Annotated in this window: 210 protein-coding genes, 7 tRNA genes and 1 pseudogene (1 of these 218 running past the window's edge); 126 read left to right on the top strand and 92 right to left on the bottom strand. The window is 66.1% G+C overall.

What is annotated here, in order from left to right:
* Together ACW17U_RS11940 and ACW17U_RS11935 are read right to left on the bottom strand one after the other, a co-directional pair.
* Positions 1-318, bottom strand: the 5' portion of a protein-coding gene (locus ACW17U_RS11940) for a response regulator (RefSeq protein WP_492052653.1). 276 nt of this gene lie to the left of the window's left edge; only the first 318 of its 594 coding nucleotides appear in the window; its start codon is at positions 316-318; the stop codon falls past the left edge of the window.
* Between the two features lie 153 nt (positions 319-471).
* The gene (locus tag ACW17U_RS11935) at positions 472-753 is read right to left on the bottom strand and encodes a hypothetical protein (protein ID WP_492052651.1); all 282 of its coding nucleotides are present in this window, start codon (positions 751-753) and stop codon (positions 472-474) included.
* A gap of 121 nt (positions 754-874) precedes the next feature.
* On the opposite strand from ACW17U_RS11935, the gene ccoN reads away from it, so the two are divergent.
* The 11 genes from ccoN (at position 875) to ACW17U_RS11880 (ending at position 11,432) form a co-directional block, all read left to right on the top strand.
* Positions 875-2,524, top strand: a complete 1,650-nt coding sequence (ccoN, locus tag ACW17U_RS11930) for a cytochrome-c oxidase, cbb3-type subunit I (protein ID WP_062145084.1) — start codon at positions 875-877, stop codon at positions 2,522-2,524.
* Between the two features lie 8 nt (positions 2,525-2,532).
* On the top strand, positions 2,533-3,276 hold the full coding sequence (gene ccoO / locus ACW17U_RS11925) for a cytochrome-c oxidase, cbb3-type subunit II (protein WP_492052649.1): 744 nt from the start codon (positions 2,533-2,535) through the stop codon (positions 3,274-3,276).
* A complete protein-coding gene (locus ACW17U_RS11920) occupies positions 3,273-3,440 on the top strand; it encodes a cbb3-type cytochrome c oxidase subunit 3 (protein WP_062145088.1) in 168 nt (55 codons plus the stop codon). Before ccoO ends, ACW17U_RS11920 begins: the two co-directional genes overlap by 4 nt.
* On the top strand, positions 3,440-4,309 hold the full coding sequence (ccoP, locus tag ACW17U_RS11915; protein WP_062145090.1) for a cytochrome-c oxidase, cbb3-type subunit III: 870 nt from the start codon (positions 3,440-3,442) through the stop codon (positions 4,307-4,309). Before ACW17U_RS11920 ends, ccoP begins: the two co-directional genes overlap by 1 nt.
* A gap of 5 nt (positions 4,310-4,314) precedes the next feature.
* Entirely contained in the window at positions 4,315-5,811 is a 1,497-nt protein-coding gene (gene ccoG / locus ACW17U_RS11910; RefSeq protein WP_492052647.1) for a cytochrome c oxidase accessory protein CcoG, read from the top strand.
* On the top strand, positions 5,808-6,302 hold the full coding sequence (locus tag ACW17U_RS11905; RefSeq protein WP_492052645.1) for a FixH family protein: 495 nt from the start codon (positions 5,808-5,810) through the stop codon (positions 6,300-6,302). The genes ccoG and ACW17U_RS11905 overlap by 4 nt, the downstream gene beginning before the upstream one ends.
* A complete protein-coding gene (locus tag ACW17U_RS11900) occupies positions 6,299-8,479 on the top strand; it encodes a heavy metal translocating P-type ATPase (RefSeq protein WP_492052643.1) in 2,181 nt (726 codons plus the stop codon). Before ACW17U_RS11905 ends, ACW17U_RS11900 begins: the two co-directional genes overlap by 4 nt.
* Positions 8,476-8,643 carry a cbb3-type cytochrome oxidase assembly protein CcoS gene (gene ccoS / locus ACW17U_RS11895; protein ID WP_492052641.1) on the top strand — a complete coding sequence of 56 codons (168 nt, stop codon included), beginning with the start codon at positions 8,476-8,478 and terminating at the stop codon, positions 8,641-8,643. The genes ACW17U_RS11900 and ccoS overlap by 4 nt, the downstream gene beginning before the upstream one ends.
* Before the next feature lie 65 nt (positions 8,644-8,708).
* Complete coding sequence (gene hemN / locus ACW17U_RS11890) at positions 8,709-10,106, top strand: oxygen-independent coproporphyrinogen III oxidase (protein ID WP_492052639.1); 1,398 nt, start codon at positions 8,709-8,711, stop codon at positions 10,104-10,106.
* A gap of 112 nt (positions 10,107-10,218) precedes the next feature.
* A complete protein-coding gene (locus ACW17U_RS11885) occupies positions 10,219-10,683 on the top strand; it encodes a hypothetical protein (protein ID WP_062145102.1) in 465 nt (154 codons plus the stop codon).
* Positions 10,680-11,432 (top strand): helix-turn-helix domain-containing protein, encoded by a 753-nt coding sequence (locus ACW17U_RS11880; protein WP_492052637.1) that lies wholly within the window; start codon positions 10,680-10,682, stop codon positions 11,430-11,432. Before ACW17U_RS11885 ends, ACW17U_RS11880 begins: the two co-directional genes overlap by 4 nt.
* A 199-nt stretch (positions 11,433-11,631) precedes the next feature.
* Here the strand turns inward: ACW17U_RS11880 and ACW17U_RS11875 are convergent.
* A tRNA-Lys gene (locus ACW17U_RS11875) sits at positions 11,632-11,707 on the bottom strand.
* Positions 11,708-11,788: 81 nt separating this feature from the next.
* On the opposite strand from ACW17U_RS11875, the gene ACW17U_RS11870 reads away from it, so the two are divergent.
* Both ACW17U_RS11870 and ACW17U_RS11865 read left to right on the top strand, forming a co-directional pair.
* Complete coding sequence (locus ACW17U_RS11870; protein WP_062145106.1) at positions 11,789-12,127, top strand: Hpt domain-containing protein; 339 nt, start codon at positions 11,789-11,791, stop codon at positions 12,125-12,127.
* A 90-nt stretch (positions 12,128-12,217) separates the two neighbouring features.
* Positions 12,218-13,048, top strand: a complete 831-nt coding sequence (locus ACW17U_RS11865; protein ID WP_062145108.1) for a TIGR00266 family protein — start codon at positions 12,218-12,220, stop codon at positions 13,046-13,048.
* A gap of 26 nt (positions 13,049-13,074) precedes the next feature.
* Here the strand turns inward: ACW17U_RS11865 and ACW17U_RS11860 are convergent, their stop codons facing one another.
* The gene (locus tag ACW17U_RS11860; protein WP_492052634.1) at positions 13,075-13,404 is read right to left on the bottom strand and encodes a chorismate mutase; all 330 of its coding nucleotides are present in this window, start codon (positions 13,402-13,404) and stop codon (positions 13,075-13,077) included.
* Between the two features lie 6 nt (positions 13,405-13,410).
* Positions 13,411-14,367 carry a transcriptional regulator GcvA gene (gcvA, locus tag ACW17U_RS11855; RefSeq protein WP_492052632.1) on the bottom strand — a complete coding sequence of 319 codons (957 nt, stop codon included), beginning with the start codon at positions 14,365-14,367 and terminating at the stop codon, positions 13,411-13,413.
* 187 nt (positions 14,368-14,554) lie between these two features.
* Here gcvA and cobA point away from each other — a divergent pair, with 187 nt between their 5' ends.
* The 6 genes from cobA (at position 14,555) to ACW17U_RS11825 (ending at position 19,880) form a co-directional block, all read left to right on the top strand.
* On the top strand, positions 14,555-15,397 hold the full coding sequence (gene cobA, locus ACW17U_RS11850; protein ID WP_492052630.1) for a uroporphyrinogen-III C-methyltransferase: 843 nt from the start codon (positions 14,555-14,557) through the stop codon (positions 15,395-15,397).
* Positions 15,394-15,756, top strand: a complete 363-nt coding sequence (locus tag ACW17U_RS11845; protein ID WP_492052628.1) for a DUF2849 domain-containing protein — start codon at positions 15,394-15,396, stop codon at positions 15,754-15,756. The genes cobA and ACW17U_RS11845 overlap by 4 nt, the downstream gene beginning before the upstream one ends.
* A 2-nt stretch (positions 15,757-15,758) precedes the next feature.
* The gene (locus ACW17U_RS11840) at positions 15,759-17,417 is read left to right on the top strand and encodes a nitrite/sulfite reductase (RefSeq protein ID WP_492052626.1); all 1,659 of its coding nucleotides are present in this window, start codon (positions 15,759-15,761) and stop codon (positions 17,415-17,417) included.
* A complete protein-coding gene (locus ACW17U_RS11835) occupies positions 17,401-17,907 on the top strand; it encodes a DUF934 domain-containing protein (protein ID WP_492052625.1) in 507 nt (168 codons plus the stop codon). Before ACW17U_RS11840 ends, ACW17U_RS11835 begins: the two co-directional genes overlap by 17 nt.
* On the top strand, positions 17,907-18,647 hold the full coding sequence (locus ACW17U_RS11830; protein ID WP_492055728.1) for a phosphoadenylyl-sulfate reductase: 741 nt from the start codon (positions 17,907-17,909) through the stop codon (positions 18,645-18,647). Before ACW17U_RS11835 ends, ACW17U_RS11830 begins: the two co-directional genes overlap by 1 nt.
* 141 nt (positions 18,648-18,788) lie before the next feature.
* Positions 18,789-19,880 carry a branched-chain amino acid aminotransferase gene (locus ACW17U_RS11825; protein WP_492052623.1) on the top strand — a complete coding sequence of 364 codons (1,092 nt, stop codon included), beginning with the start codon at positions 18,789-18,791 and terminating at the stop codon, positions 19,878-19,880.
* Here the strand turns inward: ACW17U_RS11825 and ACW17U_RS11820 are convergent.
* Positions 19,877-20,404, bottom strand: coding sequence for a GNAT family N-acetyltransferase (locus tag ACW17U_RS11820; protein ID WP_492052621.1), 528 nt, complete (start codon positions 20,402-20,404; stop codon positions 19,877-19,879). The genes ACW17U_RS11825 and ACW17U_RS11820 overlap by 4 nt on opposite strands.
* Positions 20,405-20,473: 69 nt before the next feature.
* Between ACW17U_RS11820 and ACW17U_RS11815 the strand changes: the two genes are divergently transcribed.
* Both ACW17U_RS11815 and ACW17U_RS11810 read left to right on the top strand, forming a co-directional pair.
* Complete coding sequence (locus ACW17U_RS11815; RefSeq protein WP_492052619.1) at positions 20,474-20,860, top strand: nuclear transport factor 2 family protein; 387 nt, start codon at positions 20,474-20,476, stop codon at positions 20,858-20,860.
* Positions 20,861-20,991: 131 nt separating this feature from the next.
* Positions 20,992-22,803, top strand: coding sequence for a DUF885 domain-containing protein (locus ACW17U_RS11810; protein ID WP_062145128.1), 1,812 nt, complete (start codon positions 20,992-20,994; stop codon positions 22,801-22,803).
* A 135-nt stretch (positions 22,804-22,938) separates the two neighbouring features.
* Here the strand turns inward: ACW17U_RS11810 and ACW17U_RS11805 are convergent, their stop codons facing one another.
* Entirely contained in the window at positions 22,939-24,546 is a 1,608-nt protein-coding gene (locus tag ACW17U_RS11805; protein WP_492052617.1) for a sensor domain-containing phosphodiesterase, read from the bottom strand.
* A 254-nt stretch (positions 24,547-24,800) separates the two neighbouring features.
* Here ACW17U_RS11805 and recA point away from each other — a divergent pair, with 254 nt between their 5' ends.
* Together recA and alaS are read left to right on the top strand one after the other, a co-directional pair.
* Positions 24,801-25,865 carry a recombinase RecA gene (gene recA, locus ACW17U_RS11800; protein ID WP_062145132.1) on the top strand — a complete coding sequence of 355 codons (1,065 nt, stop codon included), beginning with the start codon at positions 24,801-24,803 and terminating at the stop codon, positions 25,863-25,865.
* 305 nt (positions 25,866-26,170) lie between these two features.
* Complete coding sequence (gene alaS / locus ACW17U_RS11795; RefSeq protein ID WP_492052616.1) at positions 26,171-28,819, top strand: alanine--tRNA ligase; 2,649 nt, start codon at positions 26,171-26,173, stop codon at positions 28,817-28,819.
* A gap of 66 nt (positions 28,820-28,885) precedes the next feature.
* Here the strand turns inward: alaS and ACW17U_RS11790 are convergent, their stop codons facing one another.
* From ACW17U_RS11790 to ACW17U_RS11745, 10 genes are all read right to left on the bottom strand, one after another.
* Positions 28,886-29,263 (bottom strand): VOC family protein, encoded by a 378-nt coding sequence (locus ACW17U_RS11790; RefSeq protein WP_492052615.1) that lies wholly within the window; start codon positions 29,261-29,263, stop codon positions 28,886-28,888.
* Positions 29,264-29,331: 68 nt separating this feature from the next.
* The gene (locus ACW17U_RS11785) at positions 29,332-30,276 is read right to left on the bottom strand and encodes an AEC family transporter (RefSeq protein WP_492052614.1); all 945 of its coding nucleotides are present in this window, start codon (positions 30,274-30,276) and stop codon (positions 29,332-29,334) included.
* A gap of 37 nt (positions 30,277-30,313) precedes the next feature.
* Positions 30,314-31,819 (bottom strand): esterase-like activity of phytase family protein, encoded by a 1,506-nt coding sequence (locus ACW17U_RS11780; protein WP_492052612.1) that lies wholly within the window; start codon positions 31,817-31,819, stop codon positions 30,314-30,316.
* Between the two features lie 79 nt (positions 31,820-31,898).
* On the bottom strand, positions 31,899-32,471 hold the full coding sequence (locus ACW17U_RS11775) for a DUF2939 domain-containing protein (protein WP_062145142.1): 573 nt from the start codon (positions 32,469-32,471) through the stop codon (positions 31,899-31,901).
* A gap of 25 nt (positions 32,472-32,496) precedes the next feature.
* Positions 32,497-32,745 carry a hypothetical protein gene (locus ACW17U_RS11770; RefSeq protein WP_062145144.1) on the bottom strand — a complete coding sequence of 83 codons (249 nt, stop codon included), beginning with the start codon at positions 32,743-32,745 and terminating at the stop codon, positions 32,497-32,499.
* Between the two features lie 584 nt (positions 32,746-33,329).
* Entirely contained in the window at positions 33,330-34,031 is a 702-nt protein-coding gene (locus ACW17U_RS11765; RefSeq protein ID WP_492052610.1) for an ABC transporter ATP-binding protein, read from the bottom strand.
* Positions 34,028-35,233, bottom strand: coding sequence for an ABC transporter permease (locus ACW17U_RS11760; RefSeq protein ID WP_062145148.1), 1,206 nt, complete (start codon positions 35,231-35,233; stop codon positions 34,028-34,030). Before ACW17U_RS11760 ends, ACW17U_RS11765 begins: the two co-directional genes overlap by 4 nt.
* 4 nt (positions 35,234-35,237) lie before the next feature.
* Positions 35,238-36,311: an efflux RND transporter periplasmic adaptor subunit gene (locus tag ACW17U_RS11755; RefSeq protein WP_492052609.1), complete on the bottom strand. Its 1,074-nt coding sequence runs from the start codon at positions 36,309-36,311 to the stop codon at positions 35,238-35,240.
* Positions 36,312-36,452: 141 nt separating this feature from the next.
* Entirely contained in the window at positions 36,453-39,734 is a 3,282-nt protein-coding gene (locus tag ACW17U_RS11750; protein WP_492052608.1) for an amidohydrolase family protein, read from the bottom strand.
* Positions 39,735-39,943: 209 nt separating this feature from the next.
* The gene (locus ACW17U_RS11745) at positions 39,944-41,155 is read right to left on the bottom strand and encodes an NADP-dependent isocitrate dehydrogenase (RefSeq protein WP_492052607.1); all 1,212 of its coding nucleotides are present in this window, start codon (positions 41,153-41,155) and stop codon (positions 39,944-39,946) included.
* A 206-nt stretch (positions 41,156-41,361) separates the two neighbouring features.
* Between ACW17U_RS11745 and ACW17U_RS11740 the strand changes: the two genes are divergently transcribed.
* Complete coding sequence (locus ACW17U_RS11740) at positions 41,362-43,896, top strand: ATP-binding protein (protein ID WP_492052605.1); 2,535 nt, start codon at positions 41,362-41,364, stop codon at positions 43,894-43,896.
* A gap of 54 nt (positions 43,897-43,950) precedes the next feature.
* Here the strand turns inward: ACW17U_RS11740 and ACW17U_RS11735 are convergent, their stop codons facing one another.
* The 5 genes from ACW17U_RS11735 to hutI all read right to left on the bottom strand — a co-directional run bounded on the left by ACW17U_RS11735 (position 43,951) and on the right by hutI (position 49,458).
* Positions 43,951-44,133: a hypothetical protein gene (locus ACW17U_RS11735; protein ID WP_062145154.1), complete on the bottom strand. Its 183-nt coding sequence runs from the start codon at positions 44,131-44,133 to the stop codon at positions 43,951-43,953.
* Positions 44,134-44,241: 108 nt separating this feature from the next.
* A complete protein-coding gene (gene hutU, locus ACW17U_RS11730; protein WP_492052603.1) occupies positions 44,242-45,906 on the bottom strand; it encodes a urocanate hydratase in 1,665 nt (554 codons plus the stop codon).
* Positions 45,903-46,721, bottom strand: coding sequence for an N-formylglutamate deformylase (gene hutG / locus ACW17U_RS11725; protein WP_492052601.1), 819 nt, complete (start codon positions 46,719-46,721; stop codon positions 45,903-45,905). Before hutG ends, hutU begins: the two co-directional genes overlap by 4 nt.
* Entirely contained in the window at positions 46,721-48,271 is a 1,551-nt protein-coding gene (gene hutH / locus ACW17U_RS11720; protein ID WP_492055727.1) for a histidine ammonia-lyase, read from the bottom strand. Before hutH ends, hutG begins: the two co-directional genes overlap by 1 nt.
* Positions 48,256-49,458, bottom strand: a complete 1,203-nt coding sequence (hutI, locus tag ACW17U_RS11715; RefSeq protein ID WP_492052599.1) for an imidazolonepropionase — start codon at positions 49,456-49,458, stop codon at positions 48,256-48,258. The genes hutH and hutI overlap by 16 nt, the downstream gene beginning before the upstream one ends.
* 84 nt (positions 49,459-49,542) lie before the next feature.
* Between hutI and ACW17U_RS11710 the strand changes: the two genes are divergently transcribed.
* Both ACW17U_RS11710 and hutC read left to right on the top strand, forming a co-directional pair.
* The gene (locus ACW17U_RS11710) at positions 49,543-50,931 is read left to right on the top strand and encodes a formimidoylglutamate deiminase (RefSeq protein WP_492052597.1); all 1,389 of its coding nucleotides are present in this window, start codon (positions 49,543-49,545) and stop codon (positions 50,929-50,931) included.
* Positions 50,928-51,638: a histidine utilization transcriptional repressor HutC gene (gene hutC / locus ACW17U_RS11705; RefSeq protein ID WP_492052596.1), complete on the top strand. Its 711-nt coding sequence runs from the start codon at positions 50,928-50,930 to the stop codon at positions 51,636-51,638. The genes ACW17U_RS11710 and hutC overlap by 4 nt, the downstream gene beginning before the upstream one ends.
* A gap of 346 nt (positions 51,639-51,984) precedes the next feature.
* Here hutC and ACW17U_RS11700 read toward each other — a convergent pair.
* A tRNA-Met gene (locus ACW17U_RS11700) sits at positions 51,985-52,061 on the bottom strand.
* Between the two features lie 107 nt (positions 52,062-52,168).
* Entirely contained in the window at positions 52,169-52,642 is a 474-nt protein-coding gene (gene ybaK / locus ACW17U_RS11695; RefSeq protein ID WP_492052594.1) for a Cys-tRNA(Pro) deacylase, read from the bottom strand.
* Positions 52,643-52,723: 81 nt separating this feature from the next.
* Here ybaK and ACW17U_RS11690 point away from each other — a divergent pair, with 81 nt between their 5' ends.
* The 3 genes from ACW17U_RS11690 (at position 52,724) to ACW17U_RS11680 (ending at position 57,005) form a co-directional block, all read left to right on the top strand.
* On the top strand, positions 52,724-54,409 hold the full coding sequence (locus ACW17U_RS11690; RefSeq protein WP_492052592.1) for a copper resistance system multicopper oxidase: 1,686 nt from the start codon (positions 52,724-52,726) through the stop codon (positions 54,407-54,409).
* Positions 54,406-55,287, top strand: a complete 882-nt coding sequence (locus ACW17U_RS11685; protein ID WP_492052590.1) for a copper resistance protein B — start codon at positions 54,406-54,408, stop codon at positions 55,285-55,287. The genes ACW17U_RS11690 and ACW17U_RS11685 overlap by 4 nt, the downstream gene beginning before the upstream one ends.
* Positions 55,288-55,415: 128 nt before the next feature.
* Positions 55,416-57,005 carry a fatty acid--CoA ligase gene (locus tag ACW17U_RS11680; RefSeq protein WP_492052588.1) on the top strand — a complete coding sequence of 530 codons (1,590 nt, stop codon included), beginning with the start codon at positions 55,416-55,418 and terminating at the stop codon, positions 57,003-57,005.
* A gap of 92 nt (positions 57,006-57,097) precedes the next feature.
* On the opposite strand, the gene ACW17U_RS11675 is transcribed toward ACW17U_RS11680, so the two are convergent.
* Entirely contained in the window at positions 57,098-58,018 is a 921-nt protein-coding gene (locus tag ACW17U_RS11675) for a Gfo/Idh/MocA family protein (RefSeq protein ID WP_492055726.1), read from the bottom strand.
* 310 nt (positions 58,019-58,328) lie between these two features.
* Between ACW17U_RS11675 and lldD the strand changes: the two genes are divergently transcribed.
* Complete coding sequence (gene lldD, locus ACW17U_RS11670) at positions 58,329-59,459, top strand: FMN-dependent L-lactate dehydrogenase LldD (RefSeq protein ID WP_492055725.1); 1,131 nt, start codon at positions 58,329-58,331, stop codon at positions 59,457-59,459.
* Between the two features lie 22 nt (positions 59,460-59,481).
* Here the strand turns inward: lldD and bla are convergent, their stop codons facing one another.
* A complete protein-coding gene (bla, locus tag ACW17U_RS11665) occupies positions 59,482-60,498 on the bottom strand; it encodes a class A beta-lactamase (protein ID WP_492052586.1) in 1,017 nt (338 codons plus the stop codon).
* A gap of 93 nt (positions 60,499-60,591) precedes the next feature.
* On the opposite strand from bla, the gene ACW17U_RS11660 reads away from it, so the two are divergent.
* The 12 genes from ACW17U_RS11660 (at position 60,592) to ACW17U_RS11605 (ending at position 70,151) form a co-directional block, all read left to right on the top strand.
* The gene (locus ACW17U_RS11660; protein ID WP_492052584.1) at positions 60,592-61,380 is read left to right on the top strand and encodes an RNA methyltransferase; all 789 of its coding nucleotides are present in this window, start codon (positions 60,592-60,594) and stop codon (positions 61,378-61,380) included.
* 84 nt (positions 61,381-61,464) lie between these two features.
* Entirely contained in the window at positions 61,465-62,742 is a 1,278-nt protein-coding gene (locus tag ACW17U_RS11655; protein ID WP_492052582.1) for a DUF1254 domain-containing protein, read from the top strand.
* A 3-nt stretch (positions 62,743-62,745) separates the two neighbouring features.
* On the top strand, positions 62,746-63,990 hold the full coding sequence (locus ACW17U_RS11650; protein ID WP_492052580.1) for a DUF1254 domain-containing protein: 1,245 nt from the start codon (positions 62,746-62,748) through the stop codon (positions 63,988-63,990).
* A 3-nt stretch (positions 63,991-63,993) separates the two neighbouring features.
* A complete protein-coding gene (locus ACW17U_RS11645) occupies positions 63,994-65,103 on the top strand; it encodes an S-(hydroxymethyl)glutathione dehydrogenase/class III alcohol dehydrogenase (RefSeq protein WP_062145178.1) in 1,110 nt (369 codons plus the stop codon).
* Between the two features lie 138 nt (positions 65,104-65,241).
* Positions 65,242-66,075 (top strand): S-formylglutathione hydrolase, encoded by an 834-nt coding sequence (gene fghA / locus ACW17U_RS11640; RefSeq protein WP_492052578.1) that lies wholly within the window; start codon positions 65,242-65,244, stop codon positions 66,073-66,075.
* A 50-nt stretch (positions 66,076-66,125) separates the two neighbouring features.
* Positions 66,126-66,305, top strand: coding sequence for an antitoxin (locus ACW17U_RS11635; protein WP_492052576.1), 180 nt, complete (start codon positions 66,126-66,128; stop codon positions 66,303-66,305).
* Positions 66,293-66,559, top strand: coding sequence for a type II toxin-antitoxin system RelE/ParE family toxin (locus ACW17U_RS11630; RefSeq protein ID WP_492052574.1), 267 nt, complete (start codon positions 66,293-66,295; stop codon positions 66,557-66,559). The genes ACW17U_RS11635 and ACW17U_RS11630 overlap by 13 nt, the downstream gene beginning before the upstream one ends.
* Before the next feature lie 76 nt (positions 66,560-66,635).
* Positions 66,636-67,010, top strand: coding sequence for a hypothetical protein (locus tag ACW17U_RS11625; protein ID WP_492052572.1), 375 nt, complete (start codon positions 66,636-66,638; stop codon positions 67,008-67,010).
* A 179-nt stretch (positions 67,011-67,189) separates the two neighbouring features.
* Positions 67,190-67,807 carry a 30S ribosomal protein S4 gene (rpsD, locus tag ACW17U_RS11620; RefSeq protein ID WP_062145186.1) on the top strand — a complete coding sequence of 206 codons (618 nt, stop codon included), beginning with the start codon at positions 67,190-67,192 and terminating at the stop codon, positions 67,805-67,807.
* Positions 67,808-68,316: 509 nt separating this feature from the next.
* The gene (locus ACW17U_RS11615; RefSeq protein WP_492055724.1) at positions 68,317-68,664 is read left to right on the top strand and encodes a TFIIB-type zinc ribbon-containing protein; all 348 of its coding nucleotides are present in this window, start codon (positions 68,317-68,319) and stop codon (positions 68,662-68,664) included.
* Positions 68,665-68,674: 10 nt separating this feature from the next.
* Positions 68,675-69,604 carry a zinc metalloprotease HtpX gene (gene htpX, locus ACW17U_RS11610; RefSeq protein WP_492052570.1) on the top strand — a complete coding sequence of 310 codons (930 nt, stop codon included), beginning with the start codon at positions 68,675-68,677 and terminating at the stop codon, positions 69,602-69,604.
* Positions 69,605-69,794: 190 nt separating this feature from the next.
* On the top strand, positions 69,795-70,151 hold the full coding sequence (locus ACW17U_RS11605) for a hypothetical protein (RefSeq protein ID WP_492052569.1): 357 nt from the start codon (positions 69,795-69,797) through the stop codon (positions 70,149-70,151).
* A gap of 12 nt (positions 70,152-70,163) precedes the next feature.
* Here the strand turns inward: ACW17U_RS11605 and ACW17U_RS11600 are convergent, their stop codons facing one another.
* The 4 genes from ACW17U_RS11600 to ACW17U_RS11585 all read right to left on the bottom strand — a co-directional run bounded on the left by ACW17U_RS11600 (position 70,164) and on the right by ACW17U_RS11585 (position 72,130).
* Positions 70,164-70,583, bottom strand: coding sequence for an acyl-CoA thioesterase (locus ACW17U_RS11600; protein ID WP_492052567.1), 420 nt, complete (start codon positions 70,581-70,583; stop codon positions 70,164-70,166).
* Positions 70,580-70,921, bottom strand: coding sequence for a Grx4 family monothiol glutaredoxin (gene grxD, locus ACW17U_RS11595; protein WP_062145196.1), 342 nt, complete (start codon positions 70,919-70,921; stop codon positions 70,580-70,582). The genes ACW17U_RS11600 and grxD overlap by 4 nt, the downstream gene beginning before the upstream one ends.
* A gap of 64 nt (positions 70,922-70,985) precedes the next feature.
* Positions 70,986-71,879: an aldo-keto reductase family protein gene (locus ACW17U_RS11590; protein ID WP_492052565.1), complete on the bottom strand. Its 894-nt coding sequence runs from the start codon at positions 71,877-71,879 to the stop codon at positions 70,986-70,988.
* A gap of 2 nt (positions 71,880-71,881) precedes the next feature.
* Complete coding sequence (locus ACW17U_RS11585; RefSeq protein ID WP_492052563.1) at positions 71,882-72,130, bottom strand: BolA/IbaG family iron-sulfur metabolism protein; 249 nt, start codon at positions 72,128-72,130, stop codon at positions 71,882-71,884.
* Positions 72,131-72,279: 149 nt separating this feature from the next.
* Here ACW17U_RS11585 and ACW17U_RS11580 point away from each other — a divergent pair, with 149 nt between their 5' ends.
* The 3 genes from ACW17U_RS11580 to ACW17U_RS11570 all read left to right on the top strand — a co-directional run bounded on the left by ACW17U_RS11580 (position 72,280) and on the right by ACW17U_RS11570 (position 75,862).
* On the top strand, positions 72,280-73,212 hold the full coding sequence (locus tag ACW17U_RS11580) for a M20/M25/M40 family metallo-hydrolase (RefSeq protein ID WP_492052562.1): 933 nt from the start codon (positions 72,280-72,282) through the stop codon (positions 73,210-73,212).
* A gap of 116 nt (positions 73,213-73,328) precedes the next feature.
* Positions 73,329-75,167 carry a PAS domain-containing hybrid sensor histidine kinase/response regulator gene (locus ACW17U_RS11575; protein WP_492052560.1) on the top strand — a complete coding sequence of 613 codons (1,839 nt, stop codon included), beginning with the start codon at positions 73,329-73,331 and terminating at the stop codon, positions 75,165-75,167.
* A gap of 116 nt (positions 75,168-75,283) precedes the next feature.
* Positions 75,284-75,862: a fasciclin domain-containing protein gene (locus ACW17U_RS11570; protein ID WP_492052558.1), complete on the top strand. Its 579-nt coding sequence runs from the start codon at positions 75,284-75,286 to the stop codon at positions 75,860-75,862.
* A gap of 24 nt (positions 75,863-75,886) precedes the next feature.
* Here ACW17U_RS11570 and ACW17U_RS11565 read toward each other — a convergent pair whose 3' ends face one another.
* The 3 genes from ACW17U_RS11565 to ACW17U_RS11555 all read right to left on the bottom strand — a co-directional run bounded on the left by ACW17U_RS11565 (position 75,887) and on the right by ACW17U_RS11555 (position 79,316).
* Entirely contained in the window at positions 75,887-76,690 is an 804-nt protein-coding gene (locus ACW17U_RS11565) for a DUF3313 family protein (protein ID WP_492052556.1), read from the bottom strand.
* A gap of 49 nt (positions 76,691-76,739) precedes the next feature.
* Complete coding sequence (gene purL / locus ACW17U_RS11560) at positions 76,740-78,950, bottom strand: phosphoribosylformylglycinamidine synthase subunit PurL (protein ID WP_492052554.1); 2,211 nt, start codon at positions 78,948-78,950, stop codon at positions 76,740-76,742.
* 63 nt (positions 78,951-79,013) lie between these two features.
* The gene (locus ACW17U_RS11555) at positions 79,014-79,316 is read right to left on the bottom strand and encodes a hypothetical protein (RefSeq protein WP_062145211.1); all 303 of its coding nucleotides are present in this window, start codon (positions 79,314-79,316) and stop codon (positions 79,014-79,016) included.
* 251 nt (positions 79,317-79,567) lie between these two features.
* Here ACW17U_RS11555 and ACW17U_RS11550 point away from each other — a divergent pair, with 251 nt between their 5' ends.
* Together ACW17U_RS11550 and ACW17U_RS11545 are read left to right on the top strand one after the other, a co-directional pair.
* Positions 79,568-80,182, top strand: coding sequence for a peptidylprolyl isomerase (locus tag ACW17U_RS11550; protein WP_492052553.1), 615 nt, complete (start codon positions 79,568-79,570; stop codon positions 80,180-80,182).
* Positions 80,183-80,268: 86 nt separating this feature from the next.
* A complete protein-coding gene (locus ACW17U_RS11545; RefSeq protein WP_492052551.1) occupies positions 80,269-80,463 on the top strand; it encodes a hypothetical protein in 195 nt (64 codons plus the stop codon).
* A 63-nt stretch (positions 80,464-80,526) separates the two neighbouring features.
* Here ACW17U_RS11545 and ACW17U_RS11540 read toward each other — a convergent pair whose 3' ends face one another.
* The 3 genes from ACW17U_RS11540 to ACW17U_RS11530 form a co-directional block, all read right to left on the bottom strand.
* Positions 80,527-82,464, bottom strand: coding sequence for a CocE/NonD family hydrolase (locus ACW17U_RS11540; RefSeq protein ID WP_492052549.1), 1,938 nt, complete (start codon positions 82,462-82,464; stop codon positions 80,527-80,529).
* A gap of 98 nt (positions 82,465-82,562) precedes the next feature.
* Complete coding sequence (gene purQ / locus ACW17U_RS11535) at positions 82,563-83,225, bottom strand: phosphoribosylformylglycinamidine synthase subunit PurQ (RefSeq protein WP_062145217.1); 663 nt, start codon at positions 83,223-83,225, stop codon at positions 82,563-82,565.
* Between the two features lie 55 nt (positions 83,226-83,280).
* Entirely contained in the window at positions 83,281-83,766 is a 486-nt protein-coding gene (locus ACW17U_RS11530) for a DUF3291 domain-containing protein (protein WP_492052547.1), read from the bottom strand.
* Positions 83,767-83,985: 219 nt separating this feature from the next.
* On the opposite strand from ACW17U_RS11530, the pseudogene ACW17U_RS11525 reads away from it, so the two are divergent.
* Positions 83,986-84,111, top strand: a pseudogene (locus ACW17U_RS11525) (histidine kinase dimerization/phospho-acceptor domain-containing protein); the annotation flags it as partial.
* A gap of 77 nt (positions 84,112-84,188) precedes the next feature.
* On the opposite strand, the gene ACW17U_RS11520 reads toward ACW17U_RS11525, so the two are convergent.
* On the bottom strand, positions 84,189-84,581 hold the full coding sequence (locus ACW17U_RS11520) for an MAPEG family protein (protein ID WP_492052545.1): 393 nt from the start codon (positions 84,579-84,581) through the stop codon (positions 84,189-84,191).
* Between the two features lie 72 nt (positions 84,582-84,653).
* On the opposite strand from ACW17U_RS11520, the gene ACW17U_RS11515 reads away from it, so the two are divergent.
* Positions 84,654-85,205 carry a TetR/AcrR family transcriptional regulator gene (locus tag ACW17U_RS11515; RefSeq protein WP_492052544.1) on the top strand — a complete coding sequence of 184 codons (552 nt, stop codon included), beginning with the start codon at positions 84,654-84,656 and terminating at the stop codon, positions 85,203-85,205.
* A 330-nt stretch (positions 85,206-85,535) separates the two neighbouring features.
* Here ACW17U_RS11515 and ACW17U_RS11510 read toward each other — a convergent pair whose 3' ends face one another.
* Both ACW17U_RS11510 and ACW17U_RS11505 read right to left on the bottom strand, forming a co-directional pair.
* Positions 85,536-85,712, bottom strand: a complete 177-nt coding sequence (locus tag ACW17U_RS11510; protein WP_492052543.1) for a rubredoxin — start codon at positions 85,710-85,712, stop codon at positions 85,536-85,538.
* A 7-nt stretch (positions 85,713-85,719) separates the two neighbouring features.
* Entirely contained in the window at positions 85,720-86,994 is a 1,275-nt protein-coding gene (locus tag ACW17U_RS11505) for a cytochrome P450 (RefSeq protein ID WP_492052541.1), read from the bottom strand.
* An 86-nt stretch (positions 86,995-87,080) separates the two neighbouring features.
* Here ACW17U_RS11505 and ACW17U_RS11500 point away from each other — a divergent pair, with 86 nt between their 5' ends.
* A complete protein-coding gene (locus tag ACW17U_RS11500) occupies positions 87,081-87,707 on the top strand; it encodes a TetR/AcrR family transcriptional regulator (RefSeq protein ID WP_492052539.1) in 627 nt (208 codons plus the stop codon).
* 5 nt (positions 87,708-87,712) lie between these two features.
* Here ACW17U_RS11500 and purS read toward each other — a convergent pair whose 3' ends face one another.
* Positions 87,713-87,952: a phosphoribosylformylglycinamidine synthase subunit PurS gene (gene purS / locus ACW17U_RS11495; RefSeq protein ID WP_062145227.1), complete on the bottom strand. Its 240-nt coding sequence runs from the start codon at positions 87,950-87,952 to the stop codon at positions 87,713-87,715.
* Between the two features lie 180 nt (positions 87,953-88,132).
* Entirely contained in the window at positions 88,133-88,891 is a 759-nt protein-coding gene (gene purC, locus ACW17U_RS11490; protein WP_062145229.1) for a phosphoribosylaminoimidazolesuccinocarboxamide synthase, read from the bottom strand.
* A 270-nt stretch (positions 88,892-89,161) separates the two neighbouring features.
* On the opposite strand from purC, the gene ACW17U_RS11485 reads away from it, so the two are divergent.
* On the top strand, positions 89,162-89,479 hold the full coding sequence (locus ACW17U_RS11485) for a DUF1476 domain-containing protein (RefSeq protein ID WP_062145232.1): 318 nt from the start codon (positions 89,162-89,164) through the stop codon (positions 89,477-89,479).
* A 78-nt stretch (positions 89,480-89,557) separates the two neighbouring features.
* On the opposite strand, the gene ACW17U_RS11480 is transcribed toward ACW17U_RS11485, so the two are convergent.
* The 7 genes from ACW17U_RS11480 to ACW17U_RS11450 form a co-directional block, all read right to left on the bottom strand.
* Positions 89,558-91,564 carry a M13 family metallopeptidase gene (locus tag ACW17U_RS11480; protein ID WP_492052537.1) on the bottom strand — a complete coding sequence of 669 codons (2,007 nt, stop codon included), beginning with the start codon at positions 91,562-91,564 and terminating at the stop codon, positions 89,558-89,560.
* Positions 91,565-91,648: 84 nt separating this feature from the next.
* A complete protein-coding gene (locus ACW17U_RS11475; protein WP_492052535.1) occupies positions 91,649-92,152 on the bottom strand; it encodes a DNA-deoxyinosine glycosylase in 504 nt (167 codons plus the stop codon).
* A complete protein-coding gene (locus ACW17U_RS11470; protein ID WP_062145238.1) occupies positions 92,142-92,882 on the bottom strand; it encodes a 2OG-Fe(II) oxygenase family protein in 741 nt (246 codons plus the stop codon). Before ACW17U_RS11470 ends, ACW17U_RS11475 begins: the two co-directional genes overlap by 11 nt.
* Before the next feature lie 2 nt (positions 92,883-92,884).
* A complete protein-coding gene (purB, locus tag ACW17U_RS11465; protein ID WP_492052533.1) occupies positions 92,885-94,195 on the bottom strand; it encodes an adenylosuccinate lyase in 1,311 nt (436 codons plus the stop codon).
* Positions 94,196-94,492: 297 nt separating this feature from the next.
* A complete protein-coding gene (locus tag ACW17U_RS11460; RefSeq protein WP_062145242.1) occupies positions 94,493-94,990 on the bottom strand; it encodes a RidA family protein in 498 nt (165 codons plus the stop codon).
* 24 nt (positions 94,991-95,014) lie between these two features.
* Positions 95,015-95,413: a c-type cytochrome gene (locus ACW17U_RS11455; RefSeq protein ID WP_492052531.1), complete on the bottom strand. Its 399-nt coding sequence runs from the start codon at positions 95,411-95,413 to the stop codon at positions 95,015-95,017.
* A 23-nt stretch (positions 95,414-95,436) separates the two neighbouring features.
* Positions 95,437-97,041, bottom strand: coding sequence for a flavin monoamine oxidase family protein (locus tag ACW17U_RS11450; RefSeq protein ID WP_492052529.1), 1,605 nt, complete (start codon positions 97,039-97,041; stop codon positions 95,437-95,439).
* Positions 97,042-97,364: 323 nt separating this feature from the next.
* Between ACW17U_RS11450 and ACW17U_RS11445 the strand changes: the two genes are divergently transcribed.
* Positions 97,365-97,943, top strand: a complete 579-nt coding sequence (locus ACW17U_RS11445) for a GNAT family N-acetyltransferase (RefSeq protein WP_492052527.1) — start codon at positions 97,365-97,367, stop codon at positions 97,941-97,943.
* A 57-nt stretch (positions 97,944-98,000) separates the two neighbouring features.
* Here the strand turns inward: ACW17U_RS11445 and ACW17U_RS11440 are convergent, their stop codons facing one another.
* Together ACW17U_RS11440 and ACW17U_RS11435 are read right to left on the bottom strand one after the other, a co-directional pair.
* On the bottom strand, positions 98,001-100,652 hold the full coding sequence (locus tag ACW17U_RS11440; RefSeq protein ID WP_492052525.1) for a TonB-dependent receptor plug domain-containing protein: 2,652 nt from the start codon (positions 100,650-100,652) through the stop codon (positions 98,001-98,003).
* A gap of 284 nt (positions 100,653-100,936) precedes the next feature.
* A complete protein-coding gene (locus ACW17U_RS11435; protein WP_062145250.1) occupies positions 100,937-101,281 on the bottom strand; it encodes a hypothetical protein in 345 nt (114 codons plus the stop codon).
* Positions 101,282-101,352: 71 nt separating this feature from the next.
* Here ACW17U_RS11435 and ACW17U_RS11430 point away from each other — a divergent pair, with 71 nt between their 5' ends.
* From ACW17U_RS11430 to phaH, 4 genes are all read left to right on the top strand, one after another.
* Positions 101,353-102,366: a helix-turn-helix transcriptional regulator gene (locus ACW17U_RS11430; RefSeq protein WP_492052523.1), complete on the top strand. Its 1,014-nt coding sequence runs from the start codon at positions 101,353-101,355 to the stop codon at positions 102,364-102,366.
* Positions 102,363-103,190 (top strand): 23S rRNA (adenine(2030)-N(6))-methyltransferase RlmJ, encoded by an 828-nt coding sequence (gene rlmJ / locus ACW17U_RS11425; RefSeq protein WP_492052521.1) that lies wholly within the window; start codon positions 102,363-102,365, stop codon positions 103,188-103,190. Before ACW17U_RS11430 ends, rlmJ begins: the two co-directional genes overlap by 4 nt.
* Positions 103,187-104,470, top strand: a complete 1,284-nt coding sequence (chrA, locus tag ACW17U_RS11420; protein ID WP_492052520.1) for a chromate efflux transporter — start codon at positions 103,187-103,189, stop codon at positions 104,468-104,470. Before rlmJ ends, chrA begins: the two co-directional genes overlap by 4 nt.
* Before the next feature lie 97 nt (positions 104,471-104,567).
* Positions 104,568-105,248, top strand: a complete 681-nt coding sequence (gene phaH / locus ACW17U_RS11415; protein ID WP_492052518.1) for a phasin PhaH — start codon at positions 104,568-104,570, stop codon at positions 105,246-105,248.
* A 61-nt stretch (positions 105,249-105,309) separates the two neighbouring features.
* Here phaH and ACW17U_RS11410 read toward each other — a convergent pair whose 3' ends face one another.
* Positions 105,310-107,352: an alpha/beta hydrolase family protein gene (locus ACW17U_RS11410; RefSeq protein ID WP_492052516.1), complete on the bottom strand. Its 2,043-nt coding sequence runs from the start codon at positions 107,350-107,352 to the stop codon at positions 105,310-105,312.
* Positions 107,353-107,648: 296 nt separating this feature from the next.
* Here ACW17U_RS11410 and ACW17U_RS11405 point away from each other — a divergent pair, with 296 nt between their 5' ends.
* Both ACW17U_RS11405 and ACW17U_RS11400 read left to right on the top strand, forming a co-directional pair.
* Positions 107,649-110,609, top strand: coding sequence for a TonB-dependent receptor domain-containing protein (locus tag ACW17U_RS11405; protein ID WP_492052514.1), 2,961 nt, complete (start codon positions 107,649-107,651; stop codon positions 110,607-110,609).
* Positions 110,610-110,693: 84 nt separating this feature from the next.
* Positions 110,694-111,482, top strand: a complete 789-nt coding sequence (locus ACW17U_RS11400; RefSeq protein WP_492052512.1) for a hypothetical protein — start codon at positions 110,694-110,696, stop codon at positions 111,480-111,482.
* A gap of 46 nt (positions 111,483-111,528) precedes the next feature.
* Here the strand turns inward: ACW17U_RS11400 and ACW17U_RS11395 are convergent, their stop codons facing one another.
* Positions 111,529-111,846 (bottom strand): heavy metal-binding domain-containing protein, encoded by a 318-nt coding sequence (locus tag ACW17U_RS11395; protein ID WP_062145269.1) that lies wholly within the window; start codon positions 111,844-111,846, stop codon positions 111,529-111,531.
* 192 nt (positions 111,847-112,038) lie between these two features.
* On the opposite strand from ACW17U_RS11395, the gene ACW17U_RS11390 reads away from it, so the two are divergent.
* Together ACW17U_RS11390 and ACW17U_RS11385 are read left to right on the top strand one after the other, a co-directional pair.
* Positions 112,039-112,503 carry a DUF4112 domain-containing protein gene (locus ACW17U_RS11390; protein WP_166504322.1) on the top strand — a complete coding sequence of 155 codons (465 nt, stop codon included), beginning with the start codon at positions 112,039-112,041 and terminating at the stop codon, positions 112,501-112,503.
* 42 nt (positions 112,504-112,545) lie between these two features.
* The gene (locus tag ACW17U_RS11385) at positions 112,546-112,983 is read left to right on the top strand and encodes a DUF4112 domain-containing protein (protein WP_492052510.1); all 438 of its coding nucleotides are present in this window, start codon (positions 112,546-112,548) and stop codon (positions 112,981-112,983) included.
* A 9-nt stretch (positions 112,984-112,992) separates the two neighbouring features.
* Here ACW17U_RS11385 and scpA read toward each other — a convergent pair whose 3' ends face one another.
* Both scpA and ACW17U_RS11375 read right to left on the bottom strand, forming a co-directional pair.
* Entirely contained in the window at positions 112,993-115,149 is a 2,157-nt protein-coding gene (scpA, locus tag ACW17U_RS11380) for a methylmalonyl-CoA mutase (protein WP_492052509.1), read from the bottom strand.
* 3 nt (positions 115,150-115,152) lie between these two features.
* A complete protein-coding gene (locus ACW17U_RS11375; RefSeq protein WP_492052507.1) occupies positions 115,153-116,616 on the bottom strand; it encodes a methylmalonyl-CoA mutase family protein in 1,464 nt (487 codons plus the stop codon).
* Between the two features lie 161 nt (positions 116,617-116,777).
* On the opposite strand from ACW17U_RS11375, the gene ACW17U_RS11370 reads away from it, so the two are divergent.
* The 5 genes from ACW17U_RS11370 (at position 116,778) to ACW17U_RS11350 (ending at position 123,662) form a co-directional block, all read left to right on the top strand.
* On the top strand, positions 116,778-117,785 hold the full coding sequence (locus tag ACW17U_RS11370; RefSeq protein WP_492052505.1) for an NAD(P)H-dependent flavin oxidoreductase: 1,008 nt from the start codon (positions 116,778-116,780) through the stop codon (positions 117,783-117,785).
* A gap of 106 nt (positions 117,786-117,891) precedes the next feature.
* Positions 117,892-118,629 carry a DUF2793 domain-containing protein gene (locus ACW17U_RS11365; RefSeq protein ID WP_492052503.1) on the top strand — a complete coding sequence of 246 codons (738 nt, stop codon included), beginning with the start codon at positions 117,892-117,894 and terminating at the stop codon, positions 118,627-118,629.
* Positions 118,630-118,968: 339 nt separating this feature from the next.
* Positions 118,969-119,544: a TMEM165/GDT1 family protein gene (locus ACW17U_RS11360; protein WP_062145284.1), complete on the top strand. Its 576-nt coding sequence runs from the start codon at positions 118,969-118,971 to the stop codon at positions 119,542-119,544.
* A 48-nt stretch (positions 119,545-119,592) separates the two neighbouring features.
* Positions 119,593-123,192, top strand: coding sequence for a hydantoinase B/oxoprolinase family protein (locus tag ACW17U_RS11355; RefSeq protein ID WP_492052501.1), 3,600 nt, complete (start codon positions 119,593-119,595; stop codon positions 123,190-123,192).
* Positions 123,192-123,662, top strand: coding sequence for a low molecular weight protein-tyrosine-phosphatase (locus ACW17U_RS11350; protein WP_492052499.1), 471 nt, complete (start codon positions 123,192-123,194; stop codon positions 123,660-123,662). The genes ACW17U_RS11355 and ACW17U_RS11350 overlap by 1 nt, the downstream gene beginning before the upstream one ends.
* A 144-nt stretch (positions 123,663-123,806) precedes the next feature.
* On the opposite strand, the gene modB is transcribed toward ACW17U_RS11350, so the two are convergent.
* Together modB and modA are read right to left on the bottom strand one after the other, a co-directional pair.
* A complete protein-coding gene (gene modB, locus ACW17U_RS11345) occupies positions 123,807-124,469 on the bottom strand; it encodes a molybdate ABC transporter permease subunit (RefSeq protein WP_492052497.1) in 663 nt (220 codons plus the stop codon).
* A gap of 2 nt (positions 124,470-124,471) precedes the next feature.
* Positions 124,472-125,218 (bottom strand): molybdate ABC transporter substrate-binding protein, encoded by a 747-nt coding sequence (gene modA, locus ACW17U_RS11340; protein WP_492052495.1) that lies wholly within the window; start codon positions 125,216-125,218, stop codon positions 124,472-124,474.
* Positions 125,219-125,319: 101 nt separating this feature from the next.
* Here modA and ACW17U_RS11335 point away from each other — a divergent pair, with 101 nt between their 5' ends.
* The gene (locus ACW17U_RS11335) at positions 125,320-126,114 is read left to right on the top strand and encodes a TOBE domain-containing protein (RefSeq protein ID WP_492052494.1); all 795 of its coding nucleotides are present in this window, start codon (positions 125,320-125,322) and stop codon (positions 126,112-126,114) included.
* 42 nt (positions 126,115-126,156) lie between these two features.
* On the opposite strand, the gene ACW17U_RS11330 is transcribed toward ACW17U_RS11335, so the two are convergent.
* Both ACW17U_RS11330 and ACW17U_RS11325 read right to left on the bottom strand, forming a co-directional pair.
* Positions 126,157-127,866, bottom strand: a complete 1,710-nt coding sequence (locus tag ACW17U_RS11330) for a methyltransferase domain-containing protein (protein WP_492052492.1) — start codon at positions 127,864-127,866, stop codon at positions 126,157-126,159.
* A 230-nt stretch (positions 127,867-128,096) separates the two neighbouring features.
* Entirely contained in the window at positions 128,097-129,410 is a 1,314-nt protein-coding gene (locus ACW17U_RS11325) for a glycosyltransferase family 4 protein (RefSeq protein WP_492052490.1), read from the bottom strand.
* A 255-nt stretch (positions 129,411-129,665) separates the two neighbouring features.
* Between ACW17U_RS11325 and ACW17U_RS11320 the strand changes: the two genes are divergently transcribed.
* Both ACW17U_RS11320 and ACW17U_RS11315 read left to right on the top strand, forming a co-directional pair.
* Complete coding sequence (locus ACW17U_RS11320; RefSeq protein WP_492052488.1) at positions 129,666-131,396, top strand: DUF1800 domain-containing protein; 1,731 nt, start codon at positions 129,666-129,668, stop codon at positions 131,394-131,396.
* Positions 131,397-131,406: 10 nt separating this feature from the next.
* The gene (locus ACW17U_RS11315; RefSeq protein WP_492052486.1) at positions 131,407-132,957 is read left to right on the top strand and encodes a DUF1501 domain-containing protein; all 1,551 of its coding nucleotides are present in this window, start codon (positions 131,407-131,409) and stop codon (positions 132,955-132,957) included.
* Here ACW17U_RS11315 and virB11 read toward each other — a convergent pair.
* Genes virB11 through ACW17U_RS11275 form a run of 8 tightly spaced genes read right to left on the bottom strand, consistent with a single transcriptional unit; the run spans position 132,929 to position 140,592 of the window.
* The gene (gene virB11 / locus ACW17U_RS11310; protein ID WP_492052484.1) at positions 132,929-133,945 is read right to left on the bottom strand and encodes a P-type DNA transfer ATPase VirB11; all 1,017 of its coding nucleotides are present in this window, start codon (positions 133,943-133,945) and stop codon (positions 132,929-132,931) included. The genes ACW17U_RS11315 and virB11 overlap by 29 nt on opposite strands.
* Complete coding sequence (virB10, locus tag ACW17U_RS11305; RefSeq protein ID WP_492052483.1) at positions 133,942-135,087, bottom strand: type IV secretion system protein VirB10; 1,146 nt, start codon at positions 135,085-135,087, stop codon at positions 133,942-133,944. The genes virB11 and virB10 overlap by 4 nt, the downstream gene beginning before the upstream one ends.
* Positions 135,084-135,878 carry a TrbG/VirB9 family P-type conjugative transfer protein gene (locus ACW17U_RS11300; RefSeq protein WP_084745777.1) on the bottom strand — a complete coding sequence of 265 codons (795 nt, stop codon included), beginning with the start codon at positions 135,876-135,878 and terminating at the stop codon, positions 135,084-135,086. The genes virB10 and ACW17U_RS11300 overlap by 4 nt, the downstream gene beginning before the upstream one ends.
* Complete coding sequence (locus ACW17U_RS11295) at positions 135,875-137,023, bottom strand: TrbL/VirB6 family protein (protein ID WP_492052481.1); 1,149 nt, start codon at positions 137,021-137,023, stop codon at positions 135,875-135,877. The genes ACW17U_RS11300 and ACW17U_RS11295 overlap by 4 nt, the downstream gene beginning before the upstream one ends.
* Complete coding sequence (locus ACW17U_RS11290) at positions 137,020-139,407, bottom strand: VirB4 family type IV secretion/conjugal transfer ATPase (protein ID WP_492052479.1); 2,388 nt, start codon at positions 139,405-139,407, stop codon at positions 137,020-137,022. The genes ACW17U_RS11295 and ACW17U_RS11290 overlap by 4 nt, the downstream gene beginning before the upstream one ends.
* On the bottom strand, positions 139,404-139,688 hold the full coding sequence (locus tag ACW17U_RS11285) for a VirB3 family type IV secretion system protein (protein ID WP_062145311.1): 285 nt from the start codon (positions 139,686-139,688) through the stop codon (positions 139,404-139,406). Before ACW17U_RS11285 ends, ACW17U_RS11290 begins: the two co-directional genes overlap by 4 nt.
* A 6-nt stretch (positions 139,689-139,694) precedes the next feature.
* The gene (locus tag ACW17U_RS11280) at positions 139,695-140,012 is read right to left on the bottom strand and encodes a TrbC/VirB2 family protein (protein WP_062151310.1); all 318 of its coding nucleotides are present in this window, start codon (positions 140,010-140,012) and stop codon (positions 139,695-139,697) included.
* 7 nt (positions 140,013-140,019) lie between these two features.
* Positions 140,020-140,592, bottom strand: a complete 573-nt coding sequence (locus tag ACW17U_RS11275) for a lytic transglycosylase domain-containing protein (protein ID WP_062145313.1) — start codon at positions 140,590-140,592, stop codon at positions 140,020-140,022.
* Between the two features lie 386 nt (positions 140,593-140,978).
* Between ACW17U_RS11275 and ACW17U_RS11270 the strand changes: the two genes are divergently transcribed.
* The 5 genes from ACW17U_RS11270 to ACW17U_RS11250 all read left to right on the top strand — a co-directional run bounded on the left by ACW17U_RS11270 (position 140,979) and on the right by ACW17U_RS11250 (position 146,491).
* Positions 140,979-142,007 (top strand): Ldh family oxidoreductase, encoded by a 1,029-nt coding sequence (locus tag ACW17U_RS11270; protein ID WP_492052476.1) that lies wholly within the window; start codon positions 140,979-140,981, stop codon positions 142,005-142,007.
* A 40-nt stretch (positions 142,008-142,047) separates the two neighbouring features.
* Complete coding sequence (locus ACW17U_RS11265) at positions 142,048-143,487, top strand: aldehyde dehydrogenase family protein (RefSeq protein WP_492052474.1); 1,440 nt, start codon at positions 142,048-142,050, stop codon at positions 143,485-143,487.
* A gap of 278 nt (positions 143,488-143,765) precedes the next feature.
* Entirely contained in the window at positions 143,766-144,695 is a 930-nt protein-coding gene (locus tag ACW17U_RS11260) for a dihydrodipicolinate synthase family protein (RefSeq protein WP_062145321.1), read from the top strand.
* Positions 144,696-144,707: 12 nt separating this feature from the next.
* Positions 144,708-145,706 carry a 4-hydroxyproline epimerase gene (locus tag ACW17U_RS11255; protein WP_492052473.1) on the top strand — a complete coding sequence of 333 codons (999 nt, stop codon included), beginning with the start codon at positions 144,708-144,710 and terminating at the stop codon, positions 145,704-145,706.
* Between the two features lie 83 nt (positions 145,707-145,789).
* Positions 145,790-146,491: a GntR family transcriptional regulator gene (locus tag ACW17U_RS11250; RefSeq protein ID WP_062145325.1), complete on the top strand. Its 702-nt coding sequence runs from the start codon at positions 145,790-145,792 to the stop codon at positions 146,489-146,491.
* A gap of 26 nt (positions 146,492-146,517) precedes the next feature.
* On the opposite strand, the gene ACW17U_RS11245 is transcribed toward ACW17U_RS11250, so the two are convergent.
* On the bottom strand, positions 146,518-147,402 hold the full coding sequence (locus tag ACW17U_RS11245; protein WP_492052471.1) for a TSUP family transporter: 885 nt from the start codon (positions 147,400-147,402) through the stop codon (positions 146,518-146,520).
* Positions 147,403-147,498: 96 nt separating this feature from the next.
* Here ACW17U_RS11245 and ACW17U_RS11240 point away from each other — a divergent pair, with 96 nt between their 5' ends.
* Together ACW17U_RS11240 and ACW17U_RS11235 are read left to right on the top strand one after the other, a co-directional pair.
* Positions 147,499-148,674: a M24 family metallopeptidase gene (locus tag ACW17U_RS11240; protein WP_492052469.1), complete on the top strand. Its 1,176-nt coding sequence runs from the start codon at positions 147,499-147,501 to the stop codon at positions 148,672-148,674.
* The gene (locus ACW17U_RS11235) at positions 148,671-149,921 is read left to right on the top strand and encodes an NAD(P)/FAD-dependent oxidoreductase (protein WP_492052468.1); all 1,251 of its coding nucleotides are present in this window, start codon (positions 148,671-148,673) and stop codon (positions 149,919-149,921) included. Before ACW17U_RS11240 ends, ACW17U_RS11235 begins: the two co-directional genes overlap by 4 nt.
* 573 nt (positions 149,922-150,494) lie before the next feature.
* Here ACW17U_RS11235 and ACW17U_RS11230 read toward each other — a convergent pair.
* Positions 150,495-150,569 (bottom strand) — tRNA-Thr (locus ACW17U_RS11230).
* A gap of 89 nt (positions 150,570-150,658) precedes the next feature.
* Between ACW17U_RS11230 and ACW17U_RS11225 the strand changes: the two genes are divergently transcribed.
* From ACW17U_RS11225 to ACW17U_RS11205, 5 genes are all read left to right on the top strand, one after another.
* Positions 150,659-151,108: a hypothetical protein gene (locus tag ACW17U_RS11225; protein ID WP_492052466.1), complete on the top strand. Its 450-nt coding sequence runs from the start codon at positions 150,659-150,661 to the stop codon at positions 151,106-151,108.
* 99 nt (positions 151,109-151,207) lie between these two features.
* A complete protein-coding gene (gene murA, locus ACW17U_RS11220) occupies positions 151,208-152,497 on the top strand; it encodes a UDP-N-acetylglucosamine 1-carboxyvinyltransferase (protein ID WP_062145335.1) in 1,290 nt (429 codons plus the stop codon).
* Positions 152,498-152,953 carry a DUF2948 family protein gene (locus ACW17U_RS11215; RefSeq protein ID WP_492052465.1) on the top strand — a complete coding sequence of 152 codons (456 nt, stop codon included), beginning with the start codon at positions 152,498-152,500 and terminating at the stop codon, positions 152,951-152,953.
* A gap of 174 nt (positions 152,954-153,127) precedes the next feature.
* Entirely contained in the window at positions 153,128-153,319 is a 192-nt protein-coding gene (locus tag ACW17U_RS11210; protein ID WP_492052463.1) for a hypothetical protein, read from the top strand.
* A 498-nt stretch (positions 153,320-153,817) separates the two neighbouring features.
* On the top strand, positions 153,818-155,278 hold the full coding sequence (locus tag ACW17U_RS11205; protein WP_492052461.1) for an NCS1 family nucleobase:cation symporter-1: 1,461 nt from the start codon (positions 153,818-153,820) through the stop codon (positions 155,276-155,278).
* A gap of 915 nt (positions 155,279-156,193) precedes the next feature.
* Here ACW17U_RS11205 and ACW17U_RS11200 read toward each other — a convergent pair.
* Positions 156,194-156,565 carry a VOC family protein gene (locus ACW17U_RS11200; RefSeq protein ID WP_492052459.1) on the bottom strand — a complete coding sequence of 124 codons (372 nt, stop codon included), beginning with the start codon at positions 156,563-156,565 and terminating at the stop codon, positions 156,194-156,196.
* Between the two features lie 996 nt (positions 156,566-157,561).
* Between ACW17U_RS11200 and hisD the strand changes: the two genes are divergently transcribed.
* The 12 genes from hisD to ACW17U_RS11140 all read left to right on the top strand — a co-directional run bounded on the left by hisD (position 157,562) and on the right by ACW17U_RS11140 (position 165,037).
* Complete coding sequence (gene hisD, locus ACW17U_RS11195; protein WP_492052457.1) at positions 157,562-158,857, top strand: histidinol dehydrogenase; 1,296 nt, start codon at positions 157,562-157,564, stop codon at positions 158,855-158,857.
* A gap of 21 nt (positions 158,858-158,878) precedes the next feature.
* Positions 158,879-159,355, top strand: coding sequence for a UPF0262 family protein (locus ACW17U_RS11190; protein WP_062145345.1), 477 nt, complete (start codon positions 158,879-158,881; stop codon positions 159,353-159,355).
* A 66-nt stretch (positions 159,356-159,421) separates the two neighbouring features.
* Positions 159,422-159,817, top strand: a complete 396-nt coding sequence (locus ACW17U_RS11185; RefSeq protein ID WP_062151313.1) for an arsenate reductase/protein-tyrosine-phosphatase family protein — start codon at positions 159,422-159,424, stop codon at positions 159,815-159,817.
* A 97-nt stretch (positions 159,818-159,914) separates the two neighbouring features.
* Positions 159,915-160,133: a translation initiation factor IF-1 gene (gene infA / locus ACW17U_RS11180; RefSeq protein ID WP_035044427.1), complete on the top strand. Its 219-nt coding sequence runs from the start codon at positions 159,915-159,917 to the stop codon at positions 160,131-160,133.
* Positions 160,134-160,138: 5 nt separating this feature from the next.
* Entirely contained in the window at positions 160,139-160,735 is a 597-nt protein-coding gene (locus ACW17U_RS11175; RefSeq protein ID WP_062145347.1) for a Maf family nucleotide pyrophosphatase, read from the top strand.
* Positions 160,732-161,775 (top strand): ribonuclease E/G, encoded by a 1,044-nt coding sequence (locus tag ACW17U_RS11170; RefSeq protein WP_492052454.1) that lies wholly within the window; start codon positions 160,732-160,734, stop codon positions 161,773-161,775. The genes ACW17U_RS11175 and ACW17U_RS11170 overlap by 4 nt, the downstream gene beginning before the upstream one ends.
* Positions 161,772-161,951, top strand: coding sequence for a DNA gyrase inhibitor YacG (locus tag ACW17U_RS11165; RefSeq protein ID WP_492052453.1), 180 nt, complete (start codon positions 161,772-161,774; stop codon positions 161,949-161,951). The genes ACW17U_RS11170 and ACW17U_RS11165 overlap by 4 nt, the downstream gene beginning before the upstream one ends.
* A 92-nt stretch (positions 161,952-162,043) precedes the next feature.
* Positions 162,044-162,119 (top strand) — tRNA-Phe (locus ACW17U_RS11160).
* A 644-nt stretch (positions 162,120-162,763) separates the two neighbouring features.
* The gene (locus tag ACW17U_RS11155; RefSeq protein WP_062145354.1) at positions 162,764-163,657 is read left to right on the top strand and encodes a MotA/TolQ/ExbB proton channel family protein; all 894 of its coding nucleotides are present in this window, start codon (positions 162,764-162,766) and stop codon (positions 163,655-163,657) included.
* Positions 163,658-163,662: 5 nt separating this feature from the next.
* Positions 163,663-164,094: a biopolymer transporter ExbD gene (locus tag ACW17U_RS11150; protein ID WP_492052452.1), complete on the top strand. Its 432-nt coding sequence runs from the start codon at positions 163,663-163,665 to the stop codon at positions 164,092-164,094.
* A gap of 9 nt (positions 164,095-164,103) precedes the next feature.
* Positions 164,104-164,832: an energy transducer TonB gene (locus ACW17U_RS11145; protein WP_492052451.1), complete on the top strand. Its 729-nt coding sequence runs from the start codon at positions 164,104-164,106 to the stop codon at positions 164,830-164,832.
* A 128-nt stretch (positions 164,833-164,960) separates the two neighbouring features.
* Positions 164,961-165,037 (top strand) — tRNA-His (locus ACW17U_RS11140).
* Between the two features lie 71 nt (positions 165,038-165,108).
* Here ACW17U_RS11140 and ACW17U_RS11135 read toward each other — a convergent pair.
* A complete protein-coding gene (locus ACW17U_RS11135; protein ID WP_492052450.1) occupies positions 165,109-166,347 on the bottom strand; it encodes an acetyl-CoA C-acetyltransferase in 1,239 nt (412 codons plus the stop codon).
* Positions 166,348-166,684: 337 nt separating this feature from the next.
* Here ACW17U_RS11135 and ACW17U_RS11130 point away from each other — a divergent pair, with 337 nt between their 5' ends.
* Complete coding sequence (locus ACW17U_RS11130; protein ID WP_492052449.1) at positions 166,685-168,691, top strand: TonB-dependent receptor; 2,007 nt, start codon at positions 166,685-166,687, stop codon at positions 168,689-168,691.
* Here ACW17U_RS11130 and ACW17U_RS11125 read toward each other — a convergent pair.
* Both ACW17U_RS11125 and ACW17U_RS11120 read right to left on the bottom strand, forming a co-directional pair.
* Positions 168,688-170,028, bottom strand: coding sequence for an FAD/NAD(P)-binding protein (locus ACW17U_RS11125; RefSeq protein WP_492052448.1), 1,341 nt, complete (start codon positions 170,026-170,028; stop codon positions 168,688-168,690). The genes ACW17U_RS11130 and ACW17U_RS11125 overlap by 4 nt on opposite strands.
* A gap of 153 nt (positions 170,029-170,181) precedes the next feature.
* Entirely contained in the window at positions 170,182-170,586 is a 405-nt protein-coding gene (locus tag ACW17U_RS11120; RefSeq protein ID WP_492052447.1) for a helix-turn-helix domain-containing protein, read from the bottom strand.
* A gap of 214 nt (positions 170,587-170,800) precedes the next feature.
* Between ACW17U_RS11120 and ACW17U_RS11115 the strand changes: the two genes are divergently transcribed.
* Together ACW17U_RS11115 and ACW17U_RS11110 are read left to right on the top strand one after the other, a co-directional pair.
* The gene (locus tag ACW17U_RS11115; protein WP_492052446.1) at positions 170,801-171,835 is read left to right on the top strand and encodes an NAD(P)/FAD-dependent oxidoreductase; all 1,035 of its coding nucleotides are present in this window, start codon (positions 170,801-170,803) and stop codon (positions 171,833-171,835) included.
* 16 nt (positions 171,836-171,851) lie between these two features.
* On the top strand, positions 171,852-173,015 hold the full coding sequence (locus ACW17U_RS11110) for an acyl-CoA dehydrogenase family protein (RefSeq protein ID WP_062145368.1): 1,164 nt from the start codon (positions 171,852-171,854) through the stop codon (positions 173,013-173,015).
* 65 nt (positions 173,016-173,080) lie between these two features.
* Here the strand turns inward: ACW17U_RS11110 and ACW17U_RS11105 are convergent, their stop codons facing one another.
* Positions 173,081-173,785, bottom strand: a complete 705-nt coding sequence (locus ACW17U_RS11105; protein ID WP_492052445.1) for an energy transducer TonB family protein — start codon at positions 173,783-173,785, stop codon at positions 173,081-173,083.
* A 204-nt stretch (positions 173,786-173,989) separates the two neighbouring features.
* On the opposite strand from ACW17U_RS11105, the gene ACW17U_RS11100 reads away from it, so the two are divergent.
* A complete protein-coding gene (locus ACW17U_RS11100; RefSeq protein ID WP_492052444.1) occupies positions 173,990-174,856 on the top strand; it encodes a lytic transglycosylase domain-containing protein in 867 nt (288 codons plus the stop codon).
* Here the strand turns inward: ACW17U_RS11100 and ACW17U_RS11095 are convergent.
* Both ACW17U_RS11095 and ACW17U_RS11090 read right to left on the bottom strand, forming a co-directional pair.
* The gene (locus ACW17U_RS11095) at positions 174,846-176,033 is read right to left on the bottom strand and encodes a CaiB/BaiF CoA transferase family protein (protein ID WP_492052443.1); all 1,188 of its coding nucleotides are present in this window, start codon (positions 176,031-176,033) and stop codon (positions 174,846-174,848) included. The two genes, ACW17U_RS11100 and ACW17U_RS11095, sit on opposite strands and share 11 nt — an antisense overlap.
* Before the next feature lie 93 nt (positions 176,034-176,126).
* The gene (locus tag ACW17U_RS11090; protein ID WP_492055723.1) at positions 176,127-177,926 is read right to left on the bottom strand and encodes a hybrid sensor histidine kinase/response regulator; all 1,800 of its coding nucleotides are present in this window, start codon (positions 177,924-177,926) and stop codon (positions 176,127-176,129) included.
* Positions 177,927-178,086: 160 nt separating this feature from the next.
* Here ACW17U_RS11090 and spbR point away from each other — a divergent pair, with 160 nt between their 5' ends.
* Positions 178,087-179,220 (top strand): pole-localized protein SpbR, encoded by a 1,134-nt coding sequence (gene spbR / locus ACW17U_RS11085; protein WP_492052442.1) that lies wholly within the window; start codon positions 178,087-178,089, stop codon positions 179,218-179,220.
* Between the two features lie 76 nt (positions 179,221-179,296).
* The gene (locus tag ACW17U_RS11080; RefSeq protein WP_492052441.1) at positions 179,297-180,061 is read left to right on the top strand and encodes an NUDIX hydrolase; all 765 of its coding nucleotides are present in this window, start codon (positions 179,297-179,299) and stop codon (positions 180,059-180,061) included.
* 46 nt (positions 180,062-180,107) lie between these two features.
* Here ACW17U_RS11080 and ACW17U_RS11075 read toward each other — a convergent pair whose 3' ends face one another.
* Genes ACW17U_RS11075 through ACW17U_RS11060 form a run of 4 tightly spaced genes read right to left on the bottom strand, consistent with a single transcriptional unit; the run spans position 180,108 to position 183,632 of the window.
* Positions 180,108-180,740, bottom strand: coding sequence for an ABC-type transport auxiliary lipoprotein family protein (locus ACW17U_RS11075; protein WP_062145379.1), 633 nt, complete (start codon positions 180,738-180,740; stop codon positions 180,108-180,110).
* The gene (locus ACW17U_RS11070) at positions 180,737-181,675 is read right to left on the bottom strand and encodes an MlaD family protein (RefSeq protein ID WP_062145380.1); all 939 of its coding nucleotides are present in this window, start codon (positions 181,673-181,675) and stop codon (positions 180,737-180,739) included. Before ACW17U_RS11070 ends, ACW17U_RS11075 begins: the two co-directional genes overlap by 4 nt.
* On the bottom strand, positions 181,675-182,520 hold the full coding sequence (locus ACW17U_RS11065) for an ABC transporter ATP-binding protein (RefSeq protein ID WP_492052440.1): 846 nt from the start codon (positions 182,518-182,520) through the stop codon (positions 181,675-181,677). The genes ACW17U_RS11070 and ACW17U_RS11065 overlap by 1 nt, the downstream gene beginning before the upstream one ends.
* Entirely contained in the window at positions 182,517-183,632 is a 1,116-nt protein-coding gene (locus ACW17U_RS11060) for an ABC transporter permease (protein WP_492052439.1), read from the bottom strand. Before ACW17U_RS11060 ends, ACW17U_RS11065 begins: the two co-directional genes overlap by 4 nt.
* 223 nt (positions 183,633-183,855) lie before the next feature.
* On the opposite strand from ACW17U_RS11060, the gene ACW17U_RS11055 reads away from it, so the two are divergent.
* Positions 183,856-185,394, top strand: coding sequence for a globin-coupled sensor protein (locus tag ACW17U_RS11055; RefSeq protein WP_062145386.1), 1,539 nt, complete (start codon positions 183,856-183,858; stop codon positions 185,392-185,394).
* A gap of 130 nt (positions 185,395-185,524) precedes the next feature.
* On the opposite strand, the gene ACW17U_RS11050 is transcribed toward ACW17U_RS11055, so the two are convergent.
* A complete protein-coding gene (locus ACW17U_RS11050; RefSeq protein WP_062145387.1) occupies positions 185,525-186,583 on the bottom strand; it encodes a LacI family DNA-binding transcriptional regulator in 1,059 nt (352 codons plus the stop codon).
* Positions 186,584-186,787: 204 nt separating this feature from the next.
* Between ACW17U_RS11050 and ACW17U_RS11045 the strand changes: the two genes are divergently transcribed.
* The 3 genes from ACW17U_RS11045 to ACW17U_RS11035 all read left to right on the top strand — a co-directional run bounded on the left by ACW17U_RS11045 (position 186,788) and on the right by ACW17U_RS11035 (position 189,922).
* Positions 186,788-188,044 carry an MFS transporter gene (locus ACW17U_RS11045; protein WP_492052438.1) on the top strand — a complete coding sequence of 419 codons (1,257 nt, stop codon included), beginning with the start codon at positions 186,788-186,790 and terminating at the stop codon, positions 188,042-188,044.
* Positions 188,045-188,064: 20 nt separating this feature from the next.
* Positions 188,065-188,871, top strand: a complete 807-nt coding sequence (locus ACW17U_RS11040; protein WP_492052437.1) for a TrmH family RNA methyltransferase — start codon at positions 188,065-188,067, stop codon at positions 188,869-188,871.
* A gap of 79 nt (positions 188,872-188,950) precedes the next feature.
* Complete coding sequence (locus tag ACW17U_RS11035) at positions 188,951-189,922, top strand: alpha/beta hydrolase (protein ID WP_492052436.1); 972 nt, start codon at positions 188,951-188,953, stop codon at positions 189,920-189,922.
* Here ACW17U_RS11035 and ACW17U_RS11030 read toward each other — a convergent pair.
* The 5 genes from ACW17U_RS11030 to ACW17U_RS11010 form a co-directional block, all read right to left on the bottom strand.
* Entirely contained in the window at positions 189,919-190,632 is a 714-nt protein-coding gene (locus ACW17U_RS11030; RefSeq protein WP_492052435.1) for a helix-turn-helix transcriptional regulator, read from the bottom strand. The genes ACW17U_RS11035 and ACW17U_RS11030 overlap by 4 nt on opposite strands.
* Positions 190,633-190,698: 66 nt before the next feature.
* Positions 190,699-191,640 carry a formylglycine-generating enzyme family protein gene (locus ACW17U_RS11025; protein WP_492052434.1) on the bottom strand — a complete coding sequence of 314 codons (942 nt, stop codon included), beginning with the start codon at positions 191,638-191,640 and terminating at the stop codon, positions 190,699-190,701.
* 98 nt (positions 191,641-191,738) lie between these two features.
* Positions 191,739-192,602: a dienelactone hydrolase family protein gene (locus ACW17U_RS11020; RefSeq protein WP_062145397.1), complete on the bottom strand. Its 864-nt coding sequence runs from the start codon at positions 192,600-192,602 to the stop codon at positions 191,739-191,741.
* 112 nt (positions 192,603-192,714) lie between these two features.
* Positions 192,715-192,789: transfer RNA gene (locus ACW17U_RS11015), tRNA-Val, on the bottom strand.
* Between the two features lie 70 nt (positions 192,790-192,859).
* On the bottom strand, positions 192,860-193,573 hold the full coding sequence (locus tag ACW17U_RS11010) for an HAD-IA family hydrolase (protein WP_492052433.1): 714 nt from the start codon (positions 193,571-193,573) through the stop codon (positions 192,860-192,862).
* Between the two features lie 69 nt (positions 193,574-193,642).
* Between ACW17U_RS11010 and glmU the strand changes: the two genes are divergently transcribed.
* The 12 genes from glmU to ACW17U_RS10950 all read left to right on the top strand — a co-directional run bounded on the left by glmU (position 193,643) and on the right by ACW17U_RS10950 (position 205,924).
* Entirely contained in the window at positions 193,643-195,028 is a 1,386-nt protein-coding gene (gene glmU / locus ACW17U_RS11005; protein ID WP_492052432.1) for a bifunctional UDP-N-acetylglucosamine diphosphorylase/glucosamine-1-phosphate N-acetyltransferase GlmU, read from the top strand.
* Complete coding sequence (gene rpiA / locus ACW17U_RS11000) at positions 195,025-195,705, top strand: ribose-5-phosphate isomerase RpiA (RefSeq protein ID WP_492052431.1); 681 nt, start codon at positions 195,025-195,027, stop codon at positions 195,703-195,705. The genes glmU and rpiA overlap by 4 nt, the downstream gene beginning before the upstream one ends.
* 46 nt (positions 195,706-195,751) lie before the next feature.
* Complete coding sequence (gor, locus tag ACW17U_RS10995; RefSeq protein WP_492052430.1) at positions 195,752-197,146, top strand: glutathione-disulfide reductase; 1,395 nt, start codon at positions 195,752-195,754, stop codon at positions 197,144-197,146.
* Positions 197,143-198,342: an O-antigen ligase family protein gene (locus ACW17U_RS10990; RefSeq protein ID WP_492052429.1), complete on the top strand. Its 1,200-nt coding sequence runs from the start codon at positions 197,143-197,145 to the stop codon at positions 198,340-198,342. The genes gor and ACW17U_RS10990 overlap by 4 nt, the downstream gene beginning before the upstream one ends.
* A 128-nt stretch (positions 198,343-198,470) precedes the next feature.
* Positions 198,471-199,850, top strand: coding sequence for a class II 3-deoxy-7-phosphoheptulonate synthase (locus tag ACW17U_RS10985; RefSeq protein WP_062145411.1), 1,380 nt, complete (start codon positions 198,471-198,473; stop codon positions 199,848-199,850).
* 74 nt (positions 199,851-199,924) lie between these two features.
* Positions 199,925-200,839: an aspartyl protease family protein gene (locus tag ACW17U_RS10980; RefSeq protein WP_492052428.1), complete on the top strand. Its 915-nt coding sequence runs from the start codon at positions 199,925-199,927 to the stop codon at positions 200,837-200,839.
* A 103-nt stretch (positions 200,840-200,942) separates the two neighbouring features.
* The gene (locus tag ACW17U_RS10975; protein WP_062145416.1) at positions 200,943-202,733 is read left to right on the top strand and encodes a long-chain-acyl-CoA synthetase; all 1,791 of its coding nucleotides are present in this window, start codon (positions 200,943-200,945) and stop codon (positions 202,731-202,733) included.
* 69 nt (positions 202,734-202,802) lie between these two features.
* Positions 202,803-203,426: a hypothetical protein gene (locus ACW17U_RS10970; RefSeq protein WP_492052427.1), complete on the top strand. Its 624-nt coding sequence runs from the start codon at positions 202,803-202,805 to the stop codon at positions 203,424-203,426.
* A gap of 9 nt (positions 203,427-203,435) precedes the next feature.
* A complete protein-coding gene (locus tag ACW17U_RS10965) occupies positions 203,436-203,735 on the top strand; it encodes a winged helix-turn-helix domain-containing protein (protein ID WP_492052426.1) in 300 nt (99 codons plus the stop codon).
* Positions 203,736-203,811: 76 nt separating this feature from the next.
* Complete coding sequence (locus tag ACW17U_RS10960; RefSeq protein ID WP_492052425.1) at positions 203,812-204,666, top strand: alpha/beta hydrolase; 855 nt, start codon at positions 203,812-203,814, stop codon at positions 204,664-204,666.
* A 435-nt stretch (positions 204,667-205,101) separates the two neighbouring features.
* A complete protein-coding gene (panD, locus tag ACW17U_RS10955; RefSeq protein WP_062145424.1) occupies positions 205,102-205,458 on the top strand; it encodes an aspartate 1-decarboxylase in 357 nt (118 codons plus the stop codon).
* A gap of 1 nt (position 205,459) precedes the next feature.
* A complete protein-coding gene (locus ACW17U_RS10950) occupies positions 205,460-205,924 on the top strand; it encodes a hypothetical protein (RefSeq protein WP_492052424.1) in 465 nt (154 codons plus the stop codon).
* Between the two features lie 20 nt (positions 205,925-205,944).
* Here ACW17U_RS10950 and ACW17U_RS10945 read toward each other — a convergent pair whose 3' ends face one another.
* A complete protein-coding gene (locus ACW17U_RS10945) occupies positions 205,945-206,673 on the bottom strand; it encodes an SIMPL domain-containing protein (RefSeq protein ID WP_492052423.1) in 729 nt (242 codons plus the stop codon).
* A gap of 144 nt (positions 206,674-206,817) precedes the next feature.
* On the opposite strand from ACW17U_RS10945, the gene ACW17U_RS10940 reads away from it, so the two are divergent.
* A tRNA-Ile gene (locus tag ACW17U_RS10940) sits at positions 206,818-206,893 on the top strand.
* A 70-nt stretch (positions 206,894-206,963) separates the two neighbouring features.
* On the opposite strand, the gene ACW17U_RS10935 is transcribed toward ACW17U_RS10940, so the two are convergent.
* The 6 genes from ACW17U_RS10935 to ACW17U_RS10910 form a co-directional block, all read right to left on the bottom strand.
* A complete protein-coding gene (locus tag ACW17U_RS10935) occupies positions 206,964-207,989 on the bottom strand; it encodes a tyrosine-type recombinase/integrase (protein WP_492052422.1) in 1,026 nt (341 codons plus the stop codon).
* 198 nt (positions 207,990-208,187) lie between these two features.
* The gene (locus tag ACW17U_RS10930; protein ID WP_492052421.1) at positions 208,188-209,870 is read right to left on the bottom strand and encodes a ParB/RepB/Spo0J family partition protein; all 1,683 of its coding nucleotides are present in this window, start codon (positions 209,868-209,870) and stop codon (positions 208,188-208,190) included.
* Positions 209,867-210,334, bottom strand: a complete 468-nt coding sequence (locus ACW17U_RS10925; protein WP_492052420.1) for a hypothetical protein — start codon at positions 210,332-210,334, stop codon at positions 209,867-209,869. The genes ACW17U_RS10930 and ACW17U_RS10925 overlap by 4 nt, the downstream gene beginning before the upstream one ends.
* Complete coding sequence (locus ACW17U_RS10920; RefSeq protein ID WP_492052419.1) at positions 210,331-210,711, bottom strand: hypothetical protein; 381 nt, start codon at positions 210,709-210,711, stop codon at positions 210,331-210,333. Before ACW17U_RS10920 ends, ACW17U_RS10925 begins: the two co-directional genes overlap by 4 nt.
* A gap of 158 nt (positions 210,712-210,869) precedes the next feature.
* The gene (locus ACW17U_RS10915; protein WP_492052418.1) at positions 210,870-211,775 is read right to left on the bottom strand and encodes an HNH endonuclease; all 906 of its coding nucleotides are present in this window, start codon (positions 211,773-211,775) and stop codon (positions 210,870-210,872) included.
* An 18-nt stretch (positions 211,776-211,793) separates the two neighbouring features.
* On the bottom strand, positions 211,794-212,423 hold the full coding sequence (locus ACW17U_RS10910) for a S24 family peptidase (RefSeq protein WP_492052417.1): 630 nt from the start codon (positions 212,421-212,423) through the stop codon (positions 211,794-211,796).
* A 37-nt stretch (positions 212,424-212,460) separates the two neighbouring features.
* Here ACW17U_RS10910 and ACW17U_RS10905 point away from each other — a divergent pair, with 37 nt between their 5' ends.
* The 11 genes from ACW17U_RS10905 to ACW17U_RS10855 all read left to right on the top strand — a co-directional run bounded on the left by ACW17U_RS10905 (position 212,461) and on the right by ACW17U_RS10855 (position 224,177).
* Positions 212,461-212,727, top strand: coding sequence for a hypothetical protein (locus ACW17U_RS10905; protein ID WP_492052416.1), 267 nt, complete (start codon positions 212,461-212,463; stop codon positions 212,725-212,727).
* The gene (locus ACW17U_RS10900; RefSeq protein ID WP_492052415.1) at positions 212,724-213,101 is read left to right on the top strand and encodes a hypothetical protein; all 378 of its coding nucleotides are present in this window, start codon (positions 212,724-212,726) and stop codon (positions 213,099-213,101) included. The genes ACW17U_RS10905 and ACW17U_RS10900 overlap by 4 nt, the downstream gene beginning before the upstream one ends.
* Positions 213,102-213,128: 27 nt before the next feature.
* Positions 213,129-213,815, top strand: a complete 687-nt coding sequence (locus tag ACW17U_RS10895; RefSeq protein WP_492052414.1) for a hypothetical protein — start codon at positions 213,129-213,131, stop codon at positions 213,813-213,815.
* Positions 213,816-214,024: 209 nt separating this feature from the next.
* Positions 214,025-214,987 (top strand): DUF7146 domain-containing protein, encoded by a 963-nt coding sequence (locus tag ACW17U_RS10890; RefSeq protein ID WP_492052413.1) that lies wholly within the window; start codon positions 214,025-214,027, stop codon positions 214,985-214,987.
* Positions 214,984-216,573, top strand: a complete 1,590-nt coding sequence (locus tag ACW17U_RS10885; protein WP_492052412.1) for a DNA primase family protein — start codon at positions 214,984-214,986, stop codon at positions 216,571-216,573. The genes ACW17U_RS10890 and ACW17U_RS10885 overlap by 4 nt, the downstream gene beginning before the upstream one ends.
* 563 nt (positions 216,574-217,136) lie before the next feature.
* Positions 217,137-217,505, top strand: coding sequence for a hypothetical protein (locus tag ACW17U_RS10880; protein ID WP_492052411.1), 369 nt, complete (start codon positions 217,137-217,139; stop codon positions 217,503-217,505).
* A gap of 194 nt (positions 217,506-217,699) precedes the next feature.
* Positions 217,700-218,314 (top strand): hypothetical protein, encoded by a 615-nt coding sequence (locus tag ACW17U_RS10875; protein ID WP_492052410.1) that lies wholly within the window; start codon positions 217,700-217,702, stop codon positions 218,312-218,314.
* A complete protein-coding gene (locus ACW17U_RS10870; RefSeq protein ID WP_492052409.1) occupies positions 218,311-220,479 on the top strand; it encodes a phage terminase large subunit family protein in 2,169 nt (722 codons plus the stop codon). The genes ACW17U_RS10875 and ACW17U_RS10870 overlap by 4 nt, the downstream gene beginning before the upstream one ends.
* The gene (locus tag ACW17U_RS10865) at positions 220,479-220,700 is read left to right on the top strand and encodes a phage head-tail joining protein (RefSeq protein ID WP_492052408.1); all 222 of its coding nucleotides are present in this window, start codon (positions 220,479-220,481) and stop codon (positions 220,698-220,700) included. Before ACW17U_RS10870 ends, ACW17U_RS10865 begins: the two co-directional genes overlap by 1 nt.
* 4 nt (positions 220,701-220,704) lie before the next feature.
* A complete protein-coding gene (locus ACW17U_RS10860) occupies positions 220,705-222,213 on the top strand; it encodes a phage portal protein (RefSeq protein ID WP_492052407.1) in 1,509 nt (502 codons plus the stop codon).
* 11 nt (positions 222,214-222,224) lie between these two features.
* Positions 222,225-224,177 (top strand): prohead protease/major capsid protein fusion protein, encoded by a 1,953-nt coding sequence (locus ACW17U_RS10855; RefSeq protein ID WP_492052406.1) that lies wholly within the window; start codon positions 222,225-222,227, stop codon positions 224,175-224,177.
* The last annotated feature ends 28 nt before the right edge of the window (positions 224,178-224,205 follow it).

Genomic DNA, 224,205 nt, shown 5'->3' with positions numbered 1-224,205 from the left:
GGCGCGAACTACGTCTCGCATGGGAGTGTGGGCCGAAACCAGGATGACGGGTGTCTGGCGCAGGGTGTCGTTGGCCTGCCGCCTGAGCCAGTGAATCAGCTCGTAGCCATCGACATCCTTGATCTGGGCATCGGTGAAGATCAGATCGACGGGGCGCGCCTTGAGCTCGTCCTGGGCCTCGCGGCCGGTCTGAACACGGACAACATTGCGAAGGCCGAAACCTGCCAGGACCGAAGCCAGGATGTCTTGCGCCTGACTGCTGCTGTCCGCGATCAGGGCGCGGGCCTTCTCCAGATTGATCATGGTTGAAGGCAGCATGGCGGGCCCCGGGCGTCTCGGCAATTAGGCCCAACCCGGCTTAAGATATCCCCCAAAATCTGGGTAAATGATTGATAAGGATGCTCATCCTGGGTAGCGCCCGCCAGGAAAGGGCGAGGTCGGCCACTTACACGGCCTCCGCTTAAGGCTTGTCTAGCCTGCGCCTGGTGGGCTCTGGGATGCCAGGGCTGCCGGACGGCGCAGGTCGCGCCAGCGCAGGGCGAGGCTCGTCATCAGCGCCAGACTGGCCAAGACGGCCGCCGGGCAGGCCGGGCAATGACCCGCCAGCACTGATAGATCCTGGGCACTGCTGCAGATCGGTCCCGCCAGCAGGCGCGGCGCTGCCTGCCACAGGGCAACGCCCCAGCTGAACACGGCGACTGCAGCCAGGGCGGTCTGGGTCTTGCCCCAGATCTGGGCGGAGAGGTCGGGCATCGGAGACTCCGGAAGACTGGTTGCCATCTCATTCAGGTCCCCAAGCTCTGCTTTGATCCGGATCAAAGTGGGACTGAACAGATCGTGGGAGGCAGGGCCAAGTTCGCTGAACGGAGTCCGAATGTCCGCCCCGTCTCTCCCTGATACAGGCCCGCCCGCAGGGTCGGCCGCGTTACTCGCCTTCGCGATCGTCGGTGCCTTTCTCGCCATCATGGGGACGGGGCTCAGTCATGATCCGATCTTTCAGCTGCAGGCCGGCACCTTTGCCCTGGCTGCGGTTCTGACGGCCTTCATGCTCAATGCCGGACTGGCGTCGGGCAGTCTGCGGGACGAGCCGGACCGCTACAGCGACAATGTGATCAAGGCCGGGGTCATCGCCACCATGTTCTGGTGTGCGGCCGGCCTCGCCGTCGGGGTACTGATTGCTGCCCAGCTGTCCTGGCCGCGGATCTTCTATTTTCCTGAGCTCGGCTTCCTGAACTTCGGACGCCTGCGGCCCCTGCACACCTCGGCAGTGATCTTTGCCTTTGGCGGCAACGCCCTGATCGCCACCTCGTTCTGGGTCGTGCAGCGTACCTGCAAGGCCCGGCTGGCCGGGGGCATCGCGCCCTGGTTCGTGTTCTGGGGCTATCAGCTGTTCATCGTCATGGCCGCCACCGGCTATCTGATGGGCGCGACCCAGGGCAAGGAATACGCCGAGCCCGAATGGTACGTGGACATCTGGCTGACCATTGTCTGGGTGGCCTATCTGCTGGTCTTCCTGGGCACGCTCTGGAAGCGCAAGGAGCCGCACATCTATGTGGCCAACTGGTTCTATCTGGCCTTCATCGTCACCATCGCCCTGCTGCACCTGGTCAACAATGCCGGGGTTCCGGTCGGTCTGCTGAACCACAAGTCCTACGGGGTCTTCTCGGGCGTCCAGGATGCCCTGACCCAGTGGTGGTACGGGCACAATGCCGTCGGCTTCTTCCTGACCGCCGGCTTCCTGGCCATGATGTACTATTTCGTGCCCAAGCGCGTTCAGCGTCCGGTCTACAGCTATCGCCTGTCGATCGTGCACTTCTGGGCCCTGATCTTCATCTACATCTGGGCTGGCCCGCACCACCTCCACTACACGGCCCTGCCGCAGTGGGCCCAAACCCTGGGCATGACCTTCTCGATCATGCTGTGGATGCCCTCCTGGGGCGGCATGATCAACGGTCTGATGACCCTGTCGGGGGCCTGGGACAAGCTGCGCACCGATCCCGTAGTGCGGATGATGGTCGTCTCGATCGCCTTCTACGGCATGAGCACCTTCGAAGGTCCGGTGATGTCGATCCGCGCAGTCAATGCGCTGAGCCACTACACCGACTGGACCATTGGTCACGTGCACTCCGGGGCCCTGGGCTGGGTCGGCTTCATCAGCTTCGGCGCGATCTACTGCCTGGTGCCCTGGCTGTGGAAAAAGAAGGAGATGTACTCGAACAAGCTGATCGAGTGGCACTTCTGGATCGCGACCACCGGGATCCTGCTCTACATCGCCGCGATGTGGGTGTCGGGCATCATGGAAGGCCTGATGTGGCGCGAATACACGCCCCAGGGCTTCCTGGCCTACAGCTTCATCGAGACGGTCTCCGCCAAACACGTCGAGAACATCATCCGCACGCTTGGCGGCGCGATGTACCTCGCCGGTGCCGTAATCATGATCGTCAACATCTGGCGCACGATCCTGATGCCTTCCCAAGCCACGTCTGAAGAGACGCCGGCCGCCCTCGCTCCTGCGATCGCCTGAGGTCCCTGATGTCTGTCTGGAAACACCACGCCAAGTTCGAGCGGCATTCGCTGCTGCTCATCGTCGGCATCCTCGTGGTCGTCTCGATCGGCGGCCTCGTGGAAATCGCCCCGCTGTTCTGGCTTCAGAGCACGATCGAGAAGGTCAACGGCATGCGTCCCTACACGCCGCTCGAACTGGCCGGCCGGGACATCTATGTCCGCGAGGGCTGCTATCTCTGCCACTCGCAGATGATCCGCCCCCTGCGTGACGAGGTCGAGCGCTATGGCCATTACAGCCTTGCGGCCGAGAGCATGTATGACCACCCGTTCCAGTGGGGGTCCAAGCGAACGGGTCCCGATCTGGCCCGCGTCGGCGGCAAGTACTCCGACTCCTGGCACCGCGATCACATGACCGATCCCCGGTCGGTGGTGCCGGAATCGGTCATGCCGCCCTACAAGTTCCTGGCCGAGAAGGAGCTGGATTACAGCGATATCGCCGACAAGATGCAGACCCTGCACACGGTCGGCGTCCCCTATACGAAGGACCAGATCGCCAGCGCCAAGAAGGATCTCGAGGCCCAGGCCGATCCCTTCTCGACCGATGCGGTCGGGCTGCGCGGACGCTACGGCGCCAAGGTGGTCAACCGCGACTTCGACGGTAATCCCGACAAGATCACCGAGATGGATGCCGCCATCGCCTATCTCCAGATGCTCGGCACCCTGGTCGATTTCAAATCCTACAAGGCCCAGGCTCCGGAGAACCAGAGATGAGCGGGCTCACCTACGAAACCGTGGCGCGGTTCGCCCAGCAGGCGGGGCTGATCTATTTCGGCCTGATCTTCCTGGCGGGCGTCGTCTACGCCCTGTGGCCTTCCAAGAAGGCGGAATTCCAGCATGCCGCGCGCATGCCGCTGGATGACGAGGAAATGCTCTGATGGCGTCCGAACGCGAAACCGATGACGTCTCGGGCGTCGAAACCACCGGTCACGAGTGGGACGGCATCCGTGAACTCGACAATCCGCTGCCGCGCTGGTGGCTATGGACCTGGTACGGCACCATTGCCTTCGCAGTGGTCTACATGATCCTGATGCCCGCCTGGCCGGGCCTGCATGGTTACACCAAGGGCCTGTTGGGTCAGTCCGATCGGGCCAAAGTGACCAGCGATCTCGCGGCTCTCGATGTCCACCGGGGTGCCGGCGCGGCGATGATCCGAAAGGCCAGCCTCGCCCAGATCGAGAGCGATCCCCAGCTGCAGGCCTATGCCCAGCAGGTCGGTCAGTCCGTGTTCGGTGACAACTGCGCCACCTGTCACGGCATCGGCGGCACGGGCGGCAAGGGCTATCCCAATCTGCGCGACGATGTCTGGCTCTGGGGTGGTACGCTGGAGGATATCCAGCACACCATCACGGTCGGCATTCGCGCCGATCACCCCCAGACCCGGACCTCGCAGATGCCGGCCTTCGGTCGGGATCAGTTGCTGGAACCGGCGGCGATCAGCGACCTGACGGAATATGTGGTCAAGCTGTCGGGCCGACCTGCTGATGCCGGAGCCGTAGCACGCGCCGCACCGGTCTATGCCAGCCAGTGCGTCGCCTGCCACGGTGCTGACGGTCGCGGCATGCCGTCGGTCGGTGCCCCGAACCTGACGGACAGCGAATGGCTCTACGGATCCGACCGTGTTGCCATCCGGGGGCAGATCTTTGCCGGCACCGGCGGGGTCATGCCCACCTGGGGCAACCGCCTCAGCCCTGAGACCATCAAGGCCCTGTCGGTCTATGTCCATGCCAATGCGGGCGGTCAGTAGGGCCCATGCCCACCCTCATCGACAACACCCACCCAAAGCCTGAAGCCCGAACGACGGTCTCGGCCGCCGCTCGGGCCAAGGGCAAGGGCGACGCCAGGGGCGGACTCTACAAGCCGCGCGAGCCGATCTACCCCAAGCTGGTTTCTGGCCGCTGGCGTACGATCAAGTGGGCGCTGCTGATCGTCACCCTGGCGATCTATTACATCACGCCGTGGATCCGCTGGGCCCGTCCTGGCGATCTGCCGCAGCAGGCGGTGCTCGTCGATTTCGCCGGACGCCGCTTCTACTTCTTTGACATCCAGCTTTGGCCACAGGAAGTCTATATCTTCACGGGCCTGCTGGTGATCGCCGCCCTCGCCCTGTTCCTGGTCACCGCCCTGTTTGGCCGGCTGTGGTGTGGCTATGCCTGCCCCCAGACGGTCTGGACGGATCTCTTCATCGTGGTCGAGCGGTTGTTCGAGGGCGACCGCAATGCCCGCATGCGCCTCGACGCCCAGCCCCTGTCGTTCGACAAGGCCTGGCGCAAGACCGGCAAGCACCTGACCTGGCTGGGCATTGCCTTCGGCACCGGCGGGGCCTGGATCTTCTATTTCCATGACGCGCCGACCCTGATCCGCACCTTCTGGATCGGGCAGGGGGCCATGACCGCCTATGTCTCCTGCGCCCTGCTGACCGCCACCACCTATGTCTTTGCCGGCTGGATGCGCGAGCAGGTCTGCACCTATATGTGCCCCTGGCCGCGGATCCAGGGGGCCATGCTCGACGAGCACTCCCTGCAGGTGGCCTATCTGCGCGACCGCGGTGAACCCCGCGGTGCCCACAAGAAGGGCCAGTCCTGGGAGGGCCGGGGCGACTGCATTGACTGTCAGCAGTGTGTCGTCGTCTGTCCGATGGGCATCGATATCCGTGACGGCAGCCAGCTAGAATGCATCAATTGCGGCCTCTGCGTCGACGCCTGCGACGATATCCTCGGCCGACTGGGGCGTCCCACAGGCCTCATTGCCTATGACACCGACTCTGCCGTCGCGGCCCGTGCCTGCGGTCAGAAGGCGGTCTACAGGCCGATCCGGCCCCGGACCATCTATTATGCCCTGGCCCTGGTCCTGGTGTCGGGCCTGACCCTGTGGGGCCTGATCACAAGGCCCTTGGCCGATGTCCATGTGATCCGCGACCGCAACCCGATCTTCGTGCGCATGCACGACGGGGCGGTGCGCGATGGCTATACCCTGAAGATCGCCAACCGGACCTTCGAGGATCGTCAGTTCGAGGTCGCCTTCGCCGGCCTCGACGGCGCGCGCCTCAGCCAGCCGGGGCGGCCGGCGGGGTCCAGCGTTTCCATCCTGGTGCCTGCTGACGAGGTCGTCGCTGCACGCGTCTTCGTGACCGTGCCGCCCGATGCCGACCGCCCGTACAGCCTTCCTGGTCGCTTTATCGTGCGCTCGGGCGAGATCCAGTCCGACGCCAAGACCGTCTTTCTTTCCGGAGCCGCGAATCCGAAATGACCCATCTCGCATCCTCGCTGCCCCCGGCTGAAAAGGGACGCATCACCGGCTGGCATGTTCTGGCAGGCATGGTGCTGTTTTTCGCCCTGATCATTGCCGTGGACACCCTGTTCATCGTCCAGGCCTATCGCAGCTTTTCGGGAGAGGTGGCTTCAAACCCCTATGAGGCCGGACTGGCCTTCAACCGCACCCTGGCCCAGCGCCAGCGCGAGGAAGCGCTTGGCTGGGCCGCCGTGATCGAGCGCCCCGAGCCCGGCGTTGTCGCCCTGCGGATGTCGGACAAGGCCGGGCGGCCGCTCTCAAACCTGTCTCTGACAGGGGTGCTGGAGCGTCCGGCGACCGAAACCGGCCGGCAAACCCTGAACTTCAAGCCGACGGGCGAGGGTTGGTACCGGGCCGAGGCGCGACTGGACGGGGCCTGGGATCTGCACGCCACCGCCCGCAATGCGAGCGAAAAGTTCGAGATCGAAAGCCGTCTGGTGGCACCATGACCGCGTCCCTTACCGTTCCTCGCGATCTCGAGGCCTTCGTCCGGCGTGATGCCTCGGGCAGGGGGCGGCTGGAGTTGCTGGTCAATGGGGCCCGCTGCGCCGGCTGTATCGGCAAGATCGAAAAGGCCGTCGCCGCCTTGCCCGGCGTGGACGGCGCGCGCCTCAACCTGACGACCGGCAAGCTGGCGGTCGATCTCAGGGCCGTATCGGCCAATCCTGATCGGGTCGTCGAAGCCGTCGAAGGTCTGGGCTACCGAGCCTGCCTGTTTGACCCGAGCGAGGCCGCCGCCGCCCAGGACCGGGAGGGCCGGGAGCTGGCCGTGGCCCTCGGCGTCGCGGGCTTTGGCGCGGGCAATGTGATGATGTTCACCGTCCCCGCCTGGGCAGGCCTGTTCGGCCAGGAGCTGAACGCCTCGACCCTAACGGTAATGTACTGGATGGCGGCCATTGTCGCGACGCCATGCGCCCTGTTCGCCGGCAGGCCCTTTTTCAGGTCGGCCTGGGCCTCCTTGCGGCGCGGCAAGGCCAATATGGATGTGCCGATCTCGATCGGCGTGATTCTGACCCTGATCGTCAGCTTCTCCGAGACCATTCTGGGCGGGCCACACGCCTATTTCGACGCGGCGGTCACCCTGCTGTTTCTGCTGCTGATCGGCCGCTACCTGGATCACCGCCTGCGCAGTACGGCCCGGTCGGCGGCCCGCGACCTCCTGGCCCTGCAGACACCGTTCGCCGTGCGGCTGGTCGGGCCCCTGGAGCAGGGGGTTCCGATCGCCGAGGTTCGGGTGGGCGACCGCCTGGTTGTGGCACCGGGCGACCGCATTCCCGTCGATGGGCGCGTGGAAAACGGGCAGTCGACCCTCGACAATGCGCTGATCACCGGTGAGACCGCCGTGGCCGCTGTTGCTCCCGGCTCGCCCGTCCATGCCGGCGCGCTCAATCTCAGCGGCCGTCTGGTGATGGAGGCCACGGCGCGCAGCGAGGATTCCACCCTGGCGGCGATCGGTCGCTTGATGGAGGCCGGGGCCCAGAGCCGTTCCAACTATGTGCGCCTGGCGGACAAGGCGGCCGCTCTCTATGTCCCCGTGGTCCATAGCCTGGCGGCCCTGACCTTCGTCGGCGGCTGGGCCCTGGGCCTGGGGCCGCGCGAAGCCCTGCTGCGGGCCGCTGCAGTTCTGATCGTCACCTGTCCCTGCGCGCTGGGCCTGGCGGTGCCCGCCGTCCAGATCGCCGCCAGCAGCCGGCTCTTCCGTCGCGGGGTGCTGGTCAAGTCCGGGGCCGCGCTGGAGCGCCTGGCCGAGATTGACCATGTGGTCTTCGACAAGACAGGTGTCCTGACAGAGGGTCAGCCCCGACTGCTTGATGCGCCCTTTCATCTGGTCGCCATGGCCGCGCCACTGGCCCGGGCGTCACGTCATCCCCTGGCGCGGGCCCTGGCGGCCGAGGCCGGTGCTGGACCCGTTGCCGAGGCCTGTGTGGAAACCGCCGGCCAGGGCGTCGAAGGCCTGATCGACGGCCGCCGCGCGCGCCTTGGCCGAGCAGCCTTTGTGGGCCTGCAGAGCGCGGGCGCGCTCGAAACCGAACTTTGGTTCGGGTTCGAGGATGATGTGAAGATCCGCTTCGCATTCGAGGACCAGCCGCGCGCCGACGCCGCCGCGACCATTTCAGGCCTCAAGGCCATGGGGCTGAGCGTGGAGATCCTGTCCGGCGATCTGGCCGGGCCGGTGGAACGGGTGGCTAAGGCTGTGGGACTGGACGCCACCGCTTGGCGCGCCGGTCTGACACCCCTCGAGAAGTCTGCGGCCATCGATGCGTTGAAGGCCTCCGGGCGGCGGGTCCTGATGGTGGGAGACGGCCTCAATGACGCCGCTGCCCTGGCCCGGGCCCATGCCTCCATGGCCCCGTCTGCGGCGGTGGATGCAGCACAGAGCGCGGCCGATCTGGTGTTCACCGGCGAGCGCCTGTCGGTGGTCATTGAGGCCATTGTAACGGCCCGCACGGCCAGGCGGCGCGCCCTGGAGAATTTCGCCTTCTCTGCCCTCTACAATGTTGTCGCGGCTCCGGCGGCCATGGCCGGTCTGCTCAATCCGTTCATTGCCGCCCTGGCGATGTCGGGCTCATCGATGGTCGTGCTGCTCAATGCCCTGCGGCCCGGCTCGGTCAGGATGCCCAAATGACGATCCTGCTGTTTCTGGCCCCGGCTTCGGTAGCTCTTGGGGCCCTCGGTCTGGCGGCTTTCCTGTGGACCATGCGGTCGGGTCAGTATGACGACCCCAAGGGCGATGCCGAGCGTATCCTGTATGATCATCTGGAGGACCTTCCGCCGCCGCGCGCCGATTGATCCAGATCACGGTTGCGGGGGGTACGGCATGGAAAAGTCGCGGGCGAGCTTGAGGAGCCTCGACCATGACGACCGCCACGCTGACCAAAATCGCCGTCGCAGACCCAGTGGTGACGCGCCGTCCGTCGGCGTTTGACGTCCGAGACAGTCGCGCGCCGCGCTACACCAGCTATCCGACGGCCCTGCAGTTCACGGGCGCGGTAGACAGCGAGGTCTATGGCCAGTGGTTGGCCGCTCTGGACCCGGCTGAGCGCGTGTCGCTCTATGTCCATGTGCCGTTCTGCTCCCGGCTTTGCTGGTACTGCGGTTGCCATACCCGCGTGGTCAACAAGGCCAGCCTGATCAGTGACTATGTCGAGAACCTGGTCGAAGAGCTGGCCCTGGTCGAGGCCCGGCTGCCAGGCCGACTGGGTGCCGGAGCCCTGCACCTCGGCGGTGGCACACCCAACATGCTGTCGCGCGACGACCTGGTCCGGCTGTTCGGCGCGCTCAGGCATGTCTTTCGCTTTGCGCCGGGAATCGAAATTTCGGCGGAGCTTGATCCCGCCACCCTGACCGAAGCCTGGGTCAAGGCCGCCGCCTATCATGGCCTCACCCGCGCCAGCCTGGGGGTGCAGGATCTCGCACCCCATGTCCAGGAAGCGGTCAATCGCATCGAGCCGTTCGAGACTGTGCAGCGTGCGGTGGGCTGGTTGCGGGCGGCCGGCGTCGCCTCGATCAATCTCGATCTGATGTATGGCCTGCCGCGTCAGACCATCGCCGATGTCCGCTCAACCCTTGATGCCGTCCTGACCCTCCGGCCCGAGCGCATCGCCCTTTTCGGCTATGCCCACGTGCCATGGGCCAAGCCGCATCAGAGGCTGCTGCCTGAGGCCGAACTGCCGGGGGCGGAAGCCCGCTTCGAGCAGAGCCAGGCCGCCGCCGAGCGCCTGGTGGCGGCCGGCTATGTCGCGATCGGCATCGACCATTTCGCCCTGCCGGAAGATGGCCTGGCGGTGACCAAGGCCGCCGGCCGGCTGAGGCGCAACTTCCAGGGCTATACGGCTGACACCTGCCAGACCCTGCTGGGTTTTGGGGCCTCTTCGATCGGCCGCCTGCCACAGGGTTATGTCCAGAACCTTCCGGCCGAAGTCGCCTGGCGCGACGCGATCGCCTCCGGCCGCCTTCCGGTCGCCCGCGGCCTGCAGATGACGGAGGACGATCGCCTGCGTGGCGAGGTGATCGAGCGCCTGATGTGCGATTTCAGCGTCGACCTGTCCCGGGTCGCGCTCGGCCACGGGTTTGGTGTCTCGGTGTTTGCTGAAGATCTGGCGGCCTTGCAGGCCCTGGTCCACGAAGGTCTGGCCGTAGTCCGGGACAACAGGGTCGAGGTGACGACCCGTGGCCGCCCCTATGTTCGTCTGATCGCTCAGGTGTTTGACCGCCGTTCAACCGGCGGCGACGGCTTTTCCAAGGTCATCTAGCGCCTGCGCCCCCCGCCGTCTGGCGGCGGATTGGGACGATCATGGGTCTGTCTTGACACCAATCAATTCGCGCCGGCGCGGAAAGGGCAAGCTTGTAGCAGGGAGACTATCGATGCCGGCCACTTCGCCATCCTTGCTCGAGCGCCAGTACCTCGATCTGGGCACGGACTACCTTTTGCAGACGGTCGCGCTTTTGGGTCGGCTGTTTGACGGGGATGTTTCGCGCGGCCTCGTCTATCTGACGGCCTTGAAGGCCTCGTCCCTGGCCCTGAGCAAAGTACACCTGCCCGCTGAAGGCGAGCTTGACGGTGATGATCCGCGCCGTCCGGTGAGCCTGTCGTCGATCGCCCGGGCCCTGTCCATGCCGGTAGAGACCACGCGCCGGCAGGTCGTGCGCCTTGAGCAGGATGGACTGGTTGACCGGACGGCCAATGGCGGCGTGAAGGTTCGGTTCGCCACACTCGACTGCCAGGAGCTGACGGAGGCGCTCGCCGCCAATCGGCTCAATGTTCAGAAGCTGGGCAGCGCGGTTCAGTGTCTTCTGGCCGATACCGTGTCTCGCCGGAAAAGTGCATGACCATCCACGCAGAGCGGTTTGACCCGATCGAGCGCACCGGGGCGCGGCGGCCGCCCGCCGGCCGTCGCGCGGATGGCCTGGCCGGACTTGGCCTTTTCGCCGATCTGACCCTGGCGGATCGCGCGGCCCTGCTCGATGCAGCCGGAAGCCTGACCTTTGACAAGGGGGATGCGATCCGGGCCGACGGTCAGGGGGACGACCTGATCGTGCTGCAGGAGGGGATCGCGGCGCTGGGAATTGATGACGATGGTCGCCGTGCGGTGCTGGCCGTCGTCTCAGCGCCCCAGGTGTTGAACCTGGCCTGCGTCATGGCCGGTACCAGCCCGCTGGCGACCTGGCGGGCGGCGGAACGGTGCCGGGTGCTGTTCGTTCCTCACTCCCTCTTTCTCGGCATGGTCTCGCGGGATCCGTGCCTTGCAGCCAAGGCGGCTGCGACCCTGGCGAACGACTATCAGGACCTGGTTGCCACGGCTGCGGCGCAGCGACTGCGCTGTGCCCAGGAACGGCTGGCCGATTTCCTGCTGTCCTTGTCGGCGGGGGCCTCTGGCTGCGCCGAGATACGCCTGCCTTACTCGAAGCATCTGTTGGCGTCGCTGCTCGGGATGACGCCGGAAAACCTGTCGCGAACCATGGCTGCCCTCGGTCCCTTCGGGGTATCGGTGCAGGGGGCCGACATCCGGATCGCCGATCGTCAGAGTTTGCGTGCTGCTGTGGGCCGGCTCGGCGCCAGCGTTCGATCAGGCCCCTGATCACGCTCCCCCTTCAAGCCAGAGCATGGCTGGCCTTTCGGGCGTCGGCGGCGTAGGCGAAGGGCCAAGCTAGGCGTCAGTGCGCCTGGCGCGGAGGTCAGCGTGTTTCATCCATGCCCGCCAAGGTCGCCCGTTGCGGCGCAGGTCTTCGGCCTGCCCCCAAGGGGAAGGTTCAACATCTTGAAGTTTAAGCGGAAAATGGTGGGCGCAGTAGGATTCGAACCTACGACCCGCTGATTAAGAGTCAGCTGCTCTACCAACTGAGCTATGCGCCCGCTCGGTCCGAAGCTCTTGACTGCCCCGGCGGCGAGGCGCGGAACATACGCAAAGATTCCTGGAACGCAAGGGACTATTTCGTGGCTAGACGAGACATCAGCGGCGCGGTCGATTTCGCCTATCTCGAGGGGTTCGCGGCCGGCGATGCCGGGGTGGTCGATGAGGTGCTGGCGCTGTTTCGCGAACAGGCCGCAATGTGGACCCCCATGCTCGATCCGGCCCATGCCGGATGGCGTGATGCGGTGCATACGGTCAAGGGCGCGGCGCGGGGGGTCGGGGCCTTTGCACTGGGCGAGGTCTGCGAACGGGCCGAGGCCGGCCAGGAGAGCCTGGAGGGTGTCAAGACCGCGCTCGACGCCGCCTTGCTGGACATTGCCGCCTATGCCCACGAACAGATGCTGAGGTCGCTGAAGGGCTGAGCCGCCAGGGCGCGTCAAATAAAGGATGTGTAATTGGAGGCTTGCGCGCCGCCCGGCTAAGCTCGTGCGTCAATCAACGGAGCCCCATCCATGCCCCCCAGCCCCTGGCATCATCAGCGCAACGCCAATGTCGCCGACGACATCGACTTCGACATCAAGGGGCAGGAGCTCCAGTTCGTCGAGATCGAACTGGATCCGGGCGAGAGCGCCATAGCCGAGGCCGGTGCCTTTGTCTGGAAGGACGCCAGTGTCGAGATGACCACGGTGTTCGGCGACGGCTCGGGCGAACAGGGCGGTGGCTTCATGGGCAAGCTGCTGGGCGCCGGAAAGCGGCTGATCACCGGCGAAAGCCTGTTCACTACCGTCTTCACAAACACCGGCCAGGGCAAGGCGCGGGTCGCCTTCGCCTCGCCGACTCCGGGTTCGATCCTGCCGTTGAACCTGGGCCAACTGGGTGGCCAGCTGATCTGCCAGAAGGACAGCTTCCTGGCTGCAGCGCGCGGGGTGTCCATCGGCATTCACTTCCAGAAGCGGATGATGACCGGCCTGTTCGGCGGTGAGGGCTTCATCATGCAGAAGCTGGAGGGTGACGGCTGGGTGTTCGTCCAGATGGGCGGAACCCTGGTCGAGCGCGAGCTTCAGCCGGGCGAGGAACTGCACATCGATACCGGCTGTTTGGCCGCCTACACCCCCGATGTTGACTTCGACCTGGTCATGGCCGGCGGGGTCAAGAGCGTGCTGTTTGGTGGCGAAGGCCTGTTCTTTGCCCGCTTGCGCGGCCCGGGCAAGGTCTGGATCCAGTCCCTGCCGTTCTCGCGTCTGGCGGGCCGGATGATGCAGGCCGCCGCAGGCCAGGGCGGCAACCAGGGCGAAGGCTCGCTTCTGGGCGGCCTGGGTGACCTTATCGGCGGCAATCGCTAGATGAGGCGCGGGCTGGGGCTGATGCCTCAGCCCTTGGTCTTGTCCCAGCTGTCGTATTCATAGGCAATGCAGCGGTCGATCAGGGTGCGCCAGACGGGCTCGGCGATCGATTCTGACAGACCCGACTCGCGCGCGGCGGCCTTGACCTTGGTGACGACGTCCTCAATCCGGGGCCGGTCAAAGACCTTGGTGCGGTCGGCCTTGATGCGAGCAGCTGCCGCCATATAGCCCTGCCGCTCGGTCAGTAAGGCCACCAGGGCGCGGTCCAGGGCGTCAACGCCCTGACGCACGTCGAGCATGGTCTGGCAGTCGTCGGGAACCAGCCGTTCGCCGACCTCGATCTTTGTCTTGACCATGTAGCTCTAGATACCTGCGCCGTTGTCCATTGTGAGCAGCGCCGCCTCGTGGGCAGCGGCCTCGTCCTTGAGCCAGGTGACGAAGGCCTTCACCTGAGGCAGTCGTCCCTTGGCCTTGGGATGGACGACGTAATAGGCAAAGTCGACCGCCGTGGCCATCTCGAAGGGAATTACCAGGCGTCCGGCATCCAGATCGGCCTGGGCCAGGGTGCGTTTGGCCAGGGCGACGCCGCGGCCATTGGCGGCGGCTTCGATCACCATGCTGGACTGGTTGAAGCGGGGGCCGCGTGATCCGTCGATGCTGCGCAGGCCGCGCGCCGCCAGCCACATGGCCCAGTCAGGGCAGCTGTCGTCGGCGTCGGGCGAGCCGTCATGCAGCAGGATGTGGTGTGAGAGGTCCTCGGGTGCCACCAGGGGGTTTTCGGCCAGCAGAGCGGGGCTGACGACTGGCACCACGGTCTCGTTGAGCAGGCGGATGACCTCAAGGCCCGGATAGCGGCCGGAACCGTAGCGAATCGCCAGGTCGACCTCGCCGGCCGCGAAATCGACCACTTCCATGCCTGCCGACAGCCAGACATCGACCTGGGGCTGGGCCTGCTCGAACTTGCCGAGGCGTGGCACCAGCCACTTGGCGGCAAAGGATGGGGCGGCGGTCAGGGTCAGGCGACGGCCGTCGACGGCGGCCGTCAGAAGCGAAGCGGCCTCGGCCAGACGGTCGAAAGCCTCACGCAGGGCGGGCAGGGCGGTTTGTGCGGCATCAGTCAGCAGCAGCCCCTTGGGCGTGCGCTTGAACAGGGCCGCGCCGACATAGTCTTCCAGGTTCTGGATCTGCTGGCTGACCGCGCCAGGCGTCACGGAAAGCTCGTCGGCAGCCCGGCTGAAGTTCAGGTGGCGTGCAGCCGCCTCGAACGCGCGAAGGGCGTTCAGCGGCGGCAGGCGACGGCGCTCGGTCTGTCTTTCCATGAGTTTTACTGAACGCCTCGGCAGAAGTCCTTGTTTGCGAATTGGACCGCCGGGAACCAGTTTGCAAGGGCTTGCTGATGGATCGGCCCTTTTCATCGGCTTGTGCGCGCGGGGTCGTCCTTCGGGGCGGCCCCGTCTTGCATTGCAAGGTTTTATCCCGACTGCATCGATAGAGGTTCTATAAATCATGTCCCGCGTTCCGGCCCGAAATCGCAAGCCCGGGCTCGTCGTTCTCGGCGGCAGCGAGGCCCCGCGCGCGCCAGGCATCGTCCATCTTGTCGGCGCGGGTCCGGGCGATCCCGACCTGCTGACGATCAGGGCCCTGAAGGTCCTGCAGGCCGCTGACGTCATTGTGCATGACGGCCTGGTGTCGGCAGATATCCTCGATCTGGCACCGGCCAATGCCCAGCGGATCGATGTGGCCAAGCGCAAGTCGCGCCACACCCTGCCGCAGGATGACATCAACCAGCTGCTGGTCGCGCTCGCCCTGGAAGGTCTGACCGTCGTGCGGCTGAAAGGCGGCGACCCGTTCTTGTTCGGGCGGGGCGGCGAGGAACTGGCCGCCTGCCGAGCGGCGGGCGTCGAGTGCCACACCGTTCCTGGTGTCACTGCTGCCCTGGCTGCGTCAGCGAGCGCCGGCGCGCCCCTGACCCATCGTGGCTCTGCGCAAGCCGTGACTTTCGTGACCGGTCATGCCGCTCATGGCGAGCCAGACCTGGACTGGGCCTCTTTGGCCCGGCCCAACCAGACCGTCGTTGTCTATATGGGCGTCTCGACCGCGGGTCTGATCGCCGGTCGCCTGATGGGCGCCGGCCGCATGGCCTCGACACCGGCCCTGATCGTCGAGAATGCCAGTCGCGCCGACGAGCGCCGTATCCTGACCACCCTGGCCGGCCTTGCCGGCGCCGCCGAGGGCCTGAAGGGCCCTGCGCTGCTGATGGTCGGCGAGGCCATGGCCATGGCCGACGTCGCGCCGGTCGCTGACGCCCATTCCTCCTATCAACCGCTCGAGCGGAGCCTGCGCTCATGAAAGCCATCACCGCCAACCGCCTGGTCGACGGCGAGGTCGTGTTCTGGAAGACCGGCCAGTGGGTCGAGGCCTTTGGCGACGCCCAGCTGTTCGACAATGACGATGCCGCCGTCGAGACGGCTGTTGCCACGGGCAAGGGTCAGCCGACGATCGTCGTCGACGTCTATCCGATCGATTTGACGCCGTCCGAGGGCCACTGGGCTCCGGTCAGCTATCGCGAACGTATCCGGGCCCTTGGCCCCACCAACGAACCCACCCACGGCAAGCAGGCCGAAGGCGGCGAGGCCGTCGACGCCCTGCGCCATGCCGCTGGTGCCGCCCGATCGACCGGCCGGGTCGACCTGATCCGCAGGAAGTAACGATGTACCAGTACGATGTCATCGATCGCGAGTTCCTGATCGACCGCTCCAATGAGTTTCGCGGTCAGGTCCAGCGTCGCCTCGCAGGCGAGCTGACCGAGGACCAGTTCAAGCCCCTGAGGCTGATGAACGGCCTCTATCTGCAGCTGCACGCCTACATGCTGCGGGTTGCCATACCCTATGGCTCGCTGAACGCAGCCCAGATGCGTCGTTTGGCCTGGATCGCCCGGACCTATGACAAGGGCTATGGTCACATGACCACGCGTCAGAACATCCAGTTTAACTGGGTGAAGCTCAAGGACGCGCCGGACATTCTTGATGCCCTGGCCGAGGTCGATCTCCACGCGATCCAGACGAGCGGCAATTGCATCCGCAACACGACCGCCGACCCCTATGCCGGGGCCACGGCCGAGGAGATCGACGATCCGCGCGTCTGGGCCGAGGTGATCCGCCAGTGGTCGACCCTGCACCCCGAGTTCAGCTATCTGCCGCGCAAGTTCAAGATTGCCATTACCGGCGCGCTCAAGGACCGCACGGCGGCCAAGGTGCACGACATCGGCCTGATGCTGCGCCGGGCGCGTGATGGCTCACTGGGCTTCGAGGTGATCGTCGGCGGCGGCCAGGGGCGCACGCCCCATGTGGGCCCGACCATCAAGGAGCACCTGCCGGTCGGCCGTCTGCTCAGCTATCTGGAAGCCGTCCTGCGGGTCTATAACCGCCACGGCCGCCGCGACAACATCTACAAGGCCCGGATCAAGATCCTGGTCGCCGCCCTGGGGGCCGAAGAGTTTGGCCGTCAGGTCGAGGAAGAGTGGGCCAAGATCGACGCCGCTCGCGCCGACCTGCCGGATCACGAGCTGGCCCGCATCCGCGGTGCCTTCGCCCAGACGCCGTTTGAGGCCCTGCCGGCCGTGTCGGAGACCTTCGAAGTCGCCCGTGCCGCCAGCCCGGCCCTGCAGCGGTTCGCCCGCAACAATATCAAGCCGCACAAGAAGCCCGGCTACGCCATTGTCGAGATCTCGCTCAAGGCCCAGGGCCAGACTCCTGGCGACGCGACGGCCGATCAGCTGGATCTGGTCGCCGATCTTGCTGAAAAGTACGGCCTCAACGACGTGCGGGTGACCCACGCCCAGAACCTCGTCCTGCCGCACGTCAAGCTGGACGACGTTCCGGCTGTGCATGCGGCCCTGGCCTCGGCGGGTCTCGCCACGGCCAATATCGATCTGGCCAGTGACATCATTGCCTGCCCGGGCCTGGACTACTGCGCCCTGGCCAATGCCCGTGCCATCGGCATTGCCCAGGACATCGCGGCGAAGTTCGCCGATGAGGATCGAGCGGAAGATGTCGGCGAGCTGAAGATCAAGATCAGCGGCTGCATCAATGCCTGCGGTCACCACCACGTGGCCCACATCGGCATTCTCGGCGTCGATAAGAAGGGCGAGGAATTCTACCAGTTGTCGTTGGGCGGATCGGGCGCGGAAGACGCCTCAATCGGCAAGATCCTCGGCCCCGCCCTCCCGGCCGACAAGGTCGCCGGGGCCATCGACACCCTGGTGGAGGCCTATCTGGGGCTCCGCAACAGCGAGGAGCGGTTCCTCGATACCTATCGTCGCGTCGGGCTCGAGCCCTTCAAGGAGGCGGTCTATGTCCAGGCTGATTAAGCTGACCAACGGCGTCGCGGCCTTCGTCGACAATAGCTTCGTCAATGTCACCGACGAGGAGGCGATCCCGGAAACCGGCGACGTCATCCTGTCGTTGAACCGCTTTCAGGCTGAGGGCGACGCGCTGCTTTCGTCCAACAGCCGCAAGGTCGGCGTGCGGATCGAGTCCAACGAAGAGGTCGAGGGCCTTGCCTATGACCTGCCGCGTCTGGCGGTGGTGGCGGTGGTCTTCCCGAAGTTCCGCGATGGCCGCGCCTATACGTCGGCCCGGCTCCTGCGCGAGCGATTGAACTATGTCGGCGAGGTCCGCGCGGTTGGCGACGTGCTGCAGGAGCAGGCCGGCTTCATGGTCCGCTGCGGGTTTGACGCCTTCGAGCCCGCCGACGGCGCGGGTCCCGAGGCCTGGGCCAAGGCCGTCGGGCGTTTCCGCCATGTCTACCAGCGCGCTGCCGACGCTCGTCCAACAGCCCTTGAGGAAAGAACGGCGTGATGGCCTACGACCAGACGGATGCCGTGCCGAGCCTGGCCGCCCGGCTGGACGCCGAGTTGCGCGATGCCCACCCGCTGGCGGTCCTGACCCGGGCCTATGAGACCTTTGGCGACAGCCTGGCACTGGTGTCGTCCTTCGGGGCGGAATCGGCCGTGCTGCTGCATCTGGCCGCCCGGGTGTCGCCGGATATCAGCGTGCTCTTTCTTGATACCGGCATGCTGTTTGGCCAGACCCTGGACTATCGCAGGCAATTGGCGACTCGCCTGGGCCTGACCGATGTGCGGGACCTGCGTCCGGCCTTTGCTGACTTGGCGGTTCAGGATCCCAGGTCCGACCTCTGGCGGACGGATATCGACGGCTGCTGCCATATCCGCAAGGTCCTGCCCCTTGACCGCGCGCTGACGGGCTTTGAGGGCTGGATCACCGGCCGCAAGCGCTTCCATGGCGGTGATCGTCTGACCCTGCCGGTGGTCGAGGAGGCCGAGGGCAAGATCAAGTTCAACCCCTTGGCCAACTGGTCCAAGGCCGAGCTTGACGCCTATGTCATCGAGCATGACCTGCCGGCCCATCCGCTGGTCGCTCAAGGCTTTCCTTCAGTGGGATGCTGGCCGTGCACCAAGCCGGCCGAAGACGGCGACGACGTGCGGGCCGGTCGCTGGGCCGGTCAGGAAAAGACCGAGTGCGGCATTCACGTGGCCCGGGCACCCGGACTTGCGCCCAACGTTGGCGGGGACATCTAGGCGATTTTCGGCGTCACAGAGGGCAGTCTGATCCGGTCTTCAACGCCTCGGGTCTTGACGGCGGGCGTCTGGCATATCCATTCCATCGCTGTGGCGTGTTCGCGCCGCGACCGAACTTCTTGAGCGAGAGCCAAGCGCCCCATGACCACAGCCGCCACCGTCTCGTTCGCCCATGTGCCGCATCCCGCGCCAACGTCTGCGGAGCGCCGCGCCGAGCTGCTGGCGGATCCCGGTTTTGGTCGGGTGTTCTCCGACCACATGGTGACCATTCGCTACACGGCGGCCAAGGGCTGGCATGATGCCCGGGTCGAACCCCGCGGCCCGATCCCGATGGATCCGGCCTCCTCGGTGCTGCACTATGCCCAGGAAATCTTTGAGGGCATGAAGGCCTACCGGACGGCGGACGGCGGCGCAGCCCTTTTCCGGCCGGAACAGAATGCCCGCCGGTTCCAGGAGTCGGCGCGCCGGATGGCCATGGCCGAACTGCCGGAAGACCTGTTTGTCGAAGCCGTGGAACAGCTGGTCACCATCGACCGCGACTGGATCCCCGACGGCGAGGGCAGCCTCTATCTGCGGCCCTTCATGTTCGCGACAGAGGTGTTCCTGGGGGTCAAGCCGGCCTCGGAGTATCTGTTCGTGGTCCTGGCCTCACCGGTCGGGGCCTATTTCAAGAACAAGGCTTCGGCGATCTCGGTCTGGGTCTCGGAGACCTATACCCGTGCGGCCCTGGGCGGCACGGGCGCGGCCAAGTGCGGGGGCAACTATGCGGCCAGCCTGCTGGCCCAGTCTGAGGCGATCGCCCATGGCTGCGACCAGGTCGTGTTCCTCGACGCGGTCGAGCGCCGCTGGATCGAGGAACTGGGCGGCATGAACGTCTTCTTCCGCATGGACGACGGCAGCCTGCAGACGCCCCCCCTGGGCGGCACTATCCTGCCGGGCATCACCCGCGACGCCATCATCACCCTGGCGCGCGAACAGGGGATCACGGTGCGCGAGGAGCCCTATTCCCTGGAGCAGTGGCGCGCTGACGCCGCCAGCGGACGGTTGCGGGAAGTCTTCGCCTGCGGCACGGCTGCGGTGCTGACGGGTATCGGCACAGTTCGAACGGTGACTGGGGACTTCGCGATCGGCAATGGTGCCGAGGGCGAGATGACCGAGCGACTGCGTAGCGCCCTGATCGGTATCCAGCGCGGTCGCGCGGCCGATCCCCACGGCTGGGTCCACCCTGTTTAGGGCTTGCGTTCCAGCAACAGGATCGGAGCGTCCTTGTAGGCCGTCTCCGTCACCAGCTTGAAGCCGGTCTTGCGGGCCAGCGCCAATGAAGGGGCGTTGCCCGGATCGATGATGCAGGGCACCCGCGGCGGGGCCAGGGTCTGGTCGATCCAGGCGAGGCCTGCCGTCACGGCTTCTGTTCCGTAGCCCTGGCCATGTGACCAGGACGCCAGAACCCAGCCCATTTCCGGCTGGCCAAAGAAGCTGGGCGTGATTTCGCGATGAAAGTCGGCAAAACCGACCTCGCCGACATAGCGCCCCGTCGCAGTTTCGCGCACTGCCCAGTAGCCGAAGCCAAGCAGGGGCCACAGGCCGCGCGAGCGCAGCAGGCGGGCCCAGCTCTCCTCCGGCGTCGAAGGCCGGCCGCCGACAAAGCGGGTGACCTGGGGATCGGACCACATGGCGACGCTGTCGTCGAAGTCACTGAGCTCGGAGGCTTTCAGGGTCAGGCGTTCGGTGACGATCACGGGGGGGAGGAGGGTCATGGCGACTCTGTTTGCGGCGCGGTGATCCGGCAGGCTACACCGCCGCAACCGCTTTGCGAGACCTGGCCCATGACCACGCCTGAAAATGCCATCGCCGCCCGCCGCAAGCTGACCAACAAACTGATCGCCGCCAAGACGGCAGCGCGGCTCTCGCCGTTCTTCGATCCCCAAGTCAGGCTGATCGCGGGCGACGGCTCCCTGCTGATGGGGGCGGGCGAGGTGATCGCCGCCTTTGAGGCCCAGTTCCGCGACCTGGCCTTCATCGCCTATGTCCGAACCAGCGAGACGGTCGAACTCGACAGTGCCGGATTGCGGGCCGCCGAGCGCGGCCGCTGGGTCGGATCCTGGAAGGGCGTGCCCGAACAGTCCGGGACCTATCTGGCAGTCTGGAAGAAGGTCACCGGCCAGTGGGTGATCGAGAGTGAGCTCTACGTGACCCTCGACCGGGGCGACTGACCCCTTCGACCTTAGCAGCCACGCCCTGCTCCGGATTAAGAGAAATTAATTTACGGTCATCCGGCTCTGGGCCTACGCATTCGCCCAACAAAACGTTCTTTAGGGGTCTCGCCTTGCAAACTCGCCGTCAGATGCTGTTCTCCACTGCGGCCGCCGGCCTCGCCGCCTCGGCTCCGTCGCTCGCCTTCGCCCAGGCCGCCGCACCCGCCAACGGCGAAGTGGCCAAGATGAATGCCCTGTTCGACGACGCCATGGCCAAGTTGCTGCGGCAAGCCCCAGAACTGGCCACGGGGCTGGGTCTGGACAAGGGCGACCTGGCCTGGACCAAGGGCCTGCTCAGCGATCGATCCTTTGAGGCTCTCGCCGCAGGCGCGGTCCAGACCCGCGAGCAGTTGAAGGCCCTGCGCGCCATCGACCGCAAGTCAATGTCGGGCATGGACGCTGTCAATTACGACACCGTTGAGTTCACCCTGGCGGTGCAGGACGAGGGTAGCAAGTTCACCTATGCCGGTGGCGGCTCTGGTGCGCCCTATGTGCTGAGCCAGCTGACAGGCAGCTACCAGTCGATGCCTGACTTCCTCGACACCCAGCACGCAATCGAAACCCGGGCCGACGCGGATGCCTACCTGCAGCGGATGGAGGGCTTTGCCCGCCTGATGGACCAGGAAACCATCATCGCCAAGCGCGACTACGCCGACGGCGTGATCCCCCCCGACTTTGTGATCGACAAGACCCTGATCCAGATGAAGGCCTTTGCCGACACGCCGACGGCCGAGGCTCCGCTGATCAAGTCGATCGTGCGCCGTACTGCCGAAAAGAAGATCGAGGGTGACTGGGCCGGCGAGGCGACCAAGGTCTACCTCAATTCGGTCCTGCCTGCCCTGAAGCGCCAGATCGTCCTGCTTGAAAGCGTGCGGCCCAAGGCCACCCATGACGCTGGCGTTTGGCGCCTGAAGGACGGCGGCGACTACTACGCCACCTCGCTGAAGAACTATACGACCGCCAATCTGACGCCTGACGAGATCCACCAGCTGGGTCTGGACACGGTCAAGTCGATCGAGGCCCAGGCCGACAAGCTCTTCAAATCCATCGGCATGACCAAGGGTACGGTCGGCCAGCGCATGGCCGAGCTGGGCAAGGACATCTACGAGAACACCGACGCGGCCAAGGAACAGCTGATCGCTGACCTCAACGTCAAGGCAAAGTGGATTGAGAAGCAACTGCCGGCCTATTTCGGGCAGCTGCCCAAGGCCCCGCTGGAAATCCGCCGGGTACCCAAGGCCATCGAGGCCGGCGCGCCGGGCGGCTACTACAATTCGCCCTCGCTCGACGGCAAGCGTCCGGGGATCTACTGGATCAACCTTCGCGACACCAAGGAACAGGCCAAGTACACCCTGACGACCCTGACTGTGCACGAAGGCGTACCCGGCCACCATCTACAGCTCACGCTCTCCAACGAGGCCAAGGGTTTGCCGCTGATCCGCAAGGTGATCGGCTTCTCGGGCTATGCTGAGGGCTGGGCGCTCTATTCGGAAGAGCTGGCCGTCGAGATGGGCATCTACAAGACCGATCCCCGTGGCCAGATCGGCATGCTGCATGACGCCCTGTTCCGCGCCGTTCGTCTGGTGGTCGACAGCGGCATGCACCACAAGAAGTGGAGCCGCGAGCAGGCGATCAAGTACATGGCCGAAACCATGGGCGACGAGGAAAGCGGCGCGATCACCGAGATCGAGCGCTACTGCGTCTGGCCGGGTCAGGCCTGCAGCTACATGATCGGCAAGATCGTCTGGCTGCGTGCCCGCGACAAGGCCCGCAAGGCCCTGGGCAAGAAGTTCGACATCCGGGAGTTCCACGACGCGGGCCTGCTGTCGGGCATGACGCCCCTGACCGTCCTGGAAAGCGTGATCGACAACTACATCGCCGCCAAGAAGGCCGGCAAATAGCGGCGACAGGACAGCTGGGGCCTGGATCGTTTTCCGATGGGTGTGAAACGGCTATCGGATCGAAAACGCTCTAAGATTTTGATTTATAGACCTTTTCTTCTGACCCTGATGAAGTCATCAGGGTCAGAAGGGGTTCTAACCCCAGCTCTCCGAAGCCCCGGCCCGGCGGGCAATGGTTTTGACGGCCGAGGGCGGCTTCAGGGCCGGCTTGGGCATGTCTGCCGGCTTGCCGTAAAGCCAGCCCTGACCGAAATCGACGCCGGCGTCGCGCACGACATCCTCGACCTCGGCCGACTCGATCATTTCGGCGACCGTGCGGATCTTCAGATCGCGGCACATTTCCACCAGGCGCCGCACCATGGCCCCCTCGCGCCCGTTGGCGGCCAGTTCCCGAACATAGCGTCCGTCGATCTTGACGATGTCCAGGCTGAGTTCCTGCAGATAGGCAAAGGAGGCGGCACCCGATCCGAAATCGTCAAGACAGACCAGCGATCCCATGCCGCGCAGGGACTGGATATGGCGATTGGCCCGCGGCAGGTCGTCGATGGCGGCGCTCTCGGTGATCTCGAAGATCAGGCGGCCTTTGGCCTGGTCGAACTTGGCCAGCAAACGCGAGACGTGGTCGACGAAGCCCTCGGTGACGATCGTTCGGCCGGAGACATTGACGGCCAGTTTCAGGTCGCCCGACCGGTCCTGGGCCAGGCGGCGGGTGGCCTGTTCGACAATGGCGTGGTCCAGTTCCTCGATCAGGTCGAACTCTTCGGCCATCCGGATCAGGGCGAAAGGACTTGCGCCCTCCTCGAAACGGACCAGCACCTCATGGTGGTGGGCCTCGCCCGTCGCCAGATTGACGACCGGCTGATAGGCGAGATTGAAGCGGCGCTGGCTGACGGCAACGCCCAGGGCGCCCGCACGAGCCAGGGTGCGCTTGACCGAGCGGTTCATCGCTTCAGCCAGGCTCATCGGCGGCGTGTCTTTCAGGCCCTCGCTCAGGAAATCGTCGAGGGCGTAGCGCAGGGCTCGCATGGAACGCGCCGAGGCGTTTCCGGGCTCCAGCGACACCACGTGGGCGCTGGCGTCCAGTTCGAGCATGTGGCTGAGCCGGCGCGTCAGATTGTCGGTATTCTCGTCCTTGGCCCGCACCACGGCGTAGCGGTCGTCCGACAGTCGCGTGGCCGCGGCACCGCCGTGGGATTCCGCGCGAACCGCGCCGGCGACATGGGCGTCCAGCACCTCGGCTTCCGATTGCGGCAGGGCCGCACGGCGCTCGCCTAGCCCGGCGAACTCGATCATGGCCAGTTCCAGCTCGATCCCGGTCACGCGCGCAGCTTCGAACAAGCCCTTGGCGATGTCCTCGAAGGACTCCCTTGGATGCAGGCCATCGGCGCCGACGGCGGGGCTGGGGGCCTGACTGGTGGTGAGGGCGCAGGACAGGCGGCCGCCGTTTTCGGGCAAGGCGCGCATGACGACGCTGACATGACGTTCTGTCGGCCCCGCCAGGCGGACGATCACCGGACCCCGGCGTGCGCCGTCATCGGCGCAGGCGATGATCGCATCCATCAGGGCCTGATCGGACGGGCAAAACAGGTCGCGCCAGACCTTTCCGGTCAGGGCGGCCTCATTCAGCCCAACAATGCGCTGGGCGGCCCCCAGGGCCATGTCGATCGTGCCGTCGCGAATCTCGACCAGCAGGTCGGCGCTGGCAAAGGCCAGCCCCAGTAGGCGACGTGGATCTATCGACAAGGTTCGGCTCCCCTTACGACCGCAAACGTCGCACGCGGGCCTTAAGGACGTGTTTCCCGATCCGGAAATAGACCTGCGACAAAGAGCCGCAAATACCGGATCCGGGTAGAGGAAAGTGGGCTCATGATGAAAAGAACATCTTGCGAACACGGAACAAAGGCGGTACGACTTTGAGTGTTCCACCGATCAATGGGCGCGCGAAACGCGAAGCCCGGCTCGGCCGGGCGGAATCATGGAATAAGGGCGCATCTCCAATGAACCAGGCGGCTTTGAAACTCGTGGGTAAGGAAGACGGCGACAAGCAGCGCGCGCTCGAGGCGGCGCTTGCCCAGATTGATCGGGCCTTTGGCAAGGGCTCGGTGATGAAGCTGGGCGAGAAGGGCAAGGTCGAGATGGAGTCTGTCTCCACCGGCTCGCTCGGCCTCGATATCGCCCTCGGCATCGGCGGCCTGCCCAAGGGGCGGGTGATCGAGATCTACGGTCCGGAAAGCTCGGGCAAGACCACCCTGGCCCTGCACGCGGTGGCCGAGGTGCAGAAGGCCGGCGGCACGGCTGCCTTCGTGGACGCCGAACACGCCCTGGATCCGGGCTATGCTTTCAAGCTGGGCGTCAATCTGGACAACCTGCTGGTCTCTCAGCCCGACAATGGCGAGCAGGCCCTGGAGATCACTGACACCCTGGTGCGGTCGGGGGCCGTCGACATCGTGGTCGTCGACTCCGTGGCGGCCCTGACGCCCAAGGCGGAAATCGAAGGCGAGATGGGCGACAGCCTGCCCGGCCTTCAGGCCCGCCTGATGAGCCAGGCGCTCCGCAAGCTGACCGGCTCGATCAACAAGACCAATACCATCGTCATTTTCATCAACCAGATCCGCCACAAGATCGGTGTGATGTATGGCAGCCCCGAGACCACCACGGGCGGCAACGCCCTGAAGTTCTACGCCTCGGTGCGCCTGGACATTCGCCGCACCGGCTCGGTCAAGAACCGCGACGAGATCATCGGCAACAATGTCCGGGTCAAGGTCGTGAAGAACAAGGTGGCCCCGCCGTTCCGTGAGGTCGAGTTCGACATCATGTATGGCGAGGGCATCTCCAAGCTTGGCGAGATCATTGACCTGGGCGTCAAGGCCGGGGTGATCGACAAGGCCGGCTCCTGGTTCTCCTACAACAGCCAGCGCATCGGTCAGGGCCGCGACAATGTCCGCGAGTTCCTGAAGGCCAACAAGGATCTCGCCAACGAGATCGAGGCGGCTGTGCGCAAGTCGTCCCAGAAGATTGAGGAAGAGCTGTTGGTTGGCGGTCCCGAGGACGGCGACGAATAGGGCCGGACGGCTCCAAAGGTTTCGCGACCTTCGCTCGCTTCGGGCGAAACCCGCCACTCAGACGCCCGCAGCACCCCCGCCGCGAAGGCCGCGATCCCCGGACGCCTGGACCCCAAACCAGGCGTCCGATTTCGTTTGCGGGCTGCGCGTCACCTGCGCAAAGGGGTCCATGGGTCAGCCAATCTGGCCGTTGAAGCGGTGACACTCGGCTCGCGCCGCCGACTCGGTTTCCACTCCACAGAAAACCGCGCTATGCAGCCCCAACCTCCGGACAGCCGGACTCTATCGAGATCCTAGAGACGCCCATGCCCAGCCTGAACGAGATCCGCGGAACCTTCCTCGACTATTTCGGCAAGGCCGACCACGCGATCACGCCATCGGCACCGCTGGTGCCGCAGAACGATCCGACCCTGCTGTTCGTCAATGCGGGCATGGTGCCGTTCAAGAACGCCTTCACCGGGGCCGAGACGCCGGCCTATCCGCGGGCGGTCAGCTCGCAAAAGTGCGTCCGCGCCGGCGGCAAGCACAATGACCTCGACAATGTCGGCTACACCGCCCGGCATCACACCTTCTTCGAGATGCTCGGCAATTTCTCGTTCGGTGACTATTTCAAGGAACAGGCGATCAGCCATGCCTGGACCCTGCTGACCCGCGACTTCGCCCTGCCCAAGGACAAGCTGCTGGTCACGGTCTATCACACCGATGAAGAGGCTGCGGATCTCTGGAAGAAGATCGCCGGACTGACGGATGACCGCATCATCCGCATCGCGACCAACGACAATTTCTGGTCGATGGGCGACACGGGTCCATGCGGTCCTTGCTCCGAGATCTTCTTTGACCATGGCCCGCACATCCCTGGTGGCCCGCCCGGCAGCCCGGATGAGGACGGCGACCGGTTCATCGAGATCTGGAACCTGGTCTTCATGCAGTTCGAGCAGCTGGCCGGCGGTGAGCGCCTGTCCCTGCCCAAGCCGTCGATCGATACCGGCATGGGCCTGGAGCGGGTCGCCGCCGTCCTGCAGGGCGTGCACGACAACTATGACATCGACCTGTTCAAGGCCCTGATCGCCGCCAGTGTCGACCTGACCGGCGTCAAGGCAGAAGGGGCACAGGCCCCGTCGCACCGGGTGATCGCAGACCACCTGCGTTCATCCTCGTTCCTGCTGGCCGATGGCGTCACACCGTCCAATGAAGGCCGCGGTTACGTCCTGCGCCGGATCATGCGCCGCGCCATGCGCCATGCCTATCTGCTGGGCGCCAATGAGCCCCTGATGCACCGTCTGGCCCCGACCCTGGTCGCCGAGATGGGTCAAGCCTATCCGGAACTGCGCCGCGCCGAGGCCTCGATCGTCGAAACCCTGCGCCAGGAAGAGGAGCGGTTCCGCGTTACCCTCGGCCGCGGCATGGGTCTGCTGGATGACGCCACGGCCAACCTGACGTCCGGCGGCGTGCTGGATGGCGAGGTGGCCTTCAAGCTCTATGACACCTATGGCTTCCCACTGGACCTGACCCAGGATGCCGTGCGCGCCAGGGGCATTACGGTCGACACCGACGGCTTCGATGTGGCCATGGAGCGCCAGCGCACCATGGCGCGCGCCAACTGGGCCGGTTCGGGCCAAACCGGTGCTGCTGCCGCCTGGTTCGGAATCAAGGAACGCACGGGTCCGACCGACTTCGTCGGCTACGACAACACCGAGACCACAGGCGTGGTGAAGGCCCTTCTGGTCGACGGTGCCGAGGCGCAGGCCGCAGCGGCTGGCCAGACCGTCGAGGTCCTGCTGGACCGCACCAGCTTCTATGCCGAGAGCGGCGGCCAGGCCGGCGATACCGGCGTGATCGAGGCCAATGGCCGAGAGAGCCGGGTGCTCGACACCCAGAAGCAGGCCGGCGAGCTCTATGTGCACCGCGTTGAACTGGCCGGCGACCTGAAGGTCGGCGACAGCGTCGTGGCGTCCGTGGACGCTGCCCGCCGTACCACCACGCGCTCTAACCACTCAGCCGCCCACCTCGTGCATGCCGCCCTGCACCATGTGCTGGGTCCTCACGTTGCCCAGAAGGGCCAGATGGTCGATGGCGAGCGCATGCGCTTCGACTTCAGTCATGGCGGTCCGCTGTCGCCGGACGAGATCGAGCGCATCGAGACCGAGGTCAACGAAGTCATCCGTCAGAACGTGCCGGCCGAAACTCAGGAAATGGCCCCGCAGGAGGCCATCGAGGCCGGCGCCGTGGCGCTGTTCGGCGAAAAGTACGGCGATAGCGTCCGGGTTCTGACCCTCGGCAAGTCTCTGACCGAAGCCGGCAAGGCCTATTCGGTCGAGCTGTGCGGTGGCACTCACGTGGCCCGGACCGGCGACATCGCTTTGTTCAAGATCGTGTCCGAGCAGGGTGTCGCGGCCGGCATCCGCCGCATCGAAGCCCTGACCGGCGAGGCGGCCCGCCGCTTCCTGCTGGACCAGGCCGGCGTCGCCAAGGCCCTGGCCGACCAGTTCAAGACCCCGGTCCTGGAGGTCGGCGCCCGCGTCGAGGCCCTGATCGCCGAGCGCAAGTCGCTGGAAAAGCAGCTGGCCGAGGCCCGCAAGCAGTTGGCCCTGGGCGGCGGCGGTGGCGCGGCCTCCGGTCCGGAAGACGTGGGCGGCACGGCCCTGATCGCCAAGATTCTGGACGGCGTCGGCGGCAAGGAGCTGCGCGGGGTGGCCGAGGAGTTCAAGAAGCAGCTGATGGGCGGCGGAATCGTGGCCCTCGTCGGGACCAGCGACGGCAAGGCTGCCGTGACCGTGGCCGTCACCGCTGATCTGGTCGGCCGGTTCAGCGCCGCCGAACTTGCCAAGGCCGCTGTTCTGGCCATGGGCGGGCAAGGGGCCGGCGGCAAGGCCGATTTCGCTCAGGGCGGTGCGCCTGACGCCACCAAGGCCCAGGACGGCCTGGATGCCATCAAGGCCGTCCTCGCCGGCTAAGGCCTCTTGAGCCCTTGAAAGCGAAAGCCCGCCGTCTCGCAGGAGGCGGCGGGCTTTTCCTTGCGATCAGCTGCTCAGGAAGGCAGAGAGCTTGTTGCCGTCCGGGTCCCGGACATAGGCCCCGTAGTAGCCATCGCCATAAGCGGGCCGGGGGCCGGGCGGTCCTTCACAGGTGCCGCCATTGGCCAGGGCCGCCGCATGAAAGGCGTCGATCTGGGCGGTGTTCTCGGCCTGCAGTCCAACCATGATGCCGTTGCCGGCGCGCGCCGCCTCACCGTCATGGGGTTTGCAGATGAACACCTTGGCATCGCCGCCTTCCGGCCCATAGCCTATCCAGTCGCCCTGCCGCCACAGGCGCCGCTGGCCCAGTACAGCGGCAATGGCGTCGTAGAAGGTCTGGGCGCGGTCCAGGTCGTTGGCGCCTATGGTAACGTAGCGGATCATGGTTGGTGTCCTCCTTGGTGCCCCAGACTAGCCGCGATGTGGCGCCTGAATCCAGAACGAAGGGGGAACTAGCTGACACCTTGTGTCAGCAACATCGCCACGATGGACAGACTCACGACCGCCAGGGCTGTGGTCACGGCGACGGTCCGCGCCGCGCCCCGGGCAAAGACGTTCAGGGCCCGGGTCTGGATGAAGACATTGACCGCCGTCGGTGTCGCGGCCAGCAGGGTAGCTCCCAGCCGGAAGGCGGCTGGAGCGTCGGTCAGGCCCACGGCCAGCCAGGTCAGTACTGGCAGGGCCAGCAGCTTGGCGAGGGCGGCGGCGAGTACCGGCCCCGACTGCGGAGCCAGCTTCGGCTCGGCTGAGGGCAGGGCCAGGGCCGCGCCCAGGGCGACCAGGGCCACCGGGCTGCCCGACACTGCCGCTGCGGCCAGGGCGCGATCCAGAACGGCGGGTAGGGTGAGGCCCGTGATGGCCAGGCCCACTCCGATCAGCGATGCGACGACGATCGGATTGGACAGGGCGCGCCATGCGGATCCCGGGATCGAGCGGCCAGCGGCCCAGCCCAGCAGGGCGATGCCTGTCGCGGCGATGACCACGAAGTCGACGGCCACGACGCCGGCGGCCAGGCGGGCGGCTTCAGGACCGAGGATGGCGACGGCGACGGGCAGGCCGAGAAAGGCGCTGTTGCCAAGGCCGCCGGCCAGGGCCGCCCCGGCGCGCTCCTCCCGTGTCCAGCCCAGTGCCAGACCGAGGACCAGCAGGCCGGCCATGACCAGCAGGGCCGCCCCGGCATAGGCCGCCAGTCCCCAGGCGAGCGCGGCTCCGGGCGTTCCGATCCGCGACAGCGACTGGATCAGCAGGGCCGGAAAGCCGATCCAGAAGACATAGGCCGACAGGCCGTTGACCATGGGCTGGTCCAGCAGGCGCAGCCGGACCAGGGCCACGCCGGCTGCGACCAGCAGGAAGAACGGCAGAACCCGCGACAGGACGCCGAAAGCAAGCTCGATCACGGGGCGGCGGCTCCGGTTGGGAGGACGCCCCGCTCTATCACTTGCCGACGGGTGCCGACCAGCCCGGCAGGGTCAGACGATAGACCAGGACCAGATTGTCATTGTCGCCCGCCGCGCTGCCGTCGGCGCCCTTGATCCCGGCGTCGAAAGCGATGCCGCCGACCATGCCATTGGCGGTCTGGAAGTCGTTGTCCGAGCCGATGAACAGGAAGGCATCGTTCGGGGCCTTGGGATCCAGGGCCGGAACCAGGGCCAGGGCCTCGAACTTCTCGGGCAGGGTGAAGGTGTTGGTCGCGGCGTTGTCGAGGTTGAAGCCGAAGCGGGCCATCTGGGCCGGGTGGATCAGATTGATCAGCTCAACCTGCTGGACCGGGACGATACCGGCCTCGAGCACGCCATTGGGGGCCACCGGCTTGGTCGAGGTTTCATAGGCCGTGCCGGCGATATTGGTCGCGCCGGTCGTGTCGACCAGCAGCACGCTGCGATAGACGGCCGGACGGGTCGCGCCGCCGCCGCGGCCATTGCCGTCGCGGGCCAGGACCAGGAACTGGTGATCGTTCAGGGCCAGAATCTCGGACTGGGCGGCGGTCTTGTCCGGCGCGGCCCCGTCGCCCTTGTTGCGGAACACCGGCAGCTGCATGACATACTCCGCCACCGGCGCGGCCGGGGTGGCGGACTTGCTGATGTCATAGAGGAACAGGCGGGTATTGGCCCTTGTGTGGTCGGTGTCCTTGCCCGAGGCCGAGTCCTGCACCGTGGCGCTCTGCAGCAGGGCGGCGAGGCGCTTGCCGCCCGGAACCAGGCTGACGCCCTCGATGCCCTGGTTGTTGCGACGGCCGGTCTCGGGGGCCTTGGCACCGGTCAGGTAGGGCGCGCCGCCGCTCGTCGGGGCCACGGCGGCGACCGGGGCGATCACGCCCTTCAGGGCGCCGGACTTGTCGAAGCGGTAGATGTTGGCGGCATATTCGTCGGAGACGTAGAAGCCGCCGTCGGCGGTCACGGCCAGGCCTTCGCTGTCCAGGCTGGTGCGGCCGGCGGCCTTGGGTTCGGACGGGTCGAGGCCGGTAAAGGTCTGGCCTTTGGCGTCCTTCAGCAGCAAGCCGCCGTTCGGGGTCAGTTTCACCTGCTCGGGGGCCACAGCCTCGGCTCCGGCATAGGGCGCGAAGGTGAAGCTGAAGCGGTGCAGGCGGTTGGCATAGTCCGAGGTGCCGACGATCGTGCCGACGCCGTTGGGACCGCGATCGGGCAGGGTGGTCAGGGTGCCGGCATAGGTCCCGTCGGCCTGACGCCGCCAGTCGCTGATCGCCATGGCCGAGAACGAGCCCAGGGTGTCGCCGTTGAAGTCACGCAGGGCGGCCGAAAGCCGGCCGGCCCCGACCAGGCCCTGATTGACCAGCTTGACGCCGCCGAGCTCGACCGTCACCGCGCCCTCGGCGGTGGCGACATTGGGACGGGACCAGGCGGTCGGCTCCGCCAGGGCAGCCGTGGACAGGGCCAGAAGGGAGGCGGCGGCGAGCAGGGGCAGGCGGACGAGGCGGGTCATGGCGCGTGGTTTCCAGCAGGGATGTCCAGCGCGGTTAGCAGCCTAGATTGACGCTTGAGTGACAGCCGCCCCTGAAGACCTAACGTTCTTCGCGCGGCAGCCGGATATGGACCAGCTTCCAGGTAAACAGGGCTGTCCGCTGGAAGCTGAACACCGTCACCCGGCCCGGTTGACCCGGCCGCTTCATCGCCACCCGCACGCGGTTGGGATCCCAGTAGACGATGGTCGGATAGGGGCCGCGGACGACAGCCCTGATCTTGCCGCCCACGGTTTCAGGCCGGGCCGGACCGGCGGGGGCCGCGCCGGGGGCGTAGCCCCGGGTCAGGGCCGAGATGCCGGCAATGGTCAGATAACGGTCGACCTTGGGTTCTGGCGGGGCGATGGGCTCAATGGCCCGGCGCATGGCTCCCAGGGGGTCACGCCAGATCGAGGGGGGCTCGGCGGCCGCCACCGGCGCGGCTTCCTTGAGCTGGCCGGTCAGGCTGCGCCGAACGGCCGGGAAATCGACCAGTTCGGATATGGCCTGCACGTCTTCATACTGGGCCGCTGCCTTCAGGGCGCGGAAAGCAAACCAGGGCGCCGAGGCGAAGGTGGCCGCGAACACGAAAATGCCCAGGACGATCAGGTCCCAGATCCGCTTCTGCAAACTCATCGACGGCCCCCGGACCCTGTGAAGGTTAACGCGGCATAGAAGGGGTATTCGGTTCTGCATCGCAAGGGGCTTCGCGCGAGGAGGGACCTGGGGGGACTCGGCCGCCCTGAAAGATCGAGGCCATGTCGACGTCGCACTCGGCACGCTTGAGTTCGATCATGTCGGCGAGCGCACTGATCTTCTTGACCAGCGCCGCCGTCAGCCAGGCATGGCGGTGCGGTCGTGACGGACCCTTGCTGGCGCGGCGAGGACGCGGCGAGCGATGACGGGGCATGGAGAGGCTCCTTTCCGGCCGCATGACGGCCCTTTGATGCAAAATCCAGACGCAGGTTTTCGGCCTCGCGCCAGGGCTGCGAAGTTTGGGGAGGGATGCGAGGCACCGGGCTGCGCCCGGATGAAAACTTGATGTACCGTTTCGACGAAACCCGGGGGCCCCGCGCGGTCGTTTTCCGCCAGCGTTCCGGCAGGTGGCGCTGTTGACGCCTTACCGAAACCCGCGCCGCACGGTTTCCCGGGCGCCGCGACGAACGAGGCACGAGGGCCGAAGGCATCTCCCGTGTGTTTCCTCATTCACGCCGACGGCGGGCAGGCCTGGCCAGCAACCAGGTCCCCGGACCGTCCGGGTATCCCCCCCGGACCTGGCCCCGCTCGACCACCCCCCGGGGACGCAAAGGTCGCTGGCCGCGCGCCCTCCCTATCGCCCCGAGGTAAGGCCAGTATACGGCGGTGTGGATCGCCGTGGCGTTGGCGCGTTCCAGGCGTGGAATATCAAGGGCTTAGGTTCAGATAGCAGGGCGGATGAACGGGTTTTGAAGCCCCCGGCCCCGGCCGTTCGAGCCTCGCCTTTGGCAGAGCGGTTCAGGCGTCGATGGTGCGGCTGACATTGGAGACCAGCTTGCCGTCCCTCAGGGTCAGCTGACGGCTGCAGCGTGCTGCGACGCCTTCATCATGGGTGCAGATCAGGAAGGTGGCTCCGTCTTCCCGGTTCACTTCCCGCATCAGGGCCAGCACCCGTTCCGCCGACTCGCGATCCAGATTGCCGGTCGGTTCATCGGCAATGATCAGGTCGGGACGGTTCATCAGGGCCCGTGCGATGGCGACGCGCTGCTTCTGACCGCCGGACAGCCGGGTGGCGGGAAAGTCGATGCGGTCTTCCAGCCCGACCCGAGTCAGGAGGTCCCGTGCGCGCGCGCGCATCTCTCGCGAGATACCGCCGGCCGGGGCCGCAGCGGGAAAGGCGACATTTTCCAGGGCCGTAAAGTCGGGCAGCAGATGGTGGAACTGGAAGACAAAACCCAGTCGCCGGTTGCGAAACTGGGCCCGCTGCCGTTCGGAGAAATCGTCGATCCGCTCGCCGCTGAGGGTCAGGCTTCCGGCCGTTGGGCGCAGAAGCAGGCCGATGATCGACAGCAGGGTCGACTTGCCTGACCCCGAGGCCCCGAGCAGGGCCACGAGCTCCCCCTTGTCGAGGGTCAGGTCGATGCCGTTCAGGACGCGGGTTTCTTCGTCCCCGTTCCTGAACACCTTCTCGATGCCCTGGGCTTCCAACACGCGGGTCATTGCTGGATCGCCTCCAGCGGATCGACCTTGGAGGCCGCACGCGCGGGGAGGATCGAGGCGATCACGGCCCCCAGGGTGGTCAGCACCAGGGCCGCCGCATAGCCGCCCCGCTCGGGCGCGATCGGCAGGACCGAGTCGCCGGCGGCATTGGTGATCCCCTGCAGCCAGATGCAGAGCCCATAGCCGGTGGCGCAGCCCAGCAAGGCGCCAACCAGGCCGATCAGCAGTCCCTGGAGCAGGAAGACCCACAGGATGAAGCTGCCCGGCACACCGAAGGCGCGCATGATTCCGACCTCGCTGCGACGACGATAGGCGGACAGCACAAGGGCGCTGGCTATGCCGATGATGATCGAGATCAGCGAAAAGACCTGGATCATGGAGCCGGTTCGGCCCTGGGCGACCAGGGCCCCCTCCAGGCTGACGTTCTTCTCCTGCCAGGGCGTTGCGCGCAGGCTCGTGGCATCGGCCAGGAACCGCGCCATGGCGCGCGCCTGATTGGGGTCCTTCAGCTTGACCTCGATATTGGTCACCCCGTCGGGCAGGACGAACAGGGGCCGGGCCGTCTGCAGCGACAGGAAGGCCACGCGCTCGTCCAGGCTTTGCAGGCCCGTCCGGAAGACGCCCTTGATGGTGAGCTGCCGTTCGACGCCACGCTCTGTCCGCAACAGAATGGATTGGCCGGCACTGAGGCCCAGGTCTTCGGCCAGGCGTGCGCCGATCAGCAGACCATCGGCCCCCAGGTCGCCATTGCCGTCGATGATGCTGGGCGAGATCGGCGAGATCGCGTCGATCCCCTGCGGGTCAACGCCGACGATCGAGACGGTCCGGACCGCCTCGCTTTTCACGAGGACGGCGCTGCCCGTGATCTGGGGACTGATCGCCGACACTCGCGGGTCGGCCCGCAGGAGCTCCAGCACCATGGGCCAGTTGCGGATCTGCTGGCGCTGGAAGGTGGAGACCAGGGCCACGGATTCCACCGGCAGGTCCGGCCCTGCCAGGACCCGGGCAATGCGGGTCGGCGGTTCCAGGCTGACATGGGCGCTTTTGCCGGTCACCTGCTCGGTCAGCAGGATCGCCAGTCCGGCGATCAGGGCCGTGATGAACACGAAGACGGTCACCCCGATCGCGACGCCCGCCACCAGCAGCAGGGTCTGGGAGGGGTTTGACAGCAGATAGCGTCGGGCGACTTTCAGGGCGAACATGGCCTTAGCCGCCCGCCTTGGCCGCCACAGGCTCGATGTGCGCGCCGGGCTTGGTCGAGGTCGGTTCCAGGACGACGCGGTCCCCGGCCTTCAAGCCGCTTTCGACGATGGCCTGAACGGAAGGCCACCGCGCCACGGTGATCTTTCTGATCTCGACCAGATTGGCGGCGCTGACGACATAGACCTTGGGCGCAGCCGTGGCATCCACGACGGCGCTGCGTGGCACGACAATCGCGGCCTGGCGCTGGTCAATGACAATGGTGACGTCGATTGAGCGACCGGGGGTCAGGGTCTGGCTGCCTTCGGCCGCCAGGCGAACCGTCCGGCCGCCGGTGCTGGAATCGACCCGGGGCGAGACCTCGGTCACACGGGCGGCAAAGATGCCGGGCGATCCTGACAGGGCCGCGCGGGCCGTCTGGCCGGCCGCCAGGCGATCGGCATAGGCTTCCTCGACCTCGGCGCGGATCTCGACGCCCTGGGCCGAGCCCAGTTGAAACAGCGGGGTCCCCGCCGCCACGACCTGGCCATTGTCGATCGGACGCACCAGCACCACGCCGGCCATGGGCGCGCGGATGGTGAATTCCCGCGAGCGCTCGGTCGAGGCCCGCAGGCCGGCATCTGCTGCGGCGACATTGGCCTGGGCCGTCTCAAGGCTCGCCTTTGCGGCATCCAGAGCCGCCTTGGCGGCAAAGCCGCGCTCATGCAGGGTCCGGGTGCGCTGATAGACCAACTGGGCTTCCCTGGCCTGGGCCCGCGCGGCGCGGGCACGGGCGGCATCGGCCTGCGTCTGGGCTTGCTCGACGGTCGCCAGGATCACCGCCATCGGGTCACCCGCCTGGACCTGGTCGCCCTCGTCATGCAGCAGGCTGATGACCTGGCCTGGATTGGGCGAGGAGACCTGGATGAGCTCGGCCGGGCGGGCGCGACCGACCACCGACAGGGCCTGTTCGATCGTGCGGGGCTCGATCACAAGGACCGCAACCTCTTGCGGGCGTCGCGAGGCCAGCACCCAGGCCGTCACAGCGACCACCAGGGCCGCTGCAATGACGAAGAACCAGGGTCTTGGGATGGCGCGCATGATCAGGACACTCGCGGAGGCAGGACGAGTCCTGCTCCTGCGCGTCCGGTCCCCGCATGGCAAGGTCCCAAATGACCCGGCCGGCTCTGGCGGCGCAGGCCTGCCCTGTACCGAGCGGCCCAGGCGGCCATCGCGCGCTCCCTAGTCGCGATCGTGGCTGTGCGACTCCGTTGCCGTCGCCTCCACGCTCAGGGCTTCGCCGTCGCCGCTCTGGAACCAGAACGGCGGCCGCTCCGGCTTGCCGGCCTCGTTCATCTTGCTGTCGAATACCCGGCCATTGGCGATGGTGTAGGCAATGGTCGCGGTATTGCGGATGTCGGTCAGGGGGTTGGCGTCGAAGACCACCAGGTCGGCCAGCTTGCCGGGCTCCAGCGAGCCGAGGTCCTTGTCCATGCCGAGAGCCCGGGCCCCGTTCAAGCTGCCGGCCCGCAGGGCTTCCAGCGGGGTCATGCCGCCCTGGACGAAGCTCCACATTTCCCAGTGGGCCCCCAGGCCCTCGCGCTGGCCATGGGCCCCGATCTGCACCGAGACGCCGAGGCGGTTGAGGCGGGTGGCCTCGCGGGCGACGGCGATGTGGTTCAGTTCGTTATCGGGGGTCAGGACCGGGCGGCGGGCCCGGTTGTCGAGCAGGCGACGGGGCACATATTGCTGCAGGCGCGGATCATCCCAGACCTTGGTGGCCTGGTACCAGTAATTGTCGCCGGCATTGCCGCCGAAGGCGACCACCAGGGTCGGGGTATAGGCGACCTTGGTCTGGGGCCAGAGCTGAAGAACATCAGCATACAGACGGTCCAACGGGATCGAGTGCTCGATGGTCGTATGGCCGTCGATGATCATCGACATGTTGTGCTGATACAGCGACCCGCCCTCGGGCACGACCATCAGGCCCAGCTGGTTGGCGGCCTCGATGATCTGCTGGCGCTGTTCCCGGCGGGGCTGGTTGTAGCTCTTCACGCTCCAGGCCCCGACCGCCTTCATGCGGCGCAGGTTGGAGAGGGCGTCATCAAGGCTGTCGACCTTGGCGGTGAACGGGGTGGTGGCCCCATAGAGGATCGCACCGGTCGAGAAGATCCGCGGGCCGACCACCTCGCCAGCCTTCTGCAGCTCGGAATGGGCGAAGATCTCGCTGGTGTCGTTGGACGGGTCGTGAAGCGTGGTGACCCCGAAGGCCAGGGCCGCATAATTGACCCAGCTGCGCTGCGGGATGATCTCGTCCGAGCCCATCGAGCCGTGCCAGTGGGCATCGATCAGGCCCGGGGTGATGGTCTTGCCGGTCAGGTCCATGACCTTGGCATCCGCCGGGATGGTGACCGAGCCCCTTGGGCCGATGGCGGCGATGCGGGCGCCGTCCAGCACCACGACGCCGTCCTCGATGACCTCGTCGCCCTTCAGGGTGACCAGGCGGGCACCGGTCAGGGCCAGCTTGCCGGCCGGCTTGAAGGCGGCCTGCTTGAAGCCGAGATTGATGCCGCTCTCCGCGGGCTTGGGCAGTTCGGCCGGGGCCCCCTCAATGAAGCTGAAACTGTCCTTCAGGCCACGGCTGTAGAGTTGCGGACCCAGGGCCCAGTTCAGCGTGCGGCTGTCGCCCGACCAGTGGATCCAGTCACCGGCGTCGCGGGTCACCCGGGTCTGGGGCAGGGCCTTGCCGTCGGGCGCAACGCTGACGGCGCGTCCGGTCCTGGGGAAGGGGGCGACATAGGCATTGAAGCGCTCGGTCCAGGCCACCCAGGCCTCGTCGGGCGAGACGGCGAACTCCGCGGCAAATTCCGAGGTCAGGTGGGTGCGCGGCTCGTGGCCATTCAGATCGACCGATTTCAGGGCGGCCAGCTTGTCCTGGCGGCCGCTGAAATAGACGCGGTCATTGCTCGCCCCGAACTGCGGCATGCTGCCCTTGTCGGTGATCAGGGTCGGCTCGCCCCCGGCCGTCGGGACCCGGTAGATGCCCGGATCGCGGGTCCAAAGCGTGCTGAGCAGGACGCCGTCGGTCGAGGTGCGATAGACGATGGTCTTGCCGTCCGGTGAGAACACGGGCTCGACGAAGCGGCCGGGGTTCTTGTTGACCTTGCGGCCCTCGCCGCCGGTGGCCGGGATCACCCGGATCGAGCCCAGGTCCTCATCGTTCCAGGTGGTGTAGACGATCGATTTGCCGTCGCGCGACCAGGCCGGATAGAGCTCGAAGTGGTCCGACTGCTTGGTCAGGCGGCGCGGGGTGCCGCCGGGCAGGTCGCGGATCCACAGATGGCCCAGGGCCTCGAACACCACCGTCTTGCCGTTGGGCGCGGTGCGGGCCCAGCGGATCATCTTGACGTCGAAACTGTCGGGGGCGACCTCGACCGGGAAGCGCACGGCCTCGCGGGCCTTGCGGGTGTCAGCCACGTGGAAGGGGATGTCGCTGACGGCCTTGCTGGCCACCGCGATGCGCCGGATCTTGCCGCCGGCCCACAGCACGATCGACTGGCCATCGGGCGTCCAGCTGATCGCCGGATAGACCCCGTGGATCGCCCAGGTCTCCTGCATGTCGCGGTCGAGATGGTCATAGACCTTGGTTTCGCGCCCCGAGGCGATGTCCATCACATAGAGGGTCGACTGGAAGCGCACACGGCGGATGAAGGCCAGCGACTTGCCGTCGGGCGAGGGGGTGGGGCGGATTGCGCCGCCGGGCCCGCCGAGGAACTTCTTCACCTCACCGGTCTCGCGGTCCAGGCGCTGGATGGCGTAGATCTCGGTATTGGGGTCCTTGCTGTATTCGAAGACCCCGCCCTCGGTGACGTCGTCGCTGAAATAGAGATAGCGGCCGTCGGGCGAGAAGGCCGGCTCGCCGGAATCCTTCTGCTGGGTGCGGCGTTCGGTCAGCTGCACGCCATTGCCGCCCGCGCGGTGATAGAGCCACATCTCGCCGGCCCCCAGCGAGCGGCCCGAGGTGAAGTGCTTGCGGCCGACGATGTACTGGCCGTCGGGCGTCCAGTCGGGCTGGGACAGCAGGCGGAAGCTCTCGCTGGATACGGCCTTGGGATTGCTCCCGTCGCGATTCATGACCCACAGATTGTCGCCGCCACCCCGGTCAGAGGTGAAGGCGATCGACTTGCCGTCGGGCGAGTATTTGGGCTGCATGTCCCACGAAATGCCGCTGGCGATGTTCCTGGCCTCGCCGCCGCCGATGGGCAGGACATAGAGGTCGCCCATCAGGTCAAAGACGATCTCCTGGCCGTCGGGGCTGACGTCCAGCGACATCCACGAGCCTTCGGTGACGTCCAGCTTCAGGTCTTGGGTGTAGCCGGCCGGCGGGTTGCGCACGTCCCATTTGGGCTTGTCCGGCTTGGTCTCGGCCTTGGGGGCCGCTTCCGGTGCAGTGGCCGGGGTCTGGGCCAGGGCCGGGGCGCAGAGAACCAGAAAGGCCGCAGTGGCAAGCAGGACGCGCTTCATGTCGTGATTCTCCATCGATCGCGGTGGAGCTTAGCGAAGCGCAGATCAAAGAAAACGCCCCTCGGTTTCCCGAGGGGCGCTGATCGTCTTGATCCTCCCCTTTCGGGGGAGGTGGCCCAGAGGGCCGGAGGGGGCTAGCGGGGCGTTGGCCGGGATGGCCCCCTCAGTCACTCCGTGACAGCTCCTCCGGAGGGGGAGCTGCTCGGGGTCTAGGCCATGGCCTTCTTCAGGTTCTCGTCGATCTTGTCGAGGAAGCCTTCGGTGGTCAGCCACGACTGCTGATCGCCGACCAGCAGGGCCAGGTCCTTGGTCATGAAGCCGCTTTCGACGGTGTCGATGCAGACCTTTTCGAGGGTGAGGGCGAAGTTTGCCAGATCCTGGTTGTCGTCCAGCTTGGCCCGGTGGGCCAGGCCGCGGGTCCAGGCAAAGATCGACGCGATCGAATTGGTCGAGGTGCTCTGACCCTTCTGGTGCTGGCGATAGTGGCGGGTCACGGTGCCGTGGGCCGCTTCGGCTTCGACCGTCTTGCCGTCCGGAGTCATCAGCACCGAGGTCATCAGACCCAGCGAGCCGAAGCCCTGGGCGACGATGTCGGACTGCACGTCGCCGTCATAGTTCTTGCAGGCCCAGACATAGCCGCCCGACCACTTGAGGGCCGAGGCCACCATGTCGTCGATCAGGCGGTGCTCGTAATGGATGCCCTTGGCCTTGAAGGCTTCGGCGTATTCGGCGTCGTAGATCTCCTGGAAGATGTCCTTGAAGCGGCCGTCATAGGCTTTCAGGATGGTGTTCTTCGTGGAGAGATAGACCGGATAGCCACGGCCCAGGCCGTAGGCGAACGAGGCGTGGGCGAAGTCGCGGATCGACTCGTCGAGATTGTACATGCCCATGGCGACGCCGGCGCTCGGAGCCTTGTAGATCTCGTGCTCGATGACTGCGCCGTCCTCGCCGACGAACTTCATCGTCAGGGTGCCCTTGCCCGGGAACAGGAAGTCGGTGGCCTTGTACTGGTCGCCGAAGGCATGGCGGCCGACGATGATCGGCTGGGTCCAGCCGGGCACCAGGCGCGGTACGTTCTGGCAGATGATCGGCTCGCGGAAGATCACACCGCCCAGGATGTTGCGGATCGTGCCGTTCGGCGATTTCCACATCTTCTTGAGCTTAAACTCCTCGACGCGTTGCTCGTCGGGGGTGATGGTGGCGCACTTGACGGCCACGCCGTGCTTCTTCGTCGCCTCGGCGGCGTCGATCGTCACCTGGTCGTCGGTGGCGTCGCGATTCTCGACGCTGAGGTCGTAATAGTCGAGCTCCAGGTCCAGATAGGGGAAGATCAGCTTATCCTTGATGAGCTTCCAGATGATCCGGGTCATTTCGTCGCCGTCCATATCGACAACGGGATTGGCGACTTTGATCTTGGCCATTGCGGGGTCTTTCCTCTCGCGGTGGCGCGCCTGGGGCAATCTGGCGCACAGGACCAGTTCGCGGCGCGGACGGGGTGGCTATAGACTGTTGCGGCCGATGGGAAAAGCCGATCGGTAGAATGCGTAAATTCAGGGGCTGTTAGGGGACATTGGCCTTTATGGCTAACAAGGGTCTTCTGGTGGAGATCAGGGGAGACTGACAAGGCGTGCGCAGCCTTCTGCCCAACACGGAAATGACCTCGCCCCTGGCGCGGCGCCTGCTGGCGATCGTCGCGGTGCTGTCGATTGCCGTCACCGGCGTGGCGACGGCTGTGGCCTTCGTGTTCGTGCAGAAAAGCGCCGCCGATACCCAGATGCGGCACCTGGTCGAATATGTCGGCGAGCGGGTGAAGACCGAGGACCGGCTATTTTCGGATCTCGTCAAGGTTCACCAAGCAGCAAGCCTGGCCCTGACGCGCCGACTGGAAAGCCGGGACGCTGCTGATGCCTTAAGCGAGTTCAATACCCTCTATCTGCCTCACGGCGATGGTACCCGGCGTACGGCCCCGGAGCTCTATGACGGGGGGCGGAAAGGGCCGCACTTTGTCTATGGAATTGGCGGCTACCTGAGAGGTGCCGAGCAGATGGGCGACGAGGAAAAGGCTCTTTTTGTGTCGGCCCTGGAGGTGGTGGCCAATACCGGCGAGACCGAAGTCCATCACTATGACAATTTCTATTTCTTTACGCCCCAGACCCGGCTGGTGATGTTCGGCCCCAAGCGCGCGGACAAGCTGCTGTACTATCGTCGTGATGCGCCTCCGACCATGGACGTTGGCGGCGAGGAGATGACCCAGATCAGTCTGCCGGAAGCCAATCGCGGGCGCGTCATGAAATGCACCAAGCTCCGCCGGCTGATTTCCGATCCCACGGGCCGCGGTCTGACCGCAGGGTGCATGACGCCGTTCTATTTCAAGAACCAGTTCATGGGGATATGGGGCACAAGCCTGTCGCTGGATTCCTATCTGCAGCGCGCGGTGGGTGAGTCCCTACCTGACGGCACGAACATGATCGTTACGGACGAAGGCGAGTTGATTGCCGCTCCGGGGCTTGCGCGTAAGGGCGTTATCGAGATCGCCCGTTTGAGGGAGTTGGAGGAGCAGACAAAGGTCGCCGACCTGATACGCCAGATCAAGGTGACTGGACTTGAGGTCGGAGCCATACGGGACGCGAGGGGGGATCAGGTCATTGCATTTGGTCGCCTCAAGGAGCCCAACTGGTGGTTCCTGATGACCTTCCCGTCCAATGACGTGGTGCTGTCGTCAATCCGGACCGCATCCTGGGTGCTGCTGTTTGGCGTCCTGGGCGTGATGCTGCAGGTGATGCTGCTCTATCGGGTGATCAGCCGCGAGCTGGCCTGGCCGCTCAACCTTCTGGCCCAGGCCGAGCGCGGGGGCGATCATGCGCAGGCTCTGAGCGTCGAGGGACGCCTGGACGAAATCGGCGACCTGGCGCGGACCCTGCGCCAGCAGCGCGAGGGCAATGAAGAGCTGCTCCGAAGCCTTGAGGTGCGGGTCGCCGAGCGGACGGTCGAACTCGAACGGGCCAACCAGGCCAAGTCGGTGTTCCTGGCCAATATGAGTCATGAGCTGCGGACGCCGCTGAACGGGGTCATCGCCATCGGGGACCGTCTGGTGGACGAGGACAATCCCCAGACCCGACGTGACCTTGCCGGTCTGGTAGCCTCATCGGGCCGGCTGCTGGAGCAGGTGCTGGGAGACATTCTGGATGTCTCGAAGATCGAGGCCGGCCAGTTCCACCTCAACCCCGCCCCCTTCGATCTGGAGCGACTGGTTCGCGACATGGCCGAACTGCACGCTGCGGTCGCCGAGGCCAAGGGGCTGGATTTCGCATGGTCCTTCGCGCCGGATGTGGCGGGCGGCTATCTGGGCGACGCCGGGCGGATCAGCCAGATCCTGTCCAATCTCCTGGCCAATGCGGTCAAGTTCACCGTCAAGGGCTCGGTCAATCTGACGGTCGAGTCGCGGGACGATCGCGTGGTCTTCACGGTGGCCGACACCGGGGTCGGCTTTGACGACACGGTGCGCGAGCGGCTGTTCAAGCGGTTTGTCCAGGCCGACCAGTCGATCACCCGGCAGTTTGGCGGCACCGGGCTGGGCCTGTCGATCTCGGCGGCGCTTGTCGAGATGATGGGGGGGCGCATCGACGCGCGGGCGGTTGTCGGCGCGGGCGCGACCTTCGAAGTCGAACTGCCCCTGCCGCGGACCGCGGGCGCTTTGCTGGACACCGGCAGCGAGCCGGAGAGCGAAATTTCCCTGCAGGGCCTGCGGGTGCTGGTCGCGGAAGACCATCCGACCAATCGCAAGGTCGTGGAGGTCGTGCTTGAGCCGTTTGGCGTCGACCTGACCATGGTCGAGGACGGCGCGGCGGCCCTGGCGGCTGTCCGCGCCGAGTCTTTCGACGCTATCCTCATGGATATGCAGATGCCGATCATGGACGGCCTGACCGCGACCCGAGAGATCCGGGCGCGCGAGGCCGCCTTGGGTCTGCCACCCGTTCTGATCGTCATGCTGACGGCCAATGCCATGGAGGAGCATATCGCCTCGGCCAAGGCGGCCGGAGCCGACCTGCACCTGGCCAAGCCCCTGCATCCCGCCCAGCTGCTACAGGCCCTGGCCGGCACCCGGAGCGATGCACCGGGTCTCTCTACCCAGACAGCCGCCGCGGCGTCGGGTAGCGATTAGGCCCGAGCCTGGCACCGGGCCGGGAGGTCCTTCCACACCCACCGGGCGCGGACGCTACAGTCCGGCGAAGAAGCGGACATCCAGGGCGAAGATGCCGTGGGTCAGGGCATAGATGGCGTACCACAGGGCGGCATTGGCGAGCGCCATGACCAGGACCGACAGACCCAGCGGCCATTGGCTGGCGCGGCGCTTGGTGCGGCGGGCGTCATAGGGGGCGGGGTGCAGGGACAGGGCCATCTTTGATCTCCGTTAACCCTGAACAGGATCGAGATTGAGTCGGTTCCACGCCATTGCGACATTCGCCGCGCGCCGCCTTGTCGCACCCCGGTCCCGTCAGGCCACGGTCTAGAGGATGCCGGGAAGGTCCAGGGCCTTGTCGCGGGCGCAGGTGCGGGCGTCCTCATAGCCTGCATCGGCATGGCGCATGACGCCGCTGGCCGGGTCGTTCCACAGCACGCGTTCCAGCCGCCTTGCGGCGGCCTCCGTCCCATCCGCCACGATGACCATGCCGGCATGCTGCGAGAAGCCCATGCCGACGCCGCCACCATGGTGCAGCGACACCCAGGTGGCCCCGGAGGCGGTGTTGAGCAGGGCGTTGAGCAGGGGCCAGTCGGACACGGCGTCCGAGCCATCCTGCATGGCCTCGGTTTCGCGATTGGGCGAGGCAACCGAGCCGGAGTCCAGATGATCGCGGCCGATGACGACCGGGGCCTTCAGCTCGCCCGAGGCGACCATGGCGTTGAAGGCCAGACCCAGGCGGTGGCGATCGCCGAGGCCCACCCAGCAGATGCGGGCCGGAAGGCCCTGGAACTTGATCTTCTCGGCGGCCATGTCGAGCCAGTTGTGCAGATGGGGATTGTCTGGAATCAGCTCCTTCACCTTGGCGTCGGTGCGGGCGATGTCTTCGGGATCACCCGACAGCGCCGCCCAGCGGAACGGGCCGATTCCCCGGCAGAACAGCGGACGGATATAGGCCGGCACAAAGCCCGGCACGTCGAAGGCCCGGGTGACGCCTTCCTCGAGCGCCATCTGGCGGATGTTGTTGCCATAGTCGACCGTGGGCACCCCGGCGGCCTGGAAGTCGAGCATGGCCTGGACGTGGACGGCCATCGAGGCGCGCGCGGCGCGATTGACGCTGTCGGGATCGCGTTCCCGGGCCGTGGCCCACTGCTCCAGGCTCCAGCCGGCCGGCAGATAGCCGTTGATCGGATCATGGGCGCTGGTCTGGTCGGTCAGAAGATCGGGGTGGATGCCGCGCCGGACCATGTCCGGCAGCAGCTCGGCGGCATTGCCCAGCAGACCGACCGAGACAGGCTTGCCGTCGAGCCGGGCTTCCGTGATCCAGGCCAGGGCCTCGTCGAGGTTCTCGGTCGACCGGTCCAGATAGCCGGTGCGCAGCCGCATTTCGATCCGGGAGGGCTGGCACTCGATGGCGAGGCACGAGGCCCCGGCCATCACCGCCGCCAGGGGCTGGGCTCCGCCCATGCCGCCCAGGCCGGCCGTCAGCAGCCAGCGGCCGGACAGGTCGCCGGCATAGTGCTGGCGGCCCATTTCCACAAAGGTCTCATAGGTGCCCTGAACAATGCCCTGGGCACCGATATAGATCCACGATCCGGCGGTCATCTGGCCGTACATGGCCAGGCCCTTGCGATCCAGTTCGTTGAAGTGCTCCCAGGTCGCCCAGCGGGGCACCAGATTGGAGTTGGCGATCAGCACCCTCGGGGCGTCGGCATGGGTGCGGAAGACACCGACCGGCTTGCCCGACTGGACCAGCAGGGTCTGGTCGTCCTCCAGCCGGCGCAGGGTCTCGACTATCTTGTCGAAGCTTTCCCAGTCGCGGGCCGCCCGGCCGATGCCGCCATAGACGACCAGCTCCTCCGGGCGTTCGGCGACGTCGGGGTCCAGATTGTTCATCAGCATCCGGAGGGGGGCCTCGGTCAGCCAGGACCTGGCCGTAAGGTCGGAACCGGTGGCGGCGCGGATGACGCGGCTGTTGTCGCGGCGGGTCATGCGGGATCTCTCGCAAAGGCCATGCAGGCGGAAAGGACTTCGGACAGGACCGCGCGCAGCGGCGCGGCCTGGTCGGGGCGGTAGGGTGAAGGCCAGGTGTCGGTCGTCGGCGGCGTGGCCGGATCATCCATGTAGCCGCGGCAGGCCAGCTCCATCTGGATGGCGTGGACGCCCTGGGCCGGCTGGCCGTAGCGTCGCGTGGTCCAGCCGCCCTTGAAGCGGCCATTGGTGACGCGGGAATGACCCGAGCCGTCGCAGGCGGCCTCGACCGCCGTGGTCAGTACCAGGTCGCAACTGTCGCCGCTGTTTGTGCCGAGGTTGAACTGCGGCAGCTGGCCGTCGAACAGGCGCGGCACGAGAGAGCGGATCGAATGGGCTTCGTAGAGCACGACCCGCGGATGGCTTTGACGCAGCCGGGCGATCTCGGCGGCCAGGGCGGCGTGATACGGATCGAAATAGGCGATGCGGCGGCGGTCGATCTCCTGCGCATCCGGTTCCCGTCCGTCGCGATAGAGTGGTTCGCCGTCGAAGGTGGTGAGCGGACAGAGGCCTGTGGTCGCCTGACCCGGATAGAGCGAGGCCCCGGATGGGTCGCGATTGACGTCGATCACGGTGCGCGAGATGGCCGTGCGGATCACCGTGGCACCCAGATCGTGCGCAAAGTCATAGAGCCGGTCGACCCACCAGTCGGCGTCCTTGCGGGCCAGCCAGGGCGAGAGGAGGTTGGCCGCTATGTCGTCCGGGATCTCGACGCCGGTATGAGGCAGGCTGACGACCAGCGGGGCCTCGCCGGGATCGACGGTCAGCCAGGTCATTACACGACGCCCGGCAGGTCACTCGCCACGCCGATGACCGCGCCGGAGCGGACCAGATGGTTGGCGGCCTCCATGTCGGGATGGAAATGGCGGTCATCGTCCAGATGCGGCACCGCCTTGCGCACCAGGGTCCGCAGCGCCTCCAGCACGGGGCTCGACTTCAGCGGGGCATGGAAGTCGCAGCCCTGGGCGGCGGCCAGCAGTTCGATGCCGATCACCGCCATGGCGCTCTCGACCATGGCCAGCAGGCGCCGGGCCCCATGGGCGGCCATCGAGACATGGTCTTCCTGGTTGGCCGAGGTCGGGATCGAGTCGACGCTGGCCGGATAGGCCTTCTGCTTGTTCTCCGACACCAGGGCGGCGGCGGTGACCTGGGGGATCATGAAGCCGGAATTGAGGCCCGGCTTGGGGGTCAGGAAGGCCGGCAGGCCCGACAGGGCGGGATCGACCAGCATGGCGATCCGGCGCTCGGCGATCGAGCCGATCTCGCAGACGGCCAGGGCGATCATGTCGGCGGCGAAGGCCACCGGTTCGGCATGGAAGTTGCCGCCCGACAGGGCCTCGTCGACGCCCTCCGCACCGCCCGGGAAGATCAGCGGATTGTCCGATACGCCATTGGCCTCGGTGGCCAGGGTGGTCGCCGCCTGTTTCAGCACATCGAGGGCCGCCCCCATCACCTGGGGCTGGCAACGCAGGCAGTAGGGGTCCTGGACCCGCTCGTCTTCCTTCAGATGCGAGGCGCGGATGGCCGACCCGGCCATCAGGCTGCGCAGGGCGGCGGCGGTCTCGATCTGGCCGACGTGGCGGCGCAGGGTGTGGATGCGGGGGTCGAAGGGAGTATCAGAGCCCTTGGCCGCCTCGGTCGACAGGGCACCGGTGACCAGGGCCGACTGGAACAGCAGCTCGGCCTCGAACAGGGCCGCCAGGGCATTGGCATTGGAGAACTGGGTGCCGTTCAGCAGGGCCAGACCCTCCTTGGGACCCAGGACCAGAGGCGTGAGGCCGGCACCGGCCAGGGCCTCGGCGGCGGGGACGCGGACACCGTCGACAAAGATCTCGCCGACCCCGATCAGGGTGGCGGCCATATGGGCCAGAGGGGCCAGATCGCCCGAGGCCCCGACCGAGCCCTGGCAGGGGACCACCGGCGTCAGGTCCTTGGCCAGCATGGCCTCCAGCAGCTGCACCGTCGCGACCCGGACGCCCGACGCGCCCTGGGCCAGGCTCGCCAGCTTCAGGGCCATCATCAGCCGGATGACCGCAACCGGCGAGGGCTCGCCCGTGCCGGCGGCATGGGACAGGACGATGTTGCGCTGCAGGGTTTCGAGATCGGCGTCGCCGATGCGGACGCTGGCCAGTTTCCCGAAGCCGGTATTGATGCCGTAGACCGGCTCGCCGCGCGCCAGGATGCGTTCGACGGCTCTGGCGCTCTCCGCGATCACGGGCCAGGCATCATCGTGCAGCCGGGCCGGGGCACCGCGATAGATCTTTTGCCATTCGAGGAGAAAGACTTCGCCGGGATGGAGAACAACCATGGTCAATGACCCTTCCAGACACGGGCATGGAGCGGGTTGAAGCCCATGCGATAAACGAGTTCAGCAGGACGCTCGATGTCCCAGAGAGCCAGGTCGCAGACCTTGCCGGTCCGCAGCACACCCCGGTCCGACAGTCCAAGGGCCCGGGCCGCTTCACGGGTGACGCCGGCCAGGCACTCCTCGACGGTCATCCGAAACAGGGTGGCGGCCATGTTCATGACCAGCAGGGGCGAGGTCAGGGGCGAGGTGCCGGGATTGCAGTCGGTCGCCAGGGCCATGGGCACGCCGGCCGCGCGCAGGGCCTCGACGGGCGGGCACTGGTGTTCGCGCGTGAAGTAATAGGCCCCGGGCAGCAGGGTCGCGACGGTCCCGGACGCGGCCATGGCCTCGATCCCGTCCGCATCCAGATGCTCCAGATGGTCGGCGGACAGGGCCCACAGCCCGGCTGCGAGGGCCGCGCCGTTCTGGTTCGACAGTTGCTCGGCGTGGATCTTGATCTTCAGCCCGTGCCGGTGGGCGGCCTCGAACACCTTTCGGGCCTGGGCGCGGGTGAAGCCGATGGTCTCGCAGAAGACGTCGACGGCGTCTGCCAGTCCGGCCGCAGCCACGGCGGGGATCATCTGCTTGCAGACCAGATCAACATAGCCGTCCGGGTCATTCCGGAACTCCGGCGGCACGGCATGGGCGGCGAGCAGGGTGGTGCGGATGTCGATCCTGCGGTGGTCGGCCAGGGCGCGCGCGGCGCGCAGGCACTTGAGTTCGGCCTCCAGCGACAGGCCATAGCCGGACTTGATCTCGACCGTGGTCACCCCTTCGGCGATCAGGGCGTCGAGCCGGGGCAGGGCGGTGGCGACCAGATCGGCCTCGGAGGCCGCGCGGGTGGCCGTCATGGTCGAGACAATGCCACCCCCGGCCCGGGCGATCTCTTCGTAGGAGGCCCCGGCCAGACGCAGCTCGAACTCGTGGGCCCGGTCGCCGGCAAAGACCAGATGGGTATGGGGATCGATCAGGCCGGGCGTGATCCAGCGGCCCTCGCAGTCGATCGTTTGGGCAGCGTCGAACGCGGGGGCCTCGGCCTGGGGTCCGGCATAGGCAATGCGGCCGTCCAGCGCCGCGACCACGCCGCGGTCGACCTCGCCGAGGCCTGGGCGGTCAGGGTCCAGCGTCGCGAGCCGGGCATTGATCCATACCCGATCACAGCGCATGAGCTCCCTCCCAGGACGCGCGCCAGGACCTTGCGAGGCGCTTCAATATGTATAGACATATTTGCGAATGATGAGGTTTGTCCAGTGACCGACGCTGAGAATTCCGGGAACGCAGGATCGAAGGTGGTCTGGTGCCAGAGCGCCCTTCTGGCCGATGGCTGGGCACACAGTGTCCGCCTGACCCTCGCGGGCGGGCGCATCACCCGGATCGATACGGACGTCCCGGCCGGCGATGCGATCCGCCTGGGTCCCGCCCTGCCGGGCCTGGCCAATGTCCACAGTCACGCCTTTCAGAGGGCCATGGCCGGCCTAGCCGAGGCGCGGGGCGATTCCGGCGACAATTTCTGGACCTGGCGCGAGGTCATGTACCGCTTCCTGGAGCGGCTCGGCCCAGATGAGGTCCAGACCATTGCCGCCATGGGCCAGGTCGAGATGCTGGAGGGCGGCTTCACCCGGGTCGGCGAGTTCCACTATCTGCACCACGACCCGTCGGGCGGCTTTTATGACGACCCGGCCGAGATGGCCGTGCGGATCGCCGCCGCCGCGGACGAGACCGGCATCGGCCTGACCCTGCTGCCGGTCTTCTATGCCCACGCCAATTTCGGCGGCGCGCCACCGACCGATGGACAGAAGCGCTTCATCCACGACGTCGACGGGTTCGCGCGCCTCGTCGAGCGCTGCCGCGAGATCGTCTCCGGCGTGCCCGAGGCGGTGGTCGGGATCGCGCCTCACAGCCTGCGGGCGGTGACGGCCGAGGAGCTGGACGCCATCCTGCCCCTGGCCGGCGACGGCCCGGTCCATATGCATGTGGCCGAGCAGACCAAGGAGGTCGACGACTGCCTGGCCGCCACCGGCCAGCGGCCCGTCCGCTGGCTGATGAACCACACGCCGGTCGACCGTCGCTGGTGCCTGATCCACGCCACCCACATCAATGCGGTGGAGACCGAGCGCCTGGCCCGGAGCGGGGCGGTGGCGGGCCTGTGTCCGGTCACCGAGGCCAATCTGGGCGACGGCGTCTTCCCGACCCATGACTATCTGGCCGCCGGCGGGGCCTTCGGTCTGGGCACCGATTCCAACATTCTGATCGAGGCCGCCGAGGAAGTGCGGGCCCTGGAATATGCCCAGCGCCTGACCCGTCGCGCCCGCAATGTGCTGGCCGGCGGACCCCGGCGCTCGACCGGTGGCGACCTGTGGCGCGGGGCCTGCGCGGGCGGGGCCCAGGCCCTGGGCGCAGGGCAGGGCGGGCTCAAGCGCGGGGCAGCGGCGGATTTCATCACCCTGGATCCGGAGCATCCGGCCCTGGTGGGACGCGAAGGCGACACCCTGATCGACAGTCTGGTTTTCGCCGGTCGCCGGGGGGGCATCGACACCGTCTGGAGCCAGGGGCGTCAGGTGGTCGCGGGCGGGTGCCACCATGCCCGCGACGCGATCACGGCCCGCTATCGCCAGACCCTCAAGGCCCTGCTGGCGTGAGCCCGGTTCCGCTGCACCAGCGCATACGCGGCGAGATCGAGGACCGTATACGCTCGGGCGACTGGCCGCCGGGCCATCGGGTTCCGTTCGAGACCGAGCTGATGGCCCAGTATGGCTGCGCGCGCATGACGGTCAGTAAGGCCATGGCGGCCCTGGTCGAGGCGGGCCTGATCGTGCGCCGCAAGCGGGCGGGCTCGTTCGTGGCCCGGCCGAGAGTCCATGCGCCGGTGCTGAACATTCCCGATATCCAGTCGGCGATCCTGGCCAGGGGCGAGACCTATGCCTTTCGCCTGCTGTTACGCCAGACCCGGAGCGCCGCGCGGGGCCATGCCGATGAACGCGAGCTGGCGGCAGGCGGCAAGCTGCTGGCCCTGGACGGTGTCCATGACGCCGGCGGCCGGCCCTTCGCCCTGGAGCGCCGCCTGATCAGCCTGAAGATCGCGCCGGAGGCCGCCACGGCCGACTTCTCGACCCTGCCGCCGGGGGCCTGGCTGCTGGACCATGTCGCCTGGACCGAGGCCGAGAGCCGGATCAGCGCCATCAATGCCGACCCCGACGTGGCGGCCCTGCTCGATCTCGACGAAGGCGCAGCCTGCCTGGTCGTCGACCGCCGCACCTGGCGGGCCGGCGAACACGTCACCCGCGTGCGCCAGGTGTTTCCGGGCGAGGCCTATGACCTTGTGGCGCGGTTCGGGCCGGGGGCTTAGGGGGCTGAGACCATTCTCCCCTTGCGGAAGAGGGGTCGAAAGCCCCGTCCCGCAAGACCGCGAGACCCCTCATCAATCACCGTCATCCCGCGACGTGTTCGCGGGACCCATCGTTCCTCCGCGCCGTGAGCAAACGGCGGTCCGCCGACCGTTAAGCCGACAAATGGGTCCCGTGGACAAGCCACGGGATGACGGGAATATGGGGATAGAGGGGCGCTGTGTCCCCGTCGCAGGGAGAGGGTATCTGGTACCGGCCCAAAGCGGAGACGGGCGTCCAAGCTGAGCAGGGGCCGCTCGCACGCATCGGCGGAACGCCGACGAAGTCAAAACCTTGGGAAATCCGGCCTGGTGGTTGGAGGCGGGATCGAACCGCCGACCTGTGGGTTATGAATCCACCGCTCTAACCATCTGAGCTACCCAACCTCACCAGGACGGGAGGGGGCTTATAGGCGAGACCTTCCCGCTTGATCAAGTCGGCGAATTCACGCGCGAGGGCAAAGCGCGGCGACATCATCCGGCAAGGCCCGGGTTCAGGCCACGATCGATGCGGCCTTCGCCCCCAGGGCCGCGACCAGATCGGCGGGGGCCAGTCGCATCTGCAGGCCGCGCTGGCCGCCATTGACGAACACATGGGGCTCGGCCAGCGCCGCCTCCTCGACGGCGGTCGGCAGGCGCTTCTTCTGGCCGAACGGACTGACCCCGCCGACCTTGTAGCCGGTGATCCGTTCGGCGTCGGGCACGGGCATCATCGCCGCCGACTTGCCGCCCAGGGCGGCGGCCAGTTTCTTCATGCTGACCTCGCGGTCCGAGGGCAGGACCACGCAGGCGGGCTTGCCGTCGAGCAGCACGACAAGGGTCTTCAGCACCCGGGCCGGATCCTCGCCCAGGGCTTCGGCGGCCTGCAGACCCACCCGTTCGGAACCGGGGTCGTAGTCATACGTAACCAGGTCGAAGGCGACTCCGGCCTTGGCCAGGGCTAGGGTGGCGGGTGTGCTTCTGGACATGGACCGGGTGGTATCCCATCTGTCCCGCAGTGTGGAGCCGGGCGCGTGTCGCCTGCGGTCCAAATTGGAGATGTGCTTACGATGCAGGCCCTTGATCGCCGCCAGATGCTTGCCGCCGCCACGGGCGCGGGCCTTTCGGCGCTGCTGCCCGCCTGGGCCCGGGCCGGCACTGGCAAGGCACCTGAGGTACTGAGCGGCGAGGAGATCCACCTCACCATCGGCCACGCGCCCTTCACCGTCGACGGCAAGGCGGGCCACGCCATGGCCATCAACGGCACCGTGCCGGGACCGCTGATCCGCCTGAAGGAAGGCCAGAACGTCCGTCTGCTTGTGACCAACCAGCTGGATGAGGACAGTTCGATCCACTGGCACGGCCTGCTGGTGCCGTTCCAGATGGACGGTGTGCCGGGGGTCAGTTTTCCGGGGATCAAGCCCGGCGAGACCTTCGTCTACGAGTTCAAGGTTCGCCAGGCCGGCACCTACTGGTACCATAGCCATTCGGGCCTGCAGGAGTTGATGGGCGTCTATGGCCCCATGGTCATCGACCCGGCGGCGGCCGAACCCGCGCCCTATGACCGTGAGCACGTGGTGGTGCTGTCGGACTACAGCTTCCAGCATCCGCACCAGATCATGCGCAAGCTGAAGGCCCAGGCCGGCTATTTCAACGATCAGAAACAGACCGTGGCCGGACTGCTGGCCGGGCGCGACCAGTCGCTGAAGGACCGTGTCGAATGGTCGAAGATGCGGATGGACCCGACCGACGTCCTGGATGTCACCGCCTCGACCTATCGCTATCTGATCAACGGCCAGGGCATCGCCGACAACTGGACGGGCCTGTTTTCTCCGGGCGAGCGAGTGCGGCTCCGTGTCATCAATGCCGGCGGCATGACGGTGTTCAATGTCCGTCTGCCTGGTCTGGCGATGAGCGTCGTCCAGGCCGACGGCCAGGACGTGCGGCCTGTCACCGTCGAGGAGTTCCAGATCTCGCCGGCCGAGACCTATGACGTGATCCTCCAGCCCGCCGAGGCCCGCGCCTATGCGCTGGTGGCCGAGGCGTCCGATCGCTCGGGATTGGTTCGCGGGACCCTGGCCCCGAGGTCTGGCCTGAGCGCCCCGGTCCCGCCGCTGCGCGCCCGGCCCCTGGCGACGATGAAGGATATGGGCATGGATATGTCGGCCCATGCCGGTCACGACATGTCGGGCATGAGCATGGCCATGCGCGACGGGGCCAATGCGCCCGGCGTCCGGCTGGGCCCCGGCGTCCAGACGATCTCGCCCATGCCGATGGACCGACTCGGCGAGCCGCCCCAGGGCCTGGAGGACGTCGGCCACAGGGTGCTGGTCTATACGGATCTCGTGGCCCTGAGCCCCAATCCTGATCCGCGACCGCCCGGCCGCACGGTCGAGATCCACCTGACCGGCAATATGGAGCGCTTCATGTGGGCCTTTGACGGCGAGGCCTTCGGCCCGCTGAAGAAGCCCATCGCCTTCCAGCGCGACGAGCGGGTCCGGGTGCTGCTGGTCAATGACTCGATGATGGCCCACCCGATCCACCTGCACGGCCACTTCTTCGAGGTGGTCAACGGCCATGCTGGCCACCAGCCGCGCAAGCACACGGTCAGTGTCGCGCCCGGCAGCAAGGTCGCCTTCGACCTGACCGCCGACGAACCCGGGGACTGGGCCTTCCACTGCCACATGCTGCTGCACATGCATGCCGGCATGTTCAACATCGTCACCGTGCGGCCGCTCGATGGAGCCCCGGCATGAACCCGGCGGTTCTGATGGTCCTGGCCCTGATGCAACACGAGCATCACCAGATGACGCCGGCCGCTGCGCCGGTTCAGCAGGCCGCGCCGGCCGATCCGCATGCGGGCCACGACATGTCGAAGATGGCCGATCCGCATGCCGGTCACGACATGTCGGCCATGGCCCCACCCGCCGTTGTCGCGACGGAGCCGGCCGTGCCGAGCGACTATGCTGCCGAGCGCTTCTTTGATCCCGCCCTGATGGCCTCTGCCCGGGCGGTCCTGCTCCAGGAGCATGGCGGGGGGCGCTACTGGAAGGTGCTGGCCGACCAGGCCGAGCGCCGCGCGCGCGACGGATCTGACGCCACCGCCTTCGAGGGCGAAGGCTGGCTGGGAGACGACTTCGGCAAGTGGGTGATCAAGGCGCGCGGTGAACATGTCGACGGCCACGGCTGGGAGCATGCCGAACTGCAGGCGCTGTATGCCCGGCCGATCGGTCCCTATTTCGACCTCGAGGCGGGGCTGAGACAGGATCTGGAGCACGAGGGACGCACCTATGCCGCCCTGGGCGTCGAAGGCCTCGCGCCCTACTGGATCGAGACCCGGGCCACGGCCTTCCTGTCGGATCGCGGCGACCTGTCGGCCCGGATAGAGGCCGCGCACGAGCTGCGCCTGACCACGCGCCTGATCCTGCAGTCGAAGCTCGAGACCCACTTGGCCGAGGGGGAGGGCGAGGCTGAGCTGGGCCTACGCCTGCGCTACGAGATCCGCCGCGAGTTTGCGCCCTATGTCGGCATCCTGCGGCAGCGGAGCTTTGGCGAGGCAGCTGATCTGGCGCGCTTGGCAGGGGAGCGGACGGGCGAAACGAGCCTGGTATTCGGCGTGAGGACCTGGTTCTAGGCCTTTGTGACCGCCTGCCCCAACGGCATGGCTTTACCGATGCGGAAGGGCGCCCCAACATCTGTTTGACCTGAGCGGAAGCGGCGGATCCACACGCTGCGCCTCAGGCCACAGGGAGATCAGGGCCAATGTCAGAGATCGATTTCGACCGCATGCCGACCCTGGGCGATGTCGCCCGCTATCATGCCGAGGCCCGCCCGGACGCAGTGGCGCTCAGCTTCGAGGGGCGTGACACGAGCTTCGCGGACTTCGACCGCAAGACCAGCCGGGTCGCCAACGCCCTGATCGCCGCCGGCCTGAAGACCGGCGACCGCGTGGCCTATGTGGGCAAGAACTGCGACCTCTATTTCGAGCTGCTGTTCGGTGCGGCCAAGGCCGGCGTGGTCACGGCCCCGATCGGCTGGCGACTGGCTCCGCCGGAGGTCGCCTATATCGTCGGCGACAGCGACGCCAAGCTGGTTTTCGTCGGTCCGGAACTGGTCGACCAGATCGAAAGCGTCGCGGCCGAACTGGCCTGGCGACCCGAGGTGGTGGTCATGGAACCCGTGGCGGGCGACGCCCACCGCACCTTCGAGGCTTGGCGCGATGCGCAAGCCGATACCGACCCCCGGGTCGCCATCAAGGTCTCGGACATCGCCATCCAGCTCTACACCTCGGGCACCACGGGCCGCCCCAAGGGCGCGATGCTGACCCATGACAACCTGCTGTCCATGCGCAAGCTGGCTGCCGAGTACCCCCTGGCCTGGAACCAGTGGGGACCCGAGGACGTCAGTCTCGTGGCCATGCCCGTGTCCCATATCGGTGGCACCGGCTGGGGTCTGGTGGGCCTTCTGAACGGTGCCAAGGGCGTGGTGGCCCGCGAGTTCGATCCGTTCAAGGTGCTGGACTATATCGAGCACGACCGGATCTCGAAGATGTTCATGGTGCCCGCGGCCCTGCAGATTGTGGTGCGCCAGCCCCGGGCCCGCGAGGTCGACTATTCGCGCCTCTCCCACATCCTGTACGGTGCCGCGCCCATTCCGCTGGATCTGCTGCGCGAGTGCATGGAGGTGTTCGGCTGCGGATTCGTCCAGCAGTACGGCATGACCGAGACCACCGGCACGGTCGTCTATCTGCCGCCGGAGGACCATGACCCGGCCGGTAATGCGCGCATGCGCTCGGCCGGCCTGCCGATGCCGGGCGTGGAGCTGAAGGTCATGGACGAGGCCGGAAACAGCCTGCCGCCCAACGCTGTGGGCGAGGTGGCCGTGCGCTCCGGGGCCAACATGGCCGGATACTGGAAGCTGGAGGAGGCCACGGCCAAGACCATCGATGCCGACGGCTGGCTGCGCACCGGTGACGCCGGCTATCTGGACGAGGACGGCTATCTGTTCATCCACGACCGGGTGAAGGACATGATCATCTCCGGCGGTGAAAACATCTATCCCGCCGAGGTCGAGAGCGCGGTCTACGGCCATCCGCATGTGGCCGAGGTGGCGGTGATCGGGGTGCCGGACGACAAGTGGGGGGAGGCGGTCAAGGCGGTTGTCGCCCTCAAGCCCGGCGCGCCCCGCGATCCGGACAGCATCATCGCCTTTGCCCGTACCCGGATCGCCGCCTTCAAGGCCCCCAAGAGCATCGATTTCATCGACGCCCTGCCGCGCAACCCGTCAGGCAAGATCCTGCGCCGCGAACTGCGAGCCCCCTACTGGGAGGGACGGTCGCGGCAGGTGAACTGATAGGGCCGATGCTGCGGGGCCTCTGCTGTCCGGTCATCTTCCCCCTCCGGGGGAGGAGCGCCGATGGCGTGGAGGGGGCAAGTCGCGCCGACCTACTCGATAAAGGCCGCGACCCGCTCTCGCGTCCCGATCAGGAGGGCATCCGCCACCAAGGCGAGCGGGCGGCTGTCGGCTTCTGAGCGTCCCGCCCGGATCAGCTGGGTGAACCGCGCATAGAGCGCCGGATACTCGGCGGCTGTCGCCTGCACCACGGGCTTGCCGTCGATCTCGACAACAGTGCCGCCATGCGAGAGGCGCAGGGTTCCGTCATCGGCGACGACCGTGATGTCCCAGGTCTGGGGGCCAGTCTGCAGGAAGTCGAAGTCGGCGGTGATCGTCACCCCGTCGAGAGTGCTCAGGGCCAGCTGGGCTGCGGACGGCGACTGGACATTCTCCGGGATCTGCAGATGCGCCCCGGTGACGAAGACCGCCTGGGGCATGATCTCGGTCAGGATCGACAGGGCATTGATGCCGGGATCGAAGACGCCAAGCCCCCCGGTCTCCCAGATCCAGCCCTGTCCGGGATGCCAGCGGCGCACGTCCTCGCGCCACTGGATGTCGACGCTGCGGATCCTGCGACCGGAAAGCCAGGCCCTGGCCGCCGGAACGCCGGCTGCGAAGCGGGAATGCCAGCCGGCAAACAGGGTGACGCCCCGTTCGGCCGCCAGGGCGGAAAGGTCGCTGACCTCACCGACGGTCGCGCCGGGTGGCTTCTCGAGCAGAACATGCTTGCCGGCCCGCAGCGCGATCCGCGCGGTCTCGCGCCGGGCCTGGGGCGGCGTGCAGAGGGCGATGGCGTCGAGATCCGGGCCCTGTTCCAGCATGGCCTCCAGCGAGCCGAAGGCCGGAACGCCGACATCCGCCGGGCCGTGGCTGGCCACGGCCACCAGCTCCAGGGCCGGATCAGCGGCTATGGCGGGAATGTGCTGGTCCCGGGCAATCTTGCCCACCCCGACGATACCGATCCTGATGATCCCCACGCCGACGCGCTCCTGACCCTTTGGCCAATGCCATATCGCACAGCTGAAAACCGCCAAGGGGTTTCGCGGCGACGGGTATTGATCCGGCCATGAGGGAAGGGGAGCCGGCCGGGAAAAGGAACGCATCCCCGGCCAGCAGGTATCGACGGTGGGGACCTATCGATATGACAGGTGTGCGGTGCGTCGGCCGTGGGGGCAATGGCATGGATAAAATGTCGCAGGGGCGGGGCGCTCGGCCCTGACGCCCGTCCGGGGCGATCCCATGGTCTCGCCTTGCGGGCCGGTTTGGACCATGTTCGGCACCATGATCATCTCGTCGACGACGGATTTCCGCGAGGCGGCGCGCCGCCGCTTGCCCCGCTTCCTGTTCGACTATGTCGACGGCGGAGCCAATGCCGAGACGACGCTGGCCCGCAATGTCACCGACCTGGCCGATGTCAGCCTGCGGCAGAGAGTGCTGCGGGATGTCTCGGCGGTGGATCCCTCGACCCACTTGTTCGGGGCCCGGCAGAGCCTGCCGGTGGCCCTGGCCCCGGTCGGTCTGATGGGCCTGTATGCCCGTCGCGGCGAGGTGCAGGCGGCGCGCGCCGCGGCCGGCAAGGGGGTTCCGTTCTGTCTGTCGACGGTCTCGGTCTGTGATGTCGACGAAGTCGCCCGGGCGTCCAGCGCGCCGATCTGGTTTCAGCTCTATGTCCTGCGTGATCGGGGCTTCATGCGCGATCTGCTGGCGCGGGCCAGCGCGGCGGGTGCCACGGCCCTGGTCTTCACGGTCGACATGCCCGTACCTGGGAGCCGCTACCGTGACGCCCATTCAGGGATGAGCGGGCCCCATGCCGCTGTTCGGCGCCTTCTGCAGGCCGCGGGAAAGCCCGCCTGGGCCTGGGATGTCGGGGTGAGGGGGCGACCCCATAGCCTGGGTAATGTCGCCCCGGTGCTGGGCCGAGGCTCCGGCCTGGAAGATTTCATGGGTTGGCTTGGGGCCAATTTCGACCCTTCGATCACCTGGAAGGATCTGGACTGGATCCGCGAGGTCTGGAAGGGGCCGCTGATCATCAAGGGGGTGCTGGATCCGGAAGACGCCCGCGCCGCCGCTGATATCGGGGCAGATGGCGTTGTGGTCTCCAACCATGGCGGCCGACAACTGGACGGTGTCCTGTCCTCGGCCCGGGCCCTGCCGGCCATAGCCGAGGCCGTGGGTGACCGATTGACCGTTCTGGCGGATGGTGGGGTGCGTTCGGGTCTGGACGTGGTGCGGATGCTGGCCCTGGGAGCCAGGGGCGTCCTTCTGGGTCGGGCCTATGCCTATGCCCTGGCCGCCGGCGGCGAGGCCGGCGTGACCAGGCTGCTGGACCTGATCGACAAGGAGATGCGCGTGGCCATGGCCCTGACCGGCGCACGCACCATCGCCGACCTTGACCGGTCCATCCTGGCCTGAAGCCAGGGGCAGCCCCCGAAACTCAGGCCCCGGCCGCCTTCAGGACCGTACGCCCCACCTCGGCAATTGCGGCGTCGCGGGCGTCTTCCGGGGCCGTCGAGCCGTTCAGGAACACCGCCACGGCAAACTGGCGGCCGTCCTTGAGGCGGTAGAGGCCGATATCGTTGCTGGCCGGGGTCAGGCCCAGGTCGGTGCGGGCGCCGCCGGTCTTGTGGGCCAGGCTGGCCCCCTCCGGCAGGGCGGCTTTCAGCCGGCCCTGACCGGTTCTCGTCGCGGTCATGATGGCCAGTAACCGCTCGGTCGAGGCCCTGGAGATCAGGTGCCCGGCCTGCAGCGCCGCCAGGAAGCGCACCGCCGCCAGGGGCGTGGCCGTGTCACGCGGATCGGTCAGATAGTCGGCCATGGCCCGGCGACGGGTGGCCTCCGGGACGGCCAGCATCACCGGCTTGAAGGCCTGGCCCCGCCAGGCGGCGCGGAACGAGGCCATGCCGGCAATATCGGGCTGGAGTTGTCGCTCATAGCGATCAATCCGGAAGTCGGGAATGGCCTTCTGGGTCAGCCAGGCGGTCAGGGCCCCCGGTCCACCGATCCGGTTCAGCAGCACGTCGGCGGCGGTGTTGTCGCTGGCCCCGCTGGCCGCTTCCAGCAGCTCAGCGAGGCTGTAGTGAGTGCGTCCGGGCCAGGCCTCGGCGATCGGGCTGAAGGGGGGCGACAGGTCGATGTCCCGGATCGTGATCACCTCGTCCAGGCGGATCTCGCCCCGGTCGACCCCCGCCAGGACCGCCGCGCCCAGCGGAGCCTTGAACACGCTTTGCAGGGGAAACCGCCGGTCGCCGTTGAAGGTCACGATCTGGCCGGTCTGGATGTCGCAGACGGCCACCCCCAACTGGCCGGGAGCCGCGCGATCGGCCACGGCCTGCAGGCTTTGGGTCAGGACCTTGGCGTCGAACACGGGCTCGAGCTGGCCCAGCATGGGGGCATTCTCGGTACAGCCCGAGGTCACGGCAGCGGCAGACAGCAGAAAGACGCGACGATGCATGGACGTGTTTCCCACGGTCGAACGCGGCCGTAAACGCGGGTCCCGCAGGGAGGGGACTTGCATCGGAACGTCCAGCGACGGCAAAGGGACGTCATGAGCCTGTCCTCCGTTCCGCCCTGCGTGATCCTCAACGAACCCCAACTGGCCGAGAACATCGGCGCGGTCGCCCGTGTCATGGCCAATTTCGGCCTGTCCGACCTGCGGCTGGTGCGGCCGCGCGACGGCTGGCCCCAGGAGCGCGCCTGGCCCTCCGCCTCCGGTGCCGACTGGCCGCTGGACAACGCCAAGGTGTTCGACACTCTGGAAGCGGCGATCGCCGATCTGAAACTGGTCTTCGCCACCACAGCCCGGCCACGCGAGACTCGCCTGCCGGTCCTGACCCCGCGCGAAGCCGCAGCCCAACTTTCGGCGGATGTGGCCCTCGGCCGGGCGGTGGGGCTATTGTTCGGCGGAGAACGGGCCGGGCTGGAGACCGACGACATCGCCCTGTGCCAGGGTATTGTCAGCATCCCGATCGACGCGCGCTTCCGCTCCCTGAACCTGGCCCAGGCCGTGTCGATCACGGCCTATGAGTGGAAGATGACGGTCGATGACCGGCCCTGGGTGAAGTTCGAGCAGAATGTCGAGGACCCGGCCGATCAGTCCAGCCTGCTCGGCCTCTATGGCCAGCTGGAAGACGAGTTGGAAAAGGCCGGTTTCTACCATCCGCCGGAGAAGAAGCCGTCGATGGTCCGGAACCTTCGGGCCCCTCTGGCCCGCGCCCGGCTGACTGAGCAGGAGGTGCGCACCTTCCGCGGCGTGGTCACCGCCCTGTCGCGCGGGCGCGGCCGGGTTCTGGCCAAGCTGGCGGCCAAGGGCGTGAAGGATGAGCCGAAAGCCTAGGCCCGCCTTCTGGCTGACAAAACTCCGAGACAGAGAGAACCCGGCCGCGCTAACCTGCTTTCAAACAGATGTTGGGGGGGCGATATGAACCGTCGGGAACTGCTGGCCGTGGCCGCTGCTCTTGGTCTGGTGCCAGGTCTCGCGCGCGCCCAGGGCGCGGATGCGGCGACCCTGGCGCGCGATGCCTGGCTGTTTGCCCTGCCGTGGATCGAGATGGCCACGACCCGGGCCCGGGTGTTCAAGCGCGGGGCGCGTCCCAACCGGATCTATCACCGTCGCAAGCTTTCCGATCACACCGATCGCAGCGTCACGACGCCCAATAATGACACCCTCTATTCCCTGGCCTGGATCGACCTGACCCAGGGGCCGGTGACCCTGACGATCCCGGCCAGCGGCCAGCGCTATGTCTCGGCCGCGATCCTCAACATGTTCACCGACAATGACGTGGTGCTGGGCACGCGGGTCAATGGCGGTGCAGGGGGCGACTTCACGGTGGTGGGGCCCGGCCAGACGGTGACGGGCGACAGGGTCGTCAGGGTTCTGACTCCCCATGCCTGGATCCTGATCCGCACCCTGGTCGACGGTCCAGATGACCTGGCGGCGGCTCGCAAGGTCCAGAGCGGCTTCAAGGTCAGCGGTCCGAAGGCGGAGCGGCCCCCGGCCTATCTTGAGCGCGATGCCGACCCCGCAGCCTATTTCGCGACGGCCCGGGCCTTGCTGGCTGCCGATCCGCCGCGCCCAGAAGACGCGGCCTTCATCCAGCGGTCGGCGGGCCTGCTGACCGATGGCCTGTTCGACGCCGCAGCCCTGGCGGCCGGGGTCGCCCAGGCCCGGGCCGTTGCCAAACTGGCCTCGGGACGGGTCGCGTTCGTCAATGGCTGGTCCTATCCCAAGCCCAATCTCGGCTATCACGGCGTCGACTATGGCTATCGCGCCATTGTCGCCCTGCAGGGTCTGGGAGCCCTGCCGGTGGCTGAAGCCATGTACATGAAGGCGGCCGGCGACAATAACAGCGGCCTGTTCAACGGCGACGGCCTCTACCGTCTGACCCTGCCGGCCCAGCTGCCGCTGGACGGTTTCTGGTCGCTGTCGATGTATGAGGCGACGGCGGACGGCCAGTACTTCTTCACGGACAATCCGATCGACCGCTACGCCATCGGCGACCGCACGCCGGGTCTGAAGCGCAATGCCGATGGGACACTGGACCTCTGGATCAGCCGCAGCGATCCCGGCGGCGAGCGCAGCGCCAACTGGTTGCCGGCCCCCAAGGCCGGGCCGTTCTCGATGACCCTGCGCACCTATCTGCCACGGGCCGACCTGCTGGAGGGCCGGTTCCGCTTCGACCCGATCGTAAAGGTCTAGACGATGAGCGATCTGCGCGCTGCCGCCGCCGAGGCGTTTCTCTACACCCTGCCGCTGATCGAGATCGCCGCCGTCCGGGCGCGCGGCCTGGCGGTCGGGTCGCCGATGAATGCCTTCGCCTCGATGCGTAACCTGGCCGACCACCGGTCCCGGGCCGTGACGACGCCCAATAACGATACCCTTTACGCCACGGCCCAGCTGGACCTGTCGGAAGGTCCCCTGACCCTGACCGTGCCGGCCTCGGGCGCGCGCTATGTGTCGCTGCAGCTGATGGATGCCTGGTCCAACAGCTTTGCGGTGCTGGGCACGCGGACGACAGGCCCTGATGGCGGGACCTTCACCCTGGTGGGACCTGACGAGGCCGCCCGCGTCGGGCCGGGCGTGATCCGCGCGCCAAGCCGGCATGTCTGGGCCCTGGCCCGCATCCTGGTGACGGGGCCTGAGGATCTGGAGGCCGCGCGCCTTGTACAGGCGGGTTTCACCGCCCAGGGACCGGCCGCGCCGCCGGTCGCCGCCTATGCCCGCCGCAGCGATCCCTGGCCGGCCTATTTCGCCAGTGCTGACCGGCTGATGCACCAGAACCCGCCACCGGCCAGCGACCTGGCCCTGTTGCGGCGGATTGCGCCTTTGGGTCTGGGGGGCGGGCGGTTTGATCCCGCGGCCTTCACGACCGAAGAGGGCGAGGCGATTGCTTCAGGGCTGGAAGACGGCCGCCGGGCCGCCCGTTCCGGTGGTGGCCTGTCCGGCGAAGGTTTCATCGAGGGCTGGGCCTATCCGCGCGCCAAGCTGGGCGATTTTGGCCAGGACTATATGCTGCGCGCCGCCGTCGCCCTGGGCGGGCTGGCGGCCCTGCCCCTGGTCGAGGCCACCTATCTGCGGGCCGGCCACAACGGTCAGGGCCTGTTCGACGGCACCCGCAACTGGCGCCTGCACATCCCCGCCGACCGGCCGATCCCGGTCGACTCCTTCTGGTCGCTCAGCCTCTATGAGGCGACGCCGGACAAGCAGTTCTTCTTCACGGAAAACCCGCTGAACCGTTATGCGATCGGCGACCGCACGCCGGGTCTGGTCTGGAATGCCGACGGCTCGCTGGACCTGTGGATCGGCCATGCGGAGCCCGATGCCGGGCGGGTCAGCAACTGGCTGCCGGCCCCGGCCGGACCCTTTGCCCTGTTCATGCGTGCTTACCTGCCGCAGCCACACTTGCTAGACGGTGGCTACCGTCTGCCCCCCGTCGAGGAGATCTGAGTCGTGAAGACCCGCGCCGCCGTAGCCTTCGCCGCCAAGCAACCGCTCGAGATCGTCGAGGTCGACCTGGAAGGTCCCCGCGCCGGCGAGGTGCTGATCGAAATCAAGGCCACGGGTGTCTGCCACACCGACGCCTATACGCTGGACGGTCTGGACAGCGAGGGCCTGTTCCCCTCGATCCTGGGCCATGAAGGCGCGGGCGTAGTGGTCGAGGTCGGCCCCGGCGTCACCAGCCTGGCGGTCGGCGACCACGTGATCCCGCTCTACACGCCCGAATGTCGCCAGTGCAAAAGCTGCCTGAGCGGCAAGACCAATCTCTGCACGGCCATTCGCGCGACGCAGGGCAAGGGCCTGATGCCCGATGGGACGAGCCGCTTCTCCTACAAGGGCCAGACCATCCACCATTATATGGGCTGCTCGACCTTCTCGAACTACACGGTGTTGCCCGAGATCGCCGTGGCCCGGATCCGCAAGGACGCGCCGTTCAAGACCGCCTGCTATTGCGGCTGCGGCGTGACGACGGGCGTCGGGGCGGTGGTCAATACGGCCAAGGTCGAGCCGGGTGCCAATGCCGTGGTGTTCGGCCTGGGCGGCATCGGCCTCAACGTCATCCAGGGGCTGAAGCTGGTCGGCGCCAACATGATCATTGGCGTCGACATCAATCCCGACCGCGAGGCCTGGGGCCGGCAGTTCGGCATGACCCACTTCGTCAATCCGAAGGCCATCGACGGGGATATCGTTGCCCATCTGGTGGCCCTGACCGACGGCGGGGCCGACTACACCTTCGACGCCACCGGCAATACCACGGTCATGCGCCAGGCTCTGGAAGCCTGCCATCGCGGCTGGGGCGAAAGCATCATCATCGGCGTGGCGGAAGCCGGCAAGGAGATCGCCACCCGTCCGTTCCAGCTGGTCACCGGCCGGGTCTGGAAGGGCACCGCCTTCGGCGGCGCGCGCGGTCGCACCGACACGCCCAAGATCGTCGACTGGTACATGGACGGCAAGATCCAGATCGACCCGATGATCACCCACGTCCTGCCGCTGGAGCGCATCAACGAGGCGTTCGATCTGATGCACGCCGGCGAGAGCATCCGGACGGTGGTGACGTTCTAGGGCGCGAGCGACTCGCCCCCACCTGACCGCTTCGCGGTCGTCCGCCCCCGTAGGGGGCAGATGAAGTCCGCCGACCTCATCTTCCCCCTCCGGGGGAGGAGCGCGAAGCGCGGAGGGGGCAAGTTCGCAGGAGTTTCCATGACCGTCGAAATCACCGCCACCCACCGCCTGCACGACGGCACCCTGCGCTACTGCAAGCACGCCAGCGCCAGCACGGACACGCCGATGAAGTTCACGGTGTGGGTTCCAGACGGGGAGGGGCCGTTTCCCTATCTCGTCTGGCTGTCGGGCCTGACCTGCACGGAAGACAATTTCACCACCAAGTCGGGCGTCTATGAACACGCCGCCCGGTTCGGGATCGCCATCGTTGCGCCCGACACCTCGCCGCGTGGTGAGGGCGTGGCCGATGATCCGGCCTATGACCTGGGGCAGGGGGCGGGCTTTTATGTCGACGCCACGCAGGCGCCCTGGGCACCGCACTTCCAGATGTACTCCTATGTCACCAAGGACCTGCTGCAGGCCGTCGACGGTGCCTTTCCGCTGGACGCAGGCCGGCGGGGGATCTTCGGTCACTCCATGGGCGGCCACGGGGCTCTTACCCTCGCCCTGCGCAATCCTGACCTGTTCCAGTCAGTCAGCGCCTTCTCGCCGATCGTCTCGCCGCTGAACTGTCCGTGGGGCGACAAGGCGATGACCGCCTATCTGGGCGAGGATCGCGCCGCCTGGCGGGCTCACGACGCCTGCGCCCTGATCGCGGACGGTGCAGGAGCAAGCTTCGACGACATCCTGATCGACCAGGGCCTGGCCGACAGTTTCCTGGAAAACCAGTTGAAGCCCGAATTGATCGAAGCCGCCGCTACAAAGGCCGGCCGCAAGATCACGGTGCGACGCCAGGAAGGCTACGACCACAGCTACTTCTTCATCACGTCGTTCATTGGCGAGCATCTGGCCTGGCACGCGCAAAGATTGTAGTTTTTTCCGGCGTCCGTTGTCACTGACGTGGATTGTGGTAGCCTGGCATCATGGTTCCCGAGCCTTCCATCTTCGATGAAATGGATACCGCGTCCGAAGATGCCGCTGACGCCGAAGGTTTGGCGGACATCGCTGCAGGCCGGGTCGTACCCCATGCCGAGGTCTCGGCCTGGCTTGAGACCTGGGGGGCGTCAGACGAAAATCCCATGCCAGTGTCTTGGCTGAAGTAGTCTGGTCTCGCCGGGCGCTTTCCGACCTTTTCGCGATCCGGGCCTATATCGGCCAGTTCAGCCCTCTCGCCGCGCAGCGTATGGCTAGCAGGCTTCGGGTGGCCGGGGACAGTCTTGTGAACCACCCTGATCGGGGTCGTCTGGTCACAGCGACCATACGGGAGCTGGTGGTCATTTCGCCCTACATTATCCGCTATCAGATCACGGGCGATCGGGTGAACATCATCCGTATCCGGCACGCCGCCCAGTTGTGAACATTCGGTAATTCATCCTGGGTTCAGGCGGCGGGCGCTCTTCTCACGGTCAAGTTTGTACCGGAGGGGACCCCCAATGAAATTCGCTTCGCTTGCCGCCGTCATCGCGCTGGCCTTCACCACCTCGGCCTGTGTGATCATCGACGCTGATGATCACCCCGACACCTCGGTCAATATCAGCAAGACCGATCTCGAGCCGATCCAGGGCGCGACCATCGACAAGGGCGACCTGGTGATCCGGGTGTCGTCCAACGGCTGTACCAATGCCGCCGATTTTGCCGTCGAGAGCAGCCGCCGCGACGGCACCGCCAGCTTCGCCTTCACCCGCAAGCGGCCGGACCTGTGCCGCGCCCTGATCGCCGAGGGCGTCGACCTGCGCTTCCCGCTGGATGCCTATGGCGTGGAGCGCGGTGCCAAGGTGCGTGTGCGCAATCCGCTCGTGCGGCCCTAGGGCGATTTGGAGGGGCGGCGCGAGTTGACTCCCCGCCGCCCCTCCGTCATAAACCGCGCCTTCCCGCCGCCGGCTCGCCGTGTGGCGCGGAAACATATGACGGACTGATGCGACGCCGCCGTTGAGATCGCGCCTCTACTAATTGAGGCGCCGGCCCGGATCGAACTGAAGAGACCAAGATGTCCAAGCGCCATAGCGCCAAGTACAAGATCGACCGCCGTATGGGCGAAAACCTCTGGGGCCGGCCCAAGTCGCCGGTCAACCAGCGGTCCTACGGCCCCGGCCAGCACGGCCAGCGCCGCAAGCAGAAGGTTTCCGACTTCGGTCTGCAGCTGCGCGCCAAGCAAAAGCTGAAGGGCTACTACGGCAACCTGACCGAGAAGCAATTCTCGCGCACCTACGAGGAAGCCGCCCGCCGCAAGGGCAACACCTCGGAAAACCTCATCTCGCTGCTCGAGTCGCGCCTGGACGCCATCGTCTATCGCGCCAAGTTCGTGCCGACCGTGTTCGCCGCCCGCCAGTTCGTGAACCACGGCCACGTGACCGTGAACGGCAAGCGCGTCAACATCGCCTCCTACCGCTGCAAGGCCGGCGACGTGATCGCCGTCCGCGAGCGTTCGCGCAACATGGCCCTGGTGCTGGAAGCCGTCGCCTCGGCCGAACGCGACTTCGCTGAATATGTCACCGTCGACGTCAAGGGCCTGTCGGCCACTTTCGTCCGCGCTCCGGAACTGTCGGAAGTGCCGTATCCGGTGAAGATGGAACCGAACCTCGTCGTCGAATTCTACGCTTCGTAAGAAGCCCTTCGACCTCGAAGACCTATCGGAAAGGCCCCGGAGCGATCCGGGGCCTTTTTCGTTTGGCACTCTGGCAAATCCCCCTTTGGGATAGGGCTATCGTATAGGGATTAAGCGCCAAAATCTGTCATCCCGGACAAGCTCGGCGAAGCCGGGCGAAGATCCGGGACCGACCTGGAACGCGGCGCTCAGGCGTCGGTCCCGGATCTTCGCGCTGCGCGCTCGTCCGGGATGACAGCCGTGTTTTGTCATATGCGATTGCCCTGCCCTTGGGGGGCTCGGTGCCACTTCCCCCGAAAGGGGAGGATCTTTTTTAAGGTGCCCCCCTTGAACCGGACTTGGGGCTGCATAGATGTCTAAAGCGGGCCGGGCCCCTCTGACGAGTGAATGCAAGCATTCGTGATGTCGGACCGCATCGGGTGTTCTCGATGTCTGGGTCCGGTTGTCCCTCCCCCCCCTCGGTCCGGATCCAGCGTTGAGAACACCCCCCGTTTGGAAAGGGAATGCTCATGCCGCTTCTGATGTGCCCCAACTGCGATGGTTCGATGCAGGCGGTGAACCGGGCCGGCGTCGAGTTTGACATGTGCCCCAAGTGCCGGGGTGTGTGGCTGGACCGTGGTGAACTGGAAAAGCTGATGGCCATGGAGCGCGAAGACGCCGCCGGTCAGGCAGCGCCGCTGCCGCCGCGTCAGGCACCTTCGTATCAGGCTCCGCCGCAGCAGCCGCAGCACTATGCGCCTGCGCCGCGTTATGAAGAGCCTCGCCGCTACAAGGATGACGATGACCGTCATCGCTATGGGCAGCATGGCCACTACAAGAAGAAGAAGGGCTTTGATCTCTTCGATATCTTCGACTGACCCGAGACGAATGAACCACTTCAAGACCTATGTGCTGCTGGCCGGCCTGACCGCCCTGTTCATGGCGGCAGGCTTTCTTCTGGGCGGCCCTACGGGCATGCTGATCGCCCTGGTCTTCGCGCTTGGCCTGAATGCGTTCTCCTACTGGAACGCCGACAAGATCGTCCTGAAGACCTATGGCGCGGTCGAGGTGGACGAAACCCATCCCGACCGCCGCATCCGCGACTATGTGGTCGATGTGAAGGCCATGTCCCACAAGGCCGGCCTGCCCCTGCCGCGCATCTGCGTGATGGAGAACAGCCAGCCCAACGCCTTCGCCACAGGGCGCGACCCCGAGCACGCCGCCGTGGCCGCCACCACGGGTCTCCTGGCCCTGCTGGACCGCGACGAGATCGCCGCGGTCATGGCCCATGAGCTGGCCCATGTGAAGAACCGCGACACCCTGACCATGACGGTGACGGCCACCATTGCCGGTGCCATCTCGGCCCTGGCCAATTTCGGTCTGTTCTTCGGCGGTTCGCGCGAGGGTGACCGGCCTGGCGGGGTGATCGGGGCCATCGCCATCGCCATTCTGGCTCCCATTGCGGCCATGCTGGTGCAGATGGCCATCAGCCGTTCGCGCGAATACGAGGCCGATCGCGTGGGGGCCCAGATCGGTGGCGACCCCGCCGCCCTGGCGCGCGCCCTGCAGAAGATCGAGGCCTATGCCCGCGGCGGGGCGGTGAACCACGAGGCCGAGCGCAATCCGGCCACGGCCCACATGTTCATCATCAATCCGCTGAACGGCAGCGGGGCCGACAACCTGTTCTCGACCCATCCGGCGACCCATAACCGCGTTGAGGCCCTTCTGGCCCTGGGTGTTGAGCAGGGTGGGCGGATCCGGCGCGCAGGCACCGCCGTGCCCGTCAGCACGCCGCGCCGGACAGGGCCCTGGAGCTAGTTCGCCTCCATCGGCAGCACCGGATTGTATTCCCAACCCCAGGGCAACCCACCTCGCTCCTGGGGCTTGGCGCGGCCAAGGCGGGGGCCGAGCGCGCCAGAACCGCCGCGAGGCCAAGAATGCCGTTGCGCATCATGTGTCTCTCCCCAAGGATCGCGGGGACAGTCCCCCGGGGTTCGTACCGCCGTCTATGCCGCCCTCCCGTCGCTCTCTGCTGGTTTCAGGCCTGGCTCTGATCGTGGCTGGCTGCGCCACGCGGCCGAGTCTGATCGTGTCCGATGGGGTCTGGCCGGAACTGGAGCCCGTCGGGGTGACGGCCGGACGCGAGGGACTGAACCTGCGGTTGGCTTCCAGGGGCTGTACGCTGAAGGCGGATATTGTGTTTCGTGTTGATCGGTCAGAGGGCAGGGCCGTGCTGGCCTTCGCGCGACGGAGGCTGGAGACCTGCCGGTTTGGCGATGTGGGAGCGGTCGATCTTGCCTTCAGCTACGCAGAGCTGGGCCTGGGGCGCGGCGAGCGTTTCGAGGTGGCCAATCCGCGCCTGTAGTCGCTGCCCGACCTAGATCTTCGCCGTAAACCGCTCGACCATCCAGTCCAGCACCCGGGCCGGGCGGCGGGCGGCGATGTCGATCAGCACCCAGTCGGTCCGGCTCTGGGCACACATCTCGCCGTCGGGACCATCGATGCGGACATAGCGCTCGAAGCGCGGGCCCTTCAGTTCGCCGACCCAGGTATAGCCGGTGGCGATCTCGTCCAGCCTCAGTTCGCGGCGGTAGTCGATCTCGTGGCGGCGCGCCACCCAGCTCCAGCCAGCCCGTTCCTCGGGCGTGGTCCGGGCTTCCCAATGGGTTATGGCCAGGTCCTGGGCCCAGGCCAGATAGACCACGTTGTTGACGTGTTCATTGGCGTCGATATCCGCCGCCGTGGGCGTGAACGTCATCGAGAAGGCGTTGAGGGCCGGCTGAAAGACCCTGCTCAAGCGGCGATCAGGCCCTGTTCGGCAAAGAGGGTCTTCAGCTCGCCGGACTGGAACATCTCGCGGACGATGTCGCTGCCGCCGATGAACTCACCCTTCACATAGAGCTGGGGAATGGTCGGCCAGTCGGTGAAGGTCTTGATGCCCTGACGCAGGTCATCATCCTGCAGCACGTCGACGCCGATGAACTCGACGCCCAGATGGTCGAGGATCTGGACGCTGACCGCCGAAAAGCCGCAGCGCGGCTGGTCGGGGACGCCCTTCATGAACAGCACCACGGCGTGGTCGGTCACGGTCTTGGCGATAAAGTCGAGGGCGGGGGAAGCGGCGGCGTCGGTCATGGCGGGCAGATCCTTGCAAGTCCCTTCAGCTAGGCGCCGCAGGGCGGCGGGTCAAGAGCCGGGCTCAGCGCAGGGCGGCTTCGCGGGCCCGTTCCTGGGCGGAAAAGCGGGCCATTTCGATCTGGGCGCAGACGCCGTTGGGCAGGTCACGCTCGACCACGCCGGCCAGACGCTCGATCTCGGCCCGGCTCTCGGCGGTGATGCGCACGGTGGCCAGGGAGGGTTCGGTCAGGGCATAGCCCAGGCAGATGTCCTCGGCGCACCAGCTTGGGGTGCCGGTCAGGAAGTCATAGCCGCCGACGTCGGCCAGGGGATCGCTGCGGCGCCGCCAGAGAGAAGGCTTCTGGACCAAGGGCTTGGTATTGATCTCGCGCAGGGCCTGGGGCCAGTAATCCTCGCCGATCACCGCAAGGTTCTGGGTGACGGCGGAACGGACACGATTGCGGTCCGCCCAGCCCGACGAGAGGTTGAACGGCGACGCCAGGGCGGTCACGAGGCCCGAGTCCAGCAGGCCGGGATGCAGGTCCCCACGGGTGGCGACGCCCAGGCCAAGGATGGCGCGTCCCTCGCGCAGGGTGCGCAAGGTCGCGATGGCGGCGGGCGACAGGTCAGGACCCACGGAATCGTTGATCAGTACCTGGTCCAGATAGTCCAGACCCAGGCCGTCGAAGGCAGAGGCCATCATCTGCTCGACCGCTGCGGCATTGAACTGGCCGGCGTCCTCGCGCACCCGCCAGGCCAGGAACAGCAGGCGCCGTTCGACCGAGGCGAAGGCTTCGGCCGCGCCCTGGAGCAGGGGCGGCGACTCGCCGTCGATCTGAAAACTGTTGATGCCGCTCTCGATGGCCGAGAAGATCAGGTCCCGCCACTCGCCGGCCCGCAGGCGCGACTGGTCCGACAGGCGAAGGGTGATCGCCGAAACCGTCATGCCCGAATTGCCGAACGGACGGTAGCGCATGACTAGCCGGCCTGGTCCGAGGACGGGGCGGCGGTTTCCAGGGCCAGGGCGTGCAGGGTTCCACCCAGCACATCGGCCAGGGCCCGGTTGACCATCTGGTGCTGCTTGACCCGGTTCAGCCCGCGGAAGGCCGGCGAAACGATACGGGCCTTGTAGTGATCGCCGTCTCCGGCCAGATCGGTCAGGACGATCTCGGCATCGGGGAAGGCGGCCTGCAGGCGGCCTTCGAGGTCGGCGGGAGACATGGGCACGGCAGGAAACTCCAGTCCTTGAAGAGGGTGTATCGCCGGTGAAATCTTAAGAACGGGCGTACGCGTGAAAGATGGGGCGTCTTTTGACCACAGCCATGGTTAAGTCGATTTAACTCCCTCTGGAAGGTGCCTGAGGGCATAGGGACGCCATGATTCATTTCCCCGCTTTTCGCATCGCCGGTCTTGCCCTGGCCTTGACCTTGGCTGCCGCCGGTTCGGTCTTCGCAGCCCCCGGTGACAAGGCGCTGGAGGACGTCCGCATCCTGTCGGACGACGCCATGCAGGGGCGGGCACCGGGTACGCCGGGATCGGCCCTGGCGCGGGCCCATATCCTCAAGCGCTTCGGCGAGATCGGCCTGTCGCCGGTCGGTGACGGTTTTGAGCACCCGTTCGGCTTCGACAAGCGCGATGGCACCCGGGTGGAGGCCATCAATCTGCTGGCCCGGATTCCAGGGTCCACGCCAGGCGGCAAGGTCCTGGTCGTCTCGGCCCATTACGACCATCTGGGCGTGCGCGGCGGCGAGGTGTTCAACGGTGCCGACGACAACGCCTCGGGCGTGGCGGGTCTGCTGGCGGTGGCCGAGGCCTTCAAGGTCCAGCCTCCCAAACACGATGTGATTCTGGCCGTGCTCGACGCCGAAGAGGGGGGACTGCGCGGGGCCCGGGCCTTTGTCGACAATCCGCCCGTGCTGCTGTCGACGATCGGCCTGAACATCAATTTCGACATGCTGAGCAAGAACAAGAAGAACGAGCTCTATGCCAGTGGCGCTTCGGCCTATCCGGCCCTGAAGCCCATTCTGGACGCCGTGGCGGCGACTTCGCCGGTTCGCCTGATGCAGGGCCACGATACCGACGCCGATGGCCCGCAGAACAACTGGACAAGCCAGTCGGACCATTACGTCTTTGCCGCCAAGGGCGTCCCCTGGGTGTATTTCGGGGTCGAGGACCACCCGGAATACCACCGCAGCACCGACGACTTCGCGACCATCCCGCAGGACTTCTTCCGGCGCTCGGTGGCCACGGTGGTCGCGGCCAGCCTTGCCCTGGAGCGCGACCTAGATCGCTTGCAGTCCGGCCACTGAGCCCTCGCTGGGCGCGGCCGATTGCCGCCCCAGTTGGCATGGGGGCTCATCTGATCTTAAGTTGAGGTCTGCACGCTCGAGTTCGAAGAGGATTCGCCGCAATCGAACGGTCAATGATGCGCGACACGATCATCAGGACCATCTGGATAGTGGCGGCCGTTGTCGGTGCCGCCACGGCGCTCGACTATGTCATCAACATCCTGATTGTGCCTGGCGCAGCCGAATTCTCGCCCGTTTCTACCGTTATCATCTCGTGCCTGATTACGACGCCACTGGCCTTTTACCTGACCCAGCAGCAGCAGGGCCTGATCAGGTTGCGGTCCGACCTCTCGAACAGTCTGGCCGGCAAGCAGCAGGCCATCGAGGAGGCGGAACGTCGGCGGGCCGAAGCCGAAGACGCCCTGGAGCGGTTACGGGAAAGCGATCGCCTCTATCGCCTGTTGTCAGAGAACCTGACCGACAACATCAATCTGTGGTCCAAGACCGGCGAGCGACTCTACATGTCACCGTCGATCGAGCGCTTGACCGGCTTTACGGTCGAGGAGTGGCTGACCTTGCCGCCTGAAGCCATGACCAGCCCCGAGGACTATGCCCATGTCCAGGCGCTGGTGCGCACCCTGGTGCCGGGCGGCGAGTCGAAGATCTATGAGTACGAAAGTGCCCGCAAGGACGGCACGCCGATCTGGTTCGAAAGCACCTATAAGCGCGTGGCCGGCGCTGAGCGGGAGCTGCTGGTTACGACGCGCGACGTCACGGAGCGCAAAAAGCTGGAACTGGAGCTGACCCGGGCGTTGGGGCTGGCCCAGTTGGCGGTGGCGGCGAAGTCCGACTTCCTGGCCAACATGACTCACGAACTTCGCACCCCGCTGAACGCCATCATCGGTTTCGCCGGCGTGCTGAAGGGGTCGACCACCCTGTCCGAGCGCGATGCGCGCCATGTGGGCCTGATCCAGGACGCCAGCAATACCCTGCTCAATGTCGTCAATGACGTGCTGGACTTTTCACGGCTCGAAGCCGGCGGGGTCGAGCTGGATCCGCAACCCTTTGACCCCCGCGAGATGGTCGCCTCCTGTGCCGCCCTGATTGAAGGACAGGCCGGGGCCAAGGGCCTGATCCTGGAGGTCGTGGCACCGGACGATGTGCAAGCCATGCAGGCCGATGCACCGCGTCTGACCCAGGTTTTGCTGAACTTCCTGTCCAATGCGGTGAAGTTCACCAATAGCGGCCGGGTCACCGTCGTGGTCGATCAGCGACTGGACGGCGAACAGGGGATGCTGCGCATCGAGGTGCGCGATACCGGTATCGGTATCGCCAGCCACCAGCTGGATGGCGTGTTTGAGCGCTTTTCACAGGCCGATGCGGCGGTGTCGCGTCGGTTCGGCGGCACGGGTCTGGGCCTGGCCATTTCCCGCCGCATCATCGAGCAGATGGGCGGCGATATCGGCGTCTATAGCCGCGAGGGCGAGGGGTCGCGCTTCTGGTTTGAAATCCGGGCTCCGCTCTGTGACCTGGTGCCGGAAGCGCCCAGGGAAGACCCCGCCCCGCCGGATTCGGATCAGTCCCTCCACCTGCTGCTGGTCGAGGACAATGCGGTCAATCGCGAGTTGATCCGCACCATGCTCGAACCCTTCGGCATCACGATCGAAACCGCCAATGACGGTGTTGCGGGCGTCGAGGCCATGCGTCAGGGCAGCTTTGATCTGGTGCTTATGGATGTCCAGATGCCGGGGATGGATGGCCTGACCGCCACGCGCCGGATCCGGGCCATGACCGACATGCCGGGATCACGCACGCCGATTGTCGCCATGACCGCCAATGTCCTGCCCGAACAGGTCGCCAACTGCATCGCGGCCGGCATGGATGATCACCTGGGCAAGCCGATCAATCCGACCAAGCTGCTGGAAACCGTCGCGCGCTGGTCCGGGCGCGAACATGCCGGAGCCATGGCGGTCTAGTCACCGCCTGAGCTGTCACACAGATTTTTCGTCAACGGTCGCATCCGGGCGTTCAGCACGGCCGTAACTCCGCTTGTCCCAGCAACGGACCAGTAAACTTCCCCGGAGACGATCTAATGAAGAAGTCCACACTGCTCGCCTTTGCTGGCGTGCTTTCGATGTCCTGCGCCGGAACTGCTATGGCGGCGATGGATCACCACGGCGCTCATCATGGAAAAACTGTGATGGTCGGTGGTGCGGCCATGTATCCGAGCCGTAATATTATCGAAAATGCCGTCAATTCCAAGGATCACACCACCCTGGTTGCTGCCGTCAAGGCCGCCGGTCTGGTCGAGACGCTGTCCAGCCCCGGCCCGTTCACGGTGTTCGCGCCCACCAATGCCGCCTTTGCCAAATTGCCGGCCGGCACGGTCGAGACCCTGGTCAAGCCTGAGAACAAGACCACCCTGACCACCATCCTGACCTATCACGTCGTCGCAGGCCGGCTGACCGCAGCCGACATCGCCGCCAAGGCCATGGCGGGCGGCGGCAAGGCCGTTCTGACCACCGTCCAGGGTGAGCCGATCACCATCGCCAAGGGCCATCACGGCTGGACGATCACCGACGCCAAGGGCGGGGTGTCCAATATCACCGTGGCGGACGTGCTGCAGTCCAATGGCGTGATCCACGTCATCGACACCGTACTGATGCCCTGATGCCGGCCTTGGCCTGAAACAGCTCTAGTTCTTGGGCGGCGGGGCCTTGGTGGCCGCGCCGTCCCTTGAATCCGGCACGTAAAGATTGGTGATCATCCGGGCGGCCAGGCCCCCGGGCTGGAAGCGGTCGCCATAGGCCTTGCAGGGGTCGGTCTTGGAGTCGATCTTCAGGCGCTTGCGGTCCTTGGGGCTCATCACCGAGGCCGCAGCGTCCGCGAAGGGTTCGGCAAACTGCAGGGCGTCACCCAGGCGCGACAGGGACGGATCATCGGTGCCGACAGCCATGGCGCGGCGGGCCCAGGCCAGGGCGGCGACCTGACGCTTGCCGCCGTCCGTGCGCATTTCCGCCTCGACGCCCAAACCGCCCAGGGTCCCGGGCGCGCGGAGCCCGATCGGGCCGGGAATGAAGAAGCCGGACGCGGCCGAGGCTGCCGAGGCGAACCGGCCCGTCGGCTCGAACCAGGTCACAGCCGCGCGGACCTCGGCATCGGCCTTGTCGGTCGGCACGATCTCATAGCGCTTGGACAGTTCAAAACAGAGCTGTGCATCCACCTCGCGCAAAACGGCGTCCCGCTCGACCGGGGTGAGGGGAGAGCGCTGATCGGCACCGTCTGACAGGATCGCCGGCGTCAGCGAGATCCGCTGGACGGTCTGAAGGGCGGGCAGGTCCTGAAACTGCCGGACCTTGGCTCGACCGCCCCGTTCCGGTGCCTGCAGGCTGTCATAGCCGCTCAGGAACCCCGAACGCTCCGGTGCGGCCGTGGCACAGGCGGCCAGGGCCAGGGGCAGGCCGATAACGGCCAGTATGGGCGTCAGACGTTTCATCATGAGCTGACTTCTCGCGGGCAATCGTGGCCGGGACGTGGCGCAGCTCAGCTCAGCTCGCCATGAATCCCGGCAGCCAGGCCTCGTGGGCATCGCGCAGGGTTTGCAGGGGTATCGAGAACAGATCCTTCGAGCCGAAGGCGTCGCCGCCGGCCACGCCCGCCTGGCAGGCATGGATGCCGGCCTCCTTGGCCGCTGCCAGAACCGCCTCGGGGTCCGGGGTGGCAATCAGGTAGCGGGCCTGGTCCTCGCCGAACAGATAGGGGTGGGCATTGGTCTGGCTGGAGGCGTTCAGGGTGATCCCGACCTTGCTGGCCAGGGCCACGTCGGCCGCCGCGATCAGCAGGCCACCGTCTGACAGGTCGTGCAGGCCGGCCACCAGGCCGGTGGGGATCAGGGCGCGGACGAAGTCGCCGTGCTTGCGCTCGGCCGCGAGGTCGACCGGCGGCGGGGCACCGTCTTCGCGGCCCAGGATTTCGCGCAGATAGATCGACGCGCCCAGTTCGCCCTGGGTTTCGCCGATCAGGATCAGGGTGTCGCCTTCGGCTACATTGCCGAAGCCCATGCGCAGGTCATAGTCCTCGAGCAGGCCCACGGCACCGACGGTCGGGGTCGGCGGAATGGCGACGCCGTTGGTCTCGTTGTAGAGCGAGACATTGCCGCTCACGACCGGGAAGTCGAGCGCCCGGCAGGCCTCGGCCATGCCGTCGGTGGCGCGGACGATCTGGCCCATGGTTTCGGGCTTTTCGGGGCTGCCGAAATTCAGGTTGTCGGTGATGGCGATCGGCAGCGAGCCGGCGGCGGTCAGGTTGCGCCAGGCTTCGGCCACAGCCTGCTTGCCGCCCTCATAGGGGTCGTTCTGGACATAGCGCGGGGTGACGTCGCTGGTCACGGCGATGGCCTTGCCCTTGCCGTGGATGCGGACGATGCCGGCGTCGCAGCCTGTGGCGCTGTCTTCCAGGGTGTCGGCCATCACGTGGCGGTCATACTGCTCCCACAGCCAGCGCTTGGAGGCCATGTCGGGGCTGCCGACGACCTTGAGCACGGCGGCGGTCCAGTCAGCGGGGGCGGGCACCTGGCCGGGATCAAGGCGCGGGTGCAGGGTCGGCTGGACCCACGGACGGTCGTAAAGCGGTGCATCGTCGAACAGCGGTGCCAGCGGCACGTCGCAGACGGTTTTGCCGTGATGCTTCAGCACCAGGCGGCCGGTGTCGGTGGTGTAGCCAATGACGGCCGCGTCCAGACCCCATTTTTCGAAGATGGCGTGGCCTTCGTGCTCGCGGCCGGGCTTGAGCACCGCCAGCATCCGCTCCTGGCTTTCCGAGAGCATCATCTCATATGCGCTCATGCCGGTTTCGCGCTGGGGCACCATGTCCATGTTCAGCTCGATGCCGACCCCGCCCTTGCCGGCCATCTCGACCGAGGAGGAGGTCAGGCCTGCGGCGCCCATGTCCTGGATGGCGGCGACGGCGCCGGTGGCCATCAGCTCCAGGGTGGCCTCGATCAGCAGCTTTTCGGCAAAGGGGTCGCCGACCTGGACGGTGGGGCGCTTTTCCTCGGAGTCTTCCGAGAATTCGGCCGAGGACATGGTCGCGCCGTGGATGCCGTCGCGGCCGGTCTTGGAGCCGAAATAGACCACGGCCAGGCCCGCGCCCGGGGCGGCGGAATAGAAGATCTTGTCGGCCTCGGCGTGACCCACACACATGGCGTTGACCAGGATGTTGCCGTTGTAGCCCTTGTGGAAGTTGGTCTCGCCCGCGACCGTCGGCACGCCCACGCAGTTGCCGTAGCCGGCGATGCCGGCCACGACGCCGTCGACCAGTCGCTTGGTCTTCGGATGGCTGGGGTCACCAAAGCGCAGGGCGTTCAGCAGGGCGATGGGGCGCGCGCCCATGGTGAAGACGTCGCGCATGATGCCGCCGACACCCGTCGCCGCGCCCTGATAGGGCTCGATGTAGGAGGGGTGGTTGTGGCTCTCCATCTTGAAGATGATCGCGTCGCCATCGCCGATGTCGATGACGCCGGCGTTCTCGCCCGGTCCACAGATCACGCGCGGGCCGCTGATCGGGAACTTTTTCAGCTGGTTCTTGGAGGACTTGTACGAGCAGTGCTCGCTCCACATCACTGAGAACACGCCCAGCTCGACCAGATTGGGCTCGCGGCCCAGGCGGTCGAGAACGACGGCATATTCCTCGGCGTTGAGGCCGAATTCGCGGGCCATCTCGGCCATGGACTTTGCGGAGGGCGTGGAGGAGGTGCTCATGGGGGCGCGTTCTAGCGCGCTACCACGGATTCCGCCACCGGCGAGGACCGGTTAGTGGCCGGATTATCCGCCTATGCGACCCGACTTGCCGGCGGGGACTTCCTCCATCGCATCCGGCGCACTGACCTTGGCCGGCTTGCCGGACAGATCGTCAAGGGCCGCCGTGGTCTGCTTGTGGGCGATGGCGATCCAGCTGTCCATCCGGGCTCCAGCCCCGGCGAACGACTTCTGCTGGAACGCCAACCCCGCCGTCAAAGCGCCGAGCAGGCACAGCGGAACCACGACCACATTGACCAGCGGATTGCCGGGCTTGCGGCGCTTGCGGGCCCAGACAGGGACGCCGCTGACGGGTTCAGGTGTGCTCATGGTCTCGTCCGCTCGAGGTCGTCGACGGATTTCGGTTTCCGCGCGGAGGCACGGCCCTGAGATCGTCGCTTCTTGTTCGAGACCACTAAGTGACGCGACGCGCGCCACTTTCCACCACTCTCCCTCTCGGAGCGAGCTTGGTCGGCTGTGCAGGTCCAGACAGGCGACTGTCCGGCTTGAAACCCCGGGGCGAAGCGGGCGAACATGGTCATGCCGGGAAAACCCGCCCCGCCCACAGAGGTTCACCCGCCATGCCCGGACCGACAGCAGAAATCGACCGCCGCCGCCTCCTGGTCGCCCTGCTGGTCGCGCCGCTTGGGGCCGCGGCCCCGGGTCCGGTTCAGGTAAGGCTGGCGACTGGACGGGGCGACATCGTCATTGAACTCTATCCCGACAGGGCCCCGATCACCGTCGCCAACTTCCTCGCCTATGCCGACCAGCACTTCCTCGACGGCGGCAGCTTCTATCGCACCGTCGGACCCTGGAACGACAACAACCCGGCAACCATCAGCGTGATCCAGGGCGGGCTGAACCGCGATGACAGCCCGCTGCCGGCCATCGCCCATGAAACCACCCGCCAGACCGGCCTGCGGCATGTGGACGGGGTGATCTCGATGGCTCGTGATGCCCCGGGCACGGCCGGCGCGGAGTTCTTTATCTGTATCGGTGACAATCCGGCCCTCGACTTCGGCGGGGCGCGCAATCCGGATGGCCAGGGGTTCGCAGCCTTTGGCCGGGTCATCGCGGGCATGGACGTGGTGCGGGCCATCCACAAGGCGCCGACCGTCAGTACCGCCGGCGATCCCTATATGAAGGGTCAGATCATTGCAGATCCCGTGAAAATTCAGAAGCTTGGCCGCAACTAAGGCAGCTCTGCCTGAGGAACGCCACACCCCTGCCGACGTTGTTTCTCCGTGCGCCCCATGCGCGCAGTGCCAAGGAGTGAACGTCGATGGCTGACAATAATCGCAAGCCTGAGCAGCAACAGGCCGATCCGGCCCGCCCGGCCCCCGGCCAACAGCAGAAGCAGGCCCAGCCCAAGCCTGAAGAAGCAGGCCATAACCCGGGCGGTCAGGCGGACAAGAGCGACCGCAAGGATCAGACCGGTCAGGTCAAGCCTGACGGTGCCCATCGCACTGACCGCTGAGGGTCAGGCGACCGAGAAATGAGGAAGGGCCGGCGATCTGTCGCCGGCCCTTTGTCATGGGTCTTACTTCTCGACGACCGGCAGCTCGATGAAGCTGGCCGTGTCGCCGGCACGGAACACCCGCTGGGTGGCCTTCACATAGTCGGCCGGCTTGGCCAGCAGGATATTGGGCGTGAAGGTCTGCGGGTTGCGATCATAGAGCGGGAACCAGCTGGACTGCACCTGGACCATGATCCGGTGCCCCGGCAGGAAGGTGTGGTTGGCGGTCGGCAGGATGAACTGGTACTTCAGCGGCGCATTGGGCTTGATCGCCTTGGGATCGCTGAAACTCTCGCGATACCGTCCCCGGAAGATGTCCATGCCGACGGCCAGCTGGTAGCCGCCCAGTTCGGGCTGGCTGGGAACCTCGTCGGGATAGACGTCGATCAGCTTGACCACCCAGTCACTGTCGGAGCCGCTGGTCGAGGCGATCAGATTGACCTTGGGCACGCCGGCGATGGTCACGGGCTTGTCCAGAGGCTCGGTCGTGTAGGTCAGCACATCGGTGCGGTCGGCGAAGGCGCGCTGGTCGGTAACCAGCCACGTTTTCCAGCGGTCGCCGTCGGCGAAGCGCACCGGGCGCGGTACGTAAGGTACGGGCTTGGCCGGATCGGAGACATATTCGTCAAAGGCCGCCGCGCCCTTGGCCGCCGCCGGAGCGGTGAAGGACAGGCCGCCGCCGGCTGCCAGATACAGCGGCTTTGACGTGCTCTGGCAGTTGCTCTCGCAGGCCAGGGGCCAGGTCTTGAAGCGGTCCCAGTGCTTGGCCCCGGTATTGTAGATCAGCACCGGCGGCGTGTCGGCCTTGGGCGCACCGTCCTTCAGATACTGGTCGAAGAAGGGCTTGAGGGTGTCGCGCCGGAACTGCAGGGCGGTGTCGCCCTCCCACTTGAACGGACCCAGATTGTAGCCGTCATAATTGACCTGGCTGTGCCGCCAGGGGCCCAGCACCAGGAAGCTCTTGTCGTTGGCGGTGTCCTTGGGCTCGGTAGCGGCATAGGCGTGGACGCCGCCCCACATGTCTTCCTGGTCCCACAGGCCCTGGATCCACATGACCGGCACCTTGAGCGGCGTCTTGGCCATGGTCTTGTCGAGAGCCTGCTCGCTCCAGAAGGGCGTATAGGCCGTGTTTTCGACCAGCTTCTTCCACCAGGGCAGGCCGTCCAGACCGTTCAGCCTGGCGTAGTCGCCGGCCGAGCCCGCGCGGCGGAAGGTCTCATAGTCGTCATAGCCGGGACGGGTCACGTCATCGGCCGCGCCGCGCGCCGTGGTCTGGCTGGCGAAGAAGTCGAAATTGATCTGCCGGAACGCGCCGTGGTGAAACCAGTCGTCGCCCATCCAGCCGTCGATCATCGGGCTCATCGGCGCGGCCACCTTCAGGGCCGGGTGCGGATTGACCAGGGCCATCACCACGGTGAAGCCCTCATAGGAACTGCCCATCATCCCGACCTTGCCGTTGGTCTCGGGCACGTTCTTCACCAGCCAGTCGATGGTGTCATAGGCGTCGGTCGAGTGATCGACCTCGGAGGAATTGAGCGGCCCCTTCAGCGGCCGGGTCATCACATAGTCGCCTTCCGAACCATACTTGCCGCGCACGTCCTGGAAGACGCGGATATAGCCGCCGTCAGCCACGAACGGCTCGTCGCCCTGGGGCAGGGTCGAGATCATCCGTGGGCTCTCGTTGCGCGAGGCCCGCTTGGCGGCGTTGTAGGGCGTGCGGGTCATGATGATCGGCAGGCTCTTGCCGCCCTTGGGGATCACGATGACGGTGTAGAGCCTGGTCCCGTCGCGCATGGGGATCATCACCACCCGCTTGTCGTAGTCATAGCCGACCTTGGCGGCGACATACTTGCCGTCGATGTCCGGCGTCAGGGCCGGAGTCTGGGCGGTGGCCTGGGCGGCGAGGGCGATGGTCGCGACGGCGGCCAGAAGCCCCGCGCGCAGGGGGGTGACGAGACTCATGGTGCGCTCCTGAAGAGGCAGGCACCTTAGGAGCGGTTTGGGCGGGGGGCTATGGTGTTGCGACTTCTCGTCCTTCTCCCCTTGCGGGAGAAGGGTACTCAGGCGCTGGCAAACACGCTGCGGAACAGGATCGCGCCGTCTTCCGAGCCCAGGTCGGCGTCAAACGACCGGTCGGGGTGGGGCATCAGGCCCAGGACATTGCCCTTGGCATTGACGATACCGGCAATGTCGCGGGCCGAGCCGTTGGGGTTGTCCTTGTAGCGGAACACCACCTGGCCTTCGCCCTCGATGCGGTTCAGCGTCTCTTCGTCGGCGAAGAAATTGCCCTCGCCGTTGCCGACGGTCATCACCGCCTCGCGCTGCTCGCCGAACTCGGCGGTGAAGCGGGTCTGGCTGTTGACGATGTCGAGCGCCACCGGCTTGCAGATGTATTTCAGCTTCTCGTTGCGCAGCAGGGCCCCGGGCAGCAGACCCGCCTCGCACAGTACCTGGAAGCCGTTGCAGATGCCGACCACGGCCATGCCGCTGTCGGCGGCCTTGACGACCTCTTTCATGACCGGGCTCTGGGCGGCCATGGCCCCGCAGCGCAGATAGTCGCCATAGGAGAAGCCGCCGGGCAGGACGATCAGGTCCAGGTCATCCGGCAGGGCCGTTTCCTGGTGCCAGACCATCTCGACGCGGGCTCCGGCCGAGCGCTCGATGGCAACCTTGCAATCGCGGTCGCAGTTGGACCCGGGGAAGACGATGACGGCGGCTTTCATGGCGCGGGCTCTTAGCAGCGTTCGGGCAGGATGTCAGTCCCGCGCGACCGGAAACTCAGACGCATTCGTCCGGAACAGGCGCATCTGCCTGGCCGGTCGGGGCCGGGAAGGGCGTCCTGAAGGTGAAGGCCGCCGGGCCCGGCCCGTGGGCCGCCAGCTGCGCCAACCGTTCCAGGGCCTCGGCCAGGGTCGGCCTGTGGCCGTCCGGGACCCACCACAGGGCCATTGAGTCCTGGTGCGCCTCGAACCACTCGTGGCGGCGGCGCATGAGCGCGACATGGCCGCTGCGATAGACGAAGGCCCCGAGCGCGGCGATATCGGTCCAGACCGACAGGTTCGGGATCAGCAGCGGATCGTCGTCAATCGCCAGGTCCGTGGCATTGTTCCCCTCGCCCGTGAGCCGCCACACGAAGCCGGGTGAGGCCTCGGCCAGGGCGTTTATCCGGTCGAGGTTGTCGGCGAAGTCCCTGATCAGCGGATCATCGATCGGGGCCTTCAGGCGTCCGATATTGATCTCGGCCAGGTGGAACTTGGCGCTCATCGACGGTCTCCCTTCCGCTCGGTCCTCACGGCCAGGCTGACCAGAGGTTCCCGCCCTGGGGGCGGGTGTCAACCGGCGGGCAGTGACGGTCTGAAGGTCCGGTTGTCGGCAGGGTGGCGATGGTAGACTTCGACCCAAAGCAGCCCTTAACTAACCGCCCCGACAGGTCTCTTCCCCTCTGCCAGGGCGACTCCTTCGAGGATCAGCGCGACGCCAGCGAAAGCGCAGCAGGAGGCGCTGGAGGCGGCCGAGACGGCGAACCGCGCCAAGGGCGAGTTCCTTGCGACCATGAGCCACGAGATCTGCACGCCCTTGAACGGGGTGCTCGGTATGGTCCAGGCCATGCATCGAGACGCTCTTGGACGGCCCTAGCGAGAGCTGGTCGCGGGGACGCCTCTCGACCTCGAATTGAAACGGACGTCCTACAACGTCCGCAGAGCGGCGTAGCACAGCGCCAGTCCGCAACAATAGGTTCCCGCCGCTCCGACAAACCGGACTGGGTTCGGCTTCGCGAGGGTTGGAAATGCGATCATGCCAATGACGAGAAGATATCGACAAGCCGTCGCTGCGATCATGGTCCACATCACCCACGGCTCCGCATGGCGAGCGCCGAGATAGAGGAATAGAATTGCTAAGAACGGTGCATATTCTGCCGTGTTCCCATGGGCTCGGACTACCTTGAATAACAGGTCAGAAGGGTCTGTTTCGTAGCCGGAAAACCGCTTTTTGAAGAACCGAACGCCTGAAACAGGCCAGCCCAGTCCAAACAAAAGAAAGCCAAGAGCTGCAGTGCAGCCAACCGCCACATTGTTCATAAACCCCTCCATACGATGCCGTATGGTGGGGTAGACGGGCAACTTGAACCCGTCAATACGCTACCGTATGGGATGAAGATGGAGCCGAGGCTATCTTCCGATGACTGGGTGCGCGTGGCGCTCGAGGCGCTTTCCGAGGGGGGTATCGATGATGTCCGGGTGGAGCGGCTCGCGCTCCGTCTGGGCATCTCTAAGGGAAGCTTCTACTGGCACTTTCGGAAGCGGGAAGACCTCCTGGTTCGCGTCATTGAGGCGTGGGAGCATCGTCAGACCCAGACGGTTATTGAGAGAGTCGATTCCGCCATCGCGGAGCCGCTAGAGCGGCTGGAACTTCTAACCATCTTGGTCGGGCGCCTAGACGTCCGCCTCGAAGAGGCGATGCGACGGTGGGCAGCCTCCGATATGCGCGCGCGCCAGGCCGTTGAGCGGATCGACCGTGCGAGGCTAGCGCACATTCAGAGCCTGATCGCCGCGGCCGGGGTCCCAGAAATGCATGCAAGAGTGCGTGCGCGGCTTGTCTATTACGCTTTCATCGGCGAGGTCGCTTTCGGGTTACCGGTTTCGCCCGACGAGCGCCCTCTAAATTCAGCGCTGATTCAGAAATTGATCCTGACTTGGCCATGATCCGCAGGTCAGGACCTCCAGCCATTCCAGCGCCGCTAGGCGTTCACTCTCAAGCGGATCGGGCACGCAGAACCTCCCCTCCAATTCCTACAGAGCTGCGTGGCGGGCGGCGCCTAGGATATTCATAAGGTAAGCGGCCAAATAACCAGGGTTGAAATCGACCTTCAGTACGCTCTGGCCTCAATCGCCAACCCGTAGGCAAAGTCCGCTTCCCACCCTTCACAGACCTTGGCGACGTCCGCTTGCGGCACTGGCGCTCGGCTATTCCCGTCACGCTCCATCCTCCTCAGGTGAGGGCGGGAATGACGGAGAGATCCAGGGACGTCGCCCTCAGAGCTCGATCATGTCGAAGTCCGATTTCGGCGTACCGCACAGGGGGCAGATCCAGTGGGCAGGGATGTCCGCCCACCGGGTGCCCGGGGCCAGGCCTTCGCCCGGATCACCCTCGGTCTCGTCATAGATGTAGCCACAGGTTCGGCACTGCCAGACCTTGAAGGGTTCGCTCATCGTCGCCTCAGTTCATCTTGAAGCGGATCGGCACCGACTTGGGGCCGCAGACGAAGTTGGCGGTCATGCGGGTGGGCGTGCCGTCCAGTTCGACACTGTCGAGGCGGGCGAACAGTTCCTCCCACAGCACCCGCATCTCCATCCGCGCCAGGTGCTGGCCAAGGCAGACATGGGCTCCGTAGCCGAAGGCGACGTGCTTGTTGGGCGTACGGTCGATCCTGAAGCTGAACGGGTCCTCGAACACCGCCTCGTCGCGGTTGCCCGAGGGATAGGACAGCATCAGCCAGTCGCCCTTGGCGATCTTGCGGCCGGCCAGTTCGGCATCGGCCGTGGCGGTGCGCATGAAGTGCTTCACCGGCGTGACCCAGCGGATCGATTCCTCGACCAGGCCCGGGATCAGGCTGGGGTCGGCCTTGACCCGGGCGAACTGGTCGGGGTTCTCGGCCAGGGCCCACAGCGCGCCGGCGGTGGTCGAGGAGGTGGTGTCATGGCCGGCCGTGGCGGCGATGATGTAGTAGCTCATGGCCTCCAGATGGCCCATCGGCTGGCCGTCGATCTTGCCATTGGCGATGATGCTGGCCAGGTCCTCGCGCGGATTGGCCCGGCGGTCCTCGGTCATGGCATTGAAATACATCATGAAGTCCATGACCACCGATTGCAGGCTGTCGATGCCGGCGCTGATGTCGGTCACGACCTTGCCCTCGCGGTTCAGGTCGGGATCGGCATTGCCGAACAGCTCCTGGGTCAGTTTCAGCATGCGCGGCTCATCGGCCTCGGGCACGCCGAGGACCTCCATGATCACGTGCAGCGGGTAGAGAAAGGCCACGTCGCGGGCGAAGTCGCAGCGGTCGCCCTGCTGGGCCATGCGATCGACGAAGCCGCGGGCAATCTCGCGGATCCGCGCCTCCAGTGTCCGCAGGTTCTGCGGCAGCAGCGAGCCCTGGGTCACGCGGCGATAGGCGAAATGGTCCGGATTATCCATCTGGACCAGGGAGCGCACCAGATGGGGCGAGCCGCCCATCATCTCGCGCACCTTCTTGTCGGCCTCGATGGTGGTGACGATGGTCGAGCGGTCGCCGTTGTGGAACAGTTCGTTCTGGCGCTCGACCTCAAGGATGTCGGCATGGCGGGTGACCACCCAGAAGGGGTCGAAACCATCGGGCTGGGCCACCTCCAGCGGGCTTTCGCGCCGCAGTCGGGCGAAGGCCTGGTCGATGCGGTCGCCGTCGGCATAGGCCTTCGGGTCGATAATGGTGTTGGCGATCTCGACGGGAATGGTCATGCGTAGGGTCCTGACTCCTCCGGTGGCCAGTTCGCGACCGCCCTTCTTATTTGCTAGTTGTCCAACAAATAAATAGTCTGCGCAAGATGACTTCGACCCTTAAGGTTCCTGCCGCTCGTCGCAGCCAGTCCGACCGCCGCCAGCAGTCGGAGAGCGAGCTCCTGCGGGCGGCCGCCGAGCTGATCGTCGAACGCGGCATGGCGGCAGCGACCTTCGAGAATATCGGGGCGAGGGCGGGCTATAGCCGGGGCCTGGTCACCCAGAGGTTCGGCTCGAAACAGGGGCTGATCGAGGCCCTGATCGCGCGGCTTCAGGCGCGGTTGCAGCACCTGCTGACCGATCGTCAGCTGGAGTCTGCCAATGGGCTGGAGGCGATCCTGGGCTTTGTGGACATCTATCTCCGAAACCTGGCGGAGGATGGCGAGATGCGCGCCTATTTCATGATGATGTCCGGGGCCGTGGCCGAGATCTCGGACCTGCGCGGGCCATTCGCCGCCGCTCACAAGGACGTCGAGATCCGGCTTGAGGCCCTGTTCCTGCGCGGCCAGGCCGAGGGGGTGATCCGACCCGGATTCAATGCCGACTCGGCCGCCCTGATGGTCGGGGCCCTGCTGCTGGGCCTGAGTACCCAGAAGCTGGTGGATCCGGATCTGGATCTTGACCCGATCCGAGAAACCAGCCTGGAAACGCTCAGGAGCAGCTTTGCCGCCTGATCGGTCTAGCCGACCTCGATGGCGTAGCTCTCGATCACCGTATTGGCGAGCAGCTTGTCGCACATCGACTTGACCTCGGCCCTGGCCTTGTCGGCGTCGCCGTCGGCCACGTCGAACTCAATGGTGCGGCCGACGCGGACGTTCTGGACGTCGGACCAGCCCAGGCCGTGCAGGGCGGCTTCGACGGCCTTACCCTGGACGTCGAGGACGCCGGGCTTGAGGAAGACTTGGACCTTGGCTTTCATCGCGGTTCGACCTTCTTCGACCCTCTTCCTTGGGGAGAGGCCAAGGGGAGGGAAATGCACCCATGTCCAGCATGGGAGGGTGAGGGGTTACGGGGCCAACCGGAGAGGGTTTGACCCCTCATCCTCCCACGCCAGCGGCGCGGGCCCCTCCTTCTCCCTCCGGGAGAAGGGTCCTGTGGGCTAGTGCATGCCGCCCTGAATGACGGTGGGCATTTCCTTCATGATACCCAGGCGGCGCGCCACCTCGGTATAGCTCTCGATGACATTGCCCAGATCGCGACGGAAGCGGTCCTTGTCCAGCTTCTCGTTGGTCTGGCTGTCCCACAGGCGGCAGCTGTCGGGGCTGATCTCGTCAGCCAGGATCACGCGGCTGAAGTCGCCTTCATAGATGCGGCCAAACTCGATCTTGAAGTCGACCAGGGTGATGCCGACGCCGCTGAACAGGCCCGACAGATAGTCGTTCACCCGCAGGGCCATGGCCATCATGTCGTCGATCTCCTGGGTTGCGGCCCAGTTGAAGGCGGTGATGTGCTCTTCCGACACCATCGGGTCGTTGAGCTTGTCTTCCTTGTAGTAGAACTCGATGATCGAGCGCGGCAGGGGCTGGCCTTCGGTCAGGCCCAGGCGCGTGGCGATCGAACCGGCGGCGATGTTGCGCACCACCACTTCGAGCGGAATGATCTCGACTTCCTTGATCAGCTGCTCGCGCAGGTTCAGCCGGCGGATGAAGTGGTTCTGGACGCCGATGCCGTTCAGGCGAGTCATGATGTACTCGCTGATCCGGTTGTTGATCACGCCCTTGCCTTCCAGCTGGGCCTTCTTCTCGCCGTTGAAGGCGGTGGCGTCATCCTTGAAGTACTGGATCAGGGTGCCGGGTTCGGGACCCTCGTACAGGATCTTGGCCTTGCCTTCGTAGATCTTCTTGCGGCGGGTGGTCATGGCTCTCGTCGAGGCCCTTCTGGATGTAAAACGGTGCCCCGTCGAAGAAACGAAAAGCGCGCGCGGCCGGATAGCTGCGCGCGGCGTTCGACTCAAGGCCGCTCACTGAAAATGTCAGTCTGAACTTATCTGAATGAGGGCTGCCGCGCAAACGCGGGGTCAGGGGCCGTTCAGGTTGACGGGGTTAAACCGGACACTGCGGCGTATCCGCCGATTGCGGCTTGGCCCGTCCCGGGATAGACAGCCGCCTGACATGCTATTGGGGCCTTCATGACCACCTTTGACGATCGCGAACAGGGTTTCGAACGCAAGTTCGTTCTGGACCAGGACCTGGAGTTCAAGGCTACGGCCCGCCGCAACCGCCTGCTGGGCGAATGGGCGGCCGGCCTGATGGGCCTGGAAACCGCTGAGGAATATGCCCGCGCCGTTGTGAAGTCCGACTTTGAGCAGCCGGGCGATGACGACGTGCTGCGCAAGGTTGCCGGCGACCTCAAGGGTTCCGGTGTCTCGGTGTCCGAATCCGAAGTGCGCATGAAGATGGACGAACTGCTGGCCCAGGCCCGCGAGCAGATCAAGGCCGGTGCCTAAGCTCGTCGGGGCCCAGGCCGAAAGTACAAGGGCCGCCCCTCGGGGCGGCCCTTTTCTTTTGGCTGCAGGGCCGAGGGCCTACCAGACCCGCGAACGGGCCTCCGGAGCCAGGTAATAGGCCTCGCCGGGCTTCACCCCGAAGGCTGCATACCAGGCGTCGACATTGCGGGTCGGACCCACCACCCGGAAGCTCGAGGGCGAGTGCGGGTCGGAGGCCATCTGCTGCTTGAGCGAGTCGTCCCGCTCCTTGGACTGCCAGGCCTGGGCGAAGGCCAGGAACAGCCGCTGGTCGCCGGTCATGCCGTCGATCACCGGGGCCGGCTTGCCCTTCAGCGAGGCGTGATAGGCGTCGATGGCGACCTGCAGGCCGGCCAGGTCGGCGATGTTCTCGCCCATGGTCAGCTTGCCGTTGATCTTGGCGCCCGGAACCGGCTCGTACTGGTCGTACTGCTTGCCCAGGATCTCGGCCTGGGCCTCGAAGCGCTTGGAGTCCTCGGGCGTCCACCAGTCGCGCAGGGCCCCCTTGGCGTCGATCTTGCGGCCCTGGTCGTCAAAGCCATGGCTGATCTCATGGCCGATCACCGCGCCGATGGCACCATAGTTCACGGCCGGGTCGGCGGCCGGATCGAAATAGGGCGCCTGCAGAATGCCGGCCGGGAAGACGATCTTGTTCTCGAGACCGCCATTGTAGGCATTGACCGTCTGGGGCGTCATGGCCCACTTGCCGGCATCGACGGGCTTGCCCAGGTCGTTCAGGCTATAGGCCCACTCGAAAGCCCGGCTGCGCGAGACATTGCCGTAGAGGTCGGCGACGTCGATCTTCAGGCCCGAATAGTCGCGCCACTTGTCGGGATAGCCGACCATGACCTTCATCTTGGAGAGCTTGGTCTGGGCCTCGGCCTTGGTGGCCGGTGACATCCAGGGGGCCTGCTCGATGCGCTTGGCCATGGCCGTCTTCAGATTGGCGATCAGTTCGACCATCTGGGCCTTGGACGAGGGCGGGAAGTACTTGGCCACATAGGTCTGACCGACGACTTCGCCGACGGTGCTGTCGACCAGACCGACACCACGCTTCCAGCGCGGGCGCAGGGCGGACTGACCGCTGAGGACCTTCACATATTCGAACCGGCTGTCGACGAAGCGCTTGGACAGGTAGGGCGAAGCCTCCTCAACGAGATGGAAAGCCTGCCAGGCCTTCAGGGTCTCGAGCGGGGTCTCGTCATAGACCTTGGCGATGTCGCGAACGGCGGTTTTCTCGCCCAGCACCACCTTGGTCAGGCCCGGCATGCCCGCTGCGGTCAGATAGTCCGACCACGGAAAGTTCGGTGCATAGGTCTTCAGATCGGCGATGGAGGTGGGGTTGTAGATCTTGTCGATGTCGCGACGGTCGGCGACGGCCCAGCTGGCCTTGGCGATCGCGGTCTCGAAGGCGACGACATCGGCGGCCAGTTTGGCGGGGTTGGCATAGCCGGCCATCGTCAGGGCGCGCTCGATGAAGGCGGTATAGGCCGCCAGCTGCGGCTTGAAGGCGTCGGTCAGATAGTAGTCGCGGTCGGGCAGCCCCAGGCCTGACTGGCCGACATAGATCGTGTTGATCTCCGGGGTCTTGGCGTCGGGATAGATGTCCAGCGAGAAGATATCCGCGCCAAAGCCGCCGTGGGCGCGGCCCATGGCCAGGGCGAAGTCGGTCTTGCTGCCCAGGGCCGCGATCTTGGCGAGATCCGCCTTCAGCGGCTTATCGTCGATGGCCTCGACCTGGGCCTCGTTGTTGAAGCTCTTGTACAGGCCACCGATCTGCGTCGAGGCATCGGCCGTTTCAATCAGGGTGCGCAGTTGCTCCTGCGAACGGTTGAAGACGTCATAGCCGACACCGGCTGCGGCCTGGTCGGCGGGAATCTGGGTCCTGGCCTCCCAGGTGCCATTGGCGTGCTTGTTGAAGTCGGTGCCGGGCGAGACGGTGGTGTCGCGCGCCGAGAGGTCGACGCCCCAGGCTCCGTACATCGGTTTGGCGGGTTCGGCGGCCAGGGCCGAGGCGGCGACGGACATGGCGATCGCGGAGGTCGCGGCCAGCAGAAGGATACGCATGATTGGAAGTCTCTCCCCAAGAAGGCGAGACGCTGCACCAGGCCGGGCCGGAAGGCAGCTGAAAAGGTTGTAATGTTCCGCCGCTCAGGCGAGGCGGACGCGCAGGGTGTTCCAGGCCAGGGCCTTGTCTTCGAAGCTCTGCGCCGCATGGGCCGGACTGGAAGAGGGCAGGGTGATGAGCGCGACCCTGTCGGCCAGGCTCGCCAGCAGGCGGCGTCCCAGTTTCGCGGCTGTCCCGCCGTTGAAGGCGACAGCCCGCAGGGCCGGCAGGGACTCGACCAGGGCCTGCAGGTCATTGGCGCGGGGATTGAGGATCGCGGCATCCAGGCTGCCGCGCCGCTCGGCCTCCGCGACGACATCCCACAGGCCGACACCGTGCGCGCGCAGGGCAGACAGCCGGTCCGCATAGGGGCGAGCGACCAGGGGCGTGTCGAGCACCCCTTCGAGCAGCCGCCAGAAGGCATTGCGCGGATTGGCATAGTACTGGCCAGCCGCCAGTGAGGCCTCGCCCGGCAGGCTGCCCAGGATCAGGACGCGGGTGTTTGCATCGACGACCGGCGGGAAGCTTCTTTTACGCTCAGCGACCATTGGGCGGGTCGTTCCGCAGCCAGCCGGTGACGGTCAGGCGCGGCGCGCCGGCATAGGGGGCGACGGGGGCCACCGAGTGTTTGCGCGGCACCTTGAACAGGGTCAGCACATTGAAGGCCGGCGCGAAGCCGCGTTCGACGTCGCCGGCGTCATCGTGAAACAGCAGCTGGCCGCCCCAGTCGGGCCGCCACTGGCGGGTCAGGCCCAAGGTATAGGCCGCCAGCCGTTCGCCCACCCCGGTGTCGTCATGCAGGGTCAGGAAGTCGGCCGGGCGATAAAGCGTCGCCTGGGCATCCACCTTGGTGATGGCGGTCTCGCCGGTAACAGCCGCGCCGAAGGCGATGAATTCGGGGCTGTTGAGGAACGCCGTCAGGGCGTGAATCGGGTGGCCCGGGTCGCGGCCTTCGACGAAGGCGTTGATCATCGGATAGCCCAGATAGATGTAGGCAAACCCGGTGCGGGCCCGAAGGGTGGCGGCATGGAAGCGGGCGGCCACGGCGTCGGCCCCGAGTTCGGCGCGGCGGGCCCGGCTGAGGATCTCGGCCCCGCCCGTCTCGTTCGAACAGATGACGTCCCAGTCGAGGGTCTGTTCCAGAATGCCGGCCAGGCGGTCGACGACCGCCGGCTCGAACACATCGGGAATGCGCACCAGACCCTCGCGCGCATAGACCTGTGCGAAGGCTGCCGGATCCAGCGCCGGATTGAGGCGGAGGACCGGGGCCTCGCTCATGCTCAGCCCTGTTCGCCGAAGACGCGCCGGAAGATCACGTCGACGTTCTTGGTATGGTAGCCGTAGTCGAACAGTTCCTCGAGAACCGCATCCGACAGCGCCTTGGAGACCACCGGGTCGGCCTTGAGGAAGTCGATGAACCTGCCCTCGCCGCGCCACACCTTCATCGAGTTGCCCTGCACGGCGGCATAGGCGTCTTCCCGGCTGACGCCCTCCTGCGTCAGGGCCAGCATGACCCGCTGCGAGAACACCAGGCCCCCGAGCTTGTCGAGGTTCTTGGCCATGTTCTCGGGATAGATGTTGAAGCGCTCGATGACGCCGGCCATGCGGCGCAGGGCGAAGTCGAGGTGGACCGTGGCGTCCGGACCGATGCCGCGCTCAACCGACGAGTGGCTGATGTCGCGCTCATGCCAGAGGGCGACGTTCTCCAGGGCAGGGGTCACGGCCGAGCGGACCAGACGGGCCAGGCCGGTCAGGTTTTCGGTCAGGATCGGATTGCGCTTGTGCGGCATCGCACTCGACCCTTTTTGGCCGACCTCGAACGGCTCTTCGGCTTCCAGCACCTCGGTGCGCTGCAGGTGGCGGATTTCCGTGGCCAGACGCTCGATTGACGAGGCCACCACGCCCAGGGCGCAGAAATAGGCCGCGTGACGGTCGCGGGGGATGACCTGGGTCGAGACCGGTTCAACCGTCAGGCCCATCATCTTGGCGACATGTTCTTCGACGCGCGGATCGACATTGGCGAAGGTGCCGACGGCGCCCGAAATCGCGCAGGTGGCGATCTCGAACCTGGCCATCGCCAGGCGCTCCTTGGCGCGCTGGAACTCGGCATAGTAGCCGGCCAGCTTGAGGCCGAAGGTGACTGGCTCGGCGTGGATGCCGTGGCTGCGACCGACGCAGACCGTCATCTTGTGTTCCAGCGCCCGGCGCTTCAGGGCGGCCAGAAGCAGGTCGACGCCCTCGATCAGCAGATCGGTGGAGCGCGACAGCTGCACGGCGAAACAGGTGTCCAGAACGTCGCTGCTGGTCATGCCCTGGTGCAGGAAGCGGGCTTCCGGGCCGACGATTTCCGACACATGGGTCAGGAAGGCGATGACGTCATGCTTGGTGACGCGCTCGATCTCGTCGATGCGGTCGCTGTCCCAGATCGCGTCGCGGCCCTTTTCCCAGATCGTCTCGGCCGACAGCTTGGGAATGACCCCAAGTTCGGCCATGGCATCGGCGGCGTGGGCCTCGATCTCGAACCAGATCTTGTACTTGGTCTGGCTGGACCAGATGGCGGCGGCTTCGGGGCGGGCATAGCGGCTGATCATGGACCGGGCGTTTCGGCCGGACCGTCGCTTGAGTCAAGCATCATGGCCGGCGCAGGCCGGACAAAAAGACGGCCGCCTCCCAGGAGAAGAAGGCGGCCGAGTCATTGGGAGGAAACGCCCTGGAAGGGCATGCTCCCTATAGACCCGTCATGACCGTTTGACAACGTTGTCATAAAACTGTCTCCGAAAGATCGCCGTCTCTCGTGGTCTGGCCAAAAAAAGAGGGAGACCGGCCTGGGCCGGTCTCCCCCTGATCCATCTGCAATATCGCAGGCGGGAATGGAAACGGGCGCTGCCCTATTTCTTGCGGGCCGCCTGGACCTCGATCTCGACCAGCATGCCGCCTGCGACGAGGCCGGCGACCTGGCTGGTGATCCGCGAAGGCTTGTTGGGCTGTTCGGCCGTGCCGAACAGGGTCTTGTAGGCCTCCATCATGCCGGCGAAGTCCATCTTGCCGCCCTTGGCGGGATCGCCGACCAGCAGGACGCGCATCATCACGACATCGCCCATGGTCGCGCCCTGCGTCTTCAGCGCGTCCTCGATGCGCTTCAGCACGCCCAGGGTCTGGGTCTTGGTGTCGCCGAACGTGGCGGTCAGGGCGGGGTCGCCCTTGGGGTCGAGCATCGGCGGGACCATGCCGCTGACATAGATCATGTCATAGCCGGCCGGCACCGTAACGACGCTGGCAATGGCCGACTTGGGGTCGCCGCCGCGGACGATGTCCTGGGCGGAGGCGGCTCCGGCGAGAGCGGTCGCCAGAAGGACGCCGGCGGTGAGGGTGGCAAGGCGGGTCATGGTCTTCTCCTTCAGGGGGAACGATCAGTGGGCTTGCAGGCCGCGGGCCGTCTGGGCGGCCCTGGCTCTGGCGCGGATAGACGCGACGTCGGCGGCGCTCACCGGCGTGCCCTTGTTGCCCCACGAGGCGCGCACATAGGTGATGATGCCGGCCAGATCGGCGTCGCTGAGGTCATCCTTGAAGGCAGGCATGCCGGCCCGGCCATTCAGCACTGTGGTGACCAGGGGTGCTGCGGGGCCATTGACCAGGGGCGAGGCGGTCAGGGCCGGGAAGGCACCCTTGATGCCCTTGCCGGTCACCTGATGGCAGGCCGAGCAATTGTCTTCGTAGAGCGACTTGGGCGGCGGAGCGGCGGAGGCCAGGGTCGGCGCGGCGCCGGCGGCCAGCAGGCTCAGCAGGGCGAAACGGGAAGCAAGCGTCATCAGGGTTCTCGGGTCCTCGGGTCTCAGGCCTGCTGTACGCGGGCGTGAATCTTGGCGATCTGCTGCCAGGCCGACTCGATGGCTCCAGCCTGCCAACCGCCAAGGTAGCTGAGGTGTTCGCCGGCGAGATAGAGCCGACCGTCGGGTTCGCACAGAACCGGATAGGCGTCGCGCCGCCCCGCCTCGCCCCATTCGGCCCAGCCGCCGAGATTGAACTCGGCCAGGTGCCAGCAGAATGAAAAGGCGTTCTCGAAACTGGCCGCATATTCCGGAAAGATCTTCTGGCCGCCGGCCACGGCGAACTCGGCGCGGGCCGTCGGAGACTTGGCGCTGATCCGGGCCGCTTCGCCGCCGAAATTGTAGTAGCCCAGCAGCACGCCCTTCTGGCCCTGCCAGCCTGTGGAGGGCAGGGTGATCGTCCCGATCCCTGGCATGTCGTTATAGATGTGACCGCCATAGATGTGATGGTTCTCTTCCCAGAACCGGGTCTTCATCTGCAGGCCGATCTTGTTGACCGGCGCATAGGCCACGCTTTCCATCGCCGCCTTGAACGGCTTGGAAACGTCGATGTCGATCTGCTTGAGCACGCTCAGCGGGATGGTGCAGACGCAGTAGTCCGCCTCGATCTCGCCGGTTTCGCCGAAGGCGTCCTTGTAGGCGACCTTTACGCCCTTGCCGTTCTGCTTGATCTTCTGGACGACCGTCGAATAGCGGATCATCGAGCCGACGTGCTTTTCGAAGCCCTTGGCGATCTGGTCCATGCCGCCGATCGGCTGCAGCATGGTGCGCTGCTGCTCATAGCCGGTGACCGAGGTCAGGACGCGCCAGGCCTTGCTGTCGAGCACGTCCTTGAAGGTGAAGGGCTCAAGCTCCTTGCCCGGCCCAGGATCGACGCCTGCCCCCGGCTGCACCGAGAACCCCCGGCCCTCGGTGCCCGTATAGGCCAGATCCTTGGGCGACAGACGGCCCTCATTGATCATGTAGGCGATGAAGGTGTCGCGGTCGGCCGGGGTCAGGGCGGCGTCGAGTTCACCCTTGCTGGCGGCCTTGGCGATCAGTTCGGCCGCATAGCCGCGGGCGTCTGCAGCGAGCTCGCCCTTGCGGACCGGCTTGCCCTTCAGCGGGCCCGAGCCCTTCTCGAAATAGACATAGGCGGCGTCATTGTCGTTGACGAAGCTTTCCAGCAGCACGCCGAACAGCTTGGTGTAATGCAGGGTCGAGCGGTGATGGTACGGAATCCGCCAGGGTCCGTGATTGATGTAGAGGCCCTCGTCGAACTCGCAGGTCTGCTTGTGGCCGAGCAGGTCGGTATGCTGGAAGCCCTTGCGCGCCGTCTGGCAGCGTCCGCCGGCGAAGGCCCGCGCCTCCAGGATCTGCACCTGGTATCCGGCTTTTGAGAGTTCATAGGCGGCGGTCATGCCGGCCAGGCCTGCGCCGAGGATGACGACCTTGGTACCCTTGGCGTCGCCGGTCAGGGCCGGTGGCAGCTCGCTGGCCGAGGCCATGCCAAAGCCCAGGGCGTCCATGCCCGACAGCGCCAGGGAGATCCCGCCCACGGCGGCCAGGCCCTCAAAGAACCGCCGCCGCGTGAGTACTTCGCCTGTCGCCAGGCCTACAGTCGTCGTCATGCCAGTCCGCCACTCAAATAAGCCGACGCAGAAAACGCGTGCATCGCGGTGACGATACACCCTTCGTCCCTTCGGTCGATCGCGCCCTGACCAAAGTCTCCTGCATCTCGAGATTTCAGGGGCTTGGGCGCAACCGGATTTCAGACGCCGGATGATCTGACATGTTAGATCACGGCCAGATGCTCCGCCCTTGGGCACCTTGGGCACCCCCTGTGCGAACCGTGGGCGTGTGGCGAAGGGGAGCGGGATCGAGGCGGAATCAGGCTTCCGTCCCGTCGGAGGCGACGCATCAAAAGGCGCGCAGCCTGCCAGAGGAGACCGCCATGACCGAGCCTGCCGCCGCCCTTCGTCTCCGCCTGGCGCATCCGGTGGATATGCCGGTGCTCTCGGCCCTGATGAATGCCGCGATCAGCGACCTTCTCACGCCGTTCCTGCCGGAAGAGGGTGTGAAGGCATCGTTTGAGATCATGGGTCTCGACAGCCAGTTGATCGCCGACGGCACCTATTTTGTCGTGGAGGTCCCTGGCGACGACGGGGGTATCGCGGTCGCGGGCTGCGGCGGCTGGAGCCGGCGGGCGACCCTGTTCGGCGGCGATCATTCGGCCGGACGCGATGCGGCCCTGCTCGATCCGGCGACCGATGCCGCCCGGGTCCGGGCTATGTACACCCACCCCGACCACACCCGGAAGGGCGTCGGGCGACTGGTCCTGGAGGCCTGCGAGGCGGCAGCTGCGGCGGAAGGGTTCAGGCGCTGCGAACTGGCGGCGACCCTGGGGGGCGAGCCGCTGTATCGCGCCTGTGGCTATGAAGACATCGAGCCGTTCTCGGCCATGACCTCCAGCGGTTATGCCGTGCCGCTGATCCGGATGGGCAAGGCCCTGCCGATCACTCTGAAGCGATGACATGCGAAAAGGGCCAGGCTTTCGCCTGGCCCTTCGTTTTGGCTCGGTAGTGCGCTGTTAGAACGTCGCCGAGACCTTGGCGTACCAGAAACCGCCCTGCCAATCGACGATGGAGTCCGAGCGGTAAAGCCGGCCATTGGTCGCCGACTCGCCGGTCAGATCCGGATCGGGATAGTTGGAGAACAGGTTCCGGGCCCCGACCGCAATCGAGTAGGTGTCGGTCGCGGCATAGGAGATCTCGGTGTCGAACATCATCTCCGGATCCCACTTCTGGATCACGTCGGGTTTGCCGACGCTGAACATGTTCTTGTACGGACCGTAGATATTGGCCCGGCCGAGGATCTTGAACTTGCCGATCTCGTGGGTGGCCGACAGCGTGCTCCTCCAGCGCGGCGCGGCATGCTTGAAGTCATAGACGCTTTCGCCGTCGAAGAAGGTGTAGGTCACGCCCGAGGTGTTCGGAGTGGGCTTGTTGACCTTGTCGACAACGAAGCTGTTCCAGTTGGCGCTGGCGGTGAAGCTGGTCGACTGGCCATTGTCCCAAGCCTTCTTGTAGGTCGCCACGACGTCGACACCGGTGGTGGTCGAGTCAAAGGCGTTCTGGAAGAACTGAACCTGGCCGATCGTGTCCGCACCGGGGATCTTGGCACTGATCAGCGCAGACTTGATCAACGGCGTCACCGTGATCGCGCTGGTGGCATAGAACTGGTCTTCGATAGCGATGTTGTAGAGGTCGACCGTCAGGCTCATGCCGTCAAACAGCGAGGCCGTGAAGCCAAGCGCCAGGTTGACCGACTTTTCCGGCTTCAGTTCCTTGGCGCCCATGTACTTGGCGACCGGGTTGGTCGCCGGGAACAGGCCCGAGGCAATGATCGCGCCGTTTTCGACGCGGGTCGAAACGTTGGTGGTGAACAGTTGGCCGGGCGTCGGGGCGCGGAAGCCCGTACCGGCTGACGCGCGAATGCCGAAATCCTCGGTGATCTGGTACTGGGTCGCTAGCTTGCCGTTAAAGGTGTCGCCGAAGTCCGAGAATTTCTCGGCCCGGATCGCCGCGTCGAGGAACCAAGCCTCAGTGATGTTGGCCGAGGCTTGGGCATAGCCGGCATAGGAGTCGCGGGTCAGTTCGCCTGAATAGGACGGCGTGTTGCCGGGGAAGCCGTTCGATCCGACGCCCAGGGCATTGTAGACGGGATCGAGGCCCGCAAAGCCGTCCGTGGCGTCTGACTTGTAGTTGGCGCAGTTGAGACCGGCCGTGGAGGGCAGGGCAGCACCCTTGGCCGTGGCGGTCCGGGTGGTCGCATTGCAGAAGCCGAAGGGGTCAGGGACCGACCAGGAACCGGCAATGTAGGAGGGGACATCACCGGGGGTGATCTCATAGCCTTCCTTGCGGTACTCGGCCCCGAAATTCAGGGTCACCGGGGTGCTGATGCCGGCGACCGTCCAGTCATAGGCGAAGTCGGCATTCGCTGCGCTTTCCGTCGAGATGAGCGAGCCGTCGTAGAATTCTTTCGGCGAGGCCGGTCCCATCGACGGGTTCACGGTGTCCCAGATCGTGTAGGCGATCTTGTTGTTCCCGTAGCGACCGCTCAGATCGTAGGTGACGCCGTTGGCGAACTTGCCCTTCAGGCCACCCGTCAGGCTGTAGTCGGTGACGTCGCCGCCGAACATCGGGGTGAAGCCGGCCGGGAAGATCGAGCTGAACTGGAAGATCGAGCCGTCGGCCTGGCGGATCGGCGTGGCATTGACCGCATTGCTGACCGGCGGACGATAGTTGAAGTACTCGGTCGCGCTGCTCTTCGAATAGTTGGCAAAGGCATAGAGCGACAGGCTGTCGCTGATGTCATAGCCGGCATTGATCACGCCGCGCAGGGCCTCGGAGTCCGGCTGACCCCACTTCTGCACATAGTCCGTGATCAGGGCGCGGTAGGCCGGGTTGGCGGCACCGTAGGACGCCACGCAGAAGCCGGCCGACTGGTTGGGAATCCCCACATTGCAGTACTGCTTGCCGCGGTGAACCTGGTTCTGGCTGGTATATTCGAAGGTCCCGTTGACGAAGCCCTTGTCGCCGATCGGCAGGCCGAGATTGCCCGTGACCATCACGTCTTCGCCGTCACCAAGGAAGAACTGGCCGTACTGGGCGGTGAGCGAACCGCCGCTGGGGCTGTCCTTGAGCTGGAAGTCGATGACGCCGGCGATGGCGTCCGAGCCGTATTGGGCACCCGCGCCGTCACGCGTGACGACCACGTTTTTCAGGGCTGAAGCCGGGATGGTCGCCGCGTCGGGGGCCTGGGCACCGGTGCCGCCAATGGTCACCAGGGCCGAACGATGGCGACGCTTGCCATTGACCATGAACAGGGTCTTGTCGGTGGGCAGGCCGCGCAGGCTGGCGGGGCGAACGAAGGTGGCACCGTCCGAGATCGGCTCGCGAGCCAGGGTGTAGGACGGAACCAGCGATTTCAGGATGTCATTGGTGTCGGTGAAGGCGGCGGACTTCAGGTCAGCTTCGCTGAACGAGTCCACCGGGACCGCGCTGTCGAGGACGGTGCGGGGCTTGCCGCGTGCCGTGACGATCAGGGTTTCGAGTTCGGAATTGGTTTCTGCCGCCGGGTCGGCGGGAGTCTCGGCGGCGTGCGCCAGGGCCGAGTATCCAAGAGTAACGCTAAGTGCCGAGATGCCGGCGAGAAGTGTCGATTTCAAGTGCCGAGTCATAGAGAGCCCCCTCGTTCAATTATAAACGCACGATTGAATCCTTCTCCACGGCTGTTTTCTCCCGACCTTTATTGTTTTTGACACTGACGCGATTTTTCACTCGGACGTTGCCGAACGATTAAGCGTGGATTGAAGTCGTCGACTTGTGCAATGGCCGGGTCGACATGAAGCTGTCACAGGACACCAGAACGGCCCCGGCGCCCCTTTGGGTGGCGTCGAGACCGCATTTTTAGGCAGAGCGGAGCGCCCGAATGGGCAATCCGGGTCGCGGAAGCCTGCTGGCGTCAGGCGACCATTCGGTGATCGGCGGGTTCGCAGACCTCGGACTCGAACAGGTCATAGGCATCTTCCCAGGCTGCCAGGCGTGAGTCGCGCCGTTCGGCATCGTCGATGACCCGGATGATCTGGTCCTCGCGGTCGTTCCAGACCACGCCCAGGTCCACCACCCGATCAGCGTCCCGACCCAGGAGCAGGATGATGTCGGCGCGGGCGGCGCGTTCGGGGCTGATCCGCATCAGGGTCCGTCCGCGGCCGAGGTCACGGTGAATGTCCGCGAAGGCCAGGACTGCCGAAATCATCGGGGCATTGACCGGGGCAATGGCCCAGACAGGGCAGGCAAAACGGGACATCAAGACCTCCAGGGTTCGGACCGGTCCTGTTTGCGCGTGCCATGCGCCAGATTCGGTCGTATGGAGAACGTATGAGGCACGAAAAAGCTGCACGTCTCCTGGACCTGGCCCGCATGCTGGCGGGATCGGCCGAAGGCATGACCCTGGATGAGATGGCGCGGGCCCTGGAGGTCGGACGCCGCACGGCGGAGCGCATGCGCGATGCGGTCTGGGCGGCCTTTCCGCAGATGGAGGTGGTCGAGGACCCGCCGACCCGGCGGTTTCGCATTCCGGCCGGGCTGGACGGTCTGTTCCAGACTCCGACCGCCGAGGAACTGGCGGCCCTCCGAACCGCTGCCGATTCCTACAGGGCTTCGGGGGCGGAAGGACGGGCATCATCGCTCTATGCCCTGGAGCGCAAGTTGCTGTCGGCCCTGCGCGGCGCGGCGCGGCGCAAGGTGGCTCCCGATGTCGAGGCCCTTGTCCAGGCCGAGACCATCGCCGTCCATGCCGGACCCCGGCCCTATGAGGACGTGACCGCCCTGGCCGCCATCCGGACGGCGATCAAGGGGCTGAGTGCGCTGTCCTTTCGCTATGAAGGGGGCAGCACGCCCGGCCGCACGCGCGAGGTGACGCCCCTGGGCATCCTGTTTGCCCGCAGCAACTATCTGGTCGCTCTGGAGGGCGAGGATCCGCGTCCACGCTCCTGGCGGCTGGACCGCATGCAGGATCTGCGGTTGCTGGATCGACCGGCCCCGCCGCCGGAGGACTTCTCGCTGCAGGCCTTCGCCGACGAAAGCTTCGGCATCTATCACGGCGCGGTCGAGGACGTGGTTCTGCGGATCCGTCCTGACCGGGCCGAGGATGCCCTGCGCTGGCGCTTTCACGCCACCCAGACCGTGCGTCCGGAGCCGGACGGCTCTGTCACGGTGGCCTTTCGGGCCGCCGGCATGCTCGAACTGGCCTGGCACCTGTTCACCTGGGGCGACGGCGTCGAGATCGTCGCGCCGGCCAGCCTGCGCCAGATCATGGTCGAGGAACTTCGCCGGGCCCTGTCGGTCCATGATAGAGCGGCGGACCTCTCCGGGACCCTGCCTCTGCCATGAACTATCGCCACGCCTTTCACGCCGGCAACTTCGCCGATCTTCAGAAGCACGCCATCCTGCTGGCGGTTCTGGAAACCCTGAAGGCGCAGTCCCCCGGCCTGGCGGTGATCGACACCCATGCCGGGGCCGGCGGATATGACCTCAGTGGCGAGATGGCGCGGCGGTCGGGTGAGGCCGAGGCCGGCATCTTCCGTCTGCTTGCGGACCCGGCTCCCCCTCCGGTTTTCGCGCCCCTGATGGCGGCCGTGCGGGCGATGAATGGCGGCCGGGACGGCCCGCTCTATCCGGGCTCGCCTCTGCTGATCGCCGGCACCCTTCGCCGGGAGGATCGCTATACCGCCTGTGAATTGCGCGACGACGACTTCGACCTGCTGCGCCGGTCTCTGGCACCTTTTCCGTTCGCCCAGGCCTGCAAGGCGGACGGCTACGAGACCGCCCAGACCCGGGCAGGGCGGGGCGGGCGAAGCGTCATCCTGATCGATCCGCCCTTTGAACGGCCGGACGACTATGCCCGCATCGTCGAGACGACGCGCCAGTCCCTGCAAAGGGATCCCGCCTCTGTCCTGGCGATCTGGACGCCGCTGAAGGACCTGGAAACCCTCGACGCCTTCGTGCGTGCGCTGGAAACTGTCACGAACGACGCGTTAATCGCCGAGGTCAGGCTGAGGCCGTTGCTGGACCCGATGAAGATGAACGGCAGTGCGATGGTTCTGGTCGGTGCCCCGCGCGAGGTCGAGCCCGCCGTCCGCAGCGCGACCGAGTGGATCGTCCGTCAGCTGGGCCAGGCCGGCGGTGCGGCCCGCATCTGGCGGACCGTCGCATGACCCGAAGTTCGCCGAGCTTTGCCGAGGCCCTCGGAGTCTGGCTGAAGATCGGCTGCCTCGGTTTTGGTGGACCGGCGGGCCAGATTGCCCTGCTGCACAGGACTGTTGTCGAGGAAAAGGGCTGGATCGATGAGGCGCGCTTCGCCCATGCCTTGAGCTTCTGCATGCTCCTGCCCGGACCGGAGGCCCAGCAGTTGGCCGTCTGGCTGGGCTGGCGGCTGCACGGGGTGCGGGGTGGCGTCGCGGCGGGACTGTTGTTCATCCTGCCCGGCCTGGCCGTCATGCTGAGCCTGTCGGCGCTCTATATCGTCTATGGGCGGTCGGAATGGGCCGGGCCGGTGCTTCTGGGACTCAAGGCGGCGGTTGTCGCCCTGGTCACTCAGGCGGTGCTGCGGATCGGCGGACGCGCCGTCCGGGATCGGGTCGGCACCGTGATGGCGGTCGCCGCCTTTGGGCTGATGAGCTTCACCATCGTGCCGTTTCCCGTCCTGATCCTTGTAGCCGGTCTGGTCGGCTGGGTTCTTGGCCGAGGCGCAACGGCGGAGCCGGTGGCGATAGAGTCCACGCCGCGTCGCGGAACCCTGCGTACCGTCCTGGTCTGGCTGGTCGTCTGGCTGGCCCCCGTTCTGACCGCCCTGATTCTGGCGCCCGACTCCGTGGTGGCGCGGATGGGTGCCATCTTCAGCGGACTGGCCGTGGTCAGCTTCGGTGGAGCCTATGCGGCCCTGGCCTATCTGGGTCAGGCGGCTTCGGCCCTCGGCTGGCTGACGCCTGTCCAGATGCTGGACGGCCTTGGTCTGGCCGAGACGACGCCCGGACCCCTGCTCCTGGTCTTTGTCTTTGTCGGCTTTGTCGGGGCCTATCAGGCCGCCGCGCCGGAATGGGCCTGGATCGCCGGGCTCGCGGGCGGTCTGATGGCAGCCTGGGCGACCTTCGCGCCGTCGTTCCTGTGGATCTTCGCCGGCGGGCCCTTCGTCGAGCGCCTGCGTGGCCGGCCGCGACCGGCCCGGGCCCTGTCGATGGTGTCGGCGGCGGCGGTCGGGGTCATTGCCCAGCTGGCCCTGTGGTTTGCGACCCATCTGCTGTTCCGCACGGGTGAATCCCTGGCCTGGGGTGCCTTGAAGGTGACAGTCCCGGATCCCGCCAGTCTTGATGCCGGGGCCCTGGGACTGACGGTTTTGGCCCTGGGTCTGACCTTTGCCCTGCGCCTGCCGATGCTGGCCCTGGTGGTGGTGATGGTCCTGGCCGGACTGGTGCTAGAAGGGATTGGATTGACTTGACCTAGGGGCAACATTTTCGCACTTGCGAACGTGAGATCTGTGTTATGCTGCGTTGCACAAAATCGCGGTTGCCGGAGCGCGCGCCATGGTTTCCTCCTTGTCTTTCCTTCCCGAGTTCAAGTCCGAGCGGGTTGATCCCGAAACGGCACCCCATGTGATGGTCGGGGCGGCCTCGCCCCTGTGGCTGATGTTCGGGGGCGCTGCCGCCGCCGGAGCGGCCTGGTGGTGGTGGGCCTCACGCTGGCGCGAGGCGGTCAATCTTGAAGCCCACGCCGGTCACGCCCCTGAGCCTGTAGCCGAAGCCGCAGCCGCGCCCGTCGTCGATCCGCCGGTTGAGTTAGTGGCCGAGCCGGTCGCCTTTGTCGCCGAGGAGCCGCTCGAAACCCTGGACACGCCGGAGGAAGCCGCCGATGCGGTTCTGGCCCCCGAGGTCGAGATCCCGGCGGTGGTCGAGGCTGAAGCGGCCGTGATCGAGGCCGTTGAGCTTGTGGCCGTGGTCGAACCCGTCGTCGAGCCTGAGCGCGTCGCCGAAACCGAAAGCCCTGATCTGGACGCCAGCCTCGAGATCCAGGCTGATGACCTGACCCGGCTGGTCGGGATCGGTCCCAAGCTGGCGGCTTCCCTGGCTGAACTGGGCGTAACGCGCTTTGCCCAGATCGCCGCCTGGACCACCGAGGACATCCAGTCGATCGATCAGCTGCTCAATCTCAAGGGTCGGGCCGACCGCGATGCCTGGGTGGCCCAGGCCAAGCGCTTCGCCGCCACCGTCGAGGCCTGAAGCCGGGCAGTGACCCGTCCGGCCCGCTTTCAGCGATGGGCCTGACGGGGCCTTTTCGGGGTCATCGGCTCGCGCCGATGCCCCCGCTGCCGCACTCGGTGTTCAGGTACTTCTCGATCTCGACCAGCTGGGTCTCGACCATGGCGGGTTCCATGGTGGCCAGCTGGTGGCCCATGTCCTTGATCTCGAGATAGCGGTGCGGCTTGCCGGCTGCCTTCAGGGCGTCGACGAACTTGCGCGACTGCTTGACGTCGACGATCTGGTCGCGGTCGCCATGATAGATCAGCAGCGGGATCTGGGAGTCCCGTGCCTTTTCAAGGGCATCAAGACCCCGGATGGTCGGGTTCTGGAACTCCCGCTGGAAGCGGTTGTCAAAGGTGGCCTGCTTGATGCTGGCCAGGTCGCCGGCTCCGGCACCGGAGATGGCGCAACGATAGAGACCATTGGGCCGGATGGCGGCGGCCAGGGCTGCATAGCCGCCATAGGAATAGCCGAACATGGCCACCTTGTCGGGCGCAGCGACCTTCTGGTCGATCAGCCATCGGACCCCGTCATCCTTGTCGTCCTGCATTTTCTGGCCCCATTCGCCGTCGCCGGCGCGCCACAGCTTCTGGCCCCAGCCTTCGGATCCGCGGAACTGGGGTTGCAGGACCGCATAGCCGCGGCTGGCGAAGTACTGGACCCAGCCGGCCGGATCCCAGTCGAGATAGTCCCGTGCCCAGGGGCCGCCGTGGGGTTCGATCAGGGTCGGAAAGGGGCCGGGGCCGAACTGGTCGGCAGGCGGGGTGGTCAGATAGGCCGGGATGATCAGGCCGTCACGGGCCGGGTATTGAACGAGACGTGTGGTGCCCAGGGCGGCGGAGTCGAGATCGGGCCGCACCTTGCCCAGCAGTTTCAGGGTCCCCGAGGTGTCGAGCAGATAGTACTCGCCCGGATTGGCCGGACCCGACTTCTCGACGATGAAGTGCTTCAGATCCTCTGACCAGTCAGTGATCGCGGCATCTGCACCTTCGGCGACAGGCAGGCGCGTTGCTGCCCCGGTCGCTGGATCCGTCCAGTTGACGACGCTGGTCTTGATACCCAGGGCGGCGCGCAGGCTCTTGTTCAGGGTCGAGAAGGTCTCGTCCGTCCAGTAGGTGGTGTTGGTCGCTCCCGAATAGGAGAAACCCAGGACCCGGCCATAGTCAGCCTTGGCCGTTGAGGTGACGATGCCGCCGGCGTCGAACAGCTTGTGCTCGAGCAGGGGCTCGACAATCTGCCGGGCCTTGATGTCGTAGACATAGAGACCGGCCTTGTCGCGACCCTTGCTGGACGAGATGTAGAGGATGTTGGGATCGTCGGTGAAGCCGACGATGGCAACCGGCTCGCGGTCCTTGGCATACCAGCGGAAATGCTCGGACCACTCGCCGCTGGCCGGGTCGCGGATCCACTGGGCGAAATAGACCGCGCCATTGTCATAGCCCAACTCCTGGCGGGTACGGATCTCACCCTTGAGGTCCACCTGGAAGCCGCCGAAGCGTTCGGAGCCGCGCATCAGCCGCTCGGTAACGCCCGAATAGATGTCCAGCTTGAGAATGTCGCCCCGGGTATCCTGGCGCCGGTCTTCGACCACGATGTTGCGGGGATCAGCGGGCAGGAAGTCGATCACACCGGCATCGTCGAACTTGGCCTGGAAGGCATCACTCTCCGAACGGGTGCGACCGTCCGGCAGGAGCGTGCTCCAGGACTTGCCTTCCAGGTCAGAGACATATTGCCGGCTCAGGTGGGTCTTGATGTTACCGACCGTGAAGGTCTGGATCGTCCGCACCAGCAGGCGGTCATTCTTCAGAAAACTGACGCCCAGGATGCGGACCTTGGCAGCCGAGATCACGGCCGGCGGCTTGTCCAGGGCGTCCGTGCTCCAGACCGAGATCATCGGGCTCTGGCCGTTCTGGCTGGTCAGGGCGACGATGTGCTTGCCGTCGCGCGAGATCTGCACGTTGCTGATGGCCGGCGGGTCGGCGAACACCTTGGCCGGTAGTGGCGCGGCCTGGAGCGAAGGGGCCGTCAGGCCCAGCAGGACGGCGGCTGCGGCTGCGGCGAGCGGGCGCGGGTCTAGTCTCACAGTCGGCTCCAGTCTGAATGCGTTTCTTTGGGGGCGCCTGGCCAGCGAACCCGTTGCCACCATAGCGGGTGCGTCGGCCCGGCCAAGCCCGTGACTCTGCAGGCCTTGCGCCGATCCGACCGTTGGGTGCGTACCGAAAGACACAGTGTGTCGGAAATACGACCCAAAGACGACACCTAGGTTGCGGTGCAGCCCCGGATCGCGCTCTTGTCCCCATCGCAGTTAAATTCCACGCCTCTGTCCGAAGAAGCTGTCGGTCTTGCTGCCCTATGGGAATTCACGGAGGCGTTTCTGTCATGTCCAACCATCGTAAGCATCTTTTGGCCACCACGGTCATGGCCGGACTGGCGGTCACCGCCTTTGCGCCGACCCTGGCTCTCGCCCAGGCCGCCGCGCCCCTGCCGACCACCGCCGACAAGCCGGCGGACGTGACCGAGATCGAAGAGCTGGTCGTGACCGGCTCGCGCATCAAGCGCAGCGAATTCAACAGCCCCGACCCGATCCAGGTGATCAGTGCTGAACAGGGCAAGCTGAAGGGCATCTCGACCGCTGCGGGTCTGCTGCAGACCTCGACCATCGCCTCGGGTTCGCCGCAGGTGACCTCGGCCATCTCCAGCGCCTTCGTCACCGACGGTGGCCCCGGTGCTGAAACCATCTCGCTGCGCGGTCTGGGTGCAAACCGTACCCTCGTGCTGGTCAATGGTCGTCGCACCGGTCCGGCCGGCGTCCGCGGTGGCGTGTCCTCCGTCGACCTCAACGTCATTCCGGTGTCCGCGATCGATCGCGTCGACATTCTGAAGGACGGTGCCTCGTCGATCTACGGCTCCGACGCCGTCGCCGGCGTGGTCAACATCATCACCAAGCGCGATACGGAAGGCTTCGAGATCGATGCCTTCGTCAGCCAGCCCCAGGACAAGGGCGGCGAGCAGAGCCGCGGCAGCATCAGCTGGGGCAAGACCTTTGACCGCGGCTTCCTGAACGTCTCCTACGACTATTCGAAGACCGCCGAGCAGCGGATCGGTGATCGCAGCTACACCAACTGCGGCCGTCAATACATCACCGACTCCAGCGGCAAGCGGAAGGACACCATCGATCCCCGCACCGGTTCGGCCCAGTGCCGCGACCTGCTTTATGATCAGATCTGGCTCTATGACTTCAGCTTCGCCGGTCTCGATGGCAAGCTGCAGTTCGACTATGACGGCAAGCTGGGCGGCCTGATCCCCCGCGTGCCGCCGGGCCAGGCGGCCAACTATCCGGGCGCGCCGGCCGGCTTCTATACCGTGGGCTACAGCGATGATCCCCAGGCCGCCGACAACGGCGTTCTGGACTTCAACAGCCCGTTCAATCTCGAATCCTCGCTGGTGCCGCGCAACGAGCGCTCGACCATCTATGCCCAGGGCGCGTTCGACATCACCGACAGCGTCGAGGCCTATGGCGAACTGCTGCTGAACCGCCGCGCCACCAAGAGCAACGGCTATCGCCAGTTCTGGAGCTACTTCTACACCGGCGACATCGACCCGTTCAGCAAGGGCTTCACCGGCGACTTCATCCTGTCGCCGACCCCGGTCACCAACCGGGCCCGTGACGGCCAGCGCGTTGACTATCAGCGCTTTGTCGGCGGCCTGCGCGGCGACTTCGGCAAGATCGATTTCCTGAAGGGTTGGGACTGGGACATCTTCAGCCAGTACAGCCACTCCAAGGGCGTCTATTCACGTGACGTGATCCTGAAAGACGCCGTCGATATCGGCGCTTTCCGCACCGGGTCTTGCGCGGGCCAGACGACACCGATCAGCAAGAAGAAGTGCGTCGACGTCAGCTGGGTCACGCCGGACTTCCTGGCCGGCAAGTACACGGCTGCCGAAGAAGCCTTCCTGTTCGACAATGAAGCCGGCAAGACCATCTACAAGCAATTGGTCATCGAAGGTTCGACCTCGGGCTCGCTGTTCAAGCTGCCGGCCGGTGAGGTGGGCGCCGCCTTCGGCTTCCACTATCGCAAGGACTCGATCAACGACACGCCTGGTGCCGTCACCCTGGCCGGCAATGTGTGGGGCTCCTCCACGGCCGGCATCACCAAGGGCGACGACCTGGCGCGCGAGTTCTTCGGCGAGCTGAGCATTCCGCTGCTGAAGGGCCTGCCCTTCGCGGAGAATGTCGAGCTGTCGCTGTCGGGCCGTCATACCAAGGTCAACAGCTATGGTGAGGACGACACCTACAAGGTGGGCCTGAACTGGCAAATCGTGCCGTCGCTGCGCCTGCGGGCTACCAAGGGCACGTCGTTCCGCGCTCCGGCCCTGTTCGAACTCTACAAGAATGCCGAGACGAGCTTCGCCTCACAGCGCACGCTCGACCCCTGCATCCGTTGGGCGACCAACCTGGCCCAGGGCAACCTGCCGCAATACGTCGCCAACAACTGCGCCGCCGCGGGCATTCCGGGCACCCATTCGGGCGCCGGCTCGTCGGCCACCGTTACGGCGGGCGGCGGCAAGGGCGCTCTCGAGGCTGAAACCTCGAAGGCGGTCACCTATGGCGTGATCTGGACCCCCAGCTTCGCCAACCTGAACGTGGCGGTCGACTACTTCGAAATCGAGGTCAATGACGAGATCACCCAGCTCGGTGCCGCGCGCATCGTGTCGGGCTGCTATCGTTCGCTGTCCTTCCCGAACGATCCTCTGTGCAAGCTGTTCACCCGCACGCCGGGCTCCAACCTGATCAACAAGGTCACCAACAACTATCTGAACATCGCCGAGCAGGCCAACCGCGGCATCGACCTGACCGTTCGCTACGGCCAGGAGCTGCCCTGGGACAGCAAGCTTACCGTCGACCTGCAGTCGACCTGGCAGCTTGAGGACACCACGGCCCTGTTCGCCGGCACGACGATCGACAAGAATGGTTTTGTCGGCGATCCGGACTGGACCGGTCAGCTGAACTTCCGGCTGGTCAAGGGCGACTGGACGGGCTTCTGGGGCATCGACATGGTCGGCAAGGCGTCTGACGCCGAGGACTATGCCGACAAGAACGCGGCGGGGACCACCTTCTACAAGATCCACACCGAGTTCACGGCCTATCACAGCCTCTCGCTGCAGAAGAAGTTCGACGACTGGTCGGTCCTCGGCGGCGTGGCCAATGTGTTCAACGAAGAGCCCCCGGCGGTGTCGCGCGGCCAGGGCAATTACAGCACGGTCGGCACCTCGGTTCTGGCCTCGCAGTACGACTACTATGGTCGCCGCGTGTTCCTGAACATCACGGCGCGCTTCTAGTCTTAGCGGATTGGACTAACATGACGGCGGCGGGGCGACCCGCCGCCGTTTTTGTATTGATATCCGAGTTGGGGACCTGATCGCGTGAACGCCATAATCCGGGGCAAGCCCGACAATCTCGACGAGATCGGCCTGCAGTTCGAGCGCGCGAGCCTGGCGACGCCGGTCTATCTCAACAGCGTGCCCAAGGCCGGCACCCATCTGATCCGCAACATCCTGCGGATGTTCGTCGCGCCGGAGCAGCACTGGCGCCGCGAATACATCCAGCACGCCATCCTCAGGCAGTACGGGCCGGAGGCCTTCTCGGCCGCCAGACCGATGATCAGCTGGGGTCACATGCTGTTTTCGGACGAGTCGGCCATCGCCCTGCGCGATGTTCGCCATATCGTGCTGGTCCGCGATCCCTATGACTGGGTCCTGGCCCGGGCGCGATTCTACCTTTCGGACGAATTCCAGGGCAATCTGAACCACATCAAGGGCGGCGCAGCCTCAGCCGAGGATGTGGTGATGATGATGATCCTCGGCGCCCACGGAAAGGTGCCGGACCTGAAGGACATCTTTGCCCTTAACGCCGTGGCCTGGATGGGTTCCAGCGCCGTGATCGTGCGCTATGAGGACATTGTCGAGAGCCTGAATGACCTTGGGTCCAGGCGGTCGGAGGCCTTTTTCCGCCAGTTGCTGGCCGATTGCGGTCTGGATCTGCCGAGCGACTGGCGAGAGCGGGTCGAGGCCGGTGCCGATCGCCGGGAAAGCCGGACCGCCAGCGAAAACCTCAATGTAACGGCCGACTTGCCGAGCGTTCTGTCAGACGTCCACAAGCGGATCGTGGATTTTCACGCCCCCGGCCTGCGGGCCCTTCTGGGCTACGCCTAGAGCCTTTTCCGACCTGATGGCTCCATCAGGGGCGGGTCAAAGGGTTTTAGATCACCACGGCCGTTCCGGAGACCGAGACCATCATCATCGAGCCATTGGGGCCGACGGTGTTGTAGTCGAGGTCGACGGCCACGATCGCATTGGCTCCCAGTTTCTCGGCTTCCTTGATCAGGTTCTTCAGGGCGTCATCACGCGCCCGCCCCAGCACCCGTTCATAGGACTTCGAGTGGCCGCCGATGAAGTCGCGGATGGCGGCCATCAGGTCCAGCACCACATTCGCGCCCAGGATCGACTGGGCGTAGATCGCCCCCTTGTAGTCCTGAACCGGCCGGCCTTCGATGAAGGGCGTGGTCGAGATCAGCATCGATAAACCCCTGTGCGGCACACGCGACAACGTCGTTAACTTAGGCGCAAACTGCGGCTTCCGCGAGGGGCTCACCTGCAAAGCGGCGCTTTCTTGCGTCAATCTCGCCTCCTGCGGGAATCTGGCGTTCTGCCACTTCCTGCGCGCCGATGGTTAAGGCAGATTGGGCCCAGTTCTTCACCCCGGAGTTTTCTGGTGATCTTCGCCAAGTCGCACCTCGACCTGCACAACATCCGGAACAATGTGGAACGGGTTAAGAAGCTGTCGGACAATGTCGTGGGTGTCGGCCCGCTCGGCGTCGGCCTCGACGGCCTGCTGACCTGGATTCCGGGCGCTGGCGAGCTCTACAGCCTCGGGGCCGGCGGCCTGATCATCATGGACGCCGTACGGGCCCGCGCCGCGCCGATGATCGTCATCCAGATCGTCGCCATCATCCTGATCGACACCGTGGCCGGCTCCCTGCCGGTCGCCGGCAAGGTCGCCGACGTGCTGTTCACCGGCCACAAGTGGTCGGCCGACATGTTGATCAACCATATGGACGACACCATCTATTTCGAGGGCAGCCGCAAGGAGGTCCAGGGTACGGCGGAGTATCGCGATCTTCTGGCCCGGATTCAGGCCGGCAAGGAAAAGCGCCGGGTCGTTTTCCTGGGCTGACGGCAGGCAACACTTTCTGGACGGGCGAGGCGTTGATCAAGCATGACCGATGAAGCCGCCCCGTTCGCCGACACGCGCCGGGCCCGTGCGCACCGCGCCTGGAAGTCGGCAGAGACCATCAAGGGCCTGTCTGACCGCCTGATCGGTCTCGGACCCTTCGGCCTGGGTCTGGATGGCGTCCTGTCCTGGGTGCCGGTGGTGGGGCCGCTCTACAGCATGGGTGCCGGCGGGCTGCTCCTGATCCACGGCCTGTCGGCCGGGGCCTCGTTCGTGACCCTGGCGCGGATGCTGGCCTATGTGGCGATGGATACCGCCACCGACGCCGTGCCGATCGCCGGCTCGGTAGTGGACATGATGTTCCCCGGCCACCTGATGGCCGCCAAGGCGCTGCAGAAGGACATCGAGGCGCGGCATGGCCTGCCCGATGACGTGGCGCTGAAGCGCGCGCCCAAGAAGCGGGCCAAGGCCGGCAAGCGCTGACCAGCCCGTCTAGGCCACCGTCCCCTGGGTGTAGCCGAGCTGGACATTGAGCTTTTCCAGCACCTCGATGGCCGCCTCGGCGATCACCGTACCGGGGGGGAAGATGCTGGCGGCGCCGGCGTCGAGCAGGGCCTGGAAGTCCTGGGGCGGGATCACGCCCCCGACCACCACCACCATGTCCTCGCGTCCCAGCTTGGCCAGTTCGGACTTCAGTTCCGGCACCAGGGTCAGGTGGCCCGCCGCCAGGGACGAGGCCCCGACCACATGCACACCGGCCTCGATCGCCGCCTGGGCGGCTTCAGCGGGTGTCTGGAACAGCGGGCCGATCTCGACCTTGAAGCCGAGGTCGGAAAAGGCGCTGGCAATCACCTTCTGGCCGCGGTCGTGGCCGTCCTGACCCATCTTGGCGACCATGATGCGGGGCGGTCCGCCGTCGGCTTCCCTGAAGGCGGCGACCATGGCCCGGGCCCGGGCGGCCTTGGGATCGGCACCGGCCTCCTTGCCATAGACGCCTTCGATGGTCTGGATCACGGCGCGATGGCGGCCGAAGACCTTTTCCAGGGCATAGCTGATCTCACCGACCGTGGCCTTGGCCCGGGCTGCATCGACCGCCAGGGCCAGCAGGTTGCCGTTACCGCGCGCGCCGGTTTCCAGGGCGTCCAGCGCGGCCTGGGTCGCGGCCGGGTCACGGTCAGCCTTCAGGCGGGCCAGCTTTTCCAATTGCTGGGTGCGGACCGAGCTGTTGTCCACCTTCAGCATCGGGATCACGTCCTCGACCTCGGGCTTGTAGCGGTTGACCCCGACCACGCTCTGGCGATTGGCGTCGATGCGGGCCTGGGTCTTGGCAGCAGCTTCCTCGATGCGCAGCTTCGGAATGCCGCGCTCGATGGCCTTGGCCATGCCGCCGGCGGCCTCGACCTCTTCGATATGGGCCAGGGCCTTGAGCGCCAGGTCGTGGGTCAGGCGTTCGACATAGTAGCTGCCGCCCCACGGGTCGGCGACGCGGGTCGTGCCGCTCTCCATCTGCAGGAAGAGTTGCGTGTTGCGGGCGATGCGGGCCGAAAAATCGGTCGGCAGGGCCAGGGCCTCGTCCAGGGCGTTGGTGTGCAGGCTCTGGGTCTGGCCGTTGACCGCGGCCATGGCCTCCACGCAGGTGCGCGAGACGTTGTTGAACACGTCCTGGGCCGCCAGCGACCAGCCGCTGGTCTGGCTGTGGGTGCGCAAGGAGAGGCTGCGGTCGTCCTTGGGATCGAACTCGCGCTTCATCAGCCGGGCCCAGAGCAGGCGGGCCGCGCGCATCTTCGCCACTTCCATGAAGTAGTTCATGCCGATGGCCCAGAAGAAGCTCAGGCGCGGGGCGAAGACGTCAATGCTCATGCCGGCGGCGACGCCGGCCCGGGCATATTCGATGCCGTCGGCAAGCGTATAGGCCAGCTCGAGGTCGGCCGTCGCCCCGGCCTCCTGCATGTGATAGCCGCTGATCGAGATCGAGTTGAACTTCGGCATATTGGCCGAAGTATATGAAAAGATGTCGGAAATGATCCGCATCGAAGGCGCGGGCGGATAGATGTAGGTGTTCCGCACCATGAATTCTTTGAGGATGTCGTTCTGGATCGTGCCCGACAGCTTGTCGGGCGAAACGCCCTGTTCCTCGGCCGCCACGATATAGAGCGCCAGGATCGGCAGCACCGCGCCGTTCATGGTCATCGACACGCTCATCTTGTCGAGCGGAATGCCCGAGAAGAGGGTGCGCATGTCGAGGATCGAGTCGATGGCGACGCCGGCCATGCCGACATCGCCCTTCACCCGCTCATGGTCGGAATCGTAGCCCCGGTGGGTGGCGAGGTCGAAGGCGACCGACAGGCCCATTTGGCCAGCGGCCAAATTGCGTCTGTAGAATGCGTTGCTGTCCTCGGCCGTGGAGAAGCCCGCATACTGACGCACCGTCCACGGGTTGGTGACATACATGGTCGGGTAGGGGCCCCGCACATAGGGCGCGACGCCGGGATAGCCTCCGGTGAAGTCGAGACCTTCGACATCGGTGGCCGTGAAGGCGGCCGCGACATCGACGCCTTCAGGCGTATTCCAGACGGGGCCTGCCGAAGCGACCTCTTGAGCGGTGACCTCGGCGAAGTCGACGGTGGTGAAGTCGGGGAACTTGGTCATGGCTCAGGCTCCCTCAAAGGCGGCGGCGAAGCGGATGGGCGTCAGGGGCGGGCAGTGACTGTCGGGTCCCGGCAGTCGCGGATCCGGCCCCTCCACGGCGAAGGCGGACGGATCGACGGTCTCGACCTCGGCAGGCTTGTCCTCGGCATTGGGGAAGACCGTGACCCCGAGGATCTTGCGGCTCTTGTCGGCGAAGGCGGCGGCCTGGGTGTCGCGGGCGAGGCCCACGGCCGTGGCGACTTGCCCGCTCTCCAGGGCCTTGATCACCCCGCCGGCGGCCTCGATCGACTGGAAAAGGGCCCAGGCGGCACGGGCGATCTGGTCGGTCAGGCTGTCGAGATACCAGGAGCCGCCGGCCGGATCGGCGACACGGCCAAGATGGCTCTCTTCCATCAGCACCAGCTGGGTATTGCGGGCCTGACGGCGGGCAAAGGCCGTCGGCAGTCCGATGGCGTCGGTGAAGGTCCCCAGCACCACCACATCAGCGCCGCCGACCGCCCCGGCGAAACCGGCCGAGGTCAGGCGCAGCAGGTTGGTCCAGGCGTCCTTGGTCGTCAGCATCCGGGCCGAGCTGCGGGCCTCGATGACGGCCGGCGCGGACACGCCGCAGGCCTCGGCCAGGCGCGCCCACAGGGCCCGGGCGGCGCGGACCTTGGCTACGCCGGTGAAGTATTCGCCGTCGAGGCTTACCCCGAGCACGATGCGCCCGAAGGCCTCGTCCATCGACAGGCCCGAGCGCACGAGGGCCTTGGCATAGGCCAGGGCGCTGGCGGTCATCAGGGCCAGTTCCTCGACATTCGAACCCCCGGCCTCGTGGGCCGCGCGGCCGGTCGCCAGGAACAGGCTGGCCCGGGCATAGGTCGTCGCCAGGCGCGCGCCGACCGTGGCGGCGTTGAACACATGGCTCTCGATCGGGCCCGGGCTGGTCCCGGTCTGGGCGAAGGTGGTCAGTGGATCCATGTGAAAGGCCAGGGGCGCATTGGGCGCGCCCTTGGTCACGGTGCCCAGCCAGTCGGCGGCCTTTGGTCCCAGATAGCCGGCGTCGAGGGCGACCGGAGCCAGATCGATCAGCACCCCCTCCAGCGCCCTGGCCAGATCATCCGCCGATCCGATAGCGACGCCCTGGGCTCCTGTCGGGTCGAGGGCCAGCAGCAGCGAGGCCGCGCCGTTCTGCAGGTCGACCAGGCTGTCGCGCGCCGCGCGTTCGGAGTCGGGATGGGCGATCCGCATCCGCAGGTCCCAGGGGCGGTCGGCGTCCCTTGTCCGCAGATCGCGGGCGACCGGCACGCCATCCGCGGCGGTATAGAGGGGCCGGATCGTCAGGCCATCAGGCGTGAGCACCGTCAGGGCCTCATCAAAGCTCTGACCCTTCAGCGTTTTTTCGACCAGAGCTGTCCAGCGGGCGCGAACCGTCGCGTCGTCCGAGACGGCGAAATCATCAGCCAGAGGCGTCGCGGTCTGGGTCAAGGCGTCTCTCTCCTGCAGTGCAGCATTCTTGGCTTTTTGTCCGTGATGCGCCCCTGCCGCTAGGGCCGTCAAGTCTTGCGCCCGCCCCAAACAAGCGTTTAAGCTGAACGCTGTTTACATGCGCGGTGCTCAACGCCGCCTCCTGAGGGGAGCCGATCTTCATGGCCTTGCCGCCCGTTCTTCGCGACCGCCTTCGCCTGCCGGTTATCGCCTCGCCGCTGTTTATCATCAGCAACCCCGACCTGGTGATTGCCCAGTGCAAGGCCGGCATTGTCGGCTCTTTCCCGTCGCTGAACGCCCGGCCGATCTCGCAGCTCGACGAGTGGCTTCACCGGATTACCGAGGAGCTGGCAGCCTATGATCGGGCCAACCCCGACGCGCCGTCCGCGCCGTTCGCGGTCAACCAGATCGTTCACCGGACCAATAACCGGCTCGAGGAGGACATCGAGCTGTGCGTGAAATACAAGGCTCCGCTGGTGATCACCTCGCTGGGGGCCCGCGAGGATCTCAATGCCGCGATCCATTCGTATGGCGGCATCACCATGCACGACGTCATCAATGACAAGCATGCCCACAAGGCCATCGAAAAGGGCGCTGACGGCCTGATTCCGGTCGCCGCCGGTGCCGGCGGCCATGCCGGCACCCTGTCGCCCTTCGCCCTGATCCAGGAGATCCGTCAGTGGTTCGACGGTCCGGTGGCCCTGTCGGGTTCGATCGCCTGCGGTCGCTCGATCCTGGCCGCCCAGGCCATGGGTGCGGACCTGGCCTATATCGGCTCGGCCTTCATCGCGACCCAGGAAGCCAATGCGGCCCAGGGCTACAAGGACATGATCGTCGAGAGCCACGCCGACGACATCCTCTATTCCAACCTCTTCACCGGCGTGCATGGCAACTATCTGCGCCCCTCGGTGATCAAGGCGGGGATGGATCCCGACAATCTGCCGGTCAGCGATCCGTCGGCCATGAACTTCGGTTCGGGCGGCAACCAGGAAGCCAAGGCCTGGCGCGACATCTGGGGCTGCGGCCAGGGTATCGGTGCCATCGACGCGGTGCTGACGGCCGGTGAACTCATCGCCAAGTTCTCGGACGAGTACGAGCAGGCCAAGGCCGAGCTGGCCGCCAAGACCGCCCTGACATCGGGCAACCACCTGGCCTTCGCGGCCGAGTAGCGACACGCTGGAGCGGGGAAGGGGACGGGGATCGACCAAGGTCGGTCCCCGGCTCTGTCAGCGGAGCGATCCTTGAGGCGTTTTCAACGCCCTGAAGGGACCTCCGATGTTCGACGAATCCACTCCGCGCCTGGGTCTGCCCTATGTGCTGGCCGCCCAGGCCCAGAAGCATATCCCCATCAATGAAAGCCTCGCCCGGCTGGACGGACTGGTCCAGCTGGCCGTCGAAAGCCGCGTCGTCGCGGCGCAGCCGGCAAGCCCCGTCGGAGGCGGCGTCTGGATCCTGCCGGCCGGCGCGACGGGCACGGTTTGGACGGGGCAGGCCGCCGGCACGCTGATGCGTTTTGAGGCCGGCGCGTGGGAGGCCATCCCCCTGGCCGAAGGCGTCCTGGCCTGGCTCAAGGACGAGAACCAGCTGGTGGCCTTTGATGGCGCGGCTTGGGCTCCCCTGTCGGCCAGCTTCAAGAGCTTGACCGCCGCCGCCTCGCCGGGACTTGCCAATACCCGCCTGGAAATCCGCGAGGAGGAGACCGCCCTGGTCGGCGCGACGACCTCAACGGCCATGGTCATACCGTCACGGGCCATCGTCCTGGCGGTCTCGACCCGAACCACGGTCGCGGTGACCGGGGCTGCCGCCTACAGCTGTGGCGTGGCGGGCGATGCGTCCAAGTTCGGCGGTTCGCTGGGCGTGGCCCGGAATTCCAGCAATGTCGGGGTCATCGGTCCGACGGCGTTCTATTCCGATACCCCGGTGCTGCTGACCGCGGCCGGAGGGAGCTTCACCGGCGGCAAGGTGCGGGTGGCGATCCACCTGCTGCGGTTTGATGCACCGGCGGCGGTTTAAAGCTGCTCCCCCTCCGGGGGAGCTGTCGCGGAGCGACTGAGGGGGCTAGCTGGACTTAGGCCGCGCTGCCCCCTCCGACCCTTCGGGCCACCTCCCCCGGTGGGGGAGGAGCTTGACCCTGGCCGCCGCCCCCGCTACACGCCGCTCACCTTTGGGGAGTAGCCGCCTGCGCCTATCAGCAGGCCCCGCCGTCAACACACTTGAGCCTTCGGGATCATGGCGCGGGGAGGGAAGCGATGATCCGCTTCCATGGCGAGACCAATGGCGCCGACAACCTCCCGGGCCGGGTGGGCTGTCGACGCTATTGGCATGCGCCCGGCCCGGAAGGTTTTTGATCCCATGGAATCCCTGTTCGTCTCGACCCTGGTCGTGGCTATCGCCGAGATCGGCGACAAGACCCAGCTGCTGGCCATCATCTTGGCCACACGGTTCAAGAAGCCCGTGCCGATCATCTTCGGGATCCTGGTCGCCACCCTGGCCAATCATGCCCTGGCGGCCACGGCCGGCTACTGGGTGGCCGACCTGCTGAACGGTCAGTGGTTCAAATGGGCCATTGCCCTGTCTTTCATCGCCATGGCCGCCTGGGCCCTCATCCCCGACAAGGCCGACGACGAGGACGGCTCGGCGGTCGGCCGCTACGGCGTGTTTCTGACCACGACCATCGCCTTCTTCCTGGTCGAGATGGGCGACAAGACCCAGATCGCCACCGTGGCCCTGGGGGCCAAGTTCCACTCGATCTTCTGGGTCGCGGCGGGCACCACGCTCGGCATGATGCTGGCCAACATCCCGGCGGTCTATCTGGGCGAGGCGGCGACCAAGATTGTGCCGCTCAAATATGTCCGTATCGGTGCGGCGCTGATCTTCCTGGCTCTGGGGATTTGGGCGGTGGTCGAGGCGGCGAGCCTCTTCCGCTAAGCCCCCTGAGCCGGTTAAGGAAGGGCGCAGCTGGAGCTACGCCCTTCCATGACTCCCTACGATCAGAACCTTCGCGGCTGGGAGTTCTGGATCGATCGCGGCGGCACCTTCACTGACATCGTCGCGCGGCGACCGGACGGGACCCTGATCACCCACAAGCTGCTCTCGGAGAACCCCGAGCAATATGCCGACGCGGCCGTTGCCGGGGTTCGGGCCCTGCTGCCGGGCGGCGCGACGATCGACGCCGTGAAGATGGGTACTACGGTGGCCACCAACGCCCTGTTGGAACGCAAGGGCGAACCGACCGTGCTGGCGATCACGGCGGGTCATGCCGACGCCCTGCGGATCGGCTATCAGGCCCGGCCCCGGCTGTTCGACCGCCACATCATCAAGCCTGAAGCCCTCTATGACCGCGTGGTCGAGATCGATGAGCGGATCAGCGTCGAGGGCGAGTTGCTGCGGCCGTTGGATGAGTCGGCCGCGAGGGCAGGCCTGCAGGCCGCCTTCGACTCCGGCTTCCGGGCCGTGGCCATCGTGCTGCTGCACGGCTTCCGCTTCACCGACCACGAGGCCCGCGTCGCGGCCATAGCCCGCGAGATCGGCTTTGCCCAGGTTTCGGTCAGCCATGAGGTCAGCCCGCTGATGAAGCTGGTGGGGCGGGGCGACACCACCGTGGTCGACGCCTATCTGTCGCCGATCCTGCGCCGCTATGTCGACCGGGTGGCCGGTGAACTCGGGGCCGATACCCGTCTGCTGTTCATGCAGTCCAATGGCGGCCTGACCGACGCCCGGGCCTTCCGGGGCAAGGACGCCATCCTGTCGGGTCCGGCCGGTGGCGTGGTCGGCATGGCGCGGACGGCCGTTGAGGCGGGTTTCGACCGGGTCATCGGCTTCGACATGGGCGGCACCTCGACCGATGTCTGTCACTATGCCGGCGAGTACGAACGGGCCTTCGAGACCGTGGTGGCCGGGGTGCGGATGCGCGCGCCGATGATGAACATCCACACCGTGGCGGCGGGCGGCGGCTCGATCTGCTTGTTCGACGGGGCGCGTCTGCGGGTGGGACCAGCGTCTGCCGGCGCCGTGCCGGGGCCGGCAGCCTACCGCCGGGGCGGCCCGCTGACCGTCACCGACTGCAATGTCATGCTGGGCAAGCTGCGGCCCGAGTTCTTCCCGGCGGTCTTCGGGCCCGGCGCCGACCAGCCGCTGGATATCGAGGCGGTCACCGAAGGCTTTGCGGCACTCGCTGCCGAGATCCTGGCCGCTACGGGTGAAGCTATGAGCCCGGAAGCCATAGCCGAGGGCTTCATCACCATCGCCGTCGAGAACATGGCCAAGGCCGTGCGGCAGATCTCGATCCAGCGCGGCTATGACGTGACCCGCTATGTGCTGGCCTGTTTCGGCGGGGCTGGCGGCCAGCATGCCTGTCTGGTCGCTGATGCCCTCGGCATGACGAAGGTCATGATCCATCCGTTCGCCGGGGTGCTGAGCGCCTATGGCATGGGACTGGCTGACCTGCGGCTGATCCGCGAGGCAACCGTCGAACGGCCGCTGGCCGAGGCTGCGGGTGATCTGGCCGGACAGGCTCAGGCCCTGGCCGTCGAGGTCGAGGCGGCCCTTCGTGCCCAGGCCGTACCTGTGGCCTCGGTCGAGACGCTTGCGACCCTGCGCGTCAAATATGCCGGCACAGATACCCCGCTTGTCGTGCCCTTGACCGACGAAGCCGGCGCCCGCGCGACCTTTGAAGAGATGCACCAGAGGCGGTTCGGCTTCACGTCGCCGACCACGGCCCTGATCGTCGAGACCCTGTCTGTGGAGGCAATTGGCCATTCCGATGCGGGAACGGCGCCAGATCTGGGAAGAGGCACATCGGGGGACCCGCTGGCCCTGACCACGGTCAATGTGCGTATGGCCGGACAGACATGGGCGACTCCAGTGTTCGACCGCGAGGCCCTCGCCGTGGGCGCTGAGGTCAAGGGCCCGGCCATCATCCGCGAAGCCACCGGCACCACCCTGGTCGAGCCCGGCTGGCGCGCCACAGTGGATGCCCATCTCAATCTGATCCTCGACCGCATCGAAGCCCTGCCGACCCGCCGTGCCATCGGCACCAGGGCTGATCCGGTGATGCTGGAGGTGTTCAACAACCTCTTCATGGCGGTGGCCGAGGAGATGGGTTTCGCGCTTCAGAACACCGCCTATTCGGTCAATATCAAGGAGCGGTTGGACTTCTCCTGTGCCCTGTTCGACCGCGACGGCAATCTGATCGCCAATGCCCCGCACATGCCGGTCCATCTGGGCTCGATGGGCGACAGCGTGCGGGCCATCCGTGAGGCGCGCCAGGGCGACGGACGCGGGATGCGACCCGGCGACGTCTACATGCTCAACGCGCCCTATAACGGCGGCACCCACCTGCCGGACGTCACCGTGGTCATGCCGGTGTTCGACGGCGAGGGGGCGCTGCTGTTCTATGTCGCTGCACGCGGCCACCAGGGCGATATCGGTGGCATCACGCCCGGATCGATGCCGCCAAACAGCCGAACGGTCGAGGAAGAAGGCGTCCTGATCGAGAACTTCCTGCTGGTCGAGGGCGGGCGGTTCCTGGAAGCCGAGACCCGCGCCCTGCTGGCCTCGGGCCGCTGGCCGGCCCGCAATCCCGACCAGAACATCGGCGACCTCAAGGCCCAGATCGCCGCCTGCGCGCGCGGAGCTGAAAGCCTGACCGGCCTCGTCGCCGAGTTCGGCCAGGACGTGGTCGAGGCCTATATGGCCCATGTGCAGGACAATGCCGAGGAGGCGGTCCGCCGGGTGCTGGCCACCCTGAGCGATGGAGCGTTTGCCTACGAACTGGACGATGGCTCGGTGGTGAAGGTGGCCATCACCGTCGACCAGAAGGCCCGCACCGCAAGGGTCGACTTCGCCGGCACCAGTGACCAGGTCCCGACCAATTTCAACGCCCCGGCCTCGATCTGCCGGGCGGCGGCGCTCTACGTGTTCCGCACCCTGGTCGATGACGAGATTCCGATGAACGACGGCTGCCTGCGGCCGGTCGAGCTGGTCATTCCGGAAGGCTCGATGTTGCGGCCGCGCTATCCGGCGGCGGTGGTGGCCGGCAATGTCGAGACCAGCCAGGTGGTCGTGGACGCCCTCTATGGCGCTCTGGGCGTGATGGCCGGGGCCCAGGGCACGATGAACAATTTCACCTTCGGCGATGAGCGGCGCCAGTATTACGAAACCATCTGCGGCGGCTCGGGGGCAGGACCGGACTTTGACGGTACCGACGCCGTCCAGACCCACATGACCAACAGCCGGCTGACCGATCCCGAGGTGCTGGAGACCCGTTATCCAGTTCTGGTCGAGGCCTTTTCGATCCGCCGCGGCTCGGGCGGGGAAGGGCACCATCGCGGCGGTGACGGAGTGGTGCGCCGGATCGGCTTCCGCGAGCCGATGACCGCCACCCTGTTGTCCAACCGGCGCCGGGTGCCGCCGTTCGGCCTGGTGGGCGGTGCGCCCGGGGCCCTGGGGCTGGCGCGGGTCGAGCGGGCCGACGGTTCTGTTCTGGCCATGGGCGCGACGGATCTGGTTGAGGTCGCGGCGGGCGATGCCATTGTCATCGAGACGCCGGGTGGCGGTGGCTGGGGGGCTGTTTGATGCGGCCCTCGGTTCTGTTCGTCTGCCTGGGCAACATCTGTCGATCGCCCCTGGCCGAGGGCGCCTTTCGCGCCGAGGCCCAGGCGCTCGGGCTTGATGTTCTGGTCGATTCCGCCGGCACCGGGGGCTGGCACGTGGGTTCCGCGCCGGATGGGCGCGCCATTGCCGCCGCGCAGCGCCACGGTGTCGACATCAGCCGCCAGACCGCCCGCAAGGTCGAGGTCGACGACTTTCGGCGCTTCACCCACATCCTGGCCCTGGACCACGACAACCTGAAGAAGCTGCGCAGCCTGCGCCCGGTCGACGGGGAGGCGGAGCTGGGCCTGCTGCTGGACTATGCCGAAGGGCTCGAGGGGCGGGCGGTGGCCGATCCCTACTATGGCAAGGCGGCGGGGTTCGATGTGACTTGGCGCGAAGTGGCCCTGGCGGCGCGGGGTCTGGCGCAGTCGCTGGCGTCTCGGGGGGATTAGGCGACCATTCGCCCCCTCCTGACCGGTTGGCTTCGCCGCCCGTCGGGTCGCGGTCGTCCTCCCCCTTAGGGGAAAGATGAGGTCGACGCGTTTCATCTTCCCCCTACGGGGGAGGAGCGCCGCAGGCGCGGAGGGGGGCAGTGACTAGGCCGCCCGTGTGACGCGTCGTTCCAGCAGCAGCAGGGTCAGGGTGACCAGGAACCCGAAGGCCAGGAGCAGGGCCGCAAGGCGATGGGCCTCGCCCCAGCGCAGTTGCTCGACCAGCTGGAAGATCTCGACCGACAGCACCTGGGTCTCACCCGGAATGCCGCCGCCCAGCATCATCACCACCCCAAATTCGCCGACCGTGTGGGCAAAGGACAGGATAGCAGCGACGGCGTAGCCGGGCAGGGCCAAGGGCAGGGCCACCCGCGCAAAGGTCTGCCATCGGGTCGCGCCCAGGCAGGCCGCGGCCTCCAGGGGCTCGTCGCCCACGGCGATGAACGCATTGCGCAGGGGCTGGACCGCAAAGGGCAGAGAATAGACCAGGGACCCGATCACCAGACCCTCGAAGGTGAAGGCGAGGGTGCGAATGCCGAGGGCCTGTAACGGCGCCATCAACAGGCTGTGCGGGCCCAGGGCGATCAGCAGATAGAAGCCCAGCACGGTCGGCGGCAAAACGATCGGCAGGGCGACGATGGCACCGACCACCGGCTGCCAGCGCGACCTTCCGCGCGCCAGCCACCAGGCCAGGGGCGTGGCGAGCAGCAGCAACAGGATCGTGGTGATCCCGGCCAGTTTCACCGTCAGCCACAGCACCTCAAGCATGATCAGCGGAACTCGTAGCCATAGCGCTTGATGATCGCCCGGGCCTCGGCACCTTTCAGATACTGCAGGAAGGCCCTGGCAGCCTCGTTGCGGGCCCCGGTCTTCAGCAGGACGGCCTGCTGCTCGATCGGCGTGTGGTAGTGGGACGGCACGATCCATCGCGATCCGCCGGGCGCGTTGATCACCTGGGACAGGGCCACGAAGCCCAGCTCCGCCGCGCCGGTCTGCACATGCTGATAGGTCTGGGTGATCGAAGCACCGGTGACGATTTTCGGCTTCACCGCGTCATAGAGCTTGAGCCTGGTCAGGGTCTCGACCGCCGCCTGCCCATACGGGGCCGCCCTGGCGTCAGCGATGGCCAGCTTCTCGAAGCGGCCCTTGGCCAGTACCGCGCCGCTGGAGTCCACCAGACCAGCCGTCCTGCTCCACAGCACCAGTCGGCCTGTCGCGTAGGTGAAGCGGGAGCCCGGCACGGTCAGGCCCTCGGCCTCGGCCCTGACCGGCCGCTCGGAGTCGGCCGACAGGAAGACCTCGAACGGTGCGCCATTGGCGATCTGGGCGTAGAATTGCCCCGACGAGCCAAAGCTCAGGATCACGTTATGGCCCGTCTTCGCCTCGAACCTGGCGGCGATCTCCCGGGCCGGTTCGGTGAAGTTGCCGGCGACGGCGACCTTGGTCTCGGCGGCCAGGGCGGAGGCTCCCGTCAGCCAGGACAGGGCAGCGGCAAGCAGGGCGCGGCGAGCGAACAAACGAGACCTCGAGAGACTTGGAGTCGGCTTCGAACCCACGTTATGTAGCAAGACTACATAACGCTGTCCCATTTTCCGTTCGGGCCCGATCAGGAGTGACCATGTCTGTCGATGGCGACCTCAGCGCCTCGCTCGTCCTGCGCCGCGGCTCCCTGGCCCGGGTCGGGCTGGAGCGTATCGCCCTGCTGGAGGCCGTGGGTTCGCTCGGCTCGATCACCGCCGCCGCCAAACAGCTTGGCCTGTCCTACAAGGGGGCCTGGGACGCGATCCAGGCGCTGAACAATCTGTTCGATGGCCCGCTGATCACCGCCAGTGCCGGCGGCAGGTCCGGTGGCGCGGCGATGATCACGCCGCGCGGCCATGCTGTGATCGGGGCCTTCCGCGCGGTCGAGCGCGAGATCGGCGCGGCCCTGGCGCGTTTGGAGGCGGGCCTTGCAACGGCCCCCGATCAGGGGTTGGGAGACCTCTTCTGGAGCCTGGGCCTGCGAACCAGTGCCCGCAACGCCCTGCGGGGCACCATTGTCCGGGTCGGCGACGGCGGCGTGACCGTTGAGGTCGGGCTGTCACTGGGCGACGGCCTCGAGATCGTCTCGATGATCACCCGCCGCAGCGTCGACGAGCTGGGCCTGGCGGTCGGCAAACCGGCCATCGCCCTGATCAAGTCCAGCTTCGTCACCCTGGCCCGCGATGCCGCGCCGGCACCGAACCGGCTGGCCGCCATGGTCTCCGACCGGGAGGACGGCGAGGCGGCCAGCGAAATCAGCCTGGCCCTGCAGGCCGGCAAGACCCTGATCGCCACCCTGTCCCGCCCGGACGCCGACGCCCTGGCGCTGTCCGTCGGTCAGGCAGTGGTGGCGATGATCGCGCCGTCCGACATCATCCTCGCCGTCGAATAGGCGCGGTACGGCGTCCAGCGCCTTGGCACCCCTGGCGAGATGCTACTTGGCCGGTCGAGCTGCAGCGATGCGGGCCTGGCGTTGTGCCTCGAGTTCCGGTCGCTGCGCCATCAGATCGCGGTAAAAGGCCTGTCGCAAGGGGACCTGCTGCGCATGCATTCGCCTGGCCCTGACATAGGAAAGGCCGCGCTCACGCCGCGTCTGGACCTCGCCAGGGTCTGCGGCCAGATCCCGCAGCGCCTTTTCCCAAGAGCCGGGCGTGTCGGCGAACACGCCGATGTCGAGATGCTCAGGCGTGTCGCCATAGACGATGGGGGAACAGATCGGCACGACGCCAGCTGCGCAGCACTCGATGAACTTCAGATCTGATTTCAGTCGGTTGAAAGGCGTATCGGCCAGGGGCAGCAAGGCCAGATCACAGCCCGCCAGGGCTTTCATATAGTCGGCATGGGGCAGGGTCGGATGGAAGACCTTCGTCACCTCGTCAGGCAGTGCCTTGTAGAAGGCTTCGTCATGCACGACGACGAACTCAAGCCTGTCCGCCAGGGACCGGGCGGCTGCGATGATCGCCTCTGACAGCCCGGCCCAATCCCCGCCGCGATTGAGCGCGCCGAAAAACACCTTCAGGCGTGGGCCGAACTTGGGCGTTGTCGCCTCGATGCGTGGCAACTCGGCAATGGCATTTGGAAAGACCGTTACGTTCGGATTCCACTGCCGGATCATCGTCGCCAGCGGTTCGGTGCTGACGGTTACGGCATGCACGCCGCGAAAGGCGTGGAAGTCGGACTCCACAAATTCACGCCAGTGGTGCGGATCATCGTCGATGTCCGATGTGATGGTCCATCCGCGGTCGATCAGGCCGCTGACCACCCTGTTCAGCGGACCGTCATTGAGGAACTGGCGATGCAGCAGGAAGACGCCCGGCGGCCAATGGCGGGGCACGTTCACAGATCCTGCCCCCCAGGAAACCCTGCTGCCAGGGGTGCTGGCGAGCGCTGCCAGGGGATGATCCACCCGCGGCTCGGTTACGCCAGCGAACTTCGCCATGCCGATGGCCGCGACTGTGGTGGTTTCAGACGGCGGGCCGTTGATCGCCTTGATGATCCACTGAAAGGCAGAGAGGTCGCGTCGCAGATTGTCTGATGAAACGCCCAAGGACTCGGCGATCGGTGCGAAGGCCCTGATCGCCGCTTCGGTTTCCTCCGGTGAAATGATGAAAGGCGACGCTTCAAGGACCGTCCAACCTGCCATCTGGAACATCTTGATGGCGGAGACCCGCGTGAAAAGCTGGGGCGTGACAGGGTTCGCCCTGTCTGCTGTCACGTAGGGCCATTCTCCCTTCAACTGCTGCTGCAACAAGGCCCAATGGGAGACATTGGGAACGCCGGCAACGCAGATCCCGCCACGACCCGTGCGCGCCCGCAGACCTGCCAGAACGGCCGAGGGCGCATGCAGGTCCTGCAGGACACCCCTGAAAATCACGGCGTCGAAAGTGTCGTTCGCTCTCGCCTGATCCAGACCGGCCATGACGGATTCGGCGGCGACGTCTCCGACGACGATCGAGTCGACAAAAGAGGCCGCTTCACGCGCTTTGGCGTCGAGCAGCTCAAGTCCAACATAGCGGGCATCAGGATTGCGGGCGCGGTAGGCTTCGGCGAAGCGGCCGTTGCCGCAACCGACCTCCAGGACGTGCCGACGATCAAGCGGGATGGATTTGAGGATATCGGGATCGATGTCGTTGCCAAAGGTCATTGGTTTGGTCGTTCGTCTCGGGGTCTTTGAGGCTCAGCGAATCTGGCGGCCACGCGGCAAGTTGCAGGGACTGTCGTTGGTATAGCTTGCTGGTCCAGATCTTGAAATCTCAGCCCCGTTGAAATGGAGAGGACGGTGAAATTGCAATGATTTGAAATTGAATATCTTTCCTAAATAGGTTTTGTTCTCGCAGAATTATTGAGTCGAATATTTTTAATAATGGATAAATATCATTTACTCGATATTTGAAGAATTTGTGTTTTATTGTTGCGTAGATCATTATAAATGCTGCAAATTCTGTCAAATTCAGCCTCTGGGGAGGTGATTGTTGTTGCGGCGCAACCGGCTCTAAGGCGCTCGATATCTTGCGGATTGTTCACAAGTTTTCTGATGGCCCCGTAGAGTTGATCGCCTGTTGGCTCGTCCAGTAGAATGCCGTTGTAGTCATGGTCTACGACGTCGGGAATTCCGAAAGCGCGTGATGCTATGGGAACCACTCCGCAGATCATATACTCTCGGACTATGCGACAATAGGTCTCGAATTGAGTGGGTATTAGCCCGATGTCGGCCCATGCAAATTCATTTGCCATCGAATCTGCATTGTAAGGGTCGCAAAACTGTACATTGGGATATCTGGATAGGGCGGAATTCTGAGTCTGGGCCTTAGCTCCATAAACTCTCAAATGTAGATCAATGAATCCTTCGTCGTAGAGGCGCGAAAAAGCCTGTACGATTGCGGACCAGCCTTTCCTCTTGGCGTTACCGCCAGCATAGATGAAATTCAATCCTTTGTGGGGTTTCTTGGTTGAAACTGCATTCCTGACACTGACGCCGTGTTCAACGATTTCATAGTCACCAGACATTTTCATGTGACTATCAAAATAGTCAAAAAATGAATTAGTCGGGAAAAGAACCTTGTTGTATATTTCGGAAAAATGATCTCTGGCTACGATCTTTCGGGTCGCAATGGATTGGCTTTGTCGGTCTATATAGGCTTCCCCATAGGCTTTTAGCTTTGCCGATATGGATCGGAAATTGTGTTTCTCGCCTTGAATCGCGATGTTTGTGCGGTCGAGAAGGCATTCCGCGCAGTCCCGCGGGTTCAGGGGAGCTACGCAGGGCCGCCCGGCGGGCAACCTGTGGATCGGCTCTATGACCGAGCAGATGTCCTCGAAATTCCAGACTTGACGGACAATGGGCGCATTCAGCGCCCCCAGGGCCGCCAGGACCGAGCTTTCCATAAGCACCCAGTCGACAATGTGGATGATGTCCGGCGCGTAGTCGATTTCGATCGGTGGGGTCGTCCTGGCGCTCGGTGGGGAAGCGAAGGCGTTGAGATTCCATTCGGCCTGAACAGGCCAGTAAAACAGCTTCACTTGATCATAGATGTCCGGTGCCCTGCTGTGGTTGGCAGCAGTGTCGGGAACCAGCAATGCGACGTCCCAGCCACGTGCCATGGCGCGCTGCGCATATTGGCCCGTGATCAGCGGTGTCCCACTGAATTCAGCCCAGGGCGCGGCATGGACGACAAACAGTATTTTCATAAGATTTCCAGTGAGGCGCAAAGGTCGTTTGTGCAGCGCCAATAGTCTGTGGGTTCTGGATGAGTGCAAAGATGTGCAGTCTAGAATGACGGCTAGGCGGCGTCGTGTCACGCTCTGTGGGCTGGGGTTTTGGGCGTGATCCCCAATCCGAAGCGGCCAGCCGTCCCGGCATGGGTTTTGGGGGCTTGTACGCTCTAGCGGCGCGCGCGCGAGTATGGAATTGTCTGCCAGGACGGACGGGGGAAGCTGAGCTTGATGCCGAAAACTTCGCGACGTGGTCTGTTGGCGTTCGCCGCTGCACTTACCCTTGGTCTGGCCGCCTGCGGCGGCGGCGGTGGGGGTGGCGGATCCAGTGGCGGGGGCGGTACGACCCCCACGCCGCCGGCCAGGATTGTGATTTCCGACGCCGAGGCGGCGCGGTTTCTCACCCAGGCGACATTCGGCGTCACCGATGCCGATATCACGGCCCTCAAGGCCTCCAGCTATAGTGACTGGCTGACCCAGCAGATGGCGCTGGCACCCTCGGCCTCGCACCAGACCCACGCCGAAACGCGCCTGGCCCAGCTGAAGACCACCAACCCCACCGCGACCCTCAGTGCCAACCAGTTCTATGAGAGCTTCTGGGCCCAGGCCGCCACGGGGCCTGACCAGTTGCGCCAGCGCGTGAAGTTCGCCCTGTCGCAGATCTTCGTGATCTCGTTGAACGACGCCAATGTCGATGTGCGCGGGGCGACCTCCTACTACGACATGCTCGGGGCCAATGCCTTCGGCAACTTCCGCACCCTGCTCGAGAACGTGACGCTGCATCCGATGATGGGCGTCTACCTCACCAGCATCGCCAACCAGAAGGAAGACGCCACCACTGGGCGTCACCCCGACGAGAACTATGCTCGCGAGGTGATGCAGCTGATGTCGATCGGGCTGTTCACCCTCAATCCCGACGGGACCTACAAGCTCGATTCCGCCGGCAATCCGATCCCCAGCTATACGGCTGAAGACATCTCCAACCTGGCCAAGGTGTTTACCGGCATGAGCTGGTACTCCACGGCCCCGTCCAACTCGACCTTCTTCGGCGGCAGCCGCAATGCCGACGCCACGGTCAGGCCTATGATCCTCTATTCGAACTACCACTCGATCTCGGCCAAGACCTTCCTGGGCGTCACCATCCCGGCCACGACCACGCCGGATCCGGCCGGTGACCTGAAGATCGCCCTCGATACGATCTTCAACCACCCCAATGTCGGCCCGTTCATGGCGCGCCGCCTGATCCAGCAACTGGTCACCAGCAATCCCAGCACGGCCTATGTCGGGCGGGTCGCTTCGGTGTTCAACAACAACGGTACGGGCACGCGCGGTGACATGGCCGCCGTGGTACGGGCGGTCCTGACCGACGCCGAGGCGCGCGATGCGACCACGGCGTCCGGCCCCACCTATGGCAAACTGCGCGAACCGATCGTGCGCATGGCCAACTGGATGCGGGCTTTCAATGTCACCTCGACCTCCGGCAATTTCCTGCTGACCTCCACCAGCGCCTCGACCTCGCTGAGCCAGTCGCCGCTGGCCTCGCCCTCGGTGTTCAACTTCTATCGGCCCGGCTATGTGCCGCCCAACACCCGGCTGGGCACCCAGAACCTGACCGCGCCGGAGTTCCAGATCGTCGATGAGGTCACGGTCGCGGGCTATCTCAATACCATGCAGACCACCATCAACAGCGGGATCGGCACGGGTTCGGACGTCAAGTCGACCTATGCCAGCGAAGTCGCCATTGCTGACGACCCCGCAGCACTGGTCGAACGCATGAACAGACTGCTGATGTCCGGTCAGATGAGCGCTACCCTGAAGGCCAGGATCGTCGAGGCCGTCACCGGCGTGTCCATCCCCGGCGGAACCGCCACCCAGGCCCAGATCGACGCGGCCAAGCTCAATCGGGCCAAGCTGGCGGTGTTCATGACCATGGCCTCCCCCGACTATCTGACGCAGCGTTGAGGCCAGGATCATGACCGTCCGCAACCCCGATCGTCGTCACCTCCTCCGCGCCGGTGGGGCCCTGTCCCTGCTGGGGGCCGCCGCGCCCTTCGCCCTGCAACTGGCCGCAGCCGGCTCGGCGGCGGGACAAAGCGCACCTGACTACAAGGCCCTGGTCTGCATCTTTCTGTTCGGGGGCAATGACGCCCACAACATGGTGCTGGCCACTGACACCGACTCCTGGGGCCGGTACTTCGCGACCCGCAACACCGGCGTCGATCCGATCGCCCTGATGCCGGTCGGAACGGCACGCACGGCCGTCGGCGCAGTTTCACCGGTCACCGGACGCACCGCCAGCCTGGGGACGCCCGAGGCTTGGGGCGGTGTGTTGCCGATCACGCCGACGGCCCCCAACCCCGTGCCCGCCGGCACCAACGCCACCAGCCGTACCTTCGCCCTGCATCCGTTCATGGCCCCCACCCAGACGCTGTTCAACAGCGGCCGTCTGGCCATCGTCGCCAATGTCGGGACCCTGGTCCGCCCGATCACCAAGGCCCAGTACCTGGCCAAGAGTGTGGCCTATCCGGCCAACCTGTTTTCGCACAACGACCAGCAGTCGACCTGGCAGGCCGGCGCGGCTGAAGGGGTCCGCGTTGGCTGGGGCGGGCAGTTCGGCGACATGCTGAGCAGCATGAACGGCTCCAACACCCTGTTCACGGCCATTTCAACGGCCGGCAATGCCGTCTTCCTGTCGGGCCGCAACATCATCCAGTACCAGATGACCACTGCCGCCCAGCCGGCCGTCGTGGTCACGGGGACCACCGCCAACAGCCTGTTCGGCTCGACGGTCGGACCGGCCCGACTGCGCGAGATCATCCAGGACACCGGCAACCCCAGCCTCTTCGCGGCCGACTATTCCACAGTGGTCAACCGCTCGATGACGGCCGCCTCGACCCTGAATACCGCCTTCACCCAGACCAATGTCACGGCCATTCCGGCCCCGCCGGCCTATACCAACGCGATCACCGGCGCGGTTGAGGCCAACACCCTGGCCACCCAGCTGCAGACCGTGGCCAAGATGATCGCCGCCAACGGCACGCTTGGCCTCAAGCGCCAGGTGTTCTTCGTCAGCCTGGGCGGCTGGGACACCCATGACAAGCAGAACACCACCCAGCCCAACCTTCTGGCCAAGGTGGCGCAGGCCATGAGCTATTTCGACGGCGTGCTGGGCAATATTGGCGGCCAGGACATGCGCGCGAATGTCACGACCTTCACGGCCTCGGACTTCTCGCGCACCTTCACTACCAATGGCGACGGCACCGACCACGCCTGGGGTGGCCACCACCTGGTGATGGGCGGCGCGGTCAAGGGCAAGAACATCTACGGCCAGTACCCGACGCTCGGCGTCGACCTGGGCACCTTCAACAACCCCGACATGGCCCGTACAGCCCTGGTGCCGACAACCTCGGTCGATCAGTACGGCGCGACCATGGGCAAGTGGATGGGTGTATCGGACACCGACCTCGACACCATCTTCCCCAACCTGCGCTACTTCACGCCGCGCTACCTGAACTTCCTGTAGCGGCATCGATCGTCGAGCGGGGCCGAAACAGGATATCGGTCACCGCCCGGCGGCCGTTGCGGCGACTGACCTGCACGACGACCTCGACCAGTTGGCGGACATAGGTTCGCGCCATCGGCCAGCTGAGCTCGACGCCGCTGGTCAGGGCCAGAAGGGCGATCTGGTCCAGGGCCCCCTCGGGACTGTCGGCATGAACCGTGGTGATGGACCCGGGATGGCCGGTATTGACCGCGCGCAGGAAGGCGAAGGCCTCGCGACCTCGCAGTTCGCCCAGCAGGATCCGGTCGGGCCGCATGCGCAGGGCCGCGGCCAGCAGGGCGTCGGCGTCGACCCGGGCCTCGCCCTGCTCGCCGCGCACGGCCAGCAGTCCCAGGGCATTGGGGCGGTCCAGTTTCACCTCGGGCGCGTCCTCGATCAGGATCAGGCGCTCGGCCGGGTCTATGGCCTTGAGCAAGGCATTGAGCAGGGTGGTCTTGCCGGACCCCGTGCCGCCCGAGATCACCACCGTCTTGCCGCGTCGCACGGCCTGACGCAGGAACTCCGGCCGGTTGCCGGCTGCCAGAAGCTCGGCCAGCACAACATCGTCCGACGCCTCGGCGTCGGCCTGGCCTGTGACGTCGAACAGCCCTCCGGCCTCCAGCGCCTCCAGGCCCAGATCGGCAATGACATGCCGGCGGACGGCCAGGGCCACCCCCTGGCGCGTGGCGGGCGGCGCGATCAGCTGGACCCGCGAACCGTCAGGCAGGGCGGCGCTGAGAAGAGGATGCTCCCGACTGACCCCCTGGTCGGCGACGGCCGCGATCTGCCGGCCCAGCCGGCCCAGCACAACCTCGGTCAGGTCCGGTGCCTCTTCCCGCGTCAGGGCACCGTGGGTGGTCTCGACCCAGACCTCGCCGGGGCGGTTGACCAGGATGTCGGTGACATCGGGGCGCGCGAACCACGGGGCCAGCGGGGCCAGATAGGCCTTGAGGAACAGGCCCTCGCTCATCGCGTCGGGGTCGCCGCCGGGCTGACGGTCGAGAAGTCGAGGTCACGGGCCACAAAGACGCGGATCGGCTCGCCCTGCGGCACCTTGATGGTGGGCGGAATGTCGATCTCCTTCTGCAGGGCGATCTGGGCAACGCTGGCGGCCTGGGCGGGCGAGCCGATGATGATCGCGTTGCCACCGTTGCGGTCGCCGACCGCTGCGTCCAGTCCGGCCGACAGGACCGACAGCAGGATCGAGGCCCCGAAGCGCCGGAAGAAGTGGTTGTCGGTCTCGCCCTCCAGGCCGCCGCGGCCCAGTCGGTCGCCGCCCGGCGAGCCGATGTCGACCGAGACGCCGTCCGGGGTCAGCACCCGCGACCAGACCACAAAGGCCCGCGACTGCCCGGCCGCGACGCCACTGCGATACTGGCCGATCAGCTTGGAGCCCCGGGGGATCAGCACCCTGGACCCGTCAAAGCCGCGCACGTCGCGGGTGACCACCGCCCGGGCGAAACCGGGCAGGCTGGAATTGATCGCTGTCTCCAGCACCGCCGGGATCACTGTGCCCTGGGCCGCCAGGCTGGAGAGGTCTGACAGCCGGCTGGCCTTGGCGGTGCCGCTGGTGGAGCCGGCGACCCGTTCAGCAAAGCGCTCCTCGGCCGACAGCTTGCTGGCGTCAGAGCCGGTCGCCTCGCCCGACACTCGGCCGGGTAGGGATGGCGCCGACCCGCTGTCGGGGAGCCCGGCGACCGCGCCGCGCTGTCCGCTGAGATCGACGATCATGGCCGGTGCCCTCAGGCGGGCATAAGGATCGGACGTCGGCGTGATCGGCGCAGGGATCGGCGCAGGCGCAAAGGCCGGAGCGGCGGGGGCATTGGGCAGGGGCGGGGGCAGGGACGGATCGACCGTCGCGGGCACCACCACCATCGGCGGCGGCGGCGGCGGTACATAGGGTGGATTGGCGGCCTGATAGGCGCGTTCGGCGGCCCGGATCTTGGCTTCGCGGCCCGACTGCAGGCTGACGAAGACCACCGTGCCCAGGGCCAGGGCAGCGACCACCGCCAGGCCGACGGTCCAGGGCGATGCCGGGGCCGAAACCTGGGGTCCCAGGCCGCGCGCATGGGCGAAGACGGGGCTGTTGGAGAGATCGTTGGGCTCGGTCATTTCTGGAACCACCGCAAACGGGGCTTGGCCTTTTCGCGCGGTTTGGGGCTGAGCGGCCCCGCGGTCCGGTCGCGGTAGGCATCGTTATAGAGGCGGGTGACGTCGGTCCCGCGCCTCAGGGCAAAGCCCCGTGACACCTGGTCGACCACCACATAGCCGTCGCGCTCGGTGGAATTGACCACCGCCTCGCCGCCGTCGGCGTCGATCGCGAAGATGGCCGGATAGTCTTCGCCGGCATCGAACTGGAAATAGGTGGCCGCGCCGTCGTCGAACACCCGGGCCGGCAGGCTGCCCACCGAGCCCTCATAGCTATAGGCGGCATTGGCCACGCGCGGCGGCGGCCGGGTCTCGACCGGCGGCGGTGGCGGCTCAGGCGGCGGAGGGGGATAGTCAAAGCGCAGGGCGAACATCGCCGACCGCGCCGCCGCCGCGCCGCTAGACGGCGAGACGGACAGTTCAAAACTATACCGTCGCGCCGTGGTCACCACCGTCATGTTGGTGACCGGCGTGCGGGAGAGCGGCTTGAGAAACAGCAGGCTGGCCTTGGCGTTCGGCGTCACCTGCCAGCCCAGGGCGTCGCCGATCGAGACGTTCTCGATGCGCTCGTCGTCGGCAAACTCGATGCTGAACTGATAGCCCAGCACCCCGGTCAGGGCGACGACCTGATCGGGATCGTAGGGCGCCACGCGGATACGCGGGTCACCGGGGCCCGGCCGGGGCGTCACCGCCGCCTGTGCCGTGCCGCCTGCCAGGGCCAGCCAGACCATCAGGCCAAGTCCAAGCCGCCTCATGCCGCCCCGCCTCCAAAATCATCACGGCCGCGCACACTCGGCCGCCGGTAGGTTGCGCCGGCCGTTCCCAGGGGCGCGCCCGGGGGCACAGCCTCCACCGAGCGCGTCGCGGCGACCGCTTGGCCCGAATATCGCGGCGCATAGGTCGAGGTCTGGCTCAGGGAGGCCGCCAGGCGTTCGGCGCGCGACAGGACGCCGACCTCCCCGGCCGGCGGCTCGACCCGCGACGGGGTTTGCGGCGCACCTTCCATGGCACCATGCCCGGTCCGGGCCTTGAGCCGGAACCCGCAGGCCATCAGGACGCCCGCCAGGACCAGCCCGACCTGCACCAGGGCGAAGATCATCACCACGCCCGACACGGACAGGGCCGTGTCGACATTCATCTCCAGGGCCACGCGCTCCTGGGCCAGGGTCAGCAGGCCTGATTCAAGGATGGTCAGCATCAGAGCGGTCGAGATCCAGCCCAGCATCGCCGCCATCAAGGTCGCCAGCAGGGCTCGCACCCAACCCTCGAAAACGCCCCGGGTCGCTGGAAACAGCAGCAGGGCTACGAAGATCGGTCCCAGGGCCGTCAGCACCGCCGCCCCGACCATGGCCACGGAAAACACCCCGGCGGTCGTGAAGAACAGGGCACGGGCGGCCTGCCACAGCGCCTCGGCCGCAGCGGCATTGCCGTTGGAAAAGGCGCTGGCACCAGGGCCGGCGGCCTTGCCGAAGGCCTCGGCCGACAGGCTCAGCTGGTCATAGGCCACCTGCAGGGCACCGACCGGATCGCCGGCAAAGGCCGAACTCTGGGCTGCCGGCCCGGTGAGCAGGCGCGCCACTTCAATGGGAGCCCGATAGACCAGATCGAAGACCAGGGTCTGGAACAGGGTCCAGTTGGTCGCCAGGGCCAGCACGGCTCCGATCTTCAGGGCCGTCAGGGGCAGGTCTGACATCCGCGCCCCGGAGCCCAGCAACAGCCGATAGCCCAGCACGGCGACATAGATGACCAGGAAGGCCGTCAGCCAGGCCTGATAGGGCGAGCCCGGAGACCCGAGCGCCTCATAGCCGGACTGGGCATAGAAGCGCGCGTGGCAGTCCACCGTCTCGAGCACACCGCGGATCGCGCCGGCGTCCATGTCCAGGGCGGAACAGGCCTTCATCGCCGGGCCCCGGCCGGACCGGCCATGAAGGCCTCCAGCCACGCTTCCGGCGCATCGCCATGCTCGGCCCGCAGGGCGTCCAGACGGCGAACCCCGCGCTCATCGCCCGCCAGCACCCGCAGCAGACCCGGCAGGCCCGACAGGTCCAGCCGCGCCACGACGCTATGGTCGGCCTGCTTGATCAGGAAGCAGCGGGCGGTGTCGGGCAGGGTGCGGACCAGGTCGAACTCGTGCTCGCTCAGCCCGAAGCCGTCGATATAGTCGGCCGCCCGGGCCTTGGCATTGGGGAAGAAGATCTGGGTGGCGGCCTGCTCGATGATCGCCGAGGCGATCTGGCTTTCGAGGGCGTCACCGGCGCTCTGGGTGCAGAAGCCGACAATGCCGTTGCGCTTGCGGATGGTCTTTTGCCAGTCGCGGATCTTGCGGACGAACACCTCGTCGTCGAGCGCCTTCCAGCCCTCGTCGACGATGATGATTGCCGGGGATCCGTCCAGCCGTTCTTCGACGCGGTGGAACAGATACATCATCGCCGGCGTCCGCAGGGCGGGGGCGTCCAGCAGCCGGGTCATGTCGAAGCCCAGCATCGGTGCATCGAGATCGAGGCGATCTTCGGCATTGTCGAACAGCCAGGCGTGTTCGCCCTCGCCGATCCAGGGGGCCAGGCGGGCGGCCAGATCGCCGCTGGTCGGGCGGCGCGCCCCGCGCAGCAGGTCCCGCAGATGGCGCAGCCGCCGATACTCCGGGCTCTGGCCAAAGCTGGCATCGATGGCGTCGGCGACCAGCGCCATATCCTCGGGCGGCAGGGGGGCACCAGCCTGCTGCAGCAGTCGCGCCAGCCAGTCGCAGAGGAAGGCGCGGTTCTCGGCGGTATCGGGAAGTTGCAGCGGATTCAGGCCGGATGGCTCGCCCGGCGACAGCTGGTCGTAGCGTCCGCCGCTGGCCCGCACAAAGATCTCGGCCCCGCGATCCTTGTCGAAGATCACCACGCGCGGCGCCACCTTGCCGGCCTGGGCGACCAGGAAGTTGATCAGCGCCGTCTTGCCCGAGCCGCTGGGGCCGATGACGGTGAAGTTCCCAAGGTCGCCGGCATGAAAGCTGAAATTGTAGGGCCCGAAGGCGGTGGTCTCCAGGACCGTGATCGGCGCGCCCCAGTGCAGGTCCCGGTCCACGCCGCTCGGATGGCCGTGCAGGCTGGCCAGGCTGGCGAAATTGGCGGCCGAGACCAGGGCCTTGCGGGCGATGAACTTGAAATTGCCCGGGAACTGGGCCCAGAAGGCCGGCTCCAGATTGACGTCCTCGCGCACGGCGATGGCCCCGGTCTCGGCCAGGGCCGACTGCACCTCGGCCACGGCAGCGTCCAGGGAGGTCAGGTCCGGTGCCTTGGCCAGGATGGTCAGGTGGTGCTCGCCATAGGCGGCCCGACCCGAGCCGACCTCGTCGCGGGCCGCTGCCAGGTCGGCGCGCAGGCTATAGGCGTCATCGTCGGCCGCCCGCAGCCGGCGCAGGGCCAGGCCCATGCGATCCAGCGAGACCTGCCGGTCGACGAAGGCGAAGCTTTCGGTCAGTACCAGTTCGAACGGCAGGCGCAGGACGGAGTCCAGCATGCCCGGTGCCGACTGGGCCGGGTAATCCTTGACCGAAACCATGGCCCCGAACTGCGAGGGCTGGTTGCCGCTGGCGGCGAACTCCATGGCGTCGAGGCCAAAGTTCAGCCGCCGCGTGGGGATGGCCTCGCCCAGATCGCCCAGGGGTGCCAGGACCGGCCGGGTCTGGGCATTGACCAGCGAAGACAGGAAAGCCGCCGGTTCTGACAGCAGTCCGCCGCCGCCCGGCTTCAGGGTCAGGGTCTGGGGGCCGTAGGCGGCCAGGGCGGCCATGAAGGTCTCGCGCGTCGCGTGAAGCTGGCGCAGGTCTGTGGCCAGGGTCGCCTGGGTCGCGGCCGGCTTGAACAGCCGCTCGATAAACCCGGCCTCGCCCTGCAGGGGCCGGCGGACCAGGGTCAGATAGAGCTCGTTCACATAGAGCCGGCGCTGGCCCAGATGGGCGCGCCAGGCGGCGTCGAGGTCGGCTCCGAACGGATTGGCGAAGGTCCCCGACAGGTCCACCGCCACCTGCCGCCGCACCACGTGGTGATAGATAGCCAGTCGCGAATGGGCCGCGCCGCGCAGCAGGGTCTCGCGCAGGGTCTTGCGATAGTTCAGCTCGTCGTCGGTGCGGGTCTCGAACGGAAATCCGGCGAGTTTGATGGTCTGGATCAGAAGACCGTCGCGGGTGCGCAGCGTGGTCTCGTCCACATGACCGGCATAGGGCAGGCGCTGGCCGACCCGCGCCTCGCGCGGTGCCAGGATGCGCGCGGCGCCTGTGCTGACGAGCCTCTGGTTCATGGTCGGTAGGCGTTGGCGCGCCAGAAGCGGAAATTGGCGACGCGGGGGCACTGGCTGGCGCGGGTGACCCACAGGTCAAAGAACCGCGGCTCGTTCAGGCAGCCCAGATAGCCGACAATGTGGATCGCCGGCGCCAGCAGCAGCGCCCAGAAGCTCTTGGTGATCAGGAAGGCCTCGAGCGTCACGATCAGGTTGAAGACCGCATAGCTGTAGGTCACGCCGGCGATCATCTGCGGGCGGGTGAGTGCCGCGAAGATGGGGTCAGAGGTCAGGCGCGGCATGGATCTCTACCCAGCGCCGGTGGCCGCGGCGCGGATGCCCGCGACGATGGCAGCAGCACCGAAGATGATGAAGCACCCGATGATCACCGTCAGGCCGCGCCGCCACTCGATCCGGCCCGCCAGCATCAGAAAGCCGACAATGGCCACGGCGATCACGGCGGCTGCGGTGGCCAGGCTGCCCAGCAGGGTGCCCTGGATCCAGGTCAGGGCCGCCAGCAGGGGGGAGGAGCCCGCCGGATCGGCGGTGACCGTCTGGGCCAGGGCGGCATGGCCCAGGGCTGAAAGGAGCAGGGCTGAGCCACCCCGTTGGAAGATCTTGCGCATGGGCATTCTACTCATACTGACCCGGCGACACGACGGCACCGGCCAAATGGTCCAGGATGGACCGGACATATTCGCGCGTTTCACGATAGGGCGGCACGCCGCCATACCGCTCAACCGCGCCAGGGCCGGCATTGTAGGCCGCCAGGGCCAGGGGCAGGTCGCCGTCGAAGCGGCGCAGCATGGACGAGAGGTAGCGGGCCCCGCCGTCGATGTTCATGTCCAGGTCCGAGGGGTCGACCCCGAGATCGCGGGCCGTGGCGGGCATCAACTGCATGGTCCCCACCGCGCCCTTCGGCGAGACGGCGCTCTGGTCCAGACGCGACTCGCGCCAGGCCACCGCCTGGATCAGGGCAGGGCTCAGGCCGGACCGGTCGGCCGCTTTGGCGATCGCGGTTCCCGAAGCGACCGTGCGGGTCGCGAGGGCCCGGGACGGCCTCGCGCTGGAAGGCGGCGGAGGGGCGATCAAGGATACAGCGCTCAGCCCCGGTCCCGCATAGACCCCGGCACCCTTGTGCAGAATGACGGTCCCGGTCGGGGTGATTTCCATGACCTGGGCCTGGCCCAGGGCGGGCAGTGACAACAGAGAAATCGCAGCGAACAGGCCGGCGGCTCTACCGCGCGCAAGCCAAGTATCACACGACGTTGCGGTCTTTCCCCTCATGCGTCTCAGCCTAAAGGTTTCGCCAAGGGCGGCAAGAGTGCAGGTGTCCTGTCAGCGCCTTCGGAACCTCAATGGCGCGCGCCAGGCCTCTGACCGAGAGCGTGGTCCACGCCTGACTCTGGTGAATTCGGCTTTGGCGTTGCGGCACGTACGGGCGGGCCTGGGCGCAACCCCGGCGGCCAAGGTGTTTTGGCCGTTCGGGGCGCGGCTGGACGTCAAGCGCGCCGTCTTGCGACGGGCCTTGATGTTTCCGCGCCGTCCGGCAATTATCGTATACGATTGTGCCGGCGACCGGAGGGACGTTCATGAGCGTGTTCAGGGATCAGGAGACGGTCGACCTCTCGATCCAGGAGGTGTTCGACCTGTCGCGGCGGGTGCTGATCGCGGCTGGCCTGTCCGTGCCGCACGCCGAGGCGGCGGCCCGCGTCATGACGGCCGGCGAGCGGGACGAATGCGCCTCGCACGGCCTCTATCGTCTGCCCGGCTGCGTCATGACCATACGCTCGGGCAAGATGTCCCTGGACGCCGAGCCGGTGATCGAGGACGTCTCGCCGGCCCTGGTGCGGGCCGATGCGCGCCGGGCCTATTCCCTGCTGGCCTTTGAGCGCGCCGCGCCCCTGCTGGTGGAAAAGGCCAAGACGGTCGGGGTGGCGGCCCTGGTGATCAACAACTGCTACCACTTCTCGGCCCTGTGGCCCGAGATCGAACAACTGACCGAGCGGGGCGTGGCCGCCCTTGCCATGACGCTCAGCCATTCCTGGGTGGCACCGGCGGGCGGCAAGAAAGGACTGCTGGGCACCAATCCCATCGCCTTCGGCTGGCCGCGTCCGGGGCCGCATCCCTATGTCTTCGACTTCGCCACCAGCGCCGTCGCGCGCGGGGACGTCTCACTGCATGACATCGCCGGAAAGCCGATTCCCGAGGGTTGGGGCGTCGATGCCGAGGGGCTATCCACGACCAGCGCCCGCGCCGCGCTGGACGGGGCAATGCTGACCTTCGGCGGGCACAAGGGTTCGGCCCTGTCGACCATGATCGAACTGATGGCTGGGCCGTTGATCGGCGATCTGACCAGCCGCGAATCCATGGCCTTCGACGACGGCGACAAGGCGGCGCCCATGCACGGCGAGCTGATCCTGGCCTTTGATCCCGCCATCATGGGCGGGGGTGATTCCGCCGCCAACGCCGCCCGCGCTGAGGCCCTGTTCGCCGCCTTTGCCGACCAGGACGCACGCCTGCCGTCCGAGCGACGTTACGCCGCCCGCGCCCGCAGTCTGGCGCGCGGAGTGCACGCGCCCAAGGTGCTTTACGACCAGATCCTGGCTCTGGGCCTTTGAGCCCGACGTCGGCCTTCCTTCCCTACTCAGAGAACACCCCATGACCGCTCCGATTGAACTGTCACACTGGATCAACGGCGAACGCCGGGACACGGGCAAGGTCGAGAGCCTGAACCCCTCCGACACGCGCGAGATCGTGGCCCTGGCCCCGAATGGCGGCGTGGCCGAGGTGGATGAAGCCGTGGCTGCGGCGTCGGCCGCCTTCGACGGCTGGGCCAATGCCTCGCCCGAGGTGCGCTCGGACGTGCTGGACCGGGCCGGAAGCCTGCTGATGGAACGCCGCGAGGCGGTCGGTCGCCTGTTGTCGCGCGAAGAGGGCAAGACCCTGGCCGAGGGGATCGGCGAGACAGCCCGCGCCGCCCGAATTCTGAAATACTTCGCCGGCGAGGCCCTGCGCCTGCACGGCCAGAACCTGGCTTCGACCCGTCCGGGCGTGGAGATCCAGACCTATCGCCAGCCGGTCGGGGTCTATGGCCTGATCACCCCATGGAACTTCCCCATCGCCATCCCGGCCTGGAAGGCGGCACCCGCCCTGGCCTTCGGCAATACGGTGGTGATGAAGGCGGCCAGCCACACCCCGGCCACGGCCGAGGCCCTGGTCGCCATCCTGCATGAAGCCGGCCTGCCCAAGGGCGTATTGAACCTGGTCATTGGCGGCGGTCGCGTGGGGCAGGCCATTGTCGACCATAAGGATGTTGCGGGCGTCAGCTTTACCGGTTCGCAGGGCGTGGGCGCGGGCGTCGCCGCCTGCGCCGTGGCGCGTCAGGCCCGCGTGCAGCTGGAAATGGGTGGCAAGAACCCGTTGATCGTGCTTGACGACGCAGACCTCGACCGCGCCGTGGCCATCGCCCTGGACGGCAGCTTCTTCGCCACCGGCCAGCGTTGCACGGCGTCGAGCCGCCTGATCGTGCAGGACGGCATTCACGACCGCTTCGTTGCCGCTCTGGCCGAGAAGGTCGCCGCCTTGCGGGTGGGCCACGCCCTCGATCCCCAGACCCAGGTCGGCCCCGCCGTCTCGGAGGATCAACGCGAGACCTCCTATCGCTACATCGACATCGCGGCGTCCGAAGGCGGCCGCCTCGTCACCGGCGGCGAGCGTCTGAACCTTGAAGCGCCCGGCTGGTACGTCCAGCCGACCCTGATCGCCGACACTGATCCGGCCATGCGCATCAACACCGAAGAGGTCTTCGGCCCGGTCGCCTCGACCCTTCGGGTCAAGGACTACGAGCAGGCCCTGGAGGTCGCCAACGGCGGCGAGTTCGGCCTGTCGGCGGGTATCGTCACCCAGTCGCTGAAGTACGCCCGCGACTTCCAGCGCCGGGCCAAGGCGGGCATGACCATGGTCAACCTGGCCACCGCCGGGGTCGACTATCATGTCCCGTTCGGCGGCACCAAGGCCTCGTCCTACGGTCCGCGCGAACAGGGCTTCGCCGCCGCTGATTTCTTCACCCTGACGAAGACCAGCTACAGCGCGGGCTAGAGCCTTTCGCCACGTGGATTCAACGGTCCTGGCGCGAGGGGCGGTGCCAGGACCTGCTCGATGTCGTGTCGGAAGAACTCCCCGTTGATCGGCCCATCAATCCCCCTGGTCTTGTCGATGAACACCAGACGCTCGGGCGCGATCTTGCCCTGATGCGTCTTCCATTCTGGGAATCCTGAATCCGTCAAAAGACGGCGCACCCCAGGCGGCCAATCGCTTGACTTCGTTGCGACTTGAATATCGTATACGATAATGGTCTGCTTTAGAAGGAATGGCTTATGGCTGGGGTAACGCTGGAATGGAGTGGGGTCATCCCTGCGGCCACCACCCAATTCGACGAGGCGCTGGGCGTGGATCTGGACGCCACCCAGAAGGTGCTGGACGGCCTGATCAAGGACGGCGTCGACGGCATCATCGTCATGGGCACTGTTGGTGAGAACAACTCGCTGGAGCCCGAGGAAAAGCGCGCTGTCCTGAAGGCGGCGGTCGAGGTCGCCGACGGTCGTGTGCCGATCATCACCGGCGTCAGCGAACTGACCACGTCGCGCGCCGAACGCTACGCCAAGGACGCCGAGGACATTGGGGTGGACGCCCTGATGGTGCTGCCGGCCATGGTCTATATGCCGACGGCTGAAGAGCTTGAGGCTCACTTCCGGGCGGTGGCGGCGGCCAGCGGCCTGCCCAACATGCTCTACAACAACCCGACCATGTACCGGATCGCGCTGACCAACGCCGACCTGAAGCGCCTGTCGGACGTGCCCAATATCGTGGCGTTGAAGGAAAGCGCGCCGGACTCGCGGCGCATCACCGACATCATCAATGAACTGGGCGACCGCTACGCCCTCATGGTCGGCCTGGACGACGTGGCGCTGGAGGGCATGATGCTGGGCGCCCGGGGTTGGGTCTCCGGCCTGACCAACGCCTTCCCCGAGGAATCCGTGGCCCTGGTTCGGGCGGTGAAGGACGGTGACCTGGCGCGCGCGCTCGAGATCTATCGTTGGTTCATGCCGCTGTTGCACCTCGACGCCGTGGCGGACCTGGTGCAGTCGATCAAGCTGTCCGAGGCCATCATGGGGCGCGGGACCGAGCGGGTCCGCATGCCGCGTATGCCCCTGACGGGTGCGCGCCGGGCTGAAGTCATCGCCATGGTCGAAAAGGCGGCGGCGACGCGGCCGGTCGGCTCGGGCACGGCCCTCAAGATCGTCTGATCGGGGGTTTCGATGCGCGACGTCTTCTTCTGCATTGACGGTCATACCGCCGGCAACCCTGTTCGCCTGGTCGCCGGCGGCGCACCCCTGTTGTCAGGGACGAGCATGGCCGAGCGGCGGCTCGATTTCCTCGACCGCTACGACTGGATCCGGACGTCGCTGTGCTTCGAACCGCGCGGTCACGACATGATGAGCGGCGGGTTCCTGTACCCGCCGACCCTGCTCGACACCGATGCGGGCATCCTGTTCATCGAGACCAGCGGCTGCCTGCCCATGTGCGGCCACGGGACCATCGGCATGATCACCTTCGGCCTCGAGCACGGCCTGATCCGGCCGCGCAATCCCGGCAGGCTGAAGGTTGAGGTTCCGGCCGGGGTGCTGGATATCACCTATCAAACCGAGGGCGACCGCGTGACCTCGGTGCGTATTCGCAACATCGCCAGCTATCTGGCGGCGGAAGGCATAGAGATCGAGGTTCCGGGCTTTGGCCCCTTGCGCGTCGATGTGTCCTACGGCGGCAACTACTACGCCATCGTCGAGCCGCAAGGCCCCTATACGGGGTTGGACGACCTGGGCGCGAGCCGCATCGTGGAATTGAGCGGCATGGTGCGAGAGCGGGTGCGTGCCGTCTTCCAGCCGGTGCACCCGGACGAGCCGTCGATCAACGGCGTCAGCCACGTCCTGTGGGCCGACGTTCCGAAAGGCGAAGGGGCTGACGGCCGCAACGCCGTCTTCTATGGCGACAAGGCCATCGACCGCAGCCCGTGCGGCACCGGCACCTCGGCGCGGCTGGCCCATCTGCACGCCAAGGGACGGCTCAAGGTCGGCGACGCCTTCGTCCATCAAAGCTACATCTGCAGTCGCTTCATCGGCCGTGTCGAAGCGGAGACGACGGTGGGGGCGTACAAGGCGATCATTCCCTCCATCGAGGGTTCGGCGGTCGCTACAGGCTTCAATACCATCTGGGTGGACCGCCGCGATCCCTTCTGGGCGGGTTTCCAGGTTGTCTAGCGTCTTCCACATCGTAATTGCAGTCGTCGCAAGCTATGGCTTGGTGTGGGCGTTCGGCCCAGTCATTCGACTCGATGAACTGCATGGCCGCGTCCCCGTTTGAAGTCCGAACCCTGTCCGACCGCCTGATGGAGGTGGTGCGGGACATGATCTTGACCGGTGTCATCGAACCGGACGTGCCGATCCGCCAGGACGCCCTTGCAGCCGACCTGAACGTCTCCAAGATTCCCTTGCGCGAAGCCCTGGTTCGTCTGGAACAGGACGGCCTGGTGGTGTCGCACGCCAACCGCGGCTTCTTCGTGCGGGGCATGAGCGCGACCGAAGCCGAGGAAATCTACGAACTGCGCCTGAAGCTGGAACCCGACGCCGCAGCCCAGGCCTGCCTCGCGGCCAATGACGATCAGCGCGCCGTCGCTCAGCGCATGCTGGCCGAACTGGACGCCGCCGCCGCCGCACACCTGCCAAGCGTGGGGCCGCTGAACCGCGCCTTTCACATGGCCTTGATCCAGCCCGGCGGGCGGGTGCTGACGACCGAGATCACCGCGCGCCTGCATGTCATGGCTGACCGGTACGTCCGCAGGCATCTCGAAGGCAATGATCGCCACCTGACGGCGGAGGCGGAGCATCGCGAGATCCTGCAGGCCTGGATGAGCCGCGATGCCAAGGTGGTGCGCCGTTTGGTGGCGGCGCATCTGGAGCACACTCTGCGCGACCTGCGCGAGGAGTTTGGCAATGTCGTCGCCTCGGAAGGGCCCGTCACGGGGCGTAGTCGCAAGCGCGTTTAGGGACGTCCTTGGGCAGGTCGGCGCGATCAGTCCGCCCGGTCGGCCACGGCGGCGACGCCTGACCGCGACTTGAGGGCGGTCGTCAGCAGGCTGGCTGCGGCATAGAGGACGACCGCCACCACGCCCCAGCGCAGAACCGTCAGCGGCAGGGAGGTGATGACGAATGCCGCAAGCAGCACGGCAGGGATCCCGCCGATCGCCATGCCCAGAACGAGCCTCAGGTCGATGCGCTGGCTCTTGATGAAGCGCAGGCTCGAAACCGGCATCAGGAAAGCGCAGGCGCCCATCATGATCGGGAAGGCCGCCGTCGGGTTCATCCCCATCAGGCTGAGCATGATCAGCGAAGGCGCATAGAGGCCGACGCCAAAGCTCATCAGGGCGCCCATGACCAGATGGGCGGCCACGGCGACGATGAACAGATGACCGTCCAGAGCCACCGCCTGGCCGCCTGCCGGCATCAGGTTCAGATTGGTCATGGCGTAGAGCCCCGCCGCGATCAGCAGGGCAGCGCCGACCACGATCTGCACCGCGCGAACCGGCAGGCGTACCACGATGGGCGCGCCGATCACCGCCCCGATGATCGAGGCGGCGATGCAGGCGAACAGCAGCACAGGGTCGACCTGGATCAGATGCATGAAGACTAGCCCCTGCGTCACCGTGGGCAGACAGTGGCCCGCGTTCAGAACGGCGGGCAGGAAGCTGTCGGGAACCAACTTGCGGAAACGTAACCAAGCAGTGGTCGGGGCGAAGGAACCTATACCGAGAGCGTCGAAGAAATTGGCCACGGCCCCGATGGCCACGCCCTCGGCCTTGGGCTTAAGCTCACCGCGTTCACGTGCAGTGCGCACAAGTTGGACGGCGTAAACGGCGGCCAGGACGATCAGCGCCGTCAGCAGAACGGTCAGGATCATGATGTTTTCCTCCCCCGAGGTCTCGCCGTCCTTGCCGGGCGATCAGAGGCGTGACAGAAACACGGCTAAAGATCAGATACAATATACGTTGCGGTCATGAGCTTTATCCCACCTCCCGCCTCTCCCATCACCGCAGATGAGCGGCGCGCCCGCGTTCAGACCATGGCCGCCCGGCTGCGGGCGGAAGGACTGTCCGCGCTGTTGCTCGGCCCGACGGCGTCGCTGCTCTATTTCACCGGCTTGGCATGGCATCCGTCCGAGCGCCTGACAGGTGCCCTGATCCATGCTGATGGAACGGTGGACTACATCTGCCCCCGCTTCGAGCTGGACAAGATCGCGGGCCTGACCTCCGCGCCGAATGCGATCGCGGGCGAGATCCTGACCTGGGAGGAGGAAGAGAGCCCCTACGCCCTGGCGGCGACCCGTCTGCCATCGGGCGGCCGGTTGGCGGTGGACGATCAGGCGGCGGCCTTCATCTGGCTGGGCTTGAGTCAGGCCCTGGGCGCGGATCGCGTGACCGACGGCGGCCCGCTGATCGTGGCCCAGCGCAGCCTCAAGTCTCCGGCCGAGATCGCTCTTCTGGGTCGGGCCAAGGCCATCACCCTGGAGGTCCAGCGTCGAACGCGTCACTGGCTGAAGGCCGGGGTGCTGACATCCGAGGTAAAGCGCTTCATCGACGCCGAGCACCGCGCTCTGGGCGGGGAGGGCGGGTCGTGGTTCTGCCTGGTCTCCTTCGGCGACGACACCTGTTTGCCGCACGGGGGCGAGGGCGACCGGGCCTTGAAGACCGACGACGTTGTGCTGATCGATACGGGCACCCTGGTCGACGGCTATCACTCCGACATCACCCGCACCTATGTCTTCGGCGCTCCCACGGCCGAGTTCCGCCGCGTCTGGGAACACGAGAAGCAGGCCCAGGCGCGAGCCTTCGAGGCGGCGAAGCTGGGCGCGCCTTGCGAGAGCGTCGATGCTGGCGCGCGCGACTATCTGACCGGTCTCGGCTACGGCCCGGACTACCGCCTGCCCGGACTGCCGCACCGCACTGGCCACGGCATCGGCCTGGACATTCACGAGTCCCCCAATCTGGTGCGCGGCGACCGCACGCCGCTTCAGGCTGGCATGTGTTTCTCCAACGAGCCCATGCTGGTGATCCCCGGCCAGTTCGGCGTCCGGCTCGAGGACCATTTCTATATGAGCGAGGCGGGCCCGGTCTGGTTCACCCAGCCGTCGCACAGTCTGGACGATCCCTTTGGCGAGGGTGCCTCCGCGTGACGCCGTCCCGGCGTTGGGCGGTGGTCGGCGGCGGTCTGGTCGGCGCAGCGATCGCCCTGCGCCTGCAGGCGGCCGGCTTTGAGGTGGTTCTGATCGATCGGGGCGATCCCCGGCGCGGCGCCTCCTTCGGCAATATCGGCCACATCGCCGCTGAACAGTGCGAGCCCATGCCGTCGCCCGCCTCGCTGAGGAGCGCAGCTGGACGGCTGTTCGCCTTTGGCGGCCCGCTGGATTTCCGCGCGCGCGACGTCGGCCTGTGGGGACCCTGGGCCTTGCGTTTCCTGGCCGCCTCGCGGCCGGCGGCTGCGGCGCATGGGGCAGAGCTGCTGACCCGCCTGCTGGAAGACCCGCTGGGGGCCTGGGGACGACTGGCCGCCCTGGCCGATGCGCCTGATGATCTGATCCGCCCGACCGGCCACGCCGTCGTCTGGTCGACGCCCGAGGCGGCGCGACGCGGCCTGCAGGCCTGGCGTGGGGCGCGCACCGGAAGCGCGACGTTCCGACCGATGGAGGCCGAAGACCTCGCCGCCTATGACGGCGTTCTGGCCGCGCGCCCGGCCGGCGGGGTTCGCTTCAGCGGCACGGGCCAGGTCAGTGAGCCGCAGCGGGTACGCAACGCCTTGCTGAGCGGCTTTGAGCGGCTCGGCGGGGGTGTCGTCCATGGCGAGGCGACAGCCGTGCGGCCGGTCGGCGAGGCCGCTGAGGTCGCGCTGGCGGACGGTTCGGTCGTGGATGCGGACAAGGTGGTGGTCGCCGCCGGGGCCTGGTCCGCGCGTCTGATGGCACCGCTGGGCGTGTGCGTCCCGTTGATCGGGGAGCGGGGCTACTCGGTGCAGTCGGCGCGGCATGACTGGCCCGAAGACCTGCCCCTGACCGTGTTCGAAGATCGAGCCCTGGCCGTCGCGCGCTTCAAGGGCGGCCTGCGCGCCTCCAGTCACGTCGAGTTCGGTGATCCGTCCGCTGCGCCGGATCCGCGCAAGTGGCGTCAGATCGAGCGGAGTTTGCGCGATCTCGGCGTCACCTTTTCCGACACGCCCGACCGATGGTGCGGGCCGCGACCGACGCTTGCGGACTATCTGCCGGCGATCGGACGGCTCCAGGCACACCCCATGATCCACTACGCCTTTGGCCACCAGCATCTTGGCCTGACGCTCGCGGCTTCGACGGCCGAGGTGCTGGAGCAGATGGCGCTGGGACGACCGACCCCGACCTGGCTCGAGGCTTTGCGGATCGAGCGGTTCCGCTGACGCCCTGACAGCGCGCCGGCACCGCCAGAGGCTGAGCCGGAACCGGGTGTCGGACGGAACACGCAGGCGGCTAGGGCGGCACCTTGTTGGCGAAGAGCCAGTCCATTGCGAAAGGATCGGAGCTCAGGTCGAGCGGCTGCGACCGCATGCGGGCATGGCCTTCATTGACCCAGGCGCATTCTTGCTCGGTCCGTAAATCCAGATCGATTAGACGACGGTCGCCCCGGCCTCGCGCTCCGCTGCCGCCGGGTCGCCGTCGGGCGCCACCTCGATGGCATCCGGGCCGCAGGGGCATTCCCGCGTGAAGCAGGTCTGCGTCCGGCCCCGATCATAGAGAGAAAGGCAAAGGGCGAGGGTGGCGTGGCCGCGCATCAGGCGCTGGTCGGCCTGGTGTTGCCGGCAATGGGCGCGGGGAACGCCAGGGTCTCTGGTTGTAGAAACGGGTAGGCACTGTGAACGCGCTCCCCATAATCTCCCCACCTTTCGGGGCGACCTTCTCTCCGCGTTCTCAACTCACACCATGGGAAGTGGGAGGAGGTTGGAGCCCCAACCCTTTGAGGGATTGGGGCTCCATGGTGCCACGACAGGGACTCGAACCCTGGACCTCAGCCTTACCAAGGATGCGCTCTACCACTGAGCTACCGCGGCGAAGAGGAGGGGCGTATAGCGAGCCAAATCGCGAATGCAAAGCCTAAATGCGACTTGACCCACAGACTTCGTCGCCGCACCCCTCGCCCATGCCGATCCCAGACGACAAATCCCGCCGCGAAGCCCGGCTCGCCGAAGCCCTGCGGACCAATCTGCGCCGGCGCAAGGCCGCCGCGCGGCCGGCCCCGGACGGCGAGGACCGGGCGGTCGCCGCTGCGGTGGCCGCGCCACGGCCCTACAGCCTCGTGCGGTGCCTGGACGGGGTGTCGCATCGCGATGGCCGGCAGGTCACGCTGCGGCTGGAGCTCTCGGTGCCCTATGCCGCCCCGGACTCGGACGAGGTCTGCTGCGCGGTACGGCTGAGCGGCGACGGCGGAGCGTTTGATACGGACCATGGCAAGGCGGCCTTCGGCCGGGATGGATTGCAGGCGACCCAGAAGGCCATCGCCCTGGCCCAGGTGGCCCTGGATCTGGCCAGCACGGGCTTTGAGCTAAGCTGGCCGGACGGTCGGCCCTATGACCTTTCCGCACCCATTTGACCGCCGCCCCTTGCAACCCCTCTTGCAACGGATAGAACCCGCCCCTCACATGTGACCCGCGCGACGGACCGTCCCCGCCGCGCGTTCGAGGGACGTCATTTGGATCGCATCGCCATCATCGGCGGCGCGCAGCTTCACGGGGAAATCCCCGTCAGCGGCGCCAAGAACTCGGCCATCAAGCTGATGGCAGCCAGCCTGCTCACCGATGAGCCGCTGCGCCTGACCAATATGCCGCGTCTGGCCGACACCCGGTTCCTCGGCAAGCTGCTCTCGCGGCTGGGCGCCAGCGTCACGGAAAGCGACGGTCCCGACGGTCAGCAGACCCTGCTGCACGCCCCCGAGATCACCAGCGGCTTTGCGCCCTATGACCTGGTCCGCCAGATGCGGGCCTCGTTCAATGTGCTGGGTCCGCTGATCGCCCGCACCGGCCAGGCCAAGGTCTCGCTGCCGGGCGGCTGCACGATCGGGGCGCGACCGGTCGACCTGCACCTGCAGGCCCTGGAAGCCCTGGGGGCCAAGATCGATCTGCATGAAGGCTATGTCTATGCCCAGGCCCCGCGCGGCCTGAAGGGCGCGGAGATCACCTTCCCGTTCGTGTCGGTGGGGGCCACCGAGCACGCCATGCTGGCCGCCGTGATCGCCGATGGTGTCACGGTGCTGCACAATGCCGCCTGCGAGCCCGAACTGCTCGACCTGCAGGAGTGCTTGAACGCCATGGGCGCCAAGGTCGAGGGTGCCGGCACCCCGACCGTGACCATCACCGGCGTCGCCCGCCTGCACGGCGCGACCCATGCGGTGATCCCCGACCGGATCGAGATGGGCACCTTTGCCGTCGCCGCCGCCATGGCCGGGGGCGAGGTGCGGCTGACCCGGGCACGGCCGGGCCTGATCGACAGCCTGCTGGTCAAGCTCGAGGAGGCCGGTTGCGGCGTCGAGCCGACCGCTGACGGCGTCATCATCCGCCGCAGCGCCGAGCGCCTGAAGGCGGTCGATATCGAGACGGCGGCCTATCCGGGCTTCGCCACCGACCTGCAGGCCCAGTTCATGGCCCTGATGACCGTGGCCGACGGCGAAAGCCGGATCCGCGAGACCATCTTTGAAAACCGCTTCATGCACGCTCCGGAGCTGATGCGTCTGGGGGCCGACATCTCGGTGTCCGGGGGCGAAGCCCGCGTCCGCGGCGTCGCCCGTCTGGAAGGGGCCGAGGTCATGGCGACCGACCTGCGGGCCTCGGTCAGCCTGGTGATCGCCGGCCTGGTGGCCCGCGGCGAGACCACGGTTTCGCGCATCTATCACCTGGATCGCGGTTTCGAGCGTTTGGAAGCAAAGCTCACCGCCTGTGGGGCGCAGGTGCGCCGGATCAAGGGTGACGGAGAGGCCGAACTCTAGATGTCAAAGCCCGCGCCTGCCCTGAGACTCCTGGCCCAGGATGCCGAAGGGCTGACGGTGATCTCCGCCGCCCTGCAGGACGCTGTCGCCAAGATCGGCGACATCCGCTGGGATGCGCAAGCCCGGACCCTGACCCTGGCCTGCAACCGCTTTCGCTGGGAGGCCGGCGGCCAGAAGTCGACCAAGCGGGGCGCGGAGGGCGAGCGCGTGCGTTCGGCCCTGCAGCTGGGCGATGTCACCGGCGTCCAGGCGCGCAACCTCCGCCGGGAGGCCAAGGGGGCCATCGTCGAGCTACTGTCCATCACCTTCGAGCCCGGCGAGGCTCCCGGCGGCACGGTCATGCTGACCTTCGCCGGCGGCGGCGATCTGCGGGTCGGAGTCGATTGCCTGGACGTGGTGCTGGCCGATGTGTCCGAGCCCTGGGCCACGCCCCGCCGGCCGGGGCACGCCGATTAGGCACTCTGCCTGATTTGCGGGCACGCCTTGAATCTGACTTTCAAACAGGCAGTCACGGTGCCGAGGATTCGTCCCACGCGCTAGTGATTGCTGGCGAACTCGCCTGGCGGGGGAATGGTGCTAGGTTAACGCCATGCGCCCGTCAGAGGCGCGAGCATCGTTAGGGAGGCCGTCATGGCCAGGAAGTCCTATGCGACCGGGGAAACCCAGTCGGTGTTTTTCGCTGCGTGCGACATCACCAAACCCGCGCCCCCCGTGCTTCGCCACGGCGGTCCCTGTTTCGACTGGGGACGCCTCGTGCGGGTCAGCCTGTTTGGTGTTCTGGTCGCCGGTGTCGCGACCCTGGCCTATGCGGGGCTGAGCTAGAGCTTTCCCGGCAGCGTGTGAGGACGGGCGGCCAACGCTCGCCCCCCCCCTCCGTAACGTCGCTTAGCCGCGCCGCGCGACCTCCTCCGCTAGCTAGGGCTATCGCATCTGGGCTTGCGTCCAGAAGATTTGTCATCCCGGACAAGCTCGGCGAAGCCGGGCGCCGATCCGGGACCGCCGGAAGCGCTGAGCTCAGGCGTCGGTCCCGGATCTTCGCGCTGCGCGCTCGTCCGGGATGACAGCCGTTTTGAGTCATATGCGATAGCGCTGCCCCGCATGCGGGGCAGGAGGGTGCAGCTGTTCTTCTCCTGCCCCGTAGCGAAGCGTGCGGGGGAGGTGGCGCGGCGCGAAGCGACGTGACGGAGGGGGCGTTAGGGCGCTGAGCCTCCATTCGCGCGCCCATTTGCCACGCAAGCCCAACCCCTCCTAAGCTCGGGCCTCGCGTCCGAGGCGGGGGCCGGCGCGAGCTGATGTCCTGCGCCCGCGGGAAGCCGATGCATGAGCGCCCCCGACCGCGATCTCTGGAATGAAGACCTGGCCCCGACGGGCGAGGCGCAGCGCACCTGGCGCTGGTGGCATTTCGCGGCCCTGTGGCTGGGCATGGTCATCTGCGTGCCCGCCTACATGCTGGCCTCGGGCCTGATCGAGCAGGGCATGTCGGCCCTGCAGGCGGTGGCGACCGTGCTGCTGGGCAATCTGGTCGTGCTGGTCCCCATGTTGCTGATCGGCCATGCGGGGGCCCGGCACGGCGTGCCCTATGCCGTGCTGGCGCGGGCCTCGTTCGGCTGGAAGGGCGCGCGCATCCCCGCCGTGGCCCGGGCGGTGGTGGCCTGTGGCTGGTACGGCATCCAGACCTGGATCGGCGGCGGGGCGCTGCTGACCCTGCTGGGCGTGATCATGGGGCGCAGCCTGGTGGGCGCGCCGATCCCGCTGCTGGGCATCGGCCTGGGCCAGTTGCTGGCCTTCCTGGCCTTCTGGGGCATCCAGCTGCTGTTTGTCACCAAGGGCCTGACCGCCGTGCGCCGGCTGGAGACCTGGACCGCGCCGGTCAAGCTGGTCATCTGTGCCCTGATGGTGTGGTGGGCGATGGACAGGGCCGGGGGCCTCGGCCCGATCTTCCACCAGCCCTCGGCCTTCGTCGACGGCGGCCCCAAGGCCGGCCAGTTCTGGAGCGTCTTCGTGCCCGCCCTGACCGCCATGGTCGGGTTCTGGGCGACCCTGGCCCTGAACATTCCCGACTTCACCCGCTTTGCGAAGAAACAGGCCGACCAGATCCTGGGTCAGGCCATCGGCCTGCCGATCCCGATGGGCCTGCTGGCCCTGGTCAGCGTCATCACCACCTCGGCCACGGTGATCGTGTTCGGCAAGGCGGTGTGGGACCCGGTGCAACTGGCCGGCGACATCGGCGGCATTGCGGTGGTGATCGGCCTGCTGATCATCAGCCTCGACACGGTGTGCTGCAACATCGCTGCCAATCTGGTCGGCCCGGCCTATGACTTCTCGGCCCTGTGGCCCAGCAGGATCACATATCGCATCGGCGGCTGGATCACGGCCGGGATCGGCGTGCTGATCATGCCGTGGAAGCTGCTGGAGACCACTGAAGGCTACATCTTCGTCTGGCTGGTCGGTTATGGCGCGCTGCTGGGACCGATCGCGGGGATCCTGATCGTCGACTACTGGCTGCTGCGCAAGACCGTGCTGGCGGTGGATGACCTGTACGCTAAGGACGGCGCCTACGCCTATCGCGGCGGCTGGAACCCTGCGGCGCTAGTGGCCCTGGCTGTGGGTGCCGCGCCGAACGTGCCGGGCTTCCTGGCCTCGGCCGCGCCGCACCTGTTTGGCGGGGTGGGGGCGTTCTGGACCGGGCTTTATACGTATGCGTGGTTCGTCGGGCTGGGGCTGGCGGGGGTGGTTTATTGGGGGATGATGCGGGGGAAGATGGGCAGACGCGGCGAGTGATGCCGGGTTTGAGCGGGGATTTGCCGGTGCGGGCAAATGGGTGAGTTGGCGCGGAGAGCGGACATTTCGAATGTCAGTTCGGGGTGGTGAGCGGACGTCAGGCTCAGCAGCGCCCCCTCCGCCTCGTCGCCTATCGGCGCCGCGCCACCTCCCCCGTACGCTTCGCTACGGGGCAGGAGAAGAACAGCTTCACCCTCCTGCCCCGTGCCCCGAAGGGTGGCGAAGCCAAACGGGGGAGGTGGCGCGATGCGAAAACGCATCGTGACGGAGGGGGCGTTGGGCGTGGGCCGTCTTTCCGGGCAAACTGAACGTCTCGCTAGGGTCGGAAGCAGACATCCCCGCCCATCCAACAAGCGGACGCCCCGCGTCCCGCGCATCCTTAAATCTCCTGGAGGCTGCAGCGTGCCGGTCTGACCAGGTCAGTCAAGGCCCGGTCTGCGACCGGCCGCTCCGCGGCGGCCCGGAGGGCCGGCCTTGAGCAACCTGGACAGACCGGCGATCGTCTCGCCGTGAGATTTTAGGCTGGCTCCCGCGTGAGCGCGAAGGGGGCGGGACTTTCCCGGCCACCGCCGTAGGCCCCCTCCTGACCGCTATCGCGGTCGTCCTCCCCCCTGCGGCGGGAAGATGAGATCGCCGCTCTTCATCTTCCCCCTCCGGGGGAAGACGATCGCGAAGCGATCCGTAGGGGGCAAGTGGGGGGGATAAGGTGCAACCTATCCCCGTGCTGTTCCGTACAAACCCGAGTTTAATCAATGCCCTTGCAAAAAGTCTGAGCGCGCCCGTCCGACGCTCTGGATCGGCCCGCACACTGGTCTCACCCCCAAAGCAAGGGAGGGGGCGGCGGCCGGCGACCTGAAGGGCCTTGGGGGGTATGTACGGGCCGATCAACCCTCCACCCCATCTCAGAGCGGCTGTTCAGGCCTTCGCCTGCGAAAGAGCGATGCGGTTGCCTTCGCTGTCTTCGATCTCGGCGACGTAACCCGCCTCGCCGATGTCCTTCTTTGCATAGAGCACCCTGGCCCCGTGCGCCTGGGCGCGCCGGAGAACGGCGTCAATGTCGGGTACGTCGAAGTAGATGATCGCCCCCTCCTTTGAGGGCTTGTAGACGTCGCCCTTGGCCAGCGCGCCGCTGGATCCTGGTGCTCCATCGTCTCGCGGAAAGAAGGCCATCAGGTAGCCGTCGACCTCCTGTCGCGACAAGCTGTAGCCGATCACGGCTTCATAGAAGGAGATGGCCCGCTCCATGTCGGTGACCGGTATCTCGAAGTGAAACACGGGATTGCCCATGGTGCGTGCCTCCTGCTCGATCTAATTCTGTAGCGCCGCCCGGACCATGCTGCACGTCCCGTGTCCGGCTCATCCCGAGATCTCGTCGACAGACTGGCGATCCTCTCGCCGGGGGATTGGAGGAGCGCCCCAGTTGGGGCGCGTCTTCCGGCCGACGCCGCAGGCCCCCTCCTGACCTGCTACGCAGGTCGTCCTCCCCCCTGTCGGGGGGAAGATGAAACGCGCCGACCTCATCTTCCCCCTCCGGGGGAAGACGGTCGCGAAGCGACCCGTAGGGGGCAAGTGAGGGGATAGAGGGCGCTCAATCCCCGTGTCTTCCAGAACAAACCCCAGCCCGATCAATCGCTTGCAAAAAGAACCACCGCGCCAATCCGACGCGCTAAATCCGCCCGCATAATCAGTCTCACCTGACAGCACGGGAAGGGCGTCCGGCCGGCGACTGAGACGGCTGTCAGGGGTGATCGAGCGGGCTGCCGTTCGGGCGACTGCCCGGGCGGCGGTTAATGCGAGGGCAGGGGACGTAAACCTGCCTATCGGAGGTCTGCCAGGGCCTCCGCCCGTCCGAAGGTTCGCTCCGGGTCCCTCCGGAATCGGCGCGGCTGCAGCCCAAGGCTCAAGTCCGTCGCGAGGAGGACAAGGCTCGGGTGGGGCAAAAGGTTGAACCAGACCTGCGCGCCCCGGCCAGAGGGATAACGGTCACGCGGAGCGTCTGTCTTCGTCGAAACGGTACTTAGTCAAACTCACATCCGGGCGAGGCCCGGACGCTCCGCGACCCTTCCCTTCAACTCGGCGGTTTCCGCGCGAGGCTGCGAAGCCGTGTCCGCCAGACTTGCCCCCTACGGGCTGCTGCGCAGCAGTCTTCCCCCGGAGGGGGAAGATGAAACGCGCGGACCTCATCTTCCCCCTCCGGGGGAGGACGACCTGCGAAGCAGGTCAGGAGGGGCCAAGTGCGCCATTGCCCCTTGTCTCCCCCGCAAAAACCCGCATCTACACGCCATGCGCCGCTTAGACTTTGCCGACCCCGATTTCGCTGCCGCCTTCAGGGCCTTTCTCGATGAGCCGCGGGGATCGCCGGCCGATGTCGACGCCTCGGTCGTCGAGGTGCTGGAGGCCGTCCGCACCGGCGGGATCCAGGCGGTGCTGGACCTGACCCGCAGGTTCGACCGCGTCGACCTGACCGAACAGACCGTCCGCGTCACGGCCGAGGAAATCGAGGCCGGCGCCGCGCAAACCCCCGCTGACGTGCGCGAGGCCATCGCCTTCGCAGCCGCCCGCATCCGCGCCTATCACGCCCGCCAGCGGCCGGCCGACCAGGCCTGGACTGACGAGGCCGGGGTGGAGCTGGGCTGGCGCTGGACGCCGATCGAGGCCGTGGGCGTCTATGTGCCCGGCGGCCGGGCGGCCTATCCCTCCACCGTGCTGATGAACGCCGTGCCCGCCCAGGTGGCCGGGGTCGACCGTATCGCCATGGTCACCCCGCCCGGCAAGCTGCAGCCGGCCGTGCTGGCCGCTGCCAAGGAGGCCGGGGTCACCGAGATCTGGCGCATCGGCGGGGCCCAGGCTGTGGCCGCCCTGGCCTATGGGGCCGGTCCGATCCAGCCGGTCGACAAGATCGTCGGTCCCGGCAATGCCTATGTCACCGCTGCCAAGCGCCGCCTGTATGGCGTGGTCGGCATCGACGCCCTGGCGGGGCCCTCCGAGATCGTCGTCGTGGCCGACAACCAGAACAATCCCGACTGGATCGCCGCCGACCTGCTGAGCCAGGCCGAGCACGACCCGGCCGCCCAGTCGATCCTGATCACCGACGACCCGGCCTTCGCCGACGCCGTCGAGGCCGCCGTGCTGGAACGGCTGAAGACCCTGGCCACCGGCCAGGACGCCGCCGCCTCGTGGCGCGACCACGGCGCGGTGATCATCGCCCCGCTGGACGAGAGCCCGGCCCTGGTCGACGCCATAGCCCCCGAGCACGTCGAGTTCGCCCTCGACAATCCCGAGCGCCTGTCTGACCGCGTGCGCCATGCCGGCGCGATCTTCCTGGGTCGCCTGACCCCGGAAGCCATCGGCGACTATGTGGCCGGCTCCAACCACGTCTTGCCGACCAGCCGCGCGGCCCGCTTCCAGTCGGGGCTGTCGATCTACGACTTCCTCAAGCGCACCTCGATCGCCAAGTGCAATGCGGCCTCCTTTGCCATTCTGGGGCCGCACACGGCGGCCCTGGCCACGGCTGAAGGCCTGCCGGCCCACGCCCTTTCGGCGCAAATCCGGCTGGGCCGGTTGCCTTCCGAAGGCTGACGGGCAAATCTCCGCCCAACCATGACCGATGACCGCGCCAACCAGTATCTGAAGTCGATCGTCATAGACGATGACAGCCTTGCCGCCGCCTCGCGCGACCAGGAGCAGGAGCGTCAGGTCGCGATCTTCGATCTGCTTGATTCGAACTATTTCGAACCGGCGGACGGCCAGGGCGGTCCCTATGACCTGAAGCTCTCCCTGATCGAGAACCGGCTGGCCTTCGATATCGGCGGCCCCGGCTATGAGCGCCGGCACCTGCTGTCCCTGTCGCCCTTCAAGGGGGTGATCAAGGACTACTTCATGATCTGCGACAGCTATTACTCGGCGATCCGCAACTCGACGCCGCAGCAGATCGAGGCCCTGGATATGGGGCGGCGCGGCCTGCACAACGAAGGCTCGTCCCTGCTGCGCGAGCGCCTCGAGGGCAAGGTCAAGACCGACCTCGACACCGCAAGGCGGCTGTTCACCCTGATCTGCGCGCTGCACTGGCGAGGCTAGGGCACCTTGCCTGCTCTGCCGGACGCCGTCCTCTTCACCTGCAATTTCAACCGGGTGCGCTCGCCCATGGCCGAGGGGCTGTTCAAGCGATTCTACGGAACAAGGGCCTTCGTTGATTCGTGCGGGCTGCGTGGAGACCCCACCGGCGAGGGGATCGACCCCTTCGTGATCGCCGTGATGGACGAGCTGGGCCTGGACGTTTCCGATCATAAGCCCAAGACCTTTGGCCAGCTGGAGGACGACAGTTTCGACGTCGTCGTGTCGCTCACCCCGGAGGCGCAGCACCGCGCCGTCGAGCTGGCGCGGGACCGGGCGGTCGAAATCGAATACTGGCCGACCCATGACCCCACCCTGGTCGACGGCTCGCGGGAGGCGCGGCTGGCGGCCTATCGCGAGGTCCGCGACGACCTGGCCGAGGCCATCAAGAGACGTTTCGGCGCGCCATCGACGTTTGGGGGGTGAATGCGCTATAGAGGCGCCTCGCTGCGACGGCTCACGTCTCGACCACCCCGGTCGGGGCGTCCGCGCGGCTATCTGTTTGCTCCCATTGAGAGGCCTGATGGCTAAGGAAGAACTTCTTGAGTTTCCCGGTACGGTCAGCGAACTGCTGCCCAATGCGACCTTTCGCGTGACGTTGGAAAACGCCCACGAGATCATCGCCCACACCGCCGGCAAGATGCGCAAGAACCGCATCCGCGTTCTGGCCGGTGACAAGGTGCTGGTCGAAATGACGCCCTATGACCTGACCAAGGGCCGCATCACCTACCGGTTCAAGTAGGATTGATGGCCTCGCAGACGGCCGTCCAGCCGGCGCTGGTTCTGGCCAGCGCGAGCCCCCGGCGCCTTGATCTGCTCAAGCAGGTCGGTGTCACGCCAGACCGTATCGATCCCGCCGACATCGATGAAACGCCCGAGCGCGATGAGACGCCGCGTCTCCACGCCCTGCGACTGGCGCGGCAAAAGGCGCGTGCTGTGGCGAGTCGGGCTCCGGGCGACTTTGTCCTGGCGGCGGATACGGTCGTCGCCGTCGGGCGACGGATCCTGCCCAAGGCCGAGACCGAGGACCAGGCGATCCACTGCCTGTCCCTCCTGTCGGGCCGCAATCACAAGGTGCTGACGGCCGTGGCCGCGATCGCGCCGGATGGCCGCGAGGCGGCACGGCTGGTTGAGACGCGGGTACAGGTCAAGCGCCTGTCCGAACTAGAACGCGCCGACTATCTGGCCAGCGGCGAATGGCGAGGCAAGGCCGGCGGCTATGCCGTCCAGGGCGTGGCCGGCGGCTTCATCATCGACCTGCAGGGCTCCTATACCGGCGTGGTCGGCCTACCGCTCTATGAGACCCTGAACCTGCTGCGTGGCCTGGGCTGGAGCGGCTCATGAGTGAACGTCGGGCCTATCTCTACAAGGGCGTCGGCGAGACGGTCGGTGTCGTCACCCTGGATGGTCGGCCGGAACGGCTGATCGCCACCTGGGACGGTGATGATCCTCTGGACGTCGAAGGCGTTCGCGGCGTGGCCCGCGTCCGCAAGATCGAGAAGGCCTTCGCCTCCGCCTTTGTACAACTGCCCGGTGGCCAGGATGTGCTGCTACCCCTGCGCCCAGACATGCCCAAGCTGGTCGAGGGCGGGCTGGTCGAGATCGAGATTCGGACCCCCTCGCGTCGCGACAAGGCGGCCGTGGCGCGGTTCATCGGGGAAGGGGAGGGCGAGCCGCGTGTGCTCGAGCCGGCCTTTACCGTCGAGCAGCAGCTGCGCCTTCTGGTCAAGTCCGGGTCCCCGACCGGGGGCGAGGCGGCCCTGCAGGCCGTTGAGGCCGCCGAGGCCGAGGCTCTGGAGACGGTCTTTGCCCTGCCCGGCGGTGGCGATATCAGCATCGAGCCGACCCGGGCCCTGGTGGCGGTCGATGTCGACCTGGGTGCACGCGAAGGCCTGGACGCCAAGCGTGCGGCCCGACAGGCCAATATGGCCGCCCTGGGCGTCGCGGCGAGAATCCTGCGGCTCAAGGGCCTGGGCGGGATCGTCGTCTTTGATCTCGTGGGCCGGGGCCATGACGGCCAGGCCCTGTCAACGGCGGCCCGCAATGCCTTTTCCGTCGACAATCCCGGCGTAGCGATCGGCGCGATCAGCCGGTTTGGCACGCTGGAAATGACCCTGCCGCGTCGCAGTCGATCGATTCTCGACCGTTTGCTGGATGTAGACGGCCAGCCGCGGCCTGCCGCCATGGCGCGTCGGGTTGCGCGGGCCCTGGAGCGCGAGGGGAGGGCCGATCCCGGCGGCCGCCTTCTTGCCCGCTGCGCCCCAACCGTCGCTGACGCCTTTGCCGAGCTGGATAGCGGAGTCGCGGACCGTCTGGGTCGCCGATTCGTCATCGAGCCCGTCGCCGACTGGTCGGTTGAGCGCCTGGAGGTGTTCGTAAGATGAGCAGTGCCTGCCCCATCTGCAGCAAGCCCTTCGATCCGGCGTTCCGCCCCTTTTGCTCCAAGCGTTGCTCGGACGTGGATCTGCAGCGGTGGCTTTCGGGACGTTACGTGGTCCCGGCGACGGACGATGAGGAAGAGAATCCCGGCTCGGGCGACATCTACAGGAATGACGATTAGGGCGCTGGACAACCAAATCGGCCTCGCCTATAGACGCGGCTCCCCGCTGTGAGGCGGGCGCTGAAGCGGTTTTTGGACCGCTTGGCCCAAGGGCCTGGATAGCTCAGTTGGTAGAGCAGCGGATTGAAAATCCGCGTGTCGCTGGTTCGAATCCGGCTCCAGGCACCACTATCTTTTCAAGTGTTTGGAAACGGTCGCGAGCGGGCCTTGGACGCTTATGACGTCGATCCGCATCGACTTGCGCGCTTTGGTCGCACCTTTGGCTTTGGGATCGGCGGGAATCGTCGGGCGATATCGATTTTCGGCACGGCTATGCGGCCTTGGCCAAGGGGATCGATATTTGGCAGGCGCAATGTCATCGTTGCCCATGCCTCATCAACCGTCGTTTTGTGGTTTCGCTGCATTGCAGCATGAACTTTCCCGTTGATAGGGAAAAACCGCCCTTAAATCCTGATTTCGCATTTGTGCGCTGCAGCAAGGGGTGCCCGGGCATCGGCGCGACGACGATTTTATGCCCAGAAGAACCTCTTGACGGTACGAAAAGGGGTTGCCAAAGGACCCCTGCCGCAATTCTAACATTGGGGTAAGGTCAAAGTCTCTTCGGGGGCTTTGGTCATCCGCGCTTCGAAACGATCCTTCTGGAGGGCCTAGTCCTCGTGAGGGGCGTAACGGGTCGAGCGCAGCGAAGCGGGTCCGCTGAGGTTGGAAGAGAAATCGACCGCCTTAGGGGACTATTCAGAGTTAGGGTAGAAACGCTCTCGCGCGACGACCCTCGGTCCAAACGTGCTAGACCAATCAGGAACTGGCGACAGATGCTCGACATTAAACGGAAGACCCCCCTCATCGCTCTCGTTGGCGCCATGGCGCTGATGGTAAGCGCTCCCGCTTTCGCTCAGGACGCCGCGGCTACCGCCCCGGCCGCCGCCGAAAGCACCGCCGCACCGGCCGCTGATGCCGCCGTTGCCCCGGCCCCGGCTCCTGCTGAAGAGCCTGCTGCCGAAGAAGCCAAGAAGGAAAGCCACTCGCTGACCCCGGTCGGCATGTTCATGGCGGCTGGCGTGGTCGTTAAGGTCGTGATGATCGGCCTGATCCTCGCCTCGGTGTTCTCGTGGGTTCTGCTGATCACGAAGATGTTCGAGTTCGGCGCCCTCAATAAGCAGTCCGACAAGTTCCTCGAAGCCTTCCGCGGTGCCCGTTCGATCGCTGACATCGCGCGCATCGGTTCCTCGGAAGAATTCGAAGGCAACCCGATGGCCGACATGGCCGCTGCGGCTGGTCAAGAAGTCGAACTGTCGCGTCAAGCTGGCCTGGCGGTCGGCGGCGAGCACCGTGACTCGACCATCGCTCGTGCAAGCTACGCCATCAACGCCGTGCAAGCCTCGCTCGCCAAGCGCCTGTCGGGTGGCATGGTGTTCCTGGCCTCGGTCGGCTCGGGTGGTCCGTTCATCGGTCTGTTCGGTACCGTTTACGGGATCATGACCTCGTTCATCGGCATTGCGAACACCAACACGACCAACCTGGCCGTCGTCGCTCCCGGTATCGCCGAAGCGCTGCTCGCCACGGGTATCGGTCTGTTCGCCGCTATTCCGGCAGTTATCTTCTACAACTACTTCCAGACCCGCATCTCGGCCTACGGCACGCGCTCGGAAGGCTTCGTTGCTGAACTGATGAACGCCATTTCGCGCCAACTCGACAAAGGGGCGTAACTCCGATGGCCGCCAAACTCTCAGGCGGTGGGGGCGACAGGTTTAACGTCGAACAGAACAGCGAGATCAACGTTACGCCCTTCGTGGACGTTATGCTGGTTCTCCTGATCATCTTCATGGTGGCGGCTCCGCTCGCCTCCGTGACGGTCGAAGTGAACCTGCCGCCGGCGGTTGCGAAACAGTCGGAGACCCCGCCGAAGCCGGTCTACATCTCCATCCAGCAGTCGGGCAAAGTCTATATCGGCGACTTTGAGACGACGGTTGATACGATGGGTCAGGACCTCGCGAAGAACATCGGCAGACGCGATCCGACTAAGGAGCGTATCTACATCCGTGCTGACGAGAAGACTCGCTATGGAGCTTTCATGGAGGTGATGAACACCCTCCAGGATAACGGCTTCTACAGCGTGGCGCTCATCGGCCGGGAAGATAACTAGGGGTGGTGCATGGCTGAACAACAAACGCCCGAGCATCGCCGCTACGATCCGCTCACCTCGGACGGGCCTCGACGGAAGAAGGGTCTTGGTGCCTTTGGTATCGCGACCCTAGTCGTGGTCGGCTTGCACGCTGCTTTGTTTGCCTATCTGGCGAAGCAGAAGTTCGAGTCGGTCTTCAAGGAGTACTCGGACGACGCCGTGGACGTGGAGCTTCCGCCCCCGCCCCCGCCGCCGCCTCCGCCGCCTCCGCCGCCGCCCCCGACCAATGAGCCCCCGCCTCCGCCGGCGGTGGTCCAGCCGCGTCCTCCGATAGCGCCGCCGCCGGACATCACGCCGCCGCCGCCGCTGCCGATCCCTCCCGTTGAAAAGCGGGTGGAACAGACAGCGCCGCCGGTGATCTCGGCAGCTCCGCCGGTGGCAACGCCACCGCCGCGCGCTTCGGTGATCACGCGTCCGGACTGGGCCCGCAAGCCCAGTGGTGAAGACATGGCCCGGTACTACCCGGACCGTGCCCAACGGATGGAAGTCAACGGCCGCGCGACGATCTCGTGCACCGTGACGGCCAAGGGAACTCTGGAAGGCTGCTCTGTGGTCTCCGAGAACCCCGCCGACTACGGCTTCGGTGAAGCGGCGCTGCGACTGTCGCGCCTCTTCCGGATGAAGCCGAAGACCCTCGACGGTGCACCCGTCGACGGTGGTGCCATCACGGTTCCGATCGTCTTCCAGGTCCCGCAATAGGGCCAGGACTGACCGGCAAAGATGGGAACGCCCCGGAGTTTCGGCTCCGGGGCGTTTTCCTTTTGCGTGGGCCGTTTCGGTGCTTGATCCGGCTCGCGCCTCCGACTAAAGACACTCCCTCGCGATGCGCCGCCTTAGCTCAGTTGGTTAGAGCGCCGGTTTGTGGAACCGGAGGTCCTCAGTTCAAGCCTGAGAGGCGGTACCATCGCCAGCGACAAAAAAGGCCCCGGCGGAAGCCGGGGCCTTTTCGTTTGTCGGGATCGAACGCGTCGGGCGTCAGAGGCGCTCGATGATGATGGCCGGAGCCATGCCGCCGGCCGCGCACATGGTCACCAGGCCGCGCTTGAGGTCCCGGCGTTCCAGCTCGTCGAGGATCGTCCCGATCAGGATCGAGCCGGTCGCCCCGATGGGATGGCCGAGAGCCATGGCCCCGCCATTCACATTGACCTTGTCCCGGTCGAGGTTCAGGTCGCGGATGAACTTCTCAGCCACGACGGCAAAGGCCTCATTGATTTCCCAGAGATCGATGTCGTCGACTGTCAGTCCCGCCTTGGCCAGGACCTTGCGGGCGGCCGGGACCGGGGCATTGAGCATCAGGGTCGGGCTGTCGCCGATGTTGGCCATGGCCACAACCCGCGCCCGGGGTTTCAGGCCATGGGCAGCGGCATAGGCGGGGGAGGCCAGCAGCACCGCAGCGGCACCATCGACGACGCCCGACGAATTGCCGGCGTGGTGCACGTGGGTGATTTTCAGATCTGGATAGACCTGGTGGATCAAACCGCCCAGGGTCGTGCCCGCCTCATCGATCGGCACGCCGGCCATCATTTCGAACGAGGCCTTCAGCTGGGATAGGCTCTCGAGGGTCGTCTGGGGGCGGGGAAACTCTTCCCGATCGAGGGCGACTCTGCCGTCCTCATGCAACACCGGCACCAGGGCGCGGTCGAAGCGTCCTTCGCGGATGGCCTGGTCGGCCCGCTGCTGACTGACAACGGCCAGTTCGTCGAGAGCCTGCCGGGAAATGCCTTCAAGAGTGGCGATGGCGTCGGCGCAGACGCCCTGGTGGCTCTGCGGGTGCCGGGCACGGAGGCGTAGATTGCCCGAGTCCAGCAGGCCCGGCGAAGTCCGGTCCGCCGTGGCGGCCGTGTAGGACATCATCTCGGTTCCACCGGCGATCACCAGATCCTCCATGCCGGACATGATCGAGGCCGCGGCAAGATTGACCGTGGTGATACCCGATCCGCAGAAGCGGTCGAGGGTCATGCCGCTGGCCCTGACGTCATAGCCGGCGTCAAGCGCAGCCATGCGACCCAGATCCCCTCCCTGCTTGCCACGCTGGGTGCTGGTGCCCCAGATGATGTCGTCGACCTCGGCTGTATTGAGACCGTTGCGGTCCGCCAGTGCCCTCAGGACGGTGGCCGCCAGATGCTGGGGATGAAAGTCTGCGAGGGCCCCCTTGCCGACCTTGCCGATGCCGCGGGGCGTGCGGCAGGCGTCAATGATGAGTGCTTCGGGCATGCGGCCTCCTCCTGATCTTTGGGCCGCTAAACGCGTCGAGGCGGTGCGGCGGCAGAATGAAACGGGCGGCGCCCTTGGGGCAGTCCAGCGCAAACTTGCGCCTCCGGGGGGCAGGGCCATGCCAGGTCAGGACTCAAGAAGGCTGGCTCCAAGTCCTTCGCTGTATTCTGGCGGCCATGCTGCCTTGGTTCCGTCCGGCGATGCCGGAGTTTCCTTCGAATGCCCCGGGACGCGCGCATCGAGACCATGCAGATTGGGCGGTGACGGCAGGTGAGGGCGGATTCGGCCATTGGCACCGCCATTCGATGCTCGAGTCGGCTAGAGGGAGGAGTTGTTCGTGCCTGTTGATCTGCCGCCGCCAGCCCTGGCTCCTGTCGTCGTGACGGCAGCGCGTTTCCCACCGCGTCTGGGCGATTCCGCCTTTTCCGGGCTGCGGATCAGTGAGGCGGACTTGGCCTCTGCCACGCGGGTCGATGAGGCGCTCAGCCGGACACCGGGCGTTTCGCTCTTTCGGCGCGCGTCCAGCCTGGCGGCCAATCCCACGACCCAGGGGATCAGCCTGAGGGCGATGGCCCCTTCTGGGGCGGGCCGGACCTTGGTTCTGCTCGACGGCGTTCCCCTGAACGACCCCTTTGGGGGCTGGGTGATCTGGTCACAGCTGGCGCCGGAGGCCCTGTCCGGCATCGACATCATCCGCGGCGCGGGGGCCGGTCCCTACGGCGCTGGGGCATTGACCGGCGTCATCGCCCTGCGGGAGCGTGACACCGGCACGGCGGTGGACCTTGCAACGGGACGTTTCGGATCGAACCGGGTGTCAGCGGTCGGCACGGGTCGGGTCGGCAGGGTCCAGGTGTTCGCCAGCGGGGCGCTGGACCGAAGTGACGGCTACAGACCCGTGCGTGGCCCGGTACGGGGCGCGGCAGACCGTCTCGCTGATCTTGATGCCCGCAGTGCGGCCCTTCGGCTCGACGCCCCTCTGGGGGAGACAAAATTGTCCGTGCGCCTGGGCCATTTCTACGAAGATCGAGGGGCAGGTCTGGCCGGTGCCCGCTCGAGGGCCTCAGGCGATTCGTTCAGTGCGACACTGGTGCAGGATCCGGCACCGACCGGCCTGGGCTGGCGGCTACAGGCCTGGCGGCGTGAGAGCGATCTGGCCAACAGCTCAGTCTCCGTCTCGGCCAATCGCGCCATGACGACGCCTGCCAATGACCAGTATGCCACGCCGGCGACGGGGCAGGGGGTCAATGCGGCCCTGCGGTGGGCCGCCGACGCGTTCGAGGGCGAAATCGGGCTGGACGCGCGCCAGGCCGAAGGCGAGGTGAATGAACGCTTTCGCTATCTGAACGGCGCCTTCACCCGCGTGCGCCGGGCTGGCGGCGAAACGGCGGTCGCCGGACTCTATGCTGAGGGCAGCTGGACGAATGATCGGTGGCTGCTGGCCGGCGGTCTGCGCCTGGATCGCTGGACCTCCAGTGGGGGCCTTCGGATTGAGTCCGATGCGGCCTCCGGCGCAGTGGTCCTCTCCGAGCGGTCGGCGGATCGCGACGGGCAGGTCATCTCGGCCCGCATGGGCTTTTTACGTCATCTGGGCGAGGGACGGGCGCTCAGGTTCGCGGGCTATAGCGGCTTTCGCCCCCCCACCCTGAACGAACTGCACCGCCCGTTCCGGGTCGGCAATGACCTCACCGAGGCCAATCCTGCCCTGCAGCCTGAGCGGTTGTTTGGGGTCGAGGCCGGAGTGTCCCGTCAGGGGCAGTGGAGCCTGCTGGAGGCGACAGCCTTCTGGAACCGGATCGAGGATCCCATTGCCAATGTCACGCTGGGCGCGGGTCCGGCGACTTTCCCGCGCGCCGGTTTCGTACCGGCGGGCGGTGTGCTGCGTGAACGGCGCAATACAGGCGCGATCTCGGCAATCGGGCTTGAGGCGCGCGCCACCGGCAAACTGGGTGAGGCCATCGCAGTGCGGGCAGCCCTGTCGATCACGGACGCCCGGGTCGCCGGCGGCGCGGCGGCTCCGCAGCTCACCGGCAAGCGGCCCGCCCAGGCCCCGATCTGGAGCGGGACTACAGGCCTGACATGGCGTGTTTCTCAGCCCCTCAGCCTTTCTGCCGACCTGGTCTGGGAGGGCAAGCGCTTCGATGATGACCTGAACAGCCGTGTCCTTGGCGCGGGGCTCAGGCTTGATGCCCGTGCGGACTGGCGACTTTCCCGCTCCGTCCTGGCCTATCTGGCCGCCGACAACCTGCTGGATGAGTCGATGGCAACCTCACGGACAGCGGACGGCGTAGAGGGCCTAACCGCGCCGCGTATGGTCCGCCTGGGGCTGAGGGTGGTTCTGGATTAGCCCTTGGGCTCCAGGGCCTCTATCACGGCCCTGGCCGTGTGAGCCGCCTGCACGCGGATATCCGGGACGGCCGTGACTTCCCAGAAGGCACCGCGGGTCACCGGCCCAACTGCGAACAGGTTCCGGTGCGACGTCCCATCACCTTTGATGAGCCGCCCCTCAGGATCGACGTCCAGGCCAAGCCCCAGGGCGTCGCCGCGCGCCAGACCGTTTGTGCACAGAGAGGCCAGCAGTTGGTCCTTGTGGGTCATGATGGTGGCCGCCGGGCCTGTACAGTTGATGGCACGACCGATTGCCAGGGTCTGAATGTCCCGACGCCCGCGCGGCCGCCAGCGCAGTTGTAGCCCTGTGGCCCCCAAGGTCAGACTCTCAATCCGGCCGGTCAAATGGGTGAGGGTACCGGTGTCCAAGAGCGTCTGGATGCGCTGAGCGACGTCTGGGGCCAGTCGATGGCGGTGGGCATCCCAATAGGGCCGGGCATGGCGCAGGAAGCGGCGCCGCTGAGTGGGGTCCCAGGCACCCCAGATCGCTGGGGTATAGGGGCGTAGTGCGTCAATGGCTTCTCGCCAACCCAGACGGCGGGCTTCGGATTTCAGCCAGACGAGAAGGGTCGTCAGCGGCGCGCCAACAGGCGGTGTTTGCGATTCGACGGGCGTGGTCGCGGCGTGGGCCAGTGGTGCCAGGCCGCGGCGTGACAAGGCGATCAAGGGCCTGTCAGGAGCGGCCTGGGACTGGCTGAGGGCGACATCGACCATGGTCAGACCAGAACCGATCAGCAGAATCGGCAACTCATTCGTGGCGGAGTCCTCCGGCTCAAGCGCCCAGGGATCTGGGTGGTAGATCTGGCTCCTGGCCACAGGGTCGTCGATTCCATCTGGTCTTGCCGGGGGCGGATTGCCCGGAGCCAGGACCACCGCGTCCACAGCCTCTGACGGCCCATGGGCATAGTCCAGCCTCCAGCCGGTGCCGTCTGGGCGCAGTCCTATGGCTTCCCCAGCCGCCAGTGACAGTCGGTCATCGGCCTCTGTGGCCTCTTTCAGCAGGCCTTGCAGATAGAGGCCGTATTCGCTCCTGCGGGCAAAGGCCCCTGCCTCCGGTCGGTGCCGGGCCAGCCAGCGCGCAAAATGGTCCGGCTCATCGGGCCAGGCGCTCATGTTGCCAGCCCGCACATTGAGCAGATGGTCGGGATTGGCAGTCCCGTAGGCGAGGCCCCGGCCGAAGTTCGCCGTCTTTTCGATCAGACGCACGCGCACGGTATCCGCTCGCAAGAGGTGCAGGGCCGTCATCAGGCCACTGAAGCCACTGCCAATGACAGCGACGCGAGGGGGAGGGGGCATGTTAAATTCTACAAAAAAAGTAGGATATTGATCCTTGTCCCGGAATTCGCGCCTTGGCGCAAGCGAACGGCGGTCAACTCGTGACTGCTGCCACAAGACACTCCAGCCTGACAGATGGTGAAATCCGGCAAGTCAGGGGCTTTGGGTTGTGAATTAATGTGTCTCTTCGACCATGGCGCGGACCAGGTCGACAACCCGCCGCCGCAAACGCCGGTCATCCAGCTTCGGGAACAGGGCGGCAAGTTCCAGGCCTTCTGGGGTGGAAACGAACTCTGTCATGCGTTGGGCAAGGCCGTCGTCCGGGCCGTCTTCGGTTTCTTCAAGGCCCTCGAAGAAATAGGACACGGGTGCCTGAAGCAGGCGGGCGGCGTCAAAAAGCTTTGAGGCGCTAATGCGGTTGGAGCCGCGCTCATACTTTTGGATCTGCTGAAATGTAATGCCCAGGGCAACGGCGACCTGCGTCTGACTGAGCCCCATGACCTTGCGCCGAATCCTGAGGCGGGAGCCGACGTAGAGGTCGACGGGATGTGCCAGGTCGGCGGGGGGCTTTCCGTTCATGCCAATTCATTCCTTCCGGCGGCGCGGACCAAAGCTTCCTGCGGGAGAGCGACGCCACCGGAGACCTGAGGATAACCTCACATCACTGTCATAGTCACGTCTGCGCAGCAGGGCTGCGTCAATGCGCGTCAGGGTGGCACCAGCGGATCGGGTTGGACGAAACTTCTGCCGGCAAGGGCTTGACCTTTGGAAGCCCGGGAGGTGATTGCGCCGCATGGGAGCTTTGTCAGTCGCGCGGATCGCGGTGGCCGGCGCCGGGGCCTTTGGGTCGGCGACAGCCCTGGTCCTTGCGCGCGCGGGATTTGCCGTCTCGGTCTTTGACCCGACACCGCCGGGCGAAACGGCATCGGGCGTTGCTGCGGGTATGCTCGCACCGGCCAGTGAAGCGCTGTTTGATGAGGCCTCATCGCCGCACCTGGCCTTGCTGCAGAGGGCACGTGACCATTGGCCGGATTTCGCCGCCGGCCTGGACCTTGAGATCAGCCGTCATGGTGTTCGTATTGAAGGCGACCCGGCCTGGCTCTCCGGGATTGAAGCAAGGCGCAAGGCCCTGGGCTTGCCCGGCGATCTGGCCGCGGACGGTGCGCTGGTTCTGGCCGAAGACTGGCGACTGGACGCCCCGGCGGCCTTGGCGGCGCTGAGGGCTGCCGCAATCGGCCTGGGCGTCCGGTTCGAGTCGGTCTCGGTCTCCGGCTACCAGAAAGGCGTTCTGAACCTCTCGGACGGGCGCTCGCAGCCCTTTGAGACGCTTGTCCTGGCGACAGGTGCATCGCTCCGGGATGGCAGCCTAGCACCCGAGACCGCTGTGCTGAAGCCGATCAAGGGTCAGATCCTGAACCTGGACAAGGGCCCCGGGGCCGGGGCTGTCATCCGGGGGGCGGGCGTCTATCTTTGCCCCGGCGCATCAATGATCGTCGGCGCGACCATGGAGCATGGACGGGACGATCCCTGTCCTGATCCGGTGGTCACAGCCCCTTTGCTCAAGGCCGCCACGGCCCTGCGCCCCGAGCTGGCTTCGGCCTCCGTGATTACCCGGGTCGGCGTGCGGGCCTCGACGCCTGACGGCTTGCCTCTGGTGGGCTGGAGCGTCACTGCGGGCGTCATGCTGGCGGTCGGGGCCAGGCGCAACGGCTGGCTGCTGGCACCGCTTGTGGCGGATCTGGTCGCAGCGTATCTGACAGGCAAGGACCCGGGACCGGAAGCGGCAATGCTCGATGCGCGCCGTTTCAATCGAGAGCCCGAGGCATAGGCAAGCAGGGGAACAGATGTCCGGATTTTGGCTGACCGACGAGCAGGAAGCTATCCGCGATGGAGTTGCGAAACTTTGCGCGGGCTTTGACGACGACTATTGGCGGCGTACCGACGAAACGGGTCAGTTTCCGGAAGAGTTTGTCGCGGCGATCGCCGAAGGCGGCTGGCTGGGCGTGGCCATGCCCGAAAGCGTCGGCGGTGCCGGACTGGGCCTGACCGAAGCCTCGATCATGATGCAGGCCGTAACGGAGTCGGGTGCCGGCTTCTCGGGCGCATCGGCGATCCACCTCAACATCTTCGGCCCAATGCCGATCGTGAAGTTCGGCACGGATGAGCAGCGCGCCCGGCACCTGCCACGCCTGATCTCGGGTCAGGACAAGATGTGCTTTGCCGTCACTGAACCCAATTCGGGCCTCGACACCTCGAGCCTGGAAACCCGGGCCGAGAAGGTTGACGGTGGCTACAGGCTGAATGGCCGTAAGATCTGGACCACGGGTGCCCAGCGCGCCAACAAGATCCTGATCATCGCCCGTACAACCCCCAAGGATCAGTGCGCGAAGCCGACCCAGGGGCTCAGCCTGTTCTACACTGATCGCGAGAAGATCGAGGCCAAGCCGATCCCGAAGATGGGGCGCAAGGCGGTCGAGTGTAACATGCTCTTCATAGAGGACCTGTTCGTGCCGGACGAGGACCTGGTGGGCGAGGAGGGCAAGGGCTTCGCCTACCTCCTGCATGGCCTGAACCCTGAACGCGTCCTGTTTGCCGTCGAGGCCATCGGGCTGGGCCGCGCGGCCCTGGCCAAGGCCACGACCTATGCCAAGGAGCGGGTCGTGTTCGGTCGGCCCATCGGCCAGAACCAGGGCGTCGCCCACCCGCTGGCCCGGTCCTGGGCCGAGCTGGAAGCCGCCAATCTCCTCGCCTTCAAGGCCGCGGCGCTCTACGACCTCGGCAAGGACTGTGGAGCCGAGGCCAATGCTTCGAAGTATCTCGGGGCCGAGGCCGGCTTCACGGCCTGCGAGAACGCCGTCCTCGCTCATGGCGGCATGGGTTACGCCAAGGAGTATGACGTCGAGCGATACTTCCGCGAGGCCATGATCGCCCGGATTGCCCCGATCAGCCGCGAGATGATCCTCAATTTCATCGCAGAGCGCGTTCTGGGCCTGCCCAAGAGCTACTGACAGGTCGTCGGCCGGACCATAAGGGATGGTCCGGCCGTTCGGCCTGGGTTCCGCCCACGGCCTGTTTACAGGCTGAAGCGGATGGGAATGCGCACCGTGGTTCCGTCGACGGTTTGACCGTCTTCGGTTTGCGGGCTCATTCGGAAGAAGCGCGACAGCTTCAGGGCCGCGTCGCCAAAGCCTTCGCCTAGCGGCGTCTCCGAAATGATCATGCAGTTGCGGACTGAGCCGTTGGCGGCGACCGCGCAACTCAGTGTCGCGCTGCCCGAGATTTCGCGGCGTGCCGCGCCTTCGGGATAGTAGCGCGCCAGATCCCCGGCCGAGGGTTTGCGCAGCCAGGACGCCCCGGTGATCACCTTGGGCCTGGGCGTGACGGGTTGTGCCTCCAGCGGCGGATCAGAGGACAGGGTCGGCGGGCCCGTCAGGCCAGGGGGCGACTGGATATCCGGCGGCGCGACGGGAAGGGTCACAGGGGGTGTGAAGAGCGTTGGCAAGGGCAGGTGCAGGGGAATCGGGTTTGAAGGCAGGCGCTCGACCGTCTGGGGCGGCGGCGGTGGCGGTTCGATCCACGGGGGCAGAACGACGATGATGGGATCATCGACCGCGTCCGGCAGGGGGATCACGGACCTCTGGTAGGCCAGATAGGCGATCAGTCCGAGATGGACGACAGCGGACGCGCCGAGGGCCATGACCAGCACTCGCGAGGGTTTGCGCGGACCTCGCGCCAGTCCAGGAAAGCCGGAGCCATGGGGATTGAGCGCGATGGCCATGTTGATCTCCCTTGTGAACATTACGACTGTAAGTTCACATCATCATGGCTTGTATCGGCTGTAAATTGACAATCGTAATCTATCGCCGATAATTTGTACGTCTGTAATTTTCACCGGCGTCCGAGGTGCGGCAGATTGCGCGGAAGGCACGCCAGGTAAACGAGGTTAATCGCTGATTAACCATGATCGTTCAGGCATGGTCCCATGGCTGTCCAATCCATCCGCAGCGTTGTCGAGTCGGCGATCCAGCGCGCGTCCAGCGCGACCGGGGTTGATTTCACCTTCCTGATGGGCACCGCCAAGCGCGAGAGCGGCTACAATCCGTCCGCCCGGGCGAGGACCTCGTCAGCCTCTGGCCTGTTCCAGTTTGTTGACCAGACCTGGCTCGGCACGCTGAAAAAGCATGGCTCAAAATATGGCTATGCCCGCTATGCGGATCTGATCTCCCAAGGGCCCGATGGCCGGTTTCGGGTCGCCGGGGATGAGGCCCGCAAGGCGGTCCTGGCCCTGAAGATGGATCCTCACGCGGCTTCGCTCATGGCGGGCGAACTGGCCTCCGACCATGCGTCCTATCTGCGCGGTCGGGTTGGGCGCACGCCGACTGCGGGCGAACTTTATGCAGCCCACTTCCTCGGTCCCCAGGGCTCGGCGCGCCTGATCGAGGCGGCCAACAAGACTCCCGGTGCGAGCGCAGCCTCGATGTTCCCGGATGCAGCCCAAGCCAATCGCTCGATCTTCTATCGCGACGGCCGTGCCGCCACGGTGGGCGAAGTCTATGCCAATCTTACCAAGACGGGCGGGCTCAGCCGCGCTGTCGATCCCTCCAGGGATTCGGACGTCGATCAGGGCTTTGTTCAGTACGCCAGCGGGCGTCGCCTCGAGCGGCTCCACCAGCAGGAGGCCGTGGTCGAACTGATCCTGCGCGGGCCGCAGGGTGCCGACAGCACCTTCGGCAGCCTCGGTACCGGATCAGGCACAGGCTCGGGCCAGCGTCTGGCCAGCTCGATGTTCTCCAGCGAGATGCTGCGCGTCCTGGCCGAGGCCAGGGACAACAGCCGGCTTAATCGGTAAGTCCGGTCAGGGCCGCAATGCGGTCCTCGGTCCAGCCCAGTTCCCGGAAGACAGCCGCTGTGTCCGCTCCAAGCTTCGGGGCAGGACCGCGCGGTCCATCCTGCGCACCGGGAAAGCGCGCCGGCCCGGCCGGGGCCCGGAAGGTCCCGCCGTTACCGTCAGGTGTATCGACAAAGCAGCCGGCCGATTCAGCCTGCGGATCGCTTACCAGTTCCCGGGGTGTCTGATACGGTGCCCAGGTCAGGTCGCCAGCATCGAGCGCGGCCGCGACGTCAACATAGTCCATGGCCCCAAAGGCTGCATCCAGCAGATCGACCAGGGCGGCCGTGTTTTCACGCCGTGACTTGGCCGATGCAAAGCGAGGGTCGTCCACCAGTTCGGGCTTGCCGGCGGCCTCGGCGATACGCGCCCAGTCCGTCGAACCCTGACGCGGCAGCAGGCAGATCCAGCGATCGTCCCGGGTCTTGAAAAAGTTGGCCAGGGGCTGAATGGCCTCGCGTCGACCTCGCGTCGAGGCCAGTTTCCCAAAGCGCAGCTGGATCGCCATGTCCGATCCAATGGCATAGACGCCAGAGCGCAGCAGTGATGTCTCGACCAGCCGCCCCACGCCCGTAGTCTGCCGCTCGAATACGGCGGCCAGGATGGCCGAGACGGTCGCCAGAGAGGTGACGTGGTCGCCCATGCCTGTGCGAATGGGAAAGGGTTCTGCGCCCTTCGGCGCGGTAATTGATCCGACCCCCGCCCGCGACCAGAAGGCGGCCACGTCCATGCCGGCCTTGTCGGCGTCCGGTCCTTCGAGGCCGTAGCCGGTCAGGCTGCAATAGATCAGGCGCGGATTGAGCGACCTTAGGGTCTCATGGTCCAGGCCGGCCCGTGAGAGTGCGCCGGGCCGGACATTGGTCAGAAAGACATCTGCCGTGGCGACCAGGGCTTTCATAGCCTCGCGTCCCGCATCGGAGCGGATGTCGAGCACAACGGCCCGCTTGCCCCGATTGTCGAGTTCGAAGACCGGATTGGCATCCTGTTGCGATGCGATGGTGTCGAAGAAGCGCCGCATGGGATCGCCCTCGGGCGATTCCACCTTGATTACATCGGCGCCCCAGTCGGCCATGATCCCCGCCGCGCCCGGCGCAGCAATATAGGTGGCCAGTTCGACGACCCGGAGTCCTTCCAGCATCGCATCCTCCCGCTTTTCTTGTCGTTGCGGGCACTGTGGGCGAGGGAACGGGATGTTGGAAGGCTTACCCGGCGGCAGCCGGAGCCAGCAGGTCTAGGCGGCGGCCTTGCCGGAGAGTGTCAGGCGGGGAAGGGCCGAAGCGTCGGCGACGGCACGGGCCACGCCGGCCACGGCGACCGGTTTGCGCAGAACAAGGTCCGCGCCGGCCTCTGTACAGGCGCGTGCCTCGTCGGCGTCTCCATCGATCACGGCGATGATCGGGATGTCGCGATTGCGTCCGTCCATGGCGCGCACGGCAGCTGCGGCCCCGGGACCGTCCAGAATCGGCATGTGGCCGTCGAGCATCAGCAGATCGAACTCGGCAATTCGGGCCAGGTCGGCCGCGCGCTGGCCGTTCTGGGCATGGACGACCTGATGGCCGAGTTGCTCGAGGATGGCGCGCAGCATGGCGGCGTTCAGGGCGTCGTCCTCGGCGATCAGAATCCGCAGGCTGCGCGGCGTGCCCGGTCCATCGCCCGCTAGCGCGGCGTCGTCGCTAGTCTCCAGCAAGGAGGCCTGGTTTTCGTCGAAGGGCAGGGTCAAGGTGAAGCAACTGCCGACCCCGACCGCGCTACGGGCCTCGAGTGCACCGCCCATCAGGCGTGCCAGCTGCCGTGACAGGGAAAGACCCAGCCCGGCTCCGTTGATGCCGGCGCCTGTACGCTCCACGCGACGGAAGGGCTCGAAGGCGTAGTCCAGTTCTTCGGCCGTCAGGCCCGGACCTGTGTCGGCCACCTCAATGGCCACGAGCTCACCGCGTCGCTCGATGCGGACCTCTATACGACCGCGAACGGTGTACTTGATCGCATTGCCCAGGAGGTTGGCCATGATCTGCCGGGTGCGCATCACATCGGCCAACACCGCGCCCTGCTCGCTGCGTTCGAGCAGGGGGTCCACATGGACGGCCAACTCCAGACCCTTGAGCAGGGCATGCGGGCGCTCCAGCAGCACAACATCGCGGAGCAGTTTCACCGGCTCGAAGGGCTGGGTTTCCACGGCCAGGCGACCCGACTCTGCCGTCTCTGAGTCGAGCGTGGCATTCAGGACCGCGATCAGGTCCTGAGCAGCATCGAGAGCGGCATTGAGCTGTTCACGGGACGGCGCAGCGCGGCCACCCTTGCCGGCCGCCGCGGCCAGGACGTGGGTGACACCGGTCAGGCCGTTGCGGATTTCATGGCTCAGCGTGGCGACGATGTCGGACTTCGACCGCGCTGTCCGTTCGGCTGCGTCGAGAACGGCCAGGCGTTCCTCGATCAGCTGTTCGTGCACTTCGGCCAGGGCGTGCTGGCGACGGATCATCCGGTTGAGCACCAAGGTCAGGGCCAGGGTCAGGGCGATCGCGCCCCAGGCCATGACGCCGGCATGGCGACTTTCCGGTTTGGAGAACAGCGCAATCAAGGGGCCTGCAGCGGCAATGGGCGCGGTCAACAGAAGGGCCGAAAGCGATGTCGCCGAGAAGAAGATGCACATCACGGCCGCCGCCGTTGCGAGCAGCAAAAGGGTCTCTCGCACCGGACCGGCGGCATGGGCAAAGGCGGAGATCTGGACAACGCTGACCGCCCAAAGCAGGCCGCCCAGCAACTGAACGCGGGCCCGTCGCTTAAGATCTTGCGACGCATCGCCGCGCAGCCAGCTCACCGCCGCATAGAAGGCCCCCCAGTTGATGGCGAACACCACCAGTGTGGCGGCCATCCAGAGGGCGTCGTCGGCAAACGATCCGACCCAGACAAAGATGGGCAGGCTGATGGCGAAAACGCCAAGTGCATAAGGGAGAAGCGCCGTCTGGGCGTCCAGCGCCATGGCGAGGTTCACGCCGCGCATCGGGGGCTCAGAAGGGCGGCGCTCGGCGAACAAGGATCGCATTCCTCAGCTGTTGAGTGCGAAGCCTAGGGGATCACGGTTTGCGCGAGGTTACGGGGTATCGTTAATCCACAGCTTCAAGGTTCAAACAATCATTAAGCCTAACGCGCCATGGTAGGGGTAACCTGCATTCCTCTGGTTCGGCGAACCTCCCATGGCCACCACCCGCGCGGCACTGACCAACAACGATATCCGCATGCTCGTGAAGGGCGCGACGGCTGACGAGCGCGCCCTTGCGGCCCACAAACTGTGTCGGACGATCGACCGCGCCGACCTGGCTGACGATGAGCGCCAGGTCGCTCACGACATCCTGCGGGTCATGGCCACCGACGCCGCCGAACTGGTGCGCCGCGCCATGGCGGTCACGCTGAAGAATTCTCCGGCCTTGCCGCCGGATGTCGCCATCCGCCTGGCGCGCGATGTCGAAAGCATCGCTCTGCCGATCATCACCTTTTCGCCGGTCTTCTCGGACAACGACCTCGCCGAGATCGTTCGCATGGGCGGAGCCGCGCGTCAGATGGCGGTGGCCAAGCGTCCCAAGCTCTCGACCCGGGTCACGTCGGTCCTGATCGAGTCCGGAACCGAAGAAGCCGTCGCCGTCGTCTGCGCCAATGACAATGCGCGGTTTTCGGACCTCGCGCTGCAGAAGGCTCTGGACCGGTTTTCCAAGTCCGAGCAGGTGCTGCAGGCTGTCGCCTATCGTTCGACCCTGCCGCTGGCGGTCAGCGAGCGCCTGATCGACATGGTCGGTGACCAGCTTCGCGACCACATTCTCAGCCATCATGCCCTGTCACCCGAGCGGGTGCTGGAACTGGTCGTGGGGGCCAAGGAACGGGCGACAATCGATCTGGTCGATCAGGCCGGACGCGCCGCCGATCCCAAGGCCTTCGTCCAGCATCTGAACCGCGTGGAGCGTCTGACCCCGTCTCTGCTGCTGCGCGCCCTGGCCCATGGCCACATGACCTTTTTTGAATGGGCCGTCGCCGAGTTGGCGGGCGTGCCGCATCACCGCACCTGGTTGATGATCCATGACGCAGGCCAGTTGGGCCTGAAGGCCATCTGTGAGCGTGCCGGTCTGCCGTCACGCCTCTACGCTGCCTTCCGTGCGGGGGTCGACGCCTTCCACGCCATGGAGTTTGACGGGCGCAGCCAGGACCGCGAGCGTTTCCAGGAACACATGATCCAGCGCTTCCTGACCTCGCCACAGACGATTGCGCGCGAGGATTCGGATTACCTTCTGGAGCGCATGGATCGCTTCGCGCGGCAGCAGCATGCCGCCACGGGCTGAGCCCTCGGTGCAGAAAACCAAACGCTTGTTCCAAACTTGTCTGGGCAAGCGGCCCTAACCGCGCCAATCTCATGCGATGTCAGAGTCTTCGCCTGAATTGATCCGCCCGGCGGCCACCGTACTGCTGCTTCGAGATGCCCCCGACTTCGAGGTCTTGATGGTCAAGCGCCATCATCAGATCGATTTCGCGGCGGGCGCGCTCGTCTTTCCGGGCGGCAAGAGCCACGGCGGTGATGAGGATCCGCGCTGGCGTGACCTGGCCACAGGCTGGGAGGCCGTCGGCGAGGACGGTTCGGCCCTGCGCATTGCCGCCATCCGCGAAGCCTATGAGGAGGCCGGCGTGCTGCTGGCCCGCGACGGCGGCGGCACCTTCTACGAAGGTGAGGCGGCCGTAGAGGTGCGGGCGGCAGTGGCCGAGGATCGGCTGCCCTTCATCGAGGTGGTAGCGGACCTGGGCCTGAAGCTGGATCTGGCGGCCCTGACCATCTTCGCCCGCTGGATCACACCCAAGCTGATGCCCAAGCGATTTGATACCTGGTTCTATGCCGCGCATGCGCCCGGGGCCCAGCAGGCGATCTGTGACGGCCACGAGGCGGTCGATGCGGAATGGATCGCCCCCGCCCAGGCGCTGGAGATGGCCGCTGCCGGAACACGCAAGGTTATCTTTCCGACCCGCATGAACCTGCAGTTGCTGGCCGAGAGTGCAAGCCCGGGCGAGGCCATTGCACGCTCCCGGGACCGGCCACTGGTCACGGTCGAGCCCTGGGTAGACGGGCAGGGGCTCCGTATTCCGGCCCATGCCGGCTATGGCGACGTGATCGAACCGCTTTCCGCGCTCTAGGAGCCATCCAGCGCCGGGGCAAAGCCCCGGCGGCCTCCGGCGCGGCCTACTTCACGGATGCGCCGGATGCGCTGACCCAGTCGGTAAGCTCGTTCAGCACCTTGGCCGTGGCGCTGTCATAGGCCTCGACAATGGTGCTGACGCGATTGCTTGAAGCCTTGACGCGGGCCTCGAAGACCTGATCCCCGACCAGGGTCCGGTCACTGTTACGACTGAGCACACTGCGGACCTGGACGAGCACTTCAGGCGCCGCCTTCGGACCGTTGACATAGACGGCCTCGAACGAAAGCACTTCCAGTCTGAGGACGAGATCCGCCTTGGCGACCTCGCCCCTGCCGATCAGTCGCGCACGGCCTGCGTCGGCCTCAAAGGCGCGGGCGACGGCTTCATCGAACAGGATACTGGCCGGTGACACCCAACGTGCCCCGGCGATATAGGCCGCCTCGCCCTGGGTGATGGTCAAGATGCGGTCGCCAGCGGCAGCGCGGGTGAAGACCGTCGGCGTCTTGAAGACACCAAACAGGGTGGAGGGCTCTCCCTTGGAGGCGGGAGCCGGCGTAACACCGAAGCGATACAGCCCAACAGGATCGGCCTCGGGCAGCAGGGTGATGCATCCTGTCAGGGCCACGGCGGCCGCCGCGAGGGCGACGGCGCGCGAGAGGGAGCGGATCGGGTTCAAGGCTTGACCTCCAGTTCCTTGGCGGGTGCCTTGCCGACAAGGCCGCGTGGGTTTTGTTCGACGTCGCCCACCAGCCGGTCGAGTGACTCGGCTGCCGATTGCAGGGTGACAATGGCCGCCGACAACTGAGGCAGACCCGTGCTGGCGAAGTCGCTGGTTGGCCCCTCCAGCTTGGAGATCATGCTGCGCGCGTCCTTGGTGGCACTTTTCAGCTCAGCTGCCGCAGACGCGAGTTCGGCCAGCGAACGCTTGGCATCGCCATTGACGACACTCTCCGTGGATTTGGAGAGTTCCGTGATCGACTGGGCCGTCGCATCAATGCTCTGCAGCGCCTTCTGGGCGTCAGCGATTATGGCCTTGCGTTCGCGGACCTCGGCGGTGACGGCCTGAACGTCATCAAGCGCAGCGGTGAAGGTCTTGATGTTGTCATCCGACAGGACGCGATTGACCCGGTCCAGCGCCTCAATGGTGCGGGTCAGCACGGTGCCACCGCCCTCCAGCAGGTCGGACAGGGCGCTGCGCTGGCTGCGGATCACGGGAACCTTGCCGTTCTCCACGGTGTCTTTCAGCAGCTTCTTGTCCGGCGTTCCTGCGGTGATCTGGACATAGTTGACGCCCGTGATCCCCTGCGGCTCAAGCGTCGCATAGCTGTCGGTCTTGATCGGCACGTCAGAGGTGACCCGCGCGCGGGCGATGACGCGGTTGGGATCGCTCTTGTCGAGGGCGATCTTGGCGACCTCGCCGACCTTGATGCCGTTGAAATGCACCTCGCCGCCTTCCGAGAGGCCGCGCACTGGGCCGACGAACAGAATGTCGTACTCGTCGTATTCCTGGTTGAAGCTGAGCTTGGCCAGCCAGACTACAAAAACCACAAGCCCCATGAAGAGCAGAAGGGTCACCGCGCCGACCAGGGCGTAGTTGGCATTTCTTTCCATCAGCTGGTCCTTGTCGGAGGGGTCTGGGCCGAGCCTGCCATGCCGGCGGCTGCTCGTCCTCGTGGTCCCAGGAAGTATTCCTTGATCCACGGATGGTCCGAATGCTCGAGCTCTCGTACCGGGGCCACCGCCACGACCGTCTTGTCGGCGATGACCGCTACGCGATCCGTGATCGCATAGAGGGTGTCGAGGTCGTGGGTAATCATGAAGACGGTCAGGTCGAGGCTGTCGGACAGGTCCTTGAGCAGGTCATCGAAGGCCGCTGCGCCGATCGGGTCGAGGCCCGCTGTGGGCTCGTCGAGGAAGAGCAGTTCCGGATCCAGCGCCAGGGCGCGAGCCAGGCCGGCGCGCTTGCGCATGCCGCCCGAGAGTTCAGCCGGCTTCAGGTCTGCGGCGCGGGCCGGGAGGCCCGAGAGCGCGATCTTCAGATCGGCCAGTTCCTCGATCTCGCGCCTGGGCAGTTCCGTGTGCTCCAACAACGGGGCGGCGACATTCTCCCGCACGGTTAGGTTCGAGAACAGTGCGCCTTGCTGAAACAGAACGCCCCAGCGCCGCTCGACCGAACTCCAGCGGCGTCGGTTGGCCGTGAGCATGTCGTGACCGAACAGCTTGACCGTGCCGCCGTCGGGCACTTTCAGGCCGATAATGCTGTTCAGCAGGACCGACTTTCCGGACCCGGATCCGCCGACCACGCCCAGGATCTCGCCGCGTTTTACTGTCAGGTTCAGACCGTCATGAACCACAGTGTCGCCAAACCGGGACACCAGGCCCTGAATCCGGATCGGGTTCTGTTCGTCATCGACCTCCGGCCGGACGGCGATCTCCTGAGGGCGCTCGAAGGTCATATGTCCAGTTTCATGTAGAGCAGGGCGAAGACCGCATCGATCAGGATGATGGCGAAGATGGCGTGAACCACGGCGGACGTCACCCGCCTTCCCAGGGATTCGACGTCGTTGCCGACCTCCATGCCCTGGCGGCAACCGATGGCCGCGATAACCATGGCCATCACCGGCGCCTTGGACATGCCGATCCAGAAATGGGTGGGGCCCACATAGTCGACAATGCGCTGCAGAAAGAAGCTTGGCGAAATGTCGAGCACCATCCAGACGACCAGCATCCCGCCCGCCAGACCCGCCAGGGTGGCGATGAAGGTCAGCAAGGGGATGGTCAGCAGCAGGGCGGCAAAGCGCGGCAGGACCAGGGCCTCGTACGGATCTACGCCCATGACCTGCATGGCGTCGATTTCCTGGTTCATCTTCATCGACCCGATCTCGGCGGCAAAACTGGATGCCGAGCGTCCGGCCAGCAGGATGGCGGTGATCAGGATGTTGAACTCCCGCAGCACCGAAATGCCGATCAGTTCGACGGAATAGACCTGGGCCCCGAAGTCGATGAGCATGTTCGCGCCCAGCAGGGCCACGACGGCCCCGATGAAAAAGGTCGTCGTCGCAACGATGGGAATGGCGTCCAGGCCTGCACGCTCCGCCAGGGAAATGATCGGTGCCCAGCGGATTCGGCGCGGATTGACGACGGAGCGGCCGATGGCCGTCAGTAAATGGCCCAAAAAGACCAGCGTGCCGTAACCATCGGCCGCCAGGCCGAACATGCCCCGGCCGATGCGTTCAAGCAGGGCCACGATGCCGGGCGGGCGGCGCGTCACCTCGGCTTCGACCTGCACCGCATTGCCGACCAGCTCGAGCAGTCGCAGGGTTTCCTTGCGGGCCGTGATGATGCCCGCCGATCTGCGGCCGTCTGCGGCCCGAATGATCGCATAGGCACCGGCTGTATCGCAGCGATTGATCTGGCTCAGGTCGAGGCAGACTCCATCGGAGCCGTGCAGGGCGTCCGCCAGTCGGCCGGCGGCGTCAAACAGGCCCCGGGCCGTCCAGTCCCCTGACAGCACGACGGTGCGCTTGCCGCCCGCCTCGTCAAAGGTGAATTCCGCTGGAACGGCCATGCAGTCGATCAGATCCCTTGTCGATAACTCAAGCCTAGCAAAGGACCCGAATAGCCCCAAACGCGGCACGGTTCAGCTCGTTGCAATCGTGAGGAGGTTTCCAGCAAAGCGCCTGCAACCAGCCTGATGGTGCGACAAGTAGGACATTCGCGTCAGGCTTCAATCATGGTTAACAAATTGCGGGCACCTCTGGGAGCGTAACTTTCGAGTCGGAGCTAACGGCATGAGCGCGAACCCCAAGCTAGACCAGCGCATGTCGTTCATGCGTTTCGACGAGCGAGACCGGGCGGCCTTGCGGGCGCTGCGACCGTTAATCGAGTCTGAGATCTCCGGCGCGCTGGGCAAGTTCTACAATCAGGTGCGGGCCTTTCCCGAAACCCGCAGCAAGTTTCGCGATGAAGGCCATATTGCCGGCGCTGAACGCGCTCAGGCCAACCATTGGCGTCGCCTGGCCACGGCGGACTACGGACCCGACTATGTTCACGACGTCGAGCGGATCGGGCGGGCCCATGTCGGCGCAGGTCTGGAGCCGCGCTGGTACATGGGCGGCTATGCCGTGGTGTCCGAGGAGCTGGTTCGCGCCATCGTCACCAAGCGGGCCAAGGCCCTGTTCGCCAGCGCCAAGTCTGATGCGGAACTGGCTGACAGTCTGGTGGCCCTGAACAAGGCTGTCTTCCTGGACATGGAGCTGGCGATTTCCAGCTATCTGGCAGCGATCGACGAGGAGCGCGCGGCGCTTGAGGCGGAGCGCGACTTGGCGGCCAAGACGCAGGCCCAGGCCGTGAAGGCCATTGGCGACGCTCTGGCGCGCCTGGCCGCCGGTGATCTTTCCGCCAGGGTGGACGGCGTCCTGTCGCCCGAATTCCAGACCCTGAAGAGCGATTTCGACCATGCCGCCAGCGCCCTCGGCGAGGCCATGAAGGCGGTTGAGCGCGCGACCTCGGGCATCCGGGCGGGCGCTGACGACATCGCCCGGGATGCGGATGACCTGGCCAAGCGGACCGAGCATCAGGCCGCGACCCTGGAACAGACGGCCGCTGCGGTGGATCAACTGACCGCCACGGTCAGCAAGACCGCACAGAGCGCCCGGGAAGTGTCGGTTCGGGTCGGCGAGGCCAGCGCGGAGGCCGAACGTTCCGGTGCCGTGGTGACGCGGGCTGCCGAGGCGATGACCAAGATCGAGAGCTCCTCCAATCAGGTCTCGCAGATCCTCGGCGTGATCGATGAGATCGCCTTCCAGACCAATCTTCTGGCGCTCAATGCCGGGGTCGAGGCGGCCCGGGCGGGTGACGCCGGTCGCGGCTTTGCCGTGGTCGCCCAGGAAGTGCGGGCCCTGGCCCAGCGCTCGGCTGACGCCGCCAAGGAAATCAAGTCGCTGATCGCCGAGTCCAGCCGCCAGGTTGGCGAAGGCGTCGACCTGGTCGGCCAGACCGGAGCGGCCCTGCGCGGCATTGTCGACAAGGTCGGGGGGATTGACAGCCTGATCAACCAGATCGCGGCCTCGGCCAACGAACAGGCCTCGGCCCTGACTCAGGTCAATACGGCGGTAAACCAGCTGGATCAGGTCACCCAGCGCAATGCTGCCATGGTCCACCAGTCCAGCCAGTCGACTCAGACCCTGCGCATTGAGGCCGCAGATCTGGCCAACCGAGTCGGCGCGTTCCGAACCGGAGGCGCGTTCCAGGCTGAGCCGGTGGTCAGTGACAATCCGGTGCACGCCGCTCGGGCCCGGGTCGCGGCCTTCGCCCGACCCGGGCGCTGAGCCAAGCTGTCGCCCTGCGCCTGGAGCCCTTTCCGATCATATGAATCCAGAGTGGTCGGGCCAAAAAAGGTTCTAATTCATAAGCTTAGAGCGTTTTCTGGTAACCGTTTCAGACCCATTGGAAAACGCTCTACGGCGCAGGCGGCGGAGCCGTTGAGGCGCGATGGATCAGTTCAAAGGGCAGCAGTTCGTCCACCGGCTCGCGCTTGGAGGCCGCGCCTTTTATCTCGCCTGAAATCAGAAGCCGTGTGGCCAGGGCGGCCATCTCCACGACCGGCTGACGCACGGTGGTCAACTGCGGCCGGCTGAAGCGAGCACTGGGACTGTCGTCGAAGCCCGCCACTGAAACCTCGCCGGGCACCATAAGGCCAAGTTCTGCCGCTGCGGCCAGACAGCCTAGAGCCATGTCATCGTTGCTGGCGAAGATCGCAGTCGGTCGATCCGGCAGGCTCAGCAGAGCCTTGGCCTGGTCCAGTCCCGACTGGAAGGTGAAATCGCCCTGCCGAACCCAGCTGTCGGCGACCGGCAGGGCCAGTTGCATCATGGCGTCGCGATAGCCGTTGTGTCGGGCCTGGCTGGCCCCATAACGCGGCTCGCCGATGATGAAGCCGATCCGGCGATGGCCCAGCCTGGCCAGGTGAAGCGTCATCTCGCTCGCGGCGGCGAAATCATCCATGTGCACGCGGGGGCCGACACCATCCGGGCGTTCAGGCCCGAGGCGCACATAGGGTGTACCGGCCTTGTCGAGCAGCTCGAGAACAGTCTCGTTGTCGGAACTGGGCGGGGTCAGGATGACCCCGTCGGGCTTCAGGGCCGCCAGCAGGGCGGCGACTTCCTGGCGAACTCGCGGCGCGTCATGATCGATCAGCTCGATCAGTAGGTGATATCCGGCGTCGCGGCACTGTAGCGTGGCCCCCAGCTGGATTCGGCTGAGATAGTCAGCGCCCCGCTCGCTGCGCCAGTGGTCGATCGTCAGGGCCGCATCAACGAATACGGCGATCACGAACGAACGCGAACCCGCCAGGCTGCGTGCCGACAGGTTGGGGCTGTAATCCAGAGCGCTGGCCGCCTCCAGGACACGATCGCGCATCGCCGGGCGGACATTGGGCTCCTTGTTCATGACCCGGGAGACGGTCTTGATGGAGACGCCGGCGCGCGCGGCGACGTCATAGATCGTCACCGACGCCATGGACCCGCCTTGCCTTGCTGAATGAGTCTCAAATCCATGCGGCCAGCCTAGTGCATTTCTCGTCGATGGAGCGATGCCCGCCGTGAGAAAAATCCCCGGGGCATCTGATCATTGGAGGGGGGCGTCCCGGCGGCCTTGTGTCATCGGGGCGGGAAGGCCAGTCTAGACCCTGACGCGGCGCAGACCGCGCGGGGGAGGATGTCTATGTCGCCAAGCGACGACGCCCGGCCGGCCATACCGGTCAGGCCCGGTTTCATTGCCGCCTATACCCTGGCGCAGATCGGCGCCTTTGTCAGTTTCATGCCTTTGTTGCAGGTGCTGCTGCCCCTGAAGGCGGAGGCCATCGATCCGGCGAACAAGGCCTTGCTGCTAAGCCAAGTGGCCTTTTACGGTGCTCTGGTGGCCAGTATTGCCAATCTTCTGGCCGGTGCGATCAGCGATCGCACGACCTCCCGATTTGGCCGCCGCAAGCCCTGGATGGTGGTTGGAGCCCTGGGCGCGGCCGGGGCCTATCTGCTGATCATGTCGGCCAGGACGCCCCTGGCCCTGATCGGAGGCGTCCTTCTCTTTCAGTTGACCTTCAACCTGATGTTCTCGGCCCTGGTCGCCGTTTTGCCGGATCGGGTGCCGGATGCGCAGAAGGGGCGGGTGGCCGCTTTTCTCAGTCTGGGCAATCCGATTGGGACCATGGCCGGTGCGGTCCTGATCGGCGGGCTGCTGGTCACCGAACTGACGCGCTATATCGCTATCGCCCTGGTACTGCTGCTGACCCTGGCCCCCTTCGTGTTGGCCCTGGACGACAAACCATTGGCAGCGGACGCCCGGCCACCATTCCGGTTGGGAGCCTTTATCGCCGCCCTCTGGGTTGATCCGCGACGGCATCCAGACTTTGCCTTTGCATGGCTGGGCCGGTTCCTCGTGCTGGTCGCCCTCAGCCTCGTGCAGGGCTACATGCTCTATTTTCTGCAGGACGCGCTGGGCTATTCGCGCCTGTTTCCGGGCCATCGGGCCGAGGAAGGCCTGGCGATTCTCACTACGGTCTCAACGGTCTCCAATGTCACTTTTGCCCTGCTGGGCGGGATCTTGTCGGATCGCCTGAAGCGGCGAAAACTGTTTGCCGCCGGTGCCGCCCTGACCATCGGTCTGGCGATGCTGATCTTCTCGCTGACACCCAGCTGGCCCGTCATGCTGGCAGCCTATGTCCTGTTGGGTTGCGGCGCAGGCTGCTTCTACGCGGTGGATATTGCCCTGGTCACCCAGGTGCTGCCGTCGCAGCGAGACGCCGGCAAGGATCTGGGGGTATTGAACCTGGCCAATACCTTGCCCCAGGCTCTGGCCCCCATGCTGGCCGTTGTTGCATTGGGCCCCAGCCATATGGACTTCCGGGCCTTCTTTATCGTCGCAGCCCTGCTTGCCATGGCTGGCGGCCTGGCGATCCTGCCGATACGAGGCGTTCGATAAGCCTTCCGGAAGTTCGCCCCGTGCCCCAGTTCATCACCGTCGCTGATCCGGATGATCCCCGCGTCGCGGCCTATCGTGACATCCGCGAACGGGACCTGGTGGGACGGCAGGGCCTGTTCATCGCCGAGGGCGAGACGGTCCTGAGAGCCTTTGTCCGAGATGCGCCAGGGCGGGTGAAGTCGCTGCTGGTCGATCCCAAGCGACAGGACAAACTGGCCGAGGTCTTTGCGGCCTTGCCGGACGAGGTGCCGGTCTATCTGGTCGAGCAGGCTGTGCTCGACCGGGTCGCAGGCTTCCATCTGCATCGCGGCGTGCTGGCGGTCGGCCAGAAGCCGGAACCGGTCTCTGCGGATCACCTGTTGGCCGGACTGCCGGGGGCGACTGTAGTGCTGGTGCTGTGTGGCATCGCCAATCACGACAATATCGGCGGCATTTTCCGCAATGCTGCCGCCTTCGGCGTCGGCGGCGTGATCCTCGACAGCGCGTGCTGCGATCCGCTGTATCGCAAGGCCATACGGGTCTCGGTCGGGGCCACGCTGAGTGTTCCCACGGCCTGGCTGGCCCAGGACGAGGATGTCGCCGGACTCCTCGAACGCCATGGTTTCGAGGCCCTGGCGCTGTCACCTGCCGCGCCCGAGATCCTGGCGCGGCTAAGGCCGCCCTTGCGCTCGGCGGTTCTGCTCGGCGCGGAGGGCCCTGGTCTCTCGGCTGAACTCATCGCGCGGGCACGGCCGATCGGCGTTCCGATGGCGGGCGGCTTCGATTCCCTCAATGTGGCGACCACGAGCGGGATCGTCCTGCACCATCTTCGCTTCGCCCAGCCGTAGGAAACCGGTTTCCTGAATCGGAATTGCGGCCCTAAGCTTGAGGATCGAATGACCTTCAGTTCGCCGGAAGGCTCTCTCCATGTTCCATCGTCGTGGTGCCCTGGCCACCGTCGCTGCCAGCCTGCTGGCGCTCGGACTGGGGTCGGGAGCGAGAGCAGAGGCTGTGCCCATGGCTGATCCCGCCGAGACTATCGAACTCTGGCCTGCCGCTCCGCCGGGTGCGGAAGCGGTAACGGCGGTTGAGACCGTCCTTGAGCGTGGTGATCCCAAGGGGCTTCGCGACAGGGCCCTGACCCATATCCGCAAGCCGGCCCTGGCCGTGTTCCGCCCGAAGACACCCAACGGTGCGGCAGTGATGCTGATACCGGGCGGCGGGTACGAACGGGTCGTCATGGACAAGGAGGGCTATGAGACCGCCCGCTGGCTGGCAGATCGCGGCTACACCTGTTTTGTCCTGTTCTATCGTCTGCCCGGTGATGGCTGGAGCGCGGGTCCCGATGTGCCCTTGCAGGATGCCCAGCGTGGTCTGAGGCTGGTGCGCTCCCGTGCCGCCGCCCTGGGCTTCAGCGCAAACCGCATCGCGATCATGGGCTTTTCCGCCGGCGGCCATGTGGCCGCCAGCCTGACCACCCGGTTCTCAGCCAGGGTCTATGACCGGATCGATGCGGTGGACGATCTGTCGGCTCGACCGGATCTGTCGGCCCTGATCTATCCCGTCATCACCATGGCGGCACCGTCGGTGCACGCCGGCTCCCGCAGGCAACTCCTGGGGGCGAACCCGACACCCGAGCAGATCCAGCTCTATTCGCCCGACCGGCAGGTTGGTGCCGACGCGCCGCCGGTCTTTCTGCTCCATGCCGTCGATGACAAGTCGGTCCCGGTCGAGAATACCCTGCTGATGTTTGCGAGCCTGAAGGCCAGGGGAATTCCAACCGAGATGCATGTTTTCAACGAAGGCGGACACGGCTTTGGGCTGCGCTTCATCGCCGGCAAGCCCGTCGCCGCCTGGCCGGACCTGTTTACAGGTTTCGCCCGCCAGCACGGACTTTAGTCGAGACCCTTGCGAGCCCAGGCGGCGTGTTGGACCTCAAGATGCTTTTGCCAAAGCCCGCGCAATCGGCCGGGACGCTGGCCGTGCCGATCCTCGAGGAAGGTCGCATTGACCACCCGATCGGTGCGAAAGGTTCGGAAGTCCTTGCGAAGCTCGCACCATCCAATCAGCATGCGGACGGTTTCGCGGTAGGCCACGGAGACGGGCCAGATGATCCGCTCGCTGACGGCGCCCCCTTCATCGCGATAGCTCAGTCGGATCTTGCGGCCGGCATGGATCCAGGCGCGGGTCTGGGCGATGTCCAGCCCATCCGGCGCGGCGTTCCAGGCCGGCGCGGCACCGGTTGCGGGCTCAAGGACATAGGGTCGCAAGCGTTCGGGCACCGCCGCGGCGATCTTGCTGATCAGGTCGCGGGCGGCCTTGGCCAGCACGGGATCGCCACGCCCGGCCACCCATTGGGCTCCCAATACGGCGGCCTCGATTTCATCGGGCGTCAGCATCAGGGGCGGCATGTCGAAACCGGCCTCAAGGACATAGCCTACCCCGGCCTCGCCACGGATCGGCGCCCTCTGGCCGACCAGGGCGGCGATGTCGCGATAAACGCTGCGCTTGGAGGTCTCGAGCTCGGTGGCGATCGCGTCAGCCGTAACGGGGGCATGGCTCCGCCGCAGGATCTGGATGATCTGGAACAGGCGTTCGGCGCGTCTCATGGGCCCACCCTGGCTGAGGTCTGCTGACAGCATGATGGCAGCAGGGTGGGGCCTTAGCGAGACGCCTCAGGCGGACCGGACCACGCAGCGGAAGCCGATATGGCTGGTCGTGGTGTCGATCGGCTGGGGATGGCGCGCGGCCGGGCGATAGCGCCGGCAATAGTTCTCGGCGCAGAGGTGCGATCCGCCCTTCAGCACCCGGCGGGGGATGGCGGGACCAGGCTGATGGCGATCGTGACTGCCACTGCGGGCGGGGCCGCGCGGATTTCGCGGCGCGCAGCAGGGCCGGGTCGGGCTATCGGCATGCCGGTCGGCCCACCAGTCCGTGGTCCATTCCCAGACATTGCCGATCATGTCGAAGAGCCCATGGCCATTGGGGGGGAAGGTTCCCACTGGCGAGGTCCGCTCATAGCCGTCGGTCATGAGGTTCTCGCCGGGAAAGGTCCCTTGCCAGTAATTGGCCAGCATGGTCCCGCCCGGTGCCAGTTGGTCACCCCAGGCATAGGCCGCACCGTCCAAGCCGCCGCGGGCGGCGAACTCCCATTCGGCCTCGGTGGGCAGGGACTTTCCGGCCCAGGCCGCATAGGCGGCCGCATCATCAAAGCTGACGTGCACCACCGGATGGTCTTCGAGCCCCGCGATCGAGCTGCCCAAGCCGAGCGGCTGGTTCCAGCGGGCCTCAAGGATCAGCTGCCACCATTCCCCACCACCCAGGCGAGGATCGATCAGGCGGTCTGGTTTGACAAAGACAGCTGAGGCCGGTTGGGCAAAGGCCGGGTCCATGCCCGGATAGAGCCGTGGGTCCGGAGGGATTTCAGCCAGGGTCACATGGCCGGTCTCGGAGACGAACCGGGCGAACTGGGCATTGGTCACGGGGGTTTGGTCGATCCAGAACGGGTCGACCTCCACGGCATGGGCCGGGGCCTCCTCCGGATAGTGCTCATTCGAGCCCATCTGGAATACACCGCCGGCCAGGGCGACCATGCCATCGAGATGCGCTTGGGTCATGGCCGCCGTTCTAGGTCGTGACGAGGGTTGTTGTCACCTGACGTGCCACTATTTTCGCTGCGGAAAAGGGCCGCGCCAGTGCCGGCGCGGCCCGAATTTCAGCCCAGGGTGCGCTTGTAGAGCGCCAGTAGCTCTGCCCAGGCCTTTTCCGCCGCAGGCTCGTCATAGACCTGGCTGCCCCTGACGGTCCAACCGTGCGCCGCCCCGGCATAGACCTCGACCTTGCTGGGCCGCTTGGCGGCGTCGAGCGCCGCCTTCAGCTTTTCCTTGTCGGCCGGATCGCGCTTGTCGTCATTGTCAGCGACCGCGATCAGATATTCGGCCTTGCTGATGGGCAGGGTCAGGTGCGGGCTGGTCGGAGCCTCGGTGACCAGGCCACCGCCGTGGAAGCTGGCCACAGCCGCGACCCGGGTCGGCGAAATGCCGGCGGTGCGGAAGGCCAGGGGACCGCCCATGCAATAGCCCTGGGTGCCGACCTTCTTCTTCTTGTTGGTCTGGGGCAGGGCGTCGAGGAAGGCGATATAGGCGGTCGCGTCGCGATCGGTGCCTTCCGGAGTCACGGTCGCCCGCATCGGCATGATCTTGGCGCGGTCGTCGGGATTGGAGAAGTTGAACCCGCTCTCGACCACCGGGGCCTTCTTGACCCGGTAATAGAGGTTGGGAACCAGCACCACATAGCCTTCGGACGCCAGGCGGCGTCCCATCTCCCGGAAAGCGGGCCTCAGGCTGACGACGTCAGGCCATACGACCACAGCCGGCCACGAGCCCTTGCCCTCTGGATAGTAAAGCGCGGCATCTGCCACGCCGTCGGGGGTCTTGATCTCGACGTCCTTTTCCACGACCGGCGCGCCCGCATGGGCCGCGCTGCCAAGCCCGGCGGCCAGAACGGTCATCAGACCGAAGGCCCGGCGGGAGACGGTGGGGTCGTGGGTCAGGCCCTGATGGATATCATCGTCGCACATGGCCTATCCTCGCGATGGCTGGAAACAGGCCGGGACTGTCGCCGCGAAATCGCGTTCAGGGAAGAGGCTGCGAGCGGAAGTTCGGGCCGGAAGGTCGGGTGCGGCCGAAAAATGGTGGTCGCGACAGGGATTGAACCTGTGACATCCTGCGTGTGAAGCAGGCGCTCTCCCGCTGAGCTACGCGACCTAACCGTTTCGGGCGGTTCGGATGAACCGTTCTCGCCGGGCCGGACGACCGATCCGCGAGAGGGACGGGCCTATAGCCCGGCGTTCGGCCGGGGGCAAGAGGCCAGAAGTGCGATACAGGCTTGGGGCACATCGAAAAAGCTGTGGATGATCCGGTCGCCGCCCAGGGTCTCAACAGGCTCTTCCGTATAGCCGAAACTGACCAGCAGGGCGGGAACCTGCGCCCGATTGGCGGCCAGGGCGTCATTGATGCTGTCCCCGACCATCACCGCGCGGCGGGGATCGCCGCCCACGGCCTTGATGGCCGTCAGGACATGGATCGGGTCGGGTTTGGCCGCAGGCGACAGGTCAGCGCCGATCACCGCGTCAAAGGCGGATGTCAGGGCCAGGGCGTCCAGTAGGGCGATCGAGAGCTTGGTCAGCTTGTTGGTACAGACCACCAGTCGCGCACCGGCGCCGCGCAGTTGGCCGAGAACCTCGACCACGCCAGGGAAGGGCGCACTCTCCAGGGCGATGCGGTCCAGATAGACGGCGATGAAGCGTTCGACGAGTTTCGGCGCTGACTCAGCGTCGAGCGGCTGGCCTGCGGCGGCGAAGCCGCGCTCGAGCAGGGCCCTGGCCCCGCGACCGACCATCAGCCGCACGGCATCGAAGGGCAGGGGCGGCAGGCCCTCTTCGACCAGAATCGTGTTGAGCGCGCCGACCAGGTCCGGTGCGGTATCGACGAGCGTTCCGTCGAGGTCGAAGGCGATCGTGGTGCCGTTCAGGGCTTGAAGGTCATGCATTGATCTGGCCTTTCGGCTAAACGGCCGCCTAATGCAACTTTGGTTCGTTCCTAGAGAGTCGCCAGGACCATGACCATATCCGTTCCGAGTCGCCCGCGGGCTGCCGTGATCCTTGCCGCTGGCCAGGGAACCCGGATGAAATCCCCCATTCCCAAGGTCCTGCACAAGGTTGCGGGGCGGACCCTGCTGGATCACGCCATCGATGCCGCTGAATCCCTGGGCTGCGCACGGATCGTCGTCGTGGTCGGGGCCCATAGCCCTGCCGTGGGGGTCCATGCCCGCAAGCGCCTGGGCGAGGCGGCGGTGGTTATCCAGGATCCGCCGATGGGGACCGGCCACGCCGTCCTGGCGGCCAAGGAAGCCCTGGCCGATTTTGACGGCGATGTCGTGGTGACCTTCGCCGACTGTCCACTGGTCACCGCGCCGGTGATCTCGCCCCTGTTCGACCTCAGGGCGTCAGGGGCCGATGTGGCTGTCCTGGGCTTCGAGGCAGCAGATCCTGGAGCCTATGGCCGACTGATCCTGGCCCCGGGCCATGTGCTGCTGCGCATCGTCGAGGCCAAGGACGCGGACGACAGTGTCCGTCAGGTCAAGCACTGCAATTCGGGCGTTCTCGCCGCAGACCGGGCCCTGCTGTTCGATATTCTGGGTCAGGTCGGCAACGACAATGCCAACAAGGAATACTATCTGACCGACGTCGTCGGCATTGCGCATGGGCGCGAACTGTCGACCCGCGCAGCCTTTGCGGCCGAGGCTTCAGTGCAGGGCGTCAATTCCCAGGCCGAGCTGGCGGCTGCGGAGGCCGTCTGGCAGAAGCGTCGTCGCCTGGCCCTCATGGTTGAAGGGGTCACCCTGCCGGCTCCGGACACCGTGCATCTGGCGTGGGACACGCAGATCGCCCCGGGCGTCACGGTGGAGCCTTTCGTGGTCTTCGGCCCCGGCGTCAGCGTTGCCACCGGTGCGGTAATCAAGGCCTTCAGTCATCTTGAGGGCGCGATCGTGGGCGAGGCGGCCCTGATCGGTCCCTATGCCCGCCTGCGGCCTGGGGCTGAAATCGGGGCCGAGGCCCACATCGGCAACTTCGTCGAGGTCAAGAAGGTCAAGGTCGGTGCCGGAGCCAAGGCCAACCACCTCAGCTATCTGGGTGACGGCACGGTGGGCGAGAAGGCCAATATCGGGGCCGGGACGATCTTCTGTAACTATGACGGCTTCGACAAGTTCGAGACCCATGTGGGGGCCGGGGCCTTTATCGGCTCCAACAGCGCGCTTGTGGCACCCGTGCGCATCGGCGATGGGGCGATGACGGGGTCCGGATCGGTGATCACCAAGGATGTGCCCATGGGGGCCCTGGCCATCGCCCGGAGTGATCAGAAGACCAAGAGCGATTGGGCAACGGACTTCCGGGCCGTGAAGCTGGCCAAAAAAGCCAAGGCCGCCAAAAAGGACAGCAAATGAGCGCGGACGATCAAAAGCGCCAGGCGGGCGAGGCCGCCGCCGAACTGGTTGAAAGTGGCATGGTCGTCGGCCTTGGCACGGGCTCGACAGCAGCCTGGTTCGTGAAGGCCCTGGCGGTCCGCAAGCTCGACATTCGCGGCGTTCCGACTTCGGACGCCACGGCCAATCTGGCGCGCGAACTGGGCATCGCCCTGGCCGCGCTCGATGACGTGAAGGCGGTCGATCTGACCGTCGACGGTGCAGACGAGATCGGTCCTGGCCTTTCCCTGATCAAGGGCGGCGGCGCGGCCCTGCTGCGCGAGAAGCTGGTCTGGGAAGCCTCCAGGCGCTGCGTGGTCATCGCCGACGCGGCCAAGCATGTGACCGTTCTGGGCAAGTTTCCTCTGCCGATCGAGGTGGTTCGCTTTGGCCATGTCCATACGGGGCAGAGGCTGGCCGATATCGCGGCGGAATTCGAGCTCCCGCCGCCGCGGCTGCGCATGGCTGATCGCGGGGTGGTCGTTACCGACGGCGGAAATCTGATCTACGACATGGCCTCCGGACGGATCGATGAGCCGGCGGGCCTGGCGGCAGCCCTGAAGGCCGTCACCGGCGTCGTTGATCATGGGCTGTTTCTCGACCTCGCGGACGAAGCCCTTCTGGGAACCGATGCGGGCGTGGTGCGCCTGACGCCCTGAGCGCCTAGATAGAGCGCCTTGTTTTCCCGTTTCTCAGGAGCCAGCGATGGCGGATTATGACTTCGACCTGTTCGTCATCGGTGCCGGTTCCGGTGGCGTCCGTGCGGCCCGCCTGGCCTCGCTCTCGGGTGCCAAGGTCGCAGTGGCCGAGGAGTACCGGGTCGGCGGCACCTGTGTGATCCGCGGCTGCGTGCCCAAGAAGTTCATGGTCTATGCCAGCGAGGTCTCGACCCAGCTGAAGACCGCCCAAGGCTATGGCTGGACGATCGGCGACCACGTCTTTGACTGGCCGACCTTCCTTCAGGCCAAGGACGTCGAGATTGCCCGCCTGTCGGGTATCTATGTCAGCAATCTGCAGAAGGCCGGCGCGCATCTTCTGCACGGCAAGGCGCGGCTGATCGATGCCCATACCGTTGAAGTTCTTCCCAAGGAGGGCAGCCCTGACGCAGGGCGCTACACGGCAGCGAAAATCCTGATTGCGACCGGTGGTCGTCCGGTGAAGCCCGATTTTCCGGGGGCGGAGCTCGGCATCACCTCGGATGAGGCTTTTCACCTGCCCACCCTGCCCAAGCGGGTGCTGGTCGTCGGTGGCGGCTATATTGCCGTCGAGTTCGCGGGCATCTTTAACGGCCTGGGCGTTGAGACCACGCTGCTCTACCGCGGTGCCAATATCCTGCGCGGCTTCGATGACGACGTGCGGTCGCATCTGGCCGAGGAGCTCGAGAAGCGCGGCATCAAGGTGGTCCTGGGGTGTTCGCATGCGCGGATCGAGCAGACCGAGTCCGGTCTGGTCAGCACGCTCAGCAATGATCTGCGTTTCGAGACCGATGCCGTGATGTTCGCGACAGGCCGTGAGCCCTATGTGGACGGCCTGGGTCTGGACAAGGCGGGCGTGGCGCTGAACGACAAGGGCGCGATCGCTGTGGATCGGCACTCCCGAACCAGTGTCGACAGCATCTGGGCGGTGGGCGACGTCACGGACCGGATCAATCTGACGCCGGTCGCGATCCGCGAGGGCGCGGCCTTCGCCCAGACCGAGTTCTATGACAACCCGACCAGTTTCGATCACGAGCTCGTCGCCTCGGCGGTCTTCTCACAGCCGCCGGTCGGGGTGGTCGGGATGAGCGAGGCCGAAGCGCGTCACGCCTTCGGCAAGGTCGACATCTATCGATCCGTTTTCCGGGCCATGAAGGTGACCTTTTATGGCGGCCAGGAGCGCTGCCTGATCAAGTTGGTGGTCAAGCAGGATGACCAGAAGGTGGTCGGCGTACACGTTGTGGGGCCCGACTCGCCCGAGATCATCCAGATGGCTGCCATTGCCGTGAAGATGGGGGTTACCAAGGCTCAGTGGGATTCCACCTGTGCGGTGCATCCGACCCTGGCGGAGGAGTTGGTCACCCTGAAGGAAAAGTACGCTCCTGTGGATGTTGGCGCGGGATGAGGCCTGTCGCCGGCGCGGAGCGTAGAACGACCTGGCTTTGCGCTGTCGCGGTGTTCACCATCGCGCTGGTTCCGCTCGTCGGTTATCTCGCGCCGCTGGGCTTTGCCCCTCTCCTGGCCCTGTGTGGACTGCTGGCCATACCGGGTCTGGCGCGTCCCCGGCCGGCTTCGCCTCCGGCCATGGCGCTATTGGTTCTGGTAATCTGGGCGCTTGTCAGCCTGGCCTGGAGTCCGGGGGCACCGAATCCGGGCGATCTGAAGGACGGTGACGCCCTTGAGTCCGTCACGGGTTTGAAGCTGCTGTTTCAGCTGGCGCTCTACGGATCGGCCATCGCGGCCTTGCGCGGACTATCCGAACCGTCCGCGCGTCGCGTCGCAACCGTTCTGGCCATTGGCGTTCTGGCCCTGGCCCTGTTGGTCGCCCTGGACGGAATTAGTGGCGCGTCCTTCTACCAGTGGCTGAGGACGGTCATCCACGATCCGATCCGCCCTGACCTGGCTGTGGTGAAGGTGTCGATCGCCACCTATGCCCTGGCATTGCTGTTCTGGCCCACGGCCCGGATCATGAGCGGTCGGGGTTGGACACCCGCAGCCTTTGTTCTCCTGGGCGCTGTGATCATCGGGTCACTGGCGCTGAGTGCAGATGCCAGCTGGGCGGCTCTGGTCTTTGGTTTCGTAGCCTTCGGCGCGGTCAAGCTTTACGGCAAGATGGCCGCTAGACTGCTGGTCCCCGCCGTCGCCGCGCCATTCGTGCTCGGACCGGTGATGCTGTTGTGGGGCGTGCATTCCGGACTGGTGAACTGGCTGCATCGCCATGTGCCAAGATCCTGGGACGCCCGGCTGGATATCTGGGCCTTCACGGCCGATCATGTTCAGACCCACGCCATTCGGGGATGGGGACTTGACGCAAGCCGGACCTTCGGCGCCGCCATTCCGTTGCATACCCACAATGCTTCCATGCAGCTCTGGCTTGAGCTCGGCGCAATCGGCGCGGCCCTCGGCGGGATTTTCTTCAGCTGGGTGGCCTATCGCATTGTCGGCCTGACCGGAGAGTCTCGCGAGGATGGGGCGATCGCCGCCGGCGCTCTGGTCACCTATCTGACCATCGGCGGCCTGAGTTTCGGTGTCTGGCAGGAGTGGTGGCTGGCGCTCGGGGCTTTGACGGTCATCGCTTTCGATATCTCGCGCAAGGATTGAAGCCGTCGCGCCAGAGGTCAGGATGAACTTTCCTCCCTCTCGTCAAAAAGCGCCGATCTGCCGCATGATTTTGCCTTTTCCCTGCAGCTGCGGTAAAAGCCGCTCCCTTTGAAGTTATAGAGCCAGTCATGACCTCGCGTTGGACCCCCGCCACCTGGAGAGCAAAACCCGCCAAGCACATCCCGTCCGACTATCCGGATGCGGGCGCTGTGGAACGGGTCGAGCAGACGCTTCGCCAGATGCCGCCGCTGGTCTTTGCCGGCGAGGCGCGCCGCCTGAAGAGCCTGCTGGGCGACGTGGCCGAGGGGCGAGCCTTTTTGCTGCAAGGCGGTGACTGCGCCGAGAGCTTCAAGGAGTTCCACGCCGACAACATCCGCGACACCTTCCGCCTGATCCTGCAGATGGCGGTGGTCCTGACCTTCGCGGGCGGCAAGCCGGTGGTGAAGGTGGGACGGATCGCCGGCCAGTTTGCCAAGCCGCGCTCAGAGCCGATCGAAACCATCGGCGACGTGACCCTGCCGTCCTATCGCGGCGACAACATCAACGGCATGGACTTCACGGCCGAAGAACGCGCGCCCGATCCCGATCGTTTGCTGAAGGCCTATGGCCAATCGGCTTCGACCCTGAACCTGCTGCGCGCCTTCGCCAATGGCGGCTATGCCGACCTGCACAATATCCACCGCTGGACCCTGGGCTTTGTCGGCGACAGTCCTCAGGGCGCGCGCTATCGTGAGCTGAGCGAGAAGATCAGCGAGAGCCTGGCCTTCATGGCCGCCATCGGCGTGACGCCGGAAAGCCATCCCGGACTGCATCAGGTCGAGTTCTTCACCAGCCATGAGGCCCTGCTGCTGGGCTTCGAGGAAGCCATGACCCGCGTCGATTCCACCTCGGGCGATTGGTACGACACCAGCGCGCACCTGCTGTGGATCGGCGAACGCACCCGTCAGCTCGACGGCGCGCACATAGAGTTCATGCGCGGCGTCAAGAACCCGATTGGCCTCAAGTGCGGCCCGACCATGGAAGGCGATGATCTTCTGCGTCTGATCGACGTGCTGAACCCGCACAACGAGCCGGGCCGCCTGACGCTGTACGGCCGCTTCGGATCGGACAAGATCGCCGACCGGCTGCCGCGTCTGATGAAGGCGACCAAGGCTGCGGGCCGTTCGGTGGTCTGGGCCACCGATCCGATGCACGGCAACACGCTGAAGGCCTCGACGGGCTACAAGACCCGGCCGTTCGACCGTATCCTTTCGGAGGTGAAGTCGTTCGTCGAGATCGCCAATGCCGAGGGCGTCCACCCCGGTGGCGTTCACCTGGAGATGACCGGTCAGAACGTTACCGAGTGCCTTGGCGGCGCGCGGGCGGTGGGGGAGGGCGATCTCGCCGACCGCTACCACACCCACTGTGATCCGCGCCTGAATGGCGAACAGGCGCTCGAACTGGCCTTCCTGGTCGCCGAGAAGCTGAAAACCGCGCGGGACGACCAACGCAGCCGCGCCACGGCCTGACGCAACACCTGTCCCGACTGGCGCAGGATCTGTCACGGGTATAGCCTCCTCCTCAGTGGAGGAGGCGACGCGACATGATGGATTCAACCATCACTCGCAGAGGTCTTGCGGGTCTGGCGGCGGCCATGGTCGCCGCTCCCGCCCTGGCGCTTGAACCTAATACACCCCAGGCCTCAAGCGGTGAGCCGCTGCGCTATCTGGACCCGGCCCGCCGGCTGACAGTGCAGGTCATGCTGAACGGGCAGGGCCCTTTTCACATGATGGTTGATACCGGGGCGAACAGTTCGGTGATCTCGATCGAGACGGCCGACCGGCTGGGTCTCGCGCGAGGCGTGCCGGTGGAAATGCATGGCATTGCCGGGGTCCAGACCGTCGATACGGTGGTCATTGATACCCTGCAGATGGGCCGGCGAGTACGGCGGCAGATGACGGTCTCAATCGTTGCAGAGCGTCATCTGGGCGCGGCAGGCCTGCTGGGCCTCGACTGGCTGGGCGCCAGCAATCTGATGCTCAACTATGGCCAGCGCCGGATGGCCGTCGGCGAGCCCTTGCCCTTGCCGGATGACCGCACGGTCGTGGTCAAGACCCGGACTCGCAGTGGCCTGACCCTGATTGATGCGTCCATGCCCAGCCAGAAACTGGTCGCCTTGCTGGACAGTGGATCGACGACCACAGTCGGCAATCTGGCCCTGTTAAGGGCGGCCCAGGCCCGCAAGGCCATCCTGGGTGCCGTCTATGACATCGAATTGCTTAGCGCCACCGGACAGACCCTGCCTGGACGCCTGGCCGTCCTGAGCCGCCTGACCCTGGGCAAGATGACCCTGATCAATGTGCCCGTGGTCGTGGCCGCCGTGCACACCTTTGACTACTGGGGGCTCAGTGACGAGCCGGCCATTCTGATCGGTTCGGACATCCTGCAGAAGTTCGAAACCGTGGCCCTGGATTTCAAGCGCCGCGAGGTTCGGTTCAAGATCGCCGACCGCGGCTGAGGTCGGATTTGTCCTGCCAGGAATGAAAGGCGCGTGGTCCGCTACGGTGCGGCTTGACCGGTCGCGCGGCGCTCTCCAATGGTTGTTTGAATGGAGGGCACTGATGCGTTTGCAGGCTAGGTTTAAGCGTGAGTGGCTGTTCCTGAAAGGGATGCTGCGCACCCTCAAGCGCGTGAAGTCCATTACACCGGACAGCGAAAACCTGATCTGTGACGATCTCGAAGCTGCGGTTGATCGCTGGTCCTCCAGCCGGGCGATCACCTTTGAAGGCAAGACGATCAGCTATGCTGAGCTGGATGCCATGGCCAACCGCTATGCGCACTGGGCCAAGGGGCAGAGCATCACGCGTGGCCAGACCGTGGCGCTGTTCATGCCCAACCGGCTGGAATATCTGGCGATCTGGTATGGCCTCTCCAAGGTCGGGGTGGCGACGGCCCTGATCAACAATCAGCTGACCGGCCCGGCCCTGGCCCATTGTCTGAACATCTCCCAGGCCCTGCACTGCATCGTCGATCCCGAAACCTCGCCCTGTTTCGAGCAGGTCAAGGATGGTCTGGGCCGCCATGTGCAGCAATGGATTCTGGGGGCAGCGCAGGGCGACCAGCGCGATCTCCTCAACGCCCTCAAGAGCTGTAGCCAGTTGCGGCCGGACCGCGAGGCGGCCCGGGGTGGGCTGACCGCCAAGGATACCGCCCTCTACATCTTCACGAGCGGCACAACCGGTCTGCCCAAGGCCGCGCGCATCAATCACATGCGGGTGCAGCTCTACATGCGCGGCTTCGCCGGTTCGACCGATGCGCGTCATACCGATCGCATCTATGTGACCCTGCCGCTCTACCATGCGACCGGCGGCCTCTGCGCCATGGGGGCCGGACTGCTGAATGGCGGTTCGATTGTTCTTCGCAAGAAGTTCTCGGCGACCTACTTCTGGAGCGATATCCGCGCCGAAAACTGCACCATGTTCGTCTATATCGGCGAACTTTGCCGCTATCTGGCCAATCAGCCGGTCAGCGACAGTGATCGCGACCACAAGATTCGCCTGATCTTCGGCAATGGTCTGCGTCCTGACGTTTGGGACGACATGATGGATCGCTTCAAGGTGGGCGGCGTGCTGGAGTTTTACGGCGCGACCGAAGGCAATGTGTCCTTCTTCAACTTCGATGGTCGTCGCGGCGCGATCGGGCGTCTTCCCGGCTATCTGAAGGGCAAGTTCAACACCCGCATCGTCAAGTTTGACGTTGAAAACGAGATGCCGATCCGGGGACCCGACGGCTGTTGCATCGAATGTGCGCCTGGCGACGTGGGCGAATGTATCGGCCAGATCGCCAATGACGCCCGATCCAACTTCACAGGTTACGCCGACAAGGCCGCGACCGAAAAGAAGGTCCTTCACGACGTCTTCGCCAAGGGCGACGCTTGGTTTCGGACCGGCGACCTGATGCGGACGGATAGTGACGGCTACATCTATTTCGTTGACCGGATCGGCGACACCTTCCGCTGGAAGGGCGAGAATGTCGCCACGAGTGAAGTGGCCGAGCGCCTGGCCGGGGTGACCGGCGTGCTCGAAGTGAATGTCTATGGCGTCAAGATCGGCGAACTGGACGGCAAGGCGGGCATGGCGTCTCTGGTCGTGGGCCCGGACTTCGAGATCGCAACCCTGGCCGAGCATGTCGACCGGGAGCTGCCGACCTATGCCCGACCGATCTTCGTGCGCCTGCAGCGCGAGATCGAGACGACCGGCACCTTCAAGTATCGCAAGATCGATCTGGTGACGGATGGCTTCGATCCGACCCGGACCAAGGACCCGCTGTATTTCCGCGACCCGGTGAAGGGCTATGTGAAGATCACCAAGGCCGTCTTCACCAAGGTCATGGCAGGCGGCTACAAGCTCTGAAAAAGAACTTTACGATTCAAAGTTGATGCGGTATTGCTGCCTCATCAAACTTGAGCGGAGTGCTTTGCCTTGACCGAAGAAATGAAGGCCATACGCGACGACATCGCGTTCATGCGCGCCTTGGCCGAGGAAGGGCGTCAGGCGCCGCTCCTGGGCGGATCCATGCTCGTTTCGGCGGGTGCGATCTTTGGAACAGCCAGCCTCATTCAGTGGGCTGTCCTGTCCCAGGTCCTCAGGATGCCGTCTCAGGTCCTGGCCGTGGTCTGGATCGCGGCCTTTATCCTGCACATGATCATGATCTTCGTGCTCAAGCGCGGCATGGGTGAACGCCCCGGAGCCGGGTCTTCGGGCAATCGCGCCATGCGCAATGCCTGGATGGGCGTGGGTTGGGGCTGTTTCGTGATCTTCACGGCCCTGGCGGTGGCCAGCTGGAAAACCCGCGATATCAATCTGATCAACTTCTCGCCGTCGATCGTCCTGGCACTCTACGGCGGGGCCTGGTCCGTGGCCGCAGCAATGTCGCAGGCGACCTGGCTGAGGTTTGTCGCTGCGGCGTCGTTTGCGGGTTCCATCGCCATGGCAATGCTGATGGGCAATTCGTGGGCCTGGCTGGGCTATGCGGGGGCGCTCTATCTGCTCGCCATGGTTCCCGGCCTGATCCTGATGCGCCAAGAACCCTCGGACACTATCTAGGTCAGCCCGATGGACGATTTTGAAATCGATCACATCGACGAGGTCATCCATGGACGCGTGCGCCTGGGGATCATGGCCTTTCTGTCTGGAGCCGAGGTCGCTGACTTCAATGCCCTGAAGGCCAAACTGGCGGTGACCGACGGCAATCTCTCGGTCCATCTGCGCAAACTGGAAGACGCGGGCTATGTCGCGATAGAGAAGACTTTCGTCAGCCGCAAACCCCTGACCCGGGTCAGTCTCACCGACAGCGGCCGAACGGCCTTCGGTCTCTATCTAGATGCCATAGGCAGGCTGGTCGAAGGACGCTGAAAACAGTCGTCCAAAACGCACCTTGTCCGTATCTTGTTGGGCAGCCAGGGTGGAGATCGGCGTGACGGATGGTTCTATGACGCGACGCGTCGGCGTGACGGCCCTGGCGGCCTCCTTGGCGAGTGCCTGTTCCCCGCTGTCGATGTTTGCGACCCTTACGCCCAAGGACGCTGCGCGCACGCCCCTGCGTGGCGCAACCTATGGCCCGGGCCCGCGCCAGATGCTGGACGTCTATGCGCCGCCCAAGGCGACCGGTGCGGAGCCCGTGGCCCTGTTCTTCTATGGCGGTTCCTGGGATTCCGGCCGCCGCGCCGACTATGCCTGGGCGGGACGAGCCTTGGCTGCCCGGGGTTTCCTGACCCTGGTGCCGGACTATCGCCTGTTTCCTGAGGTCGTCTTTCCGGATTTCCTGGACGATTGCGCTGTTGCCGTGCGCTGGGCGGTGGAGAATGCGGCAGGTCTGGGTGGAGACCCGGGCCGGATCGTCCTGATCGGTCATTCTGCCGGTGCCTATAACGCGGCCATGCTGGCCCTGGATCATCGCTATCTTAAGGCTGCAGGCGTTGCGCCCAGCGTGGTGCGAGGCTTTGCAGGCCTGTCGGGGCCCTATGACTTCCTGCCCCTGGACGGGCCGGTCACGCGGCGTACCTTCGGCAAGGCGCAGGACCTGACGGCCACCCAGCCGGGGCGGTTCGTGACCGCGCAGTCGCCAGCCGCGTTCCTGGCCACGGGCGATGCCGATACGACGGTCTTCCCGCGCAACACCCGCAAGTTGTCTGCCGCCCTCCGCGAGGCCGGTGTCCGGGTGGAGGAGCGCCACTATCCCGGGCTAGACCATTCCGACACCGTACTGGCCCTCTCCAAACCGTTCCGCGGCAAGGCGGACCTGTTGGGTCAGATGACGGATTTCCTGAAGTCGGCGGCGGCCTAGGGCCGTTCGCGACTTGATGGCTCGTCAGGGTTGGATCGGGCGGAATGACGGCCTCCGCGGAGCCCGGCTTGCCGCCGACGGCAAATCCTCTGGCGATCTATCTGCTTCCAGTCACGGCAGGCTTTGTTGCGACGCCCTGCGGGCCGACAGCTGGATCCGGCCGGGTCTTGGCCGTGGCGTGCGACCCGATCGTCGCACCGATGCCCAGAGTGGTCACGACTATGACTGTCGCCAGGATCAGCTGTCCGTTGCGCATGGTCGCCACCGCATAACCCCGTTCCGCAAACCTTAACGCGGATCGCAGTGAATGTTAACCCTTTCGGAGGGCCACCCTGTTTGAACCCGCAAGCCTTCATGTCTATATGGCCGCGGCGGCTGGGCTCCATGACCCCACCTGCCCAGTAAAACTGATGTTTTTTAAAGGGATAGGGCCGTATGCTGCTTACAATGCTGAAGGCCAAGCTGCACCGCGCGACTGTCACCCAGGCCGATCTGGACTATGAAGGCTCGATCGCGATCGATCGCGACCTGCTCGATGCGTCGGGCATCCTGCCCAACGAACAGGTGGATGTGCTGAACATCACCAATGGCGCGCGCTTCACCACCTATGCCATCGAGGCCCCGCGCGGCTCCAAGGTGGTCGGGGTCAATGGTGCTGCGGCCCGTCTCGTGCAGAAGAATGACACCGTCATCATCGTCACCTACTGCCAGCTGCCGGCCGAGGAGGCGCGCAACTACGCCCCGACCGTGGTGCTGCTGGACGATGGCAACCTGATCAAGAAGGCCGCCTGACATGCGCATCCCAGCCGGACTGTTCCTGACCGCCGTCCTGCTGGCCGGCTGTGCGCCAAAATTGCCGGCAGGGATCGACGAGGCCCGCCTGACCGACAGCGTCGGCCGGGCGATCGGCTCTGCCTCGACCTGCGTGATCGTGGCCGATGCCTCTGGAGCCATGGTCTGGCGGGCCGGCGGCTACATTACCTGCGCCCGCAACCTGCCGACCTGCGCCGGCGGCCAGCCGGTCGTCGCTGAGGTCGTGCTCAGGGATGCGATCGGCAAGCCGGCCCGTTTCGCCAGTTGCCCGACGGGCACCGGCGGCGTGAACACCGTGGGCTGGGCCATGGGGCCGGTGCCGACCAGCGAGGGCAAGCCCGCCCGCAACCTGACCTATGTAGCGGTCATGGAAGGCGAGCGGGCCCTGCCGGGGCGCGAGGTGCAGGAGCGCGTCGAGCGCGCCTTCAAAAAGGCCGGCTTCTAGCAGCCGGCCTCCATGAGAGCTTAGCGGCTCACCTCATAGGTCGCCGTGACGTCGATCCTCACCTTCAGCTCACCGCCGGCGATGGGGCTCGACTCGGCCATGTCGCGCTTGGCCATGGCGAACACCGGCATGGGGGCCGCCGGGGCATAGCCGCCGCCCTCGCCCAGATTGACCAGCCGCACGATCCTGTAGCCGGTGGCCCGGGCATAGAGATCGGCCTTGGCCTGCAGCGCCTTCACCGCATCCATCCGTGCCGCGTCTTCGGCAGCCTGCGGGTTCTGAAGGCCAAAACTGATGCCGCCGACCGTATTGGCACCGGCGGCCACTGTGGCGTCGAGCGCCTGGCCGAGCCTGGCCAGGTCGCGCACGGTCACCGTGACCTGGTTGGCGACCTGGTAGCCGTTGAACCTGGGCGGCTGGTTCTGCTCGTAGACATATTGCGGGTTCACATTGAGGTTCGAGGTCTGGATGTCGCGCTCGGCGATCCCGGCCTTGCGCAGCACGGCCATGACCTGGGTCATCTTGGCGGCATTGGCCTTCAGGGCACCGGCGGCGGTCATGTCATCGGTCTGAACGCCGAGGCTGATGGTGGCCATGTCCGGAGCGACCAGGGTCTCGCCAGCGGCTGCGAGGCTGAAGGTGGTGGCGCGGAAGGCGGTGTCCGGCGCGCTCTGGGCCAGGGCCGGCGCTGCAGCGAAAGCCGCGGGGATCAGGGCGAGCGACGCGATGCGGGCGGCGATCATGGTCATGGGCAGGTCTCCTTTGGGGTCGTCATGGAAGCTTGGCCGACCCGCTATGGTTCCCTGATGGAAGATTGAACCTGAACGGGAGCTTTAAGCCGCGTTCGGCCCATGCTAATCCGCCCTTCCTCCGAACGCGCGGCGCGATCCTGGGGGCCTGTAGCTCAATGGTTAGAGCCGACCGCTCATAACGGTCTGGTTGGGGGTTCGAGTCCCTCCGGGCCTACCACCTCCCCTAAATTCCTCAACGATTACAAAGCTAACCGTGAGGGTTTACACAACGGGTTTACACCGCCTGTTCACTTTACGTCCTGAAGCAGCTTCATTGCGGCCCGCGCCAGCTTCGGCTGATTGGCGCTCAACGTGTAGCGCTCGACCTCTTTCAGGCTAGCGTGGCCGGTGATGGAGGCGATTTGGTGCGTTGTCGCGCCGGCTTCCGCAAGGTGTCGCGCGGCGGCTTTTCGAAGGCCGTGCGGGCTAAGGTCAGGCGGCAAGCCAGCCTTCACCACGCAGTCGCCAAACCACTTGGTAAACCCGGCCTCCGTCATCGGGCGGCCATAGGCGGTCATGACGAAGGTCAGATTGTCCTTGGGGAGCGCGTCGAGGATGCGCTTGAGCTCCGGGTGCAGGGGGAGGGCGAGAGACACCTTCCCGCCGCCTTTTTTCTGGGTGACGTGCAAGAGGCCGTCGCGCACATGCTGACGACCCATGCGCACGACGTCCGAACGCCTCTGTCCGGTGTAGAGCAACAGGGCTAAGGCCAGGCGGGCGCGAGAGCCTTCGGGCCAGTGGGCGATGAATTGGGCGATATCCTGATCTGTCCAGGGCCTGAACCCTGCGCCCTCACGCGGCATCTTCACGTCCGCGACGGGGTTGACTGAGACCAGTTCGCGCTCAACGCCGAAGGCATAGACCTGCCGCAAACGCTTCAAAAGATTGCGCGTGGCGCCGGGTCTATCGGCTCCCTTGTCGCGCAAAGCCCGAACGTGCTTTGAGGTTAGCTTGTGCGCGGGCCAATCGCCGTAGCTCTCGCGGAACCGCTCCAGGATGTTGCGGTAATTGGCTTGCGTGGCTTTCGAAAGATCGCGCCAGACGCTTGACCGATAGTAGGCCGCGAGAAGGGCCGATATCGACCCCGCCTCGCTTGATCCCGCGCCCTGGTCGTTCTTGCCTTGTGTCGCCTCGTGATACGCAGCCATGAATTCGGCCGATCCGACCGCGCCGGGCAAGGTGATGCGCGCGAAGCCTCGCCGTCTGTAGTAGTGGCGGACGTGCCCATGCCGATCAATGATCCGCTGCACAAAGGGCAATTCAAGCTTGGTCATCGCCTAGCAGGGCATCCCAAGGGTTAGGCTCGTCGGCAGGTTGCGCGCCACGGCTTGGCAACGTCAAGATATTGTCCTCGCGGATATGCAGGCAACCACTCCGGTCTATCCAGACATGGGGCTGAATCCCCGCCGCCTTGGCCGCGCGTATGGCCCGGGTGACGTCGTTCTGGCGGAAGTTTCGTGCGGAGCCCACCGTCAGGCCTCCACCACGAGGCGGAAGCCCGCGGCGGCATTAACCGCAATTACGATCGCCAGGGCGCGGGCCGTGGCCATGTCGTCGGGAAGTTCATTGTCGACGTCCACGACGCAGGCCAGAGCGTTGTCGGCCGCCAGGATCAGGCCGGGCTGGTGATCGCCGGCCAGCTTCCAGGGGCCAGGCGCGCCGGTCTGAGCCAGGAGTTGCCCAAGGGCGGGGCCATCGCTCGGGCTGAAGTCTTCGGTGATCTTCCGGGCCATGGCTTGGGCAGCCTGTAGGGCTGCGGTTGCTGCTGCTGCGATGGCCCCATCGTCTTCGTCGCCATCGCCTTCGGGCGCTTCATGGACGGCCAATTCGGACACGGCAGGCTCGGGCGTCAGCCAAGGCGTTCCATAGACCTGGGCGAGGCAATCGGGGTGGCGTCCGGCCATGGCCTGTTCGTTTGACAGCTGGCTATCGGTGACCGGCAGGGCGACGCCTTCGGCCATCAGCCAGTCCGCGCCGGCCGGGGTCAGGCTGACCTGTGGGCCGGCGGCTCCGGCATGCTTGAACAGGATCAGCCGGGCGGTCTGAAGCTTGGCGGCGGCCTGATCCAGCCAATACTTCCCGACCGGCGCAATGCGGTGATCGCCCTGGTCCGCGACGGCCGGGTCATGTGCGGTTTTGTGGGCGACTTCGATCAGCAGGATGCGCTCATCGGGCGACAGGTCGATTGGGGCGTCGGGATCGGCGGTTTGGGTTGTGGGTGCCGCCGGTTGGGCTCGGGGTGGTTCGATGGGTGCGGTGGGCGCGTAGGGCAGGCCGGGTTCGTCTGGTCTAGGCAATGCCGGTCTGGATTGCGGCGCCTGTACGCTCTCGCGAAGGCGATCCCAGTTTCGGGTGCGCTCATAGTCGGCCACTGCTTCAGGCTTGGCTTCACGGGCGATCTTGATCTTCACCTGCACGTCCCGAACACCGGCTTCCGATCCGTTCGGCGATCGGCCGATGCGGCGGGCTAGTTCGCGGGCGCTCCACAAGGTGGCTTCGGCGAGGGCCCGCAGGGCCTGGGCGTCCTCCCAGGGCGAAAGGTCTTCGCGCAGGCTGTTCTCGACCACGGCGATGAACAGGGCCTGGGTGGGGTCGGCTTGGCGTTCCACGCAGGGAAGGCCTTGGGCCAGCGCGACCGGCAAGCCGCACGCGCGCTCCGCCAGTAGCTTGGCGGCGCGCCAACGGCGGTGACCGGCCCAGATGAACCGGTGGCCCAGGGCGTCGGCTGGCGAAACCACAAGGGGTTCGATGATGTCACCGTCGGCTTCGAAGGAATCGGCCAGGGATTCCAGGGTGTCGGGGTCGAAGGTGCGGCGAGGGTTCAAGGGGTTGGGCAACAGGCGGTCGACCGGAATTCGCAGCGGTCCGGCACTGCCGGCGCCGGCGGCCCGATCCAGGGCGTCCAGGGCCTTGCGTCCCGCGTCGTGCAGGGCGTCGGCGCTAAGCAATGAGGCGTCCGCCACCAAACGGGCGTTCTTCAGCTGGTCCAGCTCCCGGTGAATGTTCTTACGGGGTCGACCGGCGGCGTCGGCCAGTTCGGCGGCTGTAGCGAAGGGGCTTGATGGATCGCGGCTGGCCAAGGCTCGCAAGATGGTCTCCCCAGTCAGGGCAGCGATGTTTACGCCATGGGCGGGGATTTGGTCAGAATGGCTCATGCTCGGAACCTTTCATCGAATGAGACGAGGGACTCGATGGACCGCAGCGGTAGCGGTGGCTGGCGAGGGACCGGAGCCGGCGCCATCGGCGCGGCCCAACCGCGCCGGGCCAGTTCGCCGAGAGCGTCGACGATTTCCGGGACGGTGAGACCTTCCCAGAAAAAGGCCAGAGGCACCTGGCCAAAGGGATCGACCTCTCCCGACAGGGCCGGATCGCCTCGGGCGTCTGTATTGACCCGGACATCGGACGGAACCCTGTTCAATCGGGTCAGGATCGCGCGGATGATGCCGCCGACGGGACGCTCCCAGAAGGTCCGGTTCCTGGCCCTTTCCCCGACGCTGGCGGTGGCGCAGCCCGGCGCAAAGGGGGTGAGATGAACGATGACCGTCCGCGTCTCGGTCAGCAAGTCGGCGGGCGGGATGCGAACGGCGTTCGCATGCTTGGACATTGCTGGGGCGATCATGCGGCTGGCTCCGACCGGGCTCCGTGATGACCGCCGCATGACGCGGCTGACGACAGCAGGCGCCACGCCTGGACGGCGGCGTCCTCAATCATCCGGGCCAAGAGGCTCGCGCCGGCAAAGGCCTGTTCGTCCCGCAGGCACCGGGTCAGAAGGTTGGCTTCAGTGAGGGTCAGGCCATGGCGCCGGCCATCGATCCGAAGGATGATGAAGGCTTCGGCGGGTCCACAGCCCAGATGACGAACCGCGATCGGCGTCAGGCCAAAACCGGCAACCGGCGCGGCCTCGATTGCCAGTAGCACGTCGGCCACCTTATCGGCCGAGACCTGGGCGGCCGATCGGGCGGCTTTGGAGTATGGCGGGGGGGACAGGGCGGACATTCATCGCACTCCCTTTGCGAATCACGTCGCGATAATCGCGATTTAATCGCGACGAAGACGCGAAAATCGCGACACGTCAAGCGTGAAGAGAATCGCGATTGACGCGATGCGTCGCGATGATGGTCCGGGGCGCGGGATAGGGGCTGCCCAACCTTACGTTAGGTGCCGTATGCAGCCCTTGCGACTTCCAAGAGTCGGTCCCTTATGGCCAAGCGATCGTCGGCAAAGTGGGCGCGCCGGTGATCGTTGGCGCAGATTGCGACCACGTTCTGCTCGTCATCGTTGCCGCCTTCAGAAAGTGGAACAATGTGATGAGTTTCTAGGTAGAGGCTGCCGCTTTCCATCTGGAAGCCTGATTGCCCACAGAACTCACAGCAACCTGAGGCTCGCTGGAGGACCCGGCGCCTCACCGCTGGATCGCGAAAGTACACAGATCCGCTGATGTCGCGGCGGTCTCGGGAAGACTTGTTAGATTGGTCGAGATCGAACTGATCGACGTAGCGTGCGGTCAAGATACCTCGGGCTAACTCGAAAGCGCCCGTGTCCCAATCGTATTCGGTTATTGTCCAAGCCTCGGGATCGAGCTCACGCTTTTTTACGCTTGATGGCTTGGGATCGAGGTCCTCCTTATTGCGCATCAATCCATCCAGAAGGATGACGCGCACGGGAAGATTTTCACGAAGAGCAGTCTTGATCGCGTCGTCGAGCCGTTGAGCGCGTCTAGCCCATGCAGAATTTCGGCTTACTTTCCGGTGAAAATCGGCATGGGCGCGAAAATTGTCCCTATGAATAATCCTGCCGCTCTCCTCAATCATGCTTGGGTGCCAGAGATTGAGGATAATCAGTTTTCCCGGCTCAATGTATGACCATTCATAGCAATACTTAGGATTGGATTTCGGACCGCGCTGATCGTTTGAACTGTTGCGCCAATCTGTCATATCCAGACCAGCTTGTTCGGCTAGGTCAAAGACAGGGTGTATATTGCGTGGGCGAATTTCAGAGAGCGACTGCATTGGCCCATCACTCCCAATTAGTGTTTTGAGCTGAGCGACGACAACAGCCATCGGGGGATAATAGACCCCTTACCGACGATAGGCCACGGAATGCAGCGCCCGAACCTGGATGGCGGGAATCCTGACTTCCTCATCAGGATTGAATTGCCGCAGGAAAACCTGGCCCTCTCGCTGGCCGACATATTGCTTGATCAGGCCTGATCCGTCCTTGAGTTCGACGAGGCAATCGCCGTTACGGGCCGGGGGAACGCCCTTGGCGACAATGACGATCTCACCGGAAAAAAGTCGGGGGGCCATGTCGTCGCCGGGCAAGCGAACCGCGATAGTTTCGCCGCGGGTCATGCCGCCGGGCAGTTCTATCCGATCCATGATTTGGTCGGCTTGAAGTGAAAACCGGTCATCGCCGCCGGGCATGGGCAGGCCAAAAACCGGAACCTGTTCGGCGTTCTGGCCGGCGGTCTGATCGACATCGCCAAAGAAGGCCCGGATCTGTTGGGCTTCCTCCACGTCCAGGCCCCGTTCGCCCTTGAGCAGGCGACTGACGGAATCCTTGCTCTTGCCAATGGAGCGGGCGAGGGCGATCTGCGTCCGACCGGTCTGTTTCAGGCGTGCGCGTATTTCAGGCGGTTTCATGCCGCCTATTTTCGCGGAAATCGCGATATTCGGATATTGCATTTGAGCGCGAATCACGCGCGACACTTATCGCGATAATCGCGACAACTGCAATAGGCTCGATATGACCGCCCTCGCCACGACACCTGCGGAGCGCATCATTCGCCGTTTCGGCGTGGATGCGCTCGCCCAATGGACCGGCCGCCACCGTGGTCGGGTTCACGCCTGGACATGGTCCACTGAAAGGGGAGGCACCGGGGGCGCGATCCCCCTTCGCGTACGGCAAGCAATCATCGACGGGGCGCGGCGTGACCTGGACGAGGTGGTGGCGTTCGCCGACTTCGAGCCGATCGACGGCGAACGCTACCTAACCGGGGAGCGGGCGGCATGAAGCGCGCGCGCAAACCAAAGCCTGCGGTCGCAACATCGGAAGACTTTCGCCGGTGGCGCAAACTTGCGACGGTCGCGGCGCGCGTCGCCGCCGCCCCTCTGGAACCGGCCGGTGATCTGGGCCTGGCCCGTACCCGGGTGAAGGGGCGCGGCATGCCTGCCGGACAGGCGGTTCGCGGGTCGGTGTTTGATCGGCTCGCGCGCCTAGCCGATCGCTGGAACGGCCTGCCGCTGACCGATCGGCTCGTCCACGCCGAAGAACTGGCGGCCCTGGCCACGGCCTGCCTCAACGGTCTGACCCTGCCGGTGACCCTGGAAGATCCACAACCGCCCATGACGCCCGGCCGCCGGCTGCGCGCCGATATCGACGGGTGAGGCATGACGTGCGGCCATGCACCTTCGATGCGCCAGATCGCCGTGCGGCCGTCGGGTTTCGCTTCGGTCATGCCGGACCGTGACCGGTCGGCCGATGATGTCGATTTTTTCCCGACCCGGCCGTGGGGCGGGCGGGCCGGGGCGGAAGTTATCCTCAGGCTTGATCCCCGGGCCCGCAGCGTCTGGGAATGCGCGGTGGGCGCCGGCCATCTCGCCCATGGGCTGAAGGACTACTTCCCGACCGTCCAGACCAGCGACCTTTGCCGTTACGACGGCAACCGGATCTATGACTTCCTGTCCGATGATCCGCCGCCGTTCACGCCGGACTGGATCGTGACGAACCCGCCGTTCGACCACGTCGAGGATTTCATCCGGCTGGCCTGGCAGCGGGCAGGGCGCGGGGTAGCCATGCTTTTGCGGGGCGCGTGCCTGGAGGGCCAGGCCCGCTATCGGCTGCTCTATGAAGACTGCCCCTACTACGCCTATGCGCCGTTCAGCGAGCGATTGGCGATGCACAAGGGGTTCTGGGATCCGACGCGGACGACCGCGACCCTCTATGCCTGGTTCTTTTTCCTGAAGCCCGGTGTGGGGCCGCGCCGCCGGCCGCCCTATCCCTATGTCATCGCCATCCCGCCCGGAACGGAGGCGCGGCTGACCGGGGCGGACGACGCGCGGCTGTTCGCCGCTCGGCCAGCCGGTGAGGGCCCTCGGTGACGGCGCGTGACGACCTGTTCGATCGCGCCCTCGCGGCGGCGGACCTTGAGGTGATAGCGGGGCTCAAGCTGCACCGGTCTGGTCGACGCATGCGCGGTCAATGCCCCCTTTGTGGCGCCTCGAAGGGCAAGAGGGCGGACGGGGCGTTTTCCGCTGATCTCCGCGCCAAGGTCTGGAAATGTTGGGCTTGCGGCCAGGGCGGCGACGCCGTGGACCTGGAACATGCGCTTGGGTCCAGGCCGGGCGAGACCCTACGCGACGCGGCCATGCGCCTGGCGGGCGATGCGCCGACATCTGACAAGTCTGTCACAAGGCCGGCGCGGACCGCGATCATCCGTCCCGATGACGACGCCTGGAAGCGCCATCTGGCGGCGACCTTGTGGCGTGAGGGGCGGCCCGGGGCGGGTTCACCGGTGGCGTCCTATCTGGCCGCCCGGGGTATCAGCGGGCGGCCCCTGACCGAAGCCCTGAAGCATCTGCGGTTCCATCCGGCCGCCTATCATAGCGGGTCGAGGGATCGACCTGTCTTGTTGCCGGCCATGGTCGCCCTGGTTCGCGCGCCGGCCGGACCGACCGGCGGCGTGCATGTCACCTATCTGGCCCCCGACTTCATGGCCAAGACCCACTGGACGCCGTCGAAGATCATGTGGGGTCCGCAAAGCCGCGATGGTCTGCCCGGCGGGGTGTGGCTGACGCATCCAGCTTCAGAAGGTCCGCTGGTCGTCGCCGAAGGAATCGAAAGCGCGCTGTCCGGCGCCGTGCTGGCGGGGACGCCCTGCCGGGTTGTGGCCGCTCTTTCCCTCGATCGGCTTCAGGGTGGATGGCTGACGGACCGTTGGGGCCGTCGCGATCCGACCTTGCCCGCCGCTGATCCGGATCGGCCGGCTTTCACCTGGACGGAACCTGGAGGCGCGCCGTGGGGCCAGGTGTTGATCTGGGTCGATCGCGACATGAGTCCGATCAAGGTCAAGGTCCGCAAGCCCGGTGGCGGGACCTGGACGCAAACCCTGGGGGCGGAGGATCGCGCCCGGGTGTGCGGCGCGCTAGCGGGGGAGCGCTGGCGGCGCGCGGGTGCGACCGCCGTTCGTATTCTGGCGGGTGGGGCGGGGCGTGACCCGAACGATGAGCTGCGGGCGAGGCTCGCGGCGGGCCATGTGCGGAGGGCTGCATGACCGCCGAACCCTTTGCCTTTGACGCCGCACCCTCCCTCGAGGAACTGGCCAAGTTCGATCTGAACGACGACGGCAACGCCATGCGGTTGATCCGTATGACCGGTGGCCGGATCGGCGATGACGGCGAAGTGGACGTTTCGACTTCGCGCGTCCTCTATCTGCGCCGCCGGGGCTGGATCGTCTTCAACGGTCAGTTCTGGGATCTGGAAACCGGCGAGGCGCGGGCACGGCGGCATGCGGTCTTGGTGGCCCGTTCAATGCACGCCCAGATGACGATCAAGGTCGCAACCTTGGATGACAGGCTGTCGGCCAAGGCCATTCAGGCGATCCATGATTTTGCGACGGCGACGGGTAACAGCGCGCGGCTAAACAACATGTTGAACGTGGCCGCTGCCTATCTCGACGTCGACATGGACGCTTTCGACCGCGACCCTATGGCGCTCAACTGCCGCAACGGGGTCCTGCGGTTTCGGCATGGGCCGGACGGCCCTGTGGTGGGCTTCACACCAGGCCATGAACCCGGGGACCGGTTCATGCGCATGGTCGGGGCGTCTTATGACCCGGTGGCGCCGGCCGAGCTGTTTCGACAGGTGGTGGAAACGTCGCTGCCGAACTTCGAAGACCGCCACTACCTGCACAAGGCCCTGGGCTATTGCGCCACGGGCAGTACGGCGGAGCAGAAGTTCTTCGTTTTTCAGGGCAAGGGCGGCGACGGGAAAAGCACCGTGGTCAATGCCGTCCGCAATGCTTTGGGCACCTATGCCACCGTGGTGGGGATCGAAACCTTCCTCGATACGGGCATGAAGCGGGGGTCGGAAGCCAGTCCTGATATCGCGGCCCTCGCCGGTGATACGCGGATGCTTTGCGCCGGTGAACCGCCCGGCGGATCTAAACTGGCTACGGGGGCGATCAAGCAATTCACCGGCGGCGGCAAGATGAAGGCCCGGGAACTGCGCGAAGGCTTGTTTGAGTTCTCGCCCCTGGGCAAGCCGATCATCGAATGTAACCGGCGGCCACAAATCAACGATACGGACAATGGCATCTGGCGGCGGCTGAAGATCATTCCCTTCAAGGTGCAGATCCCCGAAGACCGGATCGATGGCCACTTGCCCAAGAAGCTGGAGCAGGAACTCGACGGCATCCTGGCCTGGATTGTCGACGGCGTGCTGGCCTGGATGGCCGAGGGCCTCAGGGATATCGAGTCTGTCCGTGAGGCCCTGGAAGACTATCGCAAGGGGTCCAACCCCTTCACCCAGTGGTTGGAAGACCGGGTGGTCCTTGACCCTGAGGCCCGGGTCAGGGCCTCGCTTCTGTTCCGCGACTACAAGGATTGGATGGAGGCCCAGGGCCACGACAAGGCGATGAGCCAGAAGGCCTTCGGCGCGACCTTGGGCGACCTTCAGATCGTGCTTGGACCCAAGGATGGCGATGGCCTGGTGACCCGGCGCGGCGCTCGCCTGAAAGGCGCCTTTGAACCGTCGGCGGGCGGATCTCACCGGTCGCGCGCAGTCGATCCGCCCTTGGGCGCCGGCGGCTTTGAGGGGGAGGATCCGTACCCTGACGACGGCACGCGGTGGCCGCAATGACCCAGGCCACGGACGATCACGGACAGACGGATGATCGGGGTTGCGTCTTCGGACTCCGCGCGCGCCGCGCGGGGCGCTTGTGTGTCCGTCTATCCGTCGAAACTCCGTGTCTTAAGTCACTGATTTCAAACGCCTCACGGAGGATACGGACAATACGGACGATTGGGCCGGGTTTGTCCCCATGTGACGCGCGCGCGCAGGCGGACGTGTGCGGATGCGGGGGTGTCTGTCCGTCCGTCCGGGGTGTGTGGCGGGTTTGGGTATGGCTGTTTTGATGAGGGTTTGTTGTGACTAGCAAAGCCGAAAAGAAAAGAAACAAAAGAGCCTGCCAACTTAGGGCAAAGCCAGCGTCTGCCCGGCCTGTCGCCCCGGTGGACCGGTTGCTTGCCCACGCCCAGGCCCATGAGGCGGCGGTGGCGGTTGGTCTCAAAGAAACCGTACGATTGGAAGCCCGCCGTACTGGTGAGCGGCTTGCCCCGCCGCCCAAGCAAGGCCCGCTTCGGCTGAAGACGCGCGATGGGTTGTTGTCCCTGCACGCATCGGGATCGCTAGACATAGGCGAAGTGGAAGCGGGCCTGGCCTACCGCCTGTGCGTCGAGCATGCGGAGGCGGGACTTCGGTCGGCCCTCGCCACCGGCGAGGGCGGCGGCGGCCGATCGCATGGCGGGTTCGGCCCGCGCGACAAGGCCGCTCTGATGCGCGCCTATCTCATGGCCAGGCTCAACCAGATGGAGCGGGCTGTGGATGCAGCGGCGGAAGATGGGCGCGAGCTGCTGGCCCTGCGCCTCATCGCCGGCGATGGCCGCACCCTGACGTCTATCACGGCGGCGGGGAACGCCAAGCTGGTCTATCTCGCCGCCCTGCGCCGGGCCCTGACGGCCGTGGCCTCGGTCATGCCGGTCAAGCGGGGACTAGCGAATCGGGACGGTTAAGTTCACAAAAGCAGTGCGTTTGAACTTGCGCCTTCAGCCCGCTCGGTCGCCCGATCAAGCGGGCTTTTCATTGCTCACTCAACACCCAAGGCCGCCGGCGGGTCCCTTCCCGGGGCGCGCCCCCCTATGCGGTAGGGCTGAGCGCGGGGTTGCGTTAGTTCGGCCCGCCAAATCATTTTGAAGTCGGTGAACTTATGACCTTGCTTTTGAAGCAGGCGGAGTTCGCCGCCCGCCATGGGGTGGTGGCTTCCGCCGTCAGCAACTGGAAGAAGCGGGGCCTGCTGGTCTTTGCGGATGATCCAGAGCGGCCGGGCAAGCGGATGATCGACGCCGCAAAGTCGGATCTGCTGATCAAGGGGACGATCGATCCGACGCGGGGTCGGCCTCGGGGCGAGGGCAGCGCGGTGCCGGTTCAAGGCCCTGCGCATCCGGCCCCGGTGGCGATCAACGGCCTGGAAGCAGCGCGTCTGGAAGAGATGCGCGAGCGGACGACGCGGCGGAAGATCGAGAACGAGCAGCTGCTGGGCCGGCTGGTCATGCTGGCGGAATATGAGCGGCGGGCCGGGGAGATGGGCCGGGTGATCCGGGAGCGGACCCACGGGCTGATCCGCCAGCATGGCGAGCGCCTCGCGGCGGAGACCGACCCCCGGACGATTATGGCAGTTCTCGGCCAGGCCTTTGATGCGCTGTTTGACCAGGTGGCCGACGAGATAGAGGCCGCCGCGTCGGATGAGAGGGTCGCCGACGCGGCCCTGGCCCGGATCGAAGACATCGAAGCGGACGACGACGGCGACGAGGTCGCGGCGTGAACGCCCCGGCGACCTTCGGTGGCTATGCCCGGACCGCTTTGGATGCGAACGCCGTGCGTATCTCGCGGGCCGGCGCGCTAGGTCTTCGGCCGCCGCCCCGGATCGGGGTCAACGAATGGGCCTGCCATCACCGGCACTTCGCCGAAGACTCTGCCTATCCGGGTAAGTACCAGCCCGACCGCGCGCCCTACCTGGCGGAAATCCACGATCGGCTTTCGCCCTTCGATCCATGCAGCGACATCGCCTTGCTCAAATGCGCCCAGTCCGGCGGGTCGGTGACCGGGGAAAACTGGATCGGCTACATCTCGGACGTGGCCCCCGGGCCGTTGATGTACGTCCAGGCGACGATCACCGCGGCCAAGGATTGGCTGGCGGAAAAGTTCTGGCCGATGGTCGAGTCGACGCCCCGGCTGAACCCGGAGCGGCGAGACGGCACAATCATGCCGAAGCGCTCGCGGGACGGGAACGGGACCACGGCCCTGCGGGTCCGGTTCAAGCGCGGCGGCTGGATGCTGATCGCCGGGGCCAATTCGGCCGCCACGCTGCGCCAGCACTCGATCCGCTACGCGATCGAAGACGATCTGGACCAATTCCCCGACGACCTGGACAACCAGGGCTCGCCGGAAAGCATGGTGGACGCCCGCCTCACGGTGTTCACGCGGCTGGGGATCGCCAAGCGGCTGAAGATCAGCACCCCGACGAACAAGGGCGCGTCGAAGATCGGCCGGGCCTACGCCGCCAGCGATATGCGGCGCTACTACCTAAAGTGCCGCCATTGCGGCGCGCGGTTCGACCCGGTGTTCAGCGATCTGAAGTGGCCATCCGGGCGGCCCGAATTGGTGGAGCTGGTGGCCCCCTGCTGCGGGGTGCACATCGCCCATTGGGAAAAGGCCATCATGTCCCTGGAGGACGGATGGCTTCCGACGGTGGAGGTCGATGGGGTCAGGCCCCCACGTGTGCTGACCGAAGAAGCGTTCCAGACCTGGCGCGGCCGAGACGTGAAAGGCCGTCAGCCCGGCTATCACATCACCGGCTACATCACCGCCTTCCTGACCTGGGCCGACCTGTGCGCCCGGTTCGTGGCCGCCCAGGGCGACGTCAACAAGCTGCGGACCTGGACCAACCTGCAGGCCGGCGAGGAATTCGTCCTGAAAGGCGACGCCCCGGCGGCGGACTCGCTTGAAGTGCTGCGGGAACAGGAGTGGGGGCGGGGACAGATGCCGTGGGGACCGGTGGTCTTCACGCTGGGGTGCGATGTCCAGGGCGACGGGATCTATTTCGAAGCCCTGGGTTGGTCATACGGGCTCGAAAACTGGTCGCTGGACCACGGCTTCCTTCCCGGCCCTACCGACAAGCCAAGTGAAGGGGCGTGGGCGCGCCTGGAAGAGCTGGCGAAGCGGACCTTCGTCCTGCCGGGCGGCCGGGCCTACGGCTTTGACCAGATCTGCGTTGACGCAGGCTACAACACCGAAGCGGCCAAAGCCTTTTGCAAGCGGTCGCACAAGCGCCTGCCAATCTTCGGTCGCGACGGCTGGACCCTGCCAATCCTGGGACGCGGAACGCCGATCCATTTCGTTCCTGGCCAGAAGTTCACGGGTAAGCGCAGGAAAAGGGCGGGCGAAGAAGCCCACCTAGTCGGGACTTACGGCGCGAAATATTCGTGGTTCGGCTTCCTGAGGGCGTCGATCGCTTACGCCGAAGCCCACATCAAAGGCCAAGCGCCGCAACCGATCCGGGGCCGCATCCACTTTGGCCGGGACGCCACGGCGGACTATTTCGACATGCTGACCAGCGAAAGCTGTGTGGTCGAGGTTAAGGCCGGTCAGCCTCGCCGGGTCTGGAAGGTCGAGAGCGGGCGGCAAAACCACTGGCTTGACTGCCGGATCTATAATCGGGCCGCCGCTGAAGCGATGGGCCTGGACAGCCGTTCCGAGGCCGACTGGCTGGCGCTTCAGGCGACCCGCTTCGCCGCCGCCGATCCCATCCAGGGCGACCTGATCACCCTGGCCAATCGTCCAATGGGGGAAGCCCCGCCCCCCGCATCTTCCTCTTCGGCCGCCCCGCCGCCGCCCCCGGCGGAGGCCGGAGACGCCGCCGACGGCCCCCTCCCGTCGGCGGCGGACCTTTGGATCTCGGACGAGACTGACGAGAAGGATTGGCTGTAATGCCCGCACCTGACTACGCCGTCGAGATCGCAGCCCTTCGCGCCGGCCTCTCCACCAGCGAACTGACGATCGAGATCAACGGCGAGCGCGTCACCTATCAGTCCTTCAGGGACATGAAGTCCCGGGTTGACTACTTCGTCGGCCTCGCGGCTTCGGCGTCGCCTTCCAGGGCCCCCACTTCCAGCTTCGGCTTCTCCGCCGTTGCCTTTGAGCGGGACTGACGCCATGGCTATTTCGCGTTGGATTGACCGGCTTATTGAGCCCTTCGCCCCCGCCCAGGTGCGGCGACGCATGGCGGAACGCATCGCCCTGAAGGAAATCCGTCAGTACGACGCAGCCCTCACCGGCCGCCGCACCTCCGGATGGCGGCGTCCGTCCACCAGCGCGGACCGGGAAATCAAACAGGGCCTGGTGAAGTTGCGGGACGGCGCGCGCGAGCTGGTTCGGAACAATAAGTACGCGGCGGCCGCCTTGCGCCAGATGACGGCGAACGTGGTGGGCGACGGGATCACGCTGCGGGCCGCCCATGACGACAAGGACGTGGCCAAGCGCGCGCAGGACGCCTGGGACGAGTGGGCGGAAAGCAAGGTGGACGGCCGCCAGGACTTCTATGGCGTCCAAAAGAGCGTCTTCCGCGCCACCGTTGAAGGCGGGGAGGCGCTGGTCGTCTGGGGGCCCGACAAGAGCGGCCCTGACGGCCGGTGCCGGGTGCTCGAAGGCGACTTTCTGGATCACACCAAGCAACGGGACACCGGTCCTGGCCAGATCGTCCAGGGCGTCCAGTTCGATGCGGACGGTGATCGCGAAGCCTATTGGTTGTTGGACCAGCACCCGGGGGACGCCAGCGGCTTCAGCCGCCAGTCGCGGCCCTTTGCCGCCGCCAACATTGACCACGTCTTCGAACAGCTCCGCCCGGGCCAAACGCGGGGCGTGAGCTGGTTCGCGCCGGTCATGATGACCCTTCGTGATCTGGCCGACTACGAAGAAGCCGTTCTGATGAAGCGGAAGGTCGAAGCCTGTCTGGCCCTGGTCTTGACCCCGCCCAATGACAGCACGCCCAGCAGCCCGTTCGATGAGGCCGGCGGTGTTGGATCCGGTTCGGGGACCGGCGGCGCCCAGCAGACGGATTCGGCCAAGGGGCCGGACAGGATGCGTCCGGGCATGGTGTTCCGCGCCCGGCCAGGCGAGACGGCTACGGCCGTGAACCCTTCCGCGTCCGGTGGGGAAGTCGAGTTCATGCGCCAGCAGCTTATGGCCGTGTCGCCGAACCTGGCCCCGTATCACCTGATCACCGGCGACCCGACCCAGTCGAACTATTCAAGCATGCGCGGACAGATGCTGGGTTTCTGGGCCAATCTGGATGACTGGCAATGGAACATGATGGTTCCGGACCTTTGCGCTCCTGCCTTCTTTCGCCGGATGCGTCGGCTGGCTCTGGCGACCGGGGACCGCCGCTTCCTGGCCTGCAAGCCGGAGGCGGCCATGCCGGTCCGCCGGCTTCTGGATCCGATCAAGGATTTTGCCGGTGAGCTTTCGGAAATCCGCGCGGGGACCAAGTCGCTTCGTAAGGCCTTAAGCGAACGCGGGATCACGTTGGAAGACCACCTGGCTGACATCGCGTCCGTCGCAAGGCTGCTCGACCAGCTCGAGTTGGTTCTTGAGATCGACCCCCGCCGGGTTTCGCAGTCCGGCATTCTTCAGGCCGCCGCCGGCCCGCTTGCGCCGCGCGACTAAGGATAATCCCCATGACGAATACGCTCACGCGGCGCGAGTCGCGGTTTCCGGTCGCGCGCGCCAATCTGACGCCCCGAAGCTATGACGCCGAAAACCACACCGTCGAACTGGTCTTGGCCACCGGCTTTCCCGTCCGCCGTTACGACTGGGACGGCGGGACCTATTACCTCGAACAGCTGGAAATATCCGAACAGGCGATCGACGGCGAGCGGATCGAGAAGGGCGTTTGCCCGCTTCTGAACGCCCATTCGTCCTGGGCCATTGATGACCAGTTGGGCCGTCTGGAAAGCTGGCGCGTCGAAGGCGGGCAGTTGATCACCGTCGCCCGCTTCGGCATCGGCCCGGCCGCCGTCGCCGCTGAAGCGGAGGTTGCGGCTGGAACCTGGCGCGGCGTTAGCGTCGGCTATCGCCGCGACGAGCTTCTGAAGGAAGTCCGTCAGGACGGCAAAATGCCAACCTACAAAGTCACCCGCTGGGGAATCCTGGAAGGCTCCCTCGTGCCCATCCCCGCCGATCCGGACGCAGGGGTCCGGGTGGAACCAGACGGGGCCCACCCCTGCATCATCCTTGAACCTGAAAGTGAGGTCCGCGCCATGCCGGAAGCCAGCATCCCCGAAACCCCGGCGGCGACGTCCGTCGATATGCGGGCCGCGCTCGCCCCCGATCCCGCTCCCGTTCCGCCGCCCGATGCGAACGCCGTTCGCATGGACGCCGGCGCCGCTCTGACGTTCGTAGAGGACGCCCGCGCGTTCGGCTCCGAAATCGCCACCCATGCCCGCACCTGGGCGACGACCCTGACGCCGGACGAAGCCCGCAGCCGGCTGCTTTCCGCCGCCGCCGACGCCCAGCGCGCCGTCACCCCGGAAGTCCGTCAGCAGCGTATCCAGGTCGGCCGGGACGAACGTGACACCGCCCGCGAGGCCATGGCCGCCGCCCTCATGCACCGCCACAACCCGTCGTCGGAACTGCCGGACATGGCCCGTGAATGGCGAGGCATGACCCTGCTGGAAATGGCCCGCTACAACCTGGAGGCCAACGGCGAGAAGACGCGCGGCCTGTCGAAGCGCGACCTGGCGGGCCTGGCCCTCCGGCAGCACTCGACGTCGGACTTCCCGTTCGTGCTGGCCAACGTCGCCGGGAAGACGCTGCGGGCGGGCTACGAAGCGTCGCCGGCCACGTTCAAGCAATGGCAGCGTCGCGCCAGCGCGCCGGACTTCAAGCAGATCAGCCGTCTTCAACTGGGCGGTGCCCCGTCGTTTCTGCTGGTCCCGGAAGGCGGCCAGTTCAAGCAAGGTACGATCGGCGAAGGTCGGGAAGTCTATTCGCTGGCCACCTACGGCCGGATCTTCAACGTCACTCGCCAGACGCTGATCAATGATGACCTGGACGCCTTCAGCCGCATCCCGGAAATGTGGGGCCGGGCCGCGTCCGACTTCGAATCCGACGTGGCCTATGCGCCGCTGATCGCCAACCCGAACATGGGCGACGGTGTGGCCCTGTTTCACGCCAGCCACGGCAACCTGGCCGGCGCCGGCGGGGCCATCGCCGAAAGCACCATCCAGGCCGGTGAAACGGCCATGATGAGCCAGACGGGGATCGAAGGGCGTCCGACCCGAGCCTTCCCGAAGTGGCTGATCACGGGCGTGAAGGACAAGGTTGCGGCCCAGAAGATGTTGACCGCCGTGCTGGCCGCCCAAACCAGCAACGTCAACGTCTACGCCGGGTCCATGACCCCGATTGTGGAACCCCGTCTGAACCGGACGGCGGGCGCCACGCCCTGGTACATGGCGGCGGACTCCGCCCAGGTGGACACGATCGAATACGCCTATCTCGAAGGCGACGACGGCGTGTTCCTGGAAGAGCGGATGGGCTTCGAAGTGGACGGCGTCGAGTTCAAGGCCCGTCTCGACTTCGCGTCGAAGCCCATCGACTACCGCGGGCTCTATCAGAACCCCGGCACCTAGGCCGACCCACCCCGAACCCTACGAAGGG

Source organism: Caulobacter sp. AVps16, assembly GCF_058681455.1.
The sequence above is the reverse complement of the archived record's forward strand: the minus strand, read 5'-3'. Positions and strand labels throughout refer to the sequence as shown.

Bases quoted from the DNA above. Each gene is read 5' to 3' on its own strand.
- purQ (WP_062145217.1), bottom strand. From the start codon at position 83,225: ATGAAAGCCGCCGTCATCGTCTTCCCCGGGTCCAACTGCGACCGCGAT.
- panD (WP_062145424.1), top strand. From the start codon at position 205,102: ATGCTGCTTACAATGCTGAAGGCCAAGCTGCACCGCGCGACTGTCACC.
- ACW17U_RS11365 (WP_492052503.1), top strand. From the start codon at position 117,892: ATGTTCGACGAATCCACTCCGCGCCTGGGTCTGCCCTATGTGCTGGCC.
- ACW17U_RS11810 (WP_062145128.1), top strand. From the start codon at position 20,992: ATGCTGTTCTCCACTGCGGCCGCCGGCCTCGCCGCCTCGGCTCCGTCG.
- ACW17U_RS10945 (WP_492052423.1), bottom strand. From the start codon at position 206,673: ATGACCATGATCGCCGCCCGCATCGCGTCGCTCGCCCTGATCCCCGCG.
- ACW17U_RS11760 (WP_062145148.1), bottom strand. From the start codon at position 35,233: ATGTTCGCCCTGAAAGTCGCCCGACGCTATCTGCTGTCAAACCCCTCC.
- hutU (WP_492052603.1), bottom strand. From the start codon at position 45,906: ATGACCCGCCGCGACAACAGCCGCGTCATCCGCGCCGCCACCGGTTCC.
- ACW17U_RS11920 (WP_062145088.1), top strand. From the start codon at position 3,273: ATGAGCGGGCTCACCTACGAAACCGTGGCGCGGTTCGCCCAGCAGGCG.
- ACW17U_RS11405 (WP_492052514.1), top strand. From the start codon at position 107,649: ATGTCCAACCATCGTAAGCATCTTTTGGCCACCACGGTCATGGCCGGA.
- ACW17U_RS11515 (WP_492052544.1), top strand. From the start codon at position 84,654: ATGAAGATGGAGCCGAGGCTATCTTCCGATGACTGGGTGCGCGTGGCG.
- ACW17U_RS11770 (WP_062145144.1), bottom strand. From the start codon at position 32,745: ATGCCCCGTCATCGCTCGCCGCGTCCTCGCCGCGCCAGCAAGGGTCCG.
- ACW17U_RS11030 (WP_492052435.1), bottom strand. From the start codon at position 190,632: ATGAGACGCGCCGAACGCCTGTTCCAGATCATCCAGATCCTGCGGCGG.
- gor (WP_492052430.1), top strand. From the start codon at position 195,752: ATGGCGGATTATGACTTCGACCTGTTCGTCATCGGTGCCGGTTCCGGT.
- ACW17U_RS11225 (WP_492052466.1), top strand. From the start codon at position 150,659: ATGCCGATCCCAGACGACAAATCCCGCCGCGAAGCCCGGCTCGCCGAA.
- ACW17U_RS10930 (WP_492052421.1), bottom strand. From the start codon at position 209,870: ATGAGCCATTCTGACCAAATCCCCGCCCATGGCGTAAACATCGCTGCC.
- ACW17U_RS11935 (WP_492052651.1), bottom strand. From the start codon at position 753: ATGCCCGACCTCTCCGCCCAGATCTGGGGCAAGACCCAGACCGCCCTG.
- ACW17U_RS11845 (WP_492052628.1), top strand. From the start codon at position 15,394: ATGAAAGCCATCACCGCCAACCGCCTGGTCGACGGCGAGGTCGTGTTC.
- ACW17U_RS11385 (WP_492052510.1), top strand. From the start codon at position 112,546: ATGACCGATGAAGCCGCCCCGTTCGCCGACACGCGCCGGGCCCGTGCG.
- ACW17U_RS11625 (WP_492052572.1), top strand. From the start codon at position 66,636: ATGAAATTCGCTTCGCTTGCCGCCGTCATCGCGCTGGCCTTCACCACC.
- ACW17U_RS11635 (WP_492052576.1), top strand. From the start codon at position 66,126: ATGGTTCCCGAGCCTTCCATCTTCGATGAAATGGATACCGCGTCCGAA.
- ACW17U_RS11775 (WP_062145142.1), bottom strand. From the start codon at position 32,471: ATGAGTTTGCAGAAGCGGATCTGGGACCTGATCGTCCTGGGCATTTTC.
- scpA (WP_492052509.1), bottom strand. From the start codon at position 115,149: ATGACCAAGTTCCCCGACTTCACCACCGTCGACTTCGCCGAGGTCACC.
- ACW17U_RS11750 (WP_492052608.1), bottom strand. From the start codon at position 39,734: ATGAAGCGCGTCCTGCTTGCCACTGCGGCCTTTCTGGTTCTCTGCGCC.
- ACW17U_RS11840 (WP_492052626.1), top strand. From the start codon at position 15,759: ATGTACCAGTACGATGTCATCGATCGCGAGTTCCTGATCGACCGCTCC.
- lldD (WP_492055725.1), top strand. From the start codon at position 58,329: ATGATCATCTCGTCGACGACGGATTTCCGCGAGGCGGCGCGCCGCCGC.
- ACW17U_RS11615 (WP_492055724.1), top strand. From the start codon at position 68,317: ATGCCGCTTCTGATGTGCCCCAACTGCGATGGTTCGATGCAGGCGGTG.
- ACW17U_RS11325 (WP_492052490.1), bottom strand. From the start codon at position 129,410: ATGAAAATACTGTTTGTCGTCCATGCCGCGCCCTGGGCTGAATTCAGT.
- ACW17U_RS11690 (WP_492052592.1), top strand. From the start codon at position 52,724: ATGCAGGCCCTTGATCGCCGCCAGATGCTTGCCGCCGCCACGGGCGCG.
- ACW17U_RS11105 (WP_492052445.1), bottom strand. From the start codon at position 173,785: ATGGCCATCGCGCTCAATCCCCATGGCTCCGGCTTTCCTGGACTGGCG.
- ACW17U_RS10875 (WP_492052410.1), top strand. From the start codon at position 217,700: ATGACCTTGCTTTTGAAGCAGGCGGAGTTCGCCGCCCGCCATGGGGTG.
- ACW17U_RS11555 (WP_062145211.1), bottom strand. From the start codon at position 79,316: ATGAGCACACCTGAACCCGTCAGCGGCGTCCCTGTCTGGGCCCGCAAG.
- ACW17U_RS11175 (WP_062145347.1), top strand. From the start codon at position 160,139: ATGGCCTCGCAGACGGCCGTCCAGCCGGCGCTGGTTCTGGCCAGCGCG.
- ACW17U_RS11355 (WP_492052501.1), top strand. From the start codon at position 119,593: ATGACTCCCTACGATCAGAACCTTCGCGGCTGGGAGTTCTGGATCGAT.
- ACW17U_RS10975 (WP_062145416.1), top strand. From the start codon at position 200,943: ATGCGTTTGCAGGCTAGGTTTAAGCGTGAGTGGCTGTTCCTGAAAGGG.
- ACW17U_RS10885 (WP_492052412.1), top strand. From the start codon at position 214,984: ATGACCGCCGAACCCTTTGCCTTTGACGCCGCACCCTCCCTCGAGGAA.
- ccoG (WP_492052647.1), top strand. From the start codon at position 4,315: ATGCCCACCCTCATCGACAACACCCACCCAAAGCCTGAAGCCCGAACG.
- ACW17U_RS11215 (WP_492052465.1), top strand. From the start codon at position 152,498: ATGTCAAAGCCCGCGCCTGCCCTGAGACTCCTGGCCCAGGATGCCGAA.
- ACW17U_RS11295 (WP_492052481.1), bottom strand. From the start codon at position 137,023: ATGAAGGCCTGTTCCGCCCTGGACATGGACGCCGGCGCGATCCGCGGT.
- spbR (WP_492052442.1), top strand. From the start codon at position 178,087: ATGGCCACCACCCGCGCGGCACTGACCAACAACGATATCCGCATGCTC.
- ACW17U_RS11655 (WP_492052582.1), top strand. From the start codon at position 61,465: ATGAACCGTCGGGAACTGCTGGCCGTGGCCGCTGCTCTTGGTCTGGTG.
- ACW17U_RS11550 (WP_492052553.1), top strand. From the start codon at position 79,568: ATGCCCGGACCGACAGCAGAAATCGACCGCCGCCGCCTCCTGGTCGCC.
- ACW17U_RS11830 (WP_492055728.1), top strand. From the start codon at position 17,907: ATGGCCTACGACCAGACGGATGCCGTGCCGAGCCTGGCCGCCCGGCTG.
- ACW17U_RS10950 (WP_492052424.1), top strand. From the start codon at position 205,460: ATGCGCATCCCAGCCGGACTGTTCCTGACCGCCGTCCTGCTGGCCGGC.
- ACW17U_RS11095 (WP_492052443.1), bottom strand. From the start codon at position 176,033: ATGCTGGAAGGACTCCGGGTCGTCGAACTGGCCACCTATATTGCTGCG.
- ACW17U_RS11240 (WP_492052469.1), top strand. From the start codon at position 147,499: ATGAGCTTTATCCCACCTCCCGCCTCTCCCATCACCGCAGATGAGCGG.
- ACW17U_RS10965 (WP_492052426.1), top strand. From the start codon at position 203,436: ATGGACGATTTTGAAATCGATCACATCGACGAGGTCATCCATGGACGC.
- ACW17U_RS11100 (WP_492052444.1), top strand. From the start codon at position 173,990: ATGGCTGTCCAATCCATCCGCAGCGTTGTCGAGTCGGCGATCCAGCGC.
- virB11 (WP_492052484.1), bottom strand. From the start codon at position 133,945: ATGAGCGAGGGCCTGTTCCTCAAGGCCTATCTGGCCCCGCTGGCCCCG.
- ACW17U_RS11680 (WP_492052588.1), top strand. From the start codon at position 55,416: ATGTCAGAGATCGATTTCGACCGCATGCCGACCCTGGGCGATGTCGCC.
- hemN (WP_492052639.1), top strand. From the start codon at position 8,709: ATGACGACCGCCACGCTGACCAAAATCGCCGTCGCAGACCCAGTGGTG.
- ACW17U_RS11035 (WP_492052436.1), top strand. From the start codon at position 188,951: ATGTTCCATCGTCGTGGTGCCCTGGCCACCGTCGCTGCCAGCCTGCTG.
- rpsD (WP_062145186.1), top strand. From the start codon at position 67,190: ATGTCCAAGCGCCATAGCGCCAAGTACAAGATCGACCGCCGTATGGGC.
- ACW17U_RS11285 (WP_062145311.1), bottom strand. From the start codon at position 139,688: ATGCCGCGCCTGACCTCTGACCCCATCTTCGCGGCACTCACCCGCCCG.
- ccoO (WP_492052649.1), top strand. From the start codon at position 2,533: ATGTCTGTCTGGAAACACCACGCCAAGTTCGAGCGGCATTCGCTGCTG.
- cobA (WP_492052630.1), top strand. From the start codon at position 14,555: ATGTCCCGCGTTCCGGCCCGAAATCGCAAGCCCGGGCTCGTCGTTCTC.
- ACW17U_RS11145 (WP_492052451.1), top strand. From the start codon at position 164,104: ATGGCTGAACAACAAACGCCCGAGCATCGCCGCTACGATCCGCTCACC.
- ACW17U_RS11135 (WP_492052450.1), bottom strand. From the start codon at position 166,347: ATGCCCGAAGCACTCATCATTGACGCCTGCCGCACGCCCCGCGGCATC.
- ACW17U_RS11445 (WP_492052527.1), top strand. From the start codon at position 97,365: ATGACCGAGCCTGCCGCCGCCCTTCGTCTCCGCCTGGCGCATCCGGTG.
- ACW17U_RS11605 (WP_492052569.1), top strand. From the start codon at position 69,795: ATGCCGCCCTCCCGTCGCTCTCTGCTGGTTTCAGGCCTGGCTCTGATC.
- ACW17U_RS11320 (WP_492052488.1), top strand. From the start codon at position 129,666: ATGCCGAAAACTTCGCGACGTGGTCTGTTGGCGTTCGCCGCTGCACTT.
- ACW17U_RS11500 (WP_492052539.1), top strand. From the start codon at position 87,081: ATGACTTCGACCCTTAAGGTTCCTGCCGCTCGTCGCAGCCAGTCCGAC.
- htpX (WP_492052570.1), top strand. From the start codon at position 68,675: ATGAACCACTTCAAGACCTATGTGCTGCTGGCCGGCCTGACCGCCCTG.
- ACW17U_RS11350 (WP_492052499.1), top strand. From the start codon at position 123,192: ATGCGGCCCTCGGTTCTGTTCGTCTGCCTGGGCAACATCTGTCGATCG.
- virB10 (WP_492052483.1), bottom strand. From the start codon at position 135,087: ATGACCGAGCCCAACGATCTCTCCAACAGCCCCGTCTTCGCCCATGCG.
- ACW17U_RS11185 (WP_062151313.1), top strand. From the start codon at position 159,422: ATGGCCGAGGGGCTGTTCAAGCGATTCTACGGAACAAGGGCCTTCGTT.
- ACW17U_RS11170 (WP_492052454.1), top strand. From the start codon at position 160,732: ATGAGTGAACGTCGGGCCTATCTCTACAAGGGCGTCGGCGAGACGGTC.
- rpiA (WP_492052431.1), top strand. From the start codon at position 195,025: ATGAGCGCGGACGATCAAAAGCGCCAGGCGGGCGAGGCCGCCGCCGAA.
- glmU (WP_492052432.1), top strand. From the start codon at position 193,643: ATGACCATATCCGTTCCGAGTCGCCCGCGGGCTGCCGTGATCCTTGCC.
- ACW17U_RS11315 (WP_492052486.1), top strand. From the start codon at position 131,407: ATGACCGTCCGCAACCCCGATCGTCGTCACCTCCTCCGCGCCGGTGGG.
- rlmJ (WP_492052521.1), top strand. From the start codon at position 102,363: ATGAACTATCGCCACGCCTTTCACGCCGGCAACTTCGCCGATCTTCAG.
- ACW17U_RS10920 (WP_492052419.1), bottom strand. From the start codon at position 210,711: ATGTCCGCCCTGTCCCCCCCGCCATACTCCAAAGCCGCCCGATCGGCC.
- hisD (WP_492052457.1), top strand. From the start codon at position 157,562: ATGCGCCGCTTAGACTTTGCCGACCCCGATTTCGCTGCCGCCTTCAGG.
- ACW17U_RS11510 (WP_492052543.1), bottom strand. From the start codon at position 85,712: ATGAGCGAACCCTTCAAGGTCTGGCAGTGCCGAACCTGTGGCTACATC.
- infA (WP_035044427.1), top strand. From the start codon at position 159,915: ATGGCTAAGGAAGAACTTCTTGAGTTTCCCGGTACGGTCAGCGAACTG.
- chrA (WP_492052520.1), top strand. From the start codon at position 103,187: ATGACCCGAAGTTCGCCGAGCTTTGCCGAGGCCCTCGGAGTCTGGCTG.
- ACW17U_RS11290 (WP_492052479.1), bottom strand. From the start codon at position 139,407: ATGAACCAGAGGCTCGTCAGCACAGGCGCCGCGCGCATCCTGGCACCG.
- ACW17U_RS11540 (WP_492052549.1), bottom strand. From the start codon at position 82,464: ATGAGTCTCGTCACCCCCCTGCGCGCGGGGCTTCTGGCCGCCGTCGCG.
- recA (WP_062145132.1), top strand. From the start codon at position 24,801: ATGAACCAGGCGGCTTTGAAACTCGTGGGTAAGGAAGACGGCGACAAG.
- ACW17U_RS11780 (WP_492052612.1), bottom strand. From the start codon at position 31,819: ATGACCCGCCTCGTCCGCCTGCCCCTGCTCGCCGCCGCCTCCCTTCTG.
- ACW17U_RS10860 (WP_492052407.1), top strand. From the start codon at position 220,705: ATGGCTATTTCGCGTTGGATTGACCGGCTTATTGAGCCCTTCGCCCCC.
- ACW17U_RS11470 (WP_062145238.1), bottom strand. From the start codon at position 92,882: ATGAGCGAGGCCCCGGTCCTCCGCCTCAATCCGGCGCTGGATCCGGCA.
- ACW17U_RS11885 (WP_062145102.1), top strand. From the start codon at position 10,219: ATGCCGGCCACTTCGCCATCCTTGCTCGAGCGCCAGTACCTCGATCTG.
- ACW17U_RS11520 (WP_492052545.1), bottom strand. From the start codon at position 84,581: ATGAACAATGTGGCGGTTGGCTGCACTGCAGCTCTTGGCTTTCTTTTG.
- ACW17U_RS11110 (WP_062145368.1), top strand. From the start codon at position 171,852: ATGTCCGGATTTTGGCTGACCGACGAGCAGGAAGCTATCCGCGATGGA.
- ACW17U_RS11755 (WP_492052609.1), bottom strand. From the start codon at position 36,311: ATGCGCGCCATCCCAAGACCCTGGTTCTTCGTCATTGCAGCGGCCCTG.
- ACW17U_RS11575 (WP_492052560.1), top strand. From the start codon at position 73,329: ATGCGCGACACGATCATCAGGACCATCTGGATAGTGGCGGCCGTTGTC.
- hutG (WP_492052601.1), bottom strand. From the start codon at position 46,721: ATGACCTGGCTGACCGTCGATCCCGGCGAGGCCCCGCTGGTCGTCAGC.
- ACW17U_RS11265 (WP_492052474.1), top strand. From the start codon at position 142,048: ATGACCGCTCCGATTGAACTGTCACACTGGATCAACGGCGAACGCCGG.
- ACW17U_RS10900 (WP_492052415.1), top strand. From the start codon at position 212,724: ATGAAGCGCGCGCGCAAACCAAAGCCTGCGGTCGCAACATCGGAAGAC.
- ACW17U_RS11435 (WP_062145250.1), bottom strand. From the start codon at position 101,281: ATGTCCCGTTTTGCCTGCCCTGTCTGGGCCATTGCCCCGGTCAATGCC.
- ccoS (WP_492052641.1), top strand. From the start codon at position 8,476: ATGACGATCCTGCTGTTTCTGGCCCCGGCTTCGGTAGCTCTTGGGGCC.
- ACW17U_RS10905 (WP_492052416.1), top strand. From the start codon at position 212,461: ATGACCGCCCTCGCCACGACACCTGCGGAGCGCATCATTCGCCGTTTC.
- ACW17U_RS11865 (WP_062145108.1), top strand. From the start codon at position 12,218: ATGCCCCCCAGCCCCTGGCATCATCAGCGCAACGCCAATGTCGCCGAC.
- ACW17U_RS11825 (WP_492052623.1), top strand. From the start codon at position 18,789: ATGACCACAGCCGCCACCGTCTCGTTCGCCCATGTGCCGCATCCCGCG.
- ACW17U_RS11580 (WP_492052562.1), top strand. From the start codon at position 72,280: ATGATTCATTTCCCCGCTTTTCGCATCGCCGGTCTTGCCCTGGCCTTG.
- ACW17U_RS11060 (WP_492052439.1), bottom strand. From the start codon at position 183,632: ATGGCCGTTCCAGCGGAATTCACCTTTGACGAGGCGGGCGGCAAGCGC.
- ACW17U_RS11165 (WP_492052453.1), top strand. From the start codon at position 161,772: ATGAGCAGTGCCTGCCCCATCTGCAGCAAGCCCTTCGATCCGGCGTTC.
- ACW17U_RS11370 (WP_492052505.1), top strand. From the start codon at position 116,778: ATGGCCTTGCCGCCCGTTCTTCGCGACCGCCTTCGCCTGCCGGTTATC.
- ACW17U_RS11120 (WP_492052447.1), bottom strand. From the start codon at position 170,586: ATGAACGGAAAGCCCCCCGCCGACCTGGCACATCCCGTCGACCTCTAC.
- ACW17U_RS10935 (WP_492052422.1), bottom strand. From the start codon at position 207,989: ATGACCAAGCTTGAATTGCCCTTTGTGCAGCGGATCATTGATCGGCAT.
- purC (WP_062145229.1), bottom strand. From the start codon at position 88,891: ATGACCACCCGCCGCAAGAAGATCTACGAAGGCAAGGCCAAGATCCTG.
- ACW17U_RS11480 (WP_492052537.1), bottom strand. From the start codon at position 91,564: ATGCGTATCCTTCTGCTGGCCGCGACCTCCGCGATCGCCATGTCCGTC.
- purB (WP_492052533.1), bottom strand. From the start codon at position 94,195: ATGATCAGCCGCTATGCCCGCCCCGAAGCCGCCGCCATCTGGTCCAGC.
- ACW17U_RS11660 (WP_492052584.1), top strand. From the start codon at position 60,592: ATGAGCCTGTCCTCCGTTCCGCCCTGCGTGATCCTCAACGAACCCCAA.
- ACW17U_RS11900 (WP_492052643.1), top strand. From the start codon at position 6,299: ATGACCGCGTCCCTTACCGTTCCTCGCGATCTCGAGGCCTTCGTCCGG.
- ACW17U_RS11300 (WP_084745777.1), bottom strand. From the start codon at position 135,878: ATGAGGCGGCTTGGACTTGGCCTGATGGTCTGGCTGGCCCTGGCAGGC.
- ACW17U_RS11070 (WP_062145380.1), bottom strand. From the start codon at position 181,675: ATGGAAAGAAATGCCAACTACGCCCTGGTCGGCGCGGTGACCCTTCTG.
- ACW17U_RS11745 (WP_492052607.1), bottom strand. From the start codon at position 41,155: ATGGCCAAGATCAAAGTCGCCAATCCCGTTGTCGATATGGACGGCGAC.
- ACW17U_RS11880 (WP_492052637.1), top strand. From the start codon at position 10,680: ATGACCATCCACGCAGAGCGGTTTGACCCGATCGAGCGCACCGGGGCG.
- ACW17U_RS11905 (WP_492052645.1), top strand. From the start codon at position 5,808: ATGACCCATCTCGCATCCTCGCTGCCCCCGGCTGAAAAGGGACGCATC.
- ACW17U_RS11330 (WP_492052492.1), bottom strand. From the start codon at position 127,866: ATGACCTTTGGCAACGACATCGATCCCGATATCCTCAAATCCATCCCG.
- ACW17U_RS11835 (WP_492052625.1), top strand. From the start codon at position 17,401: ATGTCCAGGCTGATTAAGCTGACCAACGGCGTCGCGGCCTTCGTCGAC.
- ACW17U_RS11205 (WP_492052461.1), top strand. From the start codon at position 153,818: ATGAGCGCCCCCGACCGCGATCTCTGGAATGAAGACCTGGCCCCGACG.
- ACW17U_RS11025 (WP_492052434.1), bottom strand. From the start codon at position 191,640: ATGACCCAAGCGCATCTCGATGGCATGGTCGCCCTGGCCGGCGGTGTA.
- ACW17U_RS10990 (WP_492052429.1), top strand. From the start codon at position 197,143: ATGAGGCCTGTCGCCGGCGCGGAGCGTAGAACGACCTGGCTTTGCGCT.
- ACW17U_RS11250 (WP_062145325.1), top strand. From the start codon at position 145,790: ATGGCCGCGTCCCCGTTTGAAGTCCGAACCCTGTCCGACCGCCTGATG.
- ACW17U_RS10985 (WP_062145411.1), top strand. From the start codon at position 198,471: ATGACCTCGCGTTGGACCCCCGCCACCTGGAGAGCAAAACCCGCCAAG.
- ACW17U_RS11150 (WP_492052452.1), top strand. From the start codon at position 163,663: ATGGCCGCCAAACTCTCAGGCGGTGGGGGCGACAGGTTTAACGTCGAA.
- ACW17U_RS11045 (WP_492052438.1), top strand. From the start codon at position 186,788: ATGTCGCCAAGCGACGACGCCCGGCCGGCCATACCGGTCAGGCCCGGT.
- ACW17U_RS11335 (WP_492052494.1), top strand. From the start codon at position 125,320: ATGTCTGTCGATGGCGACCTCAGCGCCTCGCTCGTCCTGCGCCGCGGC.
- ACW17U_RS11245 (WP_492052471.1), bottom strand. From the start codon at position 147,402: ATGATCCTGACCGTTCTGCTGACGGCGCTGATCGTCCTGGCCGCCGTT.
- modB (WP_492052497.1), bottom strand. From the start codon at position 124,469: ATGCTTGAGGTGCTGTGGCTGACGGTGAAACTGGCCGGGATCACCACG.
- ACW17U_RS11475 (WP_492052535.1), bottom strand. From the start codon at position 92,152: ATGGTCGCTGAGCGTAAAAGAAGCTTCCCGCCGGTCGTCGATGCAAAC.
- ACW17U_RS11080 (WP_492052441.1), top strand. From the start codon at position 179,297: ATGTCAGAGTCTTCGCCTGAATTGATCCGCCCGGCGGCCACCGTACTG.
- ACW17U_RS11155 (WP_062145354.1), top strand. From the start codon at position 162,764: ATGCTCGACATTAAACGGAAGACCCCCCTCATCGCTCTCGTTGGCGCC.
- ACW17U_RS11820 (WP_492052621.1), bottom strand. From the start codon at position 20,404: ATGACCCTCCTCCCCCCCGTGATCGTCACCGAACGCCTGACCCTGAAA.
- ACW17U_RS11735 (WP_062145154.1), bottom strand. From the start codon at position 44,133: ATGGCCCTGTCCCTGCACCCCGCCCCCTATGACGCCCGCCGCACCAAG.
- ACW17U_RS11430 (WP_492052523.1), top strand. From the start codon at position 101,353: ATGAGGCACGAAAAAGCTGCACGTCTCCTGGACCTGGCCCGCATGCTG.
- ACW17U_RS11860 (WP_492052634.1), bottom strand. From the start codon at position 13,404: ATGGTCAAGACAAAGATCGAGGTCGGCGAACGGCTGGTTCCCGACGAC.
- ACW17U_RS11115 (WP_492052446.1), top strand. From the start codon at position 170,801: ATGGGAGCTTTGTCAGTCGCGCGGATCGCGGTGGCCGGCGCCGGGGCC.
- ACW17U_RS11360 (WP_062145284.1), top strand. From the start codon at position 118,969: ATGGAATCCCTGTTCGTCTCGACCCTGGTCGTGGCTATCGCCGAGATC.
- ACW17U_RS11190 (WP_062145345.1), top strand. From the start codon at position 158,879: ATGACCGATGACCGCGCCAACCAGTATCTGAAGTCGATCGTCATAGAC.
- ccoN (WP_062145084.1), top strand. From the start codon at position 875: ATGTCCGCCCCGTCTCTCCCTGATACAGGCCCGCCCGCAGGGTCGGCC.
- ACW17U_RS11485 (WP_062145232.1), top strand. From the start codon at position 89,162: ATGACCACCTTTGACGATCGCGAACAGGGTTTCGAACGCAAGTTCGTT.
- ACW17U_RS11020 (WP_062145397.1), bottom strand. From the start codon at position 192,602: ATGTGCGACGATGATATCCATCAGGGCCTGACCCACGACCCCACCGTC.
- ccoP (WP_062145090.1), top strand. From the start codon at position 3,440: ATGGCGTCCGAACGCGAAACCGATGACGTCTCGGGCGTCGAAACCACC.
- ACW17U_RS10915 (WP_492052418.1), bottom strand. From the start codon at position 211,775: ATGGCTGTTGTCGTCGCTCAGCTCAAAACACTAATTGGGAGTGATGGG.
- ACW17U_RS11440 (WP_492052525.1), bottom strand. From the start codon at position 100,652: ATGACTCGGCACTTGAAATCGACACTTCTCGCCGGCATCTCGGCACTT.
- ybaK (WP_492052594.1), bottom strand. From the start codon at position 52,642: ATGTCCAGAAGCACACCCGCCACCCTAGCCCTGGCCAAGGCCGGAGTC.
- ACW17U_RS11125 (WP_492052448.1), bottom strand. From the start codon at position 170,028: ATGCCCCCTCCCCCTCGCGTCGCTGTCATTGGCAGTGGCTTCAGTGGC.
- ACW17U_RS10960 (WP_492052425.1), top strand. From the start codon at position 203,812: ATGACGCGACGCGTCGGCGTGACGGCCCTGGCGGCCTCCTTGGCGAGT.
- ACW17U_RS11010 (WP_492052433.1), bottom strand. From the start codon at position 193,573: ATGCATGACCTTCAAGCCCTGAACGGCACCACGATCGCCTTCGACCTC.
- ACW17U_RS11570 (WP_492052558.1), top strand. From the start codon at position 75,284: ATGAAGAAGTCCACACTGCTCGCCTTTGCTGGCGTGCTTTCGATGTCC.
- ACW17U_RS11565 (WP_492052556.1), bottom strand. From the start codon at position 76,690: ATGATGAAACGTCTGACGCCCATACTGGCCGTTATCGGCCTGCCCCTG.
- ACW17U_RS10855 (WP_492052406.1), top strand. From the start codon at position 222,225: ATGACGAATACGCTCACGCGGCGCGAGTCGCGGTTTCCGGTCGCGCGC.
- ACW17U_RS11270 (WP_492052476.1), top strand. From the start codon at position 140,979: ATGAGCGTGTTCAGGGATCAGGAGACGGTCGACCTCTCGATCCAGGAG.
- hutI (WP_492052599.1), bottom strand. From the start codon at position 49,458: ATGCGCTGTGATCGGGTATGGATCAATGCCCGGCTCGCGACGCTGGAC.
- ACW17U_RS11200 (WP_492052459.1), bottom strand. From the start codon at position 156,565: ATGGGCAATCCCGTGTTTCACTTCGAGATACCGGTCACCGACATGGAG.
- ACW17U_RS10980 (WP_492052428.1), top strand. From the start codon at position 199,925: ATGATGGATTCAACCATCACTCGCAGAGGTCTTGCGGGTCTGGCGGCG.
- ACW17U_RS11280 (WP_062151310.1), bottom strand. From the start codon at position 140,012: ATGCGCAAGATCTTCCAACGGGGTGGCTCAGCCCTGCTCCTTTCAGCC.
- bla (WP_492052586.1), bottom strand. From the start codon at position 60,498: ATGCATCGTCGCGTCTTTCTGCTGTCTGCCGCTGCCGTGACCTCGGGC.
- purL (WP_492052554.1), bottom strand. From the start codon at position 78,950: ATGAGCACCTCCTCCACGCCCTCCGCAAAGTCCATGGCCGAGATGGCC.
- ACW17U_RS11545 (WP_492052551.1), top strand. From the start codon at position 80,269: ATGGCTGACAATAATCGCAAGCCTGAGCAGCAACAGGCCGATCCGGCC.
- ACW17U_RS11450 (WP_492052529.1), bottom strand. From the start codon at position 97,041: ATGACGACGACTGTAGGCCTGGCGACAGGCGAAGTACTCACGCGGCGG.
- ACW17U_RS11460 (WP_062145242.1), bottom strand. From the start codon at position 94,990: ATGACCCGCCTTGCCACCCTCACCGCCGGCGTCCTTCTGGCGACCGCT.
- alaS (WP_492052616.1), top strand. From the start codon at position 26,171: ATGCCCAGCCTGAACGAGATCCGCGGAACCTTCCTCGACTATTTCGGC.
- ACW17U_RS11505 (WP_492052541.1), bottom strand. From the start codon at position 86,994: ATGACCATTCCCGTCGAGATCGCCAACACCATTATCGACCCGAAGGCC.
- ACW17U_RS11255 (WP_492052473.1), top strand. From the start codon at position 144,708: ATGCGCGACGTCTTCTTCTGCATTGACGGTCATACCGCCGGCAACCCT.
- ACW17U_RS10895 (WP_492052414.1), top strand. From the start codon at position 213,129: ATGCGCCAGATCGCCGTGCGGCCGTCGGGTTTCGCTTCGGTCATGCCG.
- ACW17U_RS11765 (WP_492052610.1), bottom strand. From the start codon at position 34,031: ATGACCCGCGTGTTGGAAGCCCAGGGCATCGAGAAGGTGTTCAGGAAC.
- gcvA (WP_492052632.1), bottom strand. From the start codon at position 14,367: ATGGAAAGACAGACCGAGCGCCGTCGCCTGCCGCCGCTGAACGCCCTT.
- ACW17U_RS10865 (WP_492052408.1), top strand. From the start codon at position 220,479: ATGCCCGCACCTGACTACGCCGTCGAGATCGCAGCCCTTCGCGCCGGC.
- ACW17U_RS11815 (WP_492052619.1), top strand. From the start codon at position 20,474: ATGACCACGCCTGAAAATGCCATCGCCGCCCGCCGCAAGCTGACCAAC.
- ACW17U_RS11065 (WP_492052440.1), bottom strand. From the start codon at position 182,520: ATGACCTTCGAGCGCCCTCAGGAGATCGCCGTCCGGCCGGAGGTCGAT.
- ACW17U_RS10925 (WP_492052420.1), bottom strand. From the start codon at position 210,334: ATGATCGCCCCAGCAATGTCCAAGCATGCGAACGCCGTTCGCATCCCG.
- ACW17U_RS11455 (WP_492052531.1), bottom strand. From the start codon at position 95,413: ATGACGCTTGCTTCCCGTTTCGCCCTGCTGAGCCTGCTGGCCGCCGGC.
- ACW17U_RS11650 (WP_492052580.1), top strand. From the start codon at position 62,746: ATGAGCGATCTGCGCGCTGCCGCCGCCGAGGCGTTTCTCTACACCCTG.
- purS (WP_062145227.1), bottom strand. From the start codon at position 87,952: ATGAAAGCCAAGGTCCAAGTCTTCCTCAAGCCCGGCGTCCTCGACGTC.
- ACW17U_RS11395 (WP_062145269.1), bottom strand. From the start codon at position 111,846: ATGCTGATCTCGACCACGCCCTTCATCGAAGGCCGGCCGGTTCAGGAC.
- ACW17U_RS11055 (WP_062145386.1), top strand. From the start codon at position 183,856: ATGAGCGCGAACCCCAAGCTAGACCAGCGCATGTCGTTCATGCGTTTC.
- grxD (WP_062145196.1), bottom strand. From the start codon at position 70,921: ATGACCGACGCCGCCGCTTCCCCCGCCCTCGACTTTATCGCCAAGACC.
- ACW17U_RS11790 (WP_492052615.1), bottom strand. From the start codon at position 29,263: ATGATCCGCTACGTTACCATAGGCGCCAACGACCTGGACCGCGCCCAG.
- fghA (WP_492052578.1), top strand. From the start codon at position 65,242: ATGACCGTCGAAATCACCGCCACCCACCGCCTGCACGACGGCACCCTG.
- ACW17U_RS11590 (WP_492052565.1), bottom strand. From the start codon at position 71,879: ATGCGCTACCGTCCGTTCGGCAATTCGGGCATGACGGTTTCGGCGATC.
- ACW17U_RS11260 (WP_062145321.1), top strand. From the start codon at position 143,766: ATGGCTGGGGTAACGCTGGAATGGAGTGGGGTCATCCCTGCGGCCACC.
- ACW17U_RS11210 (WP_492052463.1), top strand. From the start codon at position 153,128: ATGGCCAGGAAGTCCTATGCGACCGGGGAAACCCAGTCGGTGTTTTTC.
- ACW17U_RS11530 (WP_492052547.1), bottom strand. From the start codon at position 83,766: ATGAGCGCCAAGTTCCACCTGGCCGAGATCAATATCGGACGCCTGAAG.
- ACW17U_RS11050 (WP_062145387.1), bottom strand. From the start codon at position 186,583: ATGGCGTCGGTGACGATCTATGACGTCGCCGCGCGCGCCGGCGTCTCC.
- ACW17U_RS11685 (WP_492052590.1), top strand. From the start codon at position 54,406: ATGAACCCGGCGGTTCTGATGGTCCTGGCCCTGATGCAACACGAGCAT.